Annotated in this window: 218 protein-coding genes and 1 riboswitch (1 of these 219 cut by a window edge); of the genes, 75 read left to right on the forward strand and 143 right to left on the reverse strand. The window is 57.3% G+C overall.

Features of this window, described 5'->3' with window-relative positions:
* The 3 genes from OQ287_RS10870 to OQ287_RS10880 all read right to left on the reverse strand — a co-directional run.
* On the reverse strand, positions 1-1,104 hold the 5' portion of the coding sequence (locus OQ287_RS10870; protein ID WP_250939336.1) for a Na+/H+ antiporter NhaC family protein. Its footprint begins 303 nt before the window's first position; 1,104 of the gene's 1,407 nt are visible here — the first part of the coding sequence; it begins with the start codon at positions 1,102-1,104; its stop codon lies beyond the left edge, outside the window.
* Positions 1,105-1,179: 75 nt separating this feature from the next.
* A complete protein-coding gene (locus OQ287_RS10875; protein WP_265896425.1) occupies positions 1,180-2,463 on the reverse strand; it encodes an NAD(P)/FAD-dependent oxidoreductase in 1,284 nt (427 codons plus the stop codon).
* Positions 2,460-3,269, reverse strand: a complete 810-nt coding sequence (locus OQ287_RS10880; protein ID WP_250939334.1) for an IclR family transcriptional regulator — start codon at positions 3,267-3,269, stop codon at positions 2,460-2,462. The genes OQ287_RS10875 and OQ287_RS10880 overlap by 4 nt, the downstream gene beginning before the upstream one ends.
* Before the next feature lie 220 nt (positions 3,270-3,489).
* On the opposite strand from OQ287_RS10880, the gene OQ287_RS10885 reads away from it, so the two are divergent.
* Both OQ287_RS10885 and OQ287_RS10890 read left to right on the forward strand, forming a co-directional pair.
* Positions 3,490-4,149: a DUF1007 family protein gene (locus tag OQ287_RS10885; protein ID WP_265896426.1), complete on the forward strand. Its 660-nt coding sequence runs from the start codon at positions 3,490-3,492 to the stop codon at positions 4,147-4,149.
* Positions 4,134-5,129, forward strand: a complete 996-nt coding sequence (locus OQ287_RS10890; protein ID WP_250939332.1) for a nickel/cobalt transporter — start codon at positions 4,134-4,136, stop codon at positions 5,127-5,129. The genes OQ287_RS10885 and OQ287_RS10890 overlap by 16 nt, the downstream gene beginning before the upstream one ends.
* A gap of 136 nt (positions 5,130-5,265) precedes the next feature.
* Here OQ287_RS10890 and OQ287_RS10895 read toward each other — a convergent pair whose 3' ends face one another.
* The 3 genes from OQ287_RS10895 to OQ287_RS10905 all read right to left on the reverse strand — a co-directional run bounded on the left by OQ287_RS10895 (position 5,266) and on the right by OQ287_RS10905 (position 8,630).
* Complete coding sequence (locus OQ287_RS10895; protein ID WP_265896427.1) at positions 5,266-6,957, reverse strand: BCCT family transporter; 1,692 nt, start codon at positions 6,955-6,957, stop codon at positions 5,266-5,268.
* Positions 6,958-7,750: 793 nt separating this feature from the next.
* Positions 7,751-8,182, reverse strand: a complete 432-nt coding sequence (locus OQ287_RS10900) for a DUF6691 family protein (protein ID WP_250939330.1) — start codon at positions 8,180-8,182, stop codon at positions 7,751-7,753.
* A 7-nt stretch (positions 8,183-8,189) separates the two neighbouring features.
* Positions 8,190-8,630 (reverse strand): YeeE/YedE family protein, encoded by a 441-nt coding sequence (locus OQ287_RS10905; protein ID WP_265896428.1) that lies wholly within the window; start codon positions 8,628-8,630, stop codon positions 8,190-8,192.
* Between the two features lie 112 nt (positions 8,631-8,742).
* On the opposite strand from OQ287_RS10905, the gene OQ287_RS10910 reads away from it, so the two are divergent.
* The 3 genes from OQ287_RS10910 (at position 8,743) to OQ287_RS10920 (ending at position 11,427) form a co-directional block, all read left to right on the forward strand.
* Positions 8,743-9,660, forward strand: coding sequence for an AEC family transporter (locus OQ287_RS10910; RefSeq protein WP_265896429.1), 918 nt, complete (start codon positions 8,743-8,745; stop codon positions 9,658-9,660).
* Positions 9,661-9,752: 92 nt separating this feature from the next.
* Positions 9,753-10,472 carry a pirin family protein gene (locus OQ287_RS10915; protein WP_265896430.1) on the forward strand — a complete coding sequence of 240 codons (720 nt, stop codon included), beginning with the start codon at positions 9,753-9,755 and terminating at the stop codon, positions 10,470-10,472.
* Between the two features lie 61 nt (positions 10,473-10,533).
* Entirely contained in the window at positions 10,534-11,427 is an 894-nt protein-coding gene (locus tag OQ287_RS10920; RefSeq protein ID WP_250939326.1) for a LysR family transcriptional regulator, read from the forward strand.
* A gap of 37 nt (positions 11,428-11,464) precedes the next feature.
* Here OQ287_RS10920 and OQ287_RS10925 read toward each other — a convergent pair whose 3' ends face one another.
* The gene (locus OQ287_RS10925) at positions 11,465-12,130 is read right to left on the reverse strand and encodes a glutathione S-transferase (protein ID WP_265896433.1); all 666 of its coding nucleotides are present in this window, start codon (positions 12,128-12,130) and stop codon (positions 11,465-11,467) included.
* Between the two features lie 145 nt (positions 12,131-12,275).
* On the opposite strand from OQ287_RS10925, the gene glpT reads away from it, so the two are divergent.
* On the forward strand, positions 12,276-13,631 hold the full coding sequence (glpT, locus tag OQ287_RS10930) for a glycerol-3-phosphate transporter (RefSeq protein WP_265896434.1): 1,356 nt from the start codon (positions 12,276-12,278) through the stop codon (positions 13,629-13,631).
* A 43-nt stretch (positions 13,632-13,674) separates the two neighbouring features.
* Here the strand turns inward: glpT and OQ287_RS10935 are convergent, their stop codons facing one another.
* The 3 genes from OQ287_RS10935 to OQ287_RS10945 form a co-directional block, all read right to left on the reverse strand.
* A complete protein-coding gene (locus OQ287_RS10935) occupies positions 13,675-14,949 on the reverse strand; it encodes an NAD(P)/FAD-dependent oxidoreductase (RefSeq protein ID WP_250939322.1) in 1,275 nt (424 codons plus the stop codon).
* 197 nt (positions 14,950-15,146) lie between these two features.
* The gene (locus OQ287_RS10940; RefSeq protein ID WP_250939321.1) at positions 15,147-16,682 is read right to left on the reverse strand and encodes an AMP-binding protein; all 1,536 of its coding nucleotides are present in this window, start codon (positions 16,680-16,682) and stop codon (positions 15,147-15,149) included.
* A 52-nt stretch (positions 16,683-16,734) separates the two neighbouring features.
* A complete protein-coding gene (locus tag OQ287_RS10945; protein WP_250939319.1) occupies positions 16,735-17,556 on the reverse strand; it encodes a p-hydroxycinnamoyl CoA hydratase/lyase in 822 nt (273 codons plus the stop codon).
* Positions 17,557-17,698: 142 nt separating this feature from the next.
* Between OQ287_RS10945 and OQ287_RS10950 the strand changes: the two genes are divergently transcribed.
* On the forward strand, positions 17,699-18,121 hold the full coding sequence (locus tag OQ287_RS10950; protein WP_250939317.1) for a MarR family winged helix-turn-helix transcriptional regulator: 423 nt from the start codon (positions 17,699-17,701) through the stop codon (positions 18,119-18,121).
* Positions 18,122-18,165: 44 nt separating this feature from the next.
* Here the strand turns inward: OQ287_RS10950 and OQ287_RS10955 are convergent, their stop codons facing one another.
* Together OQ287_RS10955 and OQ287_RS10960 are read right to left on the reverse strand one after the other, a co-directional pair.
* Entirely contained in the window at positions 18,166-19,128 is a 963-nt protein-coding gene (locus OQ287_RS10955; protein WP_250939315.1) for a PDR/VanB family oxidoreductase, read from the reverse strand.
* A gap of 37 nt (positions 19,129-19,165) precedes the next feature.
* Positions 19,166-20,215, reverse strand: a complete 1,050-nt coding sequence (locus tag OQ287_RS10960) for an aromatic ring-hydroxylating dioxygenase subunit alpha (RefSeq protein ID WP_265896436.1) — start codon at positions 20,213-20,215, stop codon at positions 19,166-19,168.
* A 153-nt stretch (positions 20,216-20,368) separates the two neighbouring features.
* Between OQ287_RS10960 and OQ287_RS10965 the strand changes: the two genes are divergently transcribed.
* Together OQ287_RS10965 and OQ287_RS10970 are read left to right on the forward strand one after the other, a co-directional pair.
* Positions 20,369-21,064 (forward strand): GntR family transcriptional regulator, encoded by a 696-nt coding sequence (locus OQ287_RS10965; protein WP_250939310.1) that lies wholly within the window; start codon positions 20,369-20,371, stop codon positions 21,062-21,064.
* Between the two features lie 90 nt (positions 21,065-21,154).
* The gene (locus OQ287_RS10970; protein WP_250939309.1) at positions 21,155-22,312 is read left to right on the forward strand and encodes a hypothetical protein; all 1,158 of its coding nucleotides are present in this window, start codon (positions 21,155-21,157) and stop codon (positions 22,310-22,312) included.
* 68 nt (positions 22,313-22,380) lie between these two features.
* Here the strand turns inward: OQ287_RS10970 and OQ287_RS10975 are convergent, their stop codons facing one another.
* Positions 22,381-22,665, reverse strand: a complete 285-nt coding sequence (locus tag OQ287_RS10975) for a hypothetical protein (RefSeq protein ID WP_250939308.1) — start codon at positions 22,663-22,665, stop codon at positions 22,381-22,383.
* 147 nt (positions 22,666-22,812) lie between these two features.
* Positions 22,813-23,373 (reverse strand): TetR/AcrR family transcriptional regulator, encoded by a 561-nt coding sequence (locus OQ287_RS10980; RefSeq protein WP_250939307.1) that lies wholly within the window; start codon positions 23,371-23,373, stop codon positions 22,813-22,815.
* Positions 23,374-23,468: 95 nt separating this feature from the next.
* On the opposite strand from OQ287_RS10980, the gene OQ287_RS10985 reads away from it, so the two are divergent.
* On the forward strand, positions 23,469-24,671 hold the full coding sequence (locus OQ287_RS10985) for an MFS transporter (protein WP_265896438.1): 1,203 nt from the start codon (positions 23,469-23,471) through the stop codon (positions 24,669-24,671).
* Here the strand turns inward: OQ287_RS10985 and OQ287_RS10990 are convergent.
* The 13 genes from OQ287_RS10990 to OQ287_RS11050 form a co-directional block, all read right to left on the reverse strand.
* Entirely contained in the window at positions 24,615-25,316 is a 702-nt protein-coding gene (locus tag OQ287_RS10990) for an RraA family protein (protein WP_265896440.1), read from the reverse strand. The two genes, OQ287_RS10985 and OQ287_RS10990, sit on opposite strands and share 57 nt — an antisense overlap.
* Positions 25,306-26,082 (reverse strand): IucA/IucC family C-terminal-domain containing protein, encoded by a 777-nt coding sequence (locus tag OQ287_RS10995; protein WP_265896441.1) that lies wholly within the window; start codon positions 26,080-26,082, stop codon positions 25,306-25,308. The genes OQ287_RS10990 and OQ287_RS10995 overlap by 11 nt, the downstream gene beginning before the upstream one ends.
* Entirely contained in the window at positions 26,079-26,870 is a 792-nt protein-coding gene (locus tag OQ287_RS11000) for an ABC transporter ATP-binding protein (RefSeq protein WP_265896442.1), read from the reverse strand. The genes OQ287_RS10995 and OQ287_RS11000 overlap by 4 nt, the downstream gene beginning before the upstream one ends.
* A 6-nt stretch (positions 26,871-26,876) precedes the next feature.
* Positions 26,877-27,905 carry a FecCD family ABC transporter permease gene (locus OQ287_RS11005; RefSeq protein ID WP_265896443.1) on the reverse strand — a complete coding sequence of 343 codons (1,029 nt, stop codon included), beginning with the start codon at positions 27,903-27,905 and terminating at the stop codon, positions 26,877-26,879.
* Positions 27,892-28,881, reverse strand: coding sequence for a FecCD family ABC transporter permease (locus tag OQ287_RS11010; RefSeq protein WP_250939301.1), 990 nt, complete (start codon positions 28,879-28,881; stop codon positions 27,892-27,894). Before OQ287_RS11010 ends, OQ287_RS11005 begins: the two co-directional genes overlap by 14 nt.
* Entirely contained in the window at positions 28,878-29,810 is a 933-nt protein-coding gene (locus tag OQ287_RS11015) for an ABC transporter substrate-binding protein (RefSeq protein WP_265896444.1), read from the reverse strand. The genes OQ287_RS11010 and OQ287_RS11015 overlap by 4 nt, the downstream gene beginning before the upstream one ends.
* A 22-nt stretch (positions 29,811-29,832) precedes the next feature.
* On the reverse strand, positions 29,833-31,746 hold the full coding sequence (locus tag OQ287_RS11020) for an IucA/IucC family protein (RefSeq protein ID WP_265896446.1): 1,914 nt from the start codon (positions 31,744-31,746) through the stop codon (positions 29,833-29,835).
* Positions 31,743-32,525, reverse strand: coding sequence for an HpcH/HpaI aldolase family protein (locus OQ287_RS11025; RefSeq protein ID WP_265896447.1), 783 nt, complete (start codon positions 32,523-32,525; stop codon positions 31,743-31,745). Before OQ287_RS11025 ends, OQ287_RS11020 begins: the two co-directional genes overlap by 4 nt.
* Positions 32,515-34,377: an IucA/IucC family protein gene (locus tag OQ287_RS11030; protein ID WP_265896448.1), complete on the reverse strand. Its 1,863-nt coding sequence runs from the start codon at positions 34,375-34,377 to the stop codon at positions 32,515-32,517. Before OQ287_RS11030 ends, OQ287_RS11025 begins: the two co-directional genes overlap by 11 nt.
* A 15-nt stretch (positions 34,378-34,392) precedes the next feature.
* The gene (locus tag OQ287_RS11035) at positions 34,393-35,775 is read right to left on the reverse strand and encodes an MFS transporter (protein WP_265896449.1); all 1,383 of its coding nucleotides are present in this window, start codon (positions 35,773-35,775) and stop codon (positions 34,393-34,395) included.
* A complete protein-coding gene (locus OQ287_RS11040; protein WP_265896450.1) occupies positions 35,772-36,980 on the reverse strand; it encodes a type III PLP-dependent enzyme in 1,209 nt (402 codons plus the stop codon). Before OQ287_RS11040 ends, OQ287_RS11035 begins: the two co-directional genes overlap by 4 nt.
* The gene (locus OQ287_RS11045; RefSeq protein WP_265896451.1) at positions 36,973-38,739 is read right to left on the reverse strand and encodes an IucA/IucC family protein; all 1,767 of its coding nucleotides are present in this window, start codon (positions 38,737-38,739) and stop codon (positions 36,973-36,975) included. The genes OQ287_RS11040 and OQ287_RS11045 overlap by 8 nt, the downstream gene beginning before the upstream one ends.
* Before the next feature lie 210 nt (positions 38,740-38,949).
* Entirely contained in the window at positions 38,950-41,052 is a 2,103-nt protein-coding gene (locus tag OQ287_RS11050; protein ID WP_265896452.1) for a TonB-dependent receptor, read from the reverse strand.
* Between the two features lie 346 nt (positions 41,053-41,398).
* Here OQ287_RS11050 and OQ287_RS11055 point away from each other — a divergent pair, with 346 nt between their 5' ends.
* The gene (locus OQ287_RS11055) at positions 41,399-41,899 is read left to right on the forward strand and encodes an ankyrin repeat domain-containing protein (protein WP_265896453.1); all 501 of its coding nucleotides are present in this window, start codon (positions 41,399-41,401) and stop codon (positions 41,897-41,899) included.
* Positions 41,900-41,929: 30 nt separating this feature from the next.
* Here OQ287_RS11055 and OQ287_RS11060 read toward each other — a convergent pair whose 3' ends face one another.
* Positions 41,930-43,591: a methyl-accepting chemotaxis protein gene (locus tag OQ287_RS11060; RefSeq protein ID WP_250939284.1), complete on the reverse strand. Its 1,662-nt coding sequence runs from the start codon at positions 43,589-43,591 to the stop codon at positions 41,930-41,932.
* A gap of 133 nt (positions 43,592-43,724) precedes the next feature.
* Here OQ287_RS11060 and OQ287_RS11065 point away from each other — a divergent pair, with 133 nt between their 5' ends.
* The 3 genes from OQ287_RS11065 (at position 43,725) to OQ287_RS11075 (ending at position 46,950) form a co-directional block, all read left to right on the forward strand.
* On the forward strand, positions 43,725-44,120 hold the full coding sequence (locus OQ287_RS11065; protein WP_250939283.1) for a DUF2946 domain-containing protein: 396 nt from the start codon (positions 43,725-43,727) through the stop codon (positions 44,118-44,120).
* 47 nt (positions 44,121-44,167) lie between these two features.
* On the forward strand, positions 44,168-45,547 hold the full coding sequence (locus OQ287_RS11070) for a PepSY-associated TM helix domain-containing protein (protein WP_265896454.1): 1,380 nt from the start codon (positions 44,168-44,170) through the stop codon (positions 45,545-45,547).
* Positions 45,548-45,777: 230 nt separating this feature from the next.
* Positions 45,778-46,950 carry an EAL domain-containing response regulator gene (locus OQ287_RS11075; RefSeq protein ID WP_265896455.1) on the forward strand — a complete coding sequence of 391 codons (1,173 nt, stop codon included), beginning with the start codon at positions 45,778-45,780 and terminating at the stop codon, positions 46,948-46,950.
* Here OQ287_RS11075 and OQ287_RS11080 read toward each other — a convergent pair.
* Positions 46,923-49,121, reverse strand: coding sequence for an ATP-binding protein (locus OQ287_RS11080; RefSeq protein ID WP_265896456.1), 2,199 nt, complete (start codon positions 49,119-49,121; stop codon positions 46,923-46,925). The genes OQ287_RS11075 and OQ287_RS11080 overlap by 28 nt on opposite strands.
* A gap of 12 nt (positions 49,122-49,133) precedes the next feature.
* On the reverse strand, positions 49,134-49,586 hold the full coding sequence (locus tag OQ287_RS11085) for a molybdopterin-dependent oxidoreductase (protein WP_265896457.1): 453 nt from the start codon (positions 49,584-49,586) through the stop codon (positions 49,134-49,136).
* A 168-nt stretch (positions 49,587-49,754) separates the two neighbouring features.
* Here OQ287_RS11085 and OQ287_RS11090 point away from each other — a divergent pair, with 168 nt between their 5' ends.
* Positions 49,755-51,560 carry a PAS domain S-box protein gene (locus OQ287_RS11090; RefSeq protein ID WP_265896458.1) on the forward strand — a complete coding sequence of 602 codons (1,806 nt, stop codon included), beginning with the start codon at positions 49,755-49,757 and terminating at the stop codon, positions 51,558-51,560.
* Positions 51,561-51,653: 93 nt separating this feature from the next.
* Complete coding sequence (locus tag OQ287_RS11095) at positions 51,654-54,140, forward strand: two-component system response regulator (RefSeq protein ID WP_265896459.1); 2,487 nt, start codon at positions 51,654-51,656, stop codon at positions 54,138-54,140.
* Here the strand turns inward: OQ287_RS11095 and OQ287_RS11100 are convergent.
* From OQ287_RS11100 to OQ287_RS11150, 11 genes are all read right to left on the reverse strand, one after another.
* The gene (locus OQ287_RS11100) at positions 54,119-56,197 is read right to left on the reverse strand and encodes an FUSC family protein (RefSeq protein WP_265896460.1); all 2,079 of its coding nucleotides are present in this window, start codon (positions 56,195-56,197) and stop codon (positions 54,119-54,121) included. The two genes, OQ287_RS11095 and OQ287_RS11100, sit on opposite strands and share 22 nt — an antisense overlap.
* A 6-nt stretch (positions 56,198-56,203) precedes the next feature.
* A complete protein-coding gene (locus OQ287_RS11105) occupies positions 56,204-57,148 on the reverse strand; it encodes an efflux RND transporter periplasmic adaptor subunit (RefSeq protein WP_265896461.1) in 945 nt (314 codons plus the stop codon).
* A gap of 4 nt (positions 57,149-57,152) precedes the next feature.
* Entirely contained in the window at positions 57,153-57,362 is a 210-nt protein-coding gene (locus OQ287_RS11110) for a DUF1656 domain-containing protein (RefSeq protein ID WP_250939273.1), read from the reverse strand.
* Between the two features lie 187 nt (positions 57,363-57,549).
* A complete protein-coding gene (locus OQ287_RS11115) occupies positions 57,550-58,713 on the reverse strand; it encodes a porin (RefSeq protein ID WP_265896463.1) in 1,164 nt (387 codons plus the stop codon).
* Between the two features lie 353 nt (positions 58,714-59,066).
* Positions 59,067-59,786, reverse strand: a complete 720-nt coding sequence (locus OQ287_RS11120; protein ID WP_265896464.1) for a ProQ/FINO family protein — start codon at positions 59,784-59,786, stop codon at positions 59,067-59,069.
* Positions 59,787-59,829: 43 nt separating this feature from the next.
* The gene (locus OQ287_RS11125; RefSeq protein ID WP_250939269.1) at positions 59,830-60,378 is read right to left on the reverse strand and encodes a dihydrofolate reductase; all 549 of its coding nucleotides are present in this window, start codon (positions 60,376-60,378) and stop codon (positions 59,830-59,832) included.
* Positions 60,375-61,169, reverse strand: coding sequence for a thymidylate synthase (locus OQ287_RS11130; protein ID WP_265896465.1), 795 nt, complete (start codon positions 61,167-61,169; stop codon positions 60,375-60,377). The genes OQ287_RS11125 and OQ287_RS11130 overlap by 4 nt, the downstream gene beginning before the upstream one ends.
* A gap of 18 nt (positions 61,170-61,187) precedes the next feature.
* Positions 61,188-61,991, reverse strand: a complete 804-nt coding sequence (gene lgt, locus OQ287_RS11135) for a prolipoprotein diacylglyceryl transferase (protein WP_250939265.1) — start codon at positions 61,989-61,991, stop codon at positions 61,188-61,190.
* A 10-nt stretch (positions 61,992-62,001) separates the two neighbouring features.
* On the reverse strand, positions 62,002-62,790 hold the full coding sequence (locus OQ287_RS11140; protein ID WP_265896466.1) for a sulfite exporter TauE/SafE family protein: 789 nt from the start codon (positions 62,788-62,790) through the stop codon (positions 62,002-62,004).
* 75 nt (positions 62,791-62,865) lie between these two features.
* A complete protein-coding gene (gene ptsP, locus OQ287_RS11145) occupies positions 62,866-65,136 on the reverse strand; it encodes a phosphoenolpyruvate--protein phosphotransferase (RefSeq protein ID WP_250939385.1) in 2,271 nt (756 codons plus the stop codon).
* 64 nt (positions 65,137-65,200) lie between these two features.
* Complete coding sequence (locus tag OQ287_RS11150; RefSeq protein WP_250939262.1) at positions 65,201-65,716, reverse strand: RNA pyrophosphohydrolase; 516 nt, start codon at positions 65,714-65,716, stop codon at positions 65,201-65,203.
* A 160-nt stretch (positions 65,717-65,876) separates the two neighbouring features.
* On the opposite strand from OQ287_RS11150, the gene OQ287_RS11155 reads away from it, so the two are divergent.
* Complete coding sequence (locus tag OQ287_RS11155) at positions 65,877-66,539, forward strand: histidinol-phosphatase (RefSeq protein ID WP_250939260.1); 663 nt, start codon at positions 65,877-65,879, stop codon at positions 66,537-66,539.
* 71 nt (positions 66,540-66,610) lie between these two features.
* On the opposite strand, the gene rsd is transcribed toward OQ287_RS11155, so the two are convergent.
* From rsd to OQ287_RS11175, 4 genes are all read right to left on the reverse strand, one after another.
* On the reverse strand, positions 66,611-67,099 hold the full coding sequence (rsd, locus tag OQ287_RS11160; protein WP_250939258.1) for a sigma D regulator: 489 nt from the start codon (positions 67,097-67,099) through the stop codon (positions 66,611-66,613).
* A gap of 22 nt (positions 67,100-67,121) precedes the next feature.
* The gene (locus tag OQ287_RS11165) at positions 67,122-67,637 is read right to left on the reverse strand and encodes a disulfide bond formation protein B (RefSeq protein ID WP_250939256.1); all 516 of its coding nucleotides are present in this window, start codon (positions 67,635-67,637) and stop codon (positions 67,122-67,124) included.
* Between the two features lie 44 nt (positions 67,638-67,681).
* Positions 67,682-69,283 (reverse strand): glutamate--cysteine ligase, encoded by a 1,602-nt coding sequence (gene gshA, locus OQ287_RS11170; RefSeq protein ID WP_284732815.1) that lies wholly within the window; start codon positions 69,281-69,283, stop codon positions 67,682-67,684.
* A 147-nt stretch (positions 69,284-69,430) separates the two neighbouring features.
* The gene (locus OQ287_RS11175; protein WP_265896468.1) at positions 69,431-71,737 is read right to left on the reverse strand and encodes a Tex family protein; all 2,307 of its coding nucleotides are present in this window, start codon (positions 71,735-71,737) and stop codon (positions 69,431-69,433) included.
* 189 nt (positions 71,738-71,926) lie between these two features.
* On the opposite strand from OQ287_RS11175, the gene OQ287_RS11180 reads away from it, so the two are divergent.
* Entirely contained in the window at positions 71,927-73,660 is a 1,734-nt protein-coding gene (locus OQ287_RS11180) for a methyl-accepting chemotaxis protein (RefSeq protein ID WP_265896469.1), read from the forward strand.
* A gap of 85 nt (positions 73,661-73,745) precedes the next feature.
* Here the strand turns inward: OQ287_RS11180 and OQ287_RS11185 are convergent, their stop codons facing one another.
* The 4 genes from OQ287_RS11185 to OQ287_RS11200 all read right to left on the reverse strand — a co-directional run bounded on the left by OQ287_RS11185 (position 73,746) and on the right by OQ287_RS11200 (position 77,569).
* Positions 73,746-75,302 (reverse strand): phosphoenolpyruvate carboxykinase, encoded by a 1,557-nt coding sequence (locus OQ287_RS11185; RefSeq protein WP_250939250.1) that lies wholly within the window; start codon positions 75,300-75,302, stop codon positions 73,746-73,748.
* A 242-nt stretch (positions 75,303-75,544) separates the two neighbouring features.
* Positions 75,545-76,432, reverse strand: coding sequence for an Hsp33 family molecular chaperone HslO (gene hslO / locus OQ287_RS11190; RefSeq protein WP_265896666.1), 888 nt, complete (start codon positions 76,430-76,432; stop codon positions 75,545-75,547).
* Positions 76,433-76,454: 22 nt separating this feature from the next.
* Positions 76,455-76,850, reverse strand: coding sequence for an RNA-binding S4 domain-containing protein (locus OQ287_RS11195; RefSeq protein ID WP_265896470.1), 396 nt, complete (start codon positions 76,848-76,850; stop codon positions 76,455-76,457).
* A 62-nt stretch (positions 76,851-76,912) separates the two neighbouring features.
* Positions 76,913-77,569, reverse strand: coding sequence for an HAD-IA family hydrolase (locus OQ287_RS11200; RefSeq protein WP_250939246.1), 657 nt, complete (start codon positions 77,567-77,569; stop codon positions 76,913-76,915).
* 165 nt (positions 77,570-77,734) lie between these two features.
* On the opposite strand from OQ287_RS11200, the gene nudE reads away from it, so the two are divergent.
* Positions 77,735-78,313 carry an ADP compounds hydrolase NudE gene (gene nudE, locus OQ287_RS11205; protein ID WP_250939244.1) on the forward strand — a complete coding sequence of 193 codons (579 nt, stop codon included), beginning with the start codon at positions 77,735-77,737 and terminating at the stop codon, positions 78,311-78,313.
* Positions 78,314-78,370: 57 nt separating this feature from the next.
* Here nudE and OQ287_RS11210 read toward each other — a convergent pair whose 3' ends face one another.
* Both OQ287_RS11210 and ilvD read right to left on the reverse strand, forming a co-directional pair.
* Positions 78,371-78,748 carry a hypothetical protein gene (locus tag OQ287_RS11210; protein WP_250939242.1) on the reverse strand — a complete coding sequence of 126 codons (378 nt, stop codon included), beginning with the start codon at positions 78,746-78,748 and terminating at the stop codon, positions 78,371-78,373.
* Between the two features lie 518 nt (positions 78,749-79,266).
* Complete coding sequence (ilvD, locus tag OQ287_RS11215) at positions 79,267-81,126, reverse strand: dihydroxy-acid dehydratase (RefSeq protein WP_265896471.1); 1,860 nt, start codon at positions 81,124-81,126, stop codon at positions 79,267-79,269.
* A gap of 182 nt (positions 81,127-81,308) precedes the next feature.
* On the opposite strand from ilvD, the gene OQ287_RS11220 reads away from it, so the two are divergent.
* Positions 81,309-82,073, forward strand: a complete 765-nt coding sequence (locus tag OQ287_RS11220) for an SDR family NAD(P)-dependent oxidoreductase (RefSeq protein WP_265896472.1) — start codon at positions 81,309-81,311, stop codon at positions 82,071-82,073.
* Positions 82,074-82,138: 65 nt separating this feature from the next.
* On the opposite strand, the gene lon is transcribed toward OQ287_RS11220, so the two are convergent.
* The 9 genes from lon to nrdR form a co-directional block, all read right to left on the reverse strand.
* Positions 82,139-84,499, reverse strand: coding sequence for an endopeptidase La (gene lon, locus OQ287_RS11225; protein WP_250939382.1), 2,361 nt, complete (start codon positions 84,497-84,499; stop codon positions 82,139-82,141).
* Between the two features lie 185 nt (positions 84,500-84,684).
* Positions 84,685-85,947: a DUF945 family protein gene (locus tag OQ287_RS11230; protein ID WP_265896473.1), complete on the reverse strand. Its 1,263-nt coding sequence runs from the start codon at positions 85,945-85,947 to the stop codon at positions 84,685-84,687.
* 27 nt (positions 85,948-85,974) lie between these two features.
* Positions 85,975-86,448, reverse strand: a complete 474-nt coding sequence (locus OQ287_RS11235) for a phosphatidylglycerophosphatase A family protein (RefSeq protein WP_250939238.1) — start codon at positions 86,446-86,448, stop codon at positions 85,975-85,977.
* Positions 86,445-87,470 (reverse strand): thiamine-phosphate kinase, encoded by a 1,026-nt coding sequence (thiL, locus tag OQ287_RS11240; protein ID WP_265896474.1) that lies wholly within the window; start codon positions 87,468-87,470, stop codon positions 86,445-86,447. The genes OQ287_RS11235 and thiL overlap by 4 nt, the downstream gene beginning before the upstream one ends.
* Positions 87,442-87,948, reverse strand: a complete 507-nt coding sequence (nusB, locus tag OQ287_RS11245; RefSeq protein ID WP_250939236.1) for a transcription antitermination factor NusB — start codon at positions 87,946-87,948, stop codon at positions 87,442-87,444. Before nusB ends, thiL begins: the two co-directional genes overlap by 29 nt.
* Positions 87,945-88,442, reverse strand: coding sequence for a 6,7-dimethyl-8-ribityllumazine synthase (gene ribH / locus OQ287_RS11250; RefSeq protein ID WP_250939234.1), 498 nt, complete (start codon positions 88,440-88,442; stop codon positions 87,945-87,947). Before ribH ends, nusB begins: the two co-directional genes overlap by 4 nt.
* Before the next feature lie 64 nt (positions 88,443-88,506).
* Positions 88,507-89,652, reverse strand: coding sequence for a bifunctional 3,4-dihydroxy-2-butanone-4-phosphate synthase/GTP cyclohydrolase II (gene ribBA / locus OQ287_RS11255; RefSeq protein WP_250939232.1), 1,146 nt, complete (start codon positions 89,650-89,652; stop codon positions 88,507-88,509).
* A gap of 88 nt (positions 89,653-89,740) precedes the next feature.
* Positions 89,741-90,886, reverse strand: coding sequence for a bifunctional diaminohydroxyphosphoribosylaminopyrimidine deaminase/5-amino-6-(5-phosphoribosylamino)uracil reductase RibD (gene ribD / locus OQ287_RS11260; protein ID WP_265896475.1), 1,146 nt, complete (start codon positions 90,884-90,886; stop codon positions 89,741-89,743).
* A gap of 81 nt (positions 90,887-90,967) precedes the next feature.
* Positions 90,968-91,426, reverse strand: a complete 459-nt coding sequence (gene nrdR / locus OQ287_RS11265) for a transcriptional regulator NrdR (RefSeq protein WP_250939380.1) — start codon at positions 91,424-91,426, stop codon at positions 90,968-90,970.
* 181 nt (positions 91,427-91,607) lie between these two features.
* Between nrdR and OQ287_RS11270 the strand changes: the two genes are divergently transcribed.
* Positions 91,608-91,868, forward strand: a complete 261-nt coding sequence (locus OQ287_RS11270; RefSeq protein ID WP_250939228.1) for a hypothetical protein — start codon at positions 91,608-91,610, stop codon at positions 91,866-91,868.
* Positions 91,869-91,953: 85 nt separating this feature from the next.
* Entirely contained in the window at positions 91,954-92,202 is a 249-nt protein-coding gene (locus tag OQ287_RS11275) for a GlsB/YeaQ/YmgE family stress response membrane protein (protein WP_250939226.1), read from the forward strand.
* 66 nt (positions 92,203-92,268) lie between these two features.
* On the opposite strand, the gene OQ287_RS11280 is transcribed toward OQ287_RS11275, so the two are convergent.
* On the reverse strand, positions 92,269-93,261 hold the full coding sequence (locus OQ287_RS11280; protein ID WP_250939223.1) for a TerC family protein: 993 nt from the start codon (positions 93,259-93,261) through the stop codon (positions 92,269-92,271).
* Between the two features lie 308 nt (positions 93,262-93,569).
* Here OQ287_RS11280 and OQ287_RS11285 point away from each other — a divergent pair, with 308 nt between their 5' ends.
* Positions 93,570-95,330 carry a sugar phosphorylase gene (locus OQ287_RS11285; protein ID WP_265896476.1) on the forward strand — a complete coding sequence of 587 codons (1,761 nt, stop codon included), beginning with the start codon at positions 93,570-93,572 and terminating at the stop codon, positions 95,328-95,330.
* A gap of 57 nt (positions 95,331-95,387) precedes the next feature.
* Here the strand turns inward: OQ287_RS11285 and OQ287_RS11290 are convergent, their stop codons facing one another.
* The 27 genes from OQ287_RS11290 to OQ287_RS11420 form a co-directional block, all read right to left on the reverse strand.
* Positions 95,388-96,608, reverse strand: coding sequence for a glycosyltransferase family protein (locus tag OQ287_RS11290; protein WP_250939219.1), 1,221 nt, complete (start codon positions 96,606-96,608; stop codon positions 95,388-95,390).
* Complete coding sequence (locus OQ287_RS11295; RefSeq protein WP_250939217.1) at positions 96,601-97,437, reverse strand: HAD-IIB family hydrolase; 837 nt, start codon at positions 97,435-97,437, stop codon at positions 96,601-96,603. The genes OQ287_RS11290 and OQ287_RS11295 overlap by 8 nt, the downstream gene beginning before the upstream one ends.
* Positions 97,438-97,535: 98 nt before the next feature.
* Positions 97,536-98,450, reverse strand: a complete 915-nt coding sequence (locus OQ287_RS11300) for a 2-dehydro-3-deoxygalactonokinase (protein WP_265896477.1) — start codon at positions 98,448-98,450, stop codon at positions 97,536-97,538.
* The gene (locus OQ287_RS11305) at positions 98,447-99,118 is read right to left on the reverse strand and encodes a 2-dehydro-3-deoxy-6-phosphogalactonate aldolase (protein WP_250939214.1); all 672 of its coding nucleotides are present in this window, start codon (positions 99,116-99,118) and stop codon (positions 98,447-98,449) included. Before OQ287_RS11305 ends, OQ287_RS11300 begins: the two co-directional genes overlap by 4 nt.
* Positions 99,119-99,181: 63 nt before the next feature.
* Positions 99,182-100,330 (reverse strand): galactonate dehydratase, encoded by a 1,149-nt coding sequence (gene dgoD, locus OQ287_RS11310; protein WP_265896478.1) that lies wholly within the window; start codon positions 100,328-100,330, stop codon positions 99,182-99,184.
* Positions 100,331-100,387: 57 nt separating this feature from the next.
* A complete protein-coding gene (locus OQ287_RS11315; RefSeq protein ID WP_265896479.1) occupies positions 100,388-101,107 on the reverse strand; it encodes a FadR/GntR family transcriptional regulator in 720 nt (239 codons plus the stop codon).
* Between the two features lie 856 nt (positions 101,108-101,963).
* A complete protein-coding gene (gene cysQ, locus OQ287_RS11320) occupies positions 101,964-102,779 on the reverse strand; it encodes a 3'(2'),5'-bisphosphate nucleotidase CysQ (protein WP_265896480.1) in 816 nt (271 codons plus the stop codon).
* A gap of 27 nt (positions 102,780-102,806) precedes the next feature.
* Positions 102,807-103,655 (reverse strand): 3-deoxy-8-phosphooctulonate synthase, encoded by an 849-nt coding sequence (gene kdsA, locus OQ287_RS11325; RefSeq protein ID WP_265896481.1) that lies wholly within the window; start codon positions 103,653-103,655, stop codon positions 102,807-102,809.
* A 32-nt stretch (positions 103,656-103,687) separates the two neighbouring features.
* Positions 103,688-105,670: a DUF7657 domain-containing protein gene (locus OQ287_RS11330; RefSeq protein ID WP_265896482.1), complete on the reverse strand. Its 1,983-nt coding sequence runs from the start codon at positions 105,668-105,670 to the stop codon at positions 103,688-103,690.
* Position 105,671: 1 nt separating this feature from the next.
* Positions 105,672-106,742: a glycosyltransferase family 2 protein gene (locus OQ287_RS11335; RefSeq protein ID WP_265896483.1), complete on the reverse strand. Its 1,071-nt coding sequence runs from the start codon at positions 106,740-106,742 to the stop codon at positions 105,672-105,674.
* A complete protein-coding gene (locus tag OQ287_RS11340) occupies positions 106,742-107,164 on the reverse strand; it encodes a GtrA family protein (protein ID WP_265896484.1) in 423 nt (140 codons plus the stop codon). The genes OQ287_RS11335 and OQ287_RS11340 overlap by 1 nt, the downstream gene beginning before the upstream one ends.
* Positions 107,165-107,714: 550 nt before the next feature.
* Positions 107,715-108,071, reverse strand: coding sequence for a hypothetical protein (locus OQ287_RS11345; protein ID WP_265896485.1), 357 nt, complete (start codon positions 108,069-108,071; stop codon positions 107,715-107,717).
* A 65-nt stretch (positions 108,072-108,136) separates the two neighbouring features.
* The gene (locus tag OQ287_RS11350) at positions 108,137-108,547 is read right to left on the reverse strand and encodes a hypothetical protein (RefSeq protein ID WP_265896486.1); all 411 of its coding nucleotides are present in this window, start codon (positions 108,545-108,547) and stop codon (positions 108,137-108,139) included.
* Between the two features lie 24 nt (positions 108,548-108,571).
* Entirely contained in the window at positions 108,572-109,957 is a 1,386-nt protein-coding gene (locus OQ287_RS11355) for an undecaprenyl-phosphate glucose phosphotransferase (protein WP_265896487.1), read from the reverse strand.
* Between the two features lie 49 nt (positions 109,958-110,006).
* Positions 110,007-110,669 carry an ABC transporter ATP-binding protein gene (locus tag OQ287_RS11360; protein WP_250939188.1) on the reverse strand — a complete coding sequence of 221 codons (663 nt, stop codon included), beginning with the start codon at positions 110,667-110,669 and terminating at the stop codon, positions 110,007-110,009.
* Positions 110,666-112,120, reverse strand: coding sequence for an ABC transporter permease (locus OQ287_RS11365; protein WP_250939185.1), 1,455 nt, complete (start codon positions 112,118-112,120; stop codon positions 110,666-110,668). Before OQ287_RS11365 ends, OQ287_RS11360 begins: the two co-directional genes overlap by 4 nt.
* 54 nt (positions 112,121-112,174) lie before the next feature.
* Complete coding sequence (locus tag OQ287_RS11370; RefSeq protein ID WP_265896488.1) at positions 112,175-113,098, reverse strand: glycosyltransferase; 924 nt, start codon at positions 113,096-113,098, stop codon at positions 112,175-112,177.
* A gap of 19 nt (positions 113,099-113,117) precedes the next feature.
* Entirely contained in the window at positions 113,118-113,957 is an 840-nt protein-coding gene (locus OQ287_RS11375) for a glycosyltransferase family 2 protein (protein ID WP_250939182.1), read from the reverse strand.
* Positions 113,947-114,933 (reverse strand): sulfotransferase family 2 domain-containing protein, encoded by a 987-nt coding sequence (locus tag OQ287_RS11380; RefSeq protein ID WP_265896489.1) that lies wholly within the window; start codon positions 114,931-114,933, stop codon positions 113,947-113,949. Before OQ287_RS11380 ends, OQ287_RS11375 begins: the two co-directional genes overlap by 11 nt.
* The gene (locus tag OQ287_RS11385) at positions 114,918-117,887 is read right to left on the reverse strand and encodes a glycosyltransferase (RefSeq protein ID WP_265896490.1); all 2,970 of its coding nucleotides are present in this window, start codon (positions 117,885-117,887) and stop codon (positions 114,918-114,920) included. The genes OQ287_RS11380 and OQ287_RS11385 overlap by 16 nt, the downstream gene beginning before the upstream one ends.
* Positions 117,887-118,459: a dTDP-4-dehydrorhamnose 3,5-epimerase gene (rfbC, locus tag OQ287_RS11390; RefSeq protein ID WP_250939176.1), complete on the reverse strand. Its 573-nt coding sequence runs from the start codon at positions 118,457-118,459 to the stop codon at positions 117,887-117,889. The genes OQ287_RS11385 and rfbC overlap by 1 nt, the downstream gene beginning before the upstream one ends.
* On the reverse strand, positions 118,456-119,340 hold the full coding sequence (rfbA, locus tag OQ287_RS11395; RefSeq protein ID WP_265896492.1) for a glucose-1-phosphate thymidylyltransferase RfbA: 885 nt from the start codon (positions 119,338-119,340) through the stop codon (positions 118,456-118,458). Before rfbA ends, rfbC begins: the two co-directional genes overlap by 4 nt.
* Positions 119,341-119,400: 60 nt before the next feature.
* Positions 119,401-120,318: a dTDP-4-dehydrorhamnose reductase gene (gene rfbD / locus OQ287_RS11400; RefSeq protein ID WP_265896494.1), complete on the reverse strand. Its 918-nt coding sequence runs from the start codon at positions 120,316-120,318 to the stop codon at positions 119,401-119,403.
* Entirely contained in the window at positions 120,294-121,352 is a 1,059-nt protein-coding gene (gene rfbB / locus OQ287_RS11405) for a dTDP-glucose 4,6-dehydratase (RefSeq protein ID WP_250939172.1), read from the reverse strand. The genes rfbD and rfbB overlap by 25 nt, the downstream gene beginning before the upstream one ends.
* 112 nt (positions 121,353-121,464) lie before the next feature.
* Positions 121,465-123,384 carry a sulfate adenylyltransferase subunit CysN gene (gene cysN / locus OQ287_RS11410; RefSeq protein WP_265896496.1) on the reverse strand — a complete coding sequence of 640 codons (1,920 nt, stop codon included), beginning with the start codon at positions 123,382-123,384 and terminating at the stop codon, positions 121,465-121,467.
* A complete protein-coding gene (gene cysD / locus OQ287_RS11415; protein WP_265896667.1) occupies positions 123,384-124,295 on the reverse strand; it encodes a sulfate adenylyltransferase subunit CysD in 912 nt (303 codons plus the stop codon). The genes cysN and cysD overlap by 1 nt, the downstream gene beginning before the upstream one ends.
* 405 nt (positions 124,296-124,700) lie before the next feature.
* Positions 124,701-125,645 (reverse strand): glycosyltransferase family 8 protein, encoded by a 945-nt coding sequence (locus OQ287_RS11420; protein WP_265896497.1) that lies wholly within the window; start codon positions 125,643-125,645, stop codon positions 124,701-124,703.
* Between the two features lie 287 nt (positions 125,646-125,932).
* Here OQ287_RS11420 and OQ287_RS11425 point away from each other — a divergent pair, with 287 nt between their 5' ends.
* Genes OQ287_RS11425 through OQ287_RS11440 form a run of 4 tightly spaced genes read left to right on the forward strand, consistent with a single transcriptional unit; the run spans position 125,933 to position 129,711 of the window.
* Complete coding sequence (locus OQ287_RS11425) at positions 125,933-126,625, forward strand: acylneuraminate cytidylyltransferase family protein (protein WP_265896499.1); 693 nt, start codon at positions 125,933-125,935, stop codon at positions 126,623-126,625.
* On the forward strand, positions 126,609-127,655 hold the full coding sequence (locus tag OQ287_RS11430) for an N-acetylneuraminate synthase family protein (protein WP_250939147.1): 1,047 nt from the start codon (positions 126,609-126,611) through the stop codon (positions 127,653-127,655). The genes OQ287_RS11425 and OQ287_RS11430 overlap by 17 nt, the downstream gene beginning before the upstream one ends.
* Complete coding sequence (neuC, locus tag OQ287_RS11435) at positions 127,652-128,785, forward strand: UDP-N-acetylglucosamine 2-epimerase (protein ID WP_250939145.1); 1,134 nt, start codon at positions 127,652-127,654, stop codon at positions 128,783-128,785. Before OQ287_RS11430 ends, neuC begins: the two co-directional genes overlap by 4 nt.
* Positions 128,785-129,711, forward strand: a complete 927-nt coding sequence (locus OQ287_RS11440) for a hypothetical protein (RefSeq protein ID WP_265896501.1) — start codon at positions 128,785-128,787, stop codon at positions 129,709-129,711. Before neuC ends, OQ287_RS11440 begins: the two co-directional genes overlap by 1 nt.
* On the opposite strand, the gene OQ287_RS11445 is transcribed toward OQ287_RS11440, so the two are convergent.
* Together OQ287_RS11445 and glyA are read right to left on the reverse strand one after the other, a co-directional pair.
* Entirely contained in the window at positions 129,699-130,709 is a 1,011-nt protein-coding gene (locus OQ287_RS11445) for an NAD-dependent epimerase (RefSeq protein ID WP_265896503.1), read from the reverse strand. The genes OQ287_RS11440 and OQ287_RS11445 overlap by 13 nt on opposite strands.
* A 142-nt stretch (positions 130,710-130,851) precedes the next feature.
* Positions 130,852-132,117, reverse strand: coding sequence for a serine hydroxymethyltransferase (gene glyA / locus OQ287_RS11450; protein WP_265896504.1), 1,266 nt, complete (start codon positions 132,115-132,117; stop codon positions 130,852-130,854).
* A gap of 200 nt (positions 132,118-132,317) precedes the next feature.
* Here glyA and OQ287_RS11455 point away from each other — a divergent pair, with 200 nt between their 5' ends.
* Positions 132,318-133,688, forward strand: a complete 1,371-nt coding sequence (locus tag OQ287_RS11455) for an O-antigen ligase family protein (RefSeq protein WP_265896506.1) — start codon at positions 132,318-132,320, stop codon at positions 133,686-133,688.
* On the opposite strand, the gene OQ287_RS11460 is transcribed toward OQ287_RS11455, so the two are convergent.
* On the reverse strand, positions 133,685-136,180 hold the full coding sequence (locus OQ287_RS11460) for an ABC transporter permease (RefSeq protein WP_322974124.1): 2,496 nt from the start codon (positions 136,178-136,180) through the stop codon (positions 133,685-133,687). The genes OQ287_RS11455 and OQ287_RS11460 overlap by 4 nt on opposite strands.
* Positions 136,181-136,182: 2 nt before the next feature.
* Entirely contained in the window at positions 136,183-136,899 is a 717-nt protein-coding gene (locus tag OQ287_RS11465) for an ABC transporter ATP-binding protein (RefSeq protein WP_250939134.1), read from the reverse strand.
* Between OQ287_RS11465 and OQ287_RS11470 the strand changes: the two genes are divergently transcribed.
* Entirely contained in the window at positions 136,898-137,581 is a 684-nt protein-coding gene (locus OQ287_RS11470) for an arylesterase (protein ID WP_322974125.1), read from the forward strand. The two genes, OQ287_RS11465 and OQ287_RS11470, sit on opposite strands and share 2 nt — an antisense overlap.
* A gap of 21 nt (positions 137,582-137,602) precedes the next feature.
* Here OQ287_RS11470 and OQ287_RS11475 read toward each other — a convergent pair whose 3' ends face one another.
* A complete protein-coding gene (locus OQ287_RS11475) occupies positions 137,603-138,514 on the reverse strand; it encodes a DMT family transporter (protein WP_250939133.1) in 912 nt (303 codons plus the stop codon).
* A 151-nt stretch (positions 138,515-138,665) separates the two neighbouring features.
* On the opposite strand from OQ287_RS11475, the gene OQ287_RS11480 reads away from it, so the two are divergent.
* Entirely contained in the window at positions 138,666-139,643 is a 978-nt protein-coding gene (locus OQ287_RS11480) for a zinc transporter ZntB (protein ID WP_250939132.1), read from the forward strand.
* A 15-nt stretch (positions 139,644-139,658) separates the two neighbouring features.
* On the opposite strand, the gene OQ287_RS11485 is transcribed toward OQ287_RS11480, so the two are convergent.
* Positions 139,659-139,925 (reverse strand): SelT/SelW/SelH family protein, encoded by a 267-nt coding sequence (locus OQ287_RS11485; RefSeq protein WP_250939131.1) that lies wholly within the window; start codon positions 139,923-139,925, stop codon positions 139,659-139,661.
* A 79-nt stretch (positions 139,926-140,004) separates the two neighbouring features.
* Between OQ287_RS11485 and OQ287_RS11490 the strand changes: the two genes are divergently transcribed.
* The 5 genes from OQ287_RS11490 (at position 140,005) to OQ287_RS11510 (ending at position 144,637) form a co-directional block, all read left to right on the forward strand.
* Positions 140,005-141,333 carry an MFS transporter gene (locus OQ287_RS11490; RefSeq protein ID WP_265896510.1) on the forward strand — a complete coding sequence of 443 codons (1,329 nt, stop codon included), beginning with the start codon at positions 140,005-140,007 and terminating at the stop codon, positions 141,331-141,333.
* A 91-nt stretch (positions 141,334-141,424) separates the two neighbouring features.
* Entirely contained in the window at positions 141,425-141,865 is a 441-nt protein-coding gene (locus OQ287_RS11495) for a PAS domain-containing protein (RefSeq protein ID WP_250939129.1), read from the forward strand.
* A gap of 97 nt (positions 141,866-141,962) precedes the next feature.
* Positions 141,963-142,175 (forward strand): PA3496 family putative envelope integrity protein, encoded by a 213-nt coding sequence (locus tag OQ287_RS11500; protein ID WP_250939128.1) that lies wholly within the window; start codon positions 141,963-141,965, stop codon positions 142,173-142,175.
* Between the two features lie 169 nt (positions 142,176-142,344).
* On the forward strand, positions 142,345-144,006 hold the full coding sequence (ettA, locus tag OQ287_RS11505; protein WP_265896511.1) for an energy-dependent translational throttle protein EttA: 1,662 nt from the start codon (positions 142,345-142,347) through the stop codon (positions 144,004-144,006).
* 163 nt (positions 144,007-144,169) lie between these two features.
* On the forward strand, positions 144,170-144,637 hold the full coding sequence (locus tag OQ287_RS11510) for a hypothetical protein (protein ID WP_265896513.1): 468 nt from the start codon (positions 144,170-144,172) through the stop codon (positions 144,635-144,637).
* A 46-nt stretch (positions 144,638-144,683) separates the two neighbouring features.
* Here the strand turns inward: OQ287_RS11510 and lpxL are convergent, their stop codons facing one another.
* From lpxL to OQ287_RS11570, 12 genes are all read right to left on the reverse strand, one after another.
* A complete protein-coding gene (gene lpxL / locus OQ287_RS11515; RefSeq protein ID WP_407658254.1) occupies positions 144,684-145,637 on the reverse strand; it encodes an LpxL/LpxP family Kdo(2)-lipid IV(A) lauroyl/palmitoleoyl acyltransferase in 954 nt (317 codons plus the stop codon).
* Positions 145,638-145,697: 60 nt separating this feature from the next.
* Complete coding sequence (alr, locus tag OQ287_RS11520) at positions 145,698-146,789, reverse strand: alanine racemase (protein ID WP_265896514.1); 1,092 nt, start codon at positions 146,787-146,789, stop codon at positions 145,698-145,700.
* Between the two features lie 36 nt (positions 146,790-146,825).
* On the reverse strand, positions 146,826-148,331 hold the full coding sequence (locus OQ287_RS11525) for a TolC family outer membrane protein (protein WP_265896515.1): 1,506 nt from the start codon (positions 148,329-148,331) through the stop codon (positions 146,826-146,828).
* Between the two features lie 219 nt (positions 148,332-148,550).
* Positions 148,551-149,534: an RNA polymerase sigma factor RpoS gene (gene rpoS, locus OQ287_RS11530; protein WP_250939120.1), complete on the reverse strand. Its 984-nt coding sequence runs from the start codon at positions 149,532-149,534 to the stop codon at positions 148,551-148,553.
* Between the two features lie 102 nt (positions 149,535-149,636).
* Positions 149,637-150,545 (reverse strand): peptidoglycan DD-metalloendopeptidase family protein, encoded by a 909-nt coding sequence (locus OQ287_RS11535; RefSeq protein ID WP_265896516.1) that lies wholly within the window; start codon positions 150,543-150,545, stop codon positions 149,637-149,639.
* A 9-nt stretch (positions 150,546-150,554) separates the two neighbouring features.
* Positions 150,555-151,490: a DUF368 domain-containing protein gene (locus OQ287_RS11540; RefSeq protein ID WP_265896517.1), complete on the reverse strand. Its 936-nt coding sequence runs from the start codon at positions 151,488-151,490 to the stop codon at positions 150,555-150,557.
* The gene (gene surE / locus OQ287_RS11545) at positions 151,487-152,260 is read right to left on the reverse strand and encodes a 5'/3'-nucleotidase SurE (protein ID WP_250939115.1); all 774 of its coding nucleotides are present in this window, start codon (positions 152,258-152,260) and stop codon (positions 151,487-151,489) included. Before surE ends, OQ287_RS11540 begins: the two co-directional genes overlap by 4 nt.
* A gap of 26 nt (positions 152,261-152,286) precedes the next feature.
* Positions 152,287-153,321, reverse strand: a complete 1,035-nt coding sequence (truD, locus tag OQ287_RS11550; protein WP_265896519.1) for a tRNA pseudouridine(13) synthase TruD — start codon at positions 153,319-153,321, stop codon at positions 152,287-152,289.
* On the reverse strand, positions 153,318-153,800 hold the full coding sequence (ispF, locus tag OQ287_RS11555; protein WP_250939110.1) for a 2-C-methyl-D-erythritol 2,4-cyclodiphosphate synthase: 483 nt from the start codon (positions 153,798-153,800) through the stop codon (positions 153,318-153,320). Before ispF ends, truD begins: the two co-directional genes overlap by 4 nt.
* 27 nt (positions 153,801-153,827) lie before the next feature.
* Positions 153,828-154,520: a 2-C-methyl-D-erythritol 4-phosphate cytidylyltransferase gene (ispD, locus tag OQ287_RS11560; protein WP_265896520.1), complete on the reverse strand. Its 693-nt coding sequence runs from the start codon at positions 154,518-154,520 to the stop codon at positions 153,828-153,830.
* The gene (locus OQ287_RS11565; RefSeq protein ID WP_250939106.1) at positions 154,517-154,843 is read right to left on the reverse strand and encodes a septum formation initiator family protein; all 327 of its coding nucleotides are present in this window, start codon (positions 154,841-154,843) and stop codon (positions 154,517-154,519) included. The genes ispD and OQ287_RS11565 overlap by 4 nt, the downstream gene beginning before the upstream one ends.
* Positions 154,844-154,949: 106 nt before the next feature.
* A complete protein-coding gene (locus OQ287_RS11570) occupies positions 154,950-155,519 on the reverse strand; it encodes an NUDIX hydrolase (RefSeq protein WP_250939104.1) in 570 nt (189 codons plus the stop codon).
* Between the two features lie 44 nt (positions 155,520-155,563).
* Here OQ287_RS11570 and OQ287_RS11575 point away from each other — a divergent pair, with 44 nt between their 5' ends.
* The 3 genes from OQ287_RS11575 to OQ287_RS11585 are packed head-to-tail and all read left to right on the forward strand — an operon-like array spanning position 155,564 to position 158,159.
* The gene (locus OQ287_RS11575; protein WP_250939102.1) at positions 155,564-156,205 is read left to right on the forward strand and encodes an NUDIX hydrolase; all 642 of its coding nucleotides are present in this window, start codon (positions 155,564-155,566) and stop codon (positions 156,203-156,205) included.
* Positions 156,202-156,858 carry a 2OG-Fe(II) oxygenase gene (locus OQ287_RS11580; RefSeq protein ID WP_265896523.1) on the forward strand — a complete coding sequence of 219 codons (657 nt, stop codon included), beginning with the start codon at positions 156,202-156,204 and terminating at the stop codon, positions 156,856-156,858. The genes OQ287_RS11575 and OQ287_RS11580 overlap by 4 nt, the downstream gene beginning before the upstream one ends.
* A 35-nt stretch (positions 156,859-156,893) precedes the next feature.
* On the forward strand, positions 156,894-158,159 hold the full coding sequence (locus tag OQ287_RS11585; protein ID WP_265896524.1) for an AGE family epimerase/isomerase: 1,266 nt from the start codon (positions 156,894-156,896) through the stop codon (positions 158,157-158,159).
* Between the two features lie 2 nt (positions 158,160-158,161).
* Here the strand turns inward: OQ287_RS11585 and OQ287_RS11590 are convergent, their stop codons facing one another.
* Positions 158,162-158,530: a hypothetical protein gene (locus OQ287_RS11590; RefSeq protein ID WP_265896526.1), complete on the reverse strand. Its 369-nt coding sequence runs from the start codon at positions 158,528-158,530 to the stop codon at positions 158,162-158,164.
* A 212-nt stretch (positions 158,531-158,742) separates the two neighbouring features.
* On the opposite strand from OQ287_RS11590, the gene OQ287_RS11595 reads away from it, so the two are divergent.
* Both OQ287_RS11595 and OQ287_RS11600 read left to right on the forward strand, forming a co-directional pair.
* Positions 158,743-159,141 (forward strand): VOC family protein, encoded by a 399-nt coding sequence (locus OQ287_RS11595; protein ID WP_250939094.1) that lies wholly within the window; start codon positions 158,743-158,745, stop codon positions 159,139-159,141.
* Between the two features lie 13 nt (positions 159,142-159,154).
* On the forward strand, positions 159,155-160,123 hold the full coding sequence (locus tag OQ287_RS11600) for a lysophospholipid acyltransferase family protein (protein WP_250939092.1): 969 nt from the start codon (positions 159,155-159,157) through the stop codon (positions 160,121-160,123).
* Positions 160,124-160,168: 45 nt separating this feature from the next.
* On the opposite strand, the gene OQ287_RS11605 is transcribed toward OQ287_RS11600, so the two are convergent.
* The 4 genes from OQ287_RS11605 to OQ287_RS11620 all read right to left on the reverse strand — a co-directional run bounded on the left by OQ287_RS11605 (position 160,169) and on the right by OQ287_RS11620 (position 164,926).
* Positions 160,169-161,785, reverse strand: coding sequence for an L-lactate permease (locus OQ287_RS11605; RefSeq protein WP_265896527.1), 1,617 nt, complete (start codon positions 161,783-161,785; stop codon positions 160,169-160,171).
* A 119-nt stretch (positions 161,786-161,904) separates the two neighbouring features.
* On the reverse strand, positions 161,905-162,771 hold the full coding sequence (locus OQ287_RS11610; protein WP_250939089.1) for a pirin family protein: 867 nt from the start codon (positions 162,769-162,771) through the stop codon (positions 161,905-161,907).
* A 122-nt stretch (positions 162,772-162,893) separates the two neighbouring features.
* The gene (locus OQ287_RS11615) at positions 162,894-163,379 is read right to left on the reverse strand and encodes a YajQ family cyclic di-GMP-binding protein (protein WP_250939087.1); all 486 of its coding nucleotides are present in this window, start codon (positions 163,377-163,379) and stop codon (positions 162,894-162,896) included.
* A 167-nt stretch (positions 163,380-163,546) separates the two neighbouring features.
* Positions 163,547-164,926: an SPFH domain-containing protein gene (locus tag OQ287_RS11620; RefSeq protein WP_265896529.1), complete on the reverse strand. Its 1,380-nt coding sequence runs from the start codon at positions 164,924-164,926 to the stop codon at positions 163,547-163,549.
* Between the two features lie 436 nt (positions 164,927-165,362).
* A riboswitch (TPP riboswitch) is annotated at positions 165,363-165,486 on the forward strand.
* A 70-nt stretch (positions 165,487-165,556) separates the two neighbouring features.
* Between OQ287_RS11620 and thiC the strand changes: the two genes are divergently transcribed.
* Positions 165,557-167,443, forward strand: a complete 1,887-nt coding sequence (thiC, locus tag OQ287_RS11625) for a phosphomethylpyrimidine synthase ThiC (RefSeq protein WP_265896530.1) — start codon at positions 165,557-165,559, stop codon at positions 167,441-167,443.
* Between the two features lie 391 nt (positions 167,444-167,834).
* Positions 167,835-169,328, forward strand: coding sequence for a malate dehydrogenase (quinone) (gene mqo / locus OQ287_RS11630; RefSeq protein ID WP_250939081.1), 1,494 nt, complete (start codon positions 167,835-167,837; stop codon positions 169,326-169,328).
* A 94-nt stretch (positions 169,329-169,422) separates the two neighbouring features.
* On the opposite strand, the gene pdxR is transcribed toward mqo, so the two are convergent.
* Complete coding sequence (pdxR, locus tag OQ287_RS11635; protein WP_265896532.1) at positions 169,423-170,904, reverse strand: MocR-like pyridoxine biosynthesis transcription factor PdxR; 1,482 nt, start codon at positions 170,902-170,904, stop codon at positions 169,423-169,425.
* Positions 170,905-171,012: 108 nt separating this feature from the next.
* Between pdxR and OQ287_RS11640 the strand changes: the two genes are divergently transcribed.
* On the forward strand, positions 171,013-171,690 hold the full coding sequence (locus tag OQ287_RS11640) for a pyridoxamine 5'-phosphate oxidase family protein (RefSeq protein WP_265896533.1): 678 nt from the start codon (positions 171,013-171,015) through the stop codon (positions 171,688-171,690).
* Positions 171,691-171,772: 82 nt separating this feature from the next.
* Here OQ287_RS11640 and OQ287_RS11645 read toward each other — a convergent pair whose 3' ends face one another.
* From OQ287_RS11645 to OQ287_RS11695, 11 genes are all read right to left on the reverse strand, one after another.
* Entirely contained in the window at positions 171,773-172,039 is a 267-nt protein-coding gene (locus tag OQ287_RS11645) for a hypothetical protein (protein ID WP_250939075.1), read from the reverse strand.
* Positions 172,036-172,530, reverse strand: a complete 495-nt coding sequence (locus OQ287_RS11650) for a hypothetical protein (protein ID WP_265896534.1) — start codon at positions 172,528-172,530, stop codon at positions 172,036-172,038. Before OQ287_RS11650 ends, OQ287_RS11645 begins: the two co-directional genes overlap by 4 nt.
* Before the next feature lie 57 nt (positions 172,531-172,587).
* On the reverse strand, positions 172,588-173,352 hold the full coding sequence (locus tag OQ287_RS11655; RefSeq protein WP_265896535.1) for an alpha/beta fold hydrolase: 765 nt from the start codon (positions 173,350-173,352) through the stop codon (positions 172,588-172,590).
* Between the two features lie 558 nt (positions 173,353-173,910).
* Positions 173,911-174,273, reverse strand: a complete 363-nt coding sequence (gene cdiI, locus OQ287_RS11660) for a ribonuclease toxin immunity protein CdiI (protein WP_265896536.1) — start codon at positions 174,271-174,273, stop codon at positions 173,911-173,913.
* 38 nt (positions 174,274-174,311) lie between these two features.
* Positions 174,312-174,689 carry a hypothetical protein gene (locus tag OQ287_RS11665; protein ID WP_265896537.1) on the reverse strand — a complete coding sequence of 126 codons (378 nt, stop codon included), beginning with the start codon at positions 174,687-174,689 and terminating at the stop codon, positions 174,312-174,314.
* Positions 174,686-175,048 carry an HNH endonuclease gene (locus tag OQ287_RS11670; protein WP_265896538.1) on the reverse strand — a complete coding sequence of 121 codons (363 nt, stop codon included), beginning with the start codon at positions 175,046-175,048 and terminating at the stop codon, positions 174,686-174,688. The genes OQ287_RS11665 and OQ287_RS11670 overlap by 4 nt, the downstream gene beginning before the upstream one ends.
* Positions 175,049-175,253: 205 nt before the next feature.
* Positions 175,254-175,562: a hypothetical protein gene (locus OQ287_RS11675; RefSeq protein WP_232911538.1), complete on the reverse strand. Its 309-nt coding sequence runs from the start codon at positions 175,560-175,562 to the stop codon at positions 175,254-175,256.
* On the reverse strand, positions 175,555-176,181 hold the full coding sequence (locus tag OQ287_RS11680) for a hypothetical protein (RefSeq protein WP_265896545.1): 627 nt from the start codon (positions 176,179-176,181) through the stop codon (positions 175,555-175,557). Before OQ287_RS11680 ends, OQ287_RS11675 begins: the two co-directional genes overlap by 8 nt.
* Before the next feature lie 179 nt (positions 176,182-176,360).
* Positions 176,361-176,720, reverse strand: coding sequence for a DUF596 domain-containing protein (locus tag OQ287_RS11685; protein WP_265896546.1), 360 nt, complete (start codon positions 176,718-176,720; stop codon positions 176,361-176,363).
* On the reverse strand, positions 176,717-177,604 hold the full coding sequence (locus OQ287_RS11690) for a hypothetical protein (protein ID WP_265896547.1): 888 nt from the start codon (positions 177,602-177,604) through the stop codon (positions 176,717-176,719). The genes OQ287_RS11685 and OQ287_RS11690 overlap by 4 nt, the downstream gene beginning before the upstream one ends.
* Positions 177,605-177,676: 72 nt before the next feature.
* The gene (locus tag OQ287_RS11695) at positions 177,677-178,027 is read right to left on the reverse strand and encodes a DUF6862 domain-containing protein (protein WP_407658258.1); all 351 of its coding nucleotides are present in this window, start codon (positions 178,025-178,027) and stop codon (positions 177,677-177,679) included.
* Between OQ287_RS11695 and OQ287_RS11700 the strand changes: the two genes are divergently transcribed.
* Entirely contained in the window at positions 177,914-178,174 is a 261-nt protein-coding gene (locus tag OQ287_RS11700) for a hypothetical protein (RefSeq protein ID WP_265896549.1), read from the forward strand. The two genes, OQ287_RS11695 and OQ287_RS11700, sit on opposite strands and share 114 nt — an antisense overlap.
* 176 nt (positions 178,175-178,350) lie before the next feature.
* On the opposite strand, the gene OQ287_RS11705 is transcribed toward OQ287_RS11700, so the two are convergent.
* The 6 genes from OQ287_RS11705 to OQ287_RS11730 form a co-directional block, all read right to left on the reverse strand.
* Positions 178,351-178,824, reverse strand: coding sequence for a DUF2059 domain-containing protein (locus OQ287_RS11705; protein ID WP_265896550.1), 474 nt, complete (start codon positions 178,822-178,824; stop codon positions 178,351-178,353).
* Positions 178,825-178,903: 79 nt separating this feature from the next.
* Positions 178,904-179,068: a hypothetical protein gene (locus OQ287_RS11710; RefSeq protein ID WP_250939036.1), complete on the reverse strand. Its 165-nt coding sequence runs from the start codon at positions 179,066-179,068 to the stop codon at positions 178,904-178,906.
* A 100-nt stretch (positions 179,069-179,168) separates the two neighbouring features.
* A complete protein-coding gene (locus OQ287_RS11715; protein WP_250939034.1) occupies positions 179,169-179,558 on the reverse strand; it encodes a glutaredoxin family protein in 390 nt (129 codons plus the stop codon).
* A gap of 85 nt (positions 179,559-179,643) precedes the next feature.
* Entirely contained in the window at positions 179,644-180,990 is a 1,347-nt protein-coding gene (locus tag OQ287_RS11720) for a hypothetical protein (RefSeq protein WP_265896552.1), read from the reverse strand.
* Positions 180,991-181,063: 73 nt separating this feature from the next.
* Positions 181,064-183,421, reverse strand: coding sequence for a PAS domain S-box protein (locus OQ287_RS11725; RefSeq protein ID WP_250939030.1), 2,358 nt, complete (start codon positions 183,419-183,421; stop codon positions 181,064-181,066).
* Between the two features lie 181 nt (positions 183,422-183,602).
* Complete coding sequence (locus tag OQ287_RS11730; protein ID WP_250939028.1) at positions 183,603-184,235, reverse strand: YIP1 family protein; 633 nt, start codon at positions 184,233-184,235, stop codon at positions 183,603-183,605.
* 111 nt (positions 184,236-184,346) lie between these two features.
* Here OQ287_RS11730 and OQ287_RS11735 point away from each other — a divergent pair, with 111 nt between their 5' ends.
* Complete coding sequence (locus OQ287_RS11735) at positions 184,347-185,318, forward strand: YihY/virulence factor BrkB family protein (RefSeq protein WP_250939026.1); 972 nt, start codon at positions 184,347-184,349, stop codon at positions 185,316-185,318.
* 74 nt (positions 185,319-185,392) lie between these two features.
* A complete protein-coding gene (locus tag OQ287_RS11740; RefSeq protein WP_250939024.1) occupies positions 185,393-185,908 on the forward strand; it encodes a PRC-barrel domain containing protein in 516 nt (171 codons plus the stop codon).
* 63 nt (positions 185,909-185,971) lie between these two features.
* Here OQ287_RS11740 and OQ287_RS11745 read toward each other — a convergent pair whose 3' ends face one another.
* Positions 185,972-186,460, reverse strand: coding sequence for a fasciclin domain-containing protein (locus tag OQ287_RS11745; RefSeq protein WP_250939022.1), 489 nt, complete (start codon positions 186,458-186,460; stop codon positions 185,972-185,974).
* A gap of 106 nt (positions 186,461-186,566) precedes the next feature.
* A complete protein-coding gene (locus OQ287_RS11750) occupies positions 186,567-187,709 on the reverse strand; it encodes a GNAT family N-acetyltransferase (RefSeq protein ID WP_250939020.1) in 1,143 nt (380 codons plus the stop codon).
* Positions 187,710-187,768: 59 nt separating this feature from the next.
* On the opposite strand from OQ287_RS11750, the gene OQ287_RS11755 reads away from it, so the two are divergent.
* Together OQ287_RS11755 and pncB are read left to right on the forward strand one after the other, a co-directional pair.
* Positions 187,769-188,044, forward strand: coding sequence for a DUF4190 domain-containing protein (locus OQ287_RS11755; RefSeq protein WP_250939018.1), 276 nt, complete (start codon positions 187,769-187,771; stop codon positions 188,042-188,044).
* A 91-nt stretch (positions 188,045-188,135) separates the two neighbouring features.
* Positions 188,136-189,302: a nicotinate phosphoribosyltransferase gene (gene pncB / locus OQ287_RS11760; RefSeq protein WP_265896554.1), complete on the forward strand. Its 1,167-nt coding sequence runs from the start codon at positions 188,136-188,138 to the stop codon at positions 189,300-189,302.
* Between the two features lie 49 nt (positions 189,303-189,351).
* Here the strand turns inward: pncB and OQ287_RS11765 are convergent, their stop codons facing one another.
* The 4 genes from OQ287_RS11765 to gap all read right to left on the reverse strand — a co-directional run bounded on the left by OQ287_RS11765 (position 189,352) and on the right by gap (position 192,527).
* Complete coding sequence (locus tag OQ287_RS11765) at positions 189,352-190,170, reverse strand: dienelactone hydrolase family protein (protein WP_250939014.1); 819 nt, start codon at positions 190,168-190,170, stop codon at positions 189,352-189,354.
* Positions 190,171-190,308: 138 nt separating this feature from the next.
* Positions 190,309-190,572 (reverse strand): hypothetical protein, encoded by a 264-nt coding sequence (locus OQ287_RS11770; protein WP_250939012.1) that lies wholly within the window; start codon positions 190,570-190,572, stop codon positions 190,309-190,311.
* Between the two features lie 146 nt (positions 190,573-190,718).
* Positions 190,719-191,414: a haloacid dehalogenase type II gene (locus tag OQ287_RS11775; protein ID WP_250939010.1), complete on the reverse strand. Its 696-nt coding sequence runs from the start codon at positions 191,412-191,414 to the stop codon at positions 190,719-190,721.
* A gap of 108 nt (positions 191,415-191,522) precedes the next feature.
* On the reverse strand, positions 191,523-192,527 hold the full coding sequence (gap, locus tag OQ287_RS11780) for a type I glyceraldehyde-3-phosphate dehydrogenase (RefSeq protein ID WP_250939009.1): 1,005 nt from the start codon (positions 192,525-192,527) through the stop codon (positions 191,523-191,525).
* 247 nt (positions 192,528-192,774) lie between these two features.
* Between gap and edd the strand changes: the two genes are divergently transcribed.
* The 4 genes from edd to OQ287_RS11800 are packed head-to-tail and all read left to right on the forward strand — an operon-like array spanning position 192,775 to position 197,292.
* Positions 192,775-194,619: a phosphogluconate dehydratase gene (gene edd / locus OQ287_RS11785; RefSeq protein ID WP_265896555.1), complete on the forward strand. Its 1,845-nt coding sequence runs from the start codon at positions 192,775-192,777 to the stop codon at positions 194,617-194,619.
* Positions 194,616-195,575: a glucokinase gene (gene glk / locus OQ287_RS11790; protein WP_250939005.1), complete on the forward strand. Its 960-nt coding sequence runs from the start codon at positions 194,616-194,618 to the stop codon at positions 195,573-195,575. The genes edd and glk overlap by 4 nt, the downstream gene beginning before the upstream one ends.
* On the forward strand, positions 195,572-196,432 hold the full coding sequence (locus OQ287_RS11795) for a D-hexose-6-phosphate mutarotase (RefSeq protein WP_265896556.1): 861 nt from the start codon (positions 195,572-195,574) through the stop codon (positions 196,430-196,432). The genes glk and OQ287_RS11795 overlap by 4 nt, the downstream gene beginning before the upstream one ends.
* A complete protein-coding gene (locus OQ287_RS11800; protein WP_250939001.1) occupies positions 196,429-197,292 on the forward strand; it encodes an aldo/keto reductase in 864 nt (287 codons plus the stop codon). Before OQ287_RS11795 ends, OQ287_RS11800 begins: the two co-directional genes overlap by 4 nt.
* A 114-nt stretch (positions 197,293-197,406) precedes the next feature.
* Here the strand turns inward: OQ287_RS11800 and OQ287_RS11805 are convergent, their stop codons facing one another.
* The 3 genes from OQ287_RS11805 to zwf are packed head-to-tail and all read right to left on the reverse strand — an operon-like array spanning position 197,407 to position 200,251.
* Positions 197,407-198,072, reverse strand: coding sequence for a bifunctional 4-hydroxy-2-oxoglutarate aldolase/2-dehydro-3-deoxy-phosphogluconate aldolase (locus OQ287_RS11805; RefSeq protein WP_250938999.1), 666 nt, complete (start codon positions 198,070-198,072; stop codon positions 197,407-197,409).
* A 33-nt stretch (positions 198,073-198,105) separates the two neighbouring features.
* Positions 198,106-198,792, reverse strand: a complete 687-nt coding sequence (gene pgl / locus OQ287_RS11810; RefSeq protein WP_265896557.1) for a 6-phosphogluconolactonase — start codon at positions 198,790-198,792, stop codon at positions 198,106-198,108.
* Entirely contained in the window at positions 198,779-200,251 is a 1,473-nt protein-coding gene (gene zwf / locus OQ287_RS11815) for a glucose-6-phosphate dehydrogenase (RefSeq protein ID WP_250938995.1), read from the reverse strand. The genes pgl and zwf overlap by 14 nt, the downstream gene beginning before the upstream one ends.
* Positions 200,252-200,473: 222 nt before the next feature.
* Between zwf and hexR the strand changes: the two genes are divergently transcribed.
* Positions 200,474-201,325 (forward strand): transcriptional regulator HexR, encoded by an 852-nt coding sequence (hexR, locus tag OQ287_RS11820; protein WP_265896559.1) that lies wholly within the window; start codon positions 200,474-200,476, stop codon positions 201,323-201,325.
* Between the two features lie 242 nt (positions 201,326-201,567).
* Positions 201,568-202,992: a sugar porter family MFS transporter gene (locus OQ287_RS11825; protein ID WP_284732797.1), complete on the forward strand. Its 1,425-nt coding sequence runs from the start codon at positions 201,568-201,570 to the stop codon at positions 202,990-202,992.
* Between the two features lie 75 nt (positions 202,993-203,067).
* Here OQ287_RS11825 and OQ287_RS11830 read toward each other — a convergent pair whose 3' ends face one another.
* Positions 203,068-204,738, reverse strand: coding sequence for a hypothetical protein (locus tag OQ287_RS11830; protein ID WP_265896560.1), 1,671 nt, complete (start codon positions 204,736-204,738; stop codon positions 203,068-203,070).
* 186 nt (positions 204,739-204,924) lie between these two features.
* Between OQ287_RS11830 and OQ287_RS11835 the strand changes: the two genes are divergently transcribed.
* From OQ287_RS11835 to OQ287_RS11910, 16 genes are all read left to right on the forward strand, one after another.
* Entirely contained in the window at positions 204,925-205,593 is a 669-nt protein-coding gene (locus OQ287_RS11835; protein WP_250938989.1) for a beta-ketoacyl synthase chain length factor, read from the forward strand.
* Positions 205,594-205,711: 118 nt separating this feature from the next.
* The gene (locus tag OQ287_RS11840; RefSeq protein WP_250938987.1) at positions 205,712-205,987 is read left to right on the forward strand and encodes a phosphopantetheine-binding protein; all 276 of its coding nucleotides are present in this window, start codon (positions 205,712-205,714) and stop codon (positions 205,985-205,987) included.
* 6 nt (positions 205,988-205,993) lie between these two features.
* The gene (locus OQ287_RS11845) at positions 205,994-206,542 is read left to right on the forward strand and encodes a COG4648 family protein (protein WP_265896561.1); all 549 of its coding nucleotides are present in this window, start codon (positions 205,994-205,996) and stop codon (positions 206,540-206,542) included.
* Positions 206,539-208,233, forward strand: coding sequence for an AMP-binding protein (locus OQ287_RS11850; RefSeq protein WP_265896562.1), 1,695 nt, complete (start codon positions 206,539-206,541; stop codon positions 208,231-208,233). Before OQ287_RS11845 ends, OQ287_RS11850 begins: the two co-directional genes overlap by 4 nt.
* On the forward strand, positions 208,233-208,973 hold the full coding sequence (locus OQ287_RS11855) for a glycosyltransferase family 2 protein (protein WP_265896564.1): 741 nt from the start codon (positions 208,233-208,235) through the stop codon (positions 208,971-208,973). The genes OQ287_RS11850 and OQ287_RS11855 overlap by 1 nt, the downstream gene beginning before the upstream one ends.
* Positions 208,970-209,962 (forward strand): glycosyl transferase, encoded by a 993-nt coding sequence (locus tag OQ287_RS11860; RefSeq protein ID WP_250938978.1) that lies wholly within the window; start codon positions 208,970-208,972, stop codon positions 209,960-209,962. The genes OQ287_RS11855 and OQ287_RS11860 overlap by 4 nt, the downstream gene beginning before the upstream one ends.
* Positions 209,959-210,378: an acyl-CoA thioesterase gene (locus tag OQ287_RS11865; protein WP_265896565.1), complete on the forward strand. Its 420-nt coding sequence runs from the start codon at positions 209,959-209,961 to the stop codon at positions 210,376-210,378. Before OQ287_RS11860 ends, OQ287_RS11865 begins: the two co-directional genes overlap by 4 nt.
* Positions 210,375-210,950, forward strand: a complete 576-nt coding sequence (locus OQ287_RS11870) for a LolA family protein (protein WP_265896566.1) — start codon at positions 210,375-210,377, stop codon at positions 210,948-210,950. Before OQ287_RS11865 ends, OQ287_RS11870 begins: the two co-directional genes overlap by 4 nt.
* Complete coding sequence (locus OQ287_RS11875) at positions 210,947-213,280, forward strand: MMPL family transporter (RefSeq protein ID WP_265896567.1); 2,334 nt, start codon at positions 210,947-210,949, stop codon at positions 213,278-213,280. Before OQ287_RS11870 ends, OQ287_RS11875 begins: the two co-directional genes overlap by 4 nt.
* Positions 213,273-214,517 carry an NAD(P)/FAD-dependent oxidoreductase gene (locus tag OQ287_RS11880; protein WP_265896568.1) on the forward strand — a complete coding sequence of 415 codons (1,245 nt, stop codon included), beginning with the start codon at positions 213,273-213,275 and terminating at the stop codon, positions 214,515-214,517. Before OQ287_RS11875 ends, OQ287_RS11880 begins: the two co-directional genes overlap by 8 nt.
* Entirely contained in the window at positions 214,517-215,092 is a 576-nt protein-coding gene (locus OQ287_RS11885) for a DUF3261 domain-containing protein (RefSeq protein WP_265896569.1), read from the forward strand. Before OQ287_RS11880 ends, OQ287_RS11885 begins: the two co-directional genes overlap by 1 nt.
* Positions 215,089-216,270 carry a beta-ketoacyl-ACP synthase gene (locus OQ287_RS11890; protein ID WP_265896570.1) on the forward strand — a complete coding sequence of 394 codons (1,182 nt, stop codon included), beginning with the start codon at positions 215,089-215,091 and terminating at the stop codon, positions 216,268-216,270. The genes OQ287_RS11885 and OQ287_RS11890 overlap by 4 nt, the downstream gene beginning before the upstream one ends.
* A complete protein-coding gene (locus OQ287_RS11895; RefSeq protein WP_265896571.1) occupies positions 216,267-216,716 on the forward strand; it encodes an ApeP family dehydratase in 450 nt (149 codons plus the stop codon). The genes OQ287_RS11890 and OQ287_RS11895 overlap by 4 nt, the downstream gene beginning before the upstream one ends.
* Positions 216,717-216,723: 7 nt before the next feature.
* Entirely contained in the window at positions 216,724-217,464 is a 741-nt protein-coding gene (gene fabG, locus OQ287_RS11900; RefSeq protein WP_265896572.1) for a 3-oxoacyl-ACP reductase FabG, read from the forward strand.
* Between the two features lie 125 nt (positions 217,465-217,589).
* A complete protein-coding gene (locus OQ287_RS11905) occupies positions 217,590-218,051 on the forward strand; it encodes an excinuclease ATPase subunit (RefSeq protein WP_250938957.1) in 462 nt (153 codons plus the stop codon).
* Between the two features lie 160 nt (positions 218,052-218,211).
* A complete protein-coding gene (locus OQ287_RS11910; RefSeq protein ID WP_265896573.1) occupies positions 218,212-219,417 on the forward strand; it encodes a dicarboxylate/amino acid:cation symporter in 1,206 nt (401 codons plus the stop codon).
* Between the two features lie 50 nt (positions 219,418-219,467).
* Here the strand turns inward: OQ287_RS11910 and dacB are convergent, their stop codons facing one another.
* Positions 219,468-220,919 carry a D-alanyl-D-alanine carboxypeptidase/D-alanyl-D-alanine endopeptidase gene (gene dacB / locus OQ287_RS11915; protein ID WP_265896574.1) on the reverse strand — a complete coding sequence of 484 codons (1,452 nt, stop codon included), beginning with the start codon at positions 220,917-220,919 and terminating at the stop codon, positions 219,468-219,470.
* Positions 220,920-221,003: 84 nt separating this feature from the next.
* Complete coding sequence (gene trmB / locus OQ287_RS11920) at positions 221,004-221,714, reverse strand: tRNA (guanine(46)-N(7))-methyltransferase TrmB (RefSeq protein ID WP_265896575.1); 711 nt, start codon at positions 221,712-221,714, stop codon at positions 221,004-221,006.
* Positions 221,715-221,945: 231 nt separating this feature from the next.
* On the opposite strand from trmB, the gene OQ287_RS11925 reads away from it, so the two are divergent.
* The 3 genes from OQ287_RS11925 (at position 221,946) to OQ287_RS11935 (ending at position 224,686) form a co-directional block, all read left to right on the forward strand.
* Positions 221,946-223,826, forward strand: coding sequence for a beta-ketoacyl synthase (locus OQ287_RS11925; protein ID WP_265896670.1), 1,881 nt, complete (start codon positions 221,946-221,948; stop codon positions 223,824-223,826).
* Between the two features lie 66 nt (positions 223,827-223,892).
* Positions 223,893-224,369: a pantetheine-phosphate adenylyltransferase gene (coaD, locus tag OQ287_RS11930; protein WP_250938948.1), complete on the forward strand. Its 477-nt coding sequence runs from the start codon at positions 223,893-223,895 to the stop codon at positions 224,367-224,369.
* Positions 224,370-224,434: 65 nt separating this feature from the next.
* Positions 224,435-224,686: a YfhL family 4Fe-4S dicluster ferredoxin gene (locus OQ287_RS11935; RefSeq protein ID WP_250938946.1), complete on the forward strand. Its 252-nt coding sequence runs from the start codon at positions 224,435-224,437 to the stop codon at positions 224,684-224,686.
* 64 nt (positions 224,687-224,750) lie between these two features.
* Here the strand turns inward: OQ287_RS11935 and OQ287_RS11940 are convergent, their stop codons facing one another.
* Positions 224,751-226,154: an alginate export family protein gene (locus OQ287_RS11940; RefSeq protein ID WP_265896576.1), complete on the reverse strand. Its 1,404-nt coding sequence runs from the start codon at positions 226,152-226,154 to the stop codon at positions 224,751-224,753.
* A 247-nt stretch (positions 226,155-226,401) separates the two neighbouring features.
* Here OQ287_RS11940 and OQ287_RS11945 point away from each other — a divergent pair, with 247 nt between their 5' ends.
* Together OQ287_RS11945 and OQ287_RS11950 are read left to right on the forward strand one after the other, a co-directional pair.
* The gene (locus tag OQ287_RS11945; protein WP_265896577.1) at positions 226,402-227,703 is read left to right on the forward strand and encodes an MATE family efflux transporter; all 1,302 of its coding nucleotides are present in this window, start codon (positions 226,402-226,404) and stop codon (positions 227,701-227,703) included.
* Between the two features lie 118 nt (positions 227,704-227,821).
* Positions 227,822-230,248, forward strand: a complete 2,427-nt coding sequence (locus OQ287_RS11950) for an MASE3 domain-containing protein (protein ID WP_265896578.1) — start codon at positions 227,822-227,824, stop codon at positions 230,246-230,248.
* A 106-nt stretch (positions 230,249-230,354) separates the two neighbouring features.
* On the opposite strand, the gene OQ287_RS11955 is transcribed toward OQ287_RS11950, so the two are convergent.
* Positions 230,355-230,570, reverse strand: a complete 216-nt coding sequence (locus OQ287_RS11955; RefSeq protein WP_250938939.1) for a hypothetical protein — start codon at positions 230,568-230,570, stop codon at positions 230,355-230,357.
* Positions 230,571-230,686: the final 116 nt, after the last annotated feature.

Genomic DNA, 230,686 nt, shown 5'->3' on the forward strand with positions numbered 1-230,686 from the left:
CGCCGCGACCAGAAAGGTAATGGCGGGCAGTAGCTGCGGCGTCAGCCAGCCACGGGTGATGTCGATGATATAACCGGCCGTGCCCATGTCCTTCGAAAGCTGATTCAGGGAATAGGCCAGCGCCAGAATCACGATGGCCGGCATGACGCCCTTCATGCCCGAAAGCGCCGTCGAAATGATGTCATTCAGCGCAATGCCCTGCAGACGCATGATAACGCCAAGCACCACGGCCGCAGCCAGAAAGGCTTCCATGGTTTTGGCCGACCCCATCACGATGAAGGTACCGATCGCGACACTGATGACAATCAGTACCGGCAGAACGAAGTTGAGCCACAGACTGGTTTTGATGCCCTCGAAGGGCTGAAGGTCTGTCAGCTCCGCGCCCAGCAGGGGCTGCGCCCCATCGCGGGAAACCTTGCCCTCGGTTCTGGCGCGGTGCTCGGCCCGCCCCATGGCGCCGATGCTGGGCACCCAGCCGATGATCACCAGCCCCACGGTCAGCACCGACAGCCAGGCATAGATATTGAAGGGAATGGCCTGCACGAACACGCTGATCGCTTCCGGGGCAGTCTCGATCGGCCCCATGCCGATCAGCAACCCGGAAATGAAGACGGCCCAGCCGGTAATCGGCACCAGCACACTCACCGGTGCCGAGGTAGAGTCGGCGATATAGGCCAGCCGCTCGCGGGATACCTTGTAGCGGTCGGTCAGTCCACGCACGGTCGACCCCACAAACAGCGGGCTGAAGTAGTCACTGAAGAACACGAACATCCCCATGACCCAGGCCACCAGTTGCACCTTGACCCGGCTGAGGGCGCGCTGCTCGACGAAGCGGGTGAAGTTGGCAATCGCCCCGGTCCGCTGGAAAAAGGCAATGACCGTACCGATGAACAGCTCAAGCAGCAGTATCCAGGAAAATTCCGTGGTGCCCAGCGTGGTTTTAAGCAGCGTGGGAAAGCCCATCAGCCCCTGCCCCATCGACAGCACCCCGACGAAACAGGCAATGGCGAGGGCAAATATCGTATTGCGCGTTATAAAGGCAAGCACGATGGCCAGGGTGGCCGGCAGAAGGGACAGCAGCCCGTAGTGTGTTTGAGGGTCCATGAAGCGTCCTTGTGGTTGTTGTAAGCCTCGGGATGAGTGGTGTGCGTGGCCAGGCCACGCGGGGTAAATCGCGGATCAGGCCTCGTGGCGCCCTTTGTAGCGCTCCTTCAGGCTGATGGCTTCAAAGCCAAGCCGGCGAAGCGGTGCCGGCGGCATCCATGACGGTGTGCCGAACAGACCATGAATATCCGCACACGGAACATCCAGCGCCTGGTGGGCCAGTGCCTCACCCAGCAGGGTGCCCTTCACGATGCCCCCGCCATTGCAGCCGGCAGAGACATGAAGCCCGGGGGCAATCGCTCCCCACAGCGGTGCGCCGTTGTAGGTCAGGCCGGTGGTACCGCCCCAGACCGTATCAAACGGGGTATCCCCCAGTGCTGGAAAGCGGGCGGTCAGCCGAGCGTGCAGTTGCGCGGCGATGCGGGCGTTGTCCTGCTCGCGCTCCAGACTGTAGAAAGAACGAATCATCATCCGGTGGTCTGCCGTCGTACGCAGGGTGCAGCCCAGCCGGTGGGCCGGCAGCAGCCCCCACTCATGGCCGCCGGTTTGGTCACGCAGCGCGTCGGCCAGCGGTGGCGTCAACGCTGCATAGGTATAGATGGTGGCCAGCCGGGAGCCATCTGCGCCCAGCGCACGGGAAAAGGCGTTATTGGCCAGCACCACATGTGGGGACGTGAGCTCGCCCTCGGGCGTCTGTACGCGCCAGTGCCCCCCATCCCGCTCGACGGTGCGCGCGGGCGTATGCTCGAAACAGGTAATGCCCGCCGGCAGGGCATCCACCAGCCCACGAATCAGGGCCGCCGGCTGAACGAGCCAGCAGTCCGGGGAATACAGGCCTTTTGCGTAATACGTCGTGCCGAGGCGCTCCGTCAGCGCCCCCTGTTCCAGGGATTCAAAGGCAAGGCCGGAGGCCGTCAGAAACCGGCGATAGGCCTCGATCGAGGCCAGTCCTTTCGGCCCCCGGGCGGCGCGATAGGTGCCGGTACGGGCCAGTCCGCACTCGATACCGTGATCCGCGACGGCCTGGCGCAGGCTGTCCATCGCCTGACGGCTCAGATCGTTCATGCGGCGCATGCCGGCCAGTGCCGAATCGTTCACATCGTTGGCCAGCGCGATCTCCAGCATGAATCCGGAATTCCGGCCCGGGCTGCCGTCTCCCACCGCCTCGGCATCCAGCATCACTACCCGCGCATCCGGCCGGAGTGCCTGCCAGGCACGGGCACACGCCACACCGGTATAGCCTGCACCAATGATCACCACCTCGGCACGGTGGCTGCCCTTCAGGGGAGGATGCGGCGTGCGTTCAGGCAACTGGCTCTGCCAGCCGCTCGGGCGCTGGTGCAATGGAAAGGGCCTCATGACACTGGCTCCAGCAGGCCGTGAATCTGCTGCGCCATTCGGCCTGCAGCGTCCTGCAATGCCAGGATGACCTCTGCTTCGCGAGCCTCACTCAGCTGTGACTTGAGCATGGAGCAACTCAGCGCGGTCGGACTGCGCCCGGAAGGGTCCGCGATGGTGACGGCAACGCCTGCAAACTCCGGCAGACTGGCGCCTTCAACGCCCCGGGTGAACCCGGCATGATGAACGTCGGCCACTGCCTGCTCGATACGCGAGATGTCGATGTGATATTCGCCGCAAAGACGGGCCTGATGCTGTTTGAGCACCAGCGCCCGTGCGGCAGGGTCCAGGGTGCTCAACAGGGCCACGGAGGCCTGCCCCGCCCCCAGTGGTACCCGTCCACCCATGGTGCCTGCAAAACTGCCCACGGCGCAGGCGCCGTTTTGCACATCGAGGCAGACCGCATGGGCCCCATCCAGGGCGAAAAGATAAAAGCTGCCACCAAACTGCTGTGCCAGTGAGAAGAGATGTGGCCGGGCCAGCTCACGAAGGTTGCCGCCATTGCCGGCTTCAGCCCCCAGCGCGAGCAGCTCGTAGCCCAGCAGGTAACGATGGCGCACCGGCGAATGCCTCAGAAAGCCCTCTTCGCGCAACCCCTTGAGCAGCCGGTACACGGTTGGCCGGCTCAGCTCCGTGCCTTCGAGGTAATCCTCGATACCGGCACCACGGACGCCGCAACGGGAGGTCACCCGCAACAGGGCAATGACATGGCGCAGGGTCGAGGGCAGCGCACTATCGGCGCGAATGGCAGAGGTTGGCACGGTCATGGCTCCCACCGGATCGAATCAGCGATTTCAAATCCAGTATAAGGAGACACTTGCCGCAATGCGTCTCGCAGGGCGAGACAATGAAGATCAATCGCCTGTCACCCGGCCCGGCAACAGGACTCGGCTCCGACCCGCGCCGGGATACGTCACGGCGTGTCTTGCCAGTACGGAAGGCCGAGCGGTACATTTCAATTCACGTTCGCCCTGCCGTGGAGTGCCCTTGAACACTATTGTCTGGTTTCTGGTAGTCACACTCAGTGCCGTACTGCCGGTGCTGATGCCCGCAACGGCTCAGGCTCACCCGCATGGCTGGGTGGATTATCAGGTCACGGTGGAGTTTGACGACCACCAGCGTGCCACCGCGCTGAAACAGGTCTGGGTACTGGACCCGATGTACAGCCTGACACTGCTGGAAGAGCTGTCCCGCGAGGAGCACATCACCATGGGCCAGGCCATGGACAAGCTGGGGAGCGACATTACCGCCAACCTTGAGCGGCAGCATTATCTTACTCATGTCTACCAGGGCGGCAGGGAGCTGGCCGTGGGGCCCATCACTGCCTACGCAACGACCCTTCGCGGCAAGCGCGTTCAATACACCTTCACACTGCCGCTGAAAACACCAGTGAAGGCGGATCATCAGCCCCTTCGATGGAAGGTCTACGACGATACCTACTACATCGAATTTCTTTATGACAAAAAAGCCAAGGCGCCCATCACGCTGACCAATCCGCCTGAAGGCTGCAGCACAACCATTGCCCATGCCACCGCCGCGCCCGGGCTGGTGGAAGAACTGTCCGCGATCGACATCAACGGCGAGGCGCCCGCGGGGATCGGCGAGCGTCTGGCGGATACGGGGATACTTGAATGTCCAGGCGCCTGATCCCGATCGCGGTTACCGTACTCGCCGTATTACTGGCAGTGGGACTCTCCCTGTATTCCGGTACGGATTCAGCCCTTGCCGATCTGACACAACAGGTACGGGAATGGCAGCACCACTTTCAGCGCAACCTGTCACTGGGCATGGTGAATTACGATCAACAGGAAGGCCCGCAAACAGCAGCGCTACTGATGCTTCTGGGGTTCGGATATGGCGTATTTCACGCCCTGGGCCCGGGCCATGGCAAGGCGGTCATTACCACGTACCTGCTCACTCACCCCACCGCGCTGCGCCGAGGACTTTGGCTTTCCAGTGCCGCTGCCCTGCTACAGGGCGTGGTAGCCATTGCGCTCACCGGCCTGCTCGTGGGCGTGCTGGGCTGGCTGACCCGCGACAGCATGGCCGGCACGGTCTATCTGGAACAGGCCAGTTTCGGGCTGGTTGCCCTGCTCGGGGGCTGGCTGGTGTATAACGCTGCCCACAAGATACGCGCAGCATGGCCCGCCGCACCATCCCGGGCGCCATTGATGCAGTATCAGCCGACTGCGCGCCCCCTCATATCAAGAGGGCCGGCAGCGTCTCCAACGGATTGCGGGTGCGGGAAGACACATCACATTGACCCGGTGGCTGCCGGTACTGGCTGGCGAAGTCAGCTTGTGGCGGTATTCGCCATCGGGCTGCGCCCATGCAGTGGTGCCATCATGCTGCTGGGGGTTTCAGCCATGCTGGGGCACTGGTGGCCCGGCGTGCTCGCCGTACTGGCCATGTCGGCAGGAACAGCCCTGACCACTGCCAGCCTGGCGAGCCTTGCCGTCATGGCCCGTGGTCATGTTCAACGCCTGTTCAAGGCGGTGTCCTCCCCCTGGCCGGGTCTGGCCGGTCACACGGCAGCACTCGCCGGCGGCCTTGTTATCCTGATGCTGGGCATTGCATTGATGATCTCCGGGGTGGACGGTGCGCCGTCATCGCGCGGCCCTCTGTAATGTCTTCCACTACCGGGCAAGCCGTCTGCAGGCCGTCGAAGTAGCCGATCCCTGCCCCACCCTGTTGTATCGACATTGTTGTACCGACATGAAAAAAGCCGGCGCAAGCGCCGGCTTTCATTACTGCTGACCAATATCAGGCCTTGGCCTTCTTGCTGGGTCGAGGCTCTGACATAAGCCCCTTCACGAGCGCGTAACACCCGACCAGCAGCACGATGGTAAAGGGCAGTCCCGTCGATACGGCAGCGGCCTGAAGCGCGCCAAGCCCTCCCCCCAGCAACAGTGCTATGGCAATGGCCCCCTCGATCAGACACCAGAACACACGCTGCGTGGTCGGTGCATCGACCTTGCCACCGGCAGTGATGGAGTCGATTACCAGTGACCCGGAGTCCGAGGAAGTAACAAAGAACACGATGACCAGAATGATGCCCAGAACCGAAGTAATGGTGGCCAGCGGCATCTGTCCCAGCATGGCAAAGAGCTTCAGCTCCAGTGCAGCGTCCTGGACGCCCTGGAAGCCTGACGCGATCTGCTGATGAATGGCGGTTTCACCAAAGGCCGTCATCCACAGTACAGAGACCAGTGTCGGCACCAGCAGGACGGACAGCAGGAACTCGCGAACCGTACGACCGCGGCTGACCCGCGCGATGAACATGCCCACGAACGGAGACCAGGAAATCCACCATGCCCAGTAGAACGCAGTCCAGCCCTGGCTGAAGTTGGCGTCTTCACGGCCGAACGGCATCGACAGCGCCGGCAGGTAGTGCAGATAGGAGCCAATATTGGTAAAGAAGTCGGTGGCGATCATCATCGTCGGGCCAACCACAATGATGAAGCCCAGCAACAGGAACGCCATTACCATGTTGATCATCGACAGCCGTTGAACACCCTTGTCCAGACCGGACAGTACGGAAACCAGAGCCACGATGGTGATGGCAACGATCAACAGCGTCATGGTGACGTTGGTGTTGGGAATACCGAACAGGTAGTGCAGTCCGGCCGAAGCCTGAGAAGCACCTAGCCCCAGAGAGGTAGCCAGACCAAAGAGCGTCGAAAAGACCGCCAGAATATCGATGCAGTGACCCGGCCAGCCCCAGACGCGCTCGCCCAGAATCGGATAGAACACGGAACGGATGGTCAGCGGAAGGCCCTTGTTGTAGGCAAAGATGGCCAGCGCCAGACCGACGAGGCTGTAGGCAGCCCACGGGTGAAGACCCCAGTGAAAGATGGTAGCCGCCATCCCCAGTGACATTGCACCGGCTTCATTACCGGCAGCGCCATTCAGGGGCGCCCAGTCGGTACGCACACCGTCCGGCCCGGTAGTGGTGCCTGCCAGCGAGGTGCCGAAGTGCGTCATCGGCTCGGCAACGCCGTAGAACACAAGACCGATCCCCATGCCGGCAGCAAACAGCATCGCGAACCAGCCGAAATACGTGTAATCCGGCTTGGCACCCGGCCCGCCGATACGTACCCGGCCCAGCGGAGAAAAGATAAGCCCCAGACAGACCAGCACGAAAATGTTGGCGCCACTCAGAAAGACCCAGGTGAGATTGCCGGTCAGCCAGTCACGCACGCCATTGAAGATCGGTTCAACCTGGTTCTGCAGGGCGAGGGTGAGGAAAACAAAGACCAGTATCACCAGCGCCGAGATGGTAAACACCTTGCCGTGAAGGTCCAGATCAAGGCCCATGGCGCGGGTCGAAATATTGTCCTGACCGATCACGTAATCCGTGTCAATCAGAGCCGTGGGGCCGTCGGGTCGACGGATTCCCTCGCCTGCCGGCTTATCGCCGTCAGAAGGGTTTTTCGGTTCCTGTGGTTTTGTCATACAGTTTTAGCCTTTGTTGTAAATTTTATGACATCGACACTCTATCGCTTCTTTAAACACATTCGGCGGCATACGAAGGCTGATACACCCACCTGATGTGCAGACCGGAACCTGTCCGTTACCCCGGCTCCGCGTCGAAATGATCAGGACTCCTCCTTGTTGTGATAAATGGCACAGCATCGCTGCTCGATGGCTCCACCGGCACGGGGTCACTATCACTGATTATCGTATTCATTTCGAAAACATTGATACTGATGTACCGGGACGATGGCCGGGCCAGCGATTGCCGGCGGCATGAACACACCATGATGCATGACACAGGCAATTGCATCGAACGGTGATGGCGCCGGCATCACGCGTTGTCGTCACGGGCTTCGTCGACGTTGGACCACAGCGTGATAATAACGTCAAGTTTCGAGAGTAACACCTTGTTATTTCAGATCATCCTCAGGCAAAGCGCCTGATGACACCCCCGGTATTGCGCCGTATGCGCCCTTCTCTTGCCATGAAACACGCCGCCGGTCCTTTTCTCGAATTGAATGATGCTTTAAATACAGTGACTTGAATTGAGGCCGGAGGGTCGGTCAACGCTACTGGAGCAGACCTTGTTCACGTGTCAGGACAGTAATATACCTTGGTCATACCCGTCGCAAACCGATATGTGACCGCCGCAGGCAATGCACGAGGGAGAGTACGCCAGGCCGTGTAACGAACGCCTGCAAGGTTCGAGGCCGGGTCAACCACTTCACCGCGGCGTGCCTGAAAGGGAGAGAGGCGACGCCGCAGCAGTCTTTCAGGGCCGGGAGGGCTTGCGCCGGGTCAGGCACCAGCCGAGCACCATGAACGCCAGCATCAGCCAGACAGACATGTACCCCCCGCCCATGGAAGCCATCGCAGAGCCCGGCACATACCCCACCATTCCGCAGCCCACGCCGAACAGGGCAGCGCCGCCGATCAGACGACGATCGATCCCCGTCAACGCAGGCAACTGGAACCGGGAGGTCAGCAGCGGGCCATCCTGTCGCCAGACCAGCCGATACCCGATGAAGGTAGTCAGTACTGCACTGCCGAACACCACCAGCAACGTCGGATCCCAGCGGCCGGCCACATCCAGAAAGGCCAGCACGCGGCGCGGGTCAGTCATGCCGCTGAGGGCCAGCCCCATGCTGAACAGCAACCCGGCAATCAGGCCCGCCAGCGGTTTCATGATCAGTTTGTTGAACATGGATACCTCACAAGTGATAGATGGCGAGCACGGTCAGCATGGCCGCGGCAAGAAACACGGCCATCGCCACCAGCGAGCGCAAGGACAGCCGTGCCAGCCCGCAGACACCGTGTCCGCTGGTACAGCCACTGCCAATACCGGTGCCCAGCCCGATCAGCAGACCGCCAATGGCCATGGTGGAAGGCCCGGTTACCGGGCTGCCCAGCAGCCCGCGTGCACCGCTGACCAGATTACCGTTGACGCCCAGCACGGCGAGAATCACCGGACCGCCGATCAGGCCCAGAACAAAGGCCATGCGCCAGTAAACATCCCGACTGCCCGAGTCCAGAAACAGACCGGCGACGATGTCACTGATTCCGGCAATGCGGCCCAGCGATGACATCAGCCAGACCGCCGCAAGGCCGATCAGCACGCCGCCGACCAGGCCCGGAAAAAGAGAGGAGATCATGAAAGGGTTCCTTGCATTTCAAACCTGATGCTTTTGTGTGATAACAGCATAAAGTGTCGGGGCAGGCAGTGATATGCCATCCCGGCGGTTATACAGGCTGGTGGAGCACCTCATGTTTGATTTTTTAACGGCATTATGGCCGCTGTTTGCGCTGATTGTGGCCGGGGCCGTCATGAAGGCTTGCCGGTTTCCCGATGATGGCTTCTGGGCCGGTGCAGACAGCCTGAACTATCGCGTTCTGTTTCCCGCCCTGTTGTTTGCCAATCTATCGACCGCCCCGTTTGGCGATCCCGCCCTGCCTCGCCTGCTCGCGGCTGTAGTGCTGACGCTGGGGGTCGGCACGGCCGGGCTTTGGATCGCACGCCGCCAGCAGGGCTGGAAGGCAGCGCGCTTTGGTGTCTGGGTGCAGGGCTGTCTGCGGTTCAATACCTATCTGGGCCTGGCTACCGTAGGCAGCCTGTACGGTCAGGAAGGGCTCCGGCTGGCGGCCGTGGTCCTCGGCGTACTGGTGCCGTTGGTCAATATTCTGTCGGTCGTGGCCCTGTCCATGGACAACTCGCTGAGCCTTCGCCGCCTGATGCGCCCGCTGCTGACCAACCCGTTGATTCTGGCCTGCCTGGCTGGCGCACTGGTCAACTTTTCAGGGATCGAACTGCGCTTCGGGGCGGACAGGCTGGTATCGCTGACAGCCGCAGCCAGCCTGCCACTGGGGCTATTATGCGTCGGCGCGGCGCTCAGACCCCGGGAACTGACCCATGAACTGGCCCCCCTGTGCGCCAACAGTGCACTGCGCCTTCTGCTGTTTCCCACATTAGCGTTTCTGGCTGCCTGGCTTGTCCATCTTCCGCTGATGGAATGCACTATTGTCGTGCTCTTTTTCGCCCTGCCCACCGCCGCCACGGCCTACGCCCTGACCCGCACCATGAACGGGGACAGTCAGCTGATGGCTGGCCTGATCACCCTGCAGACCCTGCTGAGCGCCGCCAGTCTGCCGCTGGTGCTGTCGCTGGTGGGCCTATTGTCAACCTGATCGAGACAGTATGACCGCTTACACCCTGTTTATCCCGTCGAGGCCAGCGCGCAGAATGGTGTCTTCCTTACCTGTCATTCAGGGAGTACCTCATGCTGACCCATCGCAAGGCCGATGAGCGCGGTCACGCCGACCATGGCTGGCTGAACTCGTATCACACCTTCTCCTTTGCCGGTTACGTTGACCCGAACGAGCGTGGCTTCTCCGACCTGCTGGTCATCAATGATGATCGTGTAGAGGCCGGCAAGGGGTTTGGCACCCACCCTCACCGGGACATGGAAATCTTTTCATGGGTGCTGAACGGCGAACTGGAGCACCAGGATACCCTGGGCAATGGTGCGGTCATTCGACCGGGAGACCTGCAGCTGATGAGTGCGGGCACCGGCGTGGCCCACAGTGAGTACAATCCGTCCTCTCGAAACGGCGTGCATTTCCTGCAGGTCTGGATCACGCCGAACCGCATCGGCCAGCCCCCTCGCTATCAGCAGGAATACTTCAGCCCTGAGAAGCGTCGCGGCCGGTTGCAGTTGATTCTCTCGCCGGAAGGCGAGGCCCCTGCCCTGGCCATTCGCCAGGACGTGCGGGTGTATGCCGGGCTGTTTGATGGCAGTGAACAGGCCACGTTGACCCTGGCACCCCACCGTTATGCCTATGTCCATGTCGCCCGTGGACGCATCACCCTGAATGGACTGGCGCTCGGGGAAGGTGACGGGGTACGCGTTCGCGAGGAGCAGGTTCTTTCACTGGAAAACGGCCATAATGCTGAAGTGCTGGTCTTTGACCTGCGTCCCAACGAGCTGCCCGGCATGTGATCGTGCGTGTCATTGCCGCTCCGGTGCAGCACTCACCCGGTTGAGCCACTCGGGAGCCTGCATGACACTGGATGACCTTCGCCTGTTTGTCGCCACGATCGAAGAAGGCAGCTTTACCCGCGCCGCCGAACGTGAAGGCGTATCGAAACAATACATCAGCCGGCGCACCATCGCGCTGGAGGATGCTCTGGGCGTGCGGCTGCTGAACCGCACAACCCGCCAGCTGACACCGACCGAACTGGGCCTGACCCTGCTTGATCGCGCTCGCCGTATTCTGGCTGACGTGGATGATACCTTTGACGCCGTGGCCGGTCAGGGCGCGCTGGCACGCGGCGTTCTTCGCATCAGCGCCCCCATGACCTTTGGCACCCTGCACCTGGGTTCACTGCTGACCGGTTTCATGCAGCAGCACCCCTTGATCACCATCGAGCTGGATCTGAACGACCGGCTGGTGGATATCGTTGCCGAAGGCTACGACATGGCCATCCGCATCGGCGAGCTGGCAGACTCCAGTCATATTGCTCGACGGCTGGCCACCATGCAGCTGATCACCTGCGCCAGCCCCGACTACCTGGCACGCCATGGTCAGCCGGACACGCCGGATGATCTGGCAGATCATGCCTGTTTGCTGTACGGCCATCAGCGTCAGATAGAGTGGACATTTGAACAGCACGGTCGTCGCGTGCACCAGCGGGTAACCGGGCCACTGCGCACCAATAACGGTGAAATCGTACTGGAAGCCGCTCGGGCCGGACTGGGTATTGCTCATCTGCCGACCTTCATTACCCGCCATGCACTGGACACCGGCGAGCTGTGTCAGGTATTGACGCCATGGCAGCCCCGGGCCAGTGCCCTTCATGCGCTTTACCCCCGCCACCGCCAGTCGGCGCGGGCAGTGCAGGCACTGGCGGATTACCTGCAGGACGCCCTTGCCGACAGCCCTGCCTCGCAGTAATGCGCCAACCGCAAACGGTTCCACCCTGAAGGCCCCTTCAGTAGGCGAAGGGGCCACCCTTTTCGACGGCGCGCTGCCAGGCCGGCCGGCTACGCAGCCAGGTAATCCATTGCGATAATGCCGGGCGCCCGCTGATACCGATTCGCGACGCCGCCGCCAGGACCGGAAAGCTCATCTGAATATCCGCCACACTCAAGCGGTTACCCGCAAAATAACCGGTCGTGGCCAGGCTTCTTTCCCAGAAATCCAGGTGGTTTTGAATATCCGGCTTCAGATAGGTCCGCGTGATGCCATCCGCCAGCATTTTCCCGGCCGGGCGCAGTATCAGCGGTACCGGCTTTTTATCCAGGCGGGAAAAGATCAGTGTCATGACCAGCGGCGGCATGGCCGAGCCTTCGGCGTAGTGCAGCCAGTAACGGCAATCGCGAAAGGCGCTTGTCCCCGGGGCCGGCGTCAGGGTGTGGCCGGTGTCATAACGTTCCGTCAGATACTCGATGATCGGACCTGATTCGGCGATGATGTCATCTCCGTCTTCAACGATCGGTGACTTGCCGAGCGGGTGAACCTGCCTGAGCGTATCAGGGGCGCGCATGGTCACGGGATCCCGCTGATATACCACCAGCTCGTAATCGAGCTCCAGCTCTTCCAGTAGCCACAACACGCGTTGGGAACGCGAGTTTTCAAGATGGTGAACCTTGATCATGTCTCTTCTCCGATCAGACCTGCCAATGCGTCATTAATGTTCGCTTGTACAGTACATACGAAAGTGCAGCAGCGCACATTGCTCGAATATGACATTTTAATGACACCTGCCGTGTTCGAAATCGAAAACGCCAGGCCTCCCCACGTTGACGAACCATCTGCCCACCGAGGTGTCTGTGCTGTCATTTTTCAAATCCGGGGCAGCAGCCCCTCGTCTGCCTGAGGACAGGATAGACCCGGTCTATCGTCGTCTGCGATGGCAGATTTTTGCCGGTATCTTTTTTGGCTATGCCGGGTATTACCTGGTTCGCAAGAATTTCACCCTGGCGATCCCGCATCTGGTGGAAGAGGGCTATTCCCGAGGCGACCTCGGGGTGGCCCTTGCAGGGGTGTCCATTGCCTATGGCGTCTCCAAGTTCCTGATGGGGGCCGTGTCCGACCGCTGCAATCCACGCATCTTCCTGCCGACCGGTCTGATACTGTCGGCCGTGATCATGCTGCTGTTCGGATTTACCGACTGGGCAACCTCCAGTATCGCCATCATGTTTGTCCTGCTGTTTCTCAATGGCTGGGTGCAGGGCATGGGCTGGCCGCCCTGCGGGCGCACCATGGTTCACTGGTGGTCGCAGCATGAACGCGGACGCATCGTATCGACCTGGAACATCGCCCATAACGTCGGGGGCGGTTTGATCGGCCCGCTGTTCATCCTTGGCATGGCCTGGTACAACGACTGGCACTCGGCCTTTTACATGCCGGCCATGGTGGCACTGGGCGTGGCGGTGTTTGCCTTTCTGACCATGCGTGATACGCCACAGACCTGCGGCCTGCCGCCGATCGAGCAGTACAAGAACGATTACCCCGACGGGTACGACGAATCCCATGAGCGGGAATTTTCGACCCGCGATATTTTCGTCAAGCATATCCTGAACAATCGCCTGCTGTGGTACATCGCGCTGGCCAATGTCTTTGTCTATCTGCTGCGGTATGGCATCCTGGACTGGGCACCGACCTACCTGCAGGAGGTGAAGCACTTCACGGTCGACAAGTCATCCTGGGCCTATTTTCTTTACGAGTGGGCCGGCATTCCCGGTACTCTGCTGTGCGGCTGGATGTCGGACAAGCTGTTCAAGGGGAATCGGGCTGCCACCGGGATTTTCTTCATGATACTGGTCACGGTGTTTACCGCCCTTTACTGGCTGACACCGCCAGGCCACGCCATTCTGGATATGTTCTGCCTGATCGCGATCGGCTTTTTGATCTACGGTCCGGTCATGCTGATCGGGCTGCACGCCCTTGAACTGGTGCCGAAGAAGGCTGCCGGCACGGCGGCCGGGTTTACGGGCCTGTTCGGGTATCTGGGTGGGTCTGTCGCGGCCAGTGCCATGGTGGGTTATACCGTGGATGCCTACGGCTGGGATGGCGGCTTCATGCTGCTTCTGGGGGCATGCGTGCTGTCCATTGTGCTGCTGGCAATGACCGTTCGCCATGGCCGACGTACCTGAGTCACCTGCCCTCGCTGCCAGCCAGCGGGGGCACCTGCCGGATTCAGGGCATGTCGTGACGAAGCAATGGCTCCCCTTCCGGCTGCACCAGCCACTCGTGACCCTTCAGCATGCCATTCCAGTAAAGCCAGGGCAGCACGTGCACCTTGATATACCAGGCGCGGCGGCTGGCGCGTTTCCCGTTGACAAGCCAGGCAGGAAAGGCCGGTACCGGTTTTCGGTTGTAGTCGAATTCCGCCAGCATCGCACGGCCATGCTCCACCATCAGCGGGCAGGCGCCATAGCCGTGGTAGAAGGCGCTCAGCGGTCGTTCCTTCAAGCGGGACAGCACGTTTTCAGCCACTACCGGGGCCTGATGCCTGACGGCCGCCGCGGTTTTGGCATTGTCGGTATTGCAGATGTCACCGATGCCGAAGATGGTATCGAAAAAACGATGCTGCAGGGTTTCCGGCATCACATCCAGCCAGCCATGTGCGTCGGCAAGGCCCGAATCCTGAATCAGCCACGGAGGGCTGTGGGGAGGCACAACGTGCAGCATGTCGAAGGGCACATCATATTCCCGGTCCCCGGTACTGGTCTGCGTGCGAAACCATGCCCGTTGGCAGGGGCCATCCACGGCGACCAGGGCATCACTGAGGTGGTTATTGATATCGTAATGCTGAATATAACCTTCAAGGGCCGGCACAAATTCGCACACCCCGTAGAGCACTGACTGCCCGCTGTGAAAGTGCACATCAATGCCGCTTGATACCCCACGGGACAGCCAGTTGGAGCAGGCCATGTACATGGCTTTCTGAGGAGCGCCCGCGCACTTGATGGTGCTCGTTGGCTGGGTAAACAGGGCCCGCCCCTGATTCATGGAGGTGATCAGCGAGCAGGTATAGGCTGCAAGCCCGGGGCGATAGTTGGAGGTAACGCCATGATCGCCCAGTGTCTCTTCGAGGCCTTCGACCCCTTTCCAGTTCATCACCATGCCAACCGCCACCACCAGGCAGCGATAATGAAGCCGCATGCCACTGGCCAGAATCACCCACCCGCGTCGTGGTGCGACGCTGCGCGCCTTTTGCCGGTACCAGGTAACCTTCTTCGGCATGACATCTTCCATGGCGCGCTGGGTGCGCTCCACATCGATGATGCCGGCCCCCACCAGCGTCCAGCCCGGCTGATAGTAGTGGGTTTCAGACGGCTCGATAATTGCAATATCAAGGGAAGAACGACGCTTCAACAGGCTGGCGGCGACAGAAATCCCTCCTGCTCCGCCTCCTATGATGACAACATCGTAACGTCCGTGTTTCGCATCGGAGTTCAACGTTTCCATGACATCCCCTGCCCAGCCACCGTACGTGTCCGGAAACGCGTCGGTCGCTTTTATTTTTCGTGCAACCTGCCAGGGCGGCAGGATGCTGACAGCAGGCGCCTTCATCGTAAAGGCAGCCTGCCAGTATCAACAATGGCACATCAGGGGGGGAGGCGCGCTATAAGGCAGCTCTAGCGCTTTGGTCCAGGAAAGGCCTGTCAATCATCGTCGCGGGGGGTATCCTCCGCGTCATCCTCCTCGCGCAACTGGTAGCGAAGCAGTTTGCCGGAGGCGGTGCGGGGCAGACTTCGGGTAAAGGAAAATCGCGAAGGCACCTTGTAGCGTGCCAGATGTGCCTGACAGTGACTGCGCAGCGCCGGTTCGCTTTCCTGCATATCGACACCGGCATGAAGAATGATGTGAGCATGGCCTGTTTCACCCCAGCGCTCATCTGGCATCCCCACCACCGCCGCATCCTGAACCGACTCATGGGCCAGCAGCACCGCCTCGACCTCGGCCGGGAAGACATTCTCGCCACCGCTGATATACATTTCCTTGATGCGCCCGGACAGGGTAATGAAACCCTCTTCATTGCGGTAGCCGATATCCCCGGTGCGAAACCAGCCCTCTGGCGTAAAGGCCGCTGCCGTCACTTCCGGCTGCTTCCAGTACGCACGTGTGACCCCCGGGCCCCGCACCAGTATTTCACCGATCTCGCCATCCGGCAGCGCCTCTCCGCGGGTATCCACGATGGCCACCGACATCAGCGGCCCGGGCAGCCCGGCCGACCCGGCCTGCGTCCAGATCCGCTCCGGATCAAGCGGAACGTGCATGATGGTGCCGGTTTCCGTCATGCCCACACCATTGGACATCATGATGCCCCGGGTCAGCCACCAGCGAATATCCTCTGCCGGACAGGGCGCGCCGCCGGTGAATAGCCCTTTCAGCGTACGCCAGCGATCCGGCTCGAAATTATCCTGGCGACGCAGCTGGATGGCCATTTGCGGTACACAGAAGTAATGCGTCACGCCGAGCGCCGGATCACTCAACCAGTCATTGGTCCGGGCTGGATCAAACAGATGGGAAATGATCACCTGTCCACCGAACAGCATTGGCGAACGCAGGCAGGGAATCAGACCGATGACATGAAACATCGGGGCATCGCACAGGGACACACTGCTGCTGGAGGTCTCGCCCAGCACCGCAAAGTTCATGGCATTGGCGTAAATGTTGTTGCGGGTAATCTCGACGCCCTTGGGCCGCCCGGAGGTGCCGGAGGTATACACCAGCATCGCCAGCGTCTCCCCCGGCGGCATCGGCCTGTTCCGGGCCGGCGCGGCACGATCCATGGCCTCGCGCAGCACCTCCATGGGCCGTTCCGTCCAGCCTGCATCGGCGCCACATGCCAGGGGGCGGGCAATATCCGTAATGACCAGCCGAGGCGTACAGTCAGCCAGAATCTGTCCGATTTCGGCCGGCGACAGCCGATGATTCAGTGGTACACCTACCGCGGCCATGCGTTCCAGTGCCAGCAGCAGCGTCAGCAGATCGGCGCTGTTACGAGCCACAAAGGCCACACGGTCGCCGGCACGAATGCCATGGTCGTCAACCAGTACCGTCATCGCCTGTTGAATGCGGTTATCCCACTCTTTCCAGGACCAGTGCTGTCCGGTGGCCATATCCGTACAGGCTGGTTGTTGCGGACGACCCTGGCCGTGCATCCGGACCGGGTCGGACATCATGAACTCTGACATGCTACCTGCCTCACCGTGGCGGGAAGGAGCCGGGGACATCCCCGGCTGCGGGCTATTTCTGACGGGACTTGTCGTAGGCACCCAGTCCCGGCTTGTAGCTTTTCTCATCGATGAACTGACGAATGCCTTCCTTCCGCCCTTCACCATCAAAGAAATTGGCTGCTTCCTGCGCCCGCACCAGATAATCCTCGGCGTTGTCGTAGGTCATGTCAGCCACGCGGCGCACGGCATCCTTGGTCGCCTTGAGGGCCACCGGGTTCTTCTCGAGCAGCGTTGCGGCCACCTCGGCCACCCGGGTTTCCAGCTGATCAAGAGGCACACTTTCATTGACCAGCTTCCATTCGGCCGCCTTTTTGCCATCGATCAGTTCACCGGTCATGGCGTGGTACATGGCGTCACGCATCGACAGGAGATCCACCACCACCTTGGTCGCGCCCCCCCCGGGCAGGATGCCCCAGTTGATTTCGGACAGGGCAAACTGCGCCTCATCCGCGGCAAAGGCCAGATCACAGGAGAAAAGCGGCCCGTAACCGCCACCAAAACACCAGCCATTGACCATGGCGATGGTCGGTTTTTGATACCAGCGCAGCCGGCGCCACCACCCGTAGGATTCCCGCTGGGAGCGCCGTACCCCCTTGAGGCCCTCACGCTCCGTTTCACGAAAGTATTCCTTCAGATCCATTCCTGCCGTCCAGGCACTGCCCTCTCCGCCCAGTACCAGAACCCCTACGTCATCATTGAATTCAAGCTCATCCAGTACCTCCATCATTTCCCGGTTCAGGGCCGGGCTCATGGCGTTGCGCTTTTCAGGCCGGTTGAAGCGAACCCAGGCCACGCGGTCCTTGATGTCACAGGTTACAAGCTCGTTTTGCATCTTCATCTCCAGAGGGCATCGCCATTGCGGAATTAACTATTTCATATAGCTATTTATGCGACATTAAACACTGCACCGTCAATGCCAACGCGTTATTCTTTAGCCGCAGACAACAACTGAATGATCTCCCAAGGACACGACCATGCAGGGAACGACACTGAACAGCCTGATCGGCTACCATTTGCGGCGCACGAGTACCCTTGTCACGTCTCACCTGGTGGATACGCTCAAGCCGCTGGGGCTGCGCCCGGTGACCTTCAGCATTCTTTGCCTGCTACGCGAGGCGCCCGGACTGACCTCCAGCGACATTACCCGCCGGCTCGGGCTGAAAAGCGCCAATACCGCCACCCTCCTGGGCGAACTGGAAGCGCGGGGCTGGATCGAAAGAAGGGACGATGAGAAGGACCGGCGCGTCACGCACCTGCACCTGACCGACACCGCAGTGACAACCCTTGAGGAAGCACTCACGCTGGCGCGTGAGCACGAGGAAGACCGGTTCAGTGCCCTGGACAGCACCGAACGCCAGACCCTCAAGGCCCTGCTGGCCAGAGTCTGGCAGGAGTAGAACTTGCGGTATCGCCCCTCGGTCGCGTTGCCGAGGGCACCCTGTCAGAGATCAAGCACCAGTGTCGGCGTCAGCGAGCGTGAGCAGCAGGGCGTGAATTGATCGTTGGCGGCATGTTCCGCATCATCCATGTACAGATCCCGGTGGTCGGGCGTTCCCTCCAGTACTCGTGTCATGCAGGTACCACATACGCCCTGCTCACAGGACACCATGATCTCGATACCATTATCGCGAAGCACCTCATACACCGTTTTATCCGACGGTACGGTAAAGCGCGTACCGCTGCTGGCAACCTGAACCTCGAAACTCTCGCTATCGCCTGCAGAAGGTGCCGCTCCGGCAAAATACTCGGTATGCAACTGATCCGATGACCAGCCGGCGGCTCGGCAGGTCGACAGCACGTGATCAATGAATCCGGCCGGGCCACACACATACAGATGTGTGTCCGGATCAGGGGGCCCGGCCACCTCGCCAACCGACAGCTGCGTCCCCTCATCATCGATATACACGTGCGCCCTGTCGGCCCACGCGGCCTGGGTAATGTCCTCCAGAAAGGCCATGGCCTGTCGCGTGCGGCCGCAGTAGTGCAGTTCAAACTCCGCGTCCGAGCCGGCCAGACGTTCCGCCATGCACAGCAGTGGTGTAATGCCGATACCGCCGGCCATCAGCACCGTACGTCTGGCGGGTTCCAGTGGAAAATGGTTTTTGGGAGCACTGATCTGGATCAGGTCCCCCTCCTCCAGCGTATCGTGCATCCCGATGGATCCTCCACGCGACGATGGCTCACGCAGCACGGCAATGCGGTACTGGTCCCGGTCCGTGTCGGTATTGCACAGGGAATACTGGCGAATCAGCCCCTCTCCGACACGCACATCGATATGCGCGCCGGCACTGAAGGCCGGCAGGGGCCGGCCGTGTGGATCCGCCAGGATAAACCCGGCAACGGTTTCGGAAGCGCGCCACTTTCTTTCGACGCGCACAAACAGGGACAGTGACGTATCGTTCATGACAGATCTCCCGACGAATGCTGGTGGCCATGCTCCCTCATGCCGCGGGACCTTCGGCCGCTGCGGTTTCTTCCTTGATGAAGCGCTCGATCACACGACGCGCCTGAACGCCGCCACTGTCGATATTGAGCTTGAGCAGATTACGGTCAGGCCAGTGCAGCAGGTTGCGCTGCTGGGATTCGAGCATCTCCAGATCTTCGCTGAAGATCTTTCCCTGCCCTTCTCGAATGCGATCGGTCAGCGCCTGGTCGGTCGGATTGAAGTTACGGGCCATGCCCCAGAAGTACCAGTGTGATGTGTCGGTTTCCGGCGTGATGAAATCCACCACGATGCTGGACGCCTTGTACTCGGGCGGGGCGTCATACCCGCCGTGGCCGGCATGGGCCACACCGACCTCGATCAGCACATGGGTCGGCGGCGAAAAGCGACAGATCTGCCAGCGGTCCACCGGCACATCGGAGGCCAGATTGTTGCCTTCCAGCGCAGCCTGCCAGAACGGCGGCGCCATGATGCCTTCCATGGTGCGACGCGTAATGACTTCATCGCCGTTGACCACGGTTTCAGGAGCGGCCTCCTCGATTTCAGGCTGACCGATACTTGAGGCATGGACGTAGGTCTCATGGGTCAGATCCATCAGGTTGTCGATCATCAGTTCAGCGCCACACTGGATGTGATACATGCCTCCGCCATAGGCCCAGTCCGGATTGTCCGCCCACTCAAGGGTCGGGATCAGCGAAGCGTCTGCGGCGGCGCTGTCACCGGGCCAGACCCAGATAAACCCGTAACGCTCCTCGACCGGATAGGCCTTGATGGAGGGAAAGCCCCGAACCCGCTGCCCGGGCATGTCGCTGCACTGCCCATTACAGCCCATTTCCAGGCCGTGATAGCCACACACCAGTACGCCGTCACGGACAAATCCCAGCGACAGCGGCGCACCGCGGTGGGGGCAAAAATCTTCCACAGCAGCAACTTTGCCGCCTTCACCACGGAAGAAGACAATCCGTTCATTGCAGATGGTACGGCCCAGCGGGCCGGACTCGATATCATCGGGCAGACAGGCGACATACCATGCATTTCGGGGGAACATGGACATACTCCTCAGGGGTCGGTATCAGGTAGTTATTTTCTTATTGGATCCAAAGTACACGCCATAACCACTTTTGAAGGCAATATATGCTTTGGTTGGATCCATAATTGGCACATTGATTCTGTAAACGGCAACTCACTGAAAAGGAACGACATGAGCGACAACTCAAGCGTGGTGGCTCGACTGCGAAAATTGATCAGCGAGGGTCATTACCCCCCGGATGAACGAATTGCCGAGCTGCAGGTCGCCGAAGAACTGGGTGTATCGCGCACGCCGGTCAGACTGGCCTTTCGCACTCTGGAGCAGGAAGGATTGCTGGTACGCGTCAAAAGCCGCGGCTTCAAGGTACGTCACTTCACCGAGCAGGATATTGTGTGCGCGATTGAAGTGCGCAGCGTGCTGGAAGGGCTTGCCGCCCGGCGACTGGCCGAACAGGGTATCTCCCCCCAGGTACTGACGGCTCTGGAGCAGTGTCTGGATGACGGCCAGGCCGTTCTGGCCAATGGCCATCTGAATCATGATGACGTGGCCACCTGGGCCAGGGTCAACTCCCGCTTTCACGGGCTGATCGTGCGGGCAACCCAAAGTGATGTCATTGCCGATGCTTTGGCCCGCAACAATCACCTGCCGTTCGCCTCGTCGGATTCATTGCTGGTAGACAGCGACCACCTCGAACGGGAATACCAGAAACTGGTAGTGGCCCAGCAGCATCACGTACTGATCGTGCAGGCGCTGCGAGGCGGGGAAGGCAGCCGGGCCGAAATGCTGATGCGTGAACATGCCTATATCAATATTCGCTATGGTCGCCTGTTCGGGCTGGCGTATCCGCTGGCCGATGTATCACGCTGACAGCTGCCGAGGCATGGTTCACCCTTCGCGGCTCACGTATGATGCGCCGACTGCCCGTCGGGCGGCCTATCCTGTTTACATCGAGGGCTTATGTATAAATCGCTGTTGGCCGGCCTGGTGCTGGCGTGTTTCACCACTATCGCTCACGCCGATACCGACACGTTCTTTGATCGCGACAAGGCATTCAGCCAGCTCAAGGACGCAGTGGCATACTTTGACGAGATCGGCACCCTTCCAAGGGACAAGTGGTTTGCCCGTGACCAGGCCTCGGCCACCTCGGACATGAACAGGCTGATCGACGAAGCCATGGAGACCCTGGACGTGCCCACGCTGGTCGACATGCGCCGTCAGTACCGGGCGCTCGAAGACCACATTGCCGACGAGCGCACCCGCATTGCCGAGCTGAAGGAGAAACGGCTGACCGCGCCGGATACCGAGGTGTCGACGCTGACCCGCTATACCCCGACCGACATGCTCAAGACATTTACCGCCTCGACTCGCGGTGACTACGAGCTCTTGATCAAGGCGCGTCAGGACAATATCAGCGCCTGGCAACAGGATATGGACACCATCGAGCAGCAGATGGCTGAGGCCCTGAACAGCATTGGCGTCACCCTGTCCGCTGCCGAAGTCGATACCTGGCTCTCCTCCGCCGTGGGTGATGACGTGCTGTCGATGAGTGCGGTCTTTGCCAGCATCAAGGCCGTTACCGGCCAGCTGGCCCGGTTGACCGAAGACAGCGGAGAAGACCTTTCCTATGCCAGGCGCTATTACGGCATGGTCATGATCCTGCACAAGCTGGTAGTGAGAATGCAGCAGCAGTTCATCGATCATGTGGACCAGGACATTCTGCCGGTACTGACCGAGTTTGACCGCCAGGCCCAGGCCAATATTGCCCAGGCACGGACCCTGATTCAGCAGGGCGGCAACCGCTCAAGTCTTTCCGGCAACATCGAGGCCAACCAGCTGACCCGCCAGGCCATCGCCCTGTATACCCGTCTGGTGAGTCAGCAGCGTGACAGGGTGCGTCAGTCACTGGCACGAAGTCAGCAGGAGGCACAGGTGGCCGTCAATACCTACCGCACCGTCAACCTGAGCTCACAGGTATCCGGCCTGATTCGGGAAGGCCAGAAGACCTTCCTGGCCCTGTCCAACCTGCAGATTCCGGCCACCACCACCTTCAAGAATCAGCAGATCAAGGAAGAGTTCCGGAAACTGACGGAGCGATTGCGCGCAGCCGGACCATGACAGGCCCCCGACACGCAAAACGCCCCGGGCAGCTTCACTGCGCGGGGCGTGCGTATTGACACCATGGCTTACCAGTCGGCGCGATGGCCCACATCCGGCGTATCGGTGGTCATGGCGGGCAGGGACGTATCGAGCACACCGTGCGACAGGTAAGCCTGGGTTCTGGCCATGCTGATACTGGTACCGCGAATGTCATGAATGGGTGCATACCCCACTGACTCGAAGGCAGGCGCGGTGCGGGTGCTCAACGGCTCGCTGTGAATTCGACCGGCATGATCGGTAATGGCACTGGCATGTGCTGCCATCGGTAGTATGGAAAGGCTCAGGGCCGCGACAAGGTGGCGTACGTTCATTGGATACTCCAGTAATCAGGTGATGTATTTCTCTGGGCACCAATTTACATAGCATGCTAACAAAACCCCAATAGCAACTTAGCATGCTAACGATATAGTTCACCTATCGCATCCTCCACGAGGATCGAACCAGTCCGTGGCAGCGGCTCACATGCTCCCCAGGGCCCGCGCAATACAGCGCCTGAGCCATGACTCGGACACTGTATCGGGTGCGTAACTCAACCGATAGGTCAGGGGCCCCATGATCAGATCCAGCAGGGTGTCGATATCGCAGGAGACGATTTCTCCCCGGGCATGGGCACGGGCCAGAAACAGCGACACCTGATCACACTGCCACTGCCGGCAGCGGCCCTTGAGCGCTGCATCCGTACTGCCGAGCGCATCTGCCAGCACCTGCTGTCCCGGCAGGGACACCATGTCCTCCATGAACTCCCCTGCCCAGGCCAGCAGGTCCCCGGCCAGCGACCCCGTATCCTGCGGCTCTGCCTCGGGCTTCAAACGCTCGGCAGCCACGTGAGCCATCAATTCCTTGAGGCTGCCCCAGCGACGATAGACGGTGGACGGTGTAACGCCAGCGCGCTCGGCAATCAGGGGGATGGTCAGCTGATCGCGTTCGACTTCATCGGCCAGTTGCCTGACAGCGTCATGCACTGCCTGCTGGACCCGGGCGCTACGCCCACCGGGTCGCACTGCTGTAGTGGTGCGCATGCCGCCCCTCCTAACGCAAAATAATTGCTTTAAACCCGTAATGGCTTACACTGGCGGCATTCTAACGCAAAAAGTCAGCCTTAAGGACGTTCTCCATGACCGCTCCGAGTGCGACCCATTCATGGGATACGCCTGATCCTCGTCAGTTGATGTTCTATACCCTGGTACTGGTCGCATTCGTGGCCGCCTCCAGCGTCCCTACGCCCCTGTACCCGCTGTATCAGCATCAGTGGCACTTCTCGACAGCCATGCTCACGCTCGTCTTTGCCACTTATCTGTTTACCCTGCTGCTGACGCTTCTGGTAACCGGAGCCCTGTCGGACCACCTGGGGCGACGGCCGATCGTGCTGGGCGGGTTGATACTGGAGGTGGTGGCAATGGCCTGTTTCTGGGGGGCACAGGGGCTTGATACCCTGCTGCTGGCCCGCGCCCTGCAGGGCATTGCTACTGGTCTGGTGACCAGCGCCCTGGGAGCCGCCATCATCGAAAGTGATCATCTGCGCGGCCCGGTACTGGCCAGCGCCGGGCCATTGTTCGGCACCGGGCTGGGGGCATTGGGCTCCAGTATTCTGGCAGATACCGCCCCTTACCCGCTGCGGCTGGTATTTATCGTCATGATCGGTCTGTTTGCCTGGCAGATAGCGGGGCTTCGTCATCGGCGGGAATATGTAGTGCCACGCCCGGGAGCGCTGCGCTCGATGCGCCCCAGGGCGCATGTTCCTGTCGAGGTACGTGCAACCTTCCTCCGAGTGATTCCGGCCAATATTGCGTCCTGGACCCTGGGCGGGTTCAGTTTGTCTCTCGGCCCCCACCTCGTGCAGGTCATCACTGGCAACGATAGCGCCATGCTCGGCGGGCTAGTCATTTTCCTGCTGACCGCGACCGGCTCCCTGAGTGTATGGCGGCTGCGGGGGCTGCCGACCGACCGGATCCTTCGCGTCGCCAGCACCCTGCTGCCGACAGGTATGGTGATCGTACTGGCCAGTGTTTACCTGCACGCCACCTGGTTGCTGCTGGCCGGCATTACCGTGGCTGGCGTCGGTTTTGGTACGGGGTTCATGGGATCGATGCGCGCGGTCATGCCGCTGGCACCCCCGGAAGATCGGTCATCATTAATGGCCGCATTTTATGTGGCAAGTTATCTGTCAGCCAGCCTGCCCGCTCTGATCGCGGGGGTGGCCATTCAGTACGTGGGGTTCGAACCGGTGGTCTACGTGTATGGCAGCTGCGTCGTCATGCTGTCACTGATGGTGCTGATCAACGTCCTGCGCGGCCCCGACGTCGTCCTCACGCGCTAGATTGCCCGGCCGATCCGGCGCCCCGTCTTCGCCAAACCGACGCATCAGCTCCTGGCGGCGACGGGCATCCTCGGCTTCTCGGGCCTGAACGTCGGGAAGCAGCGACCGCGCCCGGCCCGGGGGCAAGGCAAAGACGCCATCCTCGTCACCGAAGATCAGATCCCCAGGTGCAATGCGCCGGCCCTGTAGTTCAAGCACCTGATTCAGACGGCCCCATGGGCGCTCGGAATGGATCGTCAAGGCACTGATGCCCTGATGAAATATCGGCAGGTCAAGCGTGCGCAACGCCGCCACGTCCGTCACCGAGCCGAAAATCACCACCCCGGCCAGCCCCTTCACAAGCCCGGCCAGGGTTCGCAATTCACCCCAGCAGGCCAGCCCCTGCGCCCGGTCATGATCCAGCACGACCAGCACATCACCGGCGCGGGCCATGATCAATGCCTCGCGCAGGATCCGGCTGTCCTGATTATTGACCTCCACGGTCAGGGCGTTGCCGCAGATTCGGGTGCGCCGTCCCAGTGGCCGAACCTCAGCCAGATAGCCGTCATGCGTAACGTGCCCCAGCGTAGACGCCGCCAGCACTTGCCAGGCTGCTCGCTCCGACAGGGAAAGCCCGTCGCTCCGCGGGGCAAGGTCATAGGCCATGTCGATCTCTCCGGGGCTTTAACAAAGGGCAGGCAGCACAGTATTCCGGCGGGCAGGTGGCCTTGAAATAAAGACAGCAGGTCTTGCGAAAACGCACCGAACCACCCGCCTCAAGCGGCGTTCGCTCACCAAGGAAATACGCCAGCGGGTTATAAGGCAGACCGAATACAGCCGGCGAGGCCGACAGGAGAAACTCGAAATCAGCGTCACGCCTTGCCTGCGCCCGAGCAGAGGGCAAGGTCTTCATTCGCCGCTCATAGAGGGAGTACACGCGAACGGCCGTGTTCTCCCACAGCATTCTCGGCGGCACGCCACTGACCTCGGTGAGCACCTGCCACAGCGGCTGCATTACTCCGGCAAAGAGCCGATGCACAAGCTGCTCACGGGCGGACGGCCGCGCCTGGTCGGGCCAGTCGTACAGCGCCGTATCGTGAAGCAGCAGGGAGGACACCCAGCACTGGCCATCATGAGAGAGATCCAGCAGGCAGTTGTCCCGCGACACATCGAGCCCGCGATCACAGGCCGACAACGCATAAAGGCCAGCCCCGGTCAGCAAAAATGCCCACCGCTTGGCCAGCAAGGAGGCCGTGATGCGTCGCCGGGGCGAGCCGATCACCGGCCCCAGCCAATCCAGCATCTCAGCGCAGTAGTCACGGTCAAGGAAGGCATCCACCGTACAGGTCTGAGGCCCGGCCTGCGTGGCAGGCATCAAGCGCAACGGACCGGTCAGAAACGCCGTATCAACCTCACCGTACAACACCGTCATGGCGGCGCATCCCTGCCAAAGGGAATACACAGGGGCGTATGGAAGAAAGGATCCTGGATGATCCGGCATGACAGCCCGAACACTTCCTTGACCTGCTCACGGGTGACGACCTCGGACGGCGTCCCCTGAATATGCACACGGCCACGGCATACCGCGACCATGTGGTCAGCGTAACGACAGGCCAGATTGAGATCATGCAGCACCATGACCACGGTCTTGCCCTCCTGCCGGTTAAGGTCACGTAACAGATCCAGCACCTCCATCTGATGAGTCAAATCCAGAAAGGAGGTCGGCTCGTCCAGCAGCATCAAGGGGGTATCCTGAGCAACCGCCATGGCGATCCAGGCGCGCTGGCGCTGCCCGCCGGACAGTGAGTCCACACCACGTTCGGCCATCTCCACCAGCCCGGTACGCGTCAGGGCACGCTCTACCTGCCGAGCGTCCTCACGGGACCACTGATTGATCCAGCTCTGATGAGGGTAGCGACCCAGGCTGACCAGCTGTCGTACGGTCATGCCCTCCGGCGCGACCGGATGCTGGGGAAGCAGCGACAACAACCGCGCCACCTCCCGGGTCGGGCGGGTCTGGATATCGACACCGTTCAGACACACCTCCCCGGACCAGGGCGACAACATGCGCGCCAGCGCCTTCAACAGTGTGCTCTTGCCGCAGCCGTTGCTGCCGACCAGCACGGATATCTGCCCTTCCGGCAAGACCACATCCAGTTCATCCAGAATACGCTGATGCTGGTAGCCAAGCGTCAGCGCACGAGCAGAGACGGTCGCCATAATGATCTAGCGCACCTCACGCAACAAAAGGCCCAGAAAAAACGGCGCGCCAATGGCGGCCACGAAAATCCCCGCCGGCAAGTCCAGCGGTAAAAACAGGGTGCGCCCCAGCAAATCGGCCAGCATGACCAGCGTGCTGCCGATCAATACTGCCAGTACCCCCTGGGAAAGCCCCGGTCGCCGGCAGACAAGCCGCGCCAGATGAGGCGCTACCAGCCCGACAAAGGCAAATGCCCCTCCCCAGGCAATGGCCACCCCGGCAAGCGTCGCCGCCAGGGCCAGCACCATGGCCCGGAGGCGCTGTACCCGCACCCCAAGTCCCGTTGCCAATGCGTCATTCAAAGGCGCCAACGGTACATGACGCATCAGCGGCACCAGCACCATCAGAAGCAGCGCGCAGCAGCCGGCCAGCGTGCGCACCGTGCTCCAGTGGGCACCATAGACACTACCGGTCAACCAGACATACGCCGACAGCGTCGTGGTCAGTGGACTGAGCACCAGTGCCAGCGTCGTCAGCGCGCCAAGCGTTGCAGAGGCCCCGATTCCCATCAGCACCAGCCGGATCGGCGTCACACCGCCCTGCCATGCCAGCCGATAAATACCCAGTGCCGTCGCAATGGCCCCGGCGACCGCCGCGACCGGCAACCACTGCATACCAGAACCTGCCCCCAGCAACGCCATATACCCGACGGCCGCGGCACTGGCCCCACTGGTTACGCCAATGATATCCGGCGAAGCCAGAGGATTACGCATCACTTGCTGCAGCAGCCAGCCGGACAGACCAAGCGCTCCCCCCACCAACGCCGCCAGCACGATGCGTGGCAGACGAAGCTCGGTGACAATCATGCCGGCCGGGGTGGACGGGGCTCCCCATGCCGCCCACAGCGCCGCAGGCGTTAATACCACCTTGCCAAGTGACAATGACACCAGCACCACTGACACCACGACCAGCAGCGCCAGACCAACACGGCCGCTGCCCTCACGGCACCACTGCCGTGAAAATCCCGGCGTTCGGGTCAGGTCACGCTCGGCCATGTCCACCTCCCTGCCGGCGTACCAGCGTAATAAACAGGGGGGCGCCGATCAGGGCAGTCATGACACCAATCGGTATTTCCCGCGGGAGTATCACGGTGCGCCCGATCACATCAGCCAGCAGGAGCAGCGTGGCCCCCATCAGAGCACACCCTGCCAGCCAGATACGATGGTCTACCGGCAGTAGCCGTCGGGCAATATGCGGCACGATCAACCCCACAAAGGCAATATTGCCGGCCATCGCCACCGAGGAACCGGCCAGCAGGATCACCAGCACCACCATCAACAGCTGCAGCCGCGCCACACCAACGCCGACGCCACGAGCAATCGCCTCGCCCGCGGCCAGCACATTCATGCTTCGTGCCAGAGGCCGGCAGGCAAACAGTGCAACCAGCGCCACCCCCATCAACGGGGTAACCTCCGCCAGCGGACGCCCGGCCACTGACCCTGCCAGCCAGAACAGGACGGTATCCAGGCCTTGCTGATCGATCACCAGCATGGCCTGGCTGAACGAGGTAAACAGCGCCGTGATGGCAGCACCGGCCAGCACCAGCTTGAGCGGCCCCCCGGATGCCTGTCCACGCATGGCCACGGCCCATACCAACAGGGCCGCCAGGGCCGCCCCGGCAAAGGCCCCGCCATACCACAGGGAAACGCCCGCGCCAGGCCAGAGGGATACCAGCATCACCATCACGAACAGAGCTCCGGCATTGACCCCCAACAGCCCAGGCGAAGCCAGTGGATTGCGGGTCAGGGTCTGCATGACGCCGCCGGCCACGGCCAGACAGGCCCCGGCGACCAGCGCCACCAGTGTTCTCGGCACACGGGTGGTGCGTATTACCAGCCCCTGCACATCGGTAGGCGACGCCGACAACAGCGCGTGCCCGACAGTAGACGGCCCGTACCAGACCGCTCCCGCCATCAGGCTAAGCCACAGACTCGCCAGCAACAGAACCAGCATCATGACAAGACGCGTCATGACTGCACCTCACGCCGGTCAAGCCAGTGCTCGATGTCATCAAGCATGGCAAACACCCCCAGCATGCCACCGGACAGGCTCCATGCGACTGTATCCACCGGCACCACCTGACCATGGCACGGCGCCGCGAGGCGTTGCCACAGAGGGTGATGAATCAACCGTTCATAATGAGCTGTCACGGCCGGCGAATTGCTGTGGCGCATTACGAAAAAAAGTGACGCATCAATGGCCGACACACTTTCAACACCGCCCAGCTTGAGCATCACACCACTCGCCTGACGGGCGGTTGCGTTCCATCGAAACCCCAGCGCCGATAACACCTCGCCGCCAAAACTGGCCGGGAGGTAGCTGCGGATCTGATCAGCACGTACATCAATCAGTGATACGGTCATCGGCCAGTGCGGCGCCAGGGTCACGGCAAGGCGTGCCCTGAGCGCCACGATACGCGCCGCGTACTGGCTTTCCAGCCAGTCGGCGGCAGGCCTTTTCCCCAGGGCACGGGCCATGCTCGCCAGCGTGTCATGAAAGCGATAGACATCCTCCAGCATGATCACCGGCGCGATCCGGGTCAGCAGCGGCGCAATTTTTTCATGGCGAAACCGGGAGGCCACAATCAGGTCGGGTTGAAGCATGACAATATCTTCAAGGCTGGGCTGGGTTTCCAGCCCGACCAGCGTGGCATCACACAGTGCAGCGCGAAGGTAGGGATACACCGGTGGGTCCTGCCATGACTCGACCACCCCGACCGGCATGACACCCAGCGCCACGGCAGTATCCGTGGCGCCCTGAAACAGCGTCACCAGCCGTGGGCGCGCCCCGGCCGCCGCCAGCACGGCCTGAGGCGCTACCGCCCAGATGCAGGCCATGCCCAGCAGAGCACGCCGGGACACGCCACTGCGCCGGGTCATCCCCGATACCGCCTGCTGCATTTATCCTCCAGTGTCAGGCGCATCACGCGATGCGCTGTAACGGATTAACGGCCCTGCCGGTGCCAAACGGCATGCTGCCCGGCCCGCCGGCACGCACCATGATCGGCCCGACCAGATGCTTGAACGGCCAGTACGGCGCGTCGAACAACTGCTTGATCAACAGCGCACGCACCGGCGCGGTAAAGGGAATATCGTGTATCTGCCGGCGTAACTGCCTGGCCACTTCCTGCCAGAGCGCGGACACAGGCATCTCGAAATGAGACGCAATAGTATCAACAACAGCCCGCACATTGACTTGAATGGCCAGGGTTTGCAACCAGAACAACAGGCCCGCCAGGTCATCGTGGTAAAGCGTATTCGAGTGCCTCGGCTTGATGCGGTACTCAGGATCGGCAAGGCCCGCGGCCTCCAGGGCCGGGACAGCAATCCGCAGGGAATCATGATCACGCAGCACCATGCCGGTGACCCGCCCCTCGCGCCATACCAGCACCGCATTTTGCCCATGCACTTCCGGCAGCATGCCCAGCCGAAACAGGCGCAGGGTGAGTTCGAAGAACACGCCGATCAGCTCACCTGTCAGCTGCACCACGTTCTCTTTACAAGGCTCAAGCCGGCGCCAGGCCAGCCAGTCATCCAGAAAGTGATGGCCGCCCTCCGGCAAGGGCGTGCCCAGTGCGGCCATCGGTAACAGGCGGCACGCCGGATCACGGGCCAGTGCCTCGGGGTAACTTCTGACCATGGCGGATAAATGCCGTGGCGCTTCATCAAAAAGCGAGGCACCCTCGGGCATGAAGGCCCACCATCGCCCCTCCTCGCACAGGTGAAGTGCCTCCGCCAGCCGGGCATCGCGTGCCTGGGCCTGATGCAACAGGGAGGCGCTCAGATCGCCGTTCATCATCTTGACCGCCGGCAGGTAGCGCGACGCCCCCAGTGAGTTAACCGCCATGGGCAGCTTGACGCTGTGTCGACTGTCTCGTCCGGGCAGCAGTGACCTGAGTGACGAGCTGGCCTTCCAGTCCGTCGAGGTAACCGCAAGCGTCAGGCAGTCACCGCAGGCGAAAGCCTCGGCAAGCCAGTGAGGCAAGGCGTGCCGCTGCTGCCAGGGATGTACAGGCAGCGCCATGTGGCTTTCCTCAACGCCCAGGCGGTGAAGCTCGGCCGCCAGCGCGACCTGTTCGGCGGCGGTCATCAACCACGTGGCCGGGGCATCGCCAGCGGCCACCTCCGCGCCGGTCATCAGCGCACTGCGCCTGACAGCCACCCAGGCAAGAGTCACCGGCTGGTCAAACTCGGCCACCCAGGCGACATACTCCTCCGCCGAGAGCCCCTCCTTGGCCTTGGCCGTCGGATGATAAGGTCGGTCCAGCAGCGAGGCCCATTGCTCCATGACGGTAAAGAATGCCCACGCCGGCTTGTCGAGCAGGCCCTGATGATCAATACAGTGCGCCTGCGAGCGGGCCAGTTGCCAGGTACTGGTGGCCAGCGCATTTAAAAACACGGCCTCCCCCGCCGTGGGGTCAGGGTCGTCTGGATGAAGGCCCACACACACCTGGCGCATGAACTCATCCGGAGCAAGGGACGCACCCTCCACTGACACCGCGCCATGGGCAGGCACACACCAGACACCGCTGCCATCGGCCAGCTCCCAGGCCTGGGTAATCCCCGGTTGCAGCACCATGAACAGCGTTACCTCGGGCGTAGTCGCTATTGTCCAGCGCCAAAGCCGTCGCGCCGGGTCTGCGCTCAAGAGGGACATCGCCGAGTGACCGGCAAGCCACAAGGAGGCCTCATCGGCGTCTGACCAGATCACCGGTAGATGGCTGAACATCTCCTCGACCAGCAGTGCATCCACCAGACTGCGAAGCACATGGCGTCGGGCTGCCTCGGCATGAAGGTCATCCGTCGTCGGGGCATCGTACGTGGAAAATGCAGTCATGAGCGGGCTCCTGTATCGGTATGTGCCTGTTCAAGGGCGCGGCGCAGTGCGCGAAAGGCAATACCGCGCTCATCGCCGAGCATGAAGGTCGTGACGCCACGCGCACGCCAGTAGGCACCGGCATCCTCGTGGCGCAGAAAGGCGGCGTAGGGTACGCCGCTGTCGAGACAGGTCCGGGCAGTATGTTCCAGCGCCGCCAGCACACGAGGATGGCCGGTATCCCAGCTGATACCCAGCGACTGGGACAGATCAGCCGCGCCTTCCAGCACCAGATCCAGCCCCGGGGTCTCGGCAATATCCCGGGCGGCCGCCACCCCCGCCACGGTTTCAATCATGGCCACCACCATGATGTGGCGATTGGCATGCGCCACGTACGTCGACAGGGCATCCCGCCCGAAGGCCCCCGGGCGCCCGGCATTCAGACTGCGGTTGCCTTCCGGGGCGTAACGGCAGGCCTGAACCGCCTGGCGCACCGTTTCCGGCGATTCAACCTGAGGGATGACAATGCCCTGCGCCCCGCCATCCAGCAGCCGCAGCATGCGCTTGGGGTCGGCATCCGGCACACGCACCAGCGGCGTCATGCGATAACGCTCCGCCGTGCGGATCATGTGCTCAATGGTTTCGGGGTTAATCAGCACGTGTTCGGTATCAATCACCACAAAATCAAAGCCGGCGTCGCCAATCAGCTCGATGGACGCGGCCGTGGGCAACGACGCCAGCACGCCAAATACGCTACGGCCGGCCTTGAGGGCCTGCCTGAGACGGTTCTCACTCAGCATTGCGCTGCTCCCCGGGCCGGAACGCCGTCAGTGGATTGGGTACGTGCCGGATACGGGGTTCGTCATCGCCAAACAACCGGCGACAGGTCAGCGCCTCCACGTCATACCCGGCATTGAACACGTCAAAGCGTTCGAATCGCTCACGGTGCTGCGGGTGCGCCTGCTGATACGCCATGATGACCCCGGCCGTCATCTGCCAGAACCGGGGCTCGTCCAGGCCGTAATGCCGCTGCAGGAAAATGGCCATATCGGCCAGCGCGATGAAGAAAAAGGCATCGCAGGAGTAGTCTCGAACCGCGGCCGGGTCATCGGTAATCAGGAAGGAATTGCGGTTCAGTGCGGCGTGGCGGGCAGGCACCGGCTCAAGCTCAGGAATCTGCTGCGGATGAGCCAGATGGGCCGGACTGAAGCGTACCCCATCATGGAAGTCCTTCAGGGCCGCCCGCACCGGCCAGCCATCCCGGTGCACGATAACGATGTTCTGCCCATGGGATTCAAGCCCGATGCCTTCGGCAAACAGCAGGTGCAGCACCGGCGCTGCTGCTGCCTCGATCAATGCCCGGGTCCAGGCCATGAGGCCATACTGCGCGATCCAGGGATCAATGAAAGGTGCCGCCGGTATCCCGTCCGGAGAACGGCCACACTGACTCAGCCCATTGAACGGCACCGCCTGCTCCCCCGACCGCAGGTGCGTGGCGATATTGTCTCGCCAGATCGCGCCAAGCGCTCCGTAAACCGTGTCATGACGCAGGGTGCTGACCCTGCGCTCATCCAGGCTGACCCCGGCGACTTCCCCCAGCAAAATAAAATCCATCGCGCGGGCGGCCTCATCCTGCGCAACCAGCGTCTGAAGCCAGGCGGTAATCCGGGGCGCATTGGTGACGGTATGCCGCGCCAGCAATCGGGTGCTGGAGGTGTTGGTCAGGCTCATGGCCAGTTTAAGGCAGGGCTCGGTGGGCGTGGTCGGCGATAGCGTGCGGATCGATTGCTGGGGCACAAACCAGCTGGCACCGGCGCCCAGGCAGGCGACTTCATCACGGGCCAGTTCCGGGTACAGGGCACGCAGGCCCTGTTCCCGCCACTGCCAGGGATGTACCGGCAGCAGAACCACCTCATCACGGCGCAGGCCACGGCGATCACAAAAGGCGTCGCGCTCTGCCATCACGGCAGTCCCGGCCTGTCCGGCCATCAGGGCATCCAGATCCACTTCATCGGTATGGCCGACCACGGCGCGCGAGGCCGGTATCGCCAGCCAGACCACCTGCAGCGGCTGGCCAAACTCCGGCCCGAAACGCGCGTTGTCCTGCAGCGTGAACCCGATGCGAGACTTGTAGCAGGGATGATAACTGTGCGCGTCCGTAAAGTACTGCTCCAGCGCATCGGCACCAAGCGCCGTGGGTGGCCCTACCGGTGGCGTATAAGCCGCCGCCGACTGCAGGTCATGAAGCAGCGTCTGCTCAAGCTCTCGTACAAACCCCGGCTGGGCGGCCAGTGCCCCGGTCAGTGCATCCACCTCGCTCAGTAATGTCGGCAGTGTGAGCGCCACCGCCGGCTCCGCCGGAGACTCGACCCTGAGGCTGTCGGCTTCCAGTCGAATCAGCGAAAAGCTCTGGCACACCCGGCCCAGAGCCGTGAGTACTCGCCCCCCGGCAAGCGCCACCTCAAAGTGATGCGCGCCCGCCCTTTCGGTCACGTCATAGGCAAGCACCTGTTCATACAACAGGGTTTGCAGCAGCTGAGCCACCACGCGGCGCTCTATACGCGCTGCGTGACGCCAGTGCGCCGTCTGATCCAGAAAGGGCGTATCCGACGTTGACACATCGGGTAAAACCGCCTGATCCATACACATCATGGGAAATATTCCTTGTCATCGAGATTCAGCGCCGGTCTGGCGAGCAATCGGAGTGGGCGTAAGACGCAGGGCGCTGGGGACTGCCAGCAGCAGTAACAGGCCAGAGAGGGTAAACAGCAGATGAAGGATGTCCGGCAGGGCAACGCCACGTGCCGGCAACAGGTCGATCGCGACAGACACCGCCACCACCGCCAGCGACGCCGTGACGCGTCGGGCGATATTACTGATGGCAGCGCCCTGGGTCGTGAGCGCCTCGGGCAGGGTATGAAGCGCGACCGTAGTGGACGGCATGTAGGACAATCCGATGCCGGCACCGCGCAGCGCCATCAGGACGCAGAGGCTGACAATGGAGGCCTCTGCCGGCAACCGGCCCAGCGCCACGGTGGCCGCGGCCGTCACGACCAGCCCGCTGCCGATGAGCCAGCGCGGCCCGTGCAGGTCAAGCCAGCGCCCACCCAGGCGACCAAAGCCACTGGCAAACACAGCGGTACACAGCAGCGCCGTGCCGGTCCACAGCGCACTGCGGCCCATTACCACCTGCACCCACAGAGGAATCAGCACCAGGCTTGAAAACATGCTGACAGAGTGCAGTACGGCCACCACCATGCCGTGGCAGAAATCGCGACGGCCGAAAATGGACAGGGCCAGCAGCGGCGCCGGGTGGTGACGTTCGTGGCGAACCAGCACCGCGCCCACCATGAGTCCGGCGACGATGCCTGCCAGCGCGTTCAGCCCGCCGCCGCGGGACATCCAGTACCCGCCCCCCATCACCAGTAGCAGCGCCGTCACAATCAGCCCGTACCCGATACCATCGAACCGGACCGGGGCCTCTGATGGTCCATCACGGCCAGGCAGACAGCGGCAGGCCCCCGCGCCCGCCAGCACGGCCAGAGGCACCTGCATGATAAAAAGCCCCCGCCACCCGCCATTTTCGACCATCAGCGCGCCGACCAGCGGGCCGACCGCGGGTACCAGCATCACCACGCTGGCCCAGACCCCCGTCACCCGGCCCCGTTCAGCCGCTGGAAATACCTTGAACAACAGCGGCAATGCCAGCGGGATGACCAGCCCGCTGGCGGCTCCCTGGACCGCGCGCGCCATCAGCACCTGGGGAAAGGAAAACGCCACCCCGCCCATCACTGCGCCGAGGGTATAAAGCGACATGCCCACCAGATATAGCCGCCGCCGGCCATAACGCTGTCCCAGATAGCTTGTGAGCGGCATGGCCAGCACCATCGAGACCATGAAACCGGAAACGACCCAGGCAGCGTGGCCGGCGCTGACTGAAAACGCCTGCATAAAGGACGGCAGGGCCGGGTTAAGCATGCTGTTGCCCAGACTGACCGTACCGGTTCCCAGCAGAACAACCTGCAGCACCCGGCGAGGCGCAACCGTCATACCCCGCCTCCGGCCCGGCCAGTACCAATAAAGTGAAGCATGGGCCGGGGGTGACAGAGGAAATCCGCGTGGGAGATGTTATAGCCGTACGCTCCGGCCAGCGGTAGCACCAGCACATCACCCACGGCCACATCGTCCAGATACTGACCGCGGCTCAAAACATCCTTTGGGGTGCAGAGCTGTCCGACCACGGTCCACACCTGGCCTTGCCCCTCTCCAGCAGCGTGACAGGGCACATGAATAATCGGGTGGTCATGGCCCTGCGCCACCGGCAGACGAAACTGGTGCGTACCGCCACGACATATCAGGAAGTGCTCGCCATGGCTTTGCTTGCAGTCCAGTACTTCCATGACGTAGTAGCCGCAAAACGCGCTTAAATAGCGTCCGATTTCAAACCGCAGCACCGGGGCCTCCGGCCAGGCGGCAAGCGTCTCACCCAGCCAGGCACAGAATGCCGGCCAGTCAAACCCGCCCTCCCCGGTGTAATCAACGCCAATGCCACCCCCCACATTCAAGTGGGTCACCCGCGCAGGATCCGCGCACAGCGCACGCCACCGGGGCCATTTATCCAGATAAAGGGCGATAAGGGCCTGATGACGTTCAGCACTTTTCTGGTGCGACATGGCATGCACGTGAAACCCCTGCAACACCAGGGCCTCGGAGGCGTCGACCCGGGCCACGGCGGCTTCAAGCTCTGCCTCGTCGATCCCGAAGGGGCTGGCGCGCCCGGCCATGTTGAGCCGGGTGGAAAACCGCGCATCCAGCGCAGGATTCACGCGAATGAATACAGCCTGTTGTCGCCCTGCTGACCGAGCCAGAGCCGACAGTCGGTCAATTTCCGACAGACTTTCAACATGGATCGCCGCAATGTCACAGGCCATGGCAGCCCGCAATTCACTGTCCAGCTTGCCGGGCCCGGACAGCAACCAGGGACGCGCGACACGACAGGCAGCAGCGCGTTCAAGTTCGCCCCCGGAGGACAATTCAAACCCGTCCACGCTGGAGGCCAGGACCTCAAGCAGGGGCGTTTCACTGTTGGCCTTGATGGCATAGAAAAGCTCGACCCCCTCTGGCAGCATCAACCGGGTCTGCCGGGCGTGGCGCGCCAGGGCGTCCAAGTCAAACACAAAGGCAGAGACGGGGTCATCATGCTCGGCGCGTGCAGCCAGCACGGCGGCTTTCACGGTGGGGGGCAACTCACGCACAGGCCACCTCCATCGCCCACGGGCTGGGCAGGTCCACATAGCCCGCTTCACGGTCGGCGCCGGCCATCAAACGCACCTTGAGATTGGTTTTACACGGCAGTGACGCCCCGTCGAGCAGCGCATCCAGCTCCGGTGCTTCCGTCTCTCCCAGCGTGCTTCGCACTTCGACAAGGTGCTCCCTGACCTGCGCCCATAATGCTGGCGCCAGCGCCGGACGATTCCAGCTCAGCGCCAGCACGGCCTCCGACAGATGGTTGATCAACAGGCAGTAAACGACCCGACGCCATCCCTGAGCGCGGCTGTAGGTCATCGCATCACGCACATGTCCCGGGATGTCAGCATCCATCCACCGTGTGCCCTGCCCATCGACCAGCTTGATGCCTTCGAAATCGCGCAACAGCATGTCCCGCGGCTGGCCCTGGTCATGTATCAGCACACAATTCTGCAAATGGGGTTCAAGCACCACGCCGTAGCGGAAAAAAAGCACCAGCACCGGCGCGAGCAGGGTTTCCAGATACGCCGAGAACCAGTTCAGGGCGTACTGACCGGCACCGCCCTGCCGGTGTCGGGGGAGAAAGTCATCGAGCAGCGCGTTTCCGTCCACGTTGCGCGCAACCAGCGTGGCGGTCAGCACGCACCGGTGCCGCCCCTCCCTGAGGCAGAAGTTTTCACGCAAAATGATGCCGGTCTGCTCCATGAACCAGCGCCGCTGCCCCTCCTCGACCTCAGGCGGCGCCCACCAGAGCACCGCGGGTTCCCGGGCAAGGCGAAGCCGCGCCAGGGCAGGGTCATTTTCAGCGACCAGGGTCTGAAGCACGCGATCAATCACCAGGGTGCCTTCAAGCTCATACCAGGCGTTCTTGCGCACACAGTTGGTGACGCGCAGATTGAGTGAGCCCTTGATGAAAAACGGCTGCTGATCCACATACCAGGTGCGAAGCGAGGCCGTTGGGCTGGCCCGTCGACCACTGGCGCCCAGGTCACGAAGCGTGCCGGATGCCAGCAGCGCCTGCACGGCCGGTGCCTGCTTGAACAGTGCCGCCTGGACAGGGTGCATGCTGATCACCACCTCCCCGGCCCGGGCCTGATGCTGCCGACCGACGCTATCGATGATCAAGGCCTCATCCAGGCCGTTGACGACCACTTCCAGACCACGTTTCGGGACCGCGAACTGGTACAGCGCACATTGCGCCTGATGCTCCGGCGTCACGGCGTCACGATCAGTGTCGTTCGGCCAGTGCCGCGCCTTGGGGGCCGGATGAGATGGATGGCCGAACCACAGGCCCTGTTCACTTGCCACATAATCAAGCAGCGGTGAGCCAGCCTGATGACGCGCCTGAACGATCTCGGTCATCGTCTCCAGACTGTCACTTATCTGGGTAGCAAGCTCATCGTTACGTACGCCTTCCAGACCGGTCAGCGTGGCCAGTAGCGTCGTGACATGCTGCCCCATCGAGAAAACACACCAGTCAGTCTCGTCAGGCCGCTTCATGTACAGCGGGGAGAGATAGCGGTGCGCGCCAAGCGCAGAGCACCTGTCGACCGTAATAAACAGGGCCAGCCCGTCAGGCCAGTGGATGGCCAGCGGATAGACACCTTCCGCCGGGGCCACCATCAGGCCATGACGACACTCGGGCCAGTGATGAGCCAGATAGCCGCCGGGTATCGCATACTCCCTGATGATGCAGTTAAGAAGCGCATGGGTGGATTCGCGCTCGCTGATGGCGCGCGCGGGATAAAACAGCTGCCGTTCGTTCATACACTCTCCGCCGGGTAAAGCTTCCAGTTGTATTCCGTCTACGGCCAGTCACAGGGTAATTATTGTGATGTGTTGTTGTAATGCGTTGCGCCCGCACAGCGGGGCAATGGGTTATTAAACAGGACACTTGAGTCATGGCAGTGGCCTCGGCTCATGCACTGTGCGGCGTGCCATGGCGTCCATGCAGGAAGACACCATGGCACTGCCCCGTTAGAAGTCTGCGCTGTAACCAAGCGTCAAGGTACGACCTCGCCCGGCGAAATAACGTTCATCCTGGGTGACGGCGCTTTGCGAGTAATACGTGATGTACTGCTTGTCGAACAGGTTCGAGATCCCGACATTGATCCGCCCGACCGGCAGGGTATAGCCCACGGCAGCATCTACCAGGGTATAACCATCGAAGTCCTTGTCGTCACCGTCATAATCTTCATTGAAGGCATGCGTGGCCTGGATAAAGGAAGACCATTCGGGGTTCCACCGGGCCGACCAGCTGGCAATCAGCCGATCCGGCGCCACGTTGAGGCCATCGAGGTCGGCATCCAGTGACCCGTTGTCATCACTGTCATAACGCCCACGAATGTGGGAATAGGCCAGCTTGCCGTGATGGGCAGGCGTGAATTGATACCCCACCGATGCTTCAATGCCGTCGATTTCGGTTTTCTGGCGCTGCATGACAAAGGCGTCATTAACGCGGGTCACACGGCTGCCGAAATCGGAGGATGACACGTAGTAGCTGAGTTCGGCGTCCAGGCGCCCATCGTTGTAGCGCACGCCGGTTTCGACGTTATCGGTGACAATCGGCCGGAGGTTGTCGAAGTCATCCACGGACTGACCCGGCTGGCTGATCCCGCGCAGCGCCCGGCCCACATCAGGAATGGCAAACCCTTCGGAATAGTTGGCAAACAGACTCCAGTCGGTAATCGGAGTCCATACCGCGCCTACGTTGTACAGGGTCTCGTTAAAGCTGGGCGAGCCGCCCTCGACGTTGACGCCATTGTTGGCCGCCACGGTCTGATAACCATCGATATCAAGTCTGGCGTACTCATACCGGGCTCCCATCGACACGGTCAGGCTGTCGATCGGCTTGATATCCACCTGCATGAACGGGGAGAGATCAAGATACTGAATTTCAGGCACATACGTGCGCCCGGTACGCCAGAGAGACTGCTCGGTCTTGTCAAGAGTGGTATCGAATCCCACGGTCAGCTTGATGCGGCTGTCCCAGATGTCATCCCTGGTCAGGGACGTCTTGGTGCCGTATTTCGTGGTACTGGCCATGGACTGGTCATACAACGTCCCTATCGGGGCCAGGGCAGGATCCTGATAGCTGCCGGAATCCGTGGCGCCGAACAACGATTCGTAATCCTGATAAAATGCCAGCATGTTCAAATGCATGCCGGCCAGGTCGTAGTCGTCGTAGGTAATGCCGGTCGTCCAGACCTTGTTGTAGGGTGCCTCGCCCGGCGGATTGCCGCGGCGTGACGTGGTCGGCACACCGTTATCCCGGTCACCATCGACGCTGATGTAATCATCATTGCCCCGGATGATGTAGCGGTTGGCGCTAAACTGCAGACGCTGGTCATCGTTGAACCAGTAGGACGCCTTGCCGAACAGGTCATAGCTGCGGGACGCCATCAAATCTCCTTGGGTGTTATCCACCCCGACCGGATGGTCATCACCATCACGAAACAGCCCCTGGTCTTCATGGCTCATCGAGAAAACATAATCGAGCTTGCCCTTGTTGCCGCTGACGCCATAGGTGGTTTTATACCCGGTGGTTTCGGAATCAAGCCGCGACGTGGGGGTGGTCACCTGGACATTGAGGTGCTGGGTAAATGACCCCGGAGCCGGACGACGCGTGATGATATTGATGACCCCGCCGGTGGCTCCGAGCCCGTTGGTGGCATTGGCCCCCTGAATAACCTCGATATGATCCACCATCGAAAAATCGATGGTATGCAGTTCACGGCCGGTCGGGCGCAGCGGATTGGACTGCGGTATGCCATCGATCATGACCAGCGGTGTGCGCCCGCGCAGCGTTTCACCACTGCCGCTCATTTTCTGGCGGGCCGGTGAGAACCCAGGCAACAGGTTGCTGAGAATTTCCGACGAGTCCGAGGTAATCTGTTGCTGCTGGCGGATTTCCTCGTGGCTGATGATGCGAATGGTCTGGGGTGCATCCTGCTTGTCCGTACCGGTGCGCGTGGCGGTCACCACCATCGAATCTGTATCAGACGGTTCGGCACCTGCCACCAGAGGCGCCCACGCAAGGCAGGCCAGAGGGAGTACCGACCATCTTTTCTGTAACGTCATTTAGCCCTGTTCCTTGTCTTTTTTGTGTTCTTCTCGGGTCGTACCACCCGGGGAATGTGTTGACCAACACCGCCCATTAATAGCACTTATTATCATCTACAAAAAATTATCATTTGTATTTAACAGGACGTTTATTTTTGAAACAGACGCGACACTGCGCGTATCCAGATCGGGGCAATGTGTATCAGGCAAAGAATAATGAGGACTTTCAGGCCGGCATCGGTCTGCAGGTCGAGCCGGCGTCATACATCGGCTATCTTGGCGAGATAGAAAATGCCGACTGGGCGTGCTGCACACACCGCGCCATACTGGCTGCATTCATGACCGATAAGGAAAGAGGCCCTGCATGACAGATACTCCCCCACCGCTGGATGATGACGCTCTCGACCTTGCCGCACGCATCTTCAATGCTGCCCGCGAGGGAGACAGTGCCAACTTCACTACCTGGCTTGCCCACGGCATGCCGGTAGACATGCGCAATCACAACGGTGACAGCGTATTGATGCTGGCCAGTTACCATGGTCATCATGAGACGACCCGCCTGCTGCTGGAGCACGGCGCTGACCCGGAGCTTTATAACAGCAAGGGTCAGAACCCGCTGTCAGGCGCGGCGTTCAAGGGAGATGTCGAGATGATCAGGATATTGCTCAACGGCGGTGCCGCAGTCGATGGCAGTACAGAAGATGGCAAGACGCCACTGATGTACGCTGCCATGTTTGACCACCCCGAGGCGGTGCGCCTGCTGATCGACCAGGGGGCCGATGTCAATCGTACCGATAGCAAGGGTGTCACGGCCAGGCAGCTTGCGGAGGTCATGGGCGCACAAAAAACCCCCGCCCTGCTTTAACAGGACGAGGGTCATCGGCACCTCATACCATCAGGTCTGATATTCCGGCATGTGATGCCCGGAGGACCGACCTGATCGGCTTTTGGACGTGGTAGTGCCATGTGACTCAGTGGCGGCATGTGCCTGTTCGGCCCACTGTTCGTCCGGTAGCTTGAACCGCGCCACCAGGGCCTTGAGTTCGGAGGCCTGCTGTTCAAGTTCAGCCGAGGACAGGCTGGATTCCTGCACCAGTGCCGCGTTCTGCTGAGTCACTCCATCGATCTGTGATACGGCGGTATTGATCTGGTCGATCCCCTGCATCTGTTCACGGGTAGCCATGGCGACACTGCTGATCAGTTCGGCAACCCGCGTAATCGATACCACCACCCCTTCAATGGTTTCGCCGCTGTGCTCGGACTGAGTCGCACACTCGAGAATCTTTTTGTGCGTCTCATCCAGCATGATGCGGATGTCGTGTGCCGATGCCGCACTCCGGGTTGCCAGCGAGCGTACTTCATTGGCTACCACGGCAAACCCGCGTCCCTTGTCGCCGGCGCGCGCCGATTCCACCGAGGCGTTCAGTGCCAGCAGATTGGTTTGAAAGGCAATGTCATCGATCACCTTGATGATCTCGTGCATCTTGCTCGAACTGGCCGCAATCTCACGCATCAGGATCACATTCCGCTGAACATCAGCGCCGCCTCGAGAAGCCTGCTCCGCGGCACTATTGGCCTGCTGATCGGCTTCGCGGGTCGCGTCGGTGCTGTGTTTTACGGTCGCGGTGATCTCTTCCATGCTCGCAGCCGTCTCTTCAAGCGACGCGGCCTGCTCTTCGGTCCGGGACGACAGTTCACGCGCTCCGGAAGAGATATGATTGGCCCCGTCAAACACGGCATTGCTTGAATGACGCAGAGAGGTGACCAGAGAGGCCAGCGAAGTACGCATCTCGGCAACGCCACGAAGCAGGGTGCCGATTTCATCCCTGCGTTCGGAACGCACCTCATGACGCAAATCGCCATCAGCCATCTGATTGACGGCCGACAGGGCCTGGTTAAGGGGCCGGGTAATCCCGCGTGTAATTACCCAGGACAGTGCCGCTGCCAGCAGCAGCGCCATGCCGGAAAAGGCGATCAGGGCAATCAGGGCCTTGTTGGACTGCTGGTCAATATAAGGCGGTGCTGCCGCGAGCCGGCTAGCCGCCACGTCATTGATTTGACCGGCCAGCTCTTCCAGTTCATAGATATTCTGCTTGTAGGCAGAAAAAGCCGTATTGGCATCGGCGGTCGTTGTCAGCTCCCCTGCCTGGATCCGCTCATGGACTCCGATAAAGTCAGACGCGTACCGCTCCAGTGCCTGCTGAGCACGGGCATAGAGCTCCCGGTTTTCAGGCGCTACCGCCAGCGCCTCTCCAGTGCGCAATGTCTGCATCAGCTCGGTACGCGCACCGTCCCACCGGGTACGGTAGGATAGAAGCTTGTCAGGGTTATCAAGATTGATGAAGGCATCCTTCTCGAAACGACGTTCCTGCAGCGCCAGCCGCTGGATATTCAGTGCATTCATTGACAGGGCCGCGTCACGTTCGATTGCAGTATGAGCGGTCTCCTTCATGGATAGCAGGCCGTATAACCCGACCGCAGAAGACAGCAGCAACAGCAGGGAAACGATGGCAAACGCAGCGGCCAGACGCGTACCAATCTTGATGTTCGACAGCATGATGCATCCTCACGAATGGGTATACCGTGCTATCGACCGGCACCACCTGACCTTGATCATGAGCAGTCGGATGTCAGTGGGCGCCACTGTCTGAATCGGGGGCAAACGAGTATGATATGGATCGCCTGTCCACATGGCTGCTGACCTGATGATATCTTCCCGACATGCTCCTCGAACATTACCTGCCTGGCTTGGCCTTTTTGCCATGCTGCTGGTGTTCATGGGGCCGTTGATCAGCCAGAGCCAGCGAGCAGCAGATCACGCTCAGACAGCCGAGCACTCCATGGCCGCAGGCCATGACATGAGTCAGGACGGCGAGACGCACGCACATCTGGCAGCCTGTGGTTATTGTCTGCTGTTTGCCCATGTGCCGGCCTTGAGCCTTCCCGCCCTGCAGCTTCCGGTCGGGTCGCGTCAGATATCAACGCCGTTGATGACCGCCTGCCAGGCCCCTCGGGCCCCACCGTTCCTGCATGCGACCTTCGCGCCCAGAGCGCCACCTTCTTTCCTTTCGACACGCATCACCTGACTCGCGGCCTGTGCCGTATTCCATGTCCATGTCGAAGAGAATGCCCCATGTCGATTGCCCGTTCTTCAAACGCGGCCGGCGTACGCGCGACGCTACGCCCCCTGCTGCTGCGCCTGCACCTTTATATTGGCCTGTTCATTGCGCCGTTCATGCTGGTAGCGGCCTTCACCGGCACTGCCTATGTGCTGACACCACAGCTTGAAAACCTTGTATATCACCATGCTCTGACGGCCCCCACTCAGGGCACAGCCCGCCCACTGGCCGATCAGATCCTCGCCGCTCAGCAGGCCCTTGGCACGAAGGCCCTGCCATCGGCAGTACGCCCTGCCACGGCCCCTGGCCGCACGACGCGCGTCATGTTCACGCCACAGGATGCCCCCGCGTCCACCAGTCGCGCTATTTTCATTGCCCCCGACACGCTGGAAGTCAGGGGCGATCTTGAGGTCTATGGCACCAGTGGCATCCTCCCGCTGCGAACCTGGCTTGACCAACTGCATCGCAGCCTGCTGCTGGGAGACACCGGCCGCGCTTACAGCGAACTTGCCGCCTCATGGCTATGGGTAGCCGCACTGGGTGGGCTGATACTCTGGATCACAGCCCCTCGGCGCACATCATCCGGGGCCTCCTCCCTGCGCAGCCGCTATCGTCGATGGCACCAGGTGCTGGGCGGATGCCTGCTGCTGGGGCTGCTGTTCTTTTCCGCCACCGGGCTGACCTGGTCGACCTGGGCAGGGGCCAACATTGCCGAATTTCGCCACGCCTTCGGCTGGAGTACGCCCTCGGCTTCGACGACCATGACCCACACCACCATGGCAAGGGAGCCGGACGCACATGCCGAGCACAGGGCTACAGGCGGCAGCATGCCATCGATGGCAGGCACGGCAGCCACGTTTGACTTGATGCTGGCACGGGCGCGTCAGACAGGGCTTGAAAGCCCCGTGATCGAGATTCAGGCAAAACCGGCCGGCCAGGCATGGAAAGTACGCGAGATCGACCGACGCTGGCCGACTCATGTGGATGAAGCCACGTTCGACCCGCTGACCGGGCGGGAAGTGGACCATGCCACCTTTGCCGACTACCCTCTGGCCGCCAAGCTGACTCGCTGGGGAATTGATGCGCACATGGGCATTTTGTTCGGCCTGCCCAACCAGCTGATTCTGGCAGCTACCGGCGCTGGATTATGTACCATGATCATACTGGGATACCGGATGTGGTGGCTTCGACGCGCTACCGCGGTACAGGTGCACGGAAGCCTTGTCGGTCTGATGCGCGACCAGTCATGGACGGCCCGTCTGACCATCACAGCCGGTGCAATCGCACTTGGACTGGCTCTGCCGGTACTGGGCGTCAGTCTGGCCATCATGCTGGTTCTGGATATGCTGGTTGCTCTTCTCAGGCACGGCTCCAGACGAACCGCCGTCAACTAAATCAGACAGTTCTTAAACCCCTGTCGCCGCATCCGGTGACAGGGGCCACTGACCGCATCCCTCCTCTTATCCAGTGTTACCCCTGCAGTGACGGCTACCGACGTGGCCGTTTTCGGAGTAGGATGCGATTAACTTCGGTTAAACTTTCATGAACAACAACACAACATTCAAAAAGATGTGTGCATTTTTTTACCATGCGCTCTTCACTCGACTGATGGCAGATGCCCCTGATGACATTGAACGCACTGGTCATTGATGATGATGATGAAATTCGCTTGTTATTCCAGCACCTGCTGGCACGTCGAAACTATCAGGTCACCACGGCAGCCGGATTGGATGAACTGATACGCTCCGCCCATACCGCTGACATTGATCTGGTCATTCTGGATTTGAGCCTGGGAGATTTTTCGGGACTCGATGTGCTGGGTTATCTACAGGAACAACGTCTTGACCCGGCAGTGCTTCTGCTTAGCGTCAGCGATGAAACCATCGCGGAAGACACCCTCAAGTTCGGTCAGGCTCAGGGATTTCGCATGCTGGGGTTCATGCCCAAGCCCGTCCTGCCCGAAACACTGGACCGCCTGACGGCGCCTCTCGATACGACCCAGCGCGCGGTAACGCCGGCAGATGTTGACCGGGGGCTGGATGCCAACGAGTTTGAACTGTATTACCAGCCCAAGGTGCGCCTCAGCGATCACCAGCCTACGGGAGTGGAGGCACTACTGCGCTGGCATGACCCGGAACGCGGCCTCATTCCTCCCGCACGTTTTATCGCTCTGGCCGAACGCCATCACCGGATTGTTCCCCTGACCTGGATGGTACTGGCTCAGGTATGGCAACAACACGCCACTTGGCGTCGGCGCGGCTGGATACTCGATATTGCCATCAATATTCCAGCAGTCTTTCTGCAGCAAAAGAATGTACTTGAGGAACTTGATGCACTGGCCATGCGCCATGGCCTGCCCCCCGAAGGGCTTACCCTTGAAATTACCGAGACCTCGGCCTTTGAATGCCTGCAATACGCCCGGCATGTGCTGAGCGGGCTGCGGGAACGAGGCTATAGCCTGTCGCTGGACGATTTTGGCACGGGGTATTCTTCCATGACCCAACTGTACCGATTGCCCTATGATGAATTGAAGATTGATCGAAGCTTCGTGTCGCTGTGCGACAGCGAGCATGAAGCAGAAGCCATTACCCGCTCGATCGTCGAACTGGGACAGCGGCTCAACCTGCATCTGGTGGCAGAAGGCATAGAGTCACTGGCCCAGTATCAGTTTCTGGAACGTGCCGGCTGTGAACTGGGTCAGGGGTTTTATATTGCACGCCCCATGCCACTCGCGGCGATGGAGCAGTGGTACGTTGACCACACGTCAGATCAGCGATTGATCAGCGAACGCTTGTAGTTTTCAAGGGCGCTGAACGTTTGATCAGCACACCGGTAAAGGCGAGAAAGACGGGCCTTCATCACCGCACCTCGCTCAGTATTTACCCGCTGCTCCATGTCCTCAAGCAACGCACCCATGGTCTGACAGCCCAGTGACAGGGATGTGCCCTTGAACGAGTGGGCCTCCCGCCCCAGAGCAGCCCAGCGTGCCTGCTCAAGACAGGTATTCAGGGTATCAAGTCGCCTGAACAGGCGAGACTGATACAGCGTGATCAGTTCCTTCAAGGCCTCATGCCCTACCGCAGACTCAAGATCTTCCAGAACAGCCAGACTGATATCGCTCGATCCATGGCTGGATGATGAAACATCAGCCTGAAGTGCTGCCCGCGGTGATGGCGCTGCGTCACGACGCCCGGCATATCGATACAGGGCTGACAGCACATCACGCTGGAGAAAGGGTTTGTAGATCACATCATTCATGCCGGCACACATGCACCGTCGCCGATCCGCCAGCGACGTATTTCCCGTCATCCCGATAATGGGAATATCAGCAGGCTTGCCACCACCGAGACGCCAGCGGCGCGTCGTCTGGAGGCCATCCATGATCGGCATGTTCACGTCCATGAAGACAAGATCGAAGGACGGGTCGTCAGCATGCTCCAACGCCTCGGCGCCTTGCTCCACCAGCACCACCTCAACACCGAGGCGCTCCAGCATGACCCGGGCAAGCATGCGGTTGATGCTGTCATCTTCCACCACCAGCACCTTCATTCCGTGTGTAACCACGGTATCGTCGGTATCCTCGTCCAGCGCGGTGGGAGCATCACTCGCCGCCAGAGGCACGGTCAGACAAAAGCAACTACCCTTGCCCGGCGTACTCTCGGCGGAAATATCACCCCCCATGGCTTCAGCCAGCCACTGGCTGATGGCCAGCCCCAGCCCGGCGCCCTTGTGATGGGAACGCTGTCCCACCTTGTTGAAGGGCTCAAAAAGCGCGCCAAGATCGGCACGAGAAATCCCGCAGCCCGTATCGCGAACGTCAATACTCAGCGACTGCCCACCGGCATGGCAGACACTGAGTGATACCGCGCCCTCATCGGTGAACTTGATGGCGTTACCCAGTAGATTGGTCAGAATCTGTCGAAGCCGTTGCGTATCGCCATTAACCCAGTCCGGCAGGTCATCGGCCAGTGTCAGATTGAAATCGAGTCCTTTCTGCCTTGCCTGCATGCGATGATACACACAGGTCTTTTCGATGAAGTTGACCAGTGAGAAGGGGCTGTTGTTAAGCACGATCGCCCCCTGCTCAAGGCGGGCATGATCCAGTACGTTATGGATGATGCCATGCAGGCCATGTGCACTTTGCAAGAGCGCCTGCAGGTACTGGCGGCCCTGGCTGGATACGGACTCATGCTCCAGCAACTCGGCCATGCCAATCATGCCATTGAGGGGATTGCGAATTTCATGGCTCATCATCGCCATGAACCGGGTCTTGGACTGGCTGGCAGCACGTGCACGCGCTACGGCCTTGTCCAGTGCCAGGGCATTGTCCCTGAGCCGTTTCGCCTGTTCCAGACCAAAACGCCGCTCCCTGAGCACGATCATGATCAGCAGCAGTCCGGACAGGATCATCATGCCCAGCATGACCAGCACCCACCGATACAGCGACGACAACTGCTGCCTTGAATCGGATTTAAGCGCCGCCACATGTGCCTTGACCTCCAGAAGGATTCTAGCGGTCACGTGACGCAGATCCCTGGCCGTGGCCAGTATCCGGCGCTTTCCATCTTCAGACAGCCCCCCCGTAGAATGCCGCAGAGGCGCCAGAAGATCATCCAGTCTGTGCGTCTGCTGCCATACCTTCTCCAGATCACTGTCCAGCATCGAGCCTGATGTAATGACATGAGCTACCTGCCCTTTTCTGAACAGACGGATGCGGCTGAAGAGAATTTCGTAGCGCAGTAATAGCCGCTCACTTGACGAGTCCGTCGCCGCCAGTTGCCAGTAAAACCGATTGGCTTCCTGGTCAAGCTGATAGGCAATCCAGGACATGTTTTCAAAGGTTCGATTTTCAAGCACCTTCTGGCGCTGGAAGATCATCCAGCCGATCGCCATGGAACCAACCAGAAACAGGATGGATGCCAGAGTAGCCACCTTGAAATGCAGGGAATAACGTGGAGCATAAAGCATGGCAGGACGCCGTTAATGAACAAGAATACGATTGATCTGCCAGACACATCGCGCCCGTGTCAGCGCATCCATGAGCCCTGGCGTCTCATCGAAGGGATAAATGGCAAAGAGTGGACCGAAATCGCGCACCCTGAGCGGTTGGCCATCAGCGGACATGGCAAGAATGACATCATGGTTCATATAGTCCGAAGCAGGCATTCGGGCATGATAGTCGTTCAGTCCTGTCAGAGTGATATCCGCTCCCGGATGGGCAGCCAGCGTCAGTACGTCTCGCACCAGAGGCCCTTCAAATCGCACCGCGTGGTCATGCCAGGGCGTATGCGTGATTATGACATGCTGCGGCAGGGCAGCCAGCTGGTCGTATTCCAGCAAGACCGGCGAGGCCTGAGCCTCCTGACTGACAATACCTATCGATACATCCCGAGCCTGTATCGTCTGGCTTGCTGCCAGACCGATGGACAGCATTGCGACTCCTGCCCATACCTGCAGTAATTTGCCCGGCAACCTCATCTCATTAAAGTCTCCTGCACGACCACCCGTGGCCAAACATGCTCATCGCCCATCAAGTTATACGCGGCGTATCCGTTAGTTCCCTTTACTCTCGCGCACTTCAGGGGTCATTGACCAAGTACCATGCAAGCCAACTACCTCAAATTGCTGGCCATTGATGAGCATGCATCCACCCGTGGAACACTGGCCGCCCTGCTGGACAGCACCGGACTGGCGCTCCAGATCCATCTGTCGGCCTCCCTGGCGGAGGCACGGCAATACCTGCTTCATCATGACGTTGACTGCATACTGGCAGATCATGATACCGCAAGCGTGGTCAGAACCGACCTTTTATCCATTCTGAAACGCTATCAAAAGACCCCTTATTGCGTCATCGTGCTGAGCCACGATACCAATGAGCGCATTGCCGAAGAGGCGCTTGCACATGGCGCCTTCGACTACCTTGATGTTCAGGAACTCAATACCGGTCAGCTTCGCGTAGCGCTGACCCGGTGTCGCAGCTGGCTGGAACAGGAATTCCGTCGGGTAGCCACGGAAAACCGGCTGCGCTCACTGACGGAAGGCATCCCGCAGCTGGTATGGAGCTGCTCTCCGAACGGTCGCATTGATTACCTCAGCCGACAATGGGCCGACTATACCGGCGTCACCTTCGCAAAAGACCTTCAGGTTGCCTGGTTTACTCGCATCCACTCGGATGACCGGGACAATTTTGTCGATGCCTGGAAAAAGGCGCTGGAAGCGGAGCAGGACTTTCAGCTTCTATGCCGGATTCGACGTCATGACGGTGTATTTCGCTGGTTTGATACCCGTGTTACGGCGAGAAAGGACAGTGATGGCCGGCTTACGCAGTGGATCGGCAGTCATACCGACATTACCAAGATCGAGGAAGCCCGCCTCAGTCAGGCGCACCTGGCGGCCATTGTGGAAAACTCCCAGGATGCCATCATCGCCCATGATCTTCAGGGCCGTGTTACCAGCTGGAATACCTCAGCCGAGCGTCTTTTCCTTTATAGCGCTCAGGAGGCCATCGGTCAGCATCTGCAGGATCTGACGGTACCGCCCCATCTACAGTCCCAATTCGAGCAGCACCTGTCCCGACTGTCGGACACGGGTGTCTCTCAACCTCATTACGAGACCCTGCGCCGGCGACGGGATGGCCAGTACATTGACGTAGCCATCACCTCATCGCTGGTGCAAATGGTGGACGGACGCGTACAGGGGGCCGCCAAGATCGTGCGCGACATTACCGATCGAAAACGCTTCAGTGAGCAGCAACTCGCCTCTCTGCAGGAAAAGGAAACCCTGCTCAAGGAAGTCTATCACCGCGTCAAGAATAACCTTCAGGTCATCGGCAGCCTGTTCAACATGCAACTGCGCCAACTGCCCGAAGGGGTGGCGCACGATGCACTGCGAGAAAGCGCAGATCGGGTAAAGGCAATGGCTCTGGTGCACGAAAAGCTGTACCAGTCGGCGTCACTGTCCTCGATTGACCTGGCCGCCTACGTCGGTGACCTGTGTACCAACCTGGCATCATCGACCGGTGCCAATAGCCGCGACATCATCCTTGAACCCACTATCGAAACGATCCAGGTCGGCCTTGAAACAGCTGTTCCATTAGGCCTTCTACTGAACGAACTGCTGACCAACAGCCTGAAACACGGCTTCCCTGGCAAGAAGACCGGTCATGTACGCATCACGATCGACATGCTGGATGACGACACCCTGAAGCTGGAAGTCATCGACAATGGCGTTGGATTTGATGACACCCAGGCCACGGGAAAATCACTCGGGCTCAAGCTCATCCGCATTCTCAGCCGTCAACTCGATGGCGAATTCACGACGAAAAGCAAAAACGGCAGCCACAGCCGGCTGGTGTTCCGGTTACCGGCACCTGAATTAATCAGCGGCGGGGCCGATACATCCTACTAATCCGGATACTTCGACCATCACGTATCGCAGCTGAAGAGTTCTGCCATGATCAAAATGCCTCTCGCCCCTATCTCGAAGCAAAGGTCATCTGTCATGACATCACGGCGACTGCTCATCGTCGAGGATGAGGCCATTGTGGCCCATGATCTGGCCGAGCAGCTGGGCGAGATGGGATACGATATCTGTGGCGTTGCCGACAATGGCCCGCAGGCCCTTGAGATGGCCCGAACCCACCGGCCCAACCTGGTGCTGATGGACGTGGTGATCAAGGGGCCGATGGATGGCATCAAGACTGCCGCCATGATGCACCAGGAGCATGATGCCGCCATCGTGTTTCTGACCGCCTACAGTGATTCGGATACCGTCAGGCGCGCGACGGATACGGCGCCCTATGGCTTTCTGACCAAGCCCTATCAAATCAATGAAATAAAGGCGGCACTTGAGATAGCAGCCTACAAGTTCGCGATGGAAAGGGAACTGAAGGAGTCCGAGCAGTGGTTCTCCTCCATGCTTCGCTGTGTCACGGACGCCATTATCGCTACAGATCGCACCGGTGCCGTACGCTTTATCAATTCACGCGCAGAAACACTGTTTGGCCGCTCACTCGATCAGCTTGCCGACACCTCTGTTTCCAGCCTTCTGACGTTTTCAACATCAAACGGCGAAGCACGTTCAATCGAGCTGGCCGATATCCTTGATGATCACGGCTGTGCTCATATCGAATTCAATCAGCAGCTGATTCTTGATGCTCCGCGCACCTGCCTGACGGTGGATTATGCAGTAGCCCCTATCCGCTCCACACTTGATGGGCTGGACGGCCTACTGATTTCGCTTCGCGATGTCAGCGAGCGACTGAACGTTGAGCAGACACTGCGCAGCAGCGAAGAAAGCTTTCGAACGGCCTTCGATTTTGCACCCACCGGCATGGCGCTGGTCGGCATGGATGGCCGATTTCTTCAGGGTAATCACGCCATCTGTCGCCTGCTGGGACACAGTGCATCAACCCTGGTCAATCAGTTGCAGCGAGACGTAAGCCTGCCCGAGGACATGGCAGAGGAAGAGCGACAATTGCTCAACCTCTTTATAGAAGGCATTACCTCGGTTCAGTTTGAAAAGCGTTATATCAATCATGCCGGCCAGCCGGTATGGACGCTGGTCAGCGTTTCCTTGCTGCGCAAATCAGATATTCCGGTATGTTATCTCTATCAGGTGCACGATCTGAGCCTGAGAAAGGAATATGAACTTCATTTGGCCCGACAGGCCAACAGTGACAGCCTGACAGGCCTTCCCAACCGTTCCGCTCTGATGACCGAACTGAACAGGCTGATCGTCGGCAGCAGGCGCCGGCAAAGCAAATTTGCACTGCTGTTCATCGATATCGACCATTTCAAGCAGGTCAACGATACCTGGGGGCATGATGCAGGAGATCAGTTCATCAGCGAGGTGGGGAGACACTTGAGCTCTCTTGTCAGGGCCTCGGATTTTGTAGCTCGACTGGGAGGAGATGAATTCATCATCCTGCTCTCGGAGCTTACTGATGCCAGTCAGATAAAGCCGGTCGTGCGCAAGCTACTGAACCACTTTGCCCAACCCCTGACGGTCGGCAAGCTGAGCATCCCCTGCTCCATCAGTATCGGCATCAGCATGTATCCCGATGACAGTGAAGAGCCTGCTCGCCTGATGCAGTATGCCGACAATGCCCTTTATCAGGTCAAGGCCGAGGGACGTGGCAACAGCCAGTTCTATGCTCGCGAGCTGACAGACCATCTGCGCCAGCGTCTCTCCCTTGACGATGAGCTTGAACGGGCAGTTGCTCAGGAAGAATTCGAGCTGTTTTACCAGCCCATTGTTCCCCTGGAAGCACGATTACCCATCAAGGCAGAAGCACTGATTCGCTGGCGCCATCCTGTTCGAGGGCTGGTCGGCGCCCATGAGTTCATCAATCACCTGGAAGACAGCGGCCTGATCGTTGACCTGGGACGCTGGATTATCAAGGAAGCCTGCCGTCAGGCAGCGACATGGCCCATGACAAACAACCTTGCTCCAGGTGTTTGCATCAATGTGTCGGCGCGACAGTTTCGATTCGACGATCTGGCAAAAACCGTGACCGAGGCACTGGATGAGACCGGACTCACCCCGGAACGGCTTTGCATTGAAATTACTGAAAAACTGCTGATGATCGACTCGGAACGCACTCTGTGCACCATCAATGAGCTGAAAGCCCTGGGAGTGGAAATCGCCATCGATGATTTCGGGATCGGCTACTCATCCCTTTCCTATATTCGTCGTTTCAAACCCGACAAACTCAAGATTGATCGTGAGTTTGTCATGGGCATAAGCAATAGCGAATTTGATGAAAGGTTACTGTCGGCCATCATCGCGATGGGAGATCAGTTGCGCATCGCCATCGTGGCTGAAGGCGTGGAAACCTTGGAACAGCGCGATTACCTGAAAGGCCAGCACTGCGGCTATATTCAGGGATTCTTTTACGCCAAACCCATGGAGGAAAGCAGTTTCAGACAGTGGCTGATTCAAAACGGGCCCGACATTATCCGTGATCAAATACCATTGGCCGACTGAATCCTACCGGCAGCGGCTTCATCCGAAAAGATAACGGCGTGGCGGTGAAAGGTCATTTCCAGGCGCTCGGTCAGCCCTTCGATCAGCTCGACCTGCTCCCTGTCCATGTCACTATGATCCCGCAACTGCGCCAGCAGCGAATCAGATGCTTCCCTGAAGCATTCATCCTCCTCCCCCCAGGCACATTTCTGAAACGCCTGGGCCAAAGCCTGCTGCCAGTGACGTGACGCCGCCAGCACGCGCGGCTCATCGTGTTCGGCAAGCCTTGAGTGCATACGAATGGACACATGCCCAAGGTTCAGCCCGGTCAGTCCAAGATCCAGCAGATTACGCTTGTCCTCGGGCAACGTGGCATCATAGCCTGCAAGACGCTGCAGTCGTTCGGCCATTCGGCCGTTGAACCAGTGTTCATTGCGCTCACGCTCTCTACGCCAGAGTTTGCATAAATCATCCGCCGTTGCACTGATCAGGCGACGGCGCATGACCAGAGGCCCAGGCGAGCCTACCATTCTGAAAACGGCCCAGAGAATGATCAAGCCAACCAGCACTGCGATACTGCGATTAAGTGTACTGGTTATATCGAAACTCATATGGTTTCCCGGCATGACCAGCACCGTATAAATGATGCAAAACCCCAGTCCGTAAGCCAGCGTAGGCGGGTTTGCCAATGCCATTAGACCAAGGAAAAGGGGCGGCCCGAAGACGAGCACCAGCATTTCAAAGTCCCGAGGTGCCTGCGCCAGTAATACGTTGCCGAAAAGCAGCGCCGTTGGAATGGCCACCATGGCACCAAGAATAACCTTCCTGAGTGCCACTGCAGGTTCAGGAAACCGGGCAAACATGATGCTGAAGATGACGGGCATGACCATCATCAATACAGCAGAGGATGAGCCTGATGCCACCCAGAAAACTGCCCCGAGCGCAAAGACAAGCCCGGCCCGCAACCCGGTCAAAAGCCCCAGCAAACCGTCACGATATACCGAAAGGCTGGGAGCCTTCAGGCGGGTTTTATCTGCATTGACTATGGCCTTGTTGGCTTCGAGCATCACGATGGCATAAGCCACCAGCTCACGAGCCCCGTGAAGCGCCCGACGCTGCAAGGGGGTGCTGTTGTTTTCCTGCCGAACATGCTTGATTCGCTGCCGAAGATTCTGCGCCAGTTGACGCGCTTCGGCTTCTGAAGAAGTTTCCCGCATTTTCCTGAAGGTATCGCGCAGATCCTCCAGTACATCGATAACATGCTGACTCATGAGCTCGGGGGCATAGCGCATCAATCGGCCAAATATCTGAATTTCGGCAATCATGGTCAGGGTGCGCTGCGCCAGTACGTTGGCAGCCCTGACGCGACCGGCACCGGCCGGACCTTCATACACCATGGCACTGCTGTCATTATCAAGCTGTACTACAGCCTGGATAACATCCACTACACTTTGCCGGGCCTTTTGAGCATCCGCGTTGAGGGTCAGTTGCTGCTCAAGACAACTGAAGGTGGCATTGACCACGGTACGCGCATGGCTGGTAATAATGTTTCTCACGCGTGCAGGCCACAGCAACATGCTGACCAGCGTGGCGCAGGTTGCCCCGAGTGCAATTTCGCTGATACGGGCCACTGCTGTATCAAACACGCTGTAACTGGTAGGCGTACTGCTGTAGACCAGCGACAGCACCACGACCAGTGTTGCCGTGGCGGCGGCGATGGCAAACCCATAGGTAAGATTGAAGTTTCGAACCAGTGCTGAAGCCGCAGCATTGAAGGAAACCCACAGCATCAGACAGCTCAAGGCCATGCCGGGCATCTGCATGAAAAGCCCCATGATGGCAACACCTACCCCACCACCGACCAACGTGCCACCGATCTGGCACAACCCCTTTTCGATAACAAGGCCGCTTTGAGGGCGTATCTGCAGAAATACAGCAGAAATAAGCGCCCAGTACGGACGCTCAAGGCTCATTTCCATCGCCAGAAACAGGGAAAGCGCCATGGCAATGGTGCCTTTCAGAGCAAATTGCAGCACCGCTCTTTCAGGCAACAGGTAAAGACGCAGAAATACCGGCATGGCGGCCTATCCCCTGTCCGACAGCGCGCCATCGCTGCCCGCTTCGGCATGGGAGCCTGATGCCTCGCGTACTACCGTATCAGTATCGTCGGAGGAATGGCCGGCTATCTTGATCGTAGCCGTCATGCCGGCACTGAGCTTCATGTCTGTCGGCATATGGTCAAAAACGATATCAACAGGAATTCGCTGTGCCAGCCGTACCCAGGTAAACGTCTGCTGAATCCTGGGCAGCAACTGCCCGTCAGGTGTGGTGTTCTGATTGGAAATCCCCTGGCCGATACTGGCGACATGGCCAGGTATTCGTCGAGCTCCACTCATGAGATAAACCTCAGCCTTGTCGCCCACCTGAATGGAAGGAATCTTGGTTTCTTCGAAATAGCCGGTGGCATAAAAGGATCCCTGCTTCACGATCGACAGCGATGCCTGCCCCTGCTTTATGTAGTTACCCTGACGCAACTGAAGGTTGATGACCGAGCCTGCAACCGGTGCCGTAACGGCAACACGGACCAGATTGATCTTGTCAGCCGAGAGTTTCGCGAGTGCCTGCTGATAGGTGGCCCGCGCCACTTCCGCCTGGATACGAGAGGATTCAAGATCTTCGGAGCTGATCGCGTTTTTGCTCAAAGACTTGCGCCGTTCGTACTGATGCTGAGCCTGCTGCCATGAAAACTTGCGCTGCATGACACTTGCCTGATCCTGATTAACCATGGCCTGGTAGCGTGCATCGTCAACCATAAACAGCGGATCACCCTGCTGAACCTGCTCATTGTCACGCACATGAAGCGTCCTTACCCAGCCGGACACATCAGGGGCAACGGTGACTACCTGCGCCCGAATGCGACCATCACGCGTCCAGGGCGAATACATATAATATTTCCACAGCCAGATACCGGCCAGAATGGCCGCGACAGCAATGGCAAGCGTAATGATGATACGAAGTGATTTTTGCATGTAATTAACTCAATGCACCAAGCCAAAAGGTAACGCCTGCCAGAATGCAGACATATAACGCCACGTCGAACCAGGCCTCTTTCCAGACCCAGCGTTCAAGCACGGTGCGGTGCATGACATAACGGACAGCAAAGGTGAGCACCAGGCTGATCAAAGCAAACAGAAGCAGTGGGCTGAAATAAACACCACCCCAGGCCATTTCATGAAGCAGCATGCCGGAAATACTCTTTAAAGGAAGGATACAGGGCGTTCACGGCGATAATTGCCCAGTCACACCGGTCAAACACGCAGTGTAGCATGACATATGCCACGCCCAACAACCTAGCCTGCTAACCTTCCACCGGTTGGGCATAAAAAAACCGGCCCAAAGGGCCGGTTTAGATAACTCAAGACGCTGTGTCTTAGAAGCTGTAGGCAACACCGGTGGCAACGCCGTTACCGATATTGTCTTCGCGATCGTAGTAACCGCCTTCCAGCCAAACATACATCTGATTGCTCAGATTGTAAGTACCGCCAAGAAGATATTCGTTATAGGTTTCATCGCTCTGGTTTGCACCGTCATAGCCATAGGAGTCAAGCGTTGCAACAGCCTGCGCTTCGGCATCAACAAACTGATAAGATGCGTAGATGTCGCCCATGCCATAACCATAGCGGAAACCAATACCGTAACGGTCAACATCTGCATTGTCATTCCAGTCTGCATCAAGACGACTGTACTTGAAGCTGATCAGGAGTGTATCGATGTTATAGGCAACGTTGGCACCGTACAGATCACCGTAGTCACGAGCGTCGTCGCCATTACCGGGAGTGAACTCGAAGTTATCCAGGTTGTCATAGACAGCAGCAAGGGTCCAGCCGCCCATGGTATAACGCAAACCACCGAACAAGGAGGCGCTGTTGCCTTCATCTAGGCTGAAGTTGCCGCCACCAAGGTTGGCATTGGCAGACTGAGCGTTGTTAAAGGAACTGCTGAAGCTGTCCTTGTCACCGTAATACTGAGTACCTACCGCAAACTGCAGACCAGACCAGATCGGTGAAGTATAAGTGAACTTGTCGCTTTCATACTGTGTACCACCTACGTCCTGCAGCGCTCCAGTGTGGCCGAAGTATTCATCGTTCGCCATCGGATCCTGGATCCAGTCGTTGAACAGGGCGTCCCATGAGCCTACGCGGAAATCACCAAAGTTACCGGTGATACCGACATATGCCTGATCACCCTTGGACAGGCCGGACTGAGTGGCATTACTTCCACCTGCTGCGTAATAACCTTTTTGGTTATCAGCGTTGAATTCAAATTCAGCGCGGAAGTAGGCAGTCAGACCGTTATCCAGAACGTGCTCACCCTTGACACCAAAGGTAGAACCGTTATCGAACAGATCACTTTCTGTATCGATAGTGCCGTCGCCTTCCGAGTCAGTACCCTTGATACTACGGAGACCCAGCTGAACGTTGCCGTACAGATCAAGCTTGGAGCCGTCCTGGTTGTACACGGTTGCAGCCTGGGCACCAGAGGCAGCCATACCCAACGCACCGGCAATCGCAGTCGCTAATAGCGTCTTTTTCATTTTTTTAAGTCCCTTACTAGGCTTACTGTTCGATTGTCTGCTTTTTAATTATTTGCAGAGGGTTGCTTCGTGCCTGTGGTCCAGGCTGTGAAGCTTGTTATTATCTGTTGCTCGCAGACGTACCTTATAACGACCCCTGACCGAACGCAACAAGAAAAAAACACTGTTTTCGATCCCTTATTGCCTCATCTCAGCGACGTCATAACACAAAAAAAGTGCCACATTATTGTGACACTTCAGTTAAAAACCCTTTAAAAAAAGCAACTTGCAATTTCGTTAATCTGCAAAAGGTATTAATTACCCTTATTGAAAAAGTTCCGCCACCCTTTATTATACTTTGGTTTAATAAGGCGTTAGTCGTGGTGATGCAGTGTGCTCAGCGCCGACAGTTTTTTAGCCATACGCTCACGGTTTTCCTGGTCTTTCTTCTGTTGCTGCCGTGCCTGAAGTGATTTCAACTGCTCCCTTGCATGCTGCTCTTCTTCTGCGGTGATTTCACCAGCCGGAGCACCGTCAAGATCAACTCGCTGCACTCCCTGTCGAATTGATTTCAAATAACGAGGAAGATTGACATAGCAGGCAAGTGCCCGCCGAAGAAGTCTCGAGGATACGGGATAATATGTTGCAAGCACTTCGTGGATACCAACCTGAAGTGGCTGCGTGTGCCCCTTGTAGAATGCCTTTGGAAACCGCGCATACCACTCTTCCAGAAGAGCCTGTGGCGTACGAAAGTCGCTCTCAGAAATATCGACAGCCGCCTCATCAGCCCGACTGTCGTGATGAGGCGTGCCCTGTGTCACATGATGGTCTTCAACTGGTTCAAGGGGCGACGCAGCCACTGTTGGCGAAACTGATGCCTCATCGCCTGATATCGTTGAAGGTTCAGTCATGGCGCCACCCTCCTCGCGAGGGCGTTTCTCGCCGCAGCTCCCCAACGTCTCTAGACGCGACTTGAGGGCCCTGTTCTCAGCCTCAAGCGCACGAATCCTGCCATGGGCCTTCTCCAGTTGCTCCCAGGCATTGATGGCCCGCTGCTCCAGCGCGTCCATGAGTGCGCCCAACTGCTCGCTCATAATAAACTCCACACATTGTGCGCAACCTCATGGCTGCATAAGGTTAATCGTTGATGGTAGACGTGCGCTCATAGCGAACGAAGTCATAATCAGGCTGTTGTGGTGTCGGGCTACCCGCCACACGCTCCACTTCCGTCCATTCCGTGTCGGTAAGTGGAGGAAACCAGGTATCGCCCTGAATATCAACATTCACTTCTGTCACATAAAGGCGCTGTGTCATGTCCAGAGCCTGACCATAAATATTTCCACCACCGATCACCATGATTTCCTCACTGCCATCCAGCATTGCCTGGTGGTCGGCAACCTCGATGGCCGTGGCCAGGTCATGACACACCCTGACGCCATCGTGAGAAAAACTGGTGTTACGCGTCACCACAATATTAAGGCGGTTGGGCAGAGGCTTGCCGATGGACTCAAAGGTGGCTCGCCCCATGACCAGCGGCTTGCCCTGAGTCGCCGCCTTGAAGAATTTCAGATCTTCCGGCAGATACCAGGGCAACTTGCCGTCGACCCCGATAACCCGGTTACGTGACATGGCCACGATCATGGCTACCGGCACAACCGTATCATCACTGCTTGAGTGCTTTTTCATACTGCCACCTGTGCCTTGATATGCGGATGAGGGTCATACCCCGAGATGCTGATATCGTCAAAGGTAAAATCAAACAACTCCGTCACGGCTCCGTTAAGCTGAAGCTGCGGTAACGTGCGGGGTGTGCGGCTCAATTGCTCTTGAGCCTGTTCCAGATGATTAAGATAAAGGTGAGCATCTCCCAGCGTATGAATGAACTCACCGGGTTCAAGCTGACAGACCTGCGCCACCATACGGGTCAACAGGGCATAGCTTGCAATATTGAAGGGCACACCCAGAAAGATGTCGGCGCTACGCTGGTAGAGCTGGCAGGACAGACGGCCATTGGCCACATAGAACTGAAACAGGGCATGACAGGGAGGCAATTGCATTTCATCAACCAGCGCCGGGTTCCAGGCCGATACGATAAGACGTCGAGAATCAGGTGTTTTGCGAATACCATCAACAACCTGACTGATCTGATCGATGTGTCCTCCCTGATAGTCTGGCCAGCTACGCCACTGGTACCCGTATACGGGCCCAAGTTCGCCGGCCTCATCTGCCCATTCATCCCAGATGCGCACCCCGTTGTCCTTGAGGTAGGCGATATTGGTCTCGCCTTTCAAAAACCATAAAAGCTCATGAATGATAGAACGCAGATGCAGTTTCTTGGTGGTCACCAGCGGGAAGCCGGCAGCAAGGTCGAAACGCATCTGATGGCCGAACACCGACAGCGTGCCGGTGCCGGTGCGGTCAGTTTTCTCGACGCCCTGGTCGAGAACACGCTGCATTAATTCCAGATAGGGCTGCATGAACTTTATTTACACTCATTACGCGGTGGGGGTTGAGTACGGTGTCTCAACAGACTGGCGCCGCGACCAGACGACAAGCAGAATGCCGCCGGCCAGCATTGGCAGACATAGAAGCTGCCCCATGGTCATCCAGCCAAAGGCAATGAAACCAAGCTGGGGGTCGGGGCGCCGGAAAAACTCGACCGAGAACCGAAACAGGCCATAGAGTAACAAAAAAAGACCGGACACAAGACCCCTGCGGCGGGGTTTCAATGAGACAAACCACAGGACAAGGAACAACACCACGCCCTCCAGCAGGAACTCATAAATGGCAGAGGGGTGACGTGGTTGCGGGCCATATTTGGGATAGTCCATGGCCCAGGGCACATCGGTGATACGACCGGGCAGTTCCTGATTGATGAAATTACCCAGCCGCCCTGCCCCCAGGCCAATAGGTACCAGTGGAGCCACAAAATCGGTAAGCTGAAAAAAGGCCAGCCCATGGCGCCGGGCGAATAATATCGAAGCGATCAGTACGCCGATCAGCCCGCCATGAAAGCTCATTCCGCCATCCCATACCTTGAACACCCAGAGAGGGTCAGCGGCAAGGGCCTCCCAGCCGTAAAAGAGCACATACCCAAGGCGACCGCCCAGCACAACACCCAGTGCGCCATAAAAGATCAGATCGCCTACATCATCCCTTGTAAGCCCCAGCCGGTCTGCGCGCATTCGCGCCAGTAACCATGCACCGGCAAAACCTACTACGTACATGAGGCCATACCAGTGTATGGCCAGAGGACCAATGGAAAACAGGACAGGATCAAAATTCGGGTAATGCAACATGCCAACATCCTTAGCCGAAAAGTAACTTGAGTGCCATGACAAGCAAAAGTACGGCGAAAATACGCTTCAGCCAACGTTCTGACAGATAATGCGCGACACGCGCCCCAAGGCGGGCCGTCAACACACTCATCAGTACAATGCCAAGAAAGGCAGGCCAGTATATATAGCCCGTAGCGCCATGAGGTAATCCTGGTGAGTGCCAACCGACAACAACGGCTGTGACTGCACCGATGACGGCGATGGGCACACCACAGGCCGATGACGTTCCCACGGCAGAACGCATGGAGACTCCGCGCCATTCAAGAAACGGCACCGACAAAGTACCGCCCCCTACACCGAAAAGCGAAGATACTGCTCCGATGACGCCTCCAGCACCAGCCATGCCCGGGAGAGGCAAAAGTCGCTCCTTATCGCGGGCAAGACCGGGAGCAATCAGAAGCTTGAGTGCTACCGCCACAAAAAACCCACCAAGCAGGAGTGACATGACAGGGCCGGATAACTGTCCTCCGACCACCACACCGAGCATCGCGCCAGGAATCAGGCCTGGCAACAATTTCCTTAGACAGTCAACGCGCACACACCGACGAATGAAGTGTGCCCGTGCCGAAGAAAGAGAGGTAATGGCTATGGTGGCAAGCGATGTGCCAGTGGCCAGATGTACAATAGTCTCGGAAGAAAAACCGAGGACGCCGAATGTCAGTACCAACAGCGGCACGATCACGGCACCACCACCAATACCGAAAAGCCCGGCCAGAAAACCGGCCAGGGCGCCTATCGCGGCAAAGATCAGAAAACTCACGTTGATCGCGTCCTGGCTGCGTCCTCAGGACTTCCGCACCCAACGCAATGAGGCAGAATGCCGTCGGAGAGCCTGTTAATGATGCTCGCTCCGCGGAGGAAGAAGATGAGCCAACCCCCACTCGTTCATGCGATTGAAAAGATGGCGATGTACCAGCGCCGGTGTAGGCTGTGTCAGGGTCTCCTCGACCAACTGGCGCGCCGAACCAAGACTGACACGGCGAATCGCAGCACGGACACGTGCAAGATTGGGCGCATTCATCGACAGCATGTCGTATCCCATGCCCGTCAGCAGCAGTGCTCCGGCAGGGTCACCGGCCAGTTCACCACAGACCGAAGCAGGAATGCCGAGCCGGTTTGATTCAACCGCCACATGATATAACGCCCTCAATACCGAAGGATGGCAGGCATCATAAAGCGATGATACGCGTGCATTATTGCGATCAACCGCCAGAAGATACTGGGTAAGGTCATTGCTGCCCACTGAAAAGAAATCCACCAGCTGTGCCAGCGCATCCAGTTGATAAAGCGTGGCAGGCACTTCAATCATCACCCCTACCAGCGGCCGCTCGATCGATACTCCGTCGTGCTTGAGCTCCTCGATCACCCGGTCCATCAGCTTGAGCGCGGTAATGACCTCTTCAACACAGGACACCATGGGCAGCAGGATACGGAGATTGTTAAGCCCCTCTCCTGCCCGCAGCATTGCTCTTAATTGCACCATCAATACTTCGGGATGGTCCAGCGTAACGCGAATGCCTCGCCAGCCAAGAAACGGATTATCTTCCTCGATTGGGAAATACGGCAGATCCTTGTCTCCACCAATATCCAGCGTACGCATGACTACCGGCAGCGGAGCAAACCCTTCCAGTTGATCACGATACAGGCGCTGCTGCTCCTGCTCACTGGGAAAGCGCTGATGCATCATGAATGGCACTTCAGTGCGATACAGGCCCACTCCATCTACACGCGCCTTGAGAGAGCTGGCGATTTCCAGCGACAGGCCGGTATTGACCATCAGCTTGACCGAATGGCCATCTTCGGTTTCGTTCGGCAGAAACTGCTCGCTTTCAAGCATGCGCGTAAGCGCACGCTCTTCCTCGATCAATATTTCGTAACGGGCTTCCATTTCCTCATCGGGCCGAACCATCAGCTTGCCCCGATGCCCGTCGACAATAAGGCGAGAGTGAGTCAGGCGAGACAGGGGCAAATCACTCATTCCCAGCACGGCCGGAATCCCCATGGCACGCGCAAGGATGGCCACATGAGAAGTACTCGACCCTCGTGTCGCCACCAGCGCGACCAGCTTGTCACGAGGAATCTCCCCGAGTTGCGCCGCACTGATTTCATCGCCTACCAGGATAGTATTATCAGGATAGATCACCGGCTCGGCAGCGCTTTCCTGCTGCAGATACCCAAGAACACGCCGACCGAGGTCCCGGATGTCAGCAGCACGCTCCTTGAGGTAATCGTCATCCACACGCTCAAGATACTGAACATGACGACGCACGACTTTTGAAAGGGCAGTCGGCGCAGACCATCCCTCACGAATACGTTTCTCGACCTCCTGTCCGAGTGAATGCTCACCCAGCATCTGCTGATACACTTCAAACAGCGCCTGCTCCTGGGCCGAGATGCGGCTTGCCAGTCGCTCCGCTGCAGACTTGATATCGGCACGTACACCATTGATCGCCTGATTGAAGCGCGCCACATCGGCATCAATATCGTTTGTGCGCTTTTCGGGCACCGCATCAAGATTGGCCGGCGGCACGACTACATGGGCCTCACCAATCGCAAGTCCGGGCGAAGCAGCCACACCGGAAAGCACGGCCGACCCCTCGAATTCATTCAAATGCGCCAGTGCACCGGAAGCCAGTGCCTGAACAAGCACACCGGCCAACTGGGCAGCCATCGTGATCAGAAACGCCTCGTCACCCTCATCGAAGCGGCGCTTGTCTCGCTGCTGCACGACCAGTACACCCAATACACGGCGCTGGTGGATGATCGGCACTCCCAGAAAGCTGGAATAGCGCTCTTCCCCGGTTTCCTCGAAGTAACGAAAATGCGGGTGTGATGGTGCATCTTCCAGATTGAGCGGCTCTTCCCGGGTCCCGACAAGACCGACCAGCCCCTCATTGTGCGTCATGCTAACGTGCCCAATGGCGCTGGCATTCAGGCCGATGGTGTCCATCAGGACGAAGCGGTCTCGCTCGCTGTCCAGTAGATAGACGGAACACACATCGGTTTTCATCGCCTTGCGTATGCGGCGAACGATGATCGACAGCGCAGAATCCAGACTTTCTGCGCCGTTGACCTCCTGAACAATTCGCCTGAGCACCTTTAACATGGAAGTCATTATGTCCTTATAGTCTCGGTCAACGGGCCACGAACATGCGCATGCCCGTTTGTTGCTACCCCGACACCCTGTACGGAGAAGTTATCAACGCTGCATCCCTGCATGGCAACCTGGGTGCCAACTCACGCAGCGCACGACGGTAAACCTCGCGCTTAAAAGGCACTACCTGTCCAAGTGGGTACCAGTAACTTACCCACCGCCAACCATCAAACTCGGGCTTGGGCGTAGTATCGACACAAATGCTGGCTTCCTGACATCGAATCCGGAGCAAAAACCACTTTTGCTTTTGCCCGATGCAAAGCGGCCTTGAGTGAGTCCGTATCATGCGCTGAGGCAGCCGATACCTGAGCCAGCCTCGGGTACAAGCCATTATTTCAACATCGTCTCGGCATAATCCGATTTCTTCCTTCAACTCACGATAAAGCGCCTGCTCGGGTGATTCATTCGGTTTGATGCCACCTTGCGGAAACTGCCAGGCATCCTGTCCTACCCGCCGAGCCCAGAGTACCTGCCCGCTGGCGTTGGCAATGATGATACCAACGTTAGGGCGAAAGCCGTCCGGGTCGATCACGAGTATCCCCTTTTAAAAATACAATAAGGGCATTTTTCCACAAAGCCTGAAAGCCCATCAACAGCCACTGACAAGTATTAAACAATTGGCCTGTTTGACATAATCACGTAAAACCACTGTTTGAGCATTCTTCTTTTACTCAAGCCTACAGGAGCCATGCGTGCGACTGGCCATTTTTGATCTCGATAATACCCTGATTGCCGGAGACAGCGACCACGCCTGGGGCGAATTCCTGGTGGAGCAAGGCGCTGTCGACCCGCTTGAATATCGCACTGCCAACGACCGCTTTCACCAGGATTATATCAACGAGACCCTGGACCTTGACGCTTATCTGCGTTTTTCACTGGCACCACTGGCATCACACTCTCGTGGACAGCTTGCCGCCTGGCATCAGCACTTCATGGCGTCGGTGATTGAACCGATCATTCTTCCCCGGGCCGAGGAGCTGCTGGCAAGGCATCGGGCCAATGGTGATTACCTGCTGATCATCACTGCCACCAATCGATTCATTACCGGACCGATTGCAGAGCGTCTCGGTGTGGATGACCTGATTGCCATCGAGGTGGAAGAAATTGAGGGTAGATACACCGGTAACCCTACCGGCGTACCCAGCTTTCGAGAGGGCAAGATTACACGGCTTGAACAGTGGCTCGAAGCGCATGACATGTCACTTGAAGATGCCTTTTTCTACAGTGATTCCCGCAATGACCTGCCACTACTGAAGCAGGTTGATCATCCGGTTGCCGTCGATCCGGATGAACACCTGAGAGCATACGCCGAAAAGGCAGGCTGGCGGATCATGAGCCTGAGAGATCCGATTTGAACAATGGCAGGACATGAAAAGGGGCGGTGCCTATGGCACCGCCCCTTTTCATTGCCGCCGGTCACCTGTCATCACCCGGACACCTTGTCGGACACGTCCGCATGGTCGGCATGCAACCTTGCAATCAACACATCCTCCAGTGCAAAGCGGTCCTTCAAAACACGCGCCAGCCTGTCAAGCCAGGCCGTGATTTGCAGGCGGTTTTCCTTGAAGGAAGTCTCATCGGCATAGGCATCATTAAAATCCAGTGCCAGCTGCGTTGACGGATCCATGTTTTCAAGCAACAAATGCCCCGTTTGAAGTGCGGCCTCATCATCGAACAGCCGGCACTCCTCGCAAAGGCGGGGATAAAGCTCAAAGTGTCCGGTACTGACGTAATCCACCAGTGCTTCACCGAACCGGTCAACCAAAGCGCGGTCAGCGATTTCAAGGTCACTGTCACAGGCCCGCTCCAGCGCCGCGTAATGCTCGAGCAGCTCACCTCGCTGCTCAAGCCACCGATCAATCAGTGTATGAACACCACCCCAGCACTCCCGAGCACTTGCCCACTGTTTCAACATAACCGGCTCTCCTTTCATTCATTCACGAGGCACGGCGCAGTGAACGCACCATAATGCCGAGGGTGATCACAGCCAGTACCGTAAAACCAATCAGAGTCCATACCGGCAGGGTCATGCCCAACCAACGGAAGGATACTTCAGCACACTCTCCCGACCCGGACAACACCTGGGAAATAACATTCCAGAACGGAAGTACCTCCATCATGTAATCAAGTCCGGGACCACAGGTGGGCACCTGATCCGGCGGCAGTGTCTGAAGCCAGGCATGGCGGCCGGCAATGCCCGCACCCACCAGCGCCGACACCAGTGCCAGGCCGCCATACACCGCCCCGCCCCTGCCTTTGGGATTATGAAGCGCTCCGATACACAGAATGATCAACGCCACCAGAACCGCAACGCGTTGAAAGATGCACAGCGGACACGGATCAAGTCCGAAGCCATGCTGCATGATCAGGGCGGCGCCAAGCATCAGCGCGCAGAATACGGCACCCAGCCCGCACTCTCGTCGTGTTGTACCTGCCTTTATCGGCGAACTCATTGGCGTATCCATATACCGTCGTTGTCTGGGAGTGTCGTCACTGCTTAGTCCCTGCGCGCTACACGAGGTTCACTGGCTTTCTCAAAGTAGCTTTCCAGAAAGGTCGCAAAATCGACGGTTTCGTCCTGCTCAATGTCCCCTTGCTGCTGATGAGAGGTGTCAGTCAGCTCCTTCAGCAATGACTCACGCGCCCGATCCATCGGTTCGGCAGCCAGCCGATCGGTATACATTTTCGCCTGTGAAAGCGCCCAGTCGGTGAATTCCTCACCACTGTCACGCAATGCCGCTTCCATTCGGCCGGCCGGAGTCAGCGCGGCATTATCCAGAAGCGGCGCAAGCGCCGTGATGGCCGCCTGATGCGGTGCACCGGCATCACCTTCATCAAGCAACTCGGCTACCGCGCCCATGGATCCCAGAACATGACGGGCCTGATCGCGCATGGATACTTCATTCCCATCCACAAGCAGTGTCAGCTCGGGGTCACGGCCATGAGCCACAACCCGTGTACGGTTCAGATCCAGCTGATCGCACTCGCGGTCAGAGACCTTCGGGCTTGGTGACAACAGGCACCAGACCAGAAACGCATCCAGAAACCGAATTTGTGTTTCGCTGATCCCCAGGGGCTCGAACGGGTCGAGGTCCAGGCAACGCACCTCGATGTACTCCACACCACCAGCCTCGAGGGCCTGCGTAGGCGTTTCGTTGTGACGAGCGACCCGCTTGGGACGAATGTCACTGTAATACTCGTTTTCGATCTGGAGAATATTGGCGTTGAGCTGTTTCCATTCGCCCTGCTCATCCTGAACACCCAGCGCTTCATAGGCAGGCCAGCGCGCCGTAATGGCATGACGAAGTGTATTTATGTAATTTTCGAGCGAATTGAAACAGATACGAAGCTGATCCTGTACCTTGTTCTGATAGCCCAGATCACTCATGCGCAGACTACAGGCGCTCGAGGATAACCGTGTCCGCTTGCCGTGCCGCGGGAGTTCCGAATCACGCCCGTCCAGAAAGCTTTCGTCGATGGCAGGTGAGCCACCGAAGAGATAAAGCAGCAACCAGCTATTACGTCGGAAGTTTCTGATCAGATCGAAGTAACGCCGCGATCTAAAGGTTTCCAGAGAGACGTGCTCAGCCCCTTCGAGGCTCTGCAGCACCGGCCACAACGCATCCGGCAGGGAAAAGTTGTAATGGATACCCGCAATGGACTGCATGATGCGCCCATAGCGGGCGTCCAGGCCATGCCTATAGACCTTTTTCATGATACCGCTGTTGGAAGAACCGTAATCAGCAATCGGCACACTGTCGTTGCCTGACAGACGACAGGGCATGCTTGCAGGCCATACCCATTCACCGTCCAGCTGGCGGAAGGTATAACGATGCAGATCGCCCAGAAAGGCCAGCGCATCCTTCGGGCGGCAATAAACAGGCGTGATGTATTCCAGCAGGGATTCGGAATAATCCGTCGTGATATGCGGATGTGTCAGCTTTGACCCCAGTCCGTGCGGATGATGCACCGCACTGATACGCCCCTGGGCATCGGCTCGCAGACCTTCCTTCTCGATGCCGCGCCGAATACGACGAAACATTCCCTGACGCGCTGCATTTCGCAGCGCCTTTACATGACCGGTGAGTGACTCGGACAAGAGAGGCACCTTCTTTCAGGGAGGGCCCCAGGGGGCCCTCGTGTTCGGATCGAGCCCATGGGCTCTCTTTAGACAGGGTCAAACCTGACAGTATCAGGCTTGAGCATGCCGCTCATTATGACGCTAACTTTTCTGCTTTCAAGCACCTTACTGCTCGCGCGCGCCCGCCTTTAAAAGCGCTGCAGCCAGTGCGCCTGCCGGCTTGTCTTCCTGCGGTGCTCGCGACGGAGTACGACGCGAGCGCCCCTTGTCTTCAGCAGCCCGTTCAACCACATCGTCATCAAGGCGCATGCTAAGCGCGATTCGCTTGCGCGGTATATCGACATCCATCACCTTTACTCGAACGATGTCACCGGCCTTGACCACTTCACGGGGGTCCTTGACGAACGTGTGCGACAAGGCAGAAATATGTACAAGGCCATCCTGATGCACACCGATATCCACAAAGGCACCAAAATGCGTCACATTGGTAACAGCGCCTTCGAGCACCATCCCGGCACGAAGGTCCTTGAGTTCCTCCACTCCGTCCTGAAAACGGGCAAAGTTGAATTCGGGGCGCGGATCCCGACCGGGCTTGACCAGCTCCTTCAGGATATCTGTGACCGTAGGAAGGCCAAACTGTTCATCGGTAAAATCAACCGCCTTGAGCTGTCCCAGAAATGCAGCATCCCCTACCAGACTGCCAACCTGGCGCTGATATCTATTGGCGATACGCTCGACCACCGGATAGGCTTCCGGATGCACGGAAGAGGCATCAAGGGCATTCCGGCCCTCCCGAATGCGCAGAAATCCGGCGCACTGCTCGAATGTTCTGGGCCCAAGCCGTGACACTTCCAGTAACTGGCGCCGCTCATCGAAGGCACCATGCTGATCGCGCCATGCGATGATGCTATCGGCCAGATTGGCGTTAAGCCCCGAAACACGCCGAAGCAATGCACTCGACGCCGTATTGAGGTCTACCCCCACGCCATTGACGCAATCCTCGATCACCGTATCCAGTGACCTTGAAAGCTGCATCTGCGAAACATCGTGCTGATATTGCCCAACGCCGATGGACTTGGGATCAATTTTCACCAGTTCAGCCAACGGATCCTGCAGACGCCGGGCAATCGACACGGCCCCCCGAATGGTCACGTCCAGATCCGGAAACTCGCTGGCCGCCAGTGCCGAGGCCGAATATACCGATGCACCAGCTTCACTGACGATGATCTTGCTGACCTGTCGCCCACGCACCGCAAGCTGCTTGACCACATCGCCCGCCAGGCGATCGGTTTCACGACTGGCGGTTCCATTACCGATGGCGATCAATCCGATGTCGCATCGCTCACAGAGCGCTACCAGAACATTGACAGCGTCAGCCCACTGGTTTTTGGGTGCATGCGGATAAATGGTGTCATGAGCCAGAAACTTGCCGGTAGCGTCTATGGCGGCAACCTTGACACCGGTACGAAGCCCGGGATCCAGCCCCAGTGTCGGCTGCGCTCCCGCAGGAGCCGCCAGCAACAGATCCTTGAGGTTGGCCGCAAAGACCTGAATGGCCTCACCTTCGGCCCGCTCTCGCAACCGGCCCAGAAGCTCGGTTTCAAGATGGGTATACAGCTTGACTCGCCAGGTCCAGCGTACAACATCACGAAGCCAACGATCGGCGGCCCGGCCCTGATCTTTAATCCCGGCAGCATGAGCAATATCCACTTCGGCAGGATGCACATCGCCTTCTGTTTCAGGTAGCTCCAGCCGCAGCGTCAGCACTCCCTCGTTACGGCCACGGAACATGGCCAGCGCACGGTGTGACGGCGCCCTGCACAGTGGCTCCTGATGGTCGAAATAATCGGAAAACTTGGCGCCCTCCTGCTCCTTGCCATTTACCACTTCAGCCCGAAGCAGGCCATCTGTCCATAAGCGATCGCGCAGACGACCGACCAACTCGGCATTCTCTGCAAACCGCTCCATCAGAATCTGGCGAGCGCCATCCAGAGCATCACGCGTAGTTGCAATCCCGTGCTCGTCGTTGATGAAAGAGGCTGCCGTTGTGTCCGGGTCGAGTGTCGGATCCGACAGCAACCGATCCCCCAGTGGTTCAAGCCCGGCTTCGCGGGCAATCTGTGCCTTGGTGCGCCGCTTCTTGCGAAAGGGAAGGTAAAGATCCTCGAGTCGCTGCTTGGTCGTGGCGTCTCGAATCTGCTGTTCCAGTTCAGGCGAAAGCTTGCCCTGCTCGTTGACCGATTCAAGAATGGTCAGCCGGCGCTCATCAAGCTCGCGCAGGTAACGCATCCGCTCTTCCAGCGTACGCAGCTGACCATCATCCAGCCCCCCCGTGGCCTCCTTGCGGTAACGCGCCACGAAGGGCACGGTCGCCCCTCCATCCAGCAACGTCATGGCTGCCTCGACCTGGCGAGGTTCAACATCAAGTTCTGTAGCAATACGTACTGCTATATCGTTTGAAATCATTGTCATACCCGGTCATCCCCTTATCGCTGGCAACACCCTACCACACAACATGAAAAAGGCCGCGGCCATGGTCGGCAACCTCAAGATTCAGGCCATCCAGGGCGATAGGTTCTACTCGACCCTGTCCCGGTGCCAGCGCGACCTCATCCAAAAGGGCGTCTCCTGATCGGCACCGACCTTATTGAGGAAGGCGTTATGGCCATTCAATTCAACAGTCTTAAAACCAAATACATGGCGGCATTCATGGGTGTCGCCATCGCACTGCTGATAACGCTGCTGCTGGCAGAGCTGACCATTTCATCCACTCGTGATCGCATGGTCGAATTCAGCGGCACGTTCAACCGTGCTGTATCCGCCGTCCTCAATGCCGACAGGGATCTGTACCAGGCCCATGTGGCAGAACTGAATTACCTTTCCCTGCCCAGCGAATCAAAGGCTGCCGCCGATGCAAAGGCAGATTACGAGGAAAATGCCCAGCAGGCGTTCGATCGCATGAAGCTCTACCAGTCCAGTCTGGCAGCGTATCCGGCCCTGGTTGAGCGGGTAAGCGATTTCGAGCAACACTATTCTCTCTGGAAACAACAATCCAGCCAGGTCTTCGCCCTCAAGGCCGCAGGTGATACCGCGGCGGCCACGGCATTGAGCCAGGGCCAGTCGCTGGATGCCTTTTCCCGTCTTAGAGACGTCTACGACACCGCCGGTGAAGCAGCAGACCAAAAGATTGATCAACTGGGTGCAGAAACCCTTGGCTACATCTCGAATCGAATGATCATGCTGTGGATCGTATCCGGCTCCGCCTTCATTTTTTCCGTCGTGGTCGCTCTGATGGGCCCCACCCTGCTGACACGCAACATCAAAAAACTGATCAATCGTATCCATGACATTTCCAATGGGGAAGGCGACCTGACACGGCGACTTGATGCCTCGCGACAGGATGAACTGGGTGATCTTGCAAGGGCCTTCAACGAGTTCGTCGAGCACATTGACGAGACCCTCTCGGGCGTTCAACACAGCACAGCCAATGTACGAGGCTCCGCAAACGAAATCGCCGGCAGCAGCCGCGAAATGGCGTCACGTACCGAGAAGACCGCAGCCAACCTGGAACAGACCACCGCCTCCATGGAAGACATGACACAGGCCGTCAACAAGACATCCGATGCAGCGAGGGAGGCCAGTCGCCTCTCCGAGCAGACGGCTGAACTGGCCAGAGACGGGCAGCAGGCCATGACAGCCGTGGAAGCCAGCATGGACAACATAAGCACCTCGGCAGGCAAGGTCAGCGACATCATCACCCTGATAGACAGCATTGCCTTCCAGACCAACCTGCTGGCATTGAACGCCTCGGTAGAGGCTGCCCGCGCCGGGGAGCATGGCAGAGGGTTTGCAGTAGTGGCCCAGGAAGTTCGCACACTGGCAGGCCGTGCCGGAGATGCTGCGCAAAACATCCGCGATCTGATCATGACGTCGGCTGAACACACCGAGAATGGCACCAGGATGGTCATACAGGCCAGCGAAACCATGACGCGCATCCTGGAAGGAGTTGAACAAGTCAATACCACCATCAACCGCATCAGTGGTGAATCCCAGGGCCAGAGCGACGGTATCAGACAAATCAGTCTGGCCATCAACGAGCTGGATCAGATTACCCAGCAAAATGCTGCCATGGTGGAAGAATCAAGTGCGGCAGCCGATGACCTTCGTGAACAGACAAGCCACCTTTATCAGATGATCAGCGGGTTCAAACTCAGCAAGCAGGCCCCGACGGTTGCAGAAACCTCGTCGCACCCTGCACCTTCGACCGCACCAGCACCAGCACCAGCACCGAAAAAGGCACCAGCACCTGTGAAACCCCTGGCCCAAAAGACAGCTACGCCACCTCGCAGGACAGTACCTGATACTGTTAGTGAGGATGACTGGACAGAGTTCTAAGCGAATCATCACTTCTGTAAAAGCCAGTCAAAAAAAGGGGGGGAAGACAATGTCTTCCCCCCTTTCCTGTTACTTCATACTGACATCAGGCCTGCGGACCAGCCTTGATGATTTCGTCGTCCACGCCTTCGAATTTTTCAAAGTTGGCCACGAATTTCTGGATCAGCGCCTCGGCCTGCTCGCGATACGCTGCCTTGTCTTCCCAGGCATTGATCGGATTGAGCAGATGGGACTCAACCCCTTCCACTTCCAGTGGAACAGACAGGTTGAGCCCCGGTACATGTTCGGTTTCCGCGTGACGCAGAGCACCGGACTGAATGGCGGCAATCACGCTACGTGTCGTCGGAATGCTGAATCGCTCTCCGCCCTGGCCGAAGGCACCACCGGTCCAGCCGGTATTGACCAGATATACCTGAGACCCAAAAGCCTCGACACGTTTCATCAGCAGCTCGGCATACACATGTGCCGGCCGCGGAAAGAACGGCGCACCGAAACAGGTAGAGAACGTGGCTTCCAGTTGTGACGTTGAACCAATCTCGGTAGACCCGACCTTGGCGGTATACCCGGACAGGAAGTGATAGGCAGCCGCTTCAGGCGAAAGAACCGAGACCGGCGGCAGCACGCCACTCATGTCACAGGTAAGGAAGATAACGGCGGTAGGTTCTCCGGCGCGGTTATCAGGAACCCGCTTTTCCACGAACTCAAGAGGATAGGCTGCGCGGGCGTTCTGAGTCAGAGATGTGTCGTCATAATCCGCTGCACGCCTGTCATCCAGCACCACGTTTTCAAGCACGGTGCCATAGCGAATCGCTCGCCAGATAATAGGCTCGTTCTTCTCGGACAGATTAATGGTCTTGGCATAGCAGCCCCCTTCAATATTGAAGACGGTACCTTCACCCCAGCCATGTTCGTCATCACCGATCAGATAGCGGGAAGGGTCAGCAGACAGCGTGGTCTTGCCTGTGCCGGACAGCCCGAAGAACAAGGCCGTTTCGCCGTTTTCGCCAACGTTGGCACTACAGTGCATTGGCAGCACGTCCTTTTCCGGCAGCAGAAAGTTCTGCACCGTGAACATGGCCTTTTTCATCTCGCCGGCATAGCGCATGCCGGCCAGCAATACACGACGGCGCGCAAAGTTGATCATGACCGTGCCATCCCCATTGACCTGATCCCGCTTCGGATCACAGGTAAAGGTTGGCGCGCTCAGGATTTCCCATTCGCCCTTGCCGCGCGGATTGTACTGAGGCGGACGGACAAACAGGTTACGGCCGAACAGCGCATGCCATGCAAATTCGGTACGCACACGCATCGGCAGATAATGGTCCGGATCCGATCCGACATGCAGCTCGTTCAGAAAAGAGGCCTTTTCGGCGACATGATCTTCCACCCGCTCCCACAGCGCATCAAAGATGGCCGGAGTGGTCGGCTGATTGACCGCGCCCCACTCGATGAATTCGCTGGTGGAGGGCTCGTCGACAATAAAACGGTCCCGCGGCGACCGCCCGGTGCGGTGTCCGGTTTCCGCAACCAGTGCACCATCTACCGAAAGGTGCGCTTCGTTGCGCATCAGCGCCTGTTCCACCAGCTCGGGCATCGTAAGATTAACGAGCGGCTTCGAAGAACTGTCCAGTTGTGTCGTCATGTATATCCTCGGCCGTGAGGCCTCTCTCTCGTTGGTACTTGCTTGTAAAGCAGGGACATTATATGCGCCCTGACATCCACGCTGCCCTCTCTAATGGAGGTTTACAGCAAATATCCCGCAGTGCATGCCTTTCACGGGGCCGCCAGTATGGCAAAAAAGCACGAGGCCGGGAATGGCCGACAGGGAAGGCGCGACATCTTATGCACATACGGCACAACGCATGCCAGGCGCAGTGTCGGTTTTCAGTGCACTGTCGGCGATGGGGCGCCGGGATTTTCGATCAGATGCTCGATATCCGCCGCCGAGAAATGATAGCTCGTATTACAGAAATGGCACTGCGTATCAATGGCCTGCCGCGTTTCCAGGGTTTCGCGCAGCTCGGTTTCGCCCATACTCAACAGCGCCGCGGCAAACCGTTCCCGAGAACAGGTACACCCGAACGACAGGGGAGCAGGATCAAAGACTCGAATCTGTTCTTCGTGGTAAAGCCGATACAACAGCTCTGTAGGCGCAAGCGACAGCAGCTCATCGCTCTTGACGGTCTCGGCCAGTTTGGTCGAACGATTCCATGCATCCGGGTCCTTGCTGGACTGATCATCCGGAAGGGTTTGAAGCAGAAGCCCGCCGGCAGCATGCTCACCAGCGGCCAGCCACAGCCGCGTCGGCAGCTGCTCTGACTGGGAGAAATAATGCTCAAGACAGCCCGCCAGCGTGTCGGAATCCAGCGCCACGATGCCCTGGTAACGCTGTCCGTCCCTGGGGTCGAGTGTCATCACGATATGCCCTTCACCCATCAGATCGGCCAGTGAGATATCCGATGCGATATCTGCATTCTCATCAAACCGTGCAACCGCGCGCAATGACTGGGCATGCTCCTCGTTCCCCGGGTTGGATTCAGCCATCAGAAGAGTGGCCGCACCCTTGCCTCGCACTTCCAGACTCAATACACCATCAAGCTTGATGGTAGTAGTCAACAGTGCAGCGGCCGCCAGCAACTCACCCAGCTGGCGTCGAATGCCGGCGGGATAGTCATGACGAGCAACGACCTCGCCAAAGGTATCGGCAAGTGTTGCCACTTCGCCGCGTACATTGGTGTCGTCAAACATGAATCGTTGTATATGGTCCATAATTTTCTCTTTCGCGTCTGCCATGTCAGGTCTCGGTATCCTGACGCTGAAAACGCTGAATGTGTCGCCGCTCCCGCTTGTCGGGACGATGTTTGGGCGGTTGCATTGCCTGATTGGCCAGGCGCCGGCTCTCGGCTTCCTTCAGACGGCGGGTCTCGCTGTCAGGCGTTTCCTGATACAGCAAACGTGCCTCAGGTGCACCACGGCGCTGGCCGGAAAGAGACAACACCTCAACTTCAAGGATGTCCCATCCCTGCGGCACCTTCACCAGTGCGCCCTTTTCCACTAGTTTACTGGTCTTGGCGCGCGCGCCGTTGTAATTCACCTTGCCGCCTTCAATGGCCTTCTTGGCCAGCCCACGGGTCTTGAAAAACCGCGCTGCCCACAGCCACTTGTCCAGTCGAACGTCATTGTCGCTCATGAGCACTCCTGTATGTCGTGTGCATGACTCAGGATATGAGGGCTGATCTGCTCAATGACAAGTCAGGGCAATTTCACCATGGTCTCTGCAAATCGGTCGAGCGCCACGAACTCGGCAAATACCTTTCGGGGAGACTGACTATTGGGTTGCAGGATACCCAGTAGATGGCGAATACCGTGCTCGCGTGCGGCTTCAAGCACTCTGACATTATCATCAATCAACAGGGTTCTGGTCGGGTCGAAGCCCAGCCGCTCCTCAAGCAGCAACCAGAATTCGGCGGCCTCCTTGGGATGGCCTATATCTTCGGAAGATACGATATCGTCTACCAGCTCATCCAGTCCGGTCATTGGCAGCTTGAGGGCCAGGCCACGCCGGTCCGCGTTGGTCGCCAGCACAACTCGTGGATGCTGCTCCCTGAGCCACAGCAGGAAGTCGCGAGCATCCTGTCGAAAGCCGATCAGATGAGCCACCTCCTTCTTGAGTGCGACAATATCGAGATCCAGTTCGCGAGACCAGTACTCGAGGCTATAGCCGTCAAGTGTGCCGTACTGCTCCATGACTCGACTCAGCATGGCCTCACTGGCAGCTTCATCCAGCTTGTGTAATTCCCGATAACGCTTCGGAAGGTGTTCCAGCCAGAAGTGGCTGTCAAAGTGCAGATCCAGCAGCGTGCCATCCATGTCCAGCAGCACCGTATCGACACTCGACCAGTCGATCATGCTTGTTCTCCCCGGCAATAAGCCTTCATTGTAAGCGTTGACATTCGAGACGCCAGAGTCATATTCGGCTCATCCGGAATGCTGAATTTTCCTGCACCGGTTTTCAATGCCGGGTACTACGGTATTGAGTACCATGGGCACAGGATACAGCCAGGAGGTAATGCCATGCCGAAGAAAAAACCCTGCGTTGACGCCGTTTACCCGGTCGCGGAAAGTCGCCTTTTCCGGATTGAGGCGCTGGATTTGACGTTCAGCAATGGCGAACAGCGCTGCTTTGAACGCCTGAGTACCTCAGGCACAGGCAACGGAGCGGTCATGATAGTGGCCATGCCGGATGACGAGCACGTGCTGTTGATCCGCGAATATGCTGCAGGTATTGAAGACTATACGCTGACCCTGCCCAAGGGCATCATTGACAACGGTGAGGATGTGCTCACTGCCGCCAATCGTGAACTCAAGGAAGAATGCGGATATGGGGCACGAATACTTGAGCCACTGACCGAGCTTTCCCTGGCGCCCAACTATATGTCCTACCGTATACAGGTAGTGATCGCTCAGGATTTGTACGAAGAAACCCTGCCGGGCGATGAACCCGAACCGATGGAAACCGTGCGGTGGCGGTGGGATGAGCTTGGCGCGCTTCTGGCAAGAGAGGACATGCATGAAGGCCGTGCCATTGCGGCATTATTCATGGCGCGGGAATATCTGAAAACGCGTGAAAACAATGATGCTCGATGGTGGTAGGCTTTCCTGAGCACAAAAAAGCCGGCTTTCGCCGGCTTTTTTTATACACATTTAAAATTACTGTGCTGACGGAGACTCACCGGTTTTGGTCGGATCATCATTACCGTAGGTCGGTGTTGCTTCCATCTCGGCAGAAGCACCCTGCCGACCTGTATTCGTTACCGGTTGCTGCGCAGCGTGATCCGGATTGGCATCGGAGCCTTCATGCTGCATCTGAGCAGAATGCCCCTGACGACCAGTATCCATATTGCCGGTATTGTCACCAATAGTGCTGGGGGTGGTCTTGCCATCAGTAGCAGTATCGGTGGCCTGGCTGCCCATGTATTCCTGACCATCGCCGGTCGGGCTTACGTCATTCGCGCCGGTCTGAGCGGCCATGGCGAATGTCGGTAGTGTAAGTGCTGCGCAGAAGGCAGTAGCTATCAGCTTGTTCATGGTTCCATCCTTAAGCTTCCACGGGAGGTTATCCCCCGTTCAGGGTGCTTGATGCTGCTTGGTGTCGTGGCAGATAGAAGCAGTGTTCATCCTGAACGACCCCTTGAATCAGCTCGACCTTACATGGTCCTTTGCCAACATCCTGTCGGCAGGGAGTGCATCAACTCTATGACTGTAAACCTAGACAAAGCCAGACCAAAAGTCAAAGTTCTGTACAAGATTTCATTGACACAGTATCACCAAGTTATATCGCGCAGTGACGTTGTTTGCACCTTTTTAACCGACTGCAAGACAATTTGTTAAGTGTCATTTCAAACAGTGGCCACATTTTGAAGCCGTCTGGATCAAGCGGGTTAGCGCATGGTTACTCCGCAGCGCATATGGGTGCCCGCCCTCTTCTCGGTACCGTAGTCTCGAGAGCCCTTACAGGATGAGCATCGTGCTGATCTGCGTCATGATCATGTGACGTAAAGATAAAAAAGGCTCGCCGGTGGCGAGCCTTTTTATAGGGAACGGTGTTACTGGCTCAACAACTGTTCCAGCTTGGTAATATCACGCACCGCGCCACGATCTGCTGAGGTAGCCAGCAGTGAGTAGGCCTTGAGAGCAGCCGACACATGTCGGTCCCTGGTGATACCAGGTTTCCAGGCATCTTCGCCGCGATCATTCATCGCCTGACGACGGTGCGCCAGCTCTTCCATGGAAAGATCGACATTGATGGTGCGATTGGGGATATCGATCCTGATCATATCGCCCTGCTCGACCAGACCGATTGCGCCACCGGCAGCCGCCTCAGGGGAAACGTGACCGATCGACAGGCCGGAGGTGCCGCCGGAGAAACGTCCATCAGTCAGCAACGCACATGACTTGCCCATTCCCTTCGACTTCAGGTAGGAGGTCGGATACAGCATTTCCTGCATGCCAGGGCCGCCACGAGGCCCCTCATACCGGATTACGACAATTTCGCCTTCCTTCACCTTGTCATCAAGAATGTGCTCGACAGCCTGATCCTGAGACTCGACCACATGTGCCGGGCCTTCGAACACCAGAATGGAGTCATCAACGCCAGCGGTTTTGACCACGCAGCCACTCTCGGCGATATTGCCGTACAGCACGGCCAGACCACCTTCACGGGAGAAGGCATTGTCAAGGTTGCGAATACACCCGTTGGCACGATCACCGTCCAGTGACGGCCAACGGGATGACTGTGAAAATGCTTCCTGAGTGCGTACGCCCCCCGGCCCGGCCTTGAAGAAGTCCACTACTTCCGGTGTAGGGTTACGCATGATATCCCACTCATCCAGAGCGGCCTTCAGCGTATCGCCATATACGGTAGGCACCGACGTATCGAGAACACCGGCCCGATCAAGCTCACCCAGAATGGCCATGATGCCACCGGCACGGTGACAGTCTTCCATGTGATACTTCTGCGTATTGGGCGCCAGCTTGCAAAGCTGGGGTACTTCACGTGAAAGCCGGTCAATATCGGCCATTGTGAAATCGATCTCGGCTTCCTGAGCCGCAGCCAGCAGGTGAAGGATCGTGTTGGTGGATCCCCCCATGGCAATATCCAGCGTCATGGCATTTCTGAAGGCTGCCTTCGAGCCGATGGCCCGCGGCAGAAGGTGCGCCTCATTGCCTTCATAATAGCGCTTGGCCAGGTCAACGATACGGTGACCTGCCGTTTCAAACAGCCGCCGCCGATCACTGTGCGTCGCAAGGGTGGTACCGTTACCGGGAAGGGCCAGACCCAGGGCTTCCGTCAGACAGTTCATCGAGTTGGCAGTGAACATGCCGGAACAGCTTCCGCAGGTCGGGCACGCACTGCGTTCGACTTCGTTGAGCGTCTCGTCGTCCACGCTATCGTCGGCCGCCATGACCATGGCATCAACCAGATCCAGACCATGATTCAGCAGTTTGGTCTTGCCTGCTTCCATCGGCCCGCCAGATACGAAGATGACCGGCACGTTCAGCCGCATGGCCGCCATCAGCATCCCCGGGGTAATCTTGTCGCAGTTGGAAATACAGACCAGTGCATCAGCGCAATGGGCGTTCACCATGTACTCCACGCTGTCGGCAATGATGTCGCGACTCGGCAGCGAGTAAAGCATGCCGTCGTGGCCCATGGCGATGCCGTCATCCACCGCGATGGTATTGAATTCCTTCGCCACGCCACCGGCCTTCTCGATTTCACGTGCCACCAGCTGCCCCATGTCCTTCAGGTGAACATGGCCGGGCACAAACTGGGTGAAGGAGTTTGCTACGGCAATAATCGGTTTCTGAAAGTCGTCATCCTTCATGCCGGTCGCACGCCAGAGCGCGCGGGCACCAGCCATGTTACGACCCTGGGTTGTCGTTCTAGAGCGATATTCGGGCATGATGTCCTCATCTTGTTTATTCGTCTGCGCATTATCAGCGTCATGACGGGCAACAGGGTTGCCATGTGTCTCAGCAAAATCATTTTGTCACGGGGCGCGCGCCCTTGACCAGACCAGGAGCACGCAGAGCCGGCAGAAAGCGGTTATGCTCACCTGTGTGTATTCACTGATAATGGAGATTCATGATGTCGACGCCCGTCGTGTTCATTACCGGGGCCACCTCCGGGTTCGGTCGTGCCTGTGCACACCGCTTTGCCAGCGCCGGCTGGGCCCTGATACTGACCGGTAGACGCCAGGAACGGCTTGAAGACCTGAAAACGGACCTGAAAGACAGCGTACCGGTATACAGCGCTGTTCTCGATGTTCGTGACAGCCAGGCCGTGACAGCAATGATCAATGACTTGCCTCCCGAGTTTTCAGACGTTACCTGTCTGGTCAACAATGCCGGTCTGGCGCTGGGCGCCGGGCCCGCACAGGAAGCCAGCCTCGAGGACTGGCATACGGTCGTGGATACCAACATTACCGGCCTGCTCAACGTGACACATGCACTTCTGAACACGCTGATCAGGGTGGGCCGCGGAGCCGCCATCATCAACATCAGTTCAACGGCCGCCCTGTGGCCCTACCCGGGCAGCCATGTCTATGGCGCCTCCAAGGCATTCGTGAACCAGTTTTCCTATAACCTGCGCTGCGACCTCAAGGGCACCGGCGTGCGCGTGACCGATATCGCGCCAGGCATGGCCGAAACCGAATTCACGCTGGTACGCATGAAAGGCGATCATCAGGCCAGTGATAACCTGTACAGCGGTGTTGAGCCCATCCAGCCGGAAGATATTGCCGAGCAGGTATTTTATGCGGCAACCCTGCCGCCACACCTTAATATCAACCGCCTCGAAATCATGCCGGTCTGCCAGTCCTGGGCAGGGCTTGCCGTTGATCGCGAGTAGGAAGTCGGCTTATCCATGAAAAAAAGGCCACCCTGTCGGGTGGCCTTTTGAATGATTACTGCCGGCTATTGCCCGAAGACAATTCGCGATACATCACTGTATCTGGTCGCAAAATGCACGGTCATGCCCTGCTTCAGATACTCGGGCAGTTCGTCATAATCCCGCTTGTTGGCCTGAGGAAGAATCAGCTCGGGGATATCACTGCGGCGTGCAGCAATGACCTTTTCGCGAATCCCACCGACTGGTAATACCTGTCCCGTCAGCGTGATCTCACCGGTCATGGCCAGAGGACGATCAATCTGACGTTCCAGTGCCAGAGAGAGTAGCGCCGTGGTCATGGTAACGCCCGCCGAAGGGCCATCCTTGGGCGTGGCACCTTCCGGCACATGCATGTGTACAAAGGCCTCGTCGAAAAAGCCCTTTGGCGCACCATATTCTTCCAGGTGCGCAACGGCAAAACTGTAAGCCAGATTGGCAGATTCCTGCATTACCTCGCCCAGCTTGCCGGTCAGCTTCAGCCCCCGTGACAGGCTGTGTACACAGCTGGCCTCGATGGGCAGCGTAGCTCCGCCCATGGATGTCCAGGCAAGACCAGTGACTACGCCTTCACCACGCAGTACCTTCTCCTTGCGAAAAATGGGTGCTCCCAGGAACTCCTCGAGGTTATTGACCGACACCTTGACGGTCTCCTCCTCGCTTTCCAGTAACCGCACGGCAGCCTTGCGCACAATGCGGTGAAGCTGCTTCTCGAGCTGGCGCACACCTGATTCACGGGCATAGCCTTCGATGACCTGCTTGAGCGCAGCATTGGTCAGGTTGATGCGCTTTTTGGGGATGTTATTGCGACTCAGAAGACGCGGCCAGAGAAAGTGACGGGCAATGCCGTATTTTTCCTCGGCAATGTAACCGGAGAGTCGAATCTGCTCCATTCGGTCCAGCAATGGCCCGGGGATGGTATCCAGCTGATTAGCCGTGCAGATGAACAGCACCTTCGACAAGTCGAGACGCACATCCAGATAGTGATCCAGGAAATCCGAATTCTGCTCCGGGTCCAGAACCTCAAGCAGGGCCGACGCCGGATCGCCCTGGAAGGACTGCCCCAGCTTGTCGATCTCATCAAGCATGATGACCGGGTTTTGTACCTCGATTTCCTTCAGTGCCTGCACCAGCTTGCCAGGCATTGCACCGATGTAAGTGCGTCGATGCCCCTTGATTTCAGCTTCATCCCGCATGCCACCGACCGAGAAGCGATAGAACTTCCGATCCAGCGCCTCGGCAATGGACCGGCCTATCGAGGTCTTGCCGACCCCTGGTGGGCCCACCAGCAGCAGAATCGAGCCCCCGACATCCCCCTTGAAGGTGCCCTCGGCCAGAAACTCGATGATGCGTTCCTTTACATCATCCAGCCCATCATGATCTCGATTGAGCACACTGCGGGCATGAGGCAGGTCCAGCTGATCCCTTGAGAAGACGCCCCAGGGCAACGAAGTCAGCCAGTCCAGGTAGTTCCGGGTGGTGCCGTATTCCGGGGAGCCGGTTTCAAGCATTCCCAGCTTGTCGAGCTCCTCCTCGATGCGCGTCAGTACTTTCGGCGGGACAACCAGGCCCTCCATTCGCTCCCGGAACGTATCGACATCGTTGTCGCGGTCATCCTTTGAAATGCCGAGTTCCTTCTGAATGACCTTGAGCTGCTCACGCAGAAAGAACTGGCGCTGATGTTCCTGCATCCTGGAATTGACCTGCTCGGAGATTTCACCCTGAAGCTTGGCAACATCGATTTCCTTGCGCAGTAACGGAAGCACCACCTGCATGCGCTCAAGCACCGGCAGGGTTTCCAGCACGCCCTGCAGCTCATGGCCTTCTGCAGAGGTGATGGCAGCCGCAAAATCCGTCAGTGGGCCCGGCTCGTTGGGACTGAAATGGTGCAGGTAATTCTTGAGCTCTTCCCCATAGAGCGGATTGATCGGCAGCAGTTCCTTGATGCCATTGATGATCGACATCGCATAGGCACGCGTCTCGTCGCTGTGCTTATCGAGAGCTTCTCTGGGATACTGCACTTCAACCAGATACGGGGGCGTCCGAGACAGCCAGCGCACAATCCGGAATCGGCGCAGCCCGCGGGCAATGAACTGAATCTGCTCATTGGACTGCTTGGCCTGATGAACCTTCACCGCCGTGCCGACGGTCGGAAAATCATCATCGCTGAGATCGTCAGACTGCCCGTCACCCACAAAAGCCACACCCACCATGTGGTGTGACGTTTTGGCAACGGCCTGCATGGTCTCACCCCAGCGTGCCATGTTGACCAGAAGTGGCTGCACCTGGGCGGGGAAAAAGGGGCGATTATGCAGTGGCAGCAAATAAAGACGCTCGGGAAGCGATTCCTGGCTTGGCACCATGCCCTGGCCGGGAGACGCCGTATCCATCCCGTCATCGTCGATCAGTACTTCAAACTCGTCGTGTTGATCCGTCATGTTCTTCCCTGGTCTGGTGGAGACATGTCATGTCTCGATGAGATCAGCAATATGGGCGATACAGTGTGCAATCAAGCACCCGGATACAAAAACGCGCCCCGAAAGGAGCGCGCAGTAACTCATTGCCATCTCACAGACTAGTTCAAACGCATCAGTCTCTGGTCATTGACTGTCACAACCCCCTGATCAATCCGGAAGACCAGCGTCTGCTGATCAGGTGATAACCCTGCAAACAGCGCTACCAGTGGCGGAGCATGATTCAGCGTAAAGGTGCCATTCAGTCGATTGATCAACGCGTCCTGTCCCTGAGGAGTAGTCAGCGCATCGGCCGGCATGGTGTCGATGCCCTGTCCGTCAAACGTCAGGCGGCCAGTCATGTCTACCGGCTCCTTGACCATCGGGCTTTCAAGGGAGAGGGTCTTGAGGGTAAACACCGGTGACGGTGCCAGCAGCTTGAGTACATGCGGAGATATCGCCGTCAACGTACGCTGCGACGTGATGGCATCCGTATCCTCGAACCACTCCGGATGTTCATTGGCAATGGCCGCAATGGCCTGCCATGCCGTGGCGTCCAGCCCATCAAGCGTGCTTTCAAAGGCGATATCACCCAGCGCCTGTCCCGAGGCTTCAATGCCATTCAGGCTGCCACTGGAATGCTGATTCCACTGGTCATTATCCCTGACTGCTTCCCCGGAAAACTCCAGTGCACCGATCGTGACCGGCATCAACTGACTGGCCGACAGGGTAAGCCCGTCCGAGGTCATGTGATATTTCTGGTGATCCGGGTTATCCCTCGGCCCCTTCTGATCCATCACGAAACGTGACGCGCCGGCCGTCATGGCCCCCTGTGCATCACGATACTCAAGCCCTGCCAGATCCGCCGTGGCGTTGACAGAGGCGTCGGTGTAATCCGCTCTGATCGTCAGCCCGTTGATGTTCATCATCTGAAGCCCGGTATCGGCCTTCATGTCCGGCATCTCAAGCTCGGCCTTGCCGCTCTGATCAAAATGCTTGAGCGTGGCATCGAAATGCGCCTTTTTGCCATCCGCCAGAATATCCGACAGTACCCAGGGCGCATTAGCACCGGTACGCGCATCAAGGGTGCCGTCAAGACCGGTAGAAAGCAGGCCGTGATGAGCCGTCCAGGGCGCCTGCAGGTTCAGGGGAGTAGCCTGGGCATCGGGTTGATAACGGACATTCAACACCCCGGTCGAGGTAAACCAGCCATCATGCCGATCAGCCACGTCCATTGTCATCCCGTTGTCGGCGGCATTGATCTGTTCTACCTGGCGCGTCAACTCCTGGTCAAACCGGTGTGCACTGTAGGCATGCCCACCGACCCACAGGGCTGCACCCACTATAATGACGCCACCCAGTCCATAAACGACCGCTTTTTTCATTTCCCCTCCAGAGACAGACAGCACCGGCTAGTGAAGCCAGAACCACAAATGCATTGTGCTCCAGGCGTACACGCCTGCCAGCACATCATCGAACATGATGCCAAAGCCACCAGCCACCCGGCGGTCTACCGTCCGAATGGGCCAGGGCTTGATCACGTCAAACACACGAAAAATGGCAAATCCCCACAGGGCGGCCTGCCATGAAAATGGCACGGCCGCCATGGTCAGCCAGTACCCGACAAACTCGTCCCATACGATGCCTGAATGGTCATGCACCCCCAGGTCCCGGGAGGTTCGTCCACACAGATAAATGCCCACAATCATCGCCACCAGCACCACCAGCAGGTAGGTCGGCAGTGATAGAAAGCTCAACATCCAGTAAAAGGGAATCGCGGCAAGGGTTCCGAAGGTGCCAGGGGCGAACGGGGCCGCACCACTGCCCAGCCCGAAGGCCAGGAAATGAATCGGGTTGCGCCAGATACTTTTTGGTACAGGCGTCATGAGGCGTCTCCTGCGAAGTGCTGCCAGCCACCGGCAGATGACGGCCCGCCATGAATCCCGGCAGTGGACGTGCACTCCCCGATGGGATAAAGCTTGCCGCCAATCGATGACATTGCCTCGTTGGCTACATCCCACTGCCCCGGCGCAATAGCCAGCAACAGTTCGTAATCATCACCACCATGCCAGACGGCAGCATCTCGGGCGGACTCGGTGGCCGTTGCCAGATCGGGGGCGACAGGTACGGAAGGCATCAACTGCGCCCCCACACCACTGGCCAGACACAGATGCCCCAGATCAGCCCACAGGCCGTCGGAAATATCGAGCCCGGCCGACACCAGGCCTCGCAGGCATTGTCCGGCGGCCACGCGAGGCTCCGGCAGAAGATACGCCGCAATCAGAGGGTGGCCCATGTCGCGTTGCCCCTGCTGCCATAGTTCAAGCCCGCCATGCGCCCCGCCCATCGGGCCGGTGACAGCCAGCACATCTCCAGGACGAGCACCATGGCGACTGATGAGTTCACCGGCAGGTACTTCACCCATCACGGTAATACTGATCGACAGGGGCCCACGCGTCACATCGCCGCCTACCAGCGTAATGCCGTGCAGGTCAGCCAGCCGATGCAACCCGGTGGCAAAGTCATCCAGCCACTCGGCGTCGGCATCGGGTAGCGTCAGGGCAAGTGTATACCAGCGTGGCACCGCCCCCATGGCGGCGAGGTCACTCAGATTGACGGCAAGGGCACGATGCCCGATGGCGTCCGCTGGCGCGTCGGCCGGAAAGTGCACACCCACATTGGAGGTATCCGCGCTGACCACCAGCTGATGGCCCGGACGCGGTGCCAGCACGGCACCATCATCACCGGGACCAAGCACCACGCCGGCAGCATCCTGCTCGTGGCGGGCGTAGCCGTCTGCATCACGCGAACCCAGGGCTCGCACGAAACAGCGCTTGATCAGGTCAAACTCGCCGAGAGCCGCCATCGTCAGCAGGCGATCAACGGCGACGCGCCTTGACTTCAGCACTACGCAGCTGAAGGGCCAGGCGGTCGAGAATGGAATTCACAAACTTGTGGCCATCGGTGGCACCAAAGGACTTGGCAAGCTCCACGCCTTCATTGATGGCCACGCGGTAAGGCACTTCAAGGCGCTTGGCAAGTTCGTAGGCTCCCAGCCGTAGAATCGCCAGCTCGACCTGATCAAGCTCGTCGAGCTTGCGGTCCAGAAGCGGCGAAATCAGCTGGTCAATCTCGGCCTTGAAGCGGGATACGCCCTGCAACAGCTCACGAAACAGCGCGATATCGGCAATTTTCATGACCTCGGCCCAGTTCTCATGAGCAGGCATGTCATCGTCCGGCAACTGGGCGCGAAATTCGGCTTCCAGCTGTGAAATCGGCTTGTCGGTCATTTGCCACTGGTAGAGACACTGTACAGCCAGTTCCCGCGCTGCCCGACGTGCCAGCTGTGCCTTCGAGGGCGCCTTCTGGGGCCTTGGCTGACTCACGCATCACCTCCGATACGCATACCGCCCAACTGACGCAGCAGAGACACCATTTCCATTGCTGCCATGGCCGCTTCCGCGCCCTTGTTGCCTGCCTTGGTACCGGAGCGCTCGATGGCCTGCTCGATGGTATTGACGGTCAGTACGCCATTGGCTATCGGTGTGTCGAATTCAAGCTGCAGCGTATTCATCGCGCTGTTGCACTGACCGGCAATATGTTCGAAGTGCGGCGTACCACCACGGATCACGGCGCCCAGTGCAATGACCGCATCAGGCTCCAGAAAGGTCAGGGCCCGCTTGACCGCCAGAGGCAGCTCCCATGCGCCAGGCACATGGATCAGGTCGATGTTTTCTTCACTGACGCCGTGGCGCACCAGGGCATCAACTGCTCCTTCCACCAGGCTATCCACGACGTGATGGTTGAAACGGCCCACGACGATGGCATAACGCCCGTCGATCTCGGTGAAACGGCCTTCTACTTGAGCAATAGGTTGCATGACACGTATTCCTTGACCGCGGCAACAGCAGGCCGCGGTTCGATGATCCGGTGATAAAGGGAGGCTATTCTACCGGTTGTTGGCCGTCGAGGGTATCGCCACCAAGCTGTTCTATGACTTCAAGGTCAAAACCGGACAGGGCCGAGAAGCGCCAGGGCGAACTGAGCAGTCGCATTTTACCGACACCCAGGTTCCGAAGAATCTGCGCGCCCGTCCCGATGGTCAGGTAACTGCCGCTGCCGTCGGATACGTTATCGCGGGGAACGCGCGTACGTTCAAAAAAGACGTCCAGCTGGTCCTTGAGATCCCCGCCGGTGCTGCGTGTATCCAGCAGCACCATCACGCCCTGCTCGGCCCTGGCCACTTCCATCAGGGCTTCCTGCGCATTCCATCCGGTACGTTGACCACTGCGCTTCAGCATCAACAGATCACGCAGCGGGTCTGACACATGCACCCGAACCGTGGTGATCGTATCCGGCGTCGGCGTCCCCTTGACCAGGGCCAGATGATGGGTATCCAGCGTAGTGTCAAAAAAGCGGTGCAGCCGAAATTCGCCCAGCGTGGTCTCGACGACTTCCTCACCGGCAGGCTCGACCGTTTTCTCGTTCATCATCCGGTAGTGGATCAGATCCGCAATGGTACCGATGCGAATGCCGTGCGCCTCGGCAAAGACTTCAAGCTCGGGGCGACGCGCCATGGAGCCGTCATCGTTCATGATTTCACAGATGACGCCGGTAGGTGAAAACCCGGCCATGGCCGCCAGGTCACATGCGGCCTCGGTATGGCCGGCACGACGAAGTACGCCACCCTCCTCGGCCATCAACGGAAACACATGCCCCGGCTGAACGATATCATCGGCCCGAGCACCACGGGCCGCCGCCGCCCGAACGGTACGCGCTCGATCCGCCGCGGAAATCCCGGTACTTACCCCGGTGGCCGCCTCGATGGAAACGGTAAACTTGGTGCCAAAGCCCGACCCGTTGCGCTTGACCATCAGATCCAGGCCCAGCCGCTCGCACTGGTCACGATGCATCGGCATGCAGATCAGCCCACAGGCATGACGCGCCATGAAATTGATATGGCTGGCCTCGACGCACTCGGCCGCCATGATGATGTCACCTTCGTTCTCGCGATCCTCATCATCCATGAGAATCACCATCTTGCCTTGCCGAATGTCGTCGACCAGGTCCTGAATGCGTGAAAGGGCCATGCTTGCTCCTTGTCGGGCTGTGAACGCCACACCGGCGGACAGCCTACCTGCCGGGCGGCCGGGCTGCCAACCTTGCAGCAATACCGGGTTACCCCTGTATACGGGGCCGGGCGAGAATACGCCAGTCGTCACCGAACGCACGAACATCTTCGATATGAAGATGACGCTGATGTGCCATGGCAGTCATGCCCGCCATCGAAAACAGCGGACGAGCCTCGGGCCCGAGCAGTGTCGGCGCCATGAAAAGATGCATCTCATCAACCAGACCGGCCTCCAGCGCTGCGCCGGCCAGCGTGGCGCCGGTTTCAAGCAGGATGTCATTGCAGGCTTCCTGCTGACCCAGATAGCGCCACAGCGCCTCAAGATCCACCTGGCCATCCGGGGTTGCCGGCAGAACAATACAACTGGCACCAGCACGTTCCAGCACCTGCCGCTTTGTCTCATCGGTGGAAATCGTTGCGATCAGCGTGCGACCGGGCTCGCTCAGGCAACGGGCTGCCACCGGCATTCGAAGATGGGTATCCACAACCACACGAAGCGGCTGACGGTAAGGTCGACCCGCAGGCACGGGCACCGCTGGCTCACCCGCCTCGGGCAGGCGCACGGTGAGGCGGCTATCGTCGTACAGGATAGAATCAATGCCCGTCACCACGGCGCTGGACAGTGCACGCAGGCGTTGCACTTCATCACGGGCCGCCGGGCCGGTAATCCACTGGGACTCCCCGCTGGCCATCGCGGTGCGGCCATCCATGCTCATGGCCATCTTGAGGCGCGTAAAGGGCCGACGTCCCGTCATTCGTGCCACAAACCCTCGGTTCAGGGCCATGGCATCGGCTTCAAGCACCCCACGCACAATCTCGATACCTGCATCTTCACACATTCTGAAGCCACGTCCGGCGACCTGCGGATTGGGGTCCTGCATGGCCACCACCAGCCGGACAATACCGGCATCGACAAGCGCCTGAGAACAGGGTGGCGTGCGACCGTGATGCGAGCACGGCTCCAGCGTTACATAAGCGGTAGCACCGCGCGCCTGGTCTCCTGCATCGTGCAGGGCGTTGACTTCTGCATGGTTCTCTCCCACCCAAAGGTGCCAGCCCTCGCCCACAATCTGGCCATCCCTGACCAGCACGCAGCCGACGCACGGATTGGGAGCGGTAGTGTAGCGGCCTCGTTCTGCCAGCCGCAGGGCGTGCGCCATATAGAGAGCGTCCATTTCAAACTGACCGGACATTACAGTGGGTTCCTGAAAGCAGGCGACGCATTCACGTGCACCGCCTGAATAAACAAATGAGCTTTCTGCGACAACGTGTCGCTATGAAAGGTCGCCGGTTAAGCGTTCAATTTCCGCTCGGAATTCGTCCAGATCCTGAAACCGACGATAGACCGAGGCAAATCGAATATAGGCCACCTGATCCAGTCGCCGAAGCTGCTCCATGACCTGCTCGCCGACAATGCGCGCCGCCACTTCACGTTCGCCGCGCGCCCGCAGGTTCTGACGGATGCGAAGTATGGCTGCTTCAATGCTCTCGGCGCTGACCGGTCGCTTTTCCAGCGAGCGCATCATGCCGGCACGCAGCTTGTCTTCATCAAAGCTTTCACGTGACCCGTCGCCCTTGATGATGCGCGGCATGATCAGTTCGGCGGTTTCATAGGTAGTAAAGCGCTCGCCACAGGCCAGGCACTGGCGGCGGCGACGCACCTGGTCACCGTCGGCTACCAGACGGGAGTCGGAGACCTTGGTTTCGTGTGTACCGCAAAATGGACAGTGCATCGGCAGACTTCCGATGAAAAAAAGAGAAAACAGCCCGGGCAGGGCCTGAACGCTACCAGCCCCCGAGCCACGATGAGGCTCATTGTAACCGCCCGGACCCCGTGGGGAAAATTGCGTCACTGTGCATCAATGCATATTGCGCCGGAATTGATTCAACACACTTCTGCTCAAGGAGCATTTCATGGATATTCTTTCCTGGTTTTTTACCGGCATTCTGACCGGCCTGATGTTTAACGTGGTGGTACCACAACGCATCATGCTCGGTTTTCTGGGCAGCATGGGGGCCGGCGCCCTCGGTGGCACGGGGCTTGCCTTCATCGCGTCGCTGGCAGGCCTTCTGCCGGAAGGTGAATTCAGCCAGCTGGGGATTGCCCTGGCCTTTGCAGGAGCCATGGGACTCAACATGCTGTCCTGCATATTTCGTCTGTCGACGGGCCGCTGACGTCGACAAGGCCACACCTACCGCGTATCTTGCTGGCAGGTGCTGACATCTGTCAGCACCGCCCTGGACTGACACGGAGGTGAGTATGGGCATTATCGCATGGATTGTATTTGGCCTGATTGCAGGCGCTATCGCCAAACTGCTGATGCCGGGCAAGGATCCGGGTGGCTTCATCATCACGATCGTCATCGGTATCCTGGGTGCCGTGGTCGGAGGCTGGATCGGTACCGCACTCGGCATGGGCGGTGTCAGCGGGTTCAACTTCGGCAGCTTTGTCGTCGCGGTGCTCGGTGCCATTGTACTGCTGGTGCTTTATCGCGTCGTTCGTCGCTGATCGAGTACCCGCTGAATGAAAACGCCCGGCCAAAATGGCCGGGCGTTTTCATTACAGAACAATAACTCAAGAGGCTGCGCGCTTGTCCTTTCTGCTTTTGGCAAGGCTGGCCACCGTGGTGATGATCAGCACGCCAATGATAATCGACAGGGACAGCCAGGTGGAAATATGCGGCACCCAGGTAATCGACTCGCCATTATTGAGAAACGGCAGCGTGTTTTCCGACATGGCATGAAAGACAAGCTTGACCCCGATGAATGCCAGGATCGCTGACAGCCCGACCCCCAGGTACACCAGCCGGTCCAGCAGGCCACCCAGCAGAAAATACAGCTGCAGCAGGCCCAGCAAGGCAAAGGCATTGGTGGTAAAGACAATGTAGGGTTCCTGCGTCAGGCCATAAATCGCCGGGATCGAGTCCAGTGCAAACAGTACATCGGTCAGTCCCAGCGCCAGCACAACCAGAAACAGCGGTGTCATGACCCGCTTGCCGTTTTCCCTGGTGAACAGGGCATTGCCATGAAACTGCTCCGTCATCGACAAATGTTTCTCGGCAAACTTCACGATCAGATTCGGCTCGTATTCCTCTTCTTCCTTGCCATGCGCCATGCTTTCCATTGCCAGCTTGACCGCGGTATACAAAAGGAACAGGCCAAAGATGTAGAACACCCAGCTGAATTCGTTGATGGCAGCCGCCCCGACAGCGATGAAGATACCGCGCAGGACAAGAGCAATGATAATGCCGATCAGCAGGGCTTTCTGTTGGTACTGCCGTGGCACATTGAATTTCGCCATGATGATGGCAAAGACAAAGAGGTTATCCACCGACAGGCTTTTCTCGGTGATGAAGCCCGCCAGAAACTCCCCGCCGTGGCCGTGGCCCCAGAAGCGCCAGACACCGGCACAGAACACCAGGGCCAACGCAATATAAAACAGCGACCAGAGCGCTGCCTCCTTCATGGAAGGCGTATGGGCCTTGCGGGTATGTGCAAGAAAATCAAATAGAAACAGGGCGGCAAAGCCCCCGATGGTTACTTCCCAGATCCAGGCAGGTACATGCACAGCACATTACTCCGGTGAGTCAAAAAAAATCCGACACCTGGCCGGACCGGCTACCGGAGGTCTCTCCCGCAGCCCTGAGGCTGCCAAAGGCACCGGGGGGTTAACCCGTGATGACGGCACCTTCGCGCGTGACAAGCACGACCTGGAATACTCCCCTCCTGACGCTCGGCAAGTCTCCATGAGTCCTTATCCACATGCAAGGTGCTTCAGCTTAATACCTGGCCAATGGTCGTACAGGGCCTTTTGCCGGGCTACAGTAAAAGGGCAGCAAGACGCCATCCATAACAACAAGGCACCAGGAGCTTCCCATGGGCGCACGTGAATACACGGTTTCCCCATTATCCGAAGATGCATTTACCGACCGGGCACGAACACTGCTTGAATATGTGTACGGCGAAGAGCGCTCTGAATCCATACTTCGCCGCCTTTTGCAGCTGATTGACGGCTATCGTGGTCACTTCGACAATACACCGCGACCGCTGTGGAGCGAAAAGAGCCAGTTTCTCATTACCTACGGCGATACGATCAAGTCGGCCGATGCCGAGATTTTTCCGCTTGATGAGCTGTATCGTTTCCTGAACGAGCGGCTGGCCGACACCTTCAGTGCGGTCCATATCCTGCCCTTCTTCTCCTGGAGCTCCGACGACGGATTTTCCATCAAGCATTATCGGGAAGTCAGTCCTGATCTTGGCGGCTGGTCGGATGTGCGCCGCATAGCCGAAGGGCACAACCTGATGGTGGATCTGGTCATCAACCATGTGTCCAGGGAGTCCCTGTGGTTTGCCGACTACATTGCCGGGACGCAACCCGGTCGTGACTACTTCATCGAGCTGCCTCCCGAGACCAACGTATCGCTGGTGACTCGCCCGCGCAACACTCCCCTGCTGGTGCCGGTATCCACCCGGCGTGGCACTCGCCATGTCTGGGCGACCTTTTCCGAAGACCAGATCGATCTGAACTTTGACAACCCCGATGTACTGATCGAAATGTTCGGCGTACTGCTTGGTTACCTGGAACAGGGCACTCGTATCGTGCGCCTGGACGCCATCGCCTTTCTGTGGAAGGAGCTGGGCACACCCTGCATTCACTTGCCCCAGACCCATGCCATTGTGCAGTTGATTCGTGCCCTGTTTGATTATCTGGTACCAGGCGTGCTGCTGATTACCGAAACCAATGTGCCCCATCATGAAAACCTCAGCTACTTTGGCGACGGGGATGAAGCCCATATGGTTTATCAGTTCACGCTGCCGCCACTGCTGGTACATACCCTGACCACCGGCGATGCCGGTCCGCTGACCGAATGGGCTGCTACCCTGCCGCCGCTGCCGCCGGGCTGTACCTACTTCAATTTTACTGCCAGCCACGACGGCATCGGGGTACGTGCCCTGGAGGGCCTGCTGCCGGAACACGATATCAGCCAGATGCTTGAGCTGATGAAGCGCTTTGGCGGGCATGTCAGCATGAAAAGCAGCCCGGATGGCACGGACTCCCCCTACGAAATCAACATCACCTATTTCGACGCCATGAAAGGGACGCGCAAGGGCGAAGACCCATGGCAGATCGGGCGTTTTCTGTGCAGCCAGACCATCATGCTCGGGCTGCAGGGTATTCCCGGCATGTATCTGCACAGCCTGACGGCCTCAGCCAATGACTACAACGGCGTCCAGCACACCGGCAAGCTACGCAGCATCAATCGGCGCAAATGGCAGCGAGACCAGCTTGAGCCCCTGCTCGACTCCCCCACGACGCCTACCCGCATCGTGTTTGATACCCTGACGAAGCGGCTCCAACTGCGCCGGGAAGAGCCCTGCTTTCACCCGGATACCCCGCAGAAGATCCTCGATATCGCACCTCAGGTCTTTGCCTTCCTGCGCGGCCCTACCAGCGAGGGTCGCAAGCTGCTGGCGCTGCATAACGTATCGGACCAGCCTCAGGTGATAATCCTGCCAGAGGCATTGCAGCACGAATACTGGCGCGATCTGACCGATAACCTGTCGGAACCCAACGCGACGCAACTGTTGCTGAAGCCCTATCGAAGCGCCTGGCTGGTGAACGACGGCCGGCCCTGATCGCCCATGAAAAACGCCCCTTCAGGGGCGTTTTTCATGCTCGGGCAACGAATTGCGTCATACTTCACCGCGATTATCCAGATCCACCGCCTGCTGCATGTGATCCAGAATCGCCGGAAAGGCAGACTGCACACGACTCCAGCTCGGAATGAACGGCTTGTCCCGCGGGTTTTCCAGAAATGCCGCCCCCGCATCCATGATGGCCTGCGCGAAGAGTTCGACGGCCTGCTCCTCGCTGTGGCGGTCTACCTTGAGGCCATTCATCATGGCATCGTTGTAATAGGTTTCGATCAGATCCAGCGCAGTCCGATAATACGTCGCCTTGAGGGTACGGAAATCCTCTTCCTGAATACGTACTCCAAGTGTCGCCAGCTTGCGATACAGCGCCTTGGCGATATCGATGCTCATTCGGTTCAGGCCGCCATTGGCATCGTCTGCCGACAACGGCTGATGCTTGTGATCATAGGTATCGGCAATATCCACCTGACACAGGCGCTTGGTCGAATAGTTCCGGTGCACCTCGGACAGCACGCCAATTTCAAGCCCCCAGTCGCTGGGAATCCGGATGTCGTTCAGCACGTCCGAGCGCATCGAAAACTCACCCGACAACGGGTATCGATAACTGTCCAGATAGTCCAGATAATCCAGCGGCCCGTAGAGTTTCTTGAGCGCACGCAGCATCGGCGTCACCATCAGCCGTCCGACGCGGCCGTTCAACCGGCCGCTGGCTACTCGAGCGTAATAGCCCTTGCAGAACTGATAGTTGAACTGGGGATTGGCAATCGGATACATCAGCCGGGCCAGCAGGGAACGGTCATAGGTCACGATATCGCAGTCATGCAGGCCAATCGCCTCGGATTTGCCGGAAGCCAGCGCATAACCGGAGCAGAACCAGACGTTACGCCCCTTCCCGGGCTCCTGCGGCGATAGCCCCTCCTTCGCCAGCTCCTTGTCGATGGCCTTCAGGCGCGGGCCGTCATTCCATAAGATCCGGTGATGCTGGGGCAGGCGGGAGAAAAACTCGCGAGCATGCAGGAACTGGTCCCGATTGGCACGATCAAGCCCGATGATGATCTCACCGATATAATCCACCTTGCTCAGCTCATCGACGATATTCGACAGCGCCGGTCCTTCAAGCTCGGAATAAAGGGACGGAAGAATCAGCCCCATGGGACGTTTTCGAGAGAACTGCCTTAACTCGCTTTCAAGCGCAGCGACCGGCCGGTCGCCCAGGTTATGAAAGTTGGTAATGATGCCATTTTGATAAAAATCACTCATCCAGCGTGCTCCCTTCGAGGCTGATCCAGTGCGTCAATCCTTCATCCCAGCCGGCGGGGCCGGACGCACGGGTGAAATAACAGTGGGCGTTGTCCACCTCAAGCACCTGCCCATGAGGGGCATGAATGGCAACGGCCATATCGCAGGCCTCAAGCATCGAGACATCGTTGGGCCCATCCCCCAGCCCGATCGTGCAGGGGCGCTCCTGGTGCAGGACCTCACGTCGGGACGTCAGCCAATGAACCGCGCGGCCCTTGCCCGCCTCATCCCCCATGACATGGTAAAACCGCCCGCCACGGGTCAGGGTGAGTCCGAACCCGGTGAGCACCTGCTGAAAATGCACCAGACGTCCGGGGGTATCCTCCCAGACCAGCGGCTCCGATCCCTGACGCTGTTTGGCCAGCGCTGCCCTGTCCCTTGAAAGTGCGGTGCGCTCGGCCACCTCGTCAGTGTCCATATCGCTGAAGCAACGAAAGCTCAGGCCTTCGTTCTCGCGAATAGCGGCCAACACGCTCACGATTCGATCGTGACTGGCCCCCAGAGGAAGGTGCGCCCACTGCTCGGCAGTGGCCGTTTCATCCACACACCATTCGGGAGGAAGAACCACGACACTGCCGTTTTCAACGGTATAGGGGGCGTAAAGGTCCAGTTCATGACGAAGCTGCTCTACTTCAGCTGCCGTTTTACTGGTATTGATGATGACGGGAACAGCCGCATCACGCAGACGTGCAAGCCATGGCTCTGCTGGAGACCAGTCATAGCTTTCGTGGTCCAGCAGCGTCCCGTCCAGGTCGGTATAGATGAGCAGGGGATCATTCAACGAAACCATATATGCGCCTTTGTTTATGATCTTGTCGGCGTCAGCCAATAAGCAGAATAGCCGTGAAGCGGCGCAAGGGAAACGTCAACGCATCATGCAGAAAGCCCTCATCTGTGGCGCACGGCCATCAGCGCTCGCACACCCGCCAGAGTCGCAGCATCACTGGATACCATGCGCACTCCAATGCCACGTCGCAACAGGGCGGTTTCATACAGCGGCGACAGGCCGGAGGCCCCCACCAGTACGATCTCCTGCTCGGCACTCAATGCCCTCATGGCCTCTACTTCCGCCCCGATCAGTACACCGGAGAGAAAGCTGCCTACCTCGTCGGCTTCCAGGCCGGCATACAGATGGCGGCTGCGGGCTTCAAACAGGGCATGCAGCACTCCCCCCTCACCTTCGGAGCGCTCAAGGCCCAGCCGGAAGGCATCTTCATTCAGCGGCGCATCATCCCGGGCAGGCTCCCCCGGCAGGGTATGAAACCGAACGGCATGATAAAGCTCGCCAGTCATGGCCGTCGTAAACCTTATCAGCGCGTCCCCTGAAAGCGTTGCCCACTTGCTATGGGTTCCCGGCAGACAGAACCAGCAGGCCGATTCGCCCAGCAGCGCCCGCGCGCCGAATATCTGAATTTCTTCACCGCGCATGACATCCACATTGCCACTGGCCTCCGTATCCACCCATTTGGCGCCAGGAATAATCCAGCTGTTCTCCATGCCAGGTGCATCAATGCAGTGATCGGCCAACGACTCGAGCGTTACCGGCAGGGAAAGCTGCGGCGCCTCACGCCAGCCTCGTGCAGCACCCACCATCCCGGCCAGATATACCGGCACATCACCTCCGGCGCGCCACTCACCCAGCTGGCGCGCGCAGTAGTGTGGAAACTCGTCGCGATTCAGCGCCTTGATGCCCGCCTCGGCGCGGCGATCATCAAGGCACTCACCCGTGGCAGCATCCACCAGGAAGGCCCTGAAATTACTGGTCCCCCAATCCACCACAATATAGCGCGGGGCCTGACTCACTGATCACACTCCCGTTGCTGGGCTTCAACCTGACCGGCCAGCTCCTGCAGGCGATCCCATTCCGCGACAATCTCGCAGGCGGTCTGCCCGACCTCACGTGCCGACCTGCCCGGGGCATACAGCATGCTGCCAAAGCCAAACCCGTTGACGCCTGCGGCGTGCCACTCCCCCATGCTGGTAATGCCGACACCGCCCACGGCCATGACCGGAACGGTCGGCGGCAGTACGGATTTGATGTCCTTCAGAAAATCACAGCCCAGACGCGCCGCGGGAAACAGCTTGAGGCCACTGGCACCATGCTTGATGGCGCTGAACGCCTCGGAGGGTGTTGCGCACCCGATCAGGCTGTAAAGCCCGGCGTCATCGGCTGCTTCAATGACCTCCGGATCCGTATTGGGCGTCACCACCAGCTCACCTCCCATCTCGGCCAGCCGCTTTACATCTGCAGGATGAAGCACCGTACCGGCCCCAACCACCACATCAGCGGGGACACGCTTGATCAGCGTCTCGATGGAAGCCCAGGGCGAGGGAGAATTCAGCGGAACTTCGATCAGCTTGATACCGGCCTCGACCAGTGCATCGCAAACCTCTTCCACCTCGGACGGCTTGATTCCCCGAAGAATCGCGACCAGCGGGCGTGACTTGAGTGCATCATGAAAAGCGGTCATTCACTTGCTCCTGTTCAGGTTTCAAAAGGCCCCGCCGTGACAGGGCCTTTTCACATTCAGTGTTTACCACTCGGCAATGCTGCCATCCTCGTGGGTCCAGACCGGATTACGCCAGCGATGCCCGACCTTTGAGCGCTCCTCGACAAAGGCCTCATCAATTTCGACCCCAAGCCCGGGCCCTTCGGGGATATCCAGATAACCATCGGTAATGGTCAGAGCAGTCTTGTCGACCAGGTAATCCAGGACGTCATTGCCCTTATTGTAGTGGATCCCCATGCTCTGCTCCTGAATGAAGGCGTTGTGCGACACTGCGTCCAGGTGCAGGGAAGCAGCCAGGGTCAACGGCCCCAGCGGGCAGTGAGGGGCCAGCGCCACATCATGACAGGAAGCCAGCGCGGCAATCTTCATCCCCTCGGAAATACCACCGCAATGTGACAGGTCGGGCTGAATGATATCGATCATGCCGTCCGCCAACAGGTCACGGAACTGATACCGGGTATGCAACCGTTCCCCGGTCGCCAGGGGATAGCTCAGCCCACCGGCAATGTGCTTGAGCGAGGGTAAATGCTCAGGCAGCACCGGCTCCTCAACAAACATCGGGCGATACGGCTCCAGTTCCTTGAGTAGAATTTTGGCCATGGGCCGGTGCACGCGGCCGTGAAAATCAATGCCGATACCGATATCCATTCCCACGGCTTCACGCGCTTCGGCGACACGGGCCACGGCCTCATCTACCTTGGTATAGCTGTCGACCATGGCCATTTCTGCCGTACCGTTCATCTTGAACGCCGTAAACCCCTTCTCGACCAGCGCCCTTGCACCCGCGCCAACATCCTGGGGCTTGTCCCCACCGGTCCAGGCATACATCCGCATCCTGTCGCGTACCCGCCCACCCAGCAGCTGATACACCGGCACCCCCAGATCACGGCCCTTGAGGTCCCACAGTGCCTGGTCAATTCCGGCAATGGCACTCATCAGAATCGGGCCACCACGGTAAAACCCGGCGCGATACAGGGTATTCCACAGATGCTCGATGCGCCGCGGATCCTGGCCGATCAGATAGTCTTCCAGTTCGTGCACCGCCGCCTGTACCGTCGCGGCACGCCCCTCAATGACAGGCTCTCCCCACCCGTATACACCTTCATCGGTTTCTATCTTCAGAAACAGCCAGCGCGGGGGCACTTGCCAGGTCTTGAGTCGCGTAATCTTCATGGGTACCTCTCAGTAGGTAATAACAGGTCAGCCATCATCCTGGCCGATATCAACACCTCAGAACGCCACGGCATTCGTGGCGAGATCTGCTGCCGTGCGATCCAGCATGGCCTGCGTGGCCTCGCCTGCCTGTCGACGCTCACGCAGGCGAATGGCTTCAAACACGCGACGATGGCACGCGACGCTTTCGAGCAGGCTGTCAGTCGTACGATTGGTGCGGGCCACCTGAGCCAGGATGATGGGTTTCAGTACGTGGGAAAGTTGTGTCCAGATGACGTTATGTGTTGCGGCGTACACCGCTTCATGGAATGCCACATCGAATACGTCAAACAGGGGGTCAATATGCCCCGTATCCGAGGTGTGCCAGGCCGCCTCCATGCCTGACAACGCATCTTCAATGGCGTGCAAATCGGCAGCACTGGCGCGTGTGGCGGCTTCCATGGTGACAAATGGCTCAACCGAGGCTCGAAAATCGAGCAGATCCTGCATGTAGAACTGTCCTGCTTCGCTATAAAGCGTCAGCCAGTGCGTAACACGCGGGTCCAGCAGCTGCCATTCTCGAGGATCACGGACCCGAGTCCCCTGCCCGGAAATGCGCACCAGAATGCCGGTATCCGCCAGCGTTTGAAGGGCACTTCGGGCTGTGCTGCGGCTGACGTTATAGGTATGGCAAATATCCACTTCACGAGGCAGAAATTCGCCCGGAGCATATTCACCGGTAAAGATGGAACGCGCCAACTGCTCCAGCAGATCATCACGGTTAAAGGCGCCCTGCATGAGACCAACCCTGTCAGGAAAAGAGCTATAGAAATAACGTATGTCGGACATACTGGCAACCGTTTCAGTCCTGGACAATAGTGGCGTCCATGCATGTCTGACTACAAGACGATCAACACCATACGCCGCAGCTTCTTCTTGACCATGGATAAAATACTGCTCGACAACCTGAAGCACTGTCTCTTTTATTTTAAAAACCAATAAAAAAAAGGACATAAAAAAAGCCCCTTCAGGGGCTTTTTAATATTAAATCATTCAATCATTTATCAGCACATCTGGCTGATCGGGCTGTGATGGCTACCGCCATGATCATCATGGGTTCTGTCGTTAGCCATGATACCGCCGAAGATTAAAACAAAGAGAAATACGATGCCGATCTGACCCATGACGAATTACCTCAAACAGAATGTTTTGAACAACTTTCTTTTCTGCTGAGTAATCTAGAGGATTTTTTTACTTACATTTATGCCGATATGATTAACATGATACAGAATGGATAAATAATACTAACAGAAATTAACGTTTAAGATTTTTAAATTCATCAAGTTTTAAACCATTCTATATTAAAGGATGTCATACCAATTATTTTAACCAGACATGCGGACTACAAAAATAATTAAAAAGTAAAAATAAATAACCAGGATACGGGGGCACTTAAAACCAGAACACTGATACCTTTAAAGACAACAGGACTAATCACAGCCATCCTTTAAGCTACACCAGGTCTCATCCACACTATCAGCGCTGCCGGATAAACAGGATCATCGGATGACAGACACACCATCAAAAATGGCGCCCGAAGGCGCCACGATGTACATGAAGCATGGAGAGTCAGCGCCCGCAGGGGCAATTTCACCTACGATGTCTCACTGTCATCCAGCGCCCTCACCCACCTGTCAGAAGGCCCGGCATGGACCATGAACCAGGGGTTAAGCAATGACGCCTTCTGGTTGTAGCGCAGGGGAAGCCTTGTTTCGATATTCATCACCTCCCCACCGGCTGCCCGTACCACAGCATGTGCGGCAGCAGTATCCCATTCACAGGTAGGGGCAAAACGCGGATAGAGGTCTGCCTTGCCTTCAGCCACCAGACACAGCTTGATCGAGCTTCCCATGGATACCCGCTCATGAGCAGGCAGACGGGCACAAAAGGCTTCCAGTGCATCGCTGCCATGGCGGCGACTGGCAACCACGTGCCAGGGGGCTGTATCCGGTGCGGGCAGAGGGCGCACCTTGATGGAAATATCGCCTCCTTCCTCGCGTCTGAATGCCCCGATACCCTGCGCGCCCCACCAGGTTACTCCCAGCACCGGCGCATGGACAATTCCGAACACGGGTTCACCCTGTGCAATCAGGGCCACATTGAGGGTGAACTCACCGTTCTTGTTGATGAACTCCTTCGTGCCATCCAGGGGATCGATCAAAAAATAACGATCCCACTGGCGGCGCTGCTCAAAGGCTACCTCAGCATCCTCTTCGGAAAGCACGGGTACCTCGGGGAAGTGACGACCCAACAGTGCTACCAGTGCGTGATGAGCCGCCATGTCCGCCTCGGTCAGCGGGCTGTCATCTGCCTTGGTGGCAATATCAAAATCGCGTTGATAAATCGCCAGAACCTGACGCCCCGCCTCGATGACACCCTCGATCAGGGGATCGCGTTGCTGGCTGTCCATTATGAGCACTCCTGAAAAAAGCTTGAATTATCGGGAAGTATCTACTTCGGTGAAGGATTTCACCAGATCATCGATCGCCTTGATCTGTGCAAGAAAAGGCTCAAGCTTCGATAGCGGTAACGCACTCGGACCATCACAGCGGGCATTTTCAGGGTCAGGATGAGCCTCAAGAAAAAGACCTGCCAGACCGGTCGCCATACCAGCACGTGCCAACTCAAGTACCTGGTCGCGACGGCCGCCGGATGCGGCACCCAGCGGATCACGGCACTGAAGGGAGTGAGTTACATCAAAAATGATCGGACGATTGCCTGTCACCCTTTTCATGACACCAAATCCGAGCATATCAACAACCAGATTGTCGTAGCCGAAACTGGCGCCACGCTCGCACAGAATAATCCGGTCATTGCCGCACTCAGTAAACTTGTCCGCCACGTTCTTCATCTGATGCGGGCTCAGAAACTGTGGCTTTTTGACGTTGATCGGTTTGCCGGTTTTTGCCATGGCTTCAACCAGATCAGTCTGGCGGGCCAGAAAGGCTGGCAATTGCAACACATCCAGCACCTCGGCAGCGGGTACGGCCTGCTCGATTTCGTGGATATCGGAGATGACCGGTACGCCGAACTCCTCCTTAACCTTTTGAAGAATACGAAGTCCTTCCTCAAGCCCAGGCCCACGAAACGAGTGGATGGAAGATCGGTTAGCCTTGTCGAACGAGGCCTTGAAAACGTAGGGGATACCCAGCCTGCCCGTCACTTCAACGTAATGTTCACAGGCACGTAGAGCAAAGTCTTCACTCTCGATCACGTTAATACCACCAAAAAGCGTAAAAGGCAGATCATTGCCTACCTTAATAGTATCATTGACAAAAACTTCCATAAATCACCTTCCAAAAGAATTAAAAAATTTATTTAATCTGAAGATTTAATTTTATAACGACAAAAACTTCCCACCTTCTCATCTATTTCAACTGATAAATTGCCTGAAAGTTTACTGCATTCATCACCATAGCCAATCAAATAATCAACAGGGAAGTCACTGAAATCAAAGGAATCGGAATCGATATACACACGAACCACATCTGGTCGTGGAGTTTCAAAATGTATAGTTCCTTTCTCCCTTTCATCCAAGATAAAAAATAAATGTTGATATCGATTATATATTTCCGAATATTTTTTTTCAGGATCCAAAAAACTCCAAAGCTTTTTGTCCGGATAATAGAAAACTCCCGACAGGGTTTTGAACCCCATACTGGCAAGTGCCATACCATTGACCTGACTTCCAAAAACCAAGTATGTTTTATCCTTCAACAAGATTTTTTCTACGGCTTTTGAAGGCACAACTTCACTGGGAGAAACGGAAACAGGATTGAATTTAAAAACCGAATAAACATTAAACAATACAATAGCGGTAAAGAAAAAAAACTTTCTATTCAAGAAAATACTGAAAGAACCAATAAAAGCAAGAACCACCACAGGAACAATCAAATAAAAACTAAAGCTCACGTCGTATTTATTTAAATATTCCTGTACTGACAGAAAGGCAATCAAGGCCCAAGTAATACTCATCAAGAAATAAGCGACTGATGCTTTTGCTTTGAAATGGAGCCTATCGGACCGTGAAAAAAGCAATACTAATAAAATAGTTTGAACAACCCCCAAGGAAAGGTCAACACGACTTGTCGGAACTCGTCCTAAAAGAGTTATTTTAACCAGCCATTCAGGTAACCCAAAAAGACAAAAAACAAAATAAATACATGCTAGTAAACCAGCACTCCAAAAAGCGAAAAAATTTGCTTTACTTGAGAAGCGCTTCCTGCCACCTAAAAAAGCCGCAATGAATATCGGTAAAAATAAAAAAATAAAACTAGAGGCTTCACTACTATTCGTTCCAGCAGGAACATTACTGGAAAGTGACAAGGGCCCAGCATAACCTTTGAAAAAAAGTTGAGACGCAGAAACACCGCCGCCAACCACAGAATCACGCTGGCCCGGATAAATCGTGTTTGAAATAGCATTTACTGCAGCTCCAGCCTCACCCCACCACATCAAGAACAGCAAGCCTGCTACCAGAAAAGAACCTAGAATAGATCCTATGAATACTGCCGAGCTTTTCCCCTCATGCCTTATTTTCCCAATTAAAGTAGGCACACCAAATGCCAAAAAAGAAAAGGTGAGAGTTATTTGCCATGGTGGATAGAGTACAAGGAAGAAACCAAAAAAACATAGTCCTAGACAAAAAATTTTAAGAAGTGTGGCCGGCAGATTACTAGCTTTATTCGCAAGAGATATCATAAGGCAGAAGGATAAAGCGGGGAAAAAGCACGCATATGCCGGCCAGAATGACCATGCCCATATATATGGAGAAGTTACAAAGAAAAGTGATGCTAATGAAGCCAGAGTTGCAGGTACGGAAAAACAATACTTAAGCATCCATAGTAAAGCCAGAAATGTAGCAAACAGGGGGAACCACCAGTACCATGAAAGGGCATTTTTAATCGGTAAAAAAAAGAACCCCCAAGTTGACGGCTTACCTACTGTGGAAAAAGATGATGAGGGTAAACCCAGCATACCTACGACAAGAGTATTCTTGCCGCTCAAGCCATAATTATCATTAACTATGGGGAATCGCTCGGGAACGTGGTTATATTGTGAAATAGCCATAGGTGTGGATACTAACCATTCATCCGACCTCACCCCCTGTGACTTAAAAAAAATCTCATGACCACTTTGCTTTACAAAAGCCGTGCTTTTCATTAGATTTTGAAAAGATGACCCCGTAAGGCCTGATACAACCAATACTAAAAAAATAAGCAAGGCCGATAGCGTCACTCTTAAAGCAATATAATGATCGTGCGATTCTTCTATTACGGATTTATCTTCGAAAGCAGCCATATTATTCCTCAAAATTGCAGAGTTCTTGATTTTTATTCTCTTCGTTTTTTAATTTCTGCTTACCATCGTAGTTAAGGCTTCTTTCATGCAGGATATTTTTGGGCGTGGACTGTATATCGTACCCCAAAAAAGCCAACACTAATTGTAACCCGACAATTAAAGAGGTGGATGAAAGGACAATTGTTCCCACTGCGGTAGCGGATTCCTGACTCGCGGAGTAAATCCAATTAGCTCCACCATAAATCACGCCGAAAACAAAGAGCAAAGAGCCCAACAATAACTCGATGGAAGCAATAGATACATCTCGTAAAAAATATGAATAAAAAATACGTTTATTAAAATTTTTAAAATGTTTACATGCAAACTCAAAAAGCACAGAACGTACATGAAGATTGCTGACTTCATCGTCATATTTTGCATCCATAGGGATATCCTGAACCACGGCCCGGAATGTGCTCAATCTAAAAAGCAGGTCTGTTTCAAAAAAATAACGGTTACTTACCTTACTCAAGGGCAATAACCTTGCGACATCAGCATGAATTGCTGTATAGCCATTTGTAGGATCAAAAAGATTCCAGTACCCAGTAGACAACTTTGCCATAAAAGAAAGCGCAGCGTTACCAAAAATTCTGATTCTTGGCATTTTAAATATATTGGCAAGATCATAAAATCTATTACCTTTTGTGTAGTCTGCATGACCTCGCAAAATTGGAGTGATAAATCGCGGAATTAGTGATGGGTCCATCTGACCATCGCCATCAACTTTCACAAGTATAGTTGCACCATCCGCTACGGCTCTCCTATAGCCAGAGATAACAGCACCACCAACTCCCTTGTTAAATTCGTGAAACAATACATGTACTTTTTGATTTTTTATTTCTTTTTGAACCAACAACCCTGACTGCTCAGGGCATAGATCATCAACAATATATATATCGTCACACCAGAGCAATAACTCTCTAACAAGATCGCATATATGAAAACTTACTTTATATGCAGGGACAATGGCAGCAACCTTAATATCGTTGAACCGTAACTCGCTTATGTAATCATTATAGTATCTACTAGTCATTATTTATAGATCCAGTATTTTGAAGCAAAGAAACTCAAAAATGCCAAAACGGCCTCAATAATCGGCTTGGCTATCCATGCCGCCTTTAGCTCCAGAGCATTAGTAATTATATAAAGAGAAAGCGTGCTAATACTCGTGACCACCATCCAGAAAAAAATATAACGTAATGACTGTATTAAAATTTTTCCACCATTCTTGTTTTTTGAAAAGGTAAATATTTTATTCAGTATAAAGCCAGTAAAAGCACCAGCAATGCGTCCTAATATATTGCCCCATAGCACTGACACACCTGTATTCGTGCTCAGATAAAATATAAAGGAATCAAGAGCTAGCAGAAAACCGCCCACAAGCAGAAAGCACACTGCTTCCGTGACAAAATCAGGCACCCTATCCTCGTAAAACACTCTTATATTCTTAATCATTAAAACCTTCCAATTATATACTTAAAATAAATAATAAAAGTCATGCAAGACCTAACACCCCTCGAAAAATTTTATCCTCGAAAACTGGCTACCAAATATCATATACCTTCTTATAAAAGAATAGAGCACTTCCAATTCGCCCAAGACTATCAGTAAAGCTAAAAAACAGAGAGAAATAGAGCCAATGGTATGCTGCCCTTCTAACCATACAATAAGCTCTTTTTTATAAGGGAGTGTGGCCGGGTCAAAATCGGTACGGGATGCCAGTTGCTGCTTGAGCACAGCCTTCCCATGGGATAATAGCAGACCGGGATACGTATCACGTCAAGTGGACTGTCTTTCAATAACCGAAGGGCATATTCGTGCAGCATGTCAGTGTTGACAAGGGTTCCATCCAGGTCAACTACCAGTGGACACTGAGTCAAAATCATTCCCCTGAAGCATTTTTATAATCAAGAAAAAGCAGCCTAGCCACTAAAAAGAACCATGAAAAAATGACACTCTACCACTTTAAAACCATTCGCACACCATCCTGGTTACCGTCAAATAGTCACTCTGTACCAAATCCTTGACTTTTCACAAACTCAATTTGCCTACTATCAAATATCCCGGTATCCATATCCCTGTACCTTGGCAAAGCTGCTTTTCTGTCTGGGATACTGTATAAGTCAGAACTTAAATCCGAGGATATATTAACCCCCGAGTACTCGGCCAACTTATTTATTTCAACTTCTGGGGAAATACAGAACTCAGCATGATTCAAAACAAGAATACGATCCTTATACTTCTCTTTCTTGCTTAGAATCTTTTTAGTCGTAGCTATCCAGTACTCAAGCTGTTTATAGGCCATTTCATCATCTGATTCATCACCCCTCACCTCTACACCAAAAAAACTTCCCCAGTTCATCAACTGCTGTTTTTTTAGAGAACGCCATATCAAGACCGTTTCTTAGCACATGGATATATTTAACGTCACTCATGCAATCGATAATATTGTCTATATATATGAGTATTGGGTTCATTCCTGCCCCAGAAGCTATCTATGACCTGATTGCAGAAAAAATGCTTTCCTAAAAGCTTGAATGAAGGAGGCTCATTTTTCATAATGCCATTTTTCGAAGATGCCTTTATAAAAAACATTAAATCGCTGATGGATAGATTCCCACACATATAGTTCTGGAACACTTCAAGACGACGCTGAATATCTTTTTTTTCAGCACAAGCGAACCATTCGGGATCCTTGAACAGCCTTGTGAAAGTTAAATTATCTCTTGATTCGTTTATATCATCCCCAAAAAAACCACCCAAGGCCATCAACACATCAGCAACAGCTCTGGTACCACTACCTCCTAATGCCCCTACTGCAATTATTTTTCCACTCATTTAACACCCCGGATGGAAATGGAATCAGAAAACATCACGACATGAAAAAATCCTCAAAAATGTCATGAATATTATTTTAATATCAAGCAATAATGACCAGTTTTCTATATACCAAAGATCAAATTCTATACGCTTTTTAAGGTCGGTATCTCCGCGCCAGCCGTTGACTTGCGCCCAACCGGTAATACCTGCTTTCATCATGTGTTTTTGCATGTAGCCAGGAATTTCACTTTTGAACTGATCGACGAACAGGATGCGCTCAGGGCGCGGCCCTACTATCGACATATCACCTTTCAAAACATTAATGAACTGGGGCAACTCATCCAGGCTCGTTCGACGGAGCCAGCGCCCTATCGGGGTCATTTGTTTATGTCTGGCCTGGCCCCAGGTAACACCATCCTGTTCTGCAGTAGTGACCATACTGCGAAACTTGAGCATGTCGAACGCTTTACCGTTCCAGCTCATACGCTGTTGGCGATAAAACACCGGCCCTTTTGACGTTAATTTCACTGCAATCGCCAGACTCAAAAACAGCGGTGAGCAGAGCAACAAGGCCATTACCGCCAGCAACCTGTCTTCCAGCAGTTTGAAAAACTGAGCTGAATCACTCATGGGACTACACGACATATCCAAGAGATAAAGCCCGCCCACTGTTGAAATATTGTGATTCAACAACCGTAATCCCTGCATGTCAGGCATATAGCGTACGTTGGCAACGCAATAACTCAGCACGGACATGACCTCTTCCACGACCGCCCCACGGGATAAGGGCAAGCAGATCCATATTTCGTCGGCCTGCATGTTGTCATCGACTGCCGGATCAAAGGGCCGGCAGTCGGCTATTCCCAGGGTTTCATGGCCCGATGCCGTATCCATCAGACGTATCCGGGCGATGTCGAAGCCTACCGACGGGTTATTACGCATCGCGTGTACTGCAGTACGGCATGACTCAATATCACCTACCAGAATAATTTGTTTCCGATTTTTGCCATAACGACGCAGGCGATTGAGCGCCGGATAAGCCAACGTGCGTATGCCCACAGATAACACAAAGGCCATCAATAACCAGTACATCAACCACAAACGTGAAAACCGGATACCTGTTTTAGAGAGGTAAAGATAGGTAAAGATGATCGCGCCCAGAATCATGAAACCATGACCGATACGCACCACCAGCTCTACGCGGACAGCACCGCGCCACGAGCGGTATACACCACTGGCCGAAAAAATGATCATTCCCGATAGCGTCGAGAAAAGCATCATCCACAGGTAGCGCTCATCAATCGGCCCCGAGACTCCGAAGCGAATAGCGTAGGCAGCAAACCCGGCCAGGATAATGGCAGCGACATCGGCCAGCCTGGCCGCCAGGTGTGAATAAGGTGCAAACCCTGAGATTGTTTTAATAACCATTGAATCACTGTTTATCGTATTCGGTAATCATGTCACTGGCCTGCTGCCGTCAGGTAAGAGAGGATGAGGTCAGCTCTATTTTTCGATCGCAAACGCGATTTACCTGTTCCTCTGAATGAGAAACCAGTAGCACGGTCTGATCTGAATGGAGCTTTTTCATCATTTCGGCCTCCGCCTTTTTTTTGAAGTCGGCATCCCCGACACTCAATATTTCATCAAGCAATAACACGTCAGGTGTCATGTACATGGCGACCGCAAAACCAAGGCGCGAGCGCATTCCCGAAGAATAGGTCTTCACCGGTTGATCCATGAAAGAACCCAGCTCTGAAAATTCTCGAATATCATTCAGTCGCGCCACAATCTGCTGACGCCGGTATCCCAGTAGCATGCCACTGATAATGGCGTTATCTACCCCTGACAGATCAGCATCAAACCCTGCAGCAAGTGATAACAGTGATACAGTCACACCATGATTTATAAACCTTCCGGTATCGGGCTTTATAATGCCGGCTATCAAACGAAGCAGTGTTGACTTTCCTGCGCCGTTCCGCCCTATGATGCCCAGGGTTTCCCCACGATAAATATCAAGGTTCAGCCCCTCAAACGCCTGGTAATACCCTGGTTTTTTAAAGCGCCCACCCTGCTGGCGATAACGCACCCCCACGTCCTTCAGGGAAATAATAACTTCACTCCCAGCAGGTGCTCCATTCATTGTCCCACCACCCTTGGCAAGTCACTTTCAACCCGTTTGTAAAACCACGAAAGGGCAATGCCGCCTATGCTACAGCCCAGCAATATCCACCCCATGCCAGACCAGTCTGGCCATTGCCTATCCATCAGCACCAGACGATATTGATATAACAGACTAGCCATCGGGTTGGAAAAAAACAGCGTTTGCCACTTTTCAGGGATAGTATCAACGGTATAAAAGACGCCGCTACAAAACAGCATGAATTGAATTCCGGTCGGAATAAGGTTGTTTAAATCACGAGCAAAAGGCACCAACAAAGCCAGAAAGCAACCTATAACCGACATCAACACTAACTGGAGGACGATAATGGGTAACAATGCAATCCAGTGCCAGGTAGGGTGCAGCCCATAAAAAATCAAAAAACCAATCAAGAGTAAAAATACCGGCATTTGTTTGCCAGCATTTTGCATAATACCCACCAGCGGAAAGAACAAGGGGGAAATATGCACCTGGTTCATCAACCCTCGTCCTGCAAAAATGGCATTGGAAGATTGCTGTACCGTTTTTGCGAACCATTGAAAGGGAACCAGCCCGGTCAACAGATAAACGATGAAATCCCCTCCACCGCCTCGGTGCAGCATTACTCCAAATACCAGATAAAACACGCTCATATAAAGCAGTGGGTCCAGCACCCACCAAAAGTAACGGAGCGAATTCTGGCTGGCTTCCGACTTGAGATTAAAGCAGGCCTTGACCCATACAAGCTCAACAAACTGGGCCGCATTGCGTCGTCGCGGTGGGGCAATATGATCGCTGGCCAGGTCAGGGCGGTCAAAGCTTGCCAACCATTCAAGTCCGTATTCTCTGGCAAGCTTGAGCCTTCGCGCCTGTTTCACATGGCCCTGCGCCTCCGCCGCTTCAGCAGCGCGCTCATAGCCAGCCGGCATATCAGGAAAACGCGCACGCACCTCAGCCCAGCGCAGCAGCGCTTGCGACCAAGCCATACGCCTCATGGAAATTTCGGCATACTGACACCACGCAGAGGCTTCATTACTATAAAGGTCTCGCGTCCGCGCATTGAGCGCATCGGCTTCATCGAAAGCATCATCCAGCATCGCCTGCTCCGCTGCTGACATCATTACTGCCAACTGATGCGGAAAGCGCTCAAGCGTTTTATTCAGATATGTGCGTGCCTGCTCGTTGGCTCCCTTGGCACGATAGAGCGCTACCAGTTCAAGCCAGGCATTCGGGTTGGCTTCAAAGCGCCGAATAGCCTCTGTCAAAAGCTCCTCAGCCGTATTCCAGTCACCCAGTTGGCGATGGCAAATAGCAGCCTGTACCCATACGTCAGCGACCTGCCCATGTGCGGCACGAAGAGTAGCCCAGCGTTCGGCAGCCAGCTGCCAACGCTGCTGTTGCATTGGGGCCAGTGCCCACTCCATGGCATCCTGGCTATGTACTGTATTATCCATCATTAGTCCTGTTGACCTGCAGTGATCGCTATTCATTTAGACTGTTGAAGTTCTTCAGGACTTGTCCCAGAAACGTCGATGCATACTCAACCGCCGTTTCAGCCAGTTGGGTAATCTTTTTTCCTGTTGACCGAGCTTGTAGAAAACAAGTTTGCCCACATTCCGTACGACTGAGAGAGCCCATAACGCTTTATTTGATTTTCCCAGATACTTGAGCTCTTCGATAACAAATCGCTTGCCTTCTCCACTGGCGGTACCAAACCGCTCAAGAATCCAGGGTGCACGCCCGTGGAAAACACCAATGTCAAAATAGCGCCGCCATTCCTGCGAGATTGAATAGTTATGAGAGTGAATACATTCAGAATTTGCGACATATGAAACGACCCATCCGGCCTGCACCAGTAGCGCAGCTGCCCAGGCATCTTCACCAAGAATAATCCCGTCAGGAAATCCTCCTACCTGCTGAAGTGCCTGTCGCCGATAGGCAGCAAAGGAATTTGAAATAAAGACCGTTTTCATCCCCAATGAAGGAATGGAGGCCAGCGATTGCCGACGCGATACGCCCGGATAATTAAAGTCTCTCAGAAATGCCGCAAAAGGTGTTGCATCAGCTCGTGGAAGCTGGCGCCCATAGGCTGCGCCAACCTGGTGGTCATCAAACGCATCCACAAGACGCTCAAGAGCCAAGGCGTCAGCCAATACAACGTCCTGTGTTAGAAACGTGCATATATCATACTGCTCCAGCGTATCGACCATGCGCTGCCTCGTCCCGCCATGGTCAAATGTCTCAACATTTATTTCCGTCACCTCTGCACCAGCAGCACGTGCTGCGAGGCGACTATCATCCTCGGAACTGGAATCCACGATGTATAGATCAAATGGCTGTTTCTGAATCGCAAGCGACGCAAGCAGCGCCTTGATATCGTCTCCGCCATTGCGAGTGGGAACGATGCAGGCGACACGTAATGAATCTGTCATATCCAATGGAGTCTCTGGCTCAAGCCTGTGGCCTTTTCTTAAGGCGCCGAAAGGTCAGTACTGTTTTACGCTGCACGATATTCCACAGCGAGACGTCGGGATCGATCGCCCTCGCTTGCCGATAGATTGCCCACCAGGGCTTGATAAACCCCCACTGCTTGAAAAGGGTACGTATATAATAAAATACATCGATATCCCGGGCGCCAACGACATTGGCGCCATGCTGGCGATACTTGACCAGTGGCCGGTCAACGAAACCAATTACACCACCGTGATAGCGTACTTTTGCCGCGATCCACCAGTCATGCATTATGGCCTCTGGTGGTATGGGGAGTACCAGATCTCTCGCAGCACGATTGATCAGTAAAGTACAACCCGTCACATTATTTTGAACCATCTGATCAAGCACAGAGCCATGAACACGAGGGAGACACTGACTATCAAAAAAGGATGGTGAAAGCGTATTCAATGTAGCGTCCACTACCTCGAGATCACAGTGCACAATAATCGGCCTGTCTGGATAAAGCGCTTCAAGATGCTGCATTTCGGCCATTTCCAGCGTCAACTTATCAGCATCCCAGACATCATCCTGATCACAAAAAGCCACATAGTCAGATGAACTATTTTTCAATAATTCAGAGAAATTTTCCTTGGCAGAGACCCTGCCGGAGGAATCCAGAATCCTGTAACGCGCTCCCTTTCGAAAAGCTTCCCTGATAATGGATAATGATCTGTCACAGGACCCACCATCACGTACACATAGCATCTTGTCCTTATAGACCTGCATTTGCAGAGAAAGGATCTGTGACTCAAGATATTTCTCGCCATTGAAAACGGCCAACAATATCTCAATACTCATTATTTATTAAATACTCTCTGGTCAATTTTTGACCATTTTGCTCAATAAAGCATTCAACGTTATCATCTTCATTGAAAACCGCCTTAGATACAAACCCTATAACGCGGCGCTCCGGAAAGAAAACCGATGGCCCCGGCATGTGGACATCTGATTCAACAGTATCCACATGGACGTTATTTATATATACCTTCACCCTTGGGGGCGTATTATCATTTTCAAACCACGCCCAACCTTCTATGGCACCTGACGCACAGCTGGATATCGCACAGTGAGCAACATCCTTGCCACCGGCAAGCAATTCGCTACGCTGCCTGGATAGCAGGGTTGCCAAGTCATAGAGAACATAATCCTTTTTATTTAACTCAATAAATTCAGCCTTATGCCTATCGAGATCATGACGATTAAAACTTACCCTTGACTTGTCAGTAGACACATTTTCTCTGGTGACCGGAATTCTCAAGCCATATATCCTTTCAAGTGACATCAACTCACTTTCATATAACTCGGTAATACCAACAAAGCCTATGGCCTGAAGAGGCACATTTGCCAGCATTACCGACTGCCTGTTGATAAAGTCACTTCTTCCGATGACGTCAATAAAACTTCCTTTATAGCCGTTATCACGAACAAAATGCTCGTACTCGGACACCATCCTGTCCCAGGGGTTACGAATAAAGGTTAAAAACATGCATGCTTTAAAAATTGAGATATAACGAAATATCTCAAAATGACCCACAAGCCAAGAATATTTCTTTTTATTGAACTTGATGCCAAACAAACATTCATCGCGCTGATCATAATGATATTTTTTAACTATTCTCGATGTAACCCTGGAGTCCCTTGAATAGTCATAACATATCCTTCTACGACCAAACTCAACCTCAAGAGAAGTTCTGAAGCTTGTTCCCGCAGTCTTCGGGATATGTAAAAATACAAAACCACTCATAAATTGCCCCGAAGTTAAACCGTTGACCATGACAGGCTGAAATCTTCATGAATTAAAGACAAATTCGGATTATAAGCCGAATCCCTGTCAAGCAGGTCGCCCCAACGCTCTCTCATATAAGTCACTTCCGAGCTAAAGCGTGCCATTTTTTCAGGCGTATTTTCTGCACCCCGGCTGACCGACTCGTGATGATAAAGTTGGGCGTAAGGCGTCCATACATTACGATACCCGGCCTCACGAACACGCAGGCAGAAATCAACATCATTGAAAGCAACTTTCAGATGATCTTCATCCAACCCACCGACATCGTCATAAATGGATTTTCTGATCACCAGGCAGGCCGCCGTCACAGCGGAATAGCTACTGATCAAATTCAAACGGTTGAGATAGCCCGCCGAAGTACATGGAAAGTGCTTATGGGAGTGCCCGGCAACGCCACCGATGCCCAGCACAACACCAGCATGCTGTATTGTGTCATCCGGATAAAGCAGCTTGGCTCCTACCGCGCCAACCCCTGGCTGCAGGGCCAGGCTGACCATCTCGGTCAACCAGTCTTCGGAAATGACCTCGATATCGTTATTGACCAGCGCAATGACTTCTCCGCTCGCTCTGGCCACCGCATCATTATTAATTGCGGAATAATTGAAGGGCTGTTCATCCCGAATCACCTTGATATTCGGACGCCTGCCAAGCTCGGCGAAATAAGCCAGCGCCTCGGGATCATCGGAATTATTATCTACCAGCAAAATTTCATATTGCGGATAATTCGTTTTTGACATGATGCTGTCAATACACATCCTGACCAGATCAGCGCTATTGCGTGTAGGAATCACCAGGCTGACCAGGGGCGGGGAATCAGGCAATGTATAGCGGGCTCGATAGCCAAACGGTGTGGCTTCCACATGTCCGCGCCGCCCGGTACGCTGAAAATGCTCATTGAGCGCCTTGAGTCCTGCCTTGACAGTGTAGGGCTTGGCCTCGCCACCAGCTGAAGTACTTGCAGCATGCATACGCCAGTGGTAAAGCACTCGAGGAACGTGGTGAATCTGATGATCTTCAATCTGCTCAATGAAGCGAAGCGCGAGATCGTGGTCCTGTGACCCTTCCAGCCCGAGCCTGAAACCACCAATGCGTTCAATAATGTCGCGCTGATATACCCCCAGATGACAAATAAAATTCTGTGAATATAAAAGGTCACGGTTCCAGCCCGGTTTGAAATACGGCGCCTGACGGTGGCCGTATTGATCCACCTTGTCTTCATCGGAATAAAGCAGCTTCACATCAGGACAACCACGAATCGCCTCTGCCATGTAAAAAAGCGCGTGTTCTGTCAGCAGGTCATCATGATCGAACAGAGCCACCCATTCGTTTTTGGCCAATGCCAGAGCACTATTGGAACTGGCTGAAATATGACCATTTTCCTCTCGGAAAGCTACTTTGATGCGTGGTTCCGCCCGAGCGTAATGGTCAAGAATGTCTCGAATGGCGGGATCGGTCGAGGCATCATCAGCAATGCACAGCTCCCAGTGCGGGTAAAGCTGGCCGATGACTGAATCGATGGCCGCCCGCAGCATGTCAGGCTCGGGATTAAAGGTCGGCATGATAATCGAAAAGGTCGGGCACTCGTCCCACGCATTGATTATCTCCATAATGCGCCGTCGCTCGGCAACATCAAGGGTATCGAAATGCTCTACCCAGGCAGCGTAATCGTTACGGTCGATGCCCTGGAACTTAGCTGATAGGGGGCCTTCAACCGGGGAGTGCATGGTACCTGCGCGAATTTTGTAAAAGCCTCGCTTTAATCCGCTCACTCCTTCAACACGGTAAAGTTGTACGGCCTTTCGTACCATGCCCTTGACACCACCGCCCTGCTGTATCCCATGTCGGACAAGATTGACCCATGGATTGCTGCGCCCGCTATTCCCCAGATACCTGAGGGGCGCGGTAATTTTCCAGCTATCAGAAGCTAAAACGCTATCAAGTAATGCCTGTTGTTTTTCCAGATGCAGCCTGGTCGCCACCAGCTCATCCATAGTCTGCTGATGTGCTGCACCGATGCTCAGAACATGTTGATTACGCTCGTCAATGCTGTTTTCAAGCTCTGCATAATCAGCAGCAAGTATATTGCGCTGATGAACGGTTTCAGCAAGCTTTCTGGAAACGCTTTGGGAATTCGCCTCGTAACGTTCGCATCGGAGGCCATCGATGTACTCAAATGATGCGCACAGGTGCTGATGATAGCTGGCCAGCTGTTCCAAAATGGATTCATCATTTGATAACAGCGCGGTATAAAGTGCCTCACAGGCTTGAGATAGCTCAAATTCGTCTGAAGCGCGCTGATGATTGTTACGCAGCCCCTTTTCGGCAATGGAGTCAAACCCGGAAGCAGGTAGCCCCAAAAATTCGGCAATTGACTGTCCGGTACGCTCTTCCTCATCAATCAACTGATCGTAGTCGACCATGAGACGCGAATACCCGAAACGGCATACGTCGCAGTAGGCGTCATAGTTGTATACAAACCATAAGGCCAGCCCCAGCTGGCGATCAAACCCATTACGCTTTGCCAGTGAACCGGCAACATCCGAAGGGTGGCGTACGACGAAAACGACCCGAGCACTCGCACCAAGAATGGGGTGCCAGTATGAAAGCGTACGGCATATACGGGGATCCTTGAGTGCCACCATCGCCTTCTCATGGTTATCCTCCAGAAAGCTGTGCCACCAATGCGTCGCCGCGCTACTCCATTCCAGGCTGTGATGCTGGCTACATTGCGGGTTGATCAGTGTCCACCCTATTTCATGCCCAAGCAGCTGCTCGTTGAAGGCCACCAAAGAAAGGTCTTCCAGAAAACCACGCGGATTTTCCTCGGCAGCAGGCATGAGATTATTCCCAAAGCCCACGCCCATGGCTTCAAGCAACTGGCACACGGCGCTGGTTCCCGAGCGGTGCATGCCAACCACGAGTACAAGCTGCTGCTCGTTCATTATGCGTCTCTCTTGTTGAACACATCACCAGCTGCGATGACGTCTGCAAAATACGGGCTTGCTGCATCCTTTTCAGATACGCTGACATCACCGCTTAAAGGCCAGTCAATGGCAAGGGTTTCATCATCCCAACGAATACTGCGCTCATGTTTTGGCGCGTAGAAATCAGTAGTCTTGTATAAAAAATCAGCCGATTCAGAAAGTACAACAAAGCCGTGGGCAAACCCTTCCGGCACCCAAAGCTGGTGCTTGTTTTCCGCACTTAAATGCGCACCTACCCACTGCCCGAAGGTAGGCGAACTCTCACGAAGGTCCACGGCGACATCGAATACCTCACCTTCAACCACGCGTACCAGTTTACCCTGCGCGTATGGCGCAAGCTGATAATGCAGGCCGCGCAGCACACCCTGGCTTGAGCGGGAATGGTTATCCTGTACAAACTCGATATGCCGACCCACTGCTTCATCGAACTGCTTCTGGTTGAAACTTTCGAAGAAAAAACCACGCTCATCGCCAAACACTCGAGGCTCGAAAAGAATTACATCAGGGATGTTCTGCGGTACGGCCTTCATTGAATAACACCCTCTTTTAATATGCGCTGCAGATACTGGCCATAGCCATTTTTCATCAATGGCGCTGCCAGACGCTCGACCTGATCTGCGTCAATCCATTGCTGCCGATAGGCAATCTCTTCCGGGCATGCCACCTTAAGCCCCTGCCGGTGCTCGAGCGTGGCAATAAACTGCCCCGCCTCCATCAGGGACTGATGCGTGCCGGTATCAAGCCATGCATACCCGCGCCCCATACGCTCGACGTGCAGCAAGCCATGGTTCAGGTAGGCAAGGTTAACATCGGTAATTTCAAGCTCCCCCCGGGGCGAGGGTTTGATGTCTCTGGCAATATCAACGACATGTTCGTCGTAAAAATAGAGGCCGGTAACCGCAAAGCTGGACTTGGCTACCTCGGGCTTTTCCTCAATGCTGATCGCCTTGCCGGACGCATCAAACTCCACCACCCCATAACGCTCCGGATCCTGAACGTGGTAGGCAAATACACTGGCCCCTTCCCGACGTTCATTGGCCTGTTGAAGCAACACATGAAAATTCTGACCGTGGTAAATATTATCCCCCAGCACCAGCGCACAGGGGCTATTGCCAAGAAACTCCCTTCCGATCAGAAAGGCCTGAGCCAGCCCATCCGGAGAGGGTTGCACCGCGTACTGCAGGTTGACGCCCCACTGGCTGCCGTCACCTAGAAGCTGCTCAAAACGTGGCGTGTCCTGGGGAGTCGAAATGATGAGAATGTCCTGAATACCCGCCAGCATAAGCGTGCTGAGCGGGTAATAAATCATCGGCTTGTCATAAACAGGCAACAACTGCTTTGAGATGGCAAGCGTGGCCGGATGCAGACGAGTGCCGGACCCACCAGCGAGAATAATGCCCTTGCGCTTCATGATTATGTCCCTTTTATTTGTAAGCCCTCTTTTAAATTGATACCAATCAGGGCCTGTTTGCTATTTATTCAGATATTCAACCATCATGCGCTCTGCATGAAGCTGCCACCGGGGCAGCATCAGACCAAAGGTGCTGCACAGCTTGTCGGTATTGAAAAGTGAGTACGCCGGCCGACGTGCAGGTACCGGAAATTCGGCCGTTGTAATCGGTCGAATCTCTTCAGCTGAAAGCCGCGTTTCATATCCCAGGGCATTGGCATGCTGGATTACAAATCGTGCAAACCCATGCCAGGTGGTGTGCCCACCGGCCGCCAGGTGATAGATACCACTGGTACGCCTGGCAAAGTTACGATCGTCAAGAGCACGAGCCACCACCTGCGCAGTAACATCGGCAATCAATTCTGCACTGGTCGGGGCTCCGTACTGATCAGCCACCACATTAAGTTCATCTCGCTCGCTGGCCAGGCGCAGCATGGTTTTGGCGAAGTTCCCTCCCCGTGCGGCATACACCCAGCTGGTGCGGAAGATATAACCCAGGCAGCCACTGGCCGTAATCTCTCGCTCCCCGGCCAACTTGGTACGTCCATAGGCACTTAAAGGGCCTGTCTCGGCATCTTCCTCGTAACCCAGTTCATACGTGCCATCGAATACATAATCCGTCGAGTAATGGACGAAAACAGCACCCGTAGCATTCGCGCAATCGGCCAGAACTCGCACGGCCTCTGCATTGACAAGCCTCGCAGTCGCTTCATCATCTTCGGCCTTGTCTACCGCAGTGTACGCTGCCGCATTGATGATGGCCTGAGGGGCATGGGCATCAACCAGTGCTCTCAAACTCTCGGGCCGGGACAGATCGGCCTGCTCTCGCGTGCAGGCAACCACCTCGCCCAAAGGAGCCAGAGAGCGCTGCAACTCCCATCCGACCTGGCCATTGGCGCCCAAAAGCAAAAGCTTTACTGGTACTGTTTGTTGACCCATTCGCGATAAGCTCCGCTGGTGACATTTTCAACCCACGTTTGATTGGTCAGATACCATTGCACAGTCTTGCGAATACCTGTCTCGAAGGTTTCCTTCGGTCGCCAGCCCAGTTCGCGCTCCAGTCGGGTCGCATCAATGGCGTAACGCCGATCATGGCCCGGGCGATCCGTCACGAATGTGATCTGGCTACGGTAGGAGGCACCGTCACTCCGCGGGGCTTCCTCGTCCAGGATATCGCACAATGTATGAACCACATCGAGATTGGCCTTTTCATTCCAGCCACCCACGTTGTAGACCTCACCTGTCGTACCCGCCTCCAGTACACGACGAATGGCACTGCAATGATCCGTCACAAACAACCAGTCTCTTACCTGCTGACCATCTCCGTAGATAGGTAAGTCACGGCCGCCCAAGGCGTTATGAATGACCAGCGGTATCAGTTTCTCGGGAAAGTGATACGGCCCGTAGTTGTTGGAACAGTTTGTCGTTAGTACCGGCAGACCATAAGTATGATGGTAGGCCCTAACCAGGTGATCTGAAGCCGCTTTAGATGCCGAATAAGGGCTATTCGGTTCATAGCGATGCTGCTCGGTAAAGGCGGGGGCATCAGCCTCCAGAGAGCCATATACCTCGTCGGTCGACACATGCAGAAAACGAAAACCTGCAGCTGCTTCTTCATTCATATTCCGATGGTACTGGCGAACGGCCTCAAGCAATCGAAACGTTCCGACCATATTGGTCTGGATAAAATCTTCCGGACCATGGATAGAGCGGTCTACGTGTGACTCGGCTGCAAAATTGATGACAGCACGGGGCTGATGCCTGTCGAGCAGACCGATAACACAGTCATGGTCACCAATATCGCCATGAACAAATACGTGACGGTCATCACCTTCCAGATGTTCAAGGTTGGCCAGATTTCCGGCGTAGGTCAGCAGGTCCAGATTAATCACTGGCTCATCATGGTGAGCCAGCCAGTCCAGTACAAAGTTGGAACCAATAAATCCGGCCCCACCTGTCACAAGAATTGTCATCGCCATCCCTTATTCATGTAGTGTCAGCACAAACTCGGCTCAACCACTTGATACACCTGCGCCAACGACGTCATGGTCTCGGCAACAGGTCAAATTATCTTCCGCATAAACATCAGCGCTGAAGTGCCTTTAGTAACTGGCTGACAAGCGCATGTTGATCATACTGTCCTGCCTTCAGCACCACCTCGGCATCCATCGGCGTCTCATAGGGACTATCGATACCGGTAAAATCTCTTATTTTTCCTTCCCGCGCCTTTTTATAAAGCCCTTTAGGATCACGCTGCTCGCAGACAGTCAGGGGCGTATCTATGAACACCTCGACAAAATCCCCCTCATCAAACAGTACGCGGGCTTCTTTTCGGTCGGCCCGATACGGTGAAATAAAGGCAGTAATCACGACTAAACCGGCATCAACAAAGATTTTTGCAAGCTCACCTACCCGGCGAATATTTTCATTGCGATCCGCCTCGCTCATTCCTAGATCCTTGCAAAGACCATGGCGAATGTTGTCACCGTCCAACAGCATGGTGTGATAGCCATGGCGGTTCATTTCTACTTCCAGCGCATTGGCAATGGTGGATTTTCCCGAGCCCGACAATCCCGTAAGCCAGATGCACCGAGGCTGATGGCCCTTGATGGCAGCTCTCATTGCTGGCGTCACGCTAGTCGTATTCCACACGACCTCTGCCGGACTGTCGTTATCCCTGTATTCATAAGGCGTTTGAATATCCAGTGATCCTGTTACCATGCCGGCCCCCACGGTCACGTTGGTCAGCCGATCGATCACGATGAAGCTGCCCGTGCCCGGACTCCTGCGGTAGTTGTCGATCGGCACCGGGGAGGTCAGTTCCACCTGACACCGCCCGATGGCATTGAGCACCAGCTCGTCGGCGGCGTGGTGATCCAGGGTGTTGACGTCAATCTGGTAGTCGATGTGCCGGATCTGGCCGCTGACTTCCCGTGTACCGATCTTGATGTCGTACGCCCTGCCCGGCTGCATCGCCTGTTCGTGCATCCAGACAATGTCCGCCGTGAAGGCGTTGGATTCCGCAATTTCTGCATCCGCGGCGACCAGCCAGTCCCCCCGGGAGATGTCGATCTCGTCGTCCAGGGTCACGGTGATGGCCTGGCCCGGGTATGCCGCGTCCAGATCACCATCAAAGGTGACGATCCGTTCCACGGTCGAGGTCTTGCCGGAGGGAAGTGCCCTGACCGATTGACCCGGCCGCAGGATGCCGGCCGCCAGAGTGCCGCAGTAGCCGCGGAAGTCGAGGTTGGGCCGATTGACGTACTGCACCGGCAGGCGCAGGTCCGTCAGGTTCTGATCCCGACTCAGTTCGATGCCTTCAAGCAGGGCCAGCAGCGGCTGGCCGGTGTACCAGTTCATGTGCTCGCTGGCGTTGACGACGTTATCGCCTTCCAGCGCGGACATGGGCACAAAGTACAGGTTCGGTGCGTCGAGCTTGTCGGCAAACTGCTTGTACTGCTCGACAATTTCGTTGAAGCGGGCTTCACCGTACTCGACCAGATCCATCTTGTTGACCGCGATCACCAGATGCTGAATGCCCAGCAGGTCGGCGATGAAGCTGTGCCGACGGGTCTGGGTCTGCACGCCGTAACGCGCATCGATCAGGATGACCGCCAGGCTTGCCGTCGAGGCGCCGGTAGCCATGTTGCGGGTGTACTGCTCGTGCCCCGGGGTATCGGCGATGATGAACTTGCGCTTGTCGGTCGAGAAGAAGCGGTAGGCGACATCGATGGTGATGCCCTGCTCCCGCTCGGACTGCAGCCCGTCGACCAGTAACGCCAGATCCACCTTGTCACCGGTGGTACCGCTTTTTTTCGAGTCGCGAGTGATCGCGGCCAGCTGATCCTCGTAGATCATCTTGGAGTCGTGCAGCAGGCGCCCGATCAGGGTGGACTTGCCATCATCGACGCTGCCGCAGGTGATGAAGCGCAGCAGGTCCTTGTTCTCGTGTTCCTTCAGGTATTGCTCGATGTTCTCGGCAATCAGATCGGATTGGTGTGCCATTAGAAGTACCCTTCCCGTTTCTTTTTCTCCATCGATCCGGCCTGGTCGTGGTCGATGGCCCGGCCCGAACGCTCTGACGTGCGGGTCAGCAGCATTTCCTGGATGATGTCCGGCAGGGTCGCGGCATGGGATTCCACCGCGCCGGTCAGCGGGTAGCAGCCCAGGGTCCGGAAACGCACCCACTTCTCTTCGGGCACTTCTCCCTCGTTCAGCGGCAGGCGCTCGTCATCCACCATGATCTGCATGCCATCACGCTCGACGACCGGGCGGGGTGCGGCGTAATACAACGGGACGATGGGAATCGATTCGAGGTAGATGTACTGCCAGATATCGAGCTCGGTCCAGTTCGACAGCGGGAACACGCGAATCGATTCACCCTTGTTCACCTTGCCGTTGTAGACGTTCCAGAGCTCCGGGCGCTGGCTTTTCGGATCCCAGCGGTGGTACTTGTCACGGAAGGAGTAGACGCGCTCCTTGGCCCGCGAGGCTTCCTCGTCACGCCGGGCACCACCGAAGGCGGCATCGAACCCGTACTTGTCCAGTGCCTGCTTGAGGGACTGGGTCTTCATGACGTCGGTGTACTTGGAACTGCCGTGATCGAAGGGGTTGATGCCCGCTGCGCGGCCTTCCTCGTTGATGTGCTCGATCAGTTCCATGCCGGCATCCGCGGCCATCCGGTCGCGAAACTCGATCATCTCGCGGAACTTCCAGGTGGTGTTGACGTGCATCAGCGGGAACGGCGGCGTACCGGGATAGAAGGCCTTGCGCGCCAGGTGCAGCATGACGGAGGAATCCTTGCCGATGGAATACAGCATGACAGGATTGCGAAATTCCGCGGCTACTTCGCGGATGATATGTATCGACTCGGCTTCGAGCTGCTTTAAATGCGTCTGGCGCTCAGGTGAAAGCATCGCGGGTGATGAGGTATTCATGAGTTTATCTTTTCACTGTCAATGCTGTGATATCAGGCTTTCAAAACGCTTAAAAAAGCCTCGTGTAATGAGCAGCTAGTGCACTTGCACATCGGAAAATTAATGAGTACGAGTCTGTTTTTATCATACAGCGCGCGAAACGAACTAACTATACACACATTCATTACGGTTATTAATTATACACAACTAAATTAACAAAACTAAAAAACACATAACCTAAAGGATGAATCCGAATAAGTCGAACTCAACGTTTCAAGCTATTAGGCAGGGTACTAATCATGCAGGCAGAAAAGTAAACGTAAATACAGCTCGTTTACTGCTGTTAATCAGCTAATGACACACGACGGTGCGTGGTATCGAAAGGAAAAATACCGGGCAGCTGCCTCAAGGCGCTCTAACACAGCCGGAAGATGACTGTTGACTCAAATACCGAGCTCGACGCATTTCTTTTGCATGAGATGCGACATTCATATAGTGAACTGCCCGACCCCAGATGCTTTCAGGCTGGGGTTTCAATGAGCGCCAGGACGAATCATCAAGATACGAAAGCCAGAGCTTTCGGAAGGGATGAAAGCACCCGAACACCCAGGGCTTCTTTTTGGCCAGAAAGTGAACCAGGCCCGGACGCTTGACGGCGGCTTCAAAACTATCCGCGTCATATCCTGTTTTTGAAAACCGCTTCTTCTCGTAACGCGACCACACCCCGGGCTGCACGTTCCAGCGCAGTGGCAGGCGTTGCCACTCGCCATGAAACAACACATTAAGCGCATCCTGATCAGGGTATTCAAAAGTATCACCCTGCTCCCTCATCAGATCCAGTAGTTTTTCTTCACATCGCCGGGCACGCCAGGCTTCCAGGTTAATCACCAGTACGCCGGAATTGAAATACCTTCCAGGCTTGCAGAGTTGCGAGGTCGGACCACCGATATTTTCCACGGCGGCAAGCATATGAGCCGGGTCATGATCATCCAGTAGATCACCTATATCGGTCGTTGCCAGTACGTCACAGTCCAGATAAATAACCCGCTTTACCGACGCCGGAAGTATGGAGGCAATGCTCAGCCTGTAATAGGAAGCAATGCCATACCGTTTAATTGGAAAACTGGAAAATGCGCAGGGGTCAGGGGTATACCAGTGAATACTGACGTCCAGCCGGCCGGCACCCAGCGCATTGATCCTTTCACGGTTATCAGTACTGACGCCCTGCTCGACAAGATGAAATTCCATGGCTCCGTCAGGCCGGGTATCGAGGATGGAACTTATTAAAACACCAGCCCAGGGCGCATAGGTATTGTCGGTAGCGAGCACTACGTGAACGTGATCGGACATGCTGACTCCCGGATTATGGCTAGAGGGTATAACACGGGCTTTCCGGGGAAATACTCGGAAACCAGGCGCAGATGGCCTACGCCATACGCCCGATGGCACTATACAGAAGGCCGGGCATGAGAAATTGAGGTAAAGGGTATACTTCATGATAGAAAGCGTAGCGTCAGGAAACTGAATGCTCGCTTATGATGACGACATGAAGCATCAGACAGGGTCAGGCATAAGCATGTTGATGTTTATATCCTTGATACGTTATTACCATGAATCACAGGAAATACGGCACGCGCATGAATATTGCCATTATTACCGCCCGAGGCGGCTCGAAGGGGCTGCCTGGCAAGAATACTGCCCTGCTTGGTGGTCGACCACTGATTGGCTGGACTATAGCGGCCGCACTTGAGAGTGGGTGCTTCGATAGAGTGATCGTCACCAGCGATGATCCAGCCATCCTTGAAACGGCACGTATCGAAGGAGCAGAAGTAATTGAACGGCCATCCAGCCTGGCGACAGATACTGCGTCCAGCTTTGATGCGCTCATGCATGCAGTGGACGAAGTGGAACAGGAAGGCACCAGAGCCACAACGGTCACGTTACTGCAGCCCACATCTCCTCTTCGGCGCGCGCACCATATCCGGGAGGCCTTTGAATGTCTCCTGCCTGAGGTAAATGGCGTCATCAGTGCCGTCATCCCCGACACCCATCCGATGAAGGCCTACCGACTGAATGAAGACGGGTTCATGGTCGGCCTGTATGACAGTGAAGCACCTTATCGGCCACGACAGACCCTGCCGGATTGTTGTTATGCTAATGGGGCTATCTATATATTTCGCCGACAGGCCCTGAAAACCGGAAAGAATTTCCCGAGGGATGGCATCGTCCCCAGCCTCATGTCGGCTACCGATTCCATTGATATTGATACACGCGACGACCTACTGCGTGTCGAACACATTCTGAGAGCCCAACATGTCAGCACACCCTGAATTTTATATTGGCACACGTGCCGTCGGTTACGATCATCCTCCGCTGGTGATCGCGGAAATAGGCATCAACCACGAGGGTAGCCTGGATGTCGCCATCGAAATGGTGGATGCAGCCATCCGTGCCGGGGCCGAGGTAATCAAACACCAGACCCATATCATCGAGGATGAAATGTCATCGGAGGCTCGGGGCGTCATACCGGGCAATGCGGACGTCTCTATTTATGACATCATGGAGCGATGCGCGCTGAACGAGGACGATGAGCGCGCACTGATGGAGCATGTCGAACGTCAGGGGGCAATTTTCATCAGTACTCCCTTCTCCAGAGCTGCCGCTGAAAGGCTTGAGCGCTTTGGCGTTCAGGCCTACAAGATTGGTTCAGGCGAGTGCAACAACTACCCGTTGATCGAACATATTGCCTCCCTTGGCAAGCCCATCATCCTGAGTACAGGCATGAACAGCCTGGACGCCATAGAGCCTGCCGTTGACATCATGCGCCGTGCCGGCGTGCCCTTCTGCCTGCTGCACTGTACCAACCTCTACCCCACTCCAGATCACCTGATTCGACTGGGCGGCATCAATGCGCTGGCCGACCATTTCCCGGATGCCGTTGTCGGGCTATCCGATCATAGCGCCGATCACATGGCATGTGTGGGTGCCGTTGCAGTCGGGGCCAGCGTCCTTGAGCGCCACTTTACTGATCACAAGTCGCGTCAGGGCCCGGATATCGTCTGCTCGATGGATCCAGAGGAATGCAGCCTGCTGATCCATGAAGCCAACCGCATGCAGAAGATGCGCGGCGGCACCAAGGGAGCCGTGCCTGAAGAAAAGCCCACCATCGACTTTGCTTATGCCAGTGTCGTGGCCATTGCGCCCATCAAGGAGGGCGAGACACTCAGCAAGGATAATATCTGGGTCAAGCGGCCGGGCAGCGGCGACTTTTCTGCCGCCGAATACAATGCACTTCTAGGCAGGGTCGCCGCTCGCGATATCCAGCATGACGTGCAGCTCAAGCGCGAGGATGTAAAGTGACACGGCGCGTTCTGTTTTTGACCGGCACTCGAGCAGATTTTGGCAAGCTGAAACCCCTCATGATGGCTGTTGACCAGGCCGACGATGTTGAGCTCGACATTTTTGTCACGGGCATGCATATGCATGCCCGTTATGGGCACACCTATCGGGAGATAGAAAAATCAGGGTTTGTTCATTACCACACCCACATCAATCAGCGCCACGGCGATGAAATGGATATCGTTCTGGCCAAAACGATTACAGGCCTGTCGGATTATGTCCGTGAAAACCGCCCGGATCTGCTTGTTGTGCACGGCGATCGAGTAGAGACACTGGCCGGGGCCATTGTGGGCAGTTTGAACAATATTCTGGTGGCACATATCGAGGGGGGAGAAATTTCGGGCACCATCGATGAGCTGATCCGCCACTCGGTGTCAAAGCTGTCGCATCTCCATTTTGTGTGCAATGCCGAGGCGGCTGCCCGCTTAAAATGGATGGGAGAAAGGGAATCATCGATTCGTATTATCGGCTCACCGGATCTGGATATCATGCACTCCAGTGAGCTGCCGGCGCTTTCCGAGGTGATTGATCGCTACAGGCTGCCCTTCCGTACCTTTTCGTTATTCATGTACCACCCGGTGACGACAGAAGTCGACCAGCTGCCACAGCATATAAAGGCTGTCATGGATGGGCTGATGGCGAGCGAAGAAAACCTGGTGATGATCTATCCCAATAATGACAGCGGCAGCGATATCATCCTGGAAGCAATAGAGCAGTATCGCGATCATCCTCGTGTTGCGATTTATCCATCACTGCGGTTTGAATGCTTTTTGACGCTGCTGCAGCAGGCGCGCTGCATTATCGGCAATTCCAGCGCAGGTGTGCGAGAAGCACCGGTATACGGTACGCCGGCCATCAACATCGGTTCCCGCCAGCAGGGCCGCATTCCTGCCTGTGACAGCATCATGAATGTAAATAATGATCAGGGGGCGATCGCCAGTGCGATACGGCTCATGGCAGGGAAACAGTTCTCGCCACAGGCGACGTTCGGCGACGGCAACAGCGTGAGTCATTTCATGGCGGCCCTGAATGAATCAAGGCTTTGGCAAACCAGTCACCAAAAGCAATTCAGGGATGTCGAGGCGCCGTAATGAAGCATCTGTTCTGCATCAGCTCACCCTTTCAGGCCGATAGCGCACGACGCATCATTGGTTATTACGACCTGCCGAGCGAGGAGGTACGCATCCTCCTGTTTGACCACGCCTTCGGGCGAGACCATGAGCGAGTACTCTGCAGCCTGGGTGAACTGGCAGGGCAGGTAGAAATTCGTCACATTACTGCCAAAACCAATGCACTGTCACGCCGTCTTCGCTTTGTATTTCGTGAAGCACCGGAGGGGAATTTCAAGGTATATAGCGGCGACTGGCGCAACAAACTGTTCAAGTTCTTTGCGCTGCATCCAGGGTTCAGAGGATTTATCGCCATGGATGACGGTACGGCATCCCTTGTCATCGCGGAACAGGCTGCGAAGGGGCGTCAGAAGATGTTTGCAGGCCTGGCGCGTTTCAGACCGCTGTTCATATCGCGCTATCCCCTCAAGACCCTGTGCCCGTCTCTTGAGGTCATTTCACTGCCAACGGCGAGCCATCAGAAGCCACTCGATACCGATGCGGTGCTTTTCATTGGCTGCTGTGTTGTAGAGAAGGGCATCATGCGTGAAGAGGATTATCAGCAGCAGCTGGCCTGCGCTCGAGCCGCCTTTCCGCACCAACGCATTGTCTATTATCCTCATCGCAGCGAGCAGCCACGCGCCCTGCCCGAGGGCTTTGAACGTGTTGACCCGGCGGTCCCCATCGAACACTGGTTTGAAATGCAGCCTTCTCCACCGGCAGGGCTTGTTTCCCTGTTCTCATCTGCACTGATCAATCTGGCCAGTGACTACCCTGATATTCGCGCCTTTTACATGAAGCCAACGGCCGACAGGATTCTCAAGCGCAGTGACGATATCGAACGCGTCTACCACTGGCTGGAATGTCTGCCTGGCTTTACCCGGCTGCCCGAGATTCATACACCGTAAAAGGATCGGTACCAGTCGACAAAGGCACCGATGCCCTGCTCTATCGAGGTGCCTGGCGTGTATCCCGTCACGCTGGCCAGCGACGCCGTATCGGCCCATGTGGCAGGCACATCACCTGGCTGCATGGGCATGTACCTGATCTGCGCACGGATGCCGGTGTGTCGCTCGATCGCGCGAACAAAATCCATCAGCGGTACCGGCTCGCCCCGGCCAATGTTGAAAACACGGTAAGGTGCACTGCTGCCATCCGGCGCAGGCGCCGACGCATCCCACTCGGGATTCGCCTGAGGAGGCTGGTCCAGCACATCCAGTACGCCCTGAACAATATCGTCAATGTAGGTAAAATCCCGGGCCATGTTTCCTTCGTTATAAACGCTGACCGGCTCTCCGGCCAGAATGGCTCGCGTAAACTTGAAAAGCGCCATGTCCGGGCGGCCCCACGGACCATAGACGGTAAAGAAACGCAGACCGGTAGCGGGCAGCCCATACAGATGAGAATAACTGTGAACCATCAGCTCTCCTGCTCGCTTGGTTGCTGCATAAAGGCTGACCGGATGGTCTGCAGTGTGGTCGGGAGCAAAGGGCATGTTCTCATTCAGGCCATATACCGAGCTTGATGAGGCGAAGACAAGATGCCGTACGTTGTGCCGACGGCAGCCTTCAAGGATATTGATCTGCCCCACCAGATTGGTCTGGCCGTAGGCATGCGGGTTTTCGATCGAGTGGCGCACTCCGGCCTGGGCCGCCAGATGTATTACCGCATCCACGGCATGACGGTCGAAGAAATCCCGCATTGCCTCGGTATCAGCAATGTCGATGTTTTCAACATGCACGTCACCATGTTGCGCGAGATCATTCAGCCGCGCCTCCTTGAGTGCCGGATCGTAATAATCATTCAGGTTATCCACCCCGATGAGCCGGTCTCCTCCACGCGTCAGCAGCCGTCTGGCAACCGCATGCCCGATAAACCCGGCCACACCGGTAACAAGAATGTTCATGTAATGCCCGCTCCTGAACACGTGCCCGGTGCACAATCCCTGCCCCGTCACACTGGTTTAAACAAAAAAAGCCGCGCACAGGGCGCGGCTTTCGTATCAAGCCTTCGACGCCATAGTTGACGCCGAAAACATTAACGCACCATTAAGCGTAAACCGGCAGTCTCTGGCAGATCTTCTCGACCTTGCCCCGAACGTCCTGTTCAACAGCCGTGGTGTCTTCGCCCTTCTCGAGCACATCAAGAATGTCACAGATCCAGCCTGTCAGCTCACGGCAGTCTTCAACATTGAAACCACGCGTAGTCACCGCAGGTGTACCAATGCGCAGACCGGAGGTTACAAACGGGCTTTGCGGATCGTTTGGAACGGCATTCTTGTTGACGGTAATGTGCGCACGCCCCAGTGATGCGTCTGCATCCTTGCCGGTCACACCCTGCTTGATCAGTGACAGCAGGAACAAATGGTCTTCCGTGCCTCCGGAGACCACGTCAAAGCCGCGCTCGATGAAGACCTCGGCCATGGCCCTGGCATTATCCAGCACCTGCTGTTGATAGGTCTTGAACTCGGGGGACAGTGCCTCCTTGAAGCAGATGGCCTTGCCGGCAATCACGTGCATCAACGGGCCGCCCTGCCCACCCGGGAACACGGCCGAGTTCAGCTTCTTGTAAAGGTCCTCATCGCCGGCGGCCGAAAGGATCAGGCCACCACGCGGGCCGCGCAATGTCTTGTGAGTCGTGGTGGTTACTACATGTGCATGGGGCAGCGGACTGGGATAAACGCCTGCTGCCACCAGACCGGCCACATGCGCCATGTCAACAAACAGGTAGGCGCCAACACCATCGGCAATCTCGCGGAAACGCGCCCAGTCGATGATCTGTGAATATGCCGAGAACCCGGCAATGATCATTTTCGGCTGGTGTTCCTTCGCCAGGCGTTCGACCTCGTCATAATCGATCAGCCCCTGCTCGTTCAGGCCATACTGAACGGCATTGTAGTGCTTGCCGGAAAAGTTCGGACGCGCACCATGGGTCAGGTGACCACCGGCATCCAGGCTCATGCCAAGAATCGTGTCATTGGGCTTGACCAGCGCCTGAAACACGGCGCTGTTGGCCTGGGAACCTGCATGAGGCTGCACATTGGCATAATCGCAGGAAAACAGTTCACAGGCCCGGTCAATGGCCAGCTGCTCTATCTTGTCGACAAACTCGCAACCGCCGTAATAACGCTTGCCGGGGTAACCTTCCGCATACTTGTTGGTCAACAGGGAGCCCTGAGCTTCCATTACACGCGGGCTGGTATAGTTTTCTGATGCAATCAGCTCGATATGAGCTTCCTGACGCGCTACTTCCTCGGAGATGGCGCTGGCGATATCGTCATCAAATCCGGCAATCGTCATATCACGTCTGAACATGAAGCAGTCCTCAACAAAGACAGGCAAAAAGTGAGCGGTCATCATAGCGCAGGCGTATGAACGTTTCACTCGAAAGGCAGTCATGCAGCGCCGGACAACGACTCATGATAAAAGCCGGCAATTCAGGTCCCTGCTCCTGCTTAAAACATACAATAAATAACGTAAAATCCAGTTTTCACCATTAGCTCATGGACAACCCAATGCCGAACCGTATCGCCTTGTTTATGGGACCGCCGCCAGCCCATTCCCCCGGCTGGGCCTATCGAATCGGGCTGATAGCAACACTTCTGTTTCTGGGCTGCTGGTCGGTTTTATTTGAGGTATCACGCCAGCTTGAAGCCGTGGTACTGGTCATGTTTATCATCGGCGCCGTCTGCACACCGGCACGGGGGCGCATGGCCCGGGACCCGTTGTTGATCCTGCTGGTCATCTGGCTCTTGCTGCAATGTGTCACCCTCCCCTTTGCCATGGCGCATTTCCCGGCGTTTGCTGACGATCAGATCACCTCGATGCGCCATCTGACAAAGCTGTTCCTGGTATTACCGGTAGCCTGGTTTCTCTACGGACATCATCTGCGAACAGGGCTGGCATTGGGGCTCTTTCTCATGGGTATGGTGATGACGGCGCTTGTCTACCTGACCCTCCACCCTCAGTACTGGTTTCAGCTCACAGCCAATAATCGCCCCACCCTGGGGTTTAAAAACTGGGAGCATGCGGGAGTAGCGCTTGGAGTGGTACTCATTGCACTGAGCTGCCTTGCTCCCAGATTCACGGGCTGGCTGCGTCACGGCGAGGCATCCACAGGATGGAAGAGCCTGTCAGCCGCACTGATGATCGCAGCCTTCGGGATGTCCGCATTTGGCGTGCTACTTGTGAAAACCCGTGCCAGCTGGCTGGGCCTGATACTGGTCATCATCATCAGTCTAATGGGGCTTTTGATCACGTCATTGCGAAAGCCGGCGTACCGCCGGCGCGGGCTGAGCCTCTGTGCACTGATCATTATTGCCATCGGGCTGCTGTCAGTAGTGCTCGGCCCGATGCTCCTGACCCGTATGACCGCTGAAAGTGGTGTGATCCGCCATATCCTGCAGGGCGATCTGACCGATATCCCCATGACCAGTATTGGCTTTCGCATCCATGCCTGGTACTACGGCATTCAGACATGGCTTGAGCACCCCTGGTTCGGCTGGGGGCCTAAAAGCCATATCCCGCTATTGCTTGAAAGCATGCACCCGGTCGGCCAGGGAACACTGGGTGATATCGCTGCACACAAGAATCTGCGCCATTTCCACAACAGCTACCTGTCGTTGTTGATTGCCAACGGGCTGGCCGGCACAGCGGTAATGGCGGCGGCGATCGGCGTCATCATTCGCGGAGCCCTCATGGCCTGGCGACGCGGCGACATGCCTACCGACATACTGGTATTTCTGGTGCTGTTCGGCGTGTTCTGGGCGGTGGTCAACAGCTTCGAAAGCTACATCAACTACGACACAGGCTATTTCATGGCAGCCATGACCGGTGGCCTGGCCTACAGCTTTCATTTGCGGCACCGCCTGGAATCCAGCCGTTAAATCTCATCAAGCAATCCCAGGCTCCGGACAGGGGCCTGGGTACGCAGCGGGCGCGCCATGGCAACCCCCAGCCCTCCCACAAACAGCATGCCTGCAGCCGGTAGCACACCCCAAAGCAGCGGATGCCACGCCACAGGCAAGTCCAGCCAGCCGGCGTACAATGCTGCCAGCCCGGCTTCAACCACCATCGCCGCCATTACCCCCGACAGTCCACCCAGCATGACAAATTCGCTGATATGCGCTTGCCTCAAATACGCCTGCTGCGCTCCAAATACGCGCAGCAGCGCGCCTTCATGGGCCCGCTCCGGCAGGGAAGCGACCAGGGCCGCATACAACACCGCCACACCGGCCAGCGCCACAAACAGCAGAATAAAGGCAATGGCGCGTGACACCTGATCCAGAATGCGGTCAACCTGGTCCAGAATGGCAGTGATATCCAGAAAGGACACCGCCGGGAATTCTGATACCAGCGAGCCAATGGCCGGAGCATCTTTCGGCGGCACGTAAAATGCCGTGATGAAACTGTGGCTGAAGCCTTCCAGCACGCCGGGTGGGAAAATAACGAAGAAGTTGGGCTGAAAGCTCTCCCAGTCCACCTTCCTGATACTGGTAATTCTGGCCGTCACATGCTGATCGGCAATCTCGAACGTCATGGTATCGCCAGGGGAAAGGCCCAGCCGGGTGGCCAGCCGCTCGGCCACTGAGATAGGCACGGGACCACCAGCGTCGACTGGGTCAGAGGCAAACCAGGCACCGCGGGTTATCCGATTCGCCTCAGGAAGCGTACGCCGCCAGGTCAGGTTCAGTTCACGCCGCAGGTTGCCATCGTCACGGGCGTCTTCCGGCACTGCTTCACGGGGCAACTGACCATTGATGGCGCTGATCCGCCCACGAACCAGCGGATAAACATCACTTCGGCGAGAGCTGATGTTATCCAGCGCCGCCACGAAAGCGTCTCGCTCGGCAGGCTGAATATTGATCGCGAACTGGTTTGGCGCCTGCTCGGGCAAACGCTGCTGCCAGTCACTCAGCAGGTCACTGCGCACCAGCGCGATGAACCCCACTGCTGCCAGCGTCAGCGTGAAGGCGATCAGCTGGCTCTGACTGGAGCGCCGCCGATGCCCCAGCTGACGAATTCCCATCCTCCAGGGACCACCCAGCAGCGATGACACCCTGGATAGCCCTGCCAGACATCCAAGTGAAATAACCCACAACACCCCCATGACACCCCAACCTGCTATAACGACCCAGCCGGCGAGAGGGGCATCACCGCTGTAAAGCCATAGCAGCGCACCGAAGACAGCGCTGGCCATCAACAAGACCACCCAGGCAGATGCTGGCAGAGGATCGAGTTCACGACGCAGTACCTTGAGGGCGCTGACGTTTTCAAGACGTAGCAGCGTCGGTCCGGCAAAGCCGGCCAGAATGGCCACTGCCGTCAGTATTCCCAGGCCCAGTGGCGCCAGACCTGGCGCTGGCAGAGCCAGTGTCAGCATTGAGGACAGAATGGAGGCCAACCCGTACTGCCCCAGCCAGCCCAGACCCGCGCCGACCAGAGAGGCGGCCAGTGCCAGCCAGCTTAACTGGTAAACAAACAGGCGACTGAAGTCGGCGCGGCTGCTACCGAAGCAGCGCATCATGGCGACCGTCATCAGATGGCGATCCACATAGCGACGCGTGGCCATGGCGACAGCAACCCCCGCCAGCAGCACGGCGGCCAGCCCGGCCAGACTCAGATACTTCTGTACTCGATCAAGCGTGCGGCCCAGTCGTGGGCTATCCGTTTGTACGTCCATGACGCGAACACCCTGATCCTTGAGCTGCTCAAGCCATGGTCGTATCCGGGCCACGGCATCGGCACTGCCACGCCCCATCAGTCGCCAGGTGGATCGCGAACCAGGCTGGATCAGCTGTGACGCCATCAATGTTGATGGTGACAGCATGATATGAGGATTAAGGCTTTCGAGCCCGCCACGCTGGTCAGGCTCACGCTGGATCCAGCCGGCCACCTCCACGCGCGACCGACCCAGCTGGAAGGTATCACCCTGGGTCACGGACAAGGCACGGCCCAGCCGCCGATCAATCCATACACGACCGTCAGAGGGTGGCCCCTGCGTGGCACGTGCGCCCTGGCCGGCATCAATCATCAGTTGGCCATACAGCGGATAAGCGCGATCAACGACCTTGAGACTGGCCAACTGAAATGCCCCGTCATGGCTGGCCATCGATATCAGCTGCGTTTGCTGGCTGATATCGAACCCCGCTGCCCGAAGCCTTTGCTGCTGCGTATCGCTGAAGGCAGCCCCCTTTACCAGTACCACATCTCCCCCCAGCAGCTGGCCGGCCTGGCGTTCCAGCCCCTGAGTCAACCGGTCGAGAAAAAAGCCGATCATGGTGGTGGCTGCCACCGCAATGATCATGGCCACCAGCAGCGCGCGCACATCGGCAGCGCGCAAGTCACGGCGCAGACTTTTCAGGGCCAGCAACAGCATGCTCATTCCTCCTCGACCAGAGGGTGAAGCTGACCATCGACCAGTTCCAGCTGACGCTCACACTGACGAGCCAGCGCGACATCATGGGTTACCAGTACAAGCGTTGTGCCCTTTTCGCGATTGAGCGTAAACAGCAGCTCGGTAATATCGTGCCCGGTACGATGATCCAGATTGCCGGTGGGTTCATCGGCAAATACCAGCTCCGGGGAGGTAACAAAGGCACGGGCGATCGCAACGCGCTGCTGCTCCCCTCCCGAGAGCTGACGCGGCAGGTGGTCCAACCGGGCACCGAGGCCGACACGTTCAAGCCATTCGCGGGCCGTGGCACTTTTTGAACGGGCGTGGGTCAATTCAAGCGGGAGCGTGACATTTTCAAGGGCGGTCAGGGTCGGTAACAATTGAAAGTTCTGAAACACGAACCCGACCCGACCCGCACGAAGCCGGGCACGACCATCCTCGTCACTGTCACTCATGGCATCACCAAACAGGCTCAGCGTGCCACTGGTGGGGGTATCAAGGCCTGCCAGCAGGCTTAACAGGGTAGACTTCCCCGACCCGGAACGGCCGAGTATAGCCAGGCGCTCTCCAGCCGTAATACGTAACTCCAGCGCATCAAGAACAGTCAGTTCATGGGCGCCGGAGCGCACCTTTTTCGTCAACTGCCGTGCGCACAACACCGTGCGTGCTTGTTTTTCCTGCAAGGATGAGGCTTCAGACATGCTCAAGGGACTCCTGACATTACACCCGTTCACACCGGTGATTTGGTGCCGTACCCGGCAGGGCATCGGCGCACTGACTCTGGCCCTGATGGGCCTTCTGACGTCGATGCCGGCCAGCGCACAGACGATCCTGGTTTTTGGTGACAGCCTGAGTTCGGCCCATAACATGCCTGAAGACAAGGGATGGGTGCACCTGCTGCAACAGCGCCTGGGCAATGAGGACAAGGTCATCAATGCCAGTATCTCGGGCGAAACCACCTCGGGCGGCCTGGCGCGCCTGCCCCGGACGCTCAAGCAGACCGACCCGGACATCGTACTGCTGGAACTGGGCGGTAACGACGGGCTGCGAGGGCTGCCTCCCCGGCAGATCAACGACCGCCTGGATCAGATGATCCAGATGATTCGTGACTATCCGGCGAAGGTTGGCATTCTAGGCATCATGATTCCGCCCAATTATGGCCCGCAATATTCGGATGCCTTCAAGAATATCTACCCGGAGCTGGCTGAAAAATACGGCCTGCCGCTCAAGCCGTTCATTCTCGACAACATCGCCTTCAATGATGACCTGATGCAAAAGGACGGCATCCACCCCAATGCTGCAGCCCAGCCAACGGTGCTCGATAATGTCTGGAGTGTAGTTGACCAGTTGCTGAGTCTGCCGCCGCTGAAGACCGATGATTAAGTCGCTGTTCAGATGAAGGCATCATCCGGCATCACTCAGCGGAGTCGGATGATGCCTGCGGTCGCGGCGGGCAGCGACCTGCTGCAGGATCAAACCGGCGAGAATGGCCATCAACCCCCACAGGGTCGATAGACTGATGGGCTCGCCGATCACGACATGTAACAACAGCAATGAGATGGGCGGGGACAGAAAAATCAGATTGGAAATCTTCGAGGTACGCGATATGCGGTGCACGGCCATCTGCCACAGCACGAAGGACACACCCATTTCGAACAACCCGACGTAGATGCTGCCGGCCAGCGCACCGGTACTGTATCCATGAAACCCTTCCTGCCAGGCCACCAGTGCCCACAGCACAGGCAAGGCCACCGTAAAGTTCTGCCACTGCGCCACCAGCGGCGGACGATGATCCTGCCGGTTAAGCAGCCAGTAAAGCGCCCAGATCACGGTGCTGATCAGTGCACAGGCTACGCCCGTCGGGCTTTCAAAGGCCATGTTGAAGATATCGCCTCGCGTGGCGATCACCCACACACCGAAATAGCTGACCAGACTCGATAGCATGTCGCCCGCAGTCAACCGGTGTCCCAGCAATGGAACCGATAGCAGCGCCAACGCCAGCGCCCAGGTATAGTTGATGGCCATGGCTTCCTGCCCGGGCAACAGGTCATAGGCGGCAAACAGCACCAGATAATACGCCACCGGATTCATCATCCCGGCCCAGAGAGCCGTACCCCAGCCACGCAGCAGCATCCGGCGGTCCTGACGCTGATACAGGAGCAGTCCGCCCAGAAAGACCCAGGACACTGTTGAAGCAATGCTGATCAGTTCAATGGGGCGCATTTCGGCCAGCGACCACTTGAAGGCAGTCGCCACCGTTGACCACAATGCCACGGCGCCCAGCCCATAACCTATCGCGCGTTGATCCTGTGTCACTGCACTTTCCTCGTGGCTGGAATAAATCAGACTTGCCGCGCTCGCGCACGCCTCGCATCATGCGGCCAATATACAGGGAACAGCCTGGTCTCATTCCCGCCCCGAATCAATAAACCCTGTGCCGGCCTTGCCGACACCTCAGGAGAGAGTCATGTCCGAAACGCATACGTCACTGGTGGCCGCCTATCGCCTGGATGGCCTGGGTCGGGGGCACGCACTGGAGCGGGATAACCTCAGCCAGATCTGGCAAACCGACCCCGCCCCCATATGGATGCATCTGGACTTCAGCCGGGGCGATGCCACCAACTATCTGGAAGATATCGCCGACCTGCACGAAGACATCATCGAAGCCCTGCTCGAGGAGCAGACCCGGCCTCGTGTGGGCCGATTCAATGGCGGTCTGGTCACTACCCTTCGCGGCATCAACCTCAACCCGGGTGCGGCACCGGACGACATGATTTCCCTTCGGGTCTGGCTGACGCACAACCGGCTGATTACCCTGAGGCGCAGACCGCTGCAATCCATCACACTGGTGCGCAACTATTTGCACGACGGTGAAGGCCCCCACAATGTCTCCGAGCTGCTCGGTGCCATGACCGATGCCATGATCGACAAGGTGGGAGAGCTGGGAATCGAGCTGGATGACCGGCTGGGCAAGCTGGAAGAAGATCAGCTCAATGATGTTCCGATGGCCGATGATGATGAACTGCTCAAGCTGCGCCGCTCCCTGGTGACACTTCGCCGCTTCATGGAACCCCAGTGCGACTGTCTGAACAGACTGGCTGAAAACAAAACGTTCGTGGAAGAAACCGCCAGCCTGTGGCTGCGTGAATCTGCCAACCAGCTGCAACGCCATGTGGAAGACATCAAGGCCATGCAGGAGCGCGCCCTGATGCTGCAGGAACAGCTCAACAGCGAGAGAAATGAACGCCTCAATGACCGAATGTATCTACTGTCGGTCATTACCGCCATCTTTCTGCCACTGGGCTTCCTGACCGGCCTGATGGGCATCAATCTTGGCGGAATTCCCGGCGCGGAAAACCACTATGGCTTTACCATTTTTGTCGCCATTGTGGTGGCCATCATCATTGCCCAACTGTGGCTGTTGAAACGCAAGCGCTGGTGGTAGACCGGCAGGAAAGAATCAGCGATCCAGGTGACCAAGATCACGTCCGGGGTCAAGGCGATCACGTACCAGCCGCTTGATTTCCTTCACGGCCGGGAAGCCGTTGTCCCGCTTGCGATCCCAGATCAGCTCACCATTGGCGAGAATATCGAAGTGGCCGCCATGGCTGGGGGCCAGCGCCACTTCGTCCAGATCTTCGCCGAACGTCTGCAATAGTTCCTGGGCATACCAGGCGGCGCGCATCAGCCAGTGGCATTGGGTACAATAATGAATCGTGATTCTCATCCGGGTCCCTATCAATGAAAGTTATGGGCTACGCTTTGCAACTTTAGCGATTGATCGCCATGAGAGACAAGGAAGTAACATGGCTTTAAACAGTGTGGACGACTCCCTCACCTACGCCTATGAAAAACTTGCCAATGATGAAGATAGCCGTGCCTGTCGTGATATACCGGAGAGTGCCTGTCATCAGCAACCCGGCAATTTCATCAAGCAGCTTATCGGGTCACTCGGCAACAAGCTGGCAGACGAGCTCGCCAGTGCCCGCCTGATACTCCCCTGGCTTCTGGGCGCGCTGGGTGCGCCGGGCTGGATGATCGGTCTGCTGGTCCCCATTCGTGAAGCCGGCTCGCTGTTGCCCCAACTGCTGGTAGCGGCGTTTATTCGCCCCTTGCCACAGCGCAAGTATGCCTGGGCCGTGGGGAGCCTTCTTCAGTCAGTATCCGCGCTGGCGCTGTCATTGATCGCCCTTTATGGATCATCTTCACTGGGCGGTGGTCTTGTACTGGCAGTACTTGCCATCCTGTCGCTGGCACGGGGGATAACCTCGATCGCTACCAAGGATGTGCTGGGCAAGACCATCGACAAGGATCGTCGAGGCCGTCTTCTGGGCTGGAGTGGCAGTCTGGCAGGTGCCGCCACACTGATCGCCGGCGTTGTGATCGTACTGCTCGGCAACCATCCGGACCGATCGGCCCTGGCGGTGCTACTGGCAATCGCTGCCATCGGCTGGCTTCTGAACGCACTATGCGCGCTGTGGCTGAAGGAAGATGCCGGTGCAACCCAGGGCGGACGGAATGCACTGACCATCATGGGCGATGGCCTGCGGGCACTGCGGACGGATCGCAACTTTCTGATGTTCAATCTATGTCGTACGCTGTTGCTCGGCAGCGCCCTGTCCCTCCCGTACATGGCACTGCTTGCACAGCAAAACAGTGATGAAAATCTGAAGGGGCTGGGCGTGCTGATCCTGATTTCAGGAGTTGCCGGCATGCTGGCAAGCCCTGTCTGGGGAAAGCAGGCGGATCAGGGCAGCCATCGCGTGATGCGCAATGCTGGCCTGCTGGCCGCGGCGGCTCTTGCTCTGGTAACCCTGCTGACGCTGCTTCCCTTTGCATGGCTGCATACGGTGTGGCCTTATGCGGCCCTCTATGCCGTCATGATGGTCGCCCATGCAGGCATCCGTCTTGGCCGCAAGGCCTACGTGGTCAACCTGGCCGGCAGGGACAACCGAGCCATGTATGTCGCCATGTCCAATACCACTACCGGCATCATGCTTCTGGTGCTGGGTGTAACAATCGGATGGGTTACCCATGGACTGGGTAGTACCCGGGCGTTACTTTTGCTTACAATAAGCCTGTTGCTGGCTTCTTTACTTGCACACCGTCTGCCGAATGCCGAAGCATCCCCGTAACGCCATGCGGGTGCTTCCCTGTAGACCACCACCGACCTGCGCACGTGACTATTCCGGCGCGATGGACCACTGATCAAGGACACTCTGGCCCATGGAACGACCGCACATGATCGACCCCGCTCTGCTTGAACGCGTCATCAACTCATCCGACGATGGCATCGTGGTGGCTGAACAGGAAGGCAACGAAAACATTCTGATCTACGTCAACCAGGGCTTCGAGCGGCTGACAGGCTACAGCGCCGATGACATCCTCTATCGGGATTGTCGCTTTCTTCAAAATGGCGATACCCAACAGCCCGGGCTGGACCGTATCCGAGACGCCCTGACCGAAGGGAAAGCGTGCCGTGAAATCATTCGCAACTATCGAAAGGATGGCAGTCTCTTCTGGAACGAACTGTCAATGACGCCAGTCTTTGACAGTGAAGATGAACTGCAATACTTCATTGGTGTCCAGAAGGACGTAACCTCAATGATGGAAATGCGTCTGGAACTGGAACGACTTCGTGAGCAACTCGGCCGGAAAGAAAGCTGAATATTTCATTTAAAAGTCAAGTAACGTTTTGAAAAGGGGTTGCATCCTTCAAGCCATCACGCTATACAGCGTTCATGACCATCTGCGATGGAGGTGAATGATGAGTTCAACAGAGCTGCACCTTGATGACGATGACCTGCAGGACGATGCGGTCAATGACGACGATTTCGAGACACGTCGCCCCAGAAAATCCGACCCTCAAAGTCGCCGACGTCTTGAGTCCTTTCTTGAAGAACGCCGACTGCAACGAGTGATCGAGGATGACTGGGACCTCGACGATGACGATGACGAGTTTGACGAGGAGGAGTAACACACCTTCCTGCTGCACTCATTGCGACCGCCTTCGGGCGGTCGCGTCGTTTACCCGCCCTGGCTGATGGCTGGCCTTGCGCCTCGCCTGCCTCTATCATCACACACCGAACACTACTGCCCGGCGCACTGCCGGCGCACTCATTTCAAAGCAAGGTAACTGGACTCCCATGGCGCAATACGTTTACACCATGAATCGGGTCGGCAAGATCGTGCCACCCAAACGGGAAATCCTGAAAGACATTTCCCTGTCATTCTTTCCGGGCGCCAAGATCGGCGTATTGGGTTTGAATGGCTCTGGCAAGTCCTCGCTGCTGCGGATCATGGCGGGCGTGGACACGGAATTCAACGGCGAAGCTCGCCCGATGCCGAACCTGAATGTCGGCTACCTTCCCCAGGAACCGGAACTGGATGACAGCAAGACGGTTCGCGATATCGTGGAAGAATCCGTCTCGGTCATCAAGGATGCTCAGGCACGACTGGATGAAGTCTATGCCGCCTACGCCGATCCGGACGCTGATTTCGATGCCCTGGCCGCCGAGCAGGGACGGCTTGAAAACATCATTGAAGCCAGCGACGCCCATAACCTGGAGCGCAAGCTGGAAGTGGCTGCCGAGGCACTGAGACTGCCGCCCTGGGAGGCACAGATTGCTCATCTTTCAGGGGGCGAGCGCCGTCGTGTTGCCTTGTGCCGCCTGCTGCTGTCCGGCCCGGACATGCTGTTGCTCGACGAGCCGACCAACCACCTGGACGCTGAATCCGTCGCCTGGCTTGAGCGGTTTCTGGTTGAATACCCCGGCACCGTCGTCGCCGTGACCCACGACCGCTACTTCCTGGATAATGCTGCGGGGTGGATTCTGGAACTTGACCGTGGCCGCGGCATCCCGTTTGAAGGGAACTACTCCAACTGGCTTGAAACCAAGGAGCAACGTCTGGCTCAGGAAGCCAAGCAGGAAGCCTCTCGTCAGAAGGCCATTACCCAGGAGCTCGAATGGGTACGCCAGAATCCCAAGGGACGCCAGGCCAAGAGCAAGGCACGCCTTAATCGCTTCGAGGAAATGCAGTCCGGTGATTTCCAGAAGCGTAACGAAACCAATGAAATCTACATTCCGCCCGGCCCGAGACTTGGTGACAAGGTCATCGAATTTCACAACGTCACCAAGAGCTTTGAAGGCAAGGTACTGTTTGAGGACCTGTCCTTTACCGTTCCGCAGGGGGCCATCGTAGGTATTGTCGGTGGCAACGGCGCCGGTAAATCCACGCTGTTCAAGCTGGTCACCGGCATGGAAAGCCCGGATGCGGGTGATGTCGTCATCGGCGAAACAGTTAAAATTGCCTACGTCGAGCAGCTCAGGGACAAGATGCAGGACAGCCAGACCGTCTGGGAAGCAGTATCCGACGGTCAGGACATGCTCAATATCAATGGCTACGAAGTCTCGTCACGCGCCTATGTCGGCCGCTTCAACTTCAAGGGCACGGATCAGCAGAAATACCTGAAGGATCTTTCCGGCGGTGAGCGTGGCCGTCTGCAGCTGGCTCAGACTCTCAAGCAGGGGGCCAACGTTCTGCTGCTGGATGAGCCGTCCAACGACCTGGACATTGAAACCCTTCGTGCTCTGGAAGATGCCCTGCTGGCCTTTCCGGGCTGCGCCATGGTCATCTCGCATGACCGCTGGTTCCTTGACCGTATTGCCACCCATATTCTTGCTTATGAAGGTGACTCCGAAGTGGTCTTCTTTGAAGGCAATTACGCTGAATATGAGGCAGACCACCAGAAACGTGTCGGCAACGATACCCCCAAGCGCACCAAGTACAAGCGTATTGATGCCTGAGTCTGGTTCGACTGCTTTATAATGAAACGCCCCCCAATGGGGCGTTTTTTATTCAATGCATGAAACAGGAATTATTAATCACGATACACGGACGCTTTGTCACCAGCCGCACACCTTATACTTTTCAGCACGCTCGGAAATATAATGACTGAGGTCATATTGCGTGAAGGAAAAAATCGCCGTCGCAGCCATGATCCTGTCTGGCGCCGTATGCTTTTACGTTTACGTCCTTATCAACGAAGGCTGCCCCTACTCCCGACACCTTGATGCGCGCATGTGCCAGGTCGTTACCAACACGGCCACTGCCCTTTCAGAAGCACTTCCACTGCCCGCCGCCGCCGATATGCGAATCATCGCTGCCCAGGCCGACAAGGCCACTCTGGTACTGCACGTACAGGCTACCGAGACACGCAGCAGCATTATTGCCAAGCTTCGCAGACACCCTGCCTCACAGGCTCGGATCAACAGGTACCTTCATGACCGCATGCGCTATGCACTGTGCAACGGACCCAGGGATAATCCCATGCGTCGCATACTGAATAACAAGGGAGCGCTGCGCTACCACGTTACGGATAAAAGCGGTGAGGCCGTTGGTAGCATCACACTTGAGCGCCTGGCCTGTACAGGGTGAGTGCTATCGCACACGCTTGCAGATGACACATGGCATGGGAGGCTCGTCAGTACAGGGAAGGATCCCGCTTGTCGGGGCGGGTCTTGAAACGACGGTGCAACCACAGATACTGTTCCGGATGACGGCGTATCGCCTGCTCGATAACCTGATTGACCCGCGCCGCATCGGCGACTTCATCGCCGGTCGGGAAATCGGCAATGGCGGGCAGATACTCGAGCGTATAGGTGCGATTGTCCGGATTACGGTGAAATATCAGCGGCATGACCGGTGCTCCCGTCATCCCGGCAATTCTGGACGTCATTTTTATCGTGGCCGCTTCAACCCCGAAAAAGGGGGCAAACACGCTGGCTTCCCTCCCGAAATCCTGGTCCGGCGAGTACCACACTGCACGCCCTGACTTGATGCGCTTTACCACACCGCGCAGATCGTGACGATCAATGGCCGCCCCGAAGATGCGGCGACGCGCCCGAGTCATGAAAGACTCGAACACGGGGCTGTCATGCGGTCGATATACCACATCCGCATCAAAAAACAGGGAATGAAGCGCTCCGCCCAGGTCCAGGGTGGAAAAATGAATGCCGATGATCAGCACCCCCTTGCCCTGCGCTTTAGCCTGCACCATGTGCTCATGGCCCTTGAAGGCGACCCGATGACGCAGATGCTCCGGATCACGGCACCAGCCGGTCGCCGTTTCAAGAATGCCGATCCCGTTGGCATGAAAGGTCTCACGTACCAACCGGGCTCGCGCCCGATCATCCAGCTCCGGGAAACACAGCCGTAGATTGGTCTCGGTGATGTGACGGCGCCGCCTGGCAAAACGCCAGACGCACTCCCCCATGATCCTGCCAAGGGCAATTTTCACTGGCCAGGGAAGCCACGCACCAAGTTTCATAAGGGTGATGCCGGCCCACGTTGGCCAGTAATACGGATGCGCCGGATGCGCCGGACGCGTTCGTTTCTTCTTGCCCATATCCTGTCCATTACTGAAAATGGCGGTCATTGTAGACCGCCATCAGGGTGACTTCGAGTCATGCCTGTATCTGGCGCGTCCTGCACAAAATCAAGGGTAATGACGCGGCACGCGCGGCAATACGCCAGTCAGCAGGGTATAACTGATGGTATCGCAGTACCGCGCCACCTCATTGATGTCCAGACAGGCCTCATTGGGTCCACGACCCCACAGCGTTACGGTCGTCCCGATATCTGCAGAGGGTACGTCCGTAATATCAACCGTCATCATGTCCATCGACACCCGGCCGACCAATCCGCAGCGAATGCCATCCACCAGTACGGGTGTGCCGTCAGGTGCATGGCGGTCGTAACCATCGCCATAACCACAGGCAATAACGGCGATTCGGCTGGGGCGCGTCGTAACAAATCGGCCGCCATACCCTACCGGCTCACCGGCTTCCAGCTGCTGAACGGCAATGATACGGCTGGAAAGTGTCATCACCGGCTTCAATCGCCGTGATAGATCATTCTCACCTTCGAGCGGGCTGGCCCCATAAAGCATGATTCCCGGGCGATTCCAGCCGCCATGCACTTCCGGTCGGCATAACGTGGCCGGCGAATTGGCAAAGCAGATATCGGCATTCAGCTGATGCGCCGTGGACTGCGCCGTAGCGGCCTGCTGCTGGAATAATGCCGTATCCATCAGCTCTGCCGTGGCAAAGTGCGTCATCAGGCGAAGTCCGGAGACATGGGAAGAAGCCGCAAGCCGCTGCCAGACGACCGGCAGGTCGGCCGGCTGAAATCCGAGCCGGTGCATTCCGGAGTCCAGCTTGACCCAGACGGTAATCGGCGCCGAAAGCTCAGCGGCCAGCAGGGCCTCGAGCTGCCACTGCGCGTGTACCACGCACCAGTAGTCACGATGGGCGATATCCTGCAACTCGGCCGGGTCAAAGAAGCCTTCCAGCAATACTACAGGTGACTCGATCCCCCCATCACGCAGGGCATCGGCTTCCTCGATGGATGCCACGCCAAACGCGGGAGCAAGTGACTCGAGCGCCCTGGCACAGGCCAGTGCGCCATGACCATAGGCATTGGCCTTGATCACGGCCAGTGCCTGACTGTGCGGCGCACACTCACACGCCAGTCGGTAGTTGTGGCGCAGGGCCTCAAGGTCAATCGAAGCGGTCAGAGGGCGCGCCATGTATCACTCCACTGCATATCATGTCCGTCGACCCGTTTATCGAACCGGGTCAAGACGAGCCTGTTCAACATTACCGAATACATCGGATACCGATCCGTCGGTATCGATTTCCCGGGCCAGCAGATCCTTGTCGTTTTGCCGATCCGGCGCGATCATGGCAACCGGATTGGCGCCATCAAGCCACTTGTTGAGCGCCTGCAGGGTGCCCAGGTCCAGCACGCCCGATGCCTGACGAAGATTCAGCATGTCCAGAATATAATCATAGCGAGCATCGGCATAATCCGAGATGGAGGTATACAGATTTTCTTCTGCATCCAGTACATCAACGATGTTGTACGTACCTACCTGATACCCCTGACGTGTCGCGTCGAGTGAGCTTTTGGCCGATTGAATCGCCTTTTTACGAGCCGCAATGCTATAGATGGCATTGTTTACCTGCGCGTAATAGGAACGAGCATTCTGAACAGCTGTTCTCAACTCGTTTTCGGCGTTGAACTGACTTTCTTCCAGCAGGTACGTGTTGTAACGCACTCGGGCACTGGTGGAGCCTCCACTGTAAATCGGAAGGCTGGCCTGAATACCCACCTGGGTATCTTCGCCATGGCCACGCAGATAGTCAGCATTCGAGCGGCTGTAATCGTAGTTGGCAAATGCCTCGATGGTCGGCAGGTGGCCGGCACGTGCCGTTTTGACATCAGAGCGCGCGGCTTCCACCCCGGCTCTGGCGGCCAGCAGAGATATATTCTGGCTGGAGGCCATCTGACTCCATGCATCCCGGGAGGCCGGCCTGGGCGGCCGAATCGGCAGACTCTGCTTCAATGAATCAATCGAGGCATACTGCCGACCGGTCAGCTGTTCGAGCGCCTCGAAATTGACCTCGACCGTACTCTCCTGAGCGATGCGCTGGGCCCGCGCGGAATCATAGGAGGATTCAGCCGAGCGCACATCCGTGATGGCAACGACCCCGACATTGAACTGCTGCTGTACCTGCTCAAGCTCTCTGTTCAGTGCCCGCTCCTGCGCCTTGTAGGTCTCCAGAAGCTCATTGGCGCGCAGCACTTCAAAATAGGCCTCCGCCACATTATACATCAGCTGCTGCCGATCACCGGCGAGTGACAACGACTGTTGCAGCGAGGAACGCTCGGCAGCCTCGAGCTGATACCAGTTGGTGGCATCAAACAGCGTCTGAGTGACCTGAAGTGCTGCGGACGTTGTTCCGTAATTGTCATCACTGGCACCTGCCCCTGCGGCACCCGCACCTGCCACACCACCTGCGCCTGCAGCACCGGCGCCACCGGTAGAGGCACGCTGGCGCTCAAGGGTGTGCGTCTGCGTGTAGGACGCCGTCGCCGATACCTGTGGCAGCAGATCCCCACGCTCGATGTCCTCATTGGCCCGCGTGCTGTCGTAGGTCGCACGGGACGCGTTGTATCCGGCGTTATTGCTGAGCGCATCCTGAGTAATCGTCATCAGATCGGCTGCGTGTGCCGGTACGGCAATCACCAGTGCGATCGCCAGCGGAAGGGACTTCATTCTGGGCATGGACAGGTTCCTGTAACGGCGAGAGCGAACGTCGCTGGCAGAGCGTCTTCGACTCCACCACGGCTTTCCACCGGATTGGGTTCACACATACATACATGATTGCATGTTAGTCATGGCAATAGTCTAACGCGCCACGACGAAAATAATAAGTTCAATTGCTCATAACGACATCGAGCGGGCACCAGGCCCGCCCGAAAGGGAGATGATTTACATCGCGCGCTACGACTGGTCGAAAATGGATTCCAGCGACAGGCCCTGCGCCTCGAGCACCTTGCGGAGCTTTTTGAGTGCCTCGACCTGGATTTGCCTGACCCGCTCACGGGTAAGGCCGATTTCCGCGCCGACATCTTCAAGTGTTGCCGCTTCATGACCGCGCAGACCAAAGCGACGTACCACCACTTCCATCTGTTTTTCGGTCAGCTCAGCCAGCCACTCATCCACGTGGGCCTTGACGTCAAAATCCACCAGATCGGATTCAGGGCCGGACTCATTCTCGTCGGCAATGGTATCGATCAGTGGCTTGTCACCTTCCGACCCGACCGGATAATCCACCGAGGATACCCGCTCGTTGAGCCCCATCATTTTCTTGACGGTGGCAACAGGCTTGTCGAGATGTTCTGCAATCTCGTCCGCCGTCGGCTCATGATCCAGCTTCTGTGTCAGCTCGCGCGAGGCGCGCAGGTAGACATTGAGCTCCTTGACGACATGAATGGGAAGACGAATGGTACGGGTCTGGTTCATCAGGGCCCGTTCAATTGTCTGCCGAATCCACCAGGTCGCGTAGGTTGAAAACCTGAAGCCACGCTCCGGGTCAAATTTCTCGACCGCCCGGATCAACCCGAGGTTGCCCTCTTCAATCAGGTCCAGAAGCGTCAGCCCCCGGTTCAGATAGCGGCGTGAAATCTTGACGACCAGCCGGAGGTTGGATTCGATCATTCGCTGCCGACCTGCCGGGTCGCCCTTGCGGGCCAGTCGACCGTAGTAGACTTCTTCTTCCGGCGTCAGCAGGGGTGAAAACCCGATTTCATTGAGATAAATCTGGGTGGCATCCAGGCTTTGACTGGCCTGACGCTCTTCCCGATGCAGAGCCTTTTCAAAGGCTTCTGCTTCTTCAGTGGCGGCGTTATCGCTGCCTTCCAGATTCAACTCCTCATCTGCGTCATCAAGATTTACGTCCTGTATATCTCGTTCTGCTACCGTCATAGCTCTTACCCCTTTTCATTCGAAGCTTCCGTTGCCCGGAATCGGGTGTCTACGCCTGTTTTTTATAATCGGGCGCGGGTTGCGGCGCGCGCTCGGTATTGCTCAGGCCTGATCCGGCAGATAGTTCAGCGGATCCTGAGGTTGTCCATCCTTGCGTATTTCAAAGTGAAGGGCCACCTGATCAGCATCACTGTTACCCATCGTGGCGATGGTCTGACCGGCACTGACAACGTCATTTTCCTTTACGTTCAATGACTGATTGTGTGCATAGGCACTGAGGAAATGATCGTTGTGTTTGATGATGATCAGGTTACCGTAACCACGAACACCGTTGCCCGCGTAAACAACAATGCCCGGGCCTGCAGCTTTCACAGACTGCCCCTTTTGACCGGCAATATCAATGCCTGCTGTTATATTTCGAGACTGGGTAAAATCACCCACTACCTTGCCTTTTACAGGCCATTGCCACGCGACATTGGCCACCGGCGAATACTGCTGTTTCGCCGGCTTTTCAGCGGTCGTTTCCCCGGCCACGGCCGTACCGACATCATTGCCCTTGCTATCGACCGTACTGCTGCTCGGCTGTCCGGCCGGGGGCAGGGTGCCGGAGGCGTCAACTGCGCCATCGGCATCCTCTGCATCCGAGGTAACAAGCCAGGAATCATCCGTGTCATCACTGCTGCTGCCCAGCGGTGACGTCGTAGCCCCCTGGGAGGATGCCACCGTCGGTGTACTTGCATCGCCCGCCGCCGAGAGCCTCAGCGTCTGCCCGGGGCGAAGGTTGTAAGGGGCCTCGATATTATTCAGCGCGGCCAGCTGTCTGAAGTCGACATCATGCTGCCAGGCAATGCTGTACAGGGTATCGCCGCGATGAACCTGATAGGAAACGGGCTTGTCAGCCTGCTGCCGATTGAAGGACAGGTCCTGCACCTGAGGCGCCGTGGCATTGGTACCACAGCCGGCCAGAAGCAGAACTGCAGCCAGTGAACCGGCCAGTTTGTAGTTACTCATTGCATATCCTTAACGAGTTGTCGTTTCAGCTGATGACGGCGCATTGCGCTCACCCAGCAAAATGACCAGCCCCATCCCGATGACCATCAATACCAGCGACATTGCCAAATGCGACGGCTCACCGGTCAGCGCCGAATAATGTTCCGGCATGAGCAGCTGATGATCCAGCGGAATCTTCTCGCCCTTGTCAGACAACCGGTACGCCGTCAGGGTCTTCCAGGGCCAGAGCGTTGGCAGGGACCCGAGAATAAAGCCGATCAGCAGCTGAAGCGTCATTGCATGATGGTGCCTGAACAGCCAGGACAGCAGACGCGAAAACGTGAAGAGCCCGACCAGACATCCCAGCGCAAACTTGACGATCAATACCAGGTCAAACCCCTTGATACCACTCATGACCGTACCGTACATCCCCATGGTCAACAGCAGAAAACTGCCGGAGACACCGGGAAGCAACATGGCACTGATCGCAATCGCTCCCGCGAAGAACAGCATCCAGCCACTGCTGTTACCGGCCGGCAGCAGATTCGGCAGGTACCAGGCCAGTATCCCGCCCAGCACCAGCGGTACCAGATGAGCAACATGCCAGTGCGTCAATCGGCGTGCCACGACAAAGGCCGAGGCCAGTACCAGCCCGAAAAAGAAGGCATTCAGTAGCAGCGGATACGCGTCCATCAACCAGGTAACGACATGCGCCACAGTGATCAGGCTGGTCAGGATCCCCAGCATCAGGGGCACCAGAAAACCGATATTGAGAAACTCGTACAGTCTGGGCAACCCGCCTTCACGCCAGACGCCGACAGCCTCGGGGCCAAAGCATTTAATGGTATGAATCAGCTCTTCATAAATACCGGTAACAAAGGCGATGGTACCGCCGGAAACGCCCGGTACAGCATCCGCGGCCCCCATGCCGGCACCCTTTAAATACAACGATAACGCTCGCTTCACACCTGTTGCTCCTTTACATGAATAATGCCCGGTGACGACAGCCAATCCGCGACATCGGCCAATGCCGAATGGCGCGTTAGATCCGTCATCAACGGTGTAATCGATACCCACTGTTCGCTGACCGCGGCAAAATCAGTGTCGCCGCCATCGTCGGCATTGCTGCCGGCCAGCGCGATCCAGTACCTTGCCCGCCCTCTCGGATCACGGACTTCCAGAGGCTGATCGCCCGGCCCGCGATGGCCCAGTCGAGTCACACGAAATCCCTTGATCTCCGACCAGGGCACATCGGGCACGTTGACGTTGAGCAGGCTGCGAGGTGGCAATGACAATCGGTCAGCACCGGATAGTAGTACCGCCGCCGCCCGTGCTGCCGTTTCGAAATGCGTATTGCCGCACAGGGAAACGGCCATGGCAGGAAGCCCGAGCGAACGTCCTTCCATGGCTGCCGCCACGGTGCCGGAATACAGGACATCGTCCCCCAGATTTCCACCGTGATTGATGCCGGCCACCACCATGTCGGGCGTATCCGGCCACAGCTCACTGACGCCCAGATACACGCAATCTGCCGGTGTGCCATCTACATAGTGAAAGCCGTTTTCAAGCGTATTGACTGACAGGGGGCGCGACAGTGTAAGCGAGTTGCTTGCCCCGCTCTTGTCTCGATCGGGCGCCACGACCCGCACCTCGAACGCGCCGGACAGTGTCTCGTACAGGGCGCGAAGCCCACCGGCGTGGACACCGTCATCGTTGGAAAGCAGCAGTTTTTTCATCGAATCTCCCGGCCCTTCAGGCAGGATTACAGGGTTGGATGGTCGATCAACTCGCGCAGCACAGCGGTCGCAAAGGCACCTCGTGGCAACGTCATGCCAAGCCACGTACCGGTCTCGTCACGCAGTAGTCGTCCCGCCTCAACCCGCACACGAAGGGCACGTCGGCCCGCCTCGGCCCGGGCACGTTCGATGCCACCGGCCAGAGACTCATGACGGTGCAGTACATCGCGTTCAAGCGTCTCCGCCGTCTGCGACGTACCAGAACGTCCCGTGCCGTACAACGGGCCTGTCGGGTGAATGTCGAGCGTGGCCACCCGCTGGCGAAGACGCTCATCAAGCCCGTCACTGGCGAAGTGACTGTGTGACCCTTCCAGCATGAAGACATCACCTTCCAGTGCCTGGTTCCAGCATCCAAGATCAATGCGCTCGGCCAGCACCTCATTGAAGAGAAAACTTCGGGCACTTGAAAGCAGCATGCCCTGACGGTCATCGCGACGCCGCCAGCCCCGATCCATGACCTGACGCGCCCGACGCAGGTTCTCGCCGCCGACGCCGAACCGCTGGGGGCCGAAGTAGTTGGGTACGCCGTCATCCAGCAACTGCTCCCAGCGCGCATCAAAGGCGTCAGTCATGACGCACTCGCCTTCAAGACGTAGATAAAACCGGTTGGCGCGATGAGCACCTCGCTTGAGCTTGCGACGATGACGGCCGGCATTCAACAACCGCCCGCCGGCACTCTCCACCAGCGTCGCCGGGTCTGTCGGCAAGGGGCGTCCAGGCAGCCAGATCGAAAACCACTGGCGCGTCAGTGCCATCCGGTCCTTCAGTCCGCTGTAACCGATATCCTTCAGTTCCACGTCCAGCAACTGACCCAGCCGACGAGCCATTTCCAGCGTCCCGAGGTTTGCTTTTTCGATGAAAAGCCACCAGTGCTCGCCGTCGCCTTCCGGCTCGAACCCCAGCTGCTCTTCTACCTGAAAATGGTCGGGATGCTGCCGGTACCGTGCCGGCCCCACCGGCAACCCGAAGGAGCGAGGCCACTCCGGCAGAATGCCGCTCACAGGGCCTCCGTCAGCAGCACGACCGCTTCCGCCGCAATGCCCTCACCGCGGCCGGTGAACCCCAGCGTTTCCGTGGTCGTGGCCTTGACGTTGACCTGACCGATGCTGACACCGAGATCCTCGGCAATACAAGTCCGCATGGCGTCGATGTGCGGCGCCATTTTGGGCAGCTGTGCCAACAGGGTTGCGTCCAGGTTACCCAGCCGGTAGCCCTTATCGCATACCAGCCGATAGACCTCACGCAACAGCATGCGGCTGTCCGCGCCCTTCCAGGCGTCATCGGTATCAGGAAAGTGCTGACCGATGTCCCCCAGAGCGCAGGCCCCGAGCAATGCATCACTGATGGCATGCAACAGCACATCACCATCGGAGTGGGCTACAAACCCATGATGGAATGGCAGGCGCACGCCGCCGATCATCAGATGATCCCCCGGCCCGAAGCGATGCACGTCGAAACCGTGACCAATACGTAATGTCATGAACCGTCCTTGAAAAGCAATTCGAAATCAGTCGCCGCCTGGCAGGGCCAGTAGCGCTCCCGCCAACGCGAGATCCTCGGGATGCGTAACCTTGATATTGTCACGACGTCCAGGCACCAAACGCGGCGAACGGCCCAGTGCTTCAATGGCCGAGGCCTCATCGGTCACCTCTACGCCCCCGGCCCGGGCAGCATCCAGTGCCTGGCACAACAGGTCATAGCGAAACCCCTGGGGGGTCAGTGCATGAAAGAGGTGCGCGCGTGATTCAGTGCGCAGTACACCGCCACAGTCATCGGCCCGCTTCATGGTATCGGCCACCGGAGCAGCCAGCAGGGCACCATCGGCGTGCTCGCCGGCGGCCGCATGAAGACGATACAGGTCTTCTACCTGCACACAGGGGCGGGCTACATCGTGAACCAGAACCAGGTCATCCGGCGCAGCCTGCTCGGCCACGGAAGCGAGGCCCGCCCGCACTGACTCGGCACGGGTTTCCCCGCCACGCACACGCTGCCAGCGGGCAAAGGGCACCATGGACGCGTCGAAGCGGTCGTCTTCATGATCCAGGCACAGCACCAGCACGGCTTCCGGAAAGGCATCATGAAGGCGGGAAAGCGTGTGTGCCATCAGTGGCCGCCCCTGAAGAAGCAGATACTGCTTGGGCCGGTCGGCCTTCATCCGGCTGCCGACGCCGGCTGCCGGCACGACAAGAAACAGGGTCATGAGCGAGGCTCCGGCGGGCTGTTTCTGGCTTCCTCGGTCGCATCGACGGTGACACCGGGCACCCAGAAGAACTGTTCGTCACCGCGCACCATTCCCAGATCATTGCGTGCCCGTTCCTCCACGGCCCCCAGGCCGTTCTTGAGATCGATGACCTCGGCGGCCAGACGCTCGTTACGCGCCTTGAGGACAGCATTGGACTCGGCCAGCGTATCGGCTCGGGACATCACCCGATGCCACTCGATAAAACCGCCCTCATCAAACCAGAGGTGGTACTGGAGTATGCCGAGCAGCGCTACCAGCGCGATCGAAAGCCATTTCAGCATGAGACATCCGTTGTGGGTCGTGTCCGGTCAAAGGGCCTGTCCGGCCCTCTGTGTTGATCGCGGGATTATGCCATTATCCCCGAACCTTCGCAGGCGCAAACCGGCACTATTTATCGGCAGGCTGATTCTCTGGCGTCTGTCGAGCCATGGGCTGGTCGATGGTACTGGCGTGCAGGGGAAAGTGGTTCCGACGGCGATCTTCAAAAAAATGCTCAAGCGTACGTCGGATGGTGGGAAAGGCCAGCGTCTCCCAGGGAATGTCCCGTTCGTCAAACAGGGCGACTTCAAGACTCTCCGTACCGGCCTCGAACCCGCCGACCAGATCTGCTCGAAACATCATGTAGACCTGATTGATATGGGTCAGATCAATCAGGGTATAAAGCCCCTGCATGACGACCTCGGCTCCGGCTTCCTCACGGGTTTCCCGGCGGGCGGCATCCTCGGTCGACTCGCCGTTTTCCATGTAGCCGGCAGGCAGCGTCCAGTAACCATGGCGTGGCTCGATGGCCCGACGGCACAACAGCACCCGCCCGTCCTGTACCGGAACGGTTCCAGCGACAATACGTGGATTCTGATAGTGCACCGTGCCACAGTGATGACACAGATGGCGCGGGCGATCATCACCGCGAGGAATCTCGAAGCGCACCGGCGCGCCACATTCACTGCAGAAATTCATGATGGCGCTCCCGTGCCTGGTAGAATGTCAGGAAAACGTTCGGCATGTTAAAGACCCTTGAGCAACGACTGCAAGCCTATCACCCTCAACGTATAAAGGGGGAGCGCCCGCGGGCCGCCGTTCTGATTCCCCTGCATGATGAACCAGAACCCCGCCTGCTGCTGACCCAGCGCAGTGCCAGGCTTTCAAGCCACGCAGGCCAGGTAGCCTTTCCAGGGGGCAAGCTGGACCCGGGTGAAACCCTGGAGGAATGCGCCCTGCGGGAAACCGAAGAGGAAATCGGGCTGCCTCGCACCAGTATTACCCTCATCGGCCGGCTGAGTGACTGCATTTCAATCAATGGCATTATCGTGACACCGTTTGTCGGGCTGATTCCCGCCCAGCCAACCCTTGCCATCAACCCCGCGGAAATCGACCGACTGCTGGAAATTCCGCTGGCCCGACTGATCGACGATGACCGCGCCTGGACCGATGTCATCGAACTCGATAACGCCGATACACTCTATGTACCCAGCTATACCGTGGCTGACACCCAGCTCTGGGGGCTGTCCGCCATGATGATCATCGAGTTGCTGCGCGTGGGGTTTCATGTGGATGTCAGTCTGTCACATCCGCCCACAGCGGGTGATCTTCGCCCTCGCCCCCCCAGGCGCAAGCGCCCCTATCAACAGGATACCGATTCATGACCACCCCCGACGCCCCCATGACCATTGACGGTCAGGATGCACTGATCGACCAGCTTGTGGCGTTTGGCTGGGGCGTACAGCACCAGGCTATCAGCCGAGAGCACATTCAGGCCCTTCGCCTGGAGCTGGATCATCTGCATGAGCACGACCAGCTCAGCCGAGCCGGCATCGGACGCGGCCAGGACCACCAGCTGCGCGATGATATTCGTGGCGACAGCATTTACTGGCTCAACCCGGCAGGGCCGGCACAGCAGGACTGGCTGATGCGCATGGAGCACTTCCGCCAGGCCCTGAACTACAGCCTGTTTCTGGGACTTCTGGAATTCGAGGCCCATTTCGCTCGCTATCCGGCCGGAACCTTCTACAAGAAACACGTGGACAGCTTCAGGAACCGAGCCAATCGCATGGTTTCGACCGTGCTGTATCTGAACGAGGACTGGCCGGCTGACGGCGGTGGAGAGATGGTGCTGTTTGACGAACACGACACCGACCGCGAAATCGGCCGGGTACGCCCTGAAGCAGGCACCCTGGTCTGCTTTCTATCGGAAACCATTCCCCATGAAGTGCTGCCAACGCATCATAGCCGAGCCAGCATCGCCGGATGGTTTCGCCGCAATGCCTCACAGGGTGGGCGCATCGACCCTGCCCACTGAGCACCGCCTATTACTACCCTTGTCAAGGAGCCATCATGTCAGCGCAGTCGTTTACCGGAACATTCACTACCTACTGGCTTGATCAACCGGAGCATCACCTCTGGCTCAGGGAACAGACGCACCAGCTGATTGCCTTCGGCAAGGCCGCTCGCCTGCCTGATGGCGGCTTCGGCTGGCTGGACGAACAGGGGCGGCTGGACAATGCCTGTCGGCCTCAGACACTGGTCACTGCACGCATGACACATGTCTACGCCCTGGCGGCCCTGCAGGGTATTCCGGGAGCTGCGGCGCTGGTGGATCATGGCCTGAAGGCGCTGACCACCCTGTTTCATGATGACGAGGCCGGCGGCTGGTTTTCGGAGGTTCAGGAGCCGGGGGCCAGCGATACCAAGGAAGCCTACCTGCATGCCTTTGTCGGACTGGCGGCAGCATCAGCCACCCAGGCAGGGCGGCCCGGCGCGCATGAGCTTCTGAACGACGCCTGCCATATCATCGACACCCACTTCTGGAGTGATGATGAAGGCGCAATGCGTGAAAACAGTGACCGTTTCTGGACCGAGGGCGAAGCCTACCGCGGCGCCAACAGCAACATGCATTCGGTGGAAGCCTTTCTGGCCATTGCCGATGCACTGAATGCCCCCGCATGGCGCCACCGCGCCCTGTCCATTGCCGAACGCCTCATTCACGATAATGCGCGCCAGGCCGGTTATCATGTGATCGAGCATTTCGATGACGCCTGGCAGCCACTGCGCGACTACAACCAGGACAAGCCCGGCGACCCGTTCCGCCCCTACGGCGTCACCCCCGGCCATGGCCTTGAGTGGTCTCGATTATTGATCAACCTTGAAGCGGCCCTGCTGAAGAACGAAGGGACGGCGCCGGACTGGCTCGCCCGCGATGCGGCTGCACTGTTCGACGCAGCCCTTGCAGGCTGGTCCGCTGATGGCGCTCCCGGCATGGTCTACACCCTGGACTGGGCACAGCAGCCTGTTGTGCATGAACGCATGCACTGGGTCATGGCGGAAGGCGTCTGTACCGCCGCCGCGCTGCTTGCCCGCACCGGCCACGCGGTGTACGAGCACTGGTACCGCACCTTCTGGGATTATATTGATCTGTACCTGATTGACCGACATCACGGCAGCTGGCATCACGAGCTGGATCGATACAACCAGCCCTCCACGACCGTCTGGTCAGGCAAGCCGGATATTTATCATGCGCTGCAGGCAACCCTGTTCCCGCGCCTGCCTCAGGCACCTACCGCAGCTCAGTGGCTGAAACGCCACCCCGAAACGCTGCGCTGACATCAGCTCATGCGCCGGCGGTACTGCAGCCAGTACACGCCACCACCGCCGGCGACCACCATGATCCACTGAATGAACGGGGTGATCAAAAAGGTGAACCCCCCGTCGTTGTGCGGATGAAAAAAGATGATATCCAGATACGCATAGATACCCGGCAGGCTTATCAGCAGCCCCAGCGCCAGCATCACCCGCGGCGCGGCACCTTTCATGAGCCACCGATCCAGTGACCACAGCACCGCATAGGGGGACACACCCCAGATCATGAAAATCACCGCACCCGAGGTCAACGCACGACCACCGCCGCCCAGCAATGCAAGCCAGATGGTCATCAGTGCGGCCAGCAATAGAGCCGTTTTAAACAGGGTACGCATGCATGTCTCCCAATAACTGCCATGAAATCGTGTATCAAGGTGGTGTCGCGGTCGGCGCGCTATCCTGACGGCCTGCCGCCTGTGAAGCAAGTATGGAGCCTGCCCCGTCAAACGCGGCAGGAAATAACGAAAAAATTTCAGTAAAGTAGTGATATTACGCGTAAATAGCGCGCCGCACCGGGCGGGTCCCGGCCCCAGCGAGGTTATTGCCCATGCTGACTCGACTTGATCATCTGGTACTCAACGTCGCCGACATCGACAGAACCGTGGACTTCTACACCCGTGTCTTCGGCCTGGATGTTCGCTATGGCGAGCAGGGCCGTGTCTTTCTGGTCGCCGGCAGTGTTCAGATCAAACTGCACGGTCCGGACTTCGAGGCCCACCCACGGGCGTCGCGGCCAACGCCTGGCAGTGCCGATCTGTGCTTCATCAGCGCCCTGCCGGTCGATGAACTGACACGCCATCTTGAAGCATTGAATATCACCATCGAGGAAGGCCCCGTTCCCAGGCATGGTGCCGCCGGCGAACTGACGTCCTTTTATGTGAGGGACCCGGACGGCAATCTGGTTGAACTGGCACGCCCGGTTCGCACATCGTCCACTTCCGCCTGATATACGGGCTGCCATGAGCACCTTTTCCCAGCTGACACAACGACTGTCTACCGCCAAAGACCGCCTGCAGGCCGCCGTCATCGGCCGCCTGTGGCGATACCTGTCCACCTCGACCACGGCCCGACTGTGGCGGCTGACCCAACGGATCGAGCCGGTCTATCGCACCCTCGCCGCCCGCGAGCGGCGCATTACCCGGGTCAACCTGGCACAGGCCTACCCCACGCTTGACCGTGATACCCATCGCCGAATGGCACGGGAAAGCCTGACCCACTCCATTGCGACCGTCATGGAATTCGGGTTTGCCTGGATGGCCCCGCCCGAACACGTCGAGGCATCCATCAAGGCCGTTCACGGCCGTGAGCTGCTGGACCAGGCCCGAGCCAGCGGCCGTGGCGTCATTGTACTGGCCCCGCATTTTGGAAACTGGGAAGTCCTTAACTTCTGGCTCTCGAGTCACTTCCCGTTTACAGCCATGTACGAACCCCCCCGAATTGCCCCGCTGGACCCGGTCATCCGGCATGGCCGTGAACGCATGGGCGCATCACTGGTCCCCACCACGCCTCGGGGCGTCTCGGCCCTTCTGAAGGCCCTGAAACGCAGCGAAGCCATCGGCATCCTGCCCGACCAGGTGCCGAGCTGGGGCAGCGGCGTCTTTGCTGACTTTTTCGGCCGACCGGCCTATACCGCCACTCTGCTGCCCAAACTGGTCGCCCGTACTGATGCCAGAGTCGTCACCGGCGTTGCGCGACGGCGTCCCGGCGGCGACGGGTTCGAGATTCATTTTCTTGCCGCCGATGAGCGGGTGTATGACACGGATGACGTCAGCTCGGCTGCCGGCGTCAATGCCAGCGTCGAGGCAGCCATCGCGCTGGATCCGGTGCAATACCAGTGGGAATACAAGCGCTTTCGACGCACTCCCGGTCAGCGCGAAAACGCGCCGGGCTGGCGAGAGCAGCGCCTTTACAGTGACAGGCACCGCTGACGGATGCCTGTCGTCTGCCATCACGGTCGCGACGCACATCACCGCCTATAGCAGCGATAGCGCCAGCGTGCATGCCCCGGCATAGGCCAGTAGCCACAGACTGTATTTCAGAGTCAGTCGCATGATGGCCGACTCCTGCCCGACCAGCCCCACCGCACCGGCCGCAATCGCAATCGACTGCGGCGAAATCACCTTGGCCATGACCCCGCCACTGGTATTGGCAGCCACCAGTAGCGCAGAGGCAATATCCAGCTGCTCGGCGGTAACGGCCTGCAAATGGGCAAACAGTACATTGTTGTTGACCACGGACCCGGTAATGAATACGCCCAGCCAGCCGATGCCCGGTGAAATCAGCGGGAAGGCCCGCCCGGCTTCTGCCAGCGCCAGCCCGAGCGTCGAGGATGTACCGGAGAAGTTGGCCACGTACGCCACGGCCATGACCAGGCAGATCGTCATCAACGGTGTGCGCAGCTCGGTCAGGGTAGCCTTTAATTGGTTCATGGCGTCGCTCGCCCTGAGGCCTCGTGTCACGGCGACGGTGATCATGACGGACAGCAGAATGGCCGACCCGGCCGCCCCGACGATATCCAGCGTCCAGACGGCAGGCAGCGGATGAACGGCCGCGGCAATGGGCGGCTGTTCAGCCACCGCACGATCAAGCCAGGGCACTGGAAGACGGACAACGGCTTCCGACAGCGCGCCCCCCTGGGCCCACAGTGCCTTGAACCAGGGCAGGCTCCAGACAAGAATAACGCCGGTCAGAATGTAAAACGGCGACCACGCCAGAAGCACCGCTCTTGCACTGAAGCGACCGGCAGCCGGTGCCGGTGCGCCCTCTACCCGATAAACTCGCCGCGGCTGCCAGACCCGCATGAGCAGCGCCAGCCCGCCCATGGTGACGACCGGAGGAAGAATATCCACCAGCTCGGGGCCCAGCAGGTAAAGAGTGGCGGACTGCAGCCCTGAAAACAGAATGCCAACCAGCGCAACGGCCGGCCAGGTTTCCCGCAGCCCACGCACCCCATCAAGGATCAGCACCAGCAACGCCGGAATGAAGAGCGTTGCCAGCTGCAGGATGACGATCAGCATCGGGGCCAGATCAAACGGTGTCAGACCGGCCTGGCGCGCCCCGACAATGATGGGAATACCAATGGCACCGTAGCCCCCTGCAGCGGCATTGGCGACCAGACACAGCATCGCAGCGCGAAGGGGCTTGAAGCCCAGTTCCACCAACAGCGCCGCACAAATGGCAATCGGCACGCCAAACCCCGCAGCCCCTTCCAGAAACCCGCCGAAGCAGAAGGCAATCAGCAGCACCTGAATACGCTGATCCGTGGAAATACCGGCAATGCTGCCACGGATGATATCGAACTTGCCGCTTTTGACTGCCAGCCGATACAACCAGACCGCCATCACCACGATATACCCCACCGGCCACAGACCGTTGGCGATCCCCAGCAAAGCCGACATCACAATCGCCGGCATCGGCATGTGAAACAACAGCGCCGCCATCAGCGCCGACATGACCAGCGTCACGGCAGCCGCTGTCAGCGCCTTCCATTTCAGCAGCGTCAGGGCAAGCAGGAAAAAGACAATCGGCAATGCAGCCACGAATGCCGACAGTACGGCATGGTTCAAGGGGTCATAATGTTGATACCACACGGCGCAGCTCCTCGCGGGAAGACGGCATGACTCGGCACGGACCTTCAAATAACTCTACTAAAGTATAATCCGAACAAGTGGTCCCGCGACTGCGCCCTGTTGTCACGCCCCGGCCCCCGTCAAGGAGTCAGCCCACCGAACCGGCCGGCGTAATAGTCATCGATGGCCACCTGGATTTCCTCGGGGTACGTCATCACGAACGGCCCCCTGGCAGTGACCGGCTCATCAATGACATCACCATGGCCAAACAGCAGCGTGGTGTGCTCCTGCGCCGTCAGAGTCAGCGCGTCCCCGGTGCGGTCAAGCTCGATCAGGTGGTGCGTCTTCAGTACATCTCCCTCAAGGGAAGCCGCCCCCCTGACCATGTATAAAAAGACGGCCCGCCCGGCAGGAGCCGGCAGCGTTACCCGGGCCCCGGGCACCAGCGTTACCGTACTCATGAAGATACCGGTCAGGGAGTCCACCGGCCCGGCATGCGTTTCCCACGCACCGGCAATCAATTGCAGTGTCACACCGGATGCCGGCGAGATGACAGGCACCTCATCCCGGCTCAATCCCTGGTAGCGGGGAGGCGACATTTTCAGCCGAGCCGGCAGGTTGATCCACAGCTGCAGTATCTCGAGCGCGCCCCCCTCCGCCATGAATGACGGCGGAGAGACCTCGGCATGGACAATGCCACTGCCAGCGGTCATCCACTGAACCCCGCCCGCCTCTATCACGCTGTGATGGTCCGCACTGTCGGCGTGGGCAAGTGCCCCCTCAAGGATAAACGTGACGGTTTCAAAGCCACGGTGCGGATGGGGCCCGAACGGCAGACCGGCATTGCCGGGCGGATAGGTTTGCGGCCCGTGGTGATTGAGAAAAAGAAACGGATCAAGCTGATCGATCCCGGGCCCCGGTAACGGCCGACGGGTAATCAGCGAGCCGATGTCATCGCGATGGGCCGGATACTGGTTGATTACGCGCCGTGATAAAAGCGTCGCCATGGGTCACCTCATGATGAATGGAAAGTAATGGGCGCGGACCGCAGGCACCTGCAAGCGCGCCGCCCCATACCGGGGCGGCGCGTTCGGAATCAATGCCAGGGATGCCCCTGCCTGTCAGACATCTAGTCGCGGAAATTGTTGAACTGCAGCGGCAGATCCGGCCCCTGCTCGCCACGAAGCAGCGCCATGACCTGCTGAAGGTCATCACGCTTCTTGCCGGTCACGCGAACCTTGTCACCCTGTATGGCGGCCTGAACCTTGACCTTTGACGCCTTGATCTCCTTGACGATGCGCTTGGCATCCTCCTGCTCAAGTCCCTGCTTGAGGGTCACATCCTGACGGGCCTTGACGCCGGCCAGCTCGGGGTCCTTCACATCCATGCAGCGGGCATCGATGCTTCTGCTGATCAGCTTGTTACGCAGCACATCCAGCATCTGCTGCAGCTGGAAATCCACCTCGGCTTCAAGGTGAACCACCTCCCCCTCCAAAGTAAAGCTGGCCTTGACGCCCTTGAAGTCAAAACGGGTCTGTATCTCGCGATTGGCCTGATCCACCGCGTTGGCAGCCTCATGTTTATCAAACTCGGAGACGATATCGAAAGACGGCATGATTAAAATCCTTTGAACGGCAGTATAAAAGATGGGCGGTACGGCATTTGAGCGTTAAAAAAGGCGCCCGCACACGATAGCGGGCGCCGAGTTCCAGTTTTAAACATGACTATAACAAAGCCCTACCAGGGCAATCACAGCGTTTTTGATATGTTGCACAAAAGGAATCAAGGCGCCTCGTCCTTTTGAAGCTGCTTCAACGCACCAAGCGTCGTAAACACATCAAGACTGCTCAACGGCGCACCCGAACCCGCTCCGCCAGCCACATAGTAATCAGGCATATCAATAGTCGTATCTTTAAGGGCTGGGTACATGACTCGTGCAATATCACGCTGAATTTCGGCCAGGTAGATGTCCTTTGCCTGCTGACGTGCCTGCAAACGCGCTCGGGTCACATCGGCCTCGGCAAGCCCCTTTTCGCGAATGGCTTTCGCTGCATAGGTTGCAGCGTCTGCATTGGCTTTTTGAATATCGCGCTCTGACCGTGCCACTTCGAGCTCTTTCTGCTTTTCAAGCACAGCGACCGCTTTTTCCTTCTCCTTGCGCACCTGCTCGACCCTGGCCTGCTGCTCTTCCATCGCGACCTCACGCTGCTTTGCAATAATGGCCAGCTCCTTGGTGCGCTGAGCATCCTGAATCGCGCGCGCCCTTTCGATTTCCTTTTCAAGCTGCGCTGTCTTGGCTTCGGCGCGGGCGGTTTCCTGCGCTTGAATCGCCGTGATGCGCTTGGCAACAAGCGCCTTTTTCTGACTCAAAAGCTCATCCAGGCGCTGCTCCGGAACAGGACGACCGATCGTGACCTGTCGAACCTGAATACCGTACGATTCCAATGGGTTTGCCAGGCGCCGAGCCTGGCCTGACTTATCCTTTAAAATGATGTTCTTCCAGACGAGTTGGCGCCTGTTTTCGAGTCGGTCGCCATCGCCATTGACCGAGGAAACGGCAGCAATATCTGTCTGCTCAACTTCGACCCGACGGCGCTCGGTTTCATACAATCCGTTTTGAAGCTGATCTTCCAGCTGAACCTTGAACTTGTTGAGTCCACCCTGAAAGAACTCTTCGCCGGTGTACTGCGTCCCGGTCACGACCGTGACGTTTTTGGCATTTTTGATCAAAAGCGAATCGATCAGATTGTCAAATCCGCGAAATTCGCGGTGCATAGCGATAATTTTCTGAGGATCGGAAGATAGCCTGAAGCGGAACGTGGCCGGAATTCGAGACGTATACGTGTCCGCGAACTGAACCTGCACCTCGGGAAGCTCACGTGTCGCTCGAACCTTTTCACCGCTGTCCTGGTTGCCGAAGTTAAGCGTCATGGCCTGATCATAGACGTATACATTGGAGAACATGGGCACCTTGAAATGCACGCCAGGCTCGGTAAATACGCGTGTGGACCCAAACAGAGTGTCTTGAACAACATAGGTGTAGCCGAGTTCCGTCGTGAAAAAAGAGGCCAGAATCAAACAAAGCGCCACTAGCGAGGCGACGGCCAGCCCAACCACTTTTCGACCTCCAGACAGCAGTTTCACTCCTGATGCCCAGAGCACGTTGCCCTTCCTTTCATCATGATTATTATCGTCGTAGCCCACTTTTCATTCCCAGCGATCAAATAAAGCGGCGAAATCTAATAAAAACCCAACTAAAAAGGAAGATTCAATTTTATAAGTCGAAAGCATTAACCAGGCGTTTTCCACAACGTGCAATTACCCTCCTCCCTCTGCCAGAAGGTCCATTCCCGCCGGCAGGTCACGTGCAGGCACATTTCGGTATTCACGATGGGCCTCCCTGGAGCTGATGGGTAGCGCGTCAGGGCCATGCCAAATGGCCGTAGCGGTTCCCCGTGGTGCTTTCCCATCAAGCGGTCATGCGCGTTTTTAGACATCGTTCAGATTCAATATCCCCTTGTGCAAGGTTAAGGCACCGAACAGGACTTGACCGCCCGGCGCCGAACAGCACAGACTGACCCGGCAATGGCCTGGCCATTGCTGCTTGACGGGGTGCCGGTGGAACCGGCTGAGATCACCTTACGTTGCCAGACAACGTCACGGTGGATCCCGATGAACCTGATCCGGCTAGTACCGGCGTAGGGATCAAGCGGCGATACCGTGCGTTTCGTGACGTCATTCGCCTTCCCGATCCTGCGCTCCAGCCGGCATTGATTGCCAATGGGAGCACACATGACTACCCCTCAGTTTCTGTCCGAATCCGCCCGCGTCGATGAGGCCGCGATTCAGCCGCTGCCCGCCTCTCGCAAGGTCTACCTTCAAGGGTCACGCGCCGATATTCAGGTGCCGTTTCGGGAAATCACCCTGTCGCCGACCACCACCTCACACGGCGTCGAGGAAAATCCCCCCGTGCTGGTCTACGACACCTCGGGCCCCTATACCGACCCCGAGGCCTTGATCGATATTCGAAAGGGCTTGCCGGAACTCCGCCGTGCCTGGATCGATGAACGTGGTGATACCGAGCGTTTGAGCGGTCTTTCCTCGAACTACGGTAGGCAGCGCGCCAACGATCCGCGCACCTCCACCCTTCGCTTTGACCTGAAACGAACGCCCTGCCGCGCAAAAGATGGCCGTAACGTCAGCCAGCTTCATTACGCTCGCAAGGGTATCGTGACGTCGGAAATGGAATTCGTTGCGCTACGGGAAAACCAGCGCCGCCAGGCCCTGGGGTCGGAGGAAGTGGAACGCCTCCTGAGCCAGCAGCATGCCGGTGAAGGCTTCGGTGCGGTGCTGCCCAAGGAGATCACGCCGGAGTTCGTGCGTGAGGAAATCGCGCGGGGCCGCGCGATCATCCCGGCCAACATCAACCACCCTGAAACCGAGCCGATGATCATCGGACGTAATTTCCTGGTGAAGATCAACGGCAACCTCGGCAACTCGGCGGTCACGTCCTCGATCGAGGAAGAGGTCGACAAGATGACCTGGGGCATCCGCTGGGGTGCCGATACCATCATGGATCTCTCGACGGGTCAGAACATCCACGAAACCCGGGAGTGGATTCTGCGCAATTCGCCGGTACCGATCGGCACGGTGCCGATCTATCAGGCGCTCGAAAAGGTGAATGGCGTGGCCGAACACCTGACCTGGGAGATCTTCCGCGACACCCTGATCGAGCAGGCCGAACAGGGCGTGGATTACTTCACCATTCACGCAGGCGTTCGATTGCATCACGTGCCGATGAGCGCCAAACGGCTGACCGGTATCGTTTCTCGCGGCGGCTCGATCATGGCCAAGTGGTGCCTGGCCCATCATCAGGAAAGCTTCCTTTATACGCACTTCGAAGAGATCTGCGAGATCATGAAGGCCTATGACGTAGCCTTCTCGCTCGGCGATGGCCTGCGGCCCGGCTCCATTCATGATGCCAACGACGAAGCCCAGTTCGCCGAGCTTGAAACCCTGGGCGAGCTGACGCAAATCGCCTGGAAGCACGACGTTCAGGTGATGATCGAGGGCCCGGGCCATGTGCCGATGCACATGATCAAGGAAAACATGGACAAGCAGCTTGAATGCTGTGATGAAGCGCCCTTCTATACCCTTGGGCCGCTGACCACCGACATCGCGCCGGGCTATGACCACATCACCTCCGGCATCGGCGCGGCGCAGATCGGCTGGTACGGCTGTGCGATGCTCTGCTACGTCACCCCGAAGGAACACCTCGGGTTGCCCAACAAGGATGACGTCAAGACCGGCATCATCACTTACAGGATCGCCGCTCATGCCGCGGATCTTGCCAAGGGCCATCCGGGCGCACAGCGCCGGGACAACGCGCTGTCCAAGGCTCGGTTCGAGTTCCGCTGGGAAGACCAGTTCAACCTCGCCCTCGACCCGGATACCGCGCGCGCCTTCCATGATGAAACCCTGCCGAAGGATTCCGCCAAGGTGGCGCACTTCTGCTCGATGTGCGGGCCGAAGTTCTGTTCGATGAAAATCAGCCAGGAAGTGCGCGACTACGCACGCGACAATAACCTCGACGGTGACGAGCAGGCCATGCGCGAGGGCATGAAGGAGCAGGCCGAGAAGTTCCGGCGTGAAGGCAGCCAGCTATATAATGAGGTCTGAACGCCGCTGAATTGCTGATTTGCATGTTCACCCCAGGACGCGTCGGCCGATAAACTCGGCAGACGCGTTTTTTCATGCCCCGGAGTTTTATCGATGCGGGAATGTGCTCATCGTGCGGTATCGGGAAATGCGCTTTGAATCCAAAGGAAAAGAAGCGCAAAATATTTCCATGGTGCACTGCACACAGGCTATTATTCCTGCGGCATGGTGTCACCTGTGCCGGAAAGATCGTTTTGTATCATGACGATGCAGGAAACCATGACCGGCAGAAGATGACGGCAAACGCACACGCCGGATAGAGTTTCGGAAGATAGTGCACAGGCAGCGCCCAGGAGGCTGCCCACCTGTGATCTCGGCCACGTAATTTCAGGATCTTACATTGACACACGTTATGGATGAGTCCGTAGATATTGTTCTGGTAGGTGCCGGCGTCATGAGCGCGACTCTGGCAACCCTGCTTCAGGCCCTCGAACCCGAATCCAGAATTGAAATTCTGGAACGTCTGGATACGCCCGCCAGCGAAAGCTCCTTTGCCTGGAACAACGCAGGCACCGGTCACGCGGCGCTGTGCGAGCTGAACTATACCCCCCAGGCCCCGGATGGCAGCATCAACATCGACAAGGCCATCAGCATCAACACCATGTTCGAGGAATCCAAGCAGTTCTGGAGCTACTTTGTCGAGCAGGGCGATCTGGGCGACCCCGCCGACTTCATCCATCCCGTACCGCACATGAGCTTTGTGCGTGGCGAAAGCGATGCCAACTTCCTGCGTGCGCGTCATGAAGCCCTTCAGGCCCACCACTGCTTCGAGGATATGTCCTTCACTGAAGACCGTGAGCAGATTCGTGCCTGGGCACCGCTGCTGCTGGAAGGCCGGTCCGACGGTGAAAGGCTGGCCGCCACGCGGTCCGAAGGCGGCACCGACGTTGATTTCGGCGCCGTAACGCGCATGATGCTCAAGCGCCTTGAAGCCCTGCCGGATGAGCAGGTCAAGGTCAGCACCGGCCAGTCCGTCACCGACCTTTCCCGTGAAAGCGACGGCCGCTGGAAAATCGAATCAACCACGAGTGACGGGCGCAAGCGCGTTCTTCGCTCACGCTTTGTGTTCCTCGGCGCCGGTGGTGCTGCCCTGCACCTGTTGCAGAAAAGCGATATTCCCGAAGCCAGCGGCTATGGCGGCTTCCCGGTCAGTGGTCAGTGGCTGCGCTGCGACAAGCCGGAAATCGTCAAACAGCACCTCGCCAAGGTCTACAGCAAGGCTTCCGTCGGCTCGCCGCCCATGTCCGTGCCTCACCTGGACACCCGTAATGTCGATGGCTCCCCATCCCTGTTGTTCGGCCCCTATGCGGGCTTTACCACCAAATTCCTCAAGACCGGTTCCGTGTTTGATCTGGTGAAATCCGTCAGCGGCTCCAATCTGTCACCGATGCTTTCGGTAGCCAGAAACAATTTTGATCTGGTCAAGTACCTGGTAGAACAGGTGCGCCAGACGCACAGCCAGCGTGTTGATGCCCTGCGTGACTTCTATCCGGATGCCAGGGATGAAGACTGGCGTATCGAGGTAGCAGGCCAGCGCGTTCAGATCATCAAGAAGGATCCGGAGAAGGGCGGCATTCTGCAGTTCGGCACCGAAGTGGTCGCTGCAGGTGACGGCTCGCTCGCGGCCCTGCTGGGCGCCTCTCCCGGCGCCTCGACGGCCACGTCAATCATGCTTGGGCTGCTCGAGCGGTGCTTCCCCGAGAAGGCTCGCTCCCCCGAATGGCAGGCCGTTCTCAATGAGATCGTACCGGTTCGGGCAGGCACACTGGCCACTGATGCCGATCAGCTTCGCCAGGTACGCCATCGCACGCACCAGACGCTCAAGATCAACGACCCTACCGCCTGACGCCAGCCAGATGGCAGGCGTCATGGTGCCGGGCAATATGCCCGGCACCATGGCAGTACTCACCGCCCCTGCTGATACACCACCTTCCCCGCCTTCAGGCCGATGCATCTGCCCTGATCAGATAACGCTTCAATGCCGTCACCATGCAGGACATGGCCGCCATTGATGGCACCGTAAACCCCAGAATGAACCCCTGGCTATCGGCGGACTCGCCCACAAAATGCAATGACAAGGGCTGCAACCGAATGCCCTCATTCATCAAGTCGCGTGCCACCACCTGATCACGCGTCGCCGTTTCCGACAGCCGGCCAGACGCCGACATGGCCTCCCTGAAACGTATCACGATGTGCATGCCGCCCGAGGGTGCCTGCCAGTCAAACCAGGGCCGTAAATGCTGGTCCAGTAGCCGCAGCAACTCATCCCTTTTCTGCCGGTAATGCCGTCGCATGCGGTTGATGTGGCGCGCAAACTCGCCATTGTTGATGAATTCAGCCACTACCGGCTGCATCGGCAGGGCCGCAGAACCACCCAATTGCCGGCGACTTTCCAGAAGTGTGCTGTAACAGGCAGGGGGGGACACGATAAACCCCAGCCTGAGGCCTCGGAAAAGTACCTTGGAAAGACTACCCACCAGGAAGGTCCGTTCGGACACATCGGCCTGCATCATGGGCACCGTGCTCCTGCCGCTATAGACGAACTCATTGTCGTAGTCGTCCTCAATCAGCCAGCACCGCCGTTGCTGCAGCAGCGCAAGCCATTGCTGCCGACGCGCCCGGCCCAGGCTGATCCCTGTCGGGTACTGGCGGTTAGGGGTCAACAGCACAATGGGCGCGGCACCGGTGAGCGTTTCATCGGGCAGGCAGCAGCCCTCCTCATCCACCGGCAGGACCATGGATGCCCGAGCACTGCCTTCAGGCCGCCAGCTTTCCAGCAGTCGATGAATGGGGGGATACGCCGGGTTTTCCGTTATCCACGCACTGCCGGGGCTGAGTGACGCCAGCGCGTGCCTCAACAGCGTCAGGGCATCACGGTTGCCTGCGGTAATCAGAATCTGCTGCGGGCTACAGGCAAGCCCTCTGAGCTGATACAGATAATCCGAGATCGCCTGTTTGAGGTCGGGCAGTCCGGTGGGGCAACTGTCATCCAGTACCCGAGGGTCTACCGACGCCCAGCTGGTACGAAGGCTTCTGAGCCAGGCCTTTTCAGGAAACCGGCCGGCATCACTGGTGGAACTGAAACCGATGACCGAGGGTGGTGGCGTTTCCCCCGTGTCACTATCGCTCACTACGGGCCGGGACGACTGAGTGATATACCCCGCCTGCTCGGCCACGAATACACCACTCTTGTGCTTACTGACCAGCACGCCCTGAGCGATGAGCTGATCATAGGCGTTCACCACCGTACTTCTGGAGATGCCCAGGCTTGAAGCCAGCACTCGACTACCGGGCAGCCGGTCATGCGCCTTCAGTTTACCCTGGGTGATGAACTCCACGATCTGATCGATAAGCTGTCGATAAAAATGACCGCCCTGCCCCTGCAGGGAAAAGTTCAGGCTGACAATGGCAGTACGTGACATGGGAGCGCACCAGTCTGGACGGGTAAAATGATTCAAAAGTGGCCATGTTTCAGCATGCCTGCTGCCGGTACAGTCTGACAGGACATCGACAGGCACAAGAGGTATACCATGACATCAGATACCCCGTTAACACACGCCATACCGCCGACGCTGAGCGCCACGCCACTGACGACGGTCAAGCGTGGCCGTGGCAGGGCCATCGATGATGGGCAGGCACTGCTGGATTTCATTGACCAGACGCTGATCTGTCATGTGGGGTTTGTGGTTAACGGGCAACCCCGTGTGATCCCCACCTGTCACTGGCGCGATGGAAACCATCTCTACTGGCACGGCCATGGCAAGGCCGCCAACATTGCAGATGCCGCTCACTCGACCCAAAAGGTATGTGTGACCATTTCACACCTGGATGGCCTGGTGATGGCCCGCTCGGCCTTTCATCATTCGGCCAACTACCGTGCCGCCATGATCTACGGCGTACCCGAGGCCGTGACCGACCCGGAACAGAAAAAACATCAGTTCGAGCGATTCGTCGAAAAGATAAGCCCGGGGCGCTGGCCCCTGCTGCGCCCGGTGACCGACAGTGAAACCCGGGCGACGGGCATACTGCGTATCAAACTCGATGAGGCTTCAATGAAGGTACGGGCTGACGGCGTACTGGATGATGACGCCGATCGGGACTGGCCGGTGTGGGCCGGCGTACTGCCTGTTATCCCCCAGTGGCAACCCCCGGAGCAGGATGCGAAGCAGACAGCAGCGTATCCGCCACCGGCCTGGCCTGGGATGTGAGGGGGCGCGTCGGCCTGGCGTCCCGCCCTTCACGAAAAAGCCCGGCACTGCATGCCGGGCTTTTTCATGGCACCACGACGGGCTACCGAAATGGCAGCCGCCGCGTCAAAAAGATACCGAAGACCACAATCAACATGCCGGGCAGGGTCAGTACGGCGTAGGTCATCTCACGAGTGACCGGCAGAAACCCGTGCCAGTTCTGGATGAAAACCGGCAGGATGATCATCAACAGCCCACCCAGCATCGTCAGCGAGCTGACAGCGTAACCTCTGATAAACAGCGTCATCGCCGCCACCAGCAACGCAATGGTCGCGGTGACCAGCGCCATGCCCAAAAAGGCCAGAATCATGAGCGCACCTCCGCGGTATCACGTGGTTTGGACGCGGTCATGAACGCCATGGCCAGCACCGTCAGTGCGATCATCATCACGGCTACGCCTGCAATCAACAGCAATACCTCAGCCTCCAGATACAACCGGTAGATGGGCAGTGACCCCAGAGAGGCGATCAACGCCTTGTTCTCGACAAAACTCATCCACTCTACGGGCTGATCCGACATCAATACCTGCACCCCATACACCGTATCCCCGGCGAGTATCAAAAAGGCCACTCCCACAAACACACTGAGAATACCCTTGCCACGGCGCCACAGCGACATGGCCCAGCCCGCAATCAACGCAAGCGACAGGCCGAGTATGATCGTCGCCTCAATCGGCGACTGAAGCATGGCCCGAAACACCGCCTGCACTTCGTTGTAATCTGTCGAGATCAGCGGCACATCTGCCGACGCCGCCGCACTCCATCCCAACAGGCCCATAAAACCGATCCACTTCCACATCATCGTTTCATTCCTCTCTGCCCAGGCGACCAAGCCTAAAGCAATCACGAGGTTATGCAATCAGGCACCTCGCCGCACCTCATCCACCCCGGCAATGGCATTGAGCCGCGCCGCCAGTTGCTCGGGCATTTCCATCGGCAACAGATGCCCCATGCCCTCATAAACCTCAAGCGAGCCACGGGCCAGATGGGGCATTACCGCCTCGCGCTGCACCGAGGGCGGTAGAGAGGGATCCCTGTCGCCCACCAGTACCCAGGCCGGCACGTTCAGTATACCCACCACCTCCGCCCAGTCCTCGGCATAAGTGGCCGCCGGCCACGCCCGCCAGGCCGCCGGGTGCGCCGTCATCGCGTCCTCCACGGCCTGCTCATACAGGTCCGGAGCAATGTCTACGCCAATCGCCCCGTCAATGAATTCACGGGCACTTTCAACACTGAAATCAAAGCCCAACTGAAACTCAAGCTCCTCCTCACTGACCGGCTGTGGCCCGGGTGGCGCCGGCGCCACCAGCACCAGCGACTGAAGCCAGGCAGGCTGCTGCGCGGCCAGCGTCATCGCGATACGCCCGGAAAAGGAGTGCCCGACCAGAATCACATTATCAAGCGCCAGGCGCTCGATGGCGTCCTGCACGTGCCGGGTCATCGCAGCCACATCGTAGCCTTCCACATCATGGGCGGTGCCAAAACCTGGCATGTCCAGCGTCACCACCCGCAGGGAATCATCCAGCCGCGATACCACCCCATCCCACTCGCGGTGAGAACTGCCAAAAAAATGCATCAGCACCAGCGCCGGTGCACCCTGGCCGCGATCCATTGCAATCATCATTCGAAGACATCCTGTCCGTGAAAAAGAACCTTCAGCGTAGAAGGAGGGCGACGAACGGCAAAGGACAGAAAGAACACAAGGCCGCATCCATGGCTAGAGCTGGCTGCTCTGCTGATGGGGCGAGGAGTGGGTAATATCGCCACCTCTGTCAGGGCCATGTCACCGTCGGCGGCAAGGCACGTCTTCTGATAGACCTGATAGTTTCCGCTGACAATGCGCGGGTTGTGCTATTCAGCCGACGGAATTCGATGGTGTCATTATTGGCGGGATCGGAGAACCGACAGACAATGAGGACAATCTGCCACATGAAGTGCACCTACCATATGTCAGCATGACTCGTCCACGTCGAGAGCTACTGATCACCGACAGTAGCAGTGACTGGTTCACTAGATCGGCTTCATGAGATGAGTACAAGTTATTGCAATTAATAGCTACCAAAGGCTATGAGCCCAGCCCACCAAAGCCAAGGTTGTCACATCGCAGGATGATTCTATCACCTACAATTTACTAGCAACGATGAGCAATTGAGGGTGCATTTAAAATGCAAGCATACAGCACTTAAAAAGAAAGTTGCTTTAAAGCTTCTTTTATCTTTTTCATATCTTCAGGATGACGGTGTAGGTATTTATCACAAGCCAGCCGAACATACTCGGGGCAAACGCTGTCGCTCACGATAACCGTTTCTTCATCCGTAGGAGGATAGCCATAAGCGAATTCAACTCCCTCAAAATGTTCATTCTCAAACGGGCTGTTTTTATAGGGGAAGTTACAGTACGCCCCATCCGTACTGAACCCCCTCTTCTTAACGATATAGCCAATCGCTTCAACGAAGTAGCCATCATTACACATTCTATCAAAATACGCTTTGACGGCCCAACAAAGATCTGATTCACCGTATGGCTGGCCAAATAAATCTTTCATAATTACTTGCAACCCTTGTTACTTTTTCGCCACCTTATTTACAGTTTGATAAAGCTAAAAACCTGACCAAACAGCCGCTCAATATTTGGTGATGCTTCAAGACATGCAAGCGCTTCCTCTCGTGTTAAAGGCATGTCGTAAGGCTCAAACCCTCGACGAACAGAAATACCATATAAAGCATGCTCGTCATCTTCCGTATGCTCCCAATATGGCACATAGCCAATTACCTTATAAATTTTGAAAATTTCATCATGGAAATCCATTAATTCATACAAAAATACTGCGACGTTATTCAATGCCAAATTTTCAGCGCACCATATATTAAGCTCATCCCTGCTTATAGCCCCACAAAAAAGACAGGTTATAACAAATGCCATTAGCTCATCGCTAAAGCAACCAGGTTCACTCAGATTCACATCCCACCTCCCATGGCTGCGCCACCCACATGTCCTGTCTTCTTATGAATCAGCTCAGGGACCAACTGCATTCGTCCACTATCTTGATGATGATGCCATGTATACCCATCAATTTTCTTTGCCCCTGCTCTGATCTGCTGAAGCTGACGAACAGTAAAGCTTGAAGCTTTCACTTGACCTTGCTCAATAGCCCCTAGCAAACCTTTGGTTGCAAGTTTCATTTGCCCTTCATAACTCGCAGATTTAAAGGCATCAATCGATATTCTCGTGTCAAAGGCAGTCACATCATCAAATATAGGGAATCCCCTGTTATCGAATACGATTCCCGTTACCGGATGTCGCTGCCCTGCAAGATGCACATTCCGACCATCGACTGGTGGAACCGTAGTAGAAAGAACGCATAAGTAGACTCAAGATTATTTCTAGTGGTTTGCGGATTGTACGGAATCTCAGAGCCTTTATCTTTTGCACTAAGTGCTCGCGCTCCACGATGCATCTATTTGTCTTGGGGCTGGTAATGCCTTGATCGTGTCATCTACAACAGCCCCAGTTCCTTTTGCACCATCAGCCTTTTATGCGCTCTAAGAACTCGACCATTGCTAGTGGATCACGCTCCACAAGTTCTTCAATCAAATCTTCCGCTGCCCAATGCAGAATCATGTCCCCTCCCCCCCCATCCTTGCAGAGGATGAGATCACTTGACAAAGAAGAGTCAACAACATTGACTTCTCTATCGCTGAGTGCCATCAGGCCACCGTAGCCATCATAAGGAATGACCCAGTAAAAACGCTCGTTCTCTATCCAGTAAATCCCAAACACCTGTACAGGCTCTTCTCGCCCAATTTCTCGAATAATCATATCCACATCACTCAATAGTTCTACCGGGCTGCAGCACAGGGGGCAGCTGTTGCGGCGTAGTAATTTTCATATCGTATGCTTTATCGGTTACGGAGTTGTACTGGTAGTGGATGGTTATATTTTCTCCGCTAGGTAGACGGTGACTTACTTCCATTTTTCTCCATCCCTCACTCCGCGGGAAGTCTTTATCGCCCGCTAGTTTTGTATCACGACCCGCAGAAGGATTTTCTGTCACTCTGTTCCACAAAGTCTGCTCGTTCAGATCTCTTGGCGCCGTTGACTGATAGCTCTTTGCTGTTGAATGCGTTGCATAGTCTGGAAGACCAGCAGAAAACTCATCGGCAGCATTTTCCCGACCATAATTATCTCTATTTACGCTAGACCTTTCAGTAACAGCATTCGGGCTGTATGGATCATCAACGATAGTTGGTTTACCGCCACTGAAACCACTAGAACCGCCACCTTTTGCACTGTTTTTAACAGCGCTATCCAGACTATCCGTTCCAACCTTACCTCCCGAGACAGTACTTGGAGAAGGCCTGGTAGCTTCAATCAGCTTTCCCGCTGACGATGTGACACCCCTTCTGGCCATACTCGGCAGGCTTGCCACCAACCCACCTGCGCCCATCAGCATTCATTCGTTGTCCAGCGCGACGCGGACTCTCAGCTTGTCAGCGTCATCCAGCCGCCCGGCCTACTCCAGCGCATCGGCACGGGCCAGCTGTGCGCGATTGCTTTCGCTGATGTAGTTCGCGGGATCGGCCGCCAGGGCCTTTATCTCCTCGCCCACTAATACTTCCCGGGACCGAACACCTAAGTCCAAATTTCTGTGCCATCTTCATATAGCCATACAAGTCCACCAGGCACCCAAGAGACGCCCTCATTAGTTACCCAGAAAAGGCTTTCATCGATATCATCTTTTGCAGGCCATGCGACCTTAAAAGCTTCAATCTGCTCTAAAATCGTACCTTTTAGAAAGTCACCACACGCTAATCTAGCCTTTCCTTCGATTAGAACCCTGTAAAGAACCTGCAAGAAAATATCCTTACAATTATCATAGGAGAAATTATCGTAAATTTTGCACACACTTAACCACAAAGAATCGATGGCCAGGCCATAACTCCACTCAAGTATTAATTTGTACTCACAATCCTCAAAAGAGCAGTTAATCATTTTAATTTTATCTCCACTTTAGGGGCCTTTATTCCTGCAACTCCGATAATGTCTATTGACCACTTGGCGCCAGTCTCAGCAGCAGATGACGAACCGTTCCTCAAATTCAGTTTCACACCATCGCTTCTTACAAGAGAATAAACTTCTGATGGTTGACCACGTATAGTAATTGCTTTGGGAGAAGGCAGCTTTTCTACACCTGCAAGTTGCATAAAATAATTAGCCACCATGTCATCAGTAGCCCCAACATACACCGGGGCGTTCTTACTAACGATAGGATCAGCCTTCAGAACTTTGCCATTAATAGTTAACTCAAAATCTTTTGGAAGAAGCGCTTTATCTGAAAAATCCCGAATCAAATCATTCATTCTCTTATGTGATTGCGCTTGCAGCACAGTGCCAGGCTGCTTGTCTGCCAAGCTGGGCCCTTTCGGTTTTTTTGCAATGCGGTCCAAAGCTTCTTTTTCAGCATCAACTACTGGGTTTCCAGTAGTTTTCTTATCACCTTCGCCCGAAACACCATGTCCAAGCTTACTTCTCGAAACACTCCTAGCCAGCCTCGGCAGGTGTGCCAACAGCCCACCTGCGCCCATCAGCATTGATTCGTTGTCCAGCGCAACGCGAACTCTCAGCCTGTCAGCGTCATCCAGTCGCCCCGCCTGCTCCAGCGCATCGGCACGTGCCAGCTGTGCGCGATTGCTTTCGCTGATGTAGTTCGCGGGATCGGCAGCAAAGGCCTTTATCTCCTCGCCCACTAATTGCAGTGTCACCCGGGACTCTGCATCTCCCTGTAACGCCTGCCCAACGAGTTTCCCCATGATGAAGGGCGCGCTGGCAGAATCTACAACCATCTCCGAGAGGGCTTCGGCACCGATGCGCTCCATGCGCTGTTGCTGGTTCTGACCATACTGCCTCGCCGTATGCATGTACTCGGCAAGGATCGTGTCTTGCTCCTCTCAGCCCAGCGGCACGCCTTTCCAGCTACCCATGGCTACCTGCAGCTGGGCCCGTTCGTAGCGGCAGGCGTTTGCCGAGCCGCCCTGGCCACAGGCCTGCTCCAACACCCGGTCACGCGACTGGCTGCGGGTATTGATTTCCAGGCGTTCATCCTCCAGGGCCTGACGCTGTGCCTCGGTGAGGGTATCGTCATCGTCCAGAAGGCGGTTGATGGCTTGCAGACGCCGGGCTTCTGGATGCGACAAATAGTTATATCCCGTCGCATTTCCCGCCACCTCCGCGCCCTTCTCCACATCCCCGCCTGCCATCCCGGCGGCGAGGATGCCGGTGATCTTCGAGGCCGAGACCAGAAGCGTCCGATCGTTGTCGACCAACGCAGCGAGCTGCGTGACCAGCGCTTCATTGGCGCCGGCGGCAATGGCGCCGCTGCGGAAGTCACTGCCAGTGGCTTCGGCGGCCAGACAAGGTTGAGGGCTTTGATAACCGGAACCGGCTGATTCAGGCTAACGGCTGGATCAGGGGCGTTTTGCTCTTCCTGCGACGTAAATATGCAAACTGCCGAGAAAGGAGACCTCTGATGTACGGAGGTGGGGTGCAGGCCTGGCGATAATGCTTTAGCCGCCAGGCCCGCTATCTTACGAAAATAGCTGGAAAACCTGCGTGAAGCTGCTGGCTATTGCTGTGCACTGGCCGAAAGTTCTGCCTTGCGCTCGAGAAGCATGCGCTGAAGCTCGTCCTGATGCGCCATTACCTGCGTCTGGCCGATACCGGCACCTTCCTGCATTAATTCAGGCATGAGTTCCATGGCCTTTTTACCGGTATCGGTACTGTAGAAGTCCGTCAACGTGTTCAGCTCGTCTGCGCTGAAACGGGAGGCATAAAGTGCAGCCAGTCGAGGCTTGATGCTTTCAAAGCTCACATAGTCGTTGAAGAACTGCTCCATGACATCCTTGTAGGGCACCAGGGCGGGATTGACTGCCAGCTGCTGCTCCAGAGAATCCTGCATGGCCTGATCAAAGATGCCTTTCATGTCCGTCTGCTCCATCAGCGTGTAGGCGGCCTGGCTGGCCTCCTCGCTCGGAGCGTCCGCCATGGAGAGGGGACTGAAACAAAGCAGGGCAGCAAGACACAACGAAGGTTTCAACATGATGGAACTCCTGTTCAAGGCACTATAAAAAAGGGCAGCCAGCCGGCTGCCCTTCCTGAATCAACAAGTAGTGAAAATATTACTCGTCGTTCTTGTTCTTTTCATGAACGTTACCGGCATCCTTTTGATCCTTTTTCCCCTTGTGCTTGAGGTCCTGATCGCCTGCTGCCTCGCCGGTTTTTTCCTGAATCTTGCCGCCAACCTTGTCAACCAGTTCTTCTGCCTTGGACTTGTCACCGGACATATGCTGTCCTCCATGTCATGTTGAGAATCCACCAGATGGGCATCAATGCCACTGACTGAAGCATAGCTGTTTCACGCCCCGGGAGGAAAGCTTCTCCTCATCAGATTGCAAAGCGCTGCTGAAGATAGCGGTTGATATCATCTGATTCGTACATCCATTCTTCCAGCCCGCCCGGATGAACAATCTTCAGACACGGCACCTTGACCCGGCCGCCGCCGGCTTCCAGCTCACGTCGCGCCTGGTCATCCTTTTGGATGTTCTTCATTTCAATCGGTAATGCCAGACGGTGAATTTCCTTTTTGACCTTGATGCAAAACGGGCAGGTAGAGAACTGATAAAGAGCCAGTTGCTGGCATTCCTGGTCGATATGAGCCTGATCCGAGGCACTGCGCTCTACGGCCTTCGGTTTTGACACCGCCGCATAGATCAGCATGAAAGGCATCAGAACGCGCCGTAGCCCCTTGAAAAACAATCGAATGACCAACCGCATGGAATCCCCTGGTGCCATTGCACCGTTTTAAAGTTTCACTCAAGTTGGGCCAATTCTATCAGTTTGCCGAGCTACGGGCGACGTATCACGGCGAGCCGACAGCTTCTACATCAACGATGCGGGAACGGTTCATGGTGATTTTCCAGCGTTTAAGCTCGATATCATCGCCCTGACGTGTCTTGACCACCAGGTTGACCTGATAGCGCTTTTCCACCTCATCGCGTTGGATATTGCCCTCATCATCCAGTCGGTAGACGTCAAAGGAGCCTGGGTCCATCAGTCGGGCCACGAACTGCAGGTCCACGATGATAACCTCACGGGTGTGGTAATAGCCTTTCAGGAACCGGCCCGGAGATAGCATCGTGTGGTTGCGATAGTGAAGTACGTGTTCTTCCCGCTTGACCATGTTGCCGCGGCGGGTACGGCGAATGTCGTCGGGCAGGCGCTGATAGCGGGAATAATCAAACCATTCGAGCGCACGTGCGACCATGTCACCACTGAAGTTATCGTAATACTGGCTGCGCCACTTGGGCCGCCCTCGCCGTAGCCAGCGCCATAGCGTATCGCGCAGGTCTTCCTTGAAGACTTCACGGGCGGCGTACATGACCGCCAGCGCTAAAAAAAAGCGCAGGGTGAGATCGCCCAGTACCGAACGCGCCTCAAACATCAGCACCGATACCACAACCATTACCAGACCGGCTGCCAGAGCCTTGACGCCCTTCTCTTCCATCTTGCCCAGTTCCTGACGCTTTTCGCGCAGGGTAATCGGGTATTCGATCAATCGCCTGAGCAGGCGCATCTTGTTCGACATCCGTGAAGGGTTATCCATGGCCCTGGAGGAGTTGTAGTTTTTTTCCTCGCGATGGCGCCGCTCCTGCGCGGCGAGGTCCATCAGCGCCTGCCGCCCTTCATGGGCATGCTCATGCTGCTCCACGTGCATGGCCAGTGCCAGAACACTTTGCTCGGTCAACCAGGAAAGGTAGTTATCGATATTGAAATAGTATTTTTCCAGACGCTCCTCACCCGGCTGGTGCCGGCGAAGACGACGCAGAATGCCCTGACACAGCTCGCTGAGTTCAAGAAGCTCTTCCGAGCTGGCGTCATTACGGGACTGAAGGGCGCGCGCCTGGCGCTCGAGGGCGACAACGTACTGGTAGGCGTAAAGGCTCAGATCCAGCCGGTAACGCTCCGGAGAGAGTCTGGACCGACTGGCCAGTCGGCTGTATACCAGCGGGAGCTGATGGCGAGTGCTGTGATAGGTACGCTTGACGTAGATGGCGTTGTGAAAGAAGTCGCCTTCCGACATGACGCGCGCGCTGAAGCCCAGTTCGCCGGGCAGGAAGAAATAGATATCAACATGCTGAGAGGGTTCCCTGCTCAGAATGCGTGAAATTCGAAGCGAGAACCCTTCACGGTTGTCTACAGTGATCACCGATGTATTTCCGCTTGCCGCCTAAACCCTGAGTGTAACTTACTCCCGGGAAGGGTTATACAAAGGGCGTATCTCACCCCCTTGGCAGGAGAACATAAAAGCAGCTGCCCTCATCTTTCACGGAGGTGAACCCGATTCCCCCGCCCATGCCCTCCACGAGTTCCTTGCTGATGGCAAGCCCCAGCCCGGCCCCGCCATGACGTCGCGTACTGGCACCATCCACTTGAACGAACTTCTTGAATACCATGGGTTTGAAGGCATCTGGAATGCCTGCGCCATTGTCCGTCACGCTGAGCCTGACCATGCCATCGCGTTGTTCGCTGGCAAGTTGCACGTGGCTTCCTTCAGGCGAAAAACGAATGGCATTACTCAGCAGGTTGATCAACACCTGCTTCAGGCGCGCCTCATCTGCCTTGACCAGACCGTCAAAGGAGAGCGTACATCCCAGGGTAATATGGCTCTGCCGTGCGATGATCCGGCATTCATCGAGACAGGCCTTCAGCAATGGCTCGATGGCCTGAGGTGCCAGGTCGTAATTCATCTGGCCGGCAGAAATCCGCTCCATGTCCAGAAGGTCACTGATCAGCCGCTTGAGGCGTTCACTGCTTTCATGGGCAATGCGGATCATCTCGGTCGCGGTAGAGGAAGGCAAGCTCCCCAGCACGCCTGAGTCAAGCATGCCCAGGGCCGCGCTGATGGATGTCAGTGGCGTTCTAAGTTCATGACTGACCGTTGCAATGAACTCATCCTTCATCCGCGAGGCTCTATGCTGCTCGGTGATATCAAGGATTTGAGTAATGAATTGATCCGGCGCACCGTGGGCATCGCGCAACAACGACACCTGCATCTCGGTCCAGAGCTCACTGCCATCCCGAGCATGATAGCGGCCTTCGATACGGTAATGTTGACGCGTGTTGTTCAACATTTCCTCGCGGAACGGCAGCTCGTGCTGCCAGTCTTCCACATTCATGAGAGTGCGCAGTTTCAGTGTTCTGAGTGTCTCGAGGGAATAACCGAGCAGACGGCACAGTGCGTCATTGGCATCCACGATCCACCCTTCCAGGCTGACCAGCGCCATGCCAATCGGTGCCGTTTCAAATGCCTGGGTAAATCGTTGCTGAAGCAGGGCAAGCGCGCGCTCGGACAGCACACGTGCCGTCACATCATGCATGATGGCGACAGCGCCCAGTGGCCGTCCATCGGGGCTGAAAATCGGATCGGCATTGGCAGAAACGTATCGAACCTCCTGATCGTTTCGGGCAATGACCATGGGCTCATCACGCAGCGTTTCACCGCCCAGCGCTCGTACCAGCGGAATGCGCTCAACCGACATGGGCGTGGTCGCATCCTGCTCATAGAGGTCATAGTACTGCCCCCATTCCGACTGAGGCACGGCCGTCACATCGACACCATGCCAGCGATAGGCAGCCTCATTGAATACCGTCAGCTCGCCCTGCTCGTTACAGGCCACGATCCCCGAGGAGGCAGCAGACATGACTCGCTGATACATCGCGCGTTCCGCCTCGATTTCAAGCCGGCCTTGCTGGCGAAGCGTGATATCCGACAAGAACCCGTACCAGGCCAGCGTCGTGTCATCCTTTTGAGGTGAGGCTTCTATTCGAAACCATCGCTCCTGGCCAAGGACACTCGCCCGAAAGATCACATCCACCATCGTTACACTACGACAGGACGCCAGAAACGCACGACGCACCGCACGCCGGTCTTCCGGAACCAGGTGACGAAGCAGCACGTTCACATCGTCATAGAGGTCACTGCAGGCAATGCCCAGCATCTGCTCGGCGCGCTCTCCTGCATATTGAAGGGTAAAGGCGCCGGGATGATACACCAGCTCGAAAAGAAGCCCTGGCGCGCGCTGTGAGAGCTCGGTAAAGCGTGATGCCATGCTGTAATGATTCTCGGCAAGTTGACGCAATTCGATCTGCTTGACGACCTGACGGCCAAGCCCGGTCAGTGCCTGACGCTGCATGTCGGTGAGGCATCCGGGTTTGGTATCGATCAGACACAACGTGCCAAGTGCATGCCCTGACTTCATGACAAGGGGAATACCGGCATAAAAGCGAATATTCGGCGCTTCCCTGACCAGCGGGTTATCCGCAAAACGCGGATCCAGCCTGGTGTCCTGAACTTCCAGAATCCGGTCTTTTTCCAGGATGGCAAAGCCGCAGAATGCCATGTCGCGCGGAGTTTGCGTTGCATCAAGCCCCAGACAGCTTTTAAACCACTGACGGTCACTGTCGAGCAGGGAAACGAGTGCGATGGGCTTGTCGCAAATGACGCGGGCCAGCTCGGCAATATCGTCAAACGCCTGCTCGGGAGCAGTATCCAGAATATTCAACTGCCTCAGCGCTTCGAGCCGCTGGGGCTCATCGAGCGGAAATGGCGCTGGAACATAATGAGGCGTGTGACGCATAAGGTACCCTTGATCGAGTGATGGGCTTCACGGTACTGAGCTCATTCATCGGCGGGAATCAGTCAGCGTGAACTCCATGGGTCGAGCGCGGCAGCGATAATGGAATAAACCCGACACCTCAATATAGGTATATTAATTATAAACAATACTCTAAATAATCATACAAAAGAGGCCTTCCTTGCTACATCAGAGAAAACAGGATTTCCAGCCCCCAAAACACGGCCCCGGTAATCAGCGCCATGATGAGCAGGGAAACCAGCAGGATACTTGCGGCGCGCCGCGCCGAGCAGCGCTGGACCAGGGAAATCCCCACCACACCTACCCGAGCAGCCAGCAGTACCATGATCCATTTGGCAAAGGTCAGCGCCAGCGTGGCAGGGTGCTCGACGATGGCTCCTCCGGCCATGAAGTAATCCATACCGGCAATGTTGAGCTGAACAAGCGTCGCCAGCGCCACCACGCACAGGGGCACATTGGTCCAGGTCAGGATGCTCAGCGTATCGGCCCAGTCTCCCCGTCCTTTCATGGCTCTGGACACCAGACATGTCACCCCATTGAACAGATAAAGGCCGGCTATCCCGCACAGCAGACCTCCAGGCAGACACCACACCAGAAGATACAGTGCGCCATGACGCAGCCCCAGCCCCTGAACGGCGGCCAGTTCGGTCATCAGTACAATACCAAGCACCCCTGCCAGTAACAGCCGTGTTGAAAACGCATTCCGCGACTTGAGCAAGGAGCGCAGGGTATGGCGCGGCCTGACCCATAGAGCAAGCCATGGACTACGCCTGTGATCATGCAGGGTATGAGACATAAAACGCCCTTTCAGTTAATTTGAACCATCCTTTCGACCCAGGAACCCTATCCGAGTCGAATCAAGTTTTGCTTCGACCTATACTTGTTTTTTTATTTGACGGACCTGCTCATGCCCTCCAGCCGTACGACTTCTGCGTATACACCGCTACAGCTACCGCCTCGGGCAATGCTTTCCGCCCTGTGGCGGGTAAAGTCCCTGATGACTGACAACTACGCCAACATGGTTGCTGCCAGCATCGCCTTCTACGGTTTGCTGGCCATCTTCCCGGCCATTGCTGCGCTTATTTCGATCTGGGGCCTGGTATCGGATCCCCTTGAGGTTCAGCAGCAGATCCAGGCCATGAATGGCATCGTTCCTCAGGAGGCCGTTTCGATCATCAGCCAGCAGGCCATCAAGGTCAGTACCAACCCGCAGGCCGGCATGAGCGTCACCGCCATCGGCGGGTTGCTGTTTACCCTGTACAGCGCGTCCAAGGGCGTGCGTGGCTTCATGGCCGGTCTCAACATCATTTACGGGGAGCAGGAGCATCGGGGGCTCATACACCAGGCGCTGATCAACGTGACCCTGACCCTGGGCCTGGTGCTGTCTACCATCATCACGCTGGCGGCCATCGCCCTGGTGCCGGCCATCATTGGCTACCTGCCCTTCGGCGACCTGCTGAGCTCAATCATGCTTTACGCGCGCTGGCCGCTGATGCTTATGCTGGTTCTGTTTGCCATCGCCCTGCTGTATCGCTTCGCTCCGGACCGCCGCGCTGCCCGCTGGCAATGGCTGACCCCAGGTGCACTGGCAGCCACCCTGCTGTGGCTGCTGGGATCGGCCGGTTTTTCGATTTATGTCCGTAACTTCTCGAGTTACAACGAAACCTACGGTTCTATCGGCGCCGTGGTCATTTTATTGATGTGGTTCTGGCTGTCGGCTTACATCGTGTTGCTTGGTGCCGGTATCAACAGGGAGTTCGAGCGGGAAACCAGCACGGACACCACCGTGGGTGCCGAAAGGCCCATGGGGGATCGAAAGGCTTATGCAGCGGATACCACGGCGAGTCAGGATGCGGCCGAAAAGTCGTCCGCCGGTTGAAGGATGGGAAAAACACCCTATATTAAGAAGAACATGCAGGACGCATGCCCCTCTAGATATGCAAGGAGCACGATATGTCTCACATCAAATCCGCCATTGCCGGTACTGCACTTTTAACCGCAGGCGTATTCATGATTCCGCAGGCCATGGCTGCCCAGGCGGCAACACAGGGCCTCTACAGCGCTGATGAACTCATGGATGCCCCGGTCTACCTGCAATCAGACCCGAAAAATGAAGCCGGAGAAGTTGAAAACATCCTTCTCGGCGATGACATGAGCGTTCAGGCTATTGTGATCGAGACTGGCGATATCGGTCATGACAAGAACTTTGTCATTGAAAAGGGCAAGTTCACGGTTGAAACCACTCAGGACAGCAGTCTGGAAGACACCGAATACAAGGTGACCGTGGATCTGAGCGAAGAACAGCTCAATAACCAGCCTGAGTACACCAATGACTGGTGGCAGGATGCCAAGAAGCAGGCATCCACCGCCTGGGAAAAGACCAAGAACGGCGCTGAAAGCGCATGGAAAAACACGCGGGAAGCCACATCCAACCTGCTGGATAATGCAAGCAACGCTGTCGACAAGTAACAGCGCTGTACCGCAGCAAAAAGGCCCGCATTGTGCGGGCCTTTTCAGTATCCGGCATATGCCTTACTGACGGGGCATCAGGACTCGATCCAAACGGTACAGATACCCGGTCTTGAAATGCCTTATCGGCACTGCGGACACACCATTGACGTGAAGCTGTCCCTTATCGTCGGTAACCTTCAACGACTGCCCCTGATCCGACCCCAGATCACGCTGCTCAACGGCCCTGAAAGGCGCCACCTCGCCACTGACCATATGAAGATTCAACACGTCACGAAGGCGGTCACGGTTGGCGGGTGAAAACAGTTTGGTCCGCGATGTGGCATCCAGCGCCTCAAAGGCGGCATTTGTTGGTGCAAAGACAGTAACCGGCTGCCTGTCCGTGGCATGTTTCAGCCGATCATCAAGACCCGCTTCATCCAGTGCCTTCACGAAGGTCGTATAGTCGGGTGAGCCTGAGAGCGACTGCCACAGAGGCGATACCGTGTCGGCCCGTGCCGGCCCCGTCAATGCAAGGGTGCCCAGTATCAGGGCGGTAATCCATTTACCCATGATCGTATTCCTCATCCCTGTAACCAATAGTCGTTGCTGATCGAGAACCGGTCGTGACGAAAGACACTATCCTGTTATCTGCCTCCATCATGGCTCCGGCAGCGAATCAGCTCCCATCAATCTGCCTGAAGGGCAACGCCTCCCGCGCCAGCGTCATGCGTTGCTCGACCACGGGCCTCTCGCGACTCAGAAAATCACCGACAGCCTGGTGAAACCTGCTGTCTCTCAGCCAGTGCAGCGAGCGCGTCATTACCGGCTCAAAGCCACGTACCAGCTTGTGCTCGCCCTGGGTACCCGGGTCGAAGCGGCGCAGACCGTGTGCAAGGCAATAATCAATTCCCTGATAATAACAGGCCTCGAAATGCAGGCAGTCCGCATGCACTTCGCTACCCCAGTAACGCCCATAAAGCGTGTCGACACCCTTGAGGTATAGGGCAGCTGCGATAGGCTGTCCATCAACCCGTGCCTGCATCAAGACGATATTGTCAGGAAGCGTTTTCATGAGTCGCTCAAAGAAATCGAGGCTCAGATACGGGGTTTGACCGCGCTCGAGATAGGTCATTCGATAACAGCGATAAAAATGCTCAAGACTTGCCTGCTCGAGGCTTTCCCCTTCAATCCAGTGCAGTGTAATGCCCTGTTCAGCGACCTTGCGCCGCTCACGGCGCACTTCCTTGCGTCGCTTTGATGTCAGCGTCGCCAGAAACCCCTCAAAGGTACCGTAGTCACGGTCCTGCCAGTGATACTGAATACCGAGACGAAGCAGCAGCGACGGCCAGGCGGCCTGCCAGCGAGCTGTCTCCTGCACACCAGGAAACAGAAGATGCGCGCCAGAGCGATCGGTACGCTGAAGATGATCAGCCACCAGTATGCCGGCCACCTTCGGATCAATATCCTCGGCCAGCACCAGCCGCGGCCCCTGGCTTGGCGTGTAGGGCACGGCACTCAAAAGCTTGGGGTAATAGGCCTGACCGGCCTGCTCCCAGACATCGGCCCACTGCCAGTCGAAGACATATTCGCCCCAGGAATGGTATTTGTCATAGTGCACCAGAAACCCGACCAGTCGGCCTGACTGCCACAGTGTTACATGACGAGGAACCCAGCCGGTATCCGCTGACACATCACCGCTTTGCTCCAGGGCATATAGAAAGGCGTGGCGTAAAAAGGGGTAGTCACGGTCGACCAGCAAATCCCAGCTGGCGGGCTCGATCTCGGTAACGCCCTTGATCTCACGTAGTTCGAGTGTCATAACTGTCCATCACTTTTCGTTGTAACCGGCCTTGTTGCCCATTGAGCGCGATACAGCACATGACCACACCTGCACGGCATGAATCGACCAATACCATGGCGGTCATTGCCTTTTTGCTCAGTCTTGCCTCGTTCATGGTAGCGCCTGCCTGCCTGGGAGGGGTGGTCTGTGGCCACATTGCCCGACATCAGATCCGGAAAACCGGTGAGCGCGGTGATAGCTGGGCATTGGCAGCCCTGATCATCGGTTATCTGATGCTACTGGTGTCGGTAGGTGGCTTGATTCTTTTCGGCGGTATAATGCTGACCATGTTCGGCATTGCAGCTTTTACCTGAGCCGTGCGCGCCCTACATCATAGAAGCCGTGCCTGACCATAATCCATGGCACCGCCTATGTATCATTACCTACAGGATAACTCAGGGTCAGATGCTCACATCGATACTTGATAACGATTTCTACAAGTTCACCATGCAAAATGCCGTGGTGAAATTATTTCCAAATGCTCATGCACGCTATGCATTCATCAATCGAGGCCAGCACGCCTTCCCTCCCGGCTTTGCAGAACGTCTGCGTGTGGCAGTGGATGCCATGGCCGATCTGCGCCTGACCTCCGGGGAGCGGGAATACCTCGAGGCAACCTGCCCCTATCTGGACCCGACCTACCACGACTTCCTGCAGGGGTTTCGGTATAACCCGACTGAGGTTCACATCACCCAGGAAGGCGAGTCACTCGAAGTGATCGTGGAAGGCCTCTGGTACCGCACCATCCTGTGGGAAGTACCGCTGATGGCCATGATCAGTGAGCTCTGGTACGACATGTGGGGCATGCAGCGAGCCAGCGACGACGTCATCGTCGAGCGCACGCGACACAAGATCGAGCACTATCAGCATATCGGCGTGCGCATTGCCGAATTCGGAACGCGGCGCCGTCACTCCTATGCGGTACATGACCTTGTCGTGGATGCGCTCAAGGAGTTCGGCGGCGAAAGCTTTACCGGCAGCAGCAACGTATACCTGGCCTACAAGCATGGCGTGAAACCACTGGGGACACATGCCCATGAATGGTTCATGTTTCACGCCGCCCGGTTTGGCTTCAAGATGGCCAATATTCTGGCACTTGAGCACTGGGTCAAGGTATATCGGGGAGATCTGGGCATTGCCCTGTCGGATACCTTCACGACGCCGGTTTTTTTCGAAAGCTTTGACAAGATGTTTGCCAAGCTGTTCGACGGCGTCCGTCATGACAGCGGCGACCCGATTCAGTTTGCCCAGGATACCATTGCCCACTACGAATCAATGGGCATCGATCCTCAGAGCAAGACCATCATCTTTTCCGATGGGCTGGACCCGGATAAGGTCGACAATATATCCCGCTTCTGCAAGGGCCGGATTGGCATGTCCTTCGGCATTGGCACCAACTTCACCAATGATGCCGATCTGGAGCCCATGAACATCGTCGTCAAGATGACGGCTACGCGCCCGGAAGGACGCCAGTGGATGCCGGTGGTGAAGCTGTCGGATATTCGCGCCAAGAATACCGGCGACAGTGAAATGATCAGTCTGGCCAGACGGATTCTGTCACTGGAGGACTGATCCATGAAAAGCGGCGCCTTTTGGGCGCCGCTTTCAGAATCATCAGGCCTCAGCTACCTGAAAACACCTTGTTGAACAGGTTCAGCATGACCTGCCAGGAGGCAGCATCGGCTGACGGACTGTACGCCAGGGGCAGATCAAACTTTCCAGCCTTTGCGTCCACATACGGGTTGGTAAAGGCGTGTTTTGCGTTCGGGTACTGAATGACCGTCACATTGGTATCTACTGACTGGTAGGTATCCACCAGCGACTGGAGGGCATCCTGCGTGACCATGCTGTCATCCTGACCGTTCTGAATCAGCACACGTCCGTCAAAATGTCTGGGAGTATCCACGATCTGACCCGGGCTGCCATGAAAGCTCACCACGGCCTTGAACGGCATGCCGGCCAGGGCAGCGTTCAGCACAATACCGCCTCCAAAGCAGTAGCCGATGGCGGCAATGCGTGCAGGATCCACGCCACCCTCGCCTTTCAACACTCCGATGGCTGCTTCAAGGTTGGCCTGGGCATCACTCCAGTTTTCGTTGACACCGGATGAAAACGAGGCCGCATCATCAGGGTGCTCCGCCACCTTGCCATTTCCGTACAGATCCACCGCCATGGCGACATAACCCAGGGCGGCAAGCTTTTCGACGCGCTGACGAATATAGTCGGTCTGGCCCCACCACTCATGTACTACCAGCACACCGGGCCGGTCGCCTTCGGCATTGATATCACGGGCAATAAAGCCCTTGTACTGCTCGCCGTTAACGGTATAGGTCACTTCATTGGTGTGTACATCCGGACCAATTCGCCCGAGCGCGCCTTCGGCACCATAGGTGCTGACGCTGGTCATCAATAATCCCAGTCCTGCGACCATCGCTCTCATGGTAAATACTCCTTGCCTGCCTTGTTTGCCCTGAAGGGCCGAATCGCCTGCTGCCTTCAGTGTAGATCACCCGAGTGATCCACCCAGTATTCAGACATGAAAAAGCCGGACGCTGTCCGGCTTTTTCATGTCTTGTACTCATGCCCTGTGGCGGCGCTCTACCTTGCCTTGCTTCGCCTGCTGCTGATCATTTTCACGATGCTTTACCGCCTGAATCAGGGCTTCCAGCTGATCTCGGGTCATGACCACCCGCTCAGGACGAGTATCACCCTCCCAGATCACATCCACCACCGGATGCTCCCTGCATTGATCAACCCCTACCACTGCACCAGTGCAATCACGTCGCGCATCTCGCAGCGTGGCACCAATCAGTGAAGACACCTCTTTGACATACTGTCTCATGGAACAGGCCTTGACGGTGGAGGCCGCCATCATTTTTTTAGCGTTCTTTGCCCCTGCATGGCCGTTAAAGCGGATAAAAACATGCCAGTCAGGGTTCGATACGCTTACTTCTACAGAAAAAAAACGTCAAGTCAACCAAAAGCGCGCTATGACGGCGGCAAGGCATCAGACAGATAAACAAGTGACGATACTGTTACCAGTGGCTTGAGATCCTCATCTTCGATGGCTGTATGCGACCGCTTGATCCATGCCGCCCCAAGCCCGGTATGGCGTGCGCCCTGAATATCCCAGGCATTACTCGATACCAGCCAGGTACGCGAAGGTTCGCTGTTCATTCGACGAAGCAGGTGCAGATAGACCTGCGGATCGGGCTTGAAACGCTTGATATCATCAACGCTTACCAGCTCATCAAACAGCTCAAGCAGGCCGGCATTGGCCAATACATTCTTCATGGCTGCTTCAGTGCCATTGGAAAATGCCACCAGCCGAATGCCCTGCCCTCGCAGAGAGCGGAGCCCCTCGGCAGCATCATCGTGGGCGGGCAATGCGCCATAAGCATCCATCCAGTCCTGGCGCGTTTGCTCATCTACCTCATGTCCCTGTTCTGCCAGCACGGCACGCAGGGCATCCGCGGTACAGACAGCAAAATCCACGTATCGCCCCATCAGCCCGCGACGAAAGGCAAGAGTCAACTGTCGGGCACGCCATGCGGCGCTAACGCTCTCGGCGTCATTGCCCAGTACGGGACGAAGTGTCTCGGACAGGCTGTCCGGATCAATCAGTGTCCCATAAACATCAAAGGCCAGCACATCAGGTCTGGCAGCATGAAATTCCGTTTTCATGTCAACACTCCGTTCTTGAAAAACCATGATCCTGAAGGGTAGATGCCTGTGCACAAATTAAAAAGGCGGCCCTGAGGCCGCCTTGTTGAACAGGATGACACCGGATATTTATTTCCAGGTTTTTTCCATGGCCAATGCAGTATCGAGCATGCGGTTGGAGAAGCCCCATTCGTTGTCATACCAGGCCAGGATCTTGACCAGCTTGCCGGATACACGCGTGTGATTCTGATCAAAGATCGAGGAATTGGCGTTGTGGTTGAAATCCACGGACACCAGCGGTTTGCTGTTGATTGCCAGTACCGGTGACTTGTCAGCGGCGTCCTGCAACAGCTGATTGATTTCTTCCTTCGTGGTTTCGCGCGAGGCGGTAAACGTCAGGTCCACCACGGACACATTGATAACCGGCACGCGCATCGCGAACCCGTCAAGCTTGCCATTGAGCTCCGGCAGTACCAGGCCCACCGCAGCAGCAGCGCCGGTCTTGGTCGGAATCATGGAATGAGTGGCACTACGCGCCCGGAACGGGTCGCTGTGATACACGTCTGCCAGATTCTGGTCGTTGGTATAGGCGTGAATCGTGGTCATCAGCCCGGTTTCAATTCCCACACCATCATTCAGCGCCTTGGCTACCGGCGCCAGGCAGTTGGTAGTACAGGAGGCATTGGACACGATCTTGTGGTCGGACGTCAGAGTGTCGTCATTGACGCCATATACGATGGTAGCGTCGGCATCGGGGCTGGGCGCAGAGATCAGCACGCGGCCGGCACCGGCCTGAAGGTGTTTGGATGCGGCCTCATGCTTGGTGAAAATGCCGGTGCACTCCATCACCAGATCAACCTTCAGCTCCTTCCAAGGCAGCTGGGCAGGATCACGCTCTGCCAGAATGCGGATGGCATCACCATCGACGCTAAGGCTGGCATCATCGTGAGACACATCAAAATTGAAATGGCCGTGAGTTGTATCATACTCAAGAAGATGCGCATTTAACGCCGGGTCACCCAGATCGTTGATGGCAACCACCTGAACACTGTCACGATAGCCGTTCTCATACAGGGCTCTGAGCACATTACGGCCAATCCGGCCAAAACCATTGATAGCGACACGCAAGGTCATTGCTTTTCTCCTACTGGAAACACAAATGGTAACTGCAGTTCATAACAGTGAAAGTAGTACAACTACTTAAAAAGCGCCCCTTGAGGGGATATCACCCCCTTTCGGAAGGGGTATTTTGCACCTTTTTGAATAATTACTACGTATTCTCCTCACTTTCGACCAAAAAGAGGGCGTAATCAAGTCCGCTTTTTTGCTAAATTTACAAAAATAGCTAGTCAAACTACATAACCGTGAGTCGAGGATCATCATGAACGTGCATCAAACCGTCGCCGAGGTTACCCAACGCATCGAAGATCGCAGTCAGGGTCGCCGCGCTCGTTATGAGCAGCTAATGGAACAACAACATGCCGATGGCGTTCACCGTGGTGAATTGTCCTGTGGCAACCTGGCGCACGGCTTTGCTGCCTGCGGAGCTGAAGACAAGGAGCGCCTGAAGCTGACCAACAGCGTCAATATGGCCATTGTGTCTTCCTACAATGACATGCTGTCGGCCCACCAACCGTTCAAGGATTATCCCGACATCATCAAGGCCGCCGCACGAGGCATGGGATCTACCGCCCAGTTTGCCGGGGGCGTGCCGGCCATGTGTGACGGTGTAACGCAGGGTCAGCCGGGAATGGAGCTTTCCCTGTTTTCTCGTGACATCATTGCCATGTCGACGGCCATAGCCCTGTCTCACAACATGTTTGATGGCGCACTGTATCTGGGGATATGCGACAAGATCGTACCGGGCCTGTTTATCGGTGCAGCGCGTTTCGGCCACCTGCCCGCCATCTTTGTACCGGGTGGCCCCATGCCCTCCGGTCTGCCCAACAATGAAAAAACCCGCATCCGGCAATTGTTTGCCGAAGGCAAGGTAGGTCGGGACAAGCTGCTCGAAGCAGAATCGGAGTCATATCACAGTCCGGGTACCTGCACCTTCTACGGCACGGCCAACTCGAATCAGATGATGATTGAAATGATGGGACTTCATCTGCCGGGCGCTTCCTTCGTCAACCCCAACACGCCGCTGCGTGACGCACTGACAGCCTATGCTACCGAGCAGACCATTCGTAATACGGCGGCCAATGGTACGTACCGCCCGTTTTACAAGCAGATCACGACAAAGGCCATCGTCAATGCACTGATCGGGCTCCTTGCCAGTGGTGGCTCAACCAACCACACCATGCACCTGATTGCGATGGCAGGCGCCGCCGGCATCACGCTGACATGGGATGATTTCCACGACCTTTCCAACGTCATCCCCAGCCTTACCCGCATCTACCCCAACGGCCAGGCAGACATCAATCACTTCCAGGCAGCCGGGGGCACATCCTATCTGATTCGTACCCTGCTTGATGCGGGCCTGCTGCATGCCGACGTGGAGACGGTGTTCGGCGGCACAATGGCCGATTATGTCAAGGAACCATTCCTTGAAGACGGTAAACTGGTCTGGCGTGATGGTCCCAGTGAGTCACTGGACAAGGACGTGCTGCGCAGCTGCGATAACCCGTTCGCGCCGACAGGTGGCCTCCGCGTGCTCGATGGTAACCTGGGGCGAGGCGTTATCAAGGTATCTGCCGTCAAGCCGGAGTTCCGCAAGGTTGAAGCACCCGCCCGCATTTTCAGCGACCAGGACCAGCTCAAGTCAGCCTTTGAAAACGGCGAGCTGGACCGGGACATCGTTGTAGTGGTGCGCTTCCAGGGGCCACGCGCCAACGGCATGCCCGAACTGCATAAACTGACCCCCTTCCTGGGCGTACTTCAGGACAGGGGGCACAAGGTCGCACTGGTCACTGATGGCCGTATGTCCGGTGCTTCAGGTAAAGTACCGGCAGCGATACACATTACCCCCGAAGCTCTGGATGGCGGGCCGCTTTCCAGGCTCATGGATGGTGATGTCATACGACTCGATCCGGATAACGGAGAACTGCGTGTTCTGGTCGATGACAAGGAGTGGAACGCCCGCGAACAGCAGCGTATTCCACTCAACTACCACCACCACGGCATGGGCCGCGAGCTCTTTGCCGGGCTGCGCACCATGGTAGGTGGAGCCGAGGAAGGTGCCTGCAATTTCGGCGGCTTCGGGGATCTTGAAGGAGATAATGAATGACACGCCCAGCTCTGGTCGGCGATATCGGTGGAACCAATGCACGTTTTGCATTGGTTACCCCGGGCAGCTTTGACCTGCACGACATAGAAACACTGCCGTGCGCCGACCATGCCAACCTGGACGATGCCGTCAGGGCATATCTGGACATGGTAGGCAGCGATGCACCCAGAGAGGCCTGCCTGGCCTTTGCGTGCCCGGTTCACGATGACGTGGTCAAGATGACCAACAACCCGTGGCGCTTCAGCAAGAAAGCCATGAAGGAAGCACTTGGCCTGGATAACTTCAAGGCCATCAATGACTTTACCGCCATGGCGCTGGGGCTGCCGCATATCCCGGAAGAGGATCTGGTCCAGATCGGTGGCGGCCACAGCGAAAGCGGCCGGGCCCGACTGGTCATCGGCCCGGGTACCGGACTCGGCGTTGCCGGCCTGGCTCCCAGTCAGCGCTACTGGATTCCACTGTCGGCAGAAGGTGGCCACACAAGCTTTGCACCGACCAACGAGTTCGAAATAAAGCTGCTGTGCTGGTTCCAGGGCCAATACGGTCGTGTGTCCATCGAGCGTATTCTCTGCGGCCAGGGGCTGCTGGATCTGTACCGCGCCCTGTGTGAATTTTCCGGCATGCCGGCCATGCTAGAAAGTCCTGCGGCCGTTACGGACGCTGCACGCGAGAACAATGAACAGGCTCATGGCGCGGTCATGCTGTTCTGCAAGATTCTGGGGGATGCCACGGGTGATGCCGCACTGACCCTGGGGGCTCGTGGCGGGGTATACATGTGTGGCGGCATTCTGCCGCGGATTCTCGATTTTCTGCAGCAAAGTGATTTCCGCAAGGCCTTTGCGGACAAGGGGCGTATGGGTCACTATACCGACAGCATCGCTACCTGGGTGGTCAAGGCAAAATGGACCGGACTCCTGGGTGCCGCTGAAGCCCTGCACAACGAGGAGGTCTCATGAGCGACGCGTTATGCACGCTCGTGGAAGCCACACACGGTCAGCGCGACGCTGACTGGTGTGGTCGCAAGGTACTGGTCATCAACGAAGGCTGGGGCAGTCTGGTTATCGCCTACCAGGGCGCACAACTGCTGCATTTTGCCCCGCATGGTCAACAGGGATGGCTGTGGACTACCCCCACACCCAAAGAGGCGCCTGACGCCATCAGGGGGGGCATCCCCCTGTGCTGGCCCTGGTTCGGAGACGCCGACGGCCATGAGGGGCCTGCCCATGGAACAGCCAGAACGGCGCCGTGGCGAATTGATGCCGTCGATGAGCATCAGGAAGGTGTGGAAGTACACCTTTCTCCGGAACAGCGACTGGACCCGCAACTCACGCCACGAGTGGTCATCCAGGCCAACGCCCAGCGGCTCAATATCGAGCTGATTACAGAACACACCGGGGACACACCGGTAAGCTTTACTCAGGCGCTGCACACCTACCTGGCAGTGGATCAAAGCTTTGAATGCCGGATCAGCGGCCTCGCCGGTGCGCGCTACCTTGACAAGCTTGACGGCCTGCGCGAGAAGGACCAGCAGGGTGAGCTGGGCATCCGCGGCGCCCTCGACCGTATTTATCATTCCAGCCGCCCCCTGCTTCTCGAGTCCGGCAACACGACACGTCGACTGGCCAAGCAGGGCAGCGATTCGAGCGTTATCTGGCACCCGGGAAGCGCCCTTCCCGGTGACGTTCCTGCCGAACAGGCCCAACGCTTTGTCTGTATCGAGGCCGCCTGTACCCAGCTTGACCGCGTCTGGCTGGCACCGGGCAGCCACCATCTTCTGGCTCAGCACCTGTCACTGGAGACCCGGGACTCATGAGCGCCATGCCCCCCTTCGTAATCAGCCTCCGTCAGCTGGAGCATTACGATAGCCTGCTGAATACCCATGCCCTGGCCGACTGGATCGAAGCACGTCTGGACGAGGGGCTCGACTGGTTCTGCCTGTCGGATATCTATGGCGATGGCGAGCATGAACGTCGCTTCGGCGAGGCTCTTGCAAGCCGCCCTGCTCTGGCATCACGTGTGCATGTCATGGCCAAGATCGGCATTGTGCCTGCGCACATGGACCCGTCGGGACGCCATATCAAGCACTACAACACCACGCCCGACTACCTGACCAGTGCAGTGGAAGAGCGTCTTTCGCGGCTTAATCTTGAACAGATCGAACTGCTGCACCTGCACCGCCCCGACCCGCTGATGAGCTATACCGAGGTTGGCCGCACGCTGGACAGCATTATCGACCAGGGCAAGGTTGCACGACTGGGAGTCTCCCACTTTCTGCCCTCCCAGTGGCGCCGCCTGCAGGCTGCAATGACCCACAGCCTGACATCTGCAGAAATAGAGCTTTCCATACCCCGAAGCGCACCGTTGTTCGATGGGTTGTGGGACTCCCTGTGCCTTGACGGCCTGGCCCCCATGGCATGCTCGCCCCTGTGTGGCGGGCGCCTGTTCGAAAGTCTGCTGGGCAAGGTCATCAGCGAAAGCGCGCAGGAGCTCAACGTACAACCGGCCAACATCCCCATGGCCTGGCTCAACACCCTCCCGCATGCCCCAACTCCCGTTGTGGGCAGCCTCAAGGCCACCAACCTGCAAACCCTGCTTGAGCACAGCACGTTGACACTTGAGCGGACACGCTGGTTTGCCCTTCTGGAAGCAGCACGCGCCTACCGCGTATTCTGATTCTGACCACCGGCAGCGGATCTCCCTGATACCGGGATCAAAAAAAAGCCCGTCGACCAGGTCGACGGGCGAAGCAACAGCCGAGGCTGTCGAGAGAGAGAAGGTACTGACGCCCTAGTGGCGCTTCAGAAATTCCGACGTTTCCAGAGCCAGCTTGCGAATGCCGTCCCAGTCTTCGTTTTCAATCATTTCCTTCGGCATGATCCACGACCCGCCCACGCACATGACGTTGCGAAGCTTCAGGTAATTGCCGGCATTATCCGGAGTAATTCCTCCGGTCGGACAAAACTGTACGTCACGAAGCGGACCCGCCAGAGCCTTGAGCGCCGGCACACCACCGCTGGCTTCGGCCGGGAAGAACTTGAACCGGCGATAGCCATACTGCCAGCCGTTCAAAAGTTCGGTCGCTGTGCTGATACCCGGCAGAAGCGGGACCGGGCTGTTGATGCCATATTCAAACAGACGATTGGTGGTTCCAGGCGTTACCACAAAATCAACACCGGCATCTTCTGCCAGACGATACTGCTCGGGGGTAAGCACCGTGCCTGCACCGATGCTGGCTTCCGGCAAGGCATCACGCAGACGATGCAGCGCTTCCAGAGCGCAGTCAGTCCGCAGCGTCACTTCCAGCACCGGGAGACCGCCTTCATACAGTGCACGGCACAGCGGAACAGCGTCTTCGATGCGATTGATGGTCAGCACCGGGATAACTTCACAGCGCTGACAGATGCTGTCAATTTCCGCTGTACGGCTGGCTGGCAGCTGCTTGTCGATGGTCATATACATGTACTCCTGTAATCAGCGCAAGGGGGATCAGGGCGCCCAGTAAAGCGACAAGGCCTGGCTCATGAAAGCACGGATCGGCAATGCCTTCACATCGTTACCACCAAAAGCATCAGCAAACACTGACCGCTTTTCATCACCGGTAACATGAAGAAAATGGCGACGAGCATTACTCAGCGCACTGGCGCTAAAGGAAATGCGCGCCTGGGGCACACTTGGCGAACGAACAGCCAGCAAGAGCTTATCGGTTTCAAGACCGTACGCGAGCTGAGGACTATCGGGAAACAGCGAGGCCGTATGGCCGTCACCGCCCATCCCCAGCACCACAACGCTGGCCGGCCAGGAAAGCTGCGCCATCTGAGCTTCAAGCGTGCTCACACCCTCTTCAGGGGAGTCGGCCTGGTTCACCAACGGATGGAATACGGCAGCACTGGCTTCCTGCGCGATGAGGTGCTGCTTCACCAGCCGAGTATTACTGTCCTGACTGTCCTCACCAACCCACCGCTCATCTGCGAGGGTAACATCTACCCGCGCCCAGTCCAGATGCTGACGTGAGAGCGCCTTGAAAAAAGGCACCGGCGTGGAACCACCCGATACGATCAGGGTAGCACGTGCCTGCTCGACCAGATCCTCCCGAAGGGCTGCCGCGACAGCTTCCGCCAGCGAGCATGCAAGGACTTCACGTGCGTCGGAGGCGGTGTAATCAGTAGTCTTCATACCAGGAGAATCCGTCCTTGGTGATCATTGCAATGGAAGATACCGGGCCCCATGACCCTGCCGGATAGCGCTTGGGCGGTACGTCACGTGCCTGCCAGCCTTCGATCAGGGTATCAACCCAGCGCCAGGCAAACTCGATCTCGTCACGACGCACAAACAGGTACTGCTGCCCCTTCATCACTTCCAGCAGCAGCCGCTCATAGGCATCGGGGATACGCGCCTTGGGAAACGCCTTGTGGAAATCAAGGTGCAGGGGCCCCTGACGCAGCCGCATTCCCTTGTCCAGACCACTGTCCTTGGTCAGTACCTGCAGGGCAATACCTTCTTCCGGCTGCAGCTTGATCACCAGCTTGTTGGCTGCCAGAGAGCGCTGGTCAGGATCAAAGATATAGTGCGGTTGCTGACGGAAGTGAATCACGATCTGGGACAGTTTTTCAGGCATCCGCTTGCCGGTACGCAAATAAAACGGAACCCCTGCCCAGCGCCAGTTGGAGACTTCGGTCTTGAACGCCACAAAGGTTTCAGTGCGGCTTTCGGTGTTGGCATCTTCCTCATCAAGATACCCCGGTACCTGCTTGCCGCCTACGGAACCTGCAATATACTGCCCCCGCACGACGTCGGTATTGAGCATATCGCCCTCGATCGGGCGCAGCGCCTTGAGTACCTTGACCTTCTCGTCACGAATGCTGTCAGCATCCAGATTGGACGGCGGATCCATGGCAATCATGCACAACAGCTGCATCAAATGGTTTTGAACCATGTCGCGGAGCTGACCGGCCTGATCGAAATACCCCCAGCGCCCTTCGATGCCGACCGTCTCAGCCACGGTGATTTCAACGTGCGAAACCTTGCTTTGGTTCCACTGATCCCCGAATAGTGGATTGGCAAACCGAAGGGCCAGAAGGTTCTGTACGGTTTCCTTGCCAAGGTAGTGGTCGATTCGATAGATACTGGTCTCATCGAATACGGCACCGATGGCATCATTGATTTCGATCGACGTTTCAAGGTCATAGCCGATCGGCTTCTCGACAACCACGCGACTGTGTTCATCCAGACAGCCCGATGATTCCAGGTGTTGACAGATATCACCGTAAAGGCTTGCCGGCACCGATAGATACACCACCAGCGGGCGGGAGCTGTCCTTGCGCCAGTCGGCAATTTTCGAGTAGCCGTCAACGGTCGTGAAATCGACCTGGGCATACTCCAGCCGGGCCACGAAACGCTCCATGCTTTCTTCGGTGCGTTCGGAAGCATCGACACGGCTTTCCAGCGCATCGCGTACGCGCGCGCGATAGGCCTCTGCCTCATAATCCTGACGAGCCAGGCCGAGAATGCGTGCGTCGTCGGCCAAAAGTCCTTCGCGATCAAGGTGATACATCGCCACATAGAGCTTGCGAAGGGCCAGGTCACCAAGCGCACCAAACAGGGCGAGGTCGACTGACGGGGTCTGTTCAGACATGCGACGCTCCCTTCCGACTGGTTAAATTACGCGCAACGTTAGCCATATCACAGAGTCCTCGCAACTATTTTTCGTAAACTTACTAAAAAACCGGCCGACTAAGCGGTCTCATTGGCTTAAACAGAATCAAGAAGATAGCATGCGGGTATTGCGTAGTAATTTCACCACAAAAACATGCACAACTATCCATCTCCTCATGCATTTGACACAGCGAGATTTGCGGTGGCCCACGACCTTATATCCAAAATCCGGCTTCGTCTGGACTCCCTGAACCGTTCCGAGCGCAAGGTGGCCGATGTCATTCTGACCGACCCGGACGCCGCAACGGGCATGAGTATTGCCACTTTGGCACAACAGGCCAGTGTCAGCGAGCCTACGGTGAACCGGTTCTGCCGCAACTTTGAAACCCGCGGCTATCCCGACTTCAAGATAAAACTGGCACAAAGCCTGGCGGGTGGCACGCCCTATGTCACCCGAAGCGTCGAACATGATGACGATACGGCGGCCTATGCGCGAAAAATCTTTGGTGCCAATATCGCGGCTCTGGATGAAGCCTGCCGATCACTGGACCCCAAGATCATCGAGCGGGCCGTGGACTATCTGATTCAGGCCAAACAGATCAGTTTCTTTGGTCTTGGCGCGTCGGGCCCGGTGGCCTTTGATGCTCAGCACAAGTTCTTCCGCTTCAATCTGCCCGTGGTCGCGTATGATGACGTATTGATGCAGCGCATGGTAGCGGCAGCATCCCGCACCGGTGACGTTATCTTCATCATTTCCAATACGGGCCGAACCTGTGACCTCGTGGAAATCGCTACGCAGGCCCGCTCCCACGGCGCCACGGTCCTTGGCATTACCGCCGCCGACTCACCACTGGCTCGACAGTGCACGGAAAGCCTGGCCGTCATCAGCGCTGAAGATACCGATCACTACATGCCCATGACGTCACGCATGATTCACCTGGCTCTTATCGATGTACTGGCCACCGGCGTCACACTGCGTCGCGGACCGGACTTCCTGCCTCATCTCAAGCGCATCAAGGACAGTCTGAAGCCGACCCGCTTTCCTGTCGAGTAACGCCATGACATGGCGCGGTGTGCTGATCACGACGAAGGTCTAACGGCAAGACTTTGCCTTCGTTACCTATTTTGAAGCTTAATGCACACCCAAGGTCTTATCGCCAACTGTCTGTAATCCTGCATGGCCGACACACCCTGCCGGCCATGCACCCACGTTCAGCTCCGAACCAGACCGCATGTATATCCGTATCCTCACACCACATCCTGACGACCTCAAGGGCGTCGACAAGGAGACACGTCATGTCTGATACCTCCGGTCCGGAGCAGACCAGAAAACCCGATGCCGTTGCCCACGCTGATATCGTACCCATGGTCTGGTTCAGCTGTGCACTGGCCGCCCTCGCCGGCCTGCTGTTTGGCATGGACATTGGCGTCATTTCCGGTGCACTTCCCTTCATCAAGCAGGAATTTCACCTGAGCACCGCCATGGAGGGCTGGATTGTCAGCTCAATGATGGTAGGCGCCGCCGTGGGCGCCTTCTTTGCAGGCGGAATTTCACAGCGGTTTGGCCGGCGCAAGGCACTGCTTTACAGCTCCCTGCTGTTTTTCATCGGCGCCCTTGTCGCCGTCGTGGCCACCAGCACAGCAATCCTTGTGGTAGCGCGAATCCTGCTGGGTCTCGCCGTCGGGGTCGCCTCCTTTACCGCCCCCCTGTACCTCTCCGAGATTGCCCCTGAACGCATTCGCGGCACGACCATCTCGTTTTATCAGCTGATGGTCACCGTCGGCATTCTGGCTGCCTTTGTATCAAACCTGGCCTTCAGCTACATCGAAAGCTGGCGCTGGATGTTTGGTGTTCTGATGATCCCGGCGGGCATGCTGTTTGCCGGCGTACTGATGGTACCCAACAGCCCTCGCTGGCTGGCCACGCGCGACCGTTTTGATGATGCCAGAAACGTCCTCAACCGGCTGCGCAGCAGCCGCGAGGAAATCGATTATGAAATGCGTGAAATTCGCGAGAGTATCGAGCAGAAGGAACAGAGCCGAGGCTGGGGCATGTTCAAGGAAAACGCCAACTTTCGCCGTTCGGTACTGCTGGGGGTCAGCCTTCAGATCGTGCAGCAGTTCACCGGCATGAACGCGATCATGTACTTCGCCCCCCAGATCTTTCAGGCATCCGGATTCGAAGGCACGGCGGCACAGCTCTGGAGCACAGTGGCCACCGGGCTGGTCAATGTACTGGCGACCTTCATTGCCATCGGCTTCGTTGATCGGCTCGGGCGCAAGCCGATCCTGTATGCCGGGTTCACCATCATGGCCGTCAGCATGGCCGTACTGGCCACCATCCTGCACATCGGCCCGGACACCTCCGCACTCCAGTACACTGCCATGGGCGCCGTCCTGGTGTTTGTCGCCGGATTTGCCATGTCTGCCGGCCCACTGATCTGGACCCTGTGCGCTGAAATCCAGCCCCTGCGCGGACGTGACTTCGGTATCAGTGCCTCAACGGTCTCCAACTGGGTTGGTAACTGGATAGTGGGGCAGTTCTTCCCGCTGATGCTGGTCGGCATTGGAGGCACCATGACCTTCGGGATTCTCGCCGCGCTGAACCTGCTGTTTATCGTGTTCACGTTCATGCTGATCCCTGAAACCAAGGGCATTTCCCTGGAAAAAATCGAGAAAAACCTGATGGGCGGCAAGGCATTGCGCGATATCGGTACTTGAGCCCTCCGTCAGACTGTCATGAAAAAACCCGGCATTCGCCGGGTTTTTTGTTGCACACGTTAATTGATCGATCCCTCAGGGATGAAATATCTGCAGATTGAAGCTTTCAGGGGTGACAGGCTTGCCTGTTTCCAGCGATTTGAAATGAAGCACAAACCCGCGCCACGCCTTGTATTTACCGGCACCGCTATAGGCATCGATATAATCAATACCGGCAGATACCACATCATGATCATCAACGGTGACCGTCAGAACCGGGTCCCGAAACTCATACTCGCCCTGGTCAAACGACAGCTCGACCTGACCTGTCTTGCGAGCCTTGTTATTCGGGAAGAAGTCGACCCCGGGCGCCTTTTCATCACCCTGGCGCCACTTGACGAACTGGGGCACACCGGTAAGCGCAGTATGAACCTTGCCCGCCTTTGTCTGCTGCGGTGAACGCCCGGTCAGTCCCGGCAGATTTTCGTTGACCTGATACTCGTCCCACAGAATCGCCGGCTTTTTATCCTTGTCGTTTTTCGCACCCGCCTTAGCTCTGGCAGCAAAACGCAGCTTGCCCTTCCACACCCCATCGCTGGTCAGCTCGGGGTCGGTATCGAATTCGATATCGCCCTTGTGCCCTGAATGACGAAGCACAATAGGATGGGCTCGCTTGTGAGCACTGGCATAACTGCCCTGAATGATAAAGGGAGTGTCTCCTTGCCAAGCGTCCGTTTCCGCCTTGATACCCCCAGGCGTCATTCTGAGCGCCGACCCCGTGGAAGACCGAACCAGCACCGCCGTACCGTTGGTCGATACGCCCCCCATGGCCTTGTTGTGCTGATCGCCACTGAAGACATCCTTCCAGCCATAGACCATGGTATTGGCACTGGCGAAACAGCCAATGATCTGCTGCTTCATGGTAGAGCGTACGGCTGGCCAGTCGGACTTCCCTCCGTTGCGCTTCTCCCACCAGTTTCCGATGAAGTTACAGCCATGAATGACCTGAGCCACGATCGCATCGCCCTTGACTGCTTCGAAGATGTTGTCCTGAAAGGTAGCGCCATAGAGCTCCTTGTCGAACACCACACAGTTCGTGACGTAATTGAATTCGTTGCCTGTCAGTCGGACGGTAGTCGAGGACATCCCCCCCTTGTCCTTGACGTGCAGGCCGTATTCACATGCAACAAAGGCACATTGCAGGATGTTGAAATTGACAATTCCCTTGTCAACTTCAATGGCCTTGCCAAGCGAGGTGAAAAGGTTATTGCGCAGGGTGGTGTTGTAGCCATAACAGTTCAGTGCCACGGCGGAACTCTTCTTGCTCTGACCATTGAAGGTCAACGAGGCAATTTCAGGCCCCGTCTTGATAAACATCGGCCCTTTAAGATCATAATGAGGGATGAGACACGCCTCATCATCGCCGCCGCCACTGCGTGTCCGCCCCGGGCCCATCATGCTTTTGCCCAGAAGGTCTACCGTTTGAGCAATACGATACACGCCCGGCGGCACCTGCAGGGTACGCGCCCATTGAGACCGTGCTGCCTTGGCAAAGGCTGCAGAGCTGTCGCGACGACCGGACGGATCCGCTCCCCAGTACAGCACATTGGCCCGAGCCAGCGAATCCACGGCCTCGGACCGTTCACCACCGCCGGAGGCAGCCTGCACCCTGGGGGCCATTACACTCCCCACGACTACAGCAGGCAACAGTGTGAGTGAGCCACGCAAGAACGCGCGGCGCTTTCCTTCATCCCTGGGCAATGTCATCTATGGCTCCTGCCAGTCAAATAAACTGAAACGCCCCCGACGGGGCTGTATATGCTTCATCCTGCGGCAAGCGGCACGTCGTAACCATGCCTGGTCGCGCATTTACCGGCGTCGACGGGTATGGAGAACTACCACCAGCCCGATTACACTAACGCCCCTTCGCTGACCCGACCACGACGACCCACCATGACCCTGAACGTAGCTGACAACGACAATACCCTTGCCGAAGTATACATTCTGGACTGGCGGGGATGGCTCCCGGGCAGCAGCGCCCAGGCACCCGGACTTTCCACCGAAGCCAACCCGACCGCCGCCGACATACCGGCCATGCTGCGCCGACGGCTGACACCGGTAGGACGCGCGCTCTGCAGCATGCTGTGTGAGCTCGATGTTGCACGCCACAACATACCCATCATACATGCCTCGCAGCATGGTGACGGCCAACGGCCTCTTGATATGCTGGACGCCATTGCTGCAGGCGACCCGGTATCACCCGCCCGCTTCAGCCTGTCCGTACACAATGCGCTGGTCGGTGTGTATTCGATTGCATCGAACCATCAGGGTTCCATTGCCGCCATAGCGGCCGGCGGTGATGAATGGGCAGCGCTGCTGTCCGAGGCGAGGGGGTATCTGGCAGAGGGCTGGCACCAGGTCGCGCTGGTGTGGAGCGACAGCACCGTTCCTGCCCGGTATCGCGCAGCAGAACGAAGCGCAGAAGCACCATCGGCACTGGCGCTGACCCTGAGCCTTGATGCTTCACCTACGGCTCGCCCGGTTTCATCCTTCTCGGCACGACCATCAAACGCTGTTCGAGATCAGCCCGAATATCTTGTCCATCAATTGATGACGTCCTGAAGAGCCCTGTTTTTCAAGGGATGCTTGTCGCCCTTTCTCATGACAAAATATGGCCTGTTCCCACTGCAATACATGTCATTTAACTGCCAGCCCAGGCCGCTGATAAAAAGGATCCTGTATGTCGGACACCCCGCTGACGCCTCTGGAGCATGAGCTTGCCGAGCTGATTATCAACACGCTCGAGCTCGAAGACGTTACCAGTAATGATATTGACCCGGATGACCCGCTGTTCGGCGAAGGACTGGGACTTGATTCCATCGACGCCCTCGAGCTGGGGCTGGCGCTTCAGAAACACTACGGCATCAAGCTGGACAGTGATGCAGAAGACAATCAGACCCACTTTGCAAGCCTTCGCCATCTGGCTGCACTCGTTGAGGCTCGTCGAGAAAAATAGGCCCTCATGACTGACCGTCGCCCCCTGGCCCTCCTGCTGGCTCTGGCAGGCCTCATGTATCCGCTGATGATCCTGTGGCTGCTCCCCCATGCGGGCGCCAGGGCGCTGGCAATGGCAGGTCTGGGCCTGCTGCTGGCCAGAGCGGTGATCACGCGAAGGTTCCTTCAGAACGGACTGTTCGCCCTGCCGATCATCGTCCTGTTGCTGGCAGGTCAGGATGAACTGGGATTAAGGCTCTACCCGGTACTGGGCAATCTGATGATGCTGGTGATGTTTGCCGGCAGCCTGATGGGCCCCATGCCGCTGGTAGAACGACTGGCACGAATCAGTGAGCCCGACCTGCCGGAGGCCGGCATACGCTATACCCGAAACGTCACCCGGGTCTGGGCCGGCTTTTTTGCGCTGAATACCCTGGCAGCACTGGCAACGGCCGTGTGGGCCGACCTGCCGACATGGACACTTTACAATGGTGCGATCAGCTATCTTCTGACCGCCGCCCTCTTTACCGGTGAGTGGATCGTGCGCCAATACGTTCGACGGAGCCATACGGCATGATACCCATCCTTGACGAATCCCGGTTCCTTGACGCGCCATGGCACTACCGCCATGACAGCACGGTGGTGGCGGCGGGTATCAATGAACAAAAATGCATTGCCGATCTTCACCGAGATATCGCCGCGTGGCAGCAGGCCCCCATCGGGCCTGATCAGAAGGCCGTGCTTTATCACCCCGGGCCATGGCCCTTTGTCTGTGCCCTGCTGGCCTGCTGGCATCGTGGCATCCCTGTCGTATTGCCAGGCGATGACCGGCAGGACACGCTGAGCCAGCTGACCCGGGAAGGTGATGTGCTGCTGGGAGAGGCGCCCCATGCCTGGCAGCCCTGCCTGGATGATGACATCACCGCGCGTCCTGCCTGGGGGCCACTGCGAGCAGATGCCCCCGCCATGGAAATCTTCACCTCCGGCTCCAGCGGTGATCCGCAGCGTCTGATCAAGACCTTCCGACAGCTTGCCCATGAAACCTGTGCCTTCGGCAATACCTTTGCCCTGCCCGAGGGCGTCATTGCAAGCCAGGTAAGCCATCAGCACATTTACGGGCTGTCCGCCGGCCTGCTCCGCGCACTGGTACAGGACCGCCCCTTCGGCCTGAACATCTGCCGGTACCCGGAAGAAGTGGCACGCTACCTCGAGCACATGCCCATGGCTGCCCTGATCAGCTCTCCTGCCCAGCTTGAGCGCATACCGGAGGCGCTGCTTCCTCCTGATGGCCGCCGCCCCGGCTCGGTGTATTCATCAGGCGCCCCCTTGTCCCTGCCTGCCTGTCACCACGCCGAGGCCCGGCTTTCGGTGTCAATCATCGAAATCTACGGCAGCTCGGAAACCGGCGCGATCGCCTGGCGCGATCAGCGCGCTGACCCGGCATGGACCCCCTTTGATGATACCGACATCGAGGAACAGGACGGCGTATTGCGGCTTCGTTCTCCACGGCTGGACACGGCCGACTGGCAGCGTCATGCAGACCGTATCAAACATCTGCAGGGCCGCCGGTTCGAACTGCTGGGCCGGGCTGACAGAATCGTCAAGGTCGCCGGCAAGCGCGTTTCGCTGGATGGCATGGTTCGGCACCTGAAAGCCCATCCGGGCGTGCAACGAGCAGACTGTGTCGAACTGGCATTCTCGGGAGGGCGGCTCGGAGCCATAGTACAGCTGGAAGCGTCGGCCGTACCGCACCATCGCGAAGCTCGACGACGTTTGATTGCCTCGCTGCGCGAGACGCTGGAGCGTCAGTTCGAGCCCGTCGCCGTACCGCGCTACTGGCGCTTTACCACCGTCTGGCCCACCAATGCACAGGGCAAGCTGACCCGCGCCTTGATAGACGAACTGTTTGCCGATGTGATGGACCATGAACGTCCCCGCTGGCTGGGCAGCGAGCTTGAAAGCGATACCCGGCTGATAGTTCACCTGGAAGTGCCGGATACCCTGCGCGCCCTGGAAGGCCATTTTACGGGCATGCCTATCGTCCCAGGCGTTGCCCTGCTCACCTGGTGCATGGAGTATGCTCAACGCCAGTGGCCGGACGCCGGTACCGCCGGCCGAATCGAAAGGCTGCGTTTTCCGCGCCCGGTTCGACCGGGTCAACGCCTGACACTGACACTTGAATGGCGTGAGGACACCCTGCATTTCAGGGTAGGTTCCTGCGAGGGCGATCATGCCAGTGGACGAGCTCGATGCGAGGAACAACGCTGATGGCCTCACATCACGCCTGCGTACTGATACCGGTGTACAACCATGAACGCGCCATCGTGGAAACCTGCCGACAGCTGACCGCCCTGGAATTACCGATCCTTCTGGTCGATGACGGCAGCAGCCCTGCCTGTGCCAGGGTGCTGGACGAACTGGCCGCTCGCCCGGACATTCATCTGGTGCGACTGCTCCGCAATTCCGGCAAGGGCGCTGCCGTGCGCACCGGCCTGTTTGCTGCACGCGATCTGGGATTTACTCACGCTCTTCAGGTCGATGCCGACGGCCAGCATGACGTGGAGGACCTCCCGGCGTTCATCGCCGATATGGAGCGTACGCCGGAGGCACTGATCGTCGGCAGGCCGCGCTTCGATGACACCGTCCCCATGCACCGTTTTATCTGTCGTTATATCACTCATGTCTGGGTATGGATCAACACCCTGTCCATGGCGATCACCGACAGCATGTGCGGTGTGCGGCTCTACCCCGTCGCCCCCCTGACACGAATGCTGTCGCGACACAGCTGCGGTGATCGCATGGATTTTGATACCGAAGTACTGGTGCGGTGGTACTGGAGCGGCCAGGGCATTCAGAACCGTCTGGTCCGGGTTCACTATCCCACCGATGGGGTGTCTCACTTCAGGCTGTTGCGTGACAATCTGATTCTGGCGCGGATGCATGTTCGGCTGACACTGGGCATGCTGATGCGGATGCCCTCGCTGCTGGCCAGGAGGCGAACATCATGAGCAACAAGCACTGGTCAGAAGTCAAGGAATCCGGCTCGGTGACCGGCATGAATATCATGCTCGGCATCCACCGATGGCTGGGGGATACCGGGTACAACACCATTCTGTTTTTCGTCAGTGTGTACTACTGGTGTCGAAACCCGCTGGCACGCCGCGCTTCGCGCCAGTATCAGCGCCGACTGACATCGGCCCATCCCGACGTCCGACTGCCTGCACTTGCCACCCTTCGTCACTTCATGGCCTTCGGTATCGCCATGCGCGACAAGGTTCGGGCCCTGCACGGCCAGATTCCGCTGAATGACGTACAGATTGTCGATCATGCCACACTGCGTGATGCCATCACCTCAGGCAGGGGCGGATTGATTCTGGTATCCCATCTGGGAAATCATGAAATCTGCCAGGCACTGGGCACGCTTCGGCCCGACCTGAAAATCAGCGTACTGATGCATACCCGTCATGCACAGCGCTTCAATACCCTGCTGAGCCGCTCAAGCGGCCCTCGCCCCGACATCATCGAAGTCAGCGAAATTGGTCCGGCCACGGCACAGCGTCTTGGCGACCGTATCAATGAAGGGGGCTTTGTGGTCATTGCCGCTGATCGGGAGCCAATCGGACTGACCGGCCGCCGCCGGGCACTCGAATTCATGGGGCATCCGGCCTGCTTCCCGGAAGGTGCCTTCTGGCTGGCAGCACTGCTGCGCTGCCCCACGTGGTTTCTGCTGTGTGCCCGGGAGCGCAGCGGCTACAAGGTACATTTCGAACCGCTGGCAGACGCCGGCACCCTGAAACGGCACGAACGCAATGCCTGGATTGATCAGGGCATGCAGGCCTATGCTGATCGCCTGGAGCAGTTCTGCTGCCGCTATCCGCTTGAGTGGTTCAACTTCTACCCGTTCTGGGCACAACGAACACCCGCAAATGAACCTGATGCGACCAGCGCACTCCAATCGGCCGAGAGCACGCCACCAACGACGAGGCATGATCCGTGAATGTTACGCGCCCCTCCGCCACTGTCGAGATGGATGTCCCGTTTCACGATGTGGACATGATGAATATTGTCTGGCACGGCCATTACGCCAGGTATTTTGAAATTGCACGCTGTGCGCTGCTTGACCAGCTGGATTACAACTATCTACAGATGAAGGCATCGGGCCACGAATGGCCGGTGGTTGATCTGCGGATTCGTTATCCCGGCCCTGCCCGGTTCGGTCAGCGCCTGACCATTACGGCCACTCTGACTGACTGGGATGGCCGCTTACGCATCGCCTATGAGGTGCGGGACAAGGCAACGGGCAGCCGGCTGACCCGCGGCCATAGCGTTCAGGTGCCAGTGGACATTGCCACCGGCGAACGCCGCCTGTGTACCCCACCGGACCTGCTGGCACGACTGGAGCATTTGTCATGAATCATTTTTTCCGCCTTCTGCCCCTGCTTGCTGCCAGCGGGCTACTGCTGGGCACCCTGGGGCTGTCAGCAACGGCCCAGGCAGATCCGGTGAGCATGAGCGCCATCGAGCAACAGCTTTCCCGTCAGGCCCATGTCGAGGGCACGTTTGTTCAAAAGCGATGGCTGCACGATATGCAGACCACACTGACCAGTCACGGACACTACGAATTCGATCGTGGCGAGCAGGTTCGCTGGACACTGACCAGCCCGGTACAGGAGACCATGACGCTGGACGATACGGGCATGACCCGCAACGGCAAACCCGTGAAGGATGACCCGGGCGGCGTGGCGCGCCTGATCATGCAGTTGCTTGACGGAGATCTTGGTGCACTTCAGGAGCGCTTCACCATCGCGCTGTCCGGCACGACCGGACACTGGCAGGCTCGGCTGACCCCCAGATCCGATAGCATGAAACGTTATCTTGAGCGCATCGACCTGGCGGGAGGTGATCAGCTCGACACCCTGGCCATGCATCTGGCGAACGAGGACCGACTCGACATTCGCCTTGATCAGACCCAGAGCGACTCATGAACACGTCGGGCGCGCACCGGCCATCATGGGCCTGGTCATGGGGCGGCGTGATACTGCTTTGTGCGGTCATCTGCGGCTGGCTGTTGACCCACGGTGCACGCTTTGACACCCGTGTCACGGCACTGCTGCCGGATACTCATCAGTCCGAGCTGGTAGGGCGTGCCAATCATCAGCTGGGTGCACAGTTCGAGGACCGGTTCGTATTGCTGCTAAGTGCAGATTCGCTGAACGACACCGCAGCACGCCTTGCCGGTCTTCTGAACCAGAGCCCGGCTGTTGCATCGCTGCAGTGGCGCCCGGACGATTTTGAAAGTGGCGACATCGTCAAGGCCCTTGGCCCCTACCGATACCGGCTCATGGCACCGGACTGGCAGGACGATGTTGATGCCGGCCAACTGGAAAACATTGAACAGCAGGCTCTCAAGGGACTCTTCATGCCGGATGGTCTCGATCAGCATCCCATCCGCGACCCCTATGGCCTCCTGAATCACTGGCTGACCTATCAGCTGCCCTCCCTGTTCAAGACACATCACAACCTGGTCACCGTCACATCGGAGGAAGGTCAGGAGTACGCTGTACTGATCGGCACCCTGCATGGCAACCCGTTTGATCAAGGCACTCAGGCGCAGCTTGACGCGTCCCTCGCTACCTTCAACGATCAGTTCCCCAGGGCCACCCTGCTACGCTCCGGGATGATCTTTCATGCCAGTGAAGGCGCCAGACAGGCTCGACGCGAGATGTCCACCTTCGGACTGAGCGCCCTGATGGGGCTTCTGCTCATGCTGTGGCTGGTCTTTCGCTCTCCAAAAACCATGGCCAGTCTGCTGCTTCCCCTGGTGACAGGCGGCCTGTTCGCCCTGACGGTGACCCTGCTCATCTTTGGCCGCCTTCACCTGCTGACCATCGCCTTTGGTACCAGTCTGATCGGTATCGCCATTGATTACGCCATTCACATGCAGTGCGCCCGCGCCGCCGAACAGCATCATTTCTCACTGTCTCGCCTGCTGCCGGGACTGGCACTGGGGCTGGCCTCAAGCGTCATTGCCTTTGCCGCCCAGGCCCTGACACCCCTGCCGGGCCTGCGGCAAATGGCCATCTTTGCTGCAGCTGGCCTGATAGGTGCCTGGATAACGGTCGTGGTCTGGCTGCCTCGCATCCGCATGAAAAATACGCCTCACGCTGCCCGGCTGGCTGACCGGCTCTGGGCTCCGTTCTCACGCCTGCAGGGACGACTTCGCGCGCCGACGGCCCTTGGCCTGGCCGCCCTTGCACTGATACTGATTGTCAGCCGTCTCGGCACCGATGACAGCCTGCGCCTGTTGAATACTTCCTCACCGGACCTGCTGGGCGACGAGCAACAGGTGCAGCGTCTACTGCACCGCGACACGGGCACTCGCTATCTATTGCTGACGGCGCAGACGGCAGACCTGTGGCTTGATGCGGCCGATCAGCTGCATCCCCTGCTGTCTTCTCTGAAGAAGGAAGGCCATCTGGGCGGCTTCGAACTACTCAGTGACCATGTGCCCACCATGGTGCATCAGGATGACAATCTCGAGCGCACCCGCACCCTTTATCAACAGAATCTGGCCACCCTGTACACTCGTGCCGGCCTGCCCGAAACACTTGTTCAACAGGCCGACAGAACACTGACCTCTCCGCCCTACCTGACGCTGGATCACTGGCTGGCCACCGGCCCGGGCAAGAGCGATCAGCGGCTCTGGATCGGCCCGGCAGACCCTACTGAACCACAAGGTGCCGTCGCAGGTATCATCAGCCTGACCGGCAAGGCGGATGCCAGTGCCATCAAGGCACTGCAGGCCGCAGACAGGAACGACCCGCATCTTCGCCTGGTAGACCGGGTTGCCGATATTTCCAGCGTACTGGGCCAGCTTCGGCGGCAAATTGCCTGGTGGGTCGGCGGCGCCCTCGTACTGCTGGGTCTGGGGCTGTCCCTGCGCTACCGTCGGCGTACCTGGCGCGTCATGGCGCCGGCTGCCGGAGCGGTATTGCTGGTTCTGAGCCTTTACAGCCTGCTGGGCGTGCCCCTGAATCTATTTCATCAACTGGCCCTGCTGCTGGTCATTGGTCTGGGACTCGATGCCGGTATCTTCATTACCGAGCACCCCACCGCGCACCATGCATGGCTTGCCATTACGCTATCCACGCTGTCCAGCCTGCTGGCCTTCGGCCTGCTGGCCTTCAGCGCGACCCCGGTTCTGCATTATATTGGCCTGACCACACTGCTGGGATTGTTGAGCGTCTGGCTGCTGGTACCGCTGGTTCAACCCAGGCAACCGACCTCGCCTCAAGGGAGCATTACGCATGAGTGAGTTATCCACCACCACTGATGTGGTCATCATTGGTGCCGGCCCGGCCGGTGCCCTGGCGGCCAAATGGCTGGTTGATCGAGGCGTCAGGGTCGAGGTCATCGAGGCTCGGTATTTCCCGCGGTTTTCCATCGGAGAAAGCCTGCTGCCACAGAGCATGCATTACCTCGAGGAAGCCGGGCTGCTTCATGTGCTGGAGGAAGGCGGTTATCAGCACAAGAACGGCGCCCGATTTGACCAGGACGGAACAAGCGTCGATATCGATTTTCGAGACAAGTTTACTGACGGGTATGGCACCACCTGTCAGGTAGAACGGGCCGATTTTGATCATCGTCTGATCAGGGCTGCCGAACAGGCCGGCGCGGTCGTTCATTTCGGCGCCCGTATCAGCGATTTCACCGCAGACACTCAGGCGCCGTGCCTGACCATTACACCGGACGAGGGTCCGGTGCGACATCTTACGGCCCGGTTCGTGATCGATGCCAGCGGCTTTGGCCGCGTACTGGCCAGGCATGAAGGACTGATGCGTGCACCAGGACTCTCCGAACGAACGGCCGTCTTTGCACATATAGAAGACCACATCAGCGACCCCGGCTACGATCGGGAAAAGATTCTTCTGGGCGCTCACGCTTCAGAAGCAGAGCGCTGGTTCTGGCTGATCCCCTTTGCCAATGGGCGTGCATCGCTGGGGTTTGTAGAGCGCGCCCATCGACTGACTTCGCTGGGTGATACTCCCGAAGCCCAGCATCAGGCACTGTGGAAAAGTTTTCCGTACCTGACAGAGCTTCTGAAGGACGCGCGTCTGGTGCGTGAGCCCGCCACCCTGGGGGGGTACTCGGCCGATGTAGAGCGGCTTCACGGGCCCGGCTATGTGCTGGTCGGCAACGCCGGTGAGTTTCTGGACCCGATCTTTTCCTCCGGCGTCACCATTGCCCTGCGTTCGGCACGAGACGCCGCCGCGCTGGTTTATCGCTCACTGCAGGGAGACAATGTGGACTGGCACCGCGAGTTTGAACTCCCCCTGCGCCAGGGCATCAGCGTCTTTCGCGCCTTTGTCGATGCCTGGTATGACGGCTCCCTGGCTACCATCATTTTTCATCCCGATCCGCCCGCCTATTTGAAACGCATGATCAGTGCTGTGCTGGCCGGCTATGCCTGGGATACCACCAACCCGTTCGTGGCCGCACCTCGCAAGCACCTTGCATCGCTGGCGGCCCTGTGTAAAAAGGAAACTGCCTGATGCGAGGACACCTGGCCCCCTGGTTGGGCATCATGCTACTGACCCTGCTGGCCGGCTGCATGGGCCCGCAACTGGCACCCACGCCGGCGCTTGACCACCCGGCCGCGCCGAACACTCTTACCCGCCTTCTGACCTTTGCGCCTCATGACAAGGATGATGATGCACGTCAGCTGCTGGGAGTCATTCGGTTGATGCCCGGGGGGCTACAGACGGTAGTGGCTACGCCCACCGGCCAGAGGCTGTTCACGCTGGTTGATGATGCCCAGGGCGCCCGCTATACCCAGACGCTGATGAAGCCGCCCTTCCCGGCTGCCTGGCTGGCGGCCCGGCTGGAGTGGGGCCTGTGGCCTGCGCCGGCTCTGGCTGATGCCTGGCAGGGCAGTGACTGGACGCTCGCCACCGAACGAGACCCACAGGGCAGAACCATCCGCCATATCCGCCAGAAAGGCCGTGATATCGTTACCGTGACCTATGATGGCGACCAGCCGCTGGCACCGGCGCCGGTGTATCTTGATGATCATCAGGCCGGTTATACCCTGACCATCGCCCCCTTGCCCGACGAGGGGACACCATGAGCCAACAGATACCCTGCCGTCTGTCGGCTCCAGGAATCGCGTCCTGTCTGGGCAGCGATCTATCCGTCATCACTAAAGCGCTTGAGACCGGAACACGCGGGCTGACAATGTGCTCGAAGTACACCCCGGGGCATCCCCTGGCGCTTGGGGCCGTAACCATGCCCCTGCCGGACATGTCCCACTGGCCGGCCAGACATCAAAGCCGCAACAACCAACTGAGCCTGGCCGCGCTTGAGGCGCTTGGAGAGGCACTGCCAGCATTATTGGCTTCGGTCGCCCCGGAGCGCATTGGCGTGGTAATGGGCAGCAGCACTTCCGGTGTCAGTGAAACCGAAGCGGCCATTGACCGTACCGGGCCCGGCAATGACTTTGATGATCAGTACTGCTACTTCCGTCAGGAACTGGGAGCCACGTCTGCGTTCATTGCACATCACCTCGGGATTCGCGGCCCCCAGTGGACCATTTCCACGGCCTGCACCTCCGGCGCTCGGGCGCTGAGTGCGGCCCGACGTCTTTTGGCCTCCGGCCAGTGTGATGCGGTCATTGCCGGCGGTGCCGATACCCTGTGCAACCTCACGGTACATGGCTTTGCGTCTCTGGATGCCGTCAGTGCGACGCCCTGCCTGCCGTTTTCACGACACAGAGACGGCATCAATATTGGAGAGGCTGCCGTTGTCTTCATCGTGACTCGTGACACCGATGGCATTCAGCTGACCGGCTATGGTGAAACGTCTGACGCTCACCACATTTCAGCCCCCCATCCGGAGGGCGACGGTGCAGCTCGCGCCATGGCCCAGGCACTGACCATGGCAGGTACCTTGCCGCAGCACATCGGCTATCTGAATGCCCATGGCACGGCTACGCCGCACAACGATGCCATGGAAGCCCGGGCCATTGATCGTGTTTTCGGCCATTGCGGTGTACCTGTCAGTGCCACCAAGGCATTGACCGGACACACACTGGGCGCGGCCGGTGCGCTGGAAGCAGCCTTTGCCTGGCTTTCACTGACACATCAGTTTCTGCCGGTGCATGTTCATGATGGCCACTACGATGACCGGCTGCCGCCGCTTGATCTGGTCAGCTCGTCCATACCAGGGGCCCCGTTGACTCACGCCATGAGCAATGTCTTTGCCTTTGGCGGCAACAATGCCACCCTGCTGCTGGAGCGCACGTCATGATACTGCCACGCCCCATCGCCGGCCTCGTGCCTCACTCCGGCCCCATGTGCCTGCTCGATAGCGTTACCCATGCCGATGCAGCGGGGCTCAGTGCCATGGTAACGCCAGCACACGACGCCATGTTCATGACGCCGGACGGCCTACCGGGCTGGATCGGACTGGAATGGATGGCACAGGCAGTAGCAGCCTGGGGCTATCTCACCGCCGATACCGGACAGGAAGAGGCTCCCAGAAAGGGGCTTCTGCTGGGCGCCAGTCGCCTGCAGCTGTTTGAACACTACCTGCAGCCCGGCACCACTTATCGCGTCGACATCACGCCCGGATTTGTGGCCGACAATGGTCTGGGTACCTTTGACGGTGCCATTTTCAAGACCGACGCTCGTGTGGCCGAGGCCACCCTCAAGATTTTTCAGCCAAGTGACCCGGCTGCACTGACCGATGGATAATCACACCATGACCTCTTCCGAGAACACCCACAGAATTCTGGTCACCGGTGCCAACCGTGGTATCGGTCGGGCCATTGCGCTGCGATTGGCGAAGGACGGCTTTGACATCGTGGTGCACTACCGACAACGTCAGGATGATGCCGCCATGGTGTGTGAGTGCATCGAGGCCCTGGGGCGCAAGGCCTGGCTGCTGCAGGCCGACATCAGTGACCGCGATGCAACCCGCATCGCCCTTGAGCAGGAAGTGGAGGCACGTGGTCCCTTTTACGGCGTGGTACTCAATGCCGGCTTCAGCCAGGATGCCCCCTTTCCCGGCATGCAGGACGAGCAGTGGGACAGCGTATTAAGCGTCAATCTGGATGGCTTTTATAACGTATTGCGCCCGCTGGTCATGCCGATGATCCAGGCCAGAAAAGGCGGACGAATCGTGACACTGTCCTCGGCGGCAGGTGTGGTGGGACAGCGCGGCCAGGTCAACTACAGTGCCGCCAAAAGCGGGCTGATAGGGGCCAGCCGAGCGCTGGCACTGGAGCTTGCCAAACGACGCATCACGGTCAACTGCATTGCGCCGGGCTGGATAGACACCGAGATGACCGAAGCCGTGCCCCGGGAACAGATCAAGGAGCAGGTACCGATGCAGCGCATGGGCGAGCCGGATGAGATTGCCGGCGTCGTGAGTTTTCTTTGCTCACGAGACGCTGCCTACATGACTCGTCAGGTCCTGTCGGTAAACGGTGGCATGTTCTGACAAGGGGCGCACCGCGGCGGCAGTGACCTGCTTGCGAGGCCGAACAGGATCACGGATAGTAGCCCCATCGCGCCTTCACTTTTTCGAATTACTTCGTTTTTTGAACCAACATGGAGAGGGTTCTCATGATGCGTTGCAAGACTCTGGCAGCTTCGCTTTTGAGCGTTGCCGTCGTTACGCTCGGCTGGACCGGACAGGCCCAGGCGCGCAATACCCAGTACTTCATGCCCTTCAAGGATGTACTTTCCCTGCCTCAGGCACGTGAAGAGCTGGACCCCACGATTCGATTGTATTTTGGCAACCAGGTCCATCCCGAGGTTCAGGACCGTCACGGCGGGTATTACACGGACCGTACCACCAGCTCGATAACCAAGAGTGATGAGGAAGCCTGCCGCTGGGTTGCCCTGTCTGCGCTGATTGATCTTCAGCAACGCGCACGGCTTGTGGGTGCCAATGCGGTCACCAACATCGCCAGCTACTACGACAAGCGTGATTACATCAACGATGAAAATTACGAATGCCATGCCGGCAACGTGGTAACAGGTGTTGCGCTCAAGGGCAACATGGTTACCCTGCCTCCGCAATAGGCTCTGTTTCGGCGAGGTTTCCCCTCGCCGTATCCTGTCATTGATGCCTCGTTTTCCAGCCCGCCTTTCCCCGCCCTGCTTTTTTCTCGCATAATGCCCGCCCTGCTCCGACTCCATCGATGGATTCGGAATGACTCTGACACCTGAGCAAGGCGGAACGATGGCAGCGAGATTACTGAAAAATACAGGCTTGCAGGTAGTGATCGCCATGGTGGCCGGCGTGATTGCCGGCATCATGATGGGCGATGAGGCCCGCCTTTTTGCCCCCCTGGGGGATGTATTCATTCACCTGATTACCATGCTGGTCGTGCCCTTGATTGCGGTTGCCATCATCTCAGGGGCCGCCGGACTTGGCAGCTCCTCTTCGGCCGGACGTACCGGTCTGCTGACCATTGGTTTCTTCCTGCTGACCTCGGCGCTGGCTGTCGCCCTTGCACTGGGGCTGGGCGAGCTGTTTCAGCCAGGTCAGGGGGTTGATCTCAGCCAGAGCATGTCCAGTGAATATGCCGACAAGGGCTCGGTTCCGGGCTTTTGGGATACGGTGCTTGGCATGATTCCCACCAATATCTTTGCTGCCTTGAGTCAGGCCAACATTCTCCAGATTCTGGTGTTCTGCATGTTCTTTGGTCTGGCGCTGACACGAATCGATCAGACACGCGTCAAACCTCTGATGGCCGGCCTTCAGACCATCATGGATGCCTTGATATGGATGATTACCGTCGTGATGTGGCTTGCGCCTGTCGGGGTCTTCGGGCTGATGGCCGATGCGGTGGGTACTTTCGGCTTCGGTGTACTGGAATCGATCAGCGGGTTGATCGGCGTCTATTTTCTGGCCCTGCTGATCTATGGCCTGATCATCTATCCATTGATCATCCGCCTTGCCTCGGATGTACCACTGGGTGTCTTTTTCAGCAAAATGAAAAAGCCTCAGGTAGTGGCGCTGTCAACAGCCTCCAGCATGGCCACGCTGCCGGTCAACATGGAGGTTGCCGAAAAGGAACTGGGCCTGTCCAACGAAACCTGCGCCTTTGTTCTTCCGCTGGGGGCCACGATCAATATGGCCGGCAACGCAATCTATTACGGGCTTGCCGCCGTTTTTTTCGCTCAGGTCTTTCAGGTCGATCTTGGTCTGGCCGCATGGAGTGCCATCATCTTCACTGCCACCATCGGTGCCATCGGTCAGGCGGGTGTGCCCGGCCCCTCCTTTCTGGTGGTAGCGGTTCTGATCGCCGCAGGCATCCCCACTGAGGGGCTGCCTCTACTGATCGCTCTGGATCGTATCTTCGACATGACACGCACTGCCCTGAACATCACCGGTGATGTGGTAGGTGCGGCTGTGGTCGATAAATGGTCGCACCGCTCCTGAACCATAACCACAGGCGCCAGCCATGGTGGCCGGCGCCTGTGTACATGCCGTCAATGATTTTCGATCATCGGCGTCAGGTCCTTCGAAACAGCTTCCAGTACATCCTTCCAACGTAAATAAGGGGTAGCAGCGCGCCCGTTGACCATGACAGCAAAGGCGCCCCATCGCCCCTGACGAGTACGGAAATAGCCGGCTACGGCACGCACCGGCACCGGCTGATTGAGGGTACCCGTCTTGATCATGATATTGTTTTGAAAGACATCACTGCCCCGACGTATAAACCGCATCGGCCCGTTGACCGGCGCCTGCATGCCGGCCACAAAGACCGGAAACAGGGCGGGACGATGATACATCTCATTGAGCAGTGCAATCAGGCCGTGGGCCGAGGTCTTGTTTTGCGTGGTCAGCCCACTGCCGCTTTGCAGGGTCACCGGCCCGTGGCCCGGCACGGTCGCCACAAATCGCTCGAGCGCTGCACTCGCATTGGCCAGGGTCGCCGGTGTCGTACTCGACAGGTCCAGTGCCAGTACATCGGCCATGAAGTTATTGGAATAGTTCATCATTCGAAGCAACAGTTCCTGAAGCGTCGGGCCATCGACCGATGCCAGTACCGTCGCATCTGCCGGGGGTCTCGTTCGGCTCAGGGTTGCATTGCCGGTCACCGTAATATCGGCCTGATGCATAAGATCCACCAGCGTATAAAGGCTCTGCTGGGCCGGATCGGCACTGGCACGATAGATATTACGCGGGAAGGTATCGAGCGCGATGGTGCCATCGAGCTTCAGTGTATCGGTTGACCCGCTGGTCACTCGTGCGCCGCTGATGCGCGTAGGCTGCGTCGTGGCAACGGTCTTGATGCTACTGTCGACCGCCGTCAGTGCCTTCTCGCCAAAACAGCCCTGCAAATGTGCCGGTTCACCGACCTTCGATCCCGGATAGACGCGCACACACCAATTGGCAAAATCCACGGCAGCCGAAGACAACAGGGCATCATAGGCGTGGCGTGAGGAAGTACGCGCCCGACAGCGATCCGTGCTTATGCAGGGCACCGGGCCAAATCGCCACTCACTGACCAGTACATTACCCCGCACACGCTTGACGCCCAATTGCTTGAGGCCCTGCACCAGCATCCAGTAGTCGTTGGACGTAAGCCCCGGGTCACCGGCACCGTCCAGGATGATATCACCGCGCAGCGTGCCATTGCTTTCCACTTCTCCGGTAGTCACCAGCCGGGTGGTAAAGCGCTTCTGGGGGCCGAATCGGTCCAGTGATGCTGCAGAAATATAGAGTTTGGAGACCGAGGCCGGTGTCAGCATGGCCCTGGGCGCGATGGCGCCCAGTGTGGTATTGCCATCAAGAAGTACTGCCTGAGCACTGACGTCAAATCCCTTGGCAGCAATGCCTTCAACGGCATCAAATCCGGCAGCATGGGCAAGTGACGTCACACTGCAGGCCACCATGCAGGCCAGTACGGCCAGACGCTGCGTTATCGGGTGTTTCATGAACCGCTCCCTGTCATTATCGTGCCTCCATTGGAGCACATCAGCTTACTGACAGGGTTCCAGGAAAAACAGGGTTTCCTTTCATCAAACCTTATTAATGACGCCATCCGTTGGCATGAGAGAGGGCTGCCAGGAAAGTGTGGCGCGCATTCGCCACAGCGATTGGCCGCTGTCATGATACTTGCGCTCGAAGGGGGTCATGAAATCGCCGTTCGGAGCCCAGCACTCGACGGCAGGCAGGGCCGTTACTGCGCCTGCCATGGTCATCGCCTGAGCAAATTCCTCTACGTAGATACGCCAGTTGGAACGCACTTCAACCTCACCCCCCAGTGCCAGCAGCGCTGGGAATACCGGGTGGCCATGCCAGCGGAGCTTCAGATGGCCGGGCTTGGGATAGGGATTGGGGTAAAGGATATAATGGCGTGAAGGCTGCCAGCCGGCAGCCAGGGCGAGGCGCCAGAAATCCACCAGATCCGCGCGAATCAGGAAGGCGTTATCGGCCAGGGCGCCGTGCTGCCGGGACAGCCGATCTGCGCTGCGATCAATGCCGATGACACAGTTGTCGGGGTACAGGGCCGAGAGCCGGCGCGTTGAAATGCCGACACCGCATCCGGAGTCCAGTATCAGTGGCCCACCATGGTACTCACGCCAGCGTTGTGCCCGCTCGAAAGCCTCCCGGGAATGATCCGCAATCGGCCGCTGCCAGGGCGCCGAAAGTGCGCGCTGTACCCGGGTCGCGAGGTGCTCGTGAACCGTGTGTTGCGAGGTGGAAATACTGGAAGAATTGCCCTGCATCTGTCTGCCCTGCCGTGATGATCGCCCAACCACCGGCATCATACCGCAGCCACGCAGGACCCGGACAACAAAACATGACCACGAGAAGGACGCACCAGCATGACGTGCGACCCGACGCAATGCTATCATCGCCGTATTCTCCGCCCATGATGGTTCGTTCCCATCATGGGCGAATCGATATGAACGTATTACGAGGGACGCGGCTTGTCACAGTTACCGGTGATCGTCGGCATGGGCGGCATCAACGCTGCCGGCAGAACCTCGAGTCATCAATCCTATCAGCGCACCGTGCTTGACGCCCTCCCCACGGCATCACAGCATCATACGCTTCTGGGCCTGGCATCACTGATGGCCCTGGCCACACGCGAAGCCGATCAGTGGCGCGACACCCAGGGCAATGCACTGGATGAAGCAAGTCTGATTGCTCAGCATCGCGACTGGATCCTGACTCATACCAATATTCGTCGGATCGAGGATCCTCAATTCGGCGATGACGGCATTTCATCCGCCAAAAAGGCCGGTCTGTCGCTCGACACACCATTGACCTTCGTGCTCAGCCGTCGACAGCTCCCTACGCCGACGCCGGCCCACTGGCAGGTGCGAGAGATCGACAGGCGTCAGGTGGAAGTGACCGTGCCGGCTGGCCCACTGGATGTCATGTTGCCGGAGCAACGTGACGCTCTGGTGAAAAGTGCCGGACAATTACCCACCGGGTTTGAACCGGCTTCCTTCTACCGCAGTGTGCATCACCCGCGCGGGCTGGCCATGTCCATCTTTGGAGCATCAGACTGTCTGGGACAGAGCGGGCTTGAATGGCAGGACATCATTGACCGACTCGACCCGGATGCCGTGGCCGTTTATGCCGGCAACTCCATCGGTCAGCTCGATCAAAACGGCTGGGGTGGCCTGCTGCAAAGCTTCGTGACAGGACAGCGTGCCACGTCCAAGCAGATGCCGCTGGGATACGGCCAGATGCCGGCCGATTTCATCAATGCCTACGTTCTGGGCAGCGTGGGAACGACAGGCTCCATGCTGGGTGCCTGCGCTACCTTCCTGTACAACCTGCGCCTGGGCGTTGAAGACATCAAACAGGGCCGTCGGCGTGTGGTCATGGTCGGCACCTCGGATGCTCCGATCACCCCGGAGGTCGTCGAAGGGTTCCGTGTCATGAGCGCACTGGCAGATGATGCCAGCCTGAAGGCTCTGGATGCTCTGGAGCTGCTGACCGATGCCGATTATCAGCGCGCCAGCCGTCCCTTTGCACGCAATTGCGGCTTTACCATCGCAGAGGCTTCTCAGTTCATCCTGCTGATGGACGACAGTCTGGCGCTTGAAATGGGTGCCCAGGTGCTTGGCAGCGTGCCGGATGTCTTCGTTAATGCCGATGGCTGGAAGCGCTCCATTTCGGCACCGGGTATCGGTAACTACCTGACCCTTGGCAAGAGTGTGGCACTGGCCAGGGATCTGCTGGGGGATGACGCCGTACGCCATCGCAGCTACATTCATGCCCATGGGACCAGCACTCCCAAGAACAGGACGTCCGAATCGCACGTCATGGATATGGTGGCGCGAGCCTTTGGCATCGAGAACTGGCCGGTTGCAGCCATCAAGGCCTTTATCGGCCATTCCCAGGGCAGCGCTGCCGGAGATCAGATGGCCAGCGCACTGGGAACCTTTGCCTTTGGCATGATTCCCGGCATCCCCACCCTTGACCAGGTAGCGGATGATGTCTTCGCTGAAAAACTCGATTTTTTCACTACGCCAAAGGCCTTTACCGCAGATGTCAGCTTTATCAATGCCAAGGGGTTTGGCGGCAATAACGCTACGGCTCCCCTGCTGTCACCGGATGTGACCGAACGCCTGATGACCCTGCGCCATGGCGAGGCCGCCATGACGGCATGGCGAAGCCGCCGTGACAGGACACTTGAACGCAGCGCAGCCCATGAGAATGCATCACATGGCGGACACTTCAAGCCGACCTATCAGTTCGGCGAAGGGGTACTCGAGGGCCCTGAGCTGTCCATGGACAGTGCCGGATTGAAGATACCCGGTTATGCCAACCCGGTATCGTTCAACGTCGACAATCCCTTTGGACATCTGAACGACAAATAACTGGCCCGGACCGCGCTGCCTGGCGTCACTGACTGTTGCAGCGCGAGACTACCAGCGAGGCGCGTAATGAATATTGCGGTGTATCCAGGGACCTTTGATCCCATCACCAATGGCCACACTGATCTGATCGAACGAGCAGCACGCCTGTTTGATAAAATCGTGGTGGCCGTGGCCGCCAGCCCCGGCAAGAAACCGACGTTGTCACTGGACGAACGTGTCCAGCTGGCGCGTGATGTGCTTGAAAGCCTGGACAATGTCGAAGTGGTAGGGTTCAGTTGCCTGCTGACCGAGCTCATCGAGCACCACCACGGGCGTATCATTCTACGTGGCCTGCGCGCCGTTTCGGACTTTGAATACGAACTGCAGCTGGCCAACATGAACCGTGCCATGGCGCCTCATGTAGAAAGTCTGTTCCTGACGCCGGAAGTACAAAACTCCTACATCTCGTCGACCATCGTGCGTGAAATTGCGCGTCTGGGCGGAGATGTAACTGCGCTGGTGCACCCCCGGGTGGCTCGCGCGCTTCAGGAGCACTATCACTAAGTGCCTCCCTGTTGTCTTCATACGGCAGCGTATCGCGCGCTGCCTGCTACCGTGAGGTAACTGTCATGTCTTTGATGATCACCGACGAATGCATCAACTGTGACGTCTGTGAACCGGAATGCCCCAATGATGCCATCTCACCGGGCGAAGAAATTTATGTGATCGATCCCGGGCTGTGTACCGAGTGTGTCGGTCACTTTGATGAACCTCAGTGCCAGCAGGTATGCCCGGTAGACTGCATACCGCTTGACCCCGAGCATGAAGAGACCCGGGATCAGCTGATGGAAAAGTATCAACGCATTGTGGTTGCCGGCTGAAAAACCAGCGCTCCGGACATGAAAGGGCCGCCTCGATGGGCGGCCCTTTCATGTCCAACACTGCCTAAAAACTATAGGTTGCGAACAGCTCGACGAGTTGCGATGTGTGGTCATCATAAAGACCACTCTGCTTCGCTCCATCGTCCGGAAAGGCCACACCGTACACGCCGGAAATGCTGAAGTGATCCGTGACGGTCCAGTCGGCATAAAGATCTACCTCTCGGGCAAAATCACGACTGGAAATACCCTGCGGAGTTTCATCGTAGCGGAAACGATAGCCAATCAGGCCGGTTTCAAGCGACTCATGAGGCCTGATCGATGCCTTCACCATGTCCACTTTCAGATTGGAGTTGAACAGCATGTACTCACCGACCACTTCCCCGAAGTACCAGCTGCCCCACCCACCGGCGAACGAATAAAACAATGGATCATAACCCTGGCTGAATTCAGCGTAGCGATAGGCAATTTCGGGCGTCCAGGGTGTATTGAGGAAGGTATAGGTAACCTGCCCGTACCAGGCGTGATCATCGACATTCTGTCTGTTGTTGGTCTCGTATACATACTGGCCGCCGAGCGCAAGGCCGGGTAGCGATGCCAGAGGGATGCCCTTGGCACGCAGGTTATAGACTTCCATGCCATCGCGGGCATCAATATCACTGTCGTAGATATCAAGATATGCCGCACCGAATTTGGCGCGATCTCCCAGGGTATAGTCCACGTTAACCCCGTTCAACGACGTATCCTGATCGGAGCCGCCGCTGACGTATTGATGCGCCTTCAGATGAAACAGATCACCATGCCAGCCCTGGCTTTCCAGTGACAACACCGCGCTGGACTGAAATTCGTCACCCGGGCCGATGTAGTACACAGCGTTCTTGCCGGTATCGCTATAGGCATCACCAACCAGAAATCCATCACCGAACTGGAAGGTCTGTCGGCCAAAGGAAAAGGTAATGGCATCCTCACCCAGTGAATCTGTCAGCATGTCGCCGCTGCGCCACCCCAGGTAGGATTTTTTCAGACGGGCTTCTTCTGGATGACCCGGTGTTGCGCCGTCGACATCGCCATGGGCATTGCCCCGTGTCAGACCATAGCTGCCGGAAACGCCCCCGAACAGGGTACCCCTGCTCTCAGGCAGATCAACTTCACCTGCCAGACTCGGGATAACGGCTGCTTCCCACCAGTCCGGGCCCTTATCCGGCTGCGCCCCTTCCCGTGTACCACCGAAGTTGGCATTGCGCGTGCCGGCTGCAAAACCGTGAACCGTCAATCCGCCGCTGAGCCGTACACCAGTAGCAGCATTGTCATACAGCGAGATATTGGTTGTCGGCAAGATGATCCCTGCCGATGTCAGATCAACATCCGTCACGGTCCCTGCCTGAGCCGTCGAGGCCAGCAGCAGCCCTGAGACCAGTGAGCTGGACAGTGCCAAAGGCCGCAGCTGCTTCGGTGAAATCACGTTATTCATTGTTGTGCCCCTTTTTGAATGAAATAAAGGCGTGACAGCTTGAATCGTTCCAGTTTTCCGGGAGGGCAAGGGCGAGAATATGTCAGTATTGCCCCTTTGGAGCAGTCGGCGGCTGGTCACGCATGAACAGTGTTTTTGTAGTAATTGACACGATGTTAAATACATTCTTGTTATATTACAAAAGCACGGACCTGCCCGGCCGCATGTCTTCCTGCATATGCCACTCGTTTTACCATGGACTACAGACGTGAGTTTCCTTCCTGCTGCGACTCAGCGCGTGTGGGGCCTGGCCTGGCCCATCATTCTCTCCAACATAACGGTCCCCCTGCTGGGACTGGTGGACACTGCCGTGGTGGGGCACCTGAGTGATGCCCGATATCTGGCCGCCGTAACACTGGGCGCCACCCTGTTCAGCTTTCTGTTCTGGGGATTCGGTTTTCTACGCATGGGAACCACCGGCCTGACGTCGCAGGCCCATGGCCGTGGCGATACCAAAAGCCTTCGACACCTGCTGGGCCAGTCGCTGATCATTGCGCTGATACTTGGCCTCATCCTGATTGCCCTCTCGCCGCTACTGATTACTGCAGGGCTCGATCTGCTGGGCGGTGCCCCTGATACGCGTGAGCTGGCAAATGGATATGCTTATATACGAATATGCTCGGCACCAGCGGTGCTGGTCAACTATGCATTGATAGGATGGTTTCTGGGCCAGCAGAACAGCCGAGTCACTCTGTTGATCATGGTATTGACCAACAGTATTAACATCGTTTTGGATCTGATCCTTGTTGTCGGACTCGACATGACCAGTAACGGCGTAGCACTGGCATCAGTGGTGGCAGATTATTGCGCCTGTGCGACAGGACTCTGGCTCGCCATGCGACAGCTGAAGCGCATTCCCGGCACCTGGAGTATCGAGTTACTGTCCAGACTCAGGGCCTACGCTCCTCTTTTTCACGTCAACCGCCACCTTTTTGTGCGCACGATGTGTCTACTGTCTGCAATGGCCTTCTTTACGGCACAGGGCGCACGCATCGATACAACAACACTTGCCGCCAACGCCATTCTCATGCAGCTGGTCATGATGACGTCCTACGGCCTGGATGGCTTTGCCAGTGCCGCAGAGGCACTCGTGGGGGAAGCCGCAGGAAAAAATGATAAAACACTCATGTCCCACCACATCGTTGCCTGTACATGGTTCTCGATACTGACAGCAACTGGGGCTGCACTTCTGTTCTGGCTCGCAGGCCCATGGTTCATCAGCCTGATGACGGGTCTGGCACCAGTGACGGCAACAGCTGTCAGCTTTTTGCCGTGGCTTGTTGTCATGCCACTGGTCGCCGTATGGAGTTACCTGCTGGATGGAGTTTTTATCGGTCTGACCGATACAAGAGCAATGAGGGATACCATGATTATCGCTCTGATGGCCTATATGGCCTGCTGGTATGTTACGCAATCTCTGGCCAATACCGGGCTATGGCTGTCATTTACCTTGTTCACGGCCGTTCGCTCTCTTGGGCTGGGAGCGATTTATCTGAAACGGCACACTTGAAACTTCAGAGTGTAAGAGCATCCCGGTAACACTCAAAAAATCCTGTGAGTCCTTTTGCTTTGATAAACTACATTAACATTTCTTTAATGAACGGCCTCTTTAATCAGGGCATTTATCTATGAGCTACCCTTTCAGCTCCAGGGCATCCGGCTACCGCCTGCAGTCTGCCAGCTTTCGTTACCTGCTGCTGCCGGCAATCCTTCTGATGGCATTGATCGGCTTTTTGTGGCTGTCCCGCGTCCAGGGCACCTGGATTCCTCCACATTATGCTGCCTGGCATGCCGTCATCGAAATAATGGCTACCCTGATGGCGCTCATGGTCACCCTCTGCCTGTTCACAGGATACCAACGCACGGTTCCTGCGGCGTTACTGGTAATGGGCGTCCTTTATGGGCTGGCGGCAGGCTTCAACCTTGCTCATGCCCTGTCATTTCCAGGGCTTGCCCTATTACCCGGCATCACCGATATCAACGTCACGCTATACCTTGGGGCAACAGGGCGCTTTCTTGCCATCAGCGCATTGTTGATGGTGGGGATCTCCAGTGTTGAGCGGTGGCCATCATCGCGCTGGCTGTTCGGATTACTTATAGGTAGTGCCTTACTTGCTCTGGTGCTGGCTGGCCTCATCTACCATCACGACCGCATCCCCCTTCTCTATAACCAGGGTGAAGGGCTGAGCACTTTCAAGATAGTCATGGAGTGGGTACTGGTAGTTACCAGTCTCATGGCAGGCGTCTTTCTCATGAAAAACGAAAGGCTGTCGAAATACGTCAACAACAAACAACTGGCCAGTGCGGCCTTCATTACTGCGTTGTCAGAAGTCTGCTTTACCCTCTACGCCGCATCCTATGATGGGTACAGCCTGCTTGGTCATGTTTACAAGCTGATTGCTTATGGCCTGGTATGCCAGGCCACACTGGGCTCAAGCCTGAAACAACCCTTTACCGAGCTTCAGGAAACCCGGGCCTCACTGGACAGGCTGAAACGCGATTATCACTTTGCGCTGGAAAATGCTCGCACCGGCATCTGGGAATACAACCCAGACCAGGACAGGCTTGATTACTCCCAGCACTGGCATCGCCTGCTGGGTTATCAAAACAGCGACATGCTGGATGGCAGCATTGAAAAAACACTGGGGCAGATTCATCCGGACGACAGGGCCGAATTCAAGCAGATTATTCATCGTCATTTATATGATGAAGGCCCGCCGATCCAGCATGAATACAGAGTGCTTGACGCCAACGGTCAGTGGGTGTGGGTCGAAGCGCAGGGGCAGGTGATGTCACGGGATGCCATGATGCATCCTGTGCATGTAGTGGGCACCGTCACCATCATCAATGAACGCAAGCCCACGCAGCTTGCATTTCAGGCCATGAATAACCGCTTCAGAGCCATATTTGATGCATCGGCCGATGGCATGGCAATGATAGATACCACGGGCGCCCCTCATCAGACCAATTCTCCATTGCAGCAACTGTATGGTGAAGAGATCAACCCGGCCATCAGCCTCTTTGAGCAGGCTTCCGGGCCGGACGCTCGTCGTTTGGCCATTGATTGGAACGATTATCTCGAACAGCTGCCTCTGGGTCAGGAGGCCGCCCTGTCACCATTTACCGGAAAATACCGGCTTGATACCGGGGTGTATAAGCCGCGCTGGACCGAATGGAATATCATGCCACTGAGTAATGAGCCCCTGTTTCTGGTGCAGGTCAGTGACATTGATGAACAGCACTACGCCAGAGAACATTTACGGGAAAATAAAGCCCTCTACCGAGGCCTTTTTACCGGCGGCAATGCCATTAAATTACTGATCAACCCGCTCGATGGCCAGATCATCGATGCCAACCCAGCGGCTTCCGAATATTATGGGTATGCCTTGCGTACCCTGCAGGGCATGTCGATACAAACGCTCAACGGCGGGAATCATGAGGACGTCAAACGGCGATTGCTGCAGGCACAACTGAACTCGATAGCGCGCTTTGAGACCACGCACTGTCTGGCCAATGGAGAACATCGTGCAGTAGATATTCGTATCAGTCCGATTCATATCAATGGCGGAAACATGCTGTTTGCCATTGTTACCGACACTCAGGAGCGGGTCTGCGCAGAGCAGTCACTGGCACAGTCGACAGAGCTTTGCAGGGAAAAGGAACGATACCGGCAACGGCTGCACGCCCTCCGCTCACGCCTTGCGGCTGCGACAACCATCGAAATGTTCAGGGCCGGCGTGACTCAGGAGTTGCCAGGCTGCTTCACTGATACCAGCGGAACGCTGACACTTCCCATTACCGAGCTGGCTCAGCCTCTGCGCGTGCACTGGGGCACGGAGCAGCATGCACAGTCAGACTGCACACTATCAAGAACCATCGACAGCGACCAGGCATCACCCGGCACACTGACATTAATGACAGAACCCCTGACGCCGGAAAGACGAAAACTACTGGAAGACACCCTTGATGAATGCACGATTGCCCTTGCGACAGCTCTGACAATCCTCCGCCTGTATCTGCGCGTTCAGGAAGCAGGGCGCAAGCCTTTTGAATAATAAAAGTACCGGCGTCCTGCCGTTACATCCACAATGCCCCTGCATGAAGCACATCCGCGTCAGTCACGGTTCTTGAACTGACGCGGTCAACCACCTGATGGACGTATCACTTCTCGGACGCATCCGATGGCTTTCTTTTGGCCACGGGATGATTGGACATCGGCGGAGAAGACAAGTCGGTCTCTTCCTGCAGGGCGCTGAAACGCCGAGGATGTAACGAATGTCGCTCACGACGACAAAATACCTTTTGCTCCGGCGTATGCCAGTGGCAAATATAGGCTGTGCCTGAAGCAGAGCGTACACTGTTTTTGATTTTTGTCATGACTGCCTCTCCTGGCGAAATATATTTGTTACTTTAGACCGCTTACGCCACTTTAAAAATCCTTTATCACCTTATACTCATATTTAATAGTGCCTCACAGCATGTCTTCTTATGAA

Origin of the sequence: Larsenimonas rhizosphaerae (assembly GCF_026240105.1) — a bacterium.
Classification (GTDB): domain Bacteria; phylum Pseudomonadota; class Gammaproteobacteria; order Pseudomonadales; family Halomonadaceae; genus Larsenimonas; species Larsenimonas rhizosphaerae.

Bases quoted from the DNA above. Each gene is read 5' to 3' on its own strand.
- OQ287_RS11755 (WP_250939018.1), top strand. From the start codon at position 187,769: ATGACCACACCTGCACGGCATGAATCGACCAATACCATGGCGGTCATT.
- OQ287_RS11100 (WP_265896460.1), bottom strand. From the start codon at position 56,197: ATGCCGGTATTTCTGCGTCTTTACCTGTTGCCTGAAAGAGCGGTGCTG.
- ispD (WP_265896520.1), bottom strand. From the start codon at position 154,520: ATGACCCTGTTTCTTGTCGTGCCGGCAGCCGGCGTCGGCAGCCGGATG.
- OQ287_RS11570 (WP_250939104.1), bottom strand. From the start codon at position 155,519: ATGAATTTCTGCAGTGAATGTGGCGCGCCGGTGCGCTTCGAGATTCCT.
- OQ287_RS11055 (WP_265896453.1), top strand. From the start codon at position 41,399: ATGACAGATACTCCCCCACCGCTGGATGATGACGCTCTCGACCTTGCC.
- OQ287_RS11375 (WP_250939182.1), bottom strand. From the start codon at position 113,957: ATGAGTATTGAGATATTGTTGGCCGTTTTCAATGGCGAGAAATATCTT.
- cysD (WP_265896667.1), bottom strand. From the start codon at position 124,295: ATGCTTTCACCTGAGCGCCAGACGCATTTAAAGCAGCTCGAAGCCGAG.
- OQ287_RS11580 (WP_265896523.1), top strand. From the start codon at position 156,202: ATGACCACCCCCGACGCCCCCATGACCATTGACGGTCAGGATGCACTG.
- OQ287_RS11645 (WP_250939075.1), bottom strand. From the start codon at position 172,039: ATGATTCTGGCCTTTTTGGGCATGGCGCTGGTCACCGCGACCATTGCG.
- OQ287_RS11070 (WP_265896454.1), top strand. From the start codon at position 44,168: ATGTCGATTGCCCGTTCTTCAAACGCGGCCGGCGTACGCGCGACGCTA.
- OQ287_RS11745 (WP_250939022.1), bottom strand. From the start codon at position 186,460: ATGGGTAAATGGATTACCGCCCTGATACTGGGCACCCTTGCATTGACG.
- OQ287_RS11690 (WP_265896547.1), bottom strand. From the start codon at position 177,604: ATGGAGCGCATCGGTGCCGAAGCCCTCTCGGAGATGGTTGTAGATTCT.
- OQ287_RS11380 (WP_265896489.1), bottom strand. From the start codon at position 114,933: ATGGTCAACGGTTTAACTTCGGGGCAATTTATGAGTGGTTTTGTATTT.
- OQ287_RS10940 (WP_250939321.1), bottom strand. From the start codon at position 16,682: ATGTCAGAGTTCATGATGTCCGACCCGGTCCGGATGCACGGCCAGGGT.
- OQ287_RS10915 (WP_265896430.1), top strand. From the start codon at position 9,753: ATGCTGACCCATCGCAAGGCCGATGAGCGCGGTCACGCCGACCATGGC.
- OQ287_RS11940 (WP_265896576.1), bottom strand. From the start codon at position 226,154: ATGAATAACGTGATTTCACCGAAGCAGCTGCGGCCTTTGGCACTGTCC.
- OQ287_RS10975 (WP_250939308.1), bottom strand. From the start codon at position 22,665: ATGAACGTACGCCACCTTGTCGCGGCCCTGAGCCTTTCCATACTACCG.
- lon (WP_250939382.1), bottom strand. From the start codon at position 84,499: ATGGATACGGCGTCTCCCGGCCAGGGCATGGTGCCAAGCCAGGAATCG.
- OQ287_RS11315 (WP_265896479.1), bottom strand. From the start codon at position 101,107: ATGCAGGGCGCCTTTAACCGTGATGATCTGCTGGAGCAGTTGGCGCGT.
- OQ287_RS11925 (WP_265896670.1), top strand. From the start codon at position 221,946: ATGGGCGGCATCAACGCTGCCGGCAGAACCTCGAGTCATCAATCCTAT.
- kdsA (WP_265896481.1), bottom strand. From the start codon at position 103,655: ATGGAAGTTTTTGTCAATGATACTATTAAGGTAGGCAATGATCTGCCT.
- trmB (WP_265896575.1), bottom strand. From the start codon at position 221,714: ATGCAGGGCAATTCTTCCAGTATTTCCACCTCGCAACACACGGTTCAC.
- OQ287_RS10945 (WP_250939319.1), bottom strand. From the start codon at position 17,556: ATGCAAAACGAGCTTGTAACCTGTGACATCAAGGACCGCGTGGCCTGG.
- OQ287_RS11050 (WP_265896452.1), bottom strand. From the start codon at position 41,052: ATGACGTTACAGAAAAGATGGTCGGTACTCCCTCTGGCCTGCCTTGCG.
- OQ287_RS11485 (WP_250939131.1), bottom strand. From the start codon at position 139,925: ATGAGAATCACGATTCATTATTGTACCCAATGCCACTGGCTGATGCGC.
- OQ287_RS11200 (WP_250939246.1), bottom strand. From the start codon at position 77,569: ATGATCGACTGGTCGAGTGTCGATACGGTGCTGCTGGACATGGATGGC.
- OQ287_RS11490 (WP_265896510.1), top strand. From the start codon at position 140,005: ATGGCTTTAAACAGTGTGGACGACTCCCTCACCTACGCCTATGAAAAA.
- OQ287_RS11115 (WP_265896463.1), bottom strand. From the start codon at position 58,713: ATGAAAAAGACGCTATTAGCGACTGCGATTGCCGGTGCGTTGGGTATG.
- OQ287_RS10925 (WP_265896433.1), bottom strand. From the start codon at position 12,130: ATGATCAAGGTTCACCATCTTGAAAACTCGCGTTCCCAACGCGTGTTG.
- OQ287_RS11470 (WP_322974125.1), top strand. From the start codon at position 136,898: ATGCTCAAGGGACTCCTGACATTACACCCGTTCACACCGGTGATTTGG.
- OQ287_RS11185 (WP_250939250.1), bottom strand. From the start codon at position 75,302: ATGACGACACAACTGGACAGTTCTTCGAAGCCGCTCGTTAATCTTACG.
- OQ287_RS10990 (WP_265896440.1), bottom strand. From the start codon at position 25,316: ATGGCCTATGACCTTGCCCCGCGGAGCGACGGGCTTTCCCTGTCGGAG.
- OQ287_RS11270 (WP_250939228.1), top strand. From the start codon at position 91,608: ATGGATATTCTTTCCTGGTTTTTTACCGGCATTCTGACCGGCCTGATG.
- OQ287_RS11880 (WP_265896568.1), top strand. From the start codon at position 213,273: ATGAGTGAGTTATCCACCACCACTGATGTGGTCATCATTGGTGCCGGC.
- OQ287_RS11030 (WP_265896448.1), bottom strand. From the start codon at position 34,377: ATGATGTGTATGGATCAGGCGGTTTTACCCGATGTGTCAACGTCGGAT.
- OQ287_RS11180 (WP_265896469.1), top strand. From the start codon at position 71,927: ATGGCCATTCAATTCAACAGTCTTAAAACCAAATACATGGCGGCATTC.
- OQ287_RS11365 (WP_250939185.1), bottom strand. From the start codon at position 112,120: ATGGATAATACAGTACATAGCCAGGATGCCATGGAGTGGGCACTGGCC.
- OQ287_RS11385 (WP_265896490.1), bottom strand. From the start codon at position 117,887: ATGAACGAGCAGCAGCTTGTACTCGTGGTTGGCATGCACCGCTCGGGA.
- OQ287_RS11770 (WP_250939012.1), bottom strand. From the start codon at position 190,572: ATGAGACAGTATGTCAAAGAGGTGTCTTCACTGATTGGTGCCACGCTG.
- OQ287_RS10900 (WP_250939330.1), bottom strand. From the start codon at position 8,182: ATGTTCAACAAACTGATCATGAAACCGCTGGCGGGCCTGATTGCCGGG.
- OQ287_RS11590 (WP_265896526.1), bottom strand. From the start codon at position 158,530: ATGCGTACCCTGTTTAAAACGGCTCTATTGCTGGCCGCACTGATGACC.
- pgl (WP_265896557.1), bottom strand. From the start codon at position 198,792: ATGAAGACTACTGATTACACCGCCTCCGACGCACGTGAAGTCCTTGCA.
- OQ287_RS11855 (WP_265896564.1), top strand. From the start codon at position 208,233: ATGGCCTCACATCACGCCTGCGTACTGATACCGGTGTACAACCATGAA.
- OQ287_RS11295 (WP_250939217.1), bottom strand. From the start codon at position 97,437: ATGGTTTCGTTGAATGATCCCCTGCTCATCTATACCGACCTGGACGGG.
- OQ287_RS10890 (WP_250939332.1), top strand. From the start codon at position 4,134: ATGTCCAGGCGCCTGATCCCGATCGCGGTTACCGTACTCGCCGTATTA.
- OQ287_RS10905 (WP_265896428.1), bottom strand. From the start codon at position 8,630: ATGATCTCCTCTCTTTTTCCGGGCCTGGTCGGCGGCGTGCTGATCGGC.
- OQ287_RS11615 (WP_250939087.1), bottom strand. From the start codon at position 163,379: ATGCCGTCTTTCGATATCGTCTCCGAGTTTGATAAACATGAGGCTGCC.
- OQ287_RS11130 (WP_265896465.1), bottom strand. From the start codon at position 61,169: ATGCAGCCCTATCTGGAATTAATGCAGCGTGTTCTCGACCAGGGCGTC.
- OQ287_RS11890 (WP_265896570.1), top strand. From the start codon at position 215,089: ATGAGCCAACAGATACCCTGCCGTCTGTCGGCTCCAGGAATCGCGTCC.
- ptsP (WP_250939385.1), bottom strand. From the start codon at position 65,136: ATGTTAAAGGTGCTCAGGCGAATTGTTCAGGAGGTCAACGGCGCAGAA.
- OQ287_RS11870 (WP_265896566.1), top strand. From the start codon at position 210,375: ATGAATCATTTTTTCCGCCTTCTGCCCCTGCTTGCTGCCAGCGGGCTA.
- OQ287_RS11045 (WP_265896451.1), bottom strand. From the start codon at position 38,739: ATGAACGAACGGCAGCTGTTTTATCCCGCGCGCGCCATCAGCGAGCGC.
- OQ287_RS10995 (WP_265896441.1), bottom strand. From the start codon at position 26,082: ATGACGGTGTTGTACGGTGAGGTTGATACGGCGTTTCTGACCGGTCCG.
- OQ287_RS10980 (WP_250939307.1), bottom strand. From the start codon at position 23,373: ATGCGCACCACTACAGCAGTGCGACCCGGTGGGCGTAGCGCCCGGGTC.
- ribH (WP_250939234.1), bottom strand. From the start codon at position 88,442: ATGCAACCTATTGCTCAAGTAGAAGGCCGTTTCACCGAGATCGACGGG.
- OQ287_RS11905 (WP_250938957.1), top strand. From the start codon at position 217,590: ATGATGCGTTGCAAGACTCTGGCAGCTTCGCTTTTGAGCGTTGCCGTC.
- ribD (WP_265896475.1), bottom strand. From the start codon at position 90,886: ATGTCCGGTCAGTTTGAAATGGACGCTCTCTATATGGCGCACGCCCTG.
- OQ287_RS11350 (WP_265896486.1), bottom strand. From the start codon at position 108,547: ATGAGTGGAAAAATAATTGCAGTAGGGGCATTAGGAGGTAGTGGTACC.
- OQ287_RS11360 (WP_250939188.1), bottom strand. From the start codon at position 110,669: ATGAATGGAGCACCTGCTGGGAGTGAAGTTATTATTTCCCTGAAGGAC.
- OQ287_RS11650 (WP_265896534.1), bottom strand. From the start codon at position 172,530: ATGATGTGGAAGTGGATCGGTTTTATGGGCCTGTTGGGATGGAGTGCG.
- OQ287_RS11120 (WP_265896464.1), bottom strand. From the start codon at position 59,786: ATGAGCGAGCAGTTGGGCGCACTCATGGACGCGCTGGAGCAGCGGGCC.
- OQ287_RS11345 (WP_265896485.1), bottom strand. From the start codon at position 108,071: ATGAACTGGGGAAGTTTTTTTGGTGTAGAGGTGAGGGGTGATGAATCA.
- pncB (WP_265896554.1), top strand. From the start codon at position 188,136: ATGCTCACATCGATACTTGATAACGATTTCTACAAGTTCACCATGCAA.
- OQ287_RS11715 (WP_250939034.1), bottom strand. From the start codon at position 179,558: ATGCGGTTGGTCATTCGATTGTTTTTCAAGGGGCTACGGCGCGTTCTG.
- thiC (WP_265896530.1), top strand. From the start codon at position 165,557: ATGACTACCCCTCAGTTTCTGTCCGAATCCGCCCGCGTCGATGAGGCC.
- lgt (WP_250939265.1), bottom strand. From the start codon at position 61,991: ATGTTGCATTACCCGAATTTTGATCCTGTCCTGTTTTCCATTGGTCCT.
- cysN (WP_265896496.1), bottom strand. From the start codon at position 123,384: ATGGCACACCAATCCGATCTGATTGCCGAGAACATCGAGCAATACCTG.
- OQ287_RS10875 (WP_265896425.1), bottom strand. From the start codon at position 2,463: ATGAGGCCCTTTCCATTGCACCAGCGCCCGAGCGGCTGGCAGAGCCAG.
- OQ287_RS11000 (WP_265896442.1), bottom strand. From the start codon at position 26,870: ATGGCGACCGTCTCTGCTCGTGCGCTGACGCTTGGCTACCAGCATCAG.
- cysQ (WP_265896480.1), bottom strand. From the start codon at position 102,779: ATGGACAGCCAGCAACGCGATCCCCTGATCGAGGGTGTCATCGAGGCG.
- OQ287_RS11495 (WP_250939129.1), top strand. From the start codon at position 141,425: ATGGAACGACCGCACATGATCGACCCCGCTCTGCTTGAACGCGTCATC.
- OQ287_RS11840 (WP_250938987.1), top strand. From the start codon at position 205,712: ATGTCGGACACCCCGCTGACGCCTCTGGAGCATGAGCTTGCCGAGCTG.
- OQ287_RS11080 (WP_265896456.1), bottom strand. From the start codon at position 49,121: ATGCTTTATGCTCCACGTTATTCCCTGCATTTCAAGGTGGCTACTCTG.
- rfbA (WP_265896492.1), bottom strand. From the start codon at position 119,340: ATGAAGCGCAAGGGCATTATTCTCGCTGGTGGGTCCGGCACTCGTCTG.
- OQ287_RS11105 (WP_265896461.1), bottom strand. From the start codon at position 57,148: ATGCAAAAATCACTTCGTATCATCATTACGCTTGCCATTGCTGTCGCG.
- OQ287_RS11830 (WP_265896560.1), bottom strand. From the start codon at position 204,738: ATGACATTGCCCAGGGATGAAGGAAAGCGCCGCGCGTTCTTGCGTGGC.
- OQ287_RS11725 (WP_250939030.1), bottom strand. From the start codon at position 183,421: ATGCGTCACACGCCTCATTATGTTCCAGCGCCATTTCCGCTCGATGAG.
- OQ287_RS11125 (WP_250939269.1), bottom strand. From the start codon at position 60,378: ATGAAAAAGCACTCAAGCAGTGATGATACGGTTGTGCCGGTAGCCATG.
- OQ287_RS11885 (WP_265896569.1), top strand. From the start codon at position 214,517: ATGCGAGGACACCTGGCCCCCTGGTTGGGCATCATGCTACTGACCCTG.
- OQ287_RS11800 (WP_250939001.1), top strand. From the start codon at position 196,429: ATGAGCGCCATGCCCCCCTTCGTAATCAGCCTCCGTCAGCTGGAGCAT.
- rfbB (WP_250939172.1), bottom strand. From the start codon at position 121,352: ATGACAATTCTTGTGACAGGTGGGGCCGGATTTATTGGTTCCAACTTT.
- OQ287_RS10970 (WP_250939309.1), top strand. From the start codon at position 21,155: ATGTATAAATCGCTGTTGGCCGGCCTGGTGCTGGCGTGTTTCACCACT.
- lpxL (WP_407658254.1), bottom strand. From the start codon at position 145,637: ATGACCGCCATTTTCAGTAATGGACAGGATATGGGCAAGAAGAAACGA.
- OQ287_RS11685 (WP_265896546.1), bottom strand. From the start codon at position 176,720: ATGATTAACTGCTCTTTTGAGGATTGTGAGTACAAATTAATACTTGAG.
- OQ287_RS11195 (WP_265896470.1), bottom strand. From the start codon at position 76,850: ATGAGCGACAATGACGTTCGACTGGACAAGTGGCTGTGGGCAGCGCGG.
- OQ287_RS11275 (WP_250939226.1), top strand. From the start codon at position 91,954: ATGGGCATTATCGCATGGATTGTATTTGGCCTGATTGCAGGCGCTATC.
- OQ287_RS11875 (WP_265896567.1), top strand. From the start codon at position 210,947: ATGAACACGTCGGGCGCGCACCGGCCATCATGGGCCTGGTCATGGGGC.
- OQ287_RS11740 (WP_250939024.1), top strand. From the start codon at position 185,393: ATGTCTCACATCAAATCCGCCATTGCCGGTACTGCACTTTTAACCGCA.
- OQ287_RS11210 (WP_250939242.1), bottom strand. From the start codon at position 78,748: ATGAACAAGCTGATAGCTACTGCCTTCTGCGCAGCACTTACACTACCG.
- OQ287_RS11340 (WP_265896484.1), bottom strand. From the start codon at position 107,164: ATGATTAAGAATATAAGAGTGTTTTACGAGGATAGGGTGCCTGATTTT.
- OQ287_RS11585 (WP_265896524.1), top strand. From the start codon at position 156,894: ATGTCAGCGCAGTCGTTTACCGGAACATTCACTACCTACTGGCTTGAT.
- ettA (WP_265896511.1), top strand. From the start codon at position 142,345: ATGGCGCAATACGTTTACACCATGAATCGGGTCGGCAAGATCGTGCCA.
- OQ287_RS11110 (WP_250939273.1), bottom strand. From the start codon at position 57,362: ATGCTGCTTCATGAAATGGCCTGGGGTGGTGTTTATTTCAGCCCACTG.
- OQ287_RS11795 (WP_265896556.1), top strand. From the start codon at position 195,572: ATGAGCGACGCGTTATGCACGCTCGTGGAAGCCACACACGGTCAGCGC.
- surE (WP_250939115.1), bottom strand. From the start codon at position 152,260: ATGAAAAAACTGCTGCTTTCCAACGATGACGGTGTCCACGCCGGTGGG.
- OQ287_RS11850 (WP_265896562.1), top strand. From the start codon at position 206,539: ATGATACCCATCCTTGACGAATCCCGGTTCCTTGACGCGCCATGGCAC.
- OQ287_RS11765 (WP_250939014.1), bottom strand. From the start codon at position 190,170: ATGAGAGCGATGGTCGCAGGACTGGGATTATTGATGACCAGCGTCAGC.
- glyA (WP_265896504.1), bottom strand. From the start codon at position 132,117: ATGTTCAGACGTGATATGACGATTGCCGGATTTGATGACGATATCGCC.
- alr (WP_265896514.1), bottom strand. From the start codon at position 146,789: ATGGCGCGCCCTCTGACCGCTTCGATTGACCTTGAGGCCCTGCGCCAC.
- dacB (WP_265896574.1), bottom strand. From the start codon at position 220,919: ATGAAACACCCGATAACGCAGCGTCTGGCCGTACTGGCCTGCATGGTG.
- OQ287_RS11730 (WP_250939028.1), bottom strand. From the start codon at position 184,235: ATGTCTCATACCCTGCATGATCACAGGCGTAGTCCATGGCTTGCTCTA.
- OQ287_RS11735 (WP_250939026.1), top strand. From the start codon at position 184,347: ATGCCCTCCAGCCGTACGACTTCTGCGTATACACCGCTACAGCTACCG.
- OQ287_RS11455 (WP_265896506.1), top strand. From the start codon at position 132,318: ATGCCGAACCGTATCGCCTTGTTTATGGGACCGCCGCCAGCCCATTCC.
- edd (WP_265896555.1), top strand. From the start codon at position 192,775: ATGAACGTGCATCAAACCGTCGCCGAGGTTACCCAACGCATCGAAGAT.
- OQ287_RS11285 (WP_265896476.1), top strand. From the start codon at position 93,570: ATGGGCGCACGTGAATACACGGTTTCCCCATTATCCGAAGATGCATTT.
- OQ287_RS11085 (WP_265896457.1), bottom strand. From the start codon at position 49,586: ATGCTGTCCATCGGTCTGGCAGCAAGCCAGACGATACAGGCTCGGGAT.
- OQ287_RS11060 (WP_250939284.1), bottom strand. From the start codon at position 43,591: ATGCTGTCGAACATCAAGATTGGTACGCGTCTGGCCGCTGCGTTTGCC.
- OQ287_RS11750 (WP_250939020.1), bottom strand. From the start codon at position 187,709: ATGACACTCGAACTACGTGAGATCAAGGGCGTTACCGAGATCGAGCCC.
- OQ287_RS11175 (WP_265896468.1), bottom strand. From the start codon at position 71,737: ATGACAATGATTTCAAACGATATAGCAGTACGTATTGCTACAGAACTT.
- OQ287_RS11710 (WP_250939036.1), bottom strand. From the start codon at position 179,068: ATGTCCGGTGACAAGTCCAAGGCAGAAGAACTGGTTGACAAGGTTGGC.
- ispF (WP_250939110.1), bottom strand. From the start codon at position 153,800: ATGACATTACGTATTGGTCACGGTTTCGACGTGCATCGCTTCGGGCCG.
- OQ287_RS10950 (WP_250939317.1), top strand. From the start codon at position 17,699: ATGCAGGGAACGACACTGAACAGCCTGATCGGCTACCATTTGCGGCGC.
- OQ287_RS11600 (WP_250939092.1), top strand. From the start codon at position 159,155: ATGAGCACCTTTTCCCAGCTGACACAACGACTGTCTACCGCCAAAGAC.
- nudE (WP_250939244.1), top strand. From the start codon at position 77,735: ATGCCGAAGAAAAAACCCTGCGTTGACGCCGTTTACCCGGTCGCGGAA.
- OQ287_RS11525 (WP_265896515.1), bottom strand. From the start codon at position 148,331: ATGCCCAGAATGAAGTCCCTTCCGCTGGCGATCGCACTGGTGATTGCC.
- OQ287_RS11565 (WP_250939106.1), bottom strand. From the start codon at position 154,843: ATGCTGAAATGGCTTTCGATCGCGCTGGTAGCGCTGCTCGGCATACTC.
- OQ287_RS11305 (WP_250939214.1), bottom strand. From the start codon at position 99,118: ATGACCGCTTTTCATGATGCACTCAAGTCACGCCCGCTGGTCGCGATT.
- OQ287_RS10960 (WP_265896436.1), bottom strand. From the start codon at position 20,215: ATGTTCCCCCGAAATGCATGGTATGTCGCCTGTCTGCCCGATGATATC.
- OQ287_RS11095 (WP_265896459.1), top strand. From the start codon at position 51,654: ATGACATCACGGCGACTGCTCATCGTCGAGGATGAGGCCATTGTGGCC.
- OQ287_RS10965 (WP_250939310.1), top strand. From the start codon at position 20,369: ATGAGCGACAACTCAAGCGTGGTGGCTCGACTGCGAAAATTGATCAGC.
- OQ287_RS11065 (WP_250939283.1), top strand. From the start codon at position 43,725: ATGGCTGCTGACCTGATGATATCTTCCCGACATGCTCCTCGAACATTA.
- OQ287_RS11445 (WP_265896503.1), bottom strand. From the start codon at position 130,709: ATGAACATTCTTGTTACCGGTGTGGCCGGGTTTATCGGGCATGCGGTT.
- OQ287_RS11845 (WP_265896561.1), top strand. From the start codon at position 205,994: ATGACTGACCGTCGCCCCCTGGCCCTCCTGCTGGCTCTGGCAGGCCTC.
- OQ287_RS10985 (WP_265896438.1), top strand. From the start codon at position 23,469: ATGACCGCTCCGAGTGCGACCCATTCATGGGATACGCCTGATCCTCGT.
- OQ287_RS11330 (WP_265896482.1), bottom strand. From the start codon at position 105,670: ATGGCTGCTTTCGAAGATAAATCCGTAATAGAAGAATCGCACGATCAT.
- OQ287_RS11010 (WP_250939301.1), bottom strand. From the start codon at position 28,881: ATGACGCGTCTTGTCATGATGCTGGTTCTGTTGCTGGCGAGTCTGTGG.
- OQ287_RS11500 (WP_250939128.1), top strand. From the start codon at position 141,963: ATGATGAGTTCAACAGAGCTGCACCTTGATGACGATGACCTGCAGGAC.
- OQ287_RS11235 (WP_250939238.1), bottom strand. From the start codon at position 86,448: ATGACGCCTGTACCAAAAAGTATCTGGCGCAACCCGATTCATTTCCTG.
- OQ287_RS10920 (WP_250939326.1), top strand. From the start codon at position 10,534: ATGACACTGGATGACCTTCGCCTGTTTGTCGCCACGATCGAAGAAGGC.
- nrdR (WP_250939380.1), bottom strand. From the start codon at position 91,426: ATGCACTGTCCATTTTGCGGTACACACGAAACCAAGGTCTCCGACTCC.
- OQ287_RS11480 (WP_250939132.1), top strand. From the start codon at position 138,666: ATGTCCGAAACGCATACGTCACTGGTGGCCGCCTATCGCCTGGATGGC.
- ilvD (WP_265896471.1), bottom strand. From the start codon at position 81,126: ATGCCCGAATATCGCTCTAGAACGACAACCCAGGGTCGTAACATGGCT.
- OQ287_RS11705 (WP_265896550.1), bottom strand. From the start codon at position 178,824: ATGTTGAAACCTTCGTTGTGTCTTGCTGCCCTGCTTTGTTTCAGTCCC.
- OQ287_RS11020 (WP_265896446.1), bottom strand. From the start codon at position 31,746: ATGACTGCATTTTCCACGTACGATGCCCCGACGACGGATGACCTTCAT.
- OQ287_RS10910 (WP_265896429.1), top strand. From the start codon at position 8,743: ATGTTTGATTTTTTAACGGCATTATGGCCGCTGTTTGCGCTGATTGTG.
- OQ287_RS11460 (WP_322974124.1), bottom strand. From the start codon at position 136,180: ATGCTGTTGCTGGCCCTGAAAAGTCTGCGCCGTGACTTGCGCGCTGCC.
- gap (WP_250939009.1), bottom strand. From the start codon at position 192,527: ATGACCTTGCGTGTCGCTATCAATGGTTTTGGCCGGATTGGCCGTAAT.
- cdiI (WP_265896536.1), bottom strand. From the start codon at position 174,273: ATGAAAGATTTATTTGGCCAGCCATACGGTGAATCAGATCTTTGTTGG.
- OQ287_RS11025 (WP_265896447.1), bottom strand. From the start codon at position 32,525: ATGCTGAGTGAGAACCGTCTCAGGCAGGCCCTCAAGGCCGGCCGTAGC.
- OQ287_RS11805 (WP_250938999.1), bottom strand. From the start codon at position 198,072: ATGACCATCGACAAGCAGCTGCCAGCCAGCCGTACAGCGGAAATTGAC.
- OQ287_RS11230 (WP_265896473.1), bottom strand. From the start codon at position 85,947: ATGAAAAAAGCGGTCGTTTATGGACTGGGTGGCGTCATTATAGTGGGT.
- glk (WP_250939005.1), top strand. From the start codon at position 194,616: ATGACACGCCCAGCTCTGGTCGGCGATATCGGTGGAACCAATGCACGT.
- OQ287_RS11335 (WP_265896483.1), bottom strand. From the start codon at position 106,742: ATGACTAGTAGATACTATAATGATTACATAAGCGAGTTACGGTTCAAC.
- fabG (WP_265896572.1), top strand. From the start codon at position 216,724: ATGACCTCTTCCGAGAACACCCACAGAATTCTGGTCACCGGTGCCAAC.
- rpoS (WP_250939120.1), bottom strand. From the start codon at position 149,534: ATGACGGTAGCAGAACGAGATATACAGGACGTAAATCTTGATGACGCA.
- OQ287_RS10935 (WP_250939322.1), bottom strand. From the start codon at position 14,949: ATGGAAACGTTGAACTCCGATGCGAAACACGGACGTTACGATGTTGTC.
- OQ287_RS11220 (WP_265896472.1), top strand. From the start codon at position 81,309: ATGATGTCGACGCCCGTCGTGTTCATTACCGGGGCCACCTCCGGGTTC.
- pdxR (WP_265896532.1), bottom strand. From the start codon at position 170,904: ATGTCACGTACTGCCATTGTCAGCCTGAACTTTTCCCTGCAGGGGCAG.
- OQ287_RS11165 (WP_250939256.1), bottom strand. From the start codon at position 67,637: ATGAGTTCGCCGATAAAGGCAGGTACAACACGACGAGAGTGCGGGCTG.
- rfbC (WP_250939176.1), bottom strand. From the start codon at position 118,459: ATGAAGGCCGTACCGCAGAACATCCCTGATGTAATTCTTTTCGAGCCT.
- OQ287_RS11465 (WP_250939134.1), bottom strand. From the start codon at position 136,899: ATGTCTGAAGCCTCATCCTTGCAGGAAAAACAAGCACGCACGGTGTTG.
- OQ287_RS11075 (WP_265896455.1), top strand. From the start codon at position 45,778: ATGACATTGAACGCACTGGTCATTGATGATGATGATGAAATTCGCTTG.
- dgoD (WP_265896478.1), bottom strand. From the start codon at position 100,330: ATGAAGATTACGCGACTCAAGACCTGGCAAGTGCCCCCGCGCTGGCTG.
- OQ287_RS11535 (WP_265896516.1), bottom strand. From the start codon at position 150,545: ATGAGTAACTACAAACTGGCCGGTTCACTGGCTGCAGTTCTGCTTCTG.
- mqo (WP_250939081.1), top strand. From the start codon at position 167,835: ATGGATGAGTCCGTAGATATTGTTCTGGTAGGTGCCGGCGTCATGAGC.
- OQ287_RS11910 (WP_265896573.1), top strand. From the start codon at position 218,212: ATGGCAGCGAGATTACTGAAAAATACAGGCTTGCAGGTAGTGATCGCC.
- OQ287_RS10880 (WP_250939334.1), bottom strand. From the start codon at position 3,269: ATGACCGTGCCAACCTCTGCCATTCGCGCCGATAGTGCGCTGCCCTCG.
- OQ287_RS11655 (WP_265896535.1), bottom strand. From the start codon at position 173,352: ATGATGATTGCAATGGATCGCGGCCAGGGTGCACCGGCGCTGGTGCTG.
- OQ287_RS10895 (WP_265896427.1), bottom strand. From the start codon at position 6,957: ATGACAAAACCACAGGAACCGAAAAACCCTTCTGACGGCGATAAGCCG.
- OQ287_RS11370 (WP_265896488.1), bottom strand. From the start codon at position 113,098: ATGACAGATTCATTACGTGTCGCCTGCATCGTTCCCACTCGCAATGGC.
- OQ287_RS11005 (WP_265896443.1), bottom strand. From the start codon at position 27,905: ATGGCCGAGCGTGACCTGACCCGAACGCCGGGATTTTCACGGCAGTGG.
- OQ287_RS11775 (WP_250939010.1), bottom strand. From the start codon at position 191,414: ATGAAAACGGAATTTCATGCTGCCAGACCTGATGTGCTGGCCTTTGAT.
- OQ287_RS11935 (WP_250938946.1), top strand. From the start codon at position 224,435: ATGTCTTTGATGATCACCGACGAATGCATCAACTGTGACGTCTGTGAA.
- OQ287_RS11595 (WP_250939094.1), top strand. From the start codon at position 158,743: ATGCTGACTCGACTTGATCATCTGGTACTCAACGTCGCCGACATCGAC.
- OQ287_RS11860 (WP_250938978.1), top strand. From the start codon at position 208,970: ATGAGCAACAAGCACTGGTCAGAAGTCAAGGAATCCGGCTCGGTGACC.
- OQ287_RS11440 (WP_265896501.1), top strand. From the start codon at position 128,785: ATGAAGCATCTGTTCTGCATCAGCTCACCCTTTCAGGCCGATAGCGCA.
- OQ287_RS11575 (WP_250939102.1), top strand. From the start codon at position 155,564: ATGTTAAAGACCCTTGAGCAACGACTGCAAGCCTATCACCCTCAACGT.
- OQ287_RS10955 (WP_250939315.1), bottom strand. From the start codon at position 19,128: ATGAACGATACGTCACTGTCCCTGTTTGTGCGCGTCGAAAGAAAGTGG.
- OQ287_RS11610 (WP_250939089.1), bottom strand. From the start codon at position 162,771: ATGGCGACGCTTTTATCACGGCGCGTAATCAACCAGTATCCGGCCCAT.
- ribBA (WP_250939232.1), bottom strand. From the start codon at position 89,652: ATGGCCCTTTCACGCATTCAGGACCTGGTCGACGACATTCGGCAAGGC.
- rsd (WP_250939258.1), bottom strand. From the start codon at position 67,099: ATGTTGAAACAGTGGGCAAGTGCTCGGGAGTGCTGGGGTGGTGTTCAT.
- OQ287_RS11090 (WP_265896458.1), top strand. From the start codon at position 49,755: ATGCAAGCCAACTACCTCAAATTGCTGGCCATTGATGAGCATGCATCC.
- OQ287_RS11950 (WP_265896578.1), top strand. From the start codon at position 227,822: ATGAGCTACCCTTTCAGCTCCAGGGCATCCGGCTACCGCCTGCAGTCT.
- OQ287_RS11430 (WP_250939147.1), top strand. From the start codon at position 126,609: ATGTCAGCACACCCTGAATTTTATATTGGCACACGTGCCGTCGGTTAC.
- OQ287_RS11680 (WP_265896545.1), bottom strand. From the start codon at position 176,181: ATGCTGATGGGCGCAGGTGGGTTGGTGGCAAGCCTGCCGAGTATGGCC.
- OQ287_RS11425 (WP_265896499.1), top strand. From the start codon at position 125,933: ATGAATATTGCCATTATTACCGCCCGAGGCGGCTCGAAGGGGCTGCCT.
- OQ287_RS11035 (WP_265896449.1), bottom strand. From the start codon at position 35,775: ATGACGGTTGCGCCTCGCCGGGTGCTGCAGGTTGTTCTGCTGGGAACC.
- OQ287_RS11640 (WP_265896533.1), top strand. From the start codon at position 171,013: ATGACATCAGATACCCCGTTAACACACGCCATACCGCCGACGCTGAGC.
- rfbD (WP_265896494.1), bottom strand. From the start codon at position 120,318: ATGGGTCAACAAACAGTACCAGTAAAGCTTTTGCTTTTGGGCGCCAAT.
- OQ287_RS11955 (WP_250938939.1), bottom strand. From the start codon at position 230,570: ATGACAAAAATCAAAAACAGTGTACGCTCTGCTTCAGGCACAGCCTAT.
- OQ287_RS11355 (WP_265896487.1), bottom strand. From the start codon at position 109,957: ATGGTTATTAAAACAATCTCAGGGTTTGCACCTTATTCACACCTGGCG.
- coaD (WP_250938948.1), top strand. From the start codon at position 223,893: ATGAATATTGCGGTGTATCCAGGGACCTTTGATCCCATCACCAATGGC.
- OQ287_RS11835 (WP_250938989.1), top strand. From the start codon at position 204,925: ATGACCCTGAACGTAGCTGACAACGACAATACCCTTGCCGAAGTATAC.
- OQ287_RS11825 (WP_284732797.1), top strand. From the start codon at position 201,568: ATGTCTGATACCTCCGGTCCGGAGCAGACCAGAAAACCCGATGCCGTT.
- OQ287_RS11895 (WP_265896571.1), top strand. From the start codon at position 216,267: ATGATACTGCCACGCCCCATCGCCGGCCTCGTGCCTCACTCCGGCCCC.
- OQ287_RS11290 (WP_250939219.1), bottom strand. From the start codon at position 96,608: ATGAGTGATTTTTATCAAAATGGCATCATTACCAACTTTCATAACCTG.
- OQ287_RS11420 (WP_265896497.1), bottom strand. From the start codon at position 125,645: ATGTCCGATCACGTTCACGTAGTGCTCGCTACCGACAATACCTATGCG.
- OQ287_RS11015 (WP_265896444.1), bottom strand. From the start codon at position 29,810: ATGCAGCAGGCGGTATCGGGGATGACCCGGCGCAGTGGCGTGTCCCGG.
- zwf (WP_250938995.1), bottom strand. From the start codon at position 200,251: ATGTCTGAACAGACCCCGTCAGTCGACCTCGCCCTGTTTGGTGCGCTT.
- OQ287_RS11700 (WP_265896549.1), top strand. From the start codon at position 177,914: ATGCGACAAATAGTTATATCCCGTCGCATTTCCCGCCACCTCCGCGCC.